Here is a 230,686-nt window from a genome sequence, read left to right as displayed (position 1 = left end):
GCTTGAAGAAATCTTTGATTTGTTTTTTAAGCTTTATCAGAATGAACCTGATTTTTTCCGTTATATCTATTTCTTTGATGCTTACTGTGTTTGTCAGAAAATAGATGGCGAAAGATTAATTCCTTATCAGGCTGTAATTGAATCTGTTCAGAAAATTATTTCTGAAGCAATTTTCAAAGGTATTGAAGACGGTTCAATTAACAGTCAGTTCAAAACACATGAAAATGAATTGTATTATTCTCTTATGCATACTCTTTTCTCTGCAACACAGAAACTCAGTTTAAGTGGAAAAATGCTTAAGATGGATGCAACAAAAGATGAGATCCAGCAGCTTAAGCTTCTGGGTAAAGTTTTAATTGGAGGCTTGAAATGAAATCTCTTTCAAAAAAAATTATGTGGTGTTATGCCATTGGTCAGTTGGGCTGGTCTATCATCAGCGGACTTATTGGTTCTTGGCTTGTATATTTTTATCAGCCAAACCAGGAAGCCATTAATGATGGTATGATTTCTTTAATTCCTCAGGGCCGTGTTGTTCTTGGAATTCTTACTTTAATTGGTCTTGTTACTGCTCTTGGACGTGTTTTTGATGCTGTAACTGATCCTCTTGTTGGAAACTGGTCAGATAACTGTAAGAGCAAGCTTGGCCGCCGTATTCCATTTATGCGCTGGTCTGCAATTCCACTTGGAATTGTTTTCATTCTTATTTTCTGCACTCCAATTAATGGTGTTAGTGGAATTAATACAGTATGGCTTTTTGTTACAGTACTCGCCTACTACTTTTTGATTACATGTTATTGTACACCATACACATCCTTACTTGCAGAGCTTCCTAACAATCAGGAAGAAAAACTTAATCTTTCAATGTGTATTTCATTAACCTTTATTGTTGGTACTGGTATTGGATACACTGCTCCTGTAATCTGGGATGTTTTGATTAAAGGTGGAATGGCAAGAATTCCTGCAATGCGTATTACTTTTGCTATTCTTTCTGTTCTTGCTACAATCTTTATGCTTGTTCCTGCATTTGGAATCAATGAAAAAGATTACTGCGATGCAACACCTTCAAGCTCAAATATGTTCTCATCACTTGCAAAGACTTTCAAGAATAAAGATTTCAGAATCTTTGTTGCTCAGGATATTATTTACTTCTTCGGACTTGCAATGTTCCAGACTGGTCTTGCCTTCTTTGTAACAAGTTTACTGCAGCTTCCTGAAAGCATGACAACAGTTATGTTTGTTGGTCTTACTCTGCTTTCTCTTGCTTATTATCCATTTGTTACAAAAATGACTGCAAAATGGGGAAAGAAAAAGCTTTTGATTGCTGCTTTCTTTGGTTTTGTTCTTACATTTGGATTTACAGCACTTTCTGGAGAAATACTTTCTTTCATTCCAATTTACATACAGGCAGCTATTATCGTAATTCTTGGATCTTTCCCTCAGGCAATTTTTGGAATTATCCCTCAGACAATCGTTGCTGATATTGCTCTTGAAGATGAAATCCAAACAGGTGAATCAAGAAGCGGTATGTTCTATGCTGCACGTACATTTGCAATGAAACTTGGACAGTCTCTCGCAATGCTTATGTTCACTTCTCTTGCAACAATCGGTGTTGCAAAAAATGCAGGAGAAGCTGTGGCTGCAGGTTCAACTACAGGTTATCGTGTAGTTGCTTTGGTTGCTTCTATCTGTTGTTTGATTGGTGGCATTATTATGTCTTTCTTTAATGAAAAAAGAGTTATGTCAACCATTGAAAAAGTAGAAAACAAAGCTGAATAAATTACCAGCCGGGCCTTAAAGCCCGGCTTTTTATTTTAAGAATTTCTGTACTTCCACTTATTTTCATATTATAATATTTAAAAAAAAGGAAACTTATATGACTACTAAATCATTTCATTACTTACTAATTACTGCAATAGCCTTTCTTTTTGTTTCCTGTGCTACACTTCCGGGTGGAAACAGTGATCTCAAATTTTCACAAAAATATCAGACTGTTACTATTGATGAAAATTTAAATTACCTTGAAACAAAAATCAGCTATCCACAATTTGAAAATACTCCAGAATTAAACAAACGAATTGAAAATACAATTGTTAATAACTGGAAAAGTTTTAAATCATATTCTAAAAAAGAATGGAATGATATTGTTGCATTAAATGTTAGAGGAGACGCAAAGCTTCCACCTTTTGAATATCTTGTTAATTGCGAAGTTTCTGGTACAAAAAATATTATAAGTGTGCTTATAAATACTTATATTTTCAGCGGCGGTGCTCACGGAACAACAAACCTTGCCAGCCTGAATTATAATATCGAAACTAAAAAATATATTGATATTATAAATGCCACAGAAATGACTTATAATGATATTTCTTCTGTGTGCAGAAATCAGTTATATAAAACACTAATTGATGAAAATAAATCAGCAATAACCCCGGCAGAAAAAGATGCAATGCGAGAAATGATTAACACCGGAGCATTTCCTCAAGCTGGAAATTTTGAAATATTTACAGTAGATGGTGCTAAAGTATATGTATTCTTTGAACCATATTCAGTAGCTCCATACTCATATGGTATTCAAAAAATACAAGTTAAGTAATGCTAACTATAACGTTTTAGTTAGTTTTTTTATTGTACAATTCGCTACACTTCTAGTATTTTAGTGAATTACCCTATGGATTTATATTGAACAAAATATATATTTATTTTATATTGGATTTGGTTATAACAGAGAGTTAACTTTTCAATTTATGAGGTTTTCTTATGCAGAAAAAAATATATGTAGTTGGTATGTTTGATGATGGAACAGCAGGTAAAGTTCAGGCTGCTGTTGCTGCAGTTGCTGGAGTTACTAACTGTGTAGCAAATTGCGAAAAATCTCAGGTACTCGTAGACTACGATGATGCAGGTGCAGAAGCTGCTATCAATGCTGCAATCTCTGGTTGCGGTGTAGACGTACTCGGCTAATCTATGGTTAAACTTACAATTCTAGATGGTCATGCGGTAAATCCGGGTGACCTTCCATGGACTTTTTTAGACGGCATTGTTGATTACAAGGTATACGAAAGAACTTCTCCAGAAGAAGTAATCGAACGTATCGGTAATTCAGATGCCGTTTTTCTTAATAAAATCCAGATTACAAAAGAAATCTTTGATGCCTGCCCTAATCTTAAATATATTGGTGTTCTTGCAACAGGTTACAATGTAATTGATTTAGATGCTGCACGTGCACATGGAGTAATAGTTACAAATATTCCTGCCTACTCTACAGAGTCAGTTGCACAGCATGTTTTCTCCTTTATCCTTTATTTTACAAATCAGGTTGCTCAGCACAGTGCTTCTGTTATGGCAGGAGACTGGGTAAAATGCCGTGATTTTTGCTTCTGGAACGGAAGTCTTTCAGAACTTAATGGAAAAACTCTTGGTATTTTTGGATACGGAAATATCGGAAAAAAAGTAGCTGAAATTGCAAAAGCTTTTGGAATGAATATTATCTGCTGTACAAGAACTCCAAAAGAAGGAATGCCGGAAGCAGTTAGTTTTGAAGATTTATTAAAGCGTTCAGATTTTCTGACACTCCACGCTCCTCTTACAGAACAGACAAAAAATATAATTAACAAAGAAAGTCTTTCTCTTATGAAAAAGTCTGCATACCTTATTAATACAGCCCGTGGTGGCTTTGTTGTTGAAAAGGATCTTGCAGATTATCTTAATAATGATGGTATTGCAGGTTATGCGGCAGATGTTCTCTTGAATGAACCAATGAACGCAGACTGCCCGTTATTGAAGGCAAAGAACTGCGTTATTACACCTCATATTGCCTGGGCACCACGCGAGACTCGTAAACGTCTTCAGGGCATTGCAGAAGAGAATCTCAAAGCATGGTTGAGCGGGAAGCCGATTAATACGGTGGTTGAGTAGCCCGAAGGGCGTATCGAAACCACCATCAATCTGATATATCAACGTCAAACTGTACCTGAACATCGTAGTCTGGGAATGCGTCTTTTACGTCCTGGACTACGTGGTTGAACATTTCTTTCATGCTCAGAGAATCAAAAGAAACTATAATGTCGAAGCGCATCTGCTTTGTTTTTTCGTCAACAAAAAAGCCATGCATCTGTAAAATCTCTTTGTGTTCCATTACAATTTTGCTAACACGCTCGCGAATTTGGGCGGCTGAATTTTCCTTTGTGTTTACTGAATAGATTCCGATTGCGCTCATTGCAACGCCGTGTTTTACATAAACTTCATTTGCAATTTTGCGGGACATTGAGTCAATCTTATCTGCAGACCAGGTATCAGGTACTTCAATGTGAGCTGAACCTACATGCATATCAGGTCCATAGTTATTCAAAACTAAATCGTAAGCACCAAGGATTTCCTTATCACAGGAAACAATTGTTCTTTTGATTTCTTTTGAAAGATGAGAATCAATACGCTCGCCGAGAATCTTGCTGATTGTTTCGCGCAGTACTTCAATACCCGCCTTTACGATTGCAAAGGAAATTAAAACTCCAAGATATGCCTCAAGAGAAATATGCCAGATAAGAAAAATTGCCGCTGCAAGAATTGTAGAAGCAGAAATGATGGAATCCATTAAAGCGTCTTGTCCGCTTGCAATCAGGGAATCAGAATTTACTTTTTTGCCACTCGCCTTTACATAAAGTCCAAGAACAATCTTTACAACAACTGCAACACTGATGATTACGATGGAAGCAGTATTATAATCTGGAGTAACAGGATTTATGATTTTCTTTACAGATTCAATACAAGCCGTTAAACCCGCATAAAGAATAATCACCGCAATTACGAGTGCTGTAAGGTATTCTGCCCTTCCGTGACCAAAGGGGTGCTTTTTATCTGCAGGTTTTCCGGCAAGCTTTGTTCCTACAATTGTAATTACCGAAGAAAGCGCATCACTAAGGTTATTTACAGAGTCCATAATGATGGCGATGGAGTTTGTGATGATTCCGACAAAAGCCTTAAATGCAGAAAGGAAAATATTTGCTGCAATACCGATTATACTGGTTCTGATGATTGTTTTTTCACGATTCATAAACGCCTCTTAAAAAAGATTCCCCGGTCAAGCCGGGGAATGACATTTAAAGCATTGTCATTGTCGAGCTTGCCTCGACAATCTATATTACTATTTTCTTTCAAAAACAGGAATAGCTTCAAGCGGTGCGTCCACAGTAATTGTCTGACCGCCTTCATATACTTTTCCGTCGTGGATGTTTTCCCACTTACCGGCAGGCAGGTATACATCACGTTTGAATGTCTGTGGTGTCATTACAGGGGCTACAAGGTAGTCTGAACCGAACATGTACTGATCTTTGAGGTTCCAGCATTTCTCGTCTTCTGGGAACTCGTAGAACATTGTTCTGAGCGCAGGACTTCCGTTTTCGCTTGCTTCTTTCATTACCTTTGTTACATAAGGTTTAATCTTTTCACGTAGTTTAATCTGCTCTTCCATAATCTTCTGAGGACCTTCTCCATAAGACCAGATTTCGTTGTCACGTCCGGTGAACAAGTGTCCTCCACCGTAACCTCTCTGTGGATCCTTATCGAGTAATGGAATATCGTGAGGATCACGGTCACCGTGCAGACGTAAAATCGGAGTAAATACAGCCCATTCAAACCAGCGAATCAACAATTCCTTAAACTCTTCTGTACGAACATCACCGTACATAAAGCCGCCGATATCCGTTGTCCACCAAGGAATTCCTGCAATACCCATGTTCAAACCTTCGCAAACAGAAGTTCTGAAGCATTCCCATGTAGACTGAACGTCACCATTCCAGATAATCTGATTATACTTCTGGCTTCCAACCCATGCACAGCGTTCAAGGTTTACAATGCTCTTCTGCCCCATTTTCTTCTGACCTTCGTAGAAAGCACGGCTGTACATCTGAGGGTAAATATTTGCAACCTGTAAACCAGGTCCCATCTGATATCTGTAGTTTCCAAAATCATAAATATTAAGGTCAGGTTCAGAGTTATCAAGCCAGAACATATCGATTCCGTAATCAGCATAATTCTTTTTACAGATTTCCCAGAGGTATTCGCGTGCTTCAGGATTTGTTGCATCAATTGCAAGACAGTCGCCCTGCCAGTCAAAGCTCTGGTTTGAACCACGGTCTGAACGAATCAGATAGCCCTTATCCTGCATTTCGTAGAAGTGGGTTGATTTTTTATCAACATTAGGCCATACAGAAACCATAACCTTTGTTCCCATTGCGTGAAGCTCATCGCACATAGCCTTTGGATCAGGCCAGTATTCCTTATCAAAGAACCAGTCTCCCTGCCGTGGCCAGTGGAAGAAGTCAATTACGATAACATCGAGGTGAATTCCCATTTCTTTATATTTGCGTGCTACTGTAAGGATTTCTTCCTGTGTGCGGTAGCGAAGTTTACACTGCCAGAAGCCAAGATAGTCTTCTGTAAGAGCTGGAGCTCGTCCAACAGCAGCTGTATATTTCTCAACAATTTCTGCAGGTGTATCACCGGCTGTAATCCAGTAATCCATTTCTTTTGTACTTTCGGCATGCCATTCTGTAATGTTCTTTCCAAAAGTAACTCTACCTACAGCAGGATTATTCCAGAGGAAGCCGTAGCCAAGATTTGATAATGCGAAAGGAATTGAAACCTGGCTATTTCTCTGTGCAAGTTCAAGTGTACAGCCCTTCATATCAAGATAAGGTGTAGGATACTGTCCCATACCAAAAAGCTTTTCGTCGTCGTTAGGATTAAAGCGAACTGTAAGCGAATAGTCTCCACCGATGATTCCCTGATACTGGCGGCTGATAATTTTAGTACAGCAGCTTTCTTTTGTTGCAGTTGGATCATACTGACGGTAGTATTCCTGTAAAATTAATTTATCATTTTTATAAAAAGAAATTACACCATTATAATTAAGACGTGCTTCCAGCATTCCGTTTTTAATTGAGGCACTGTTTTCTGATACGCTGATTTTAGCAGTGCCGTGATTAATCTTTTCTGTAAGAGCAACATCACGATCAATAAAAGCGCTTTCCAAAGTTGAGCGCACACGAAGAGAATCTTTTCCCCAAGGTTCAATCATTAAAGTTTCATTAGCCTTTTTGAATACAAGTGCATTTTTTGCTTCTAAAAACATAAATTCCTTCCTAATTATTTGTAATGTTTTAATTATAGCACAAGTTTTTGTTATTTGAATGTAAGAAATTTTCAGTATTATTGTAAAAATCAATTTTTATTAAACAAGCAGGAAAACACTTTCTTTTAAAATCATTTAATGGTATATTTTAACTTGACGTATGTTCGTCGTATGATAATTATTAGGAGACTTATTAAAATGAAAACTTTTGGTGGCGCTGTGCTGTTTTTGGATCGTTCGGATATCAATACCGACGAGATTATTGCTGCAGAGTATCTTGCAGAGCTTCCTAAACAGGAGCTTACTTCCCACCTTTTTGAAAATCTTAAGGTTGAAGGTTTTAATCCAAAAAGTGATGTTGCCGGTAAAAAGGTAATTATTACAAAAGAAAACTTCGGCTGTGGTTCAGAACGTGAACATGCCTCATGGGCACTTGAAGCTAACGGAATTAATACTGTTGTAGCTCCAACTTTTGCAAAAGCATTCCGTAAGGATATGTTTGCAAATGATCTTATGGCTATTGAAATTGACAGAAAATCTCTTGCAGATATGTTCCGCACATTTGCAGATAAAGATACAGAATGTAAGGTAGTTTTGAATGAAGATGGAACTGCAAAGGTAAAACTTATTGCAGGTTCTCTTTCTAAGAGCTATCAGTTTAATGTGGATGAATCTGAGAAAACTTTGTTTGCTAAAATATAATAGATTGCCACGTCGCTGGCGCTCCTCGCAATGACGTCATTGCGAGCCGAAGGCGAAGCAATCCATAAAAAAAGGCTGCCCGGAAGGACAGCCTTTTTGCTTTAACTAAGCCTCTGAGCCTTTATTTACAAGCTTCGAAAATAATATCAGCCAGGAAGATAACAGCAAGAATCCATGTAACTACAGGGATGTCTTTAACTTTCTTTCCTGCACACTTAGCGATAACGTAAGAAATGATACCCCACTGAATACCCTTAGCAATTGAGTAAGAGAATGGCATTGTCATGATTGTGATGAATGCCGGGATACCTTCTGTTGGATCATCAAACTTAATGTCTACAACAGACTTCATCATCAAATATCCAACGAAGATCAATGCTGGAGCTGTAGCTGCTGATGGAATGAGGAAGAAGAGTGGACTGAGGAAGAGTGATACAAGGAAGAGAACTGCAGTTGTTACAGAAGCAAGACCTGTGCGTGCACCAGCAGCAACACCAGAAGATGATTCAACAAATGATGTTACAGTTGAAGTACCAAGACAAGCACCAACAGCTGTACCAACAGCATCAGCCATAAGAGCGCCCTTCACATTTGCAACTTCACCGTTTTCATCTTTAAGGTTACCCTGCTCTGCTACACCAAGAAGAGTTCCGATAGTATCAAAGAGGTCTGTAAAGAGGAATGTAAAGAAGATTACGAAGAACTGTCCAAGAACTGCGAAAGAGAACTTTCCTGCAGTTGTAAAACAGATTCCCTTGAAATCAAAAGCAAAGAAATGTGGAGCTGATGGAGCTGAGAATGGTTTGAAATCTTCAGGAATTGTTGTTACTCCAAATGGAATACCAATAATTGTAGTAATGATAATACCAATAAGGATTGCTCCTGGTACTTTCAATGTGTACAAAACGATTGTAAGAATGAGACCAATTACAGCAACAATTGCTGTCTTGTTAGCCATTGTAAAGTTTACAAATCCAATGAGAGTTCCAGTTTCTGTAGAAACGATACCTGCATTAGCAAGACCAATGATAGCAATGAAAAGACCAATACCTACAGCAACAGCCTTTTTAAGACCTTCAGGAATTGATTTGATGATTGCTTCACGAACACCGCAGAGAGAAAGTATGATAAAGAGCACACCTTCAAGAAGAACTGCAGTAAGTGCAAGCTGGAAAGAACATCCCATACCCAGAACTACTGTGTATGTGAAGAATGCGTTAAGACCAAGACCTGGTGCAAGAGCAACAGGAAGGTTTGCGCAGAATGCCATTACAAGAGTTGCAATAGCAGCAGAGAGTGCTGTGGCTGTAAATACTGCACCCCAGCCCATTCCAGAAGTAGAAAGAATGCTTGGGTTTACAGCAAGAATGTAAGCCATTGCAAGGAAAGTTGTAATACCACCAATAATTTCTTTCGAAACTGTGGTACCTCTTTCCTGTAACTTAAATAACTTTTCCATATATATTTCCTCCTATGGATTAACTATTTTAATAAAACCAGAACCTTATCAACACATGCGGTAACACATGTGCCGCAGCTGGTACACTTTGTGCAGTCAATTACCGGCAGACCTGAACTTACATCAATTGCCTGCTCCGGACACTTGCGTGCACACATACCGCATTTAAAGCAGCCTTTAGAACAATCCTTTTTAATCTGAACCTTATTATCACTCTTGTTAGAACATACACCGATTGCACCTTTCAAATCAGCATCAATAAGACGGAATAGATGTTTTGGACATGCTGCAGCACATTTTCCACAGGCAACACATTTTGCTTTGTTCACCTTTGGAAGTCCATCGTCTCCCATGTAGAGAGCTCCGAAAGGGCATACTTTAACACAATCGCCCAGTCCTATACAACCAAATGCACACTTTTTTGTACCATTCATTGTAAGCTGAGCAGCCTTACAGGTTTTGATTCCGATATATTCTGCTTTATCTGCAGCGCAGTCTTTTGTACCGGCACAGGCAAGGAAAGCTACTTTTGGCTTTAATTCTACTCCAGCCTGTCCAAGAATCTCTGCAACTTTTTTAGCACAGTCTGAACCACCGGCAACACAACCGTTTGTTGGAGCATCACCTTTTACTACGGCAGAAGCAAAAGCATCACAACCTGCAAGTCCACAACCACCACAGTTTGCACCGCTTAGCGCATCTCTTACCTTCTGAACTTTTGGATCAGTATCTACATGGAAAATCTTTTTGAAAAGTCCAAGTAAAACACCAAGAAGGAAAGCAATGATTACAGAAACTATTATTGTATATAAAATTATATTCATTCAGCTCTCCTTACTTAATCAATCCCTTAAAGCCTAAGAACGCTAAGCTCAACAAACTTGCACAAACATACAATATTGGAGTTCCTGCAAAAGCCTTTGGAAGATTAGCTGTCTTAACTCTGCTGCGTACGCCACTCATAATTACCATTGAAATTAAGAATCCCATAGCAGAACCAAAGGCATAAACAAGGCTCTGAATATAATTGTAGTTCTTTGAAATACAGTTGATTGTAATACCAAGAACAGCACAGTTAGTAGTAATCAAAGCAAGGTAAACACCCATTGCGTTATACAAGCCAGGTGACATCTTCTTAAGGAAGAACTCAACAAGCTGTACAAGAGAAGCAATTACAAGAATAAAGAAAAGAGTCTGTAAGAACTCAAGTCCAAGAGGAACCATAACAAGCTTATAGATTGGCCAGGTTACGGCTGTTGCCAGCATGATTACGAAAGTAGTTGCAAGACCCATTCCTGTTGCTTTTTCAGTATCATTTGTCATACCAATAAAAGGACAGATTGCCAGATACTGGATGAAAACTACGTTATCAATAAGAGCAGATTTTATAAAAAGTTTAATTGTTTCCATTATTGTGCTCCTCCCTCAGAAGGCTGTGCAACAGCGGCTGGCGCTTCAACTTCGGCTGGTTTTTCAGCTTCTTTCAATGCAGCGATTTCTGCTTCATCAGCTTTATTCTGCTTGTACTGTTTCCATGCCTGAAGACATGCAGCTAAAATACCGAATACAAGGAAGCCGCCCGGTGCACTGTTAAAGATACCGATACGGTAAGCTTCTGGAAGAACATCAATCTTAAGTGCAGTACCTGCAAAAAGTGTTCCACCACCAAGAAGCTCGCGAATCAAAGAAATTGCAACAAGAACAATTGTATATCCGATTCCCATTCCAAGTCCGTCGAGAATAGAATCTCCAACTTTATTTTTGGAAGCAAAAGCTTCTACGCGTCCCATGATGATACAGTTTACAACGATGAGTGGAATGAAAACTCCAAGCGCATTGTAAAGAGATTCAACATAGGCATTGAGAACCAGCTGAACGATTGTTGTAAATGCTGCAATTACAGTAATGAAAACCGGAAGACGGATTGCCGAAGGAATCAGCTTACGGAAAATACTGATTACGATTTCACTCATAACAAGAACAAAGGTCATTCCAACGCCCATACCAAGACCGTTGAAAATACTTGTTGTTACACCAAGAGATGAACACAAACCGATGTTCAAAACAAGAAGAGGATTTTCACGAAGGAAACCATTAACAAAGGTTTTAAGTTTTGTGTTTGCCATTATTTTGCTACCCCCTTCATGTCAAAGTATTTAAAGATATTTTTTGCTCCTTCATTTATTAAAGAAGAAACTGCAACACTTGTAATTGTTGCTCCGGAAATTGCATCAAAGTTTTCTCCGGCAGTAAAGCCTGATTTTGCATTCTTTCCTTCAAACTGTCCATAGAAGGTTTTACCGTTTGGAAGTTTAAACGTAGAATCATTTGCTTTAAGACCAAAACCTGGAGAGTCTGTAAGTTTAAGGAACTTAAGACCAGCTACAGTTCCATCAGTTTTAATACCAATAAGAATTGATCCCTGATCATAAGTAGGACCAGAAACCTGAGCGGCACCGCCAATAATTTCATTACCACGTTTTGCAACATACATTTCATCAACTGTAATTGCACCAACAACTGGAGGTGTAAAATCTTTTACTGTTTCAAAGGTAAGTCCATTATCAGGGAAGAATTCCTGCATTGCTGCACTAACCTTTCGCTCCTGATTCTGAGCAATTTTTGGAGCTGTAAAATTATTTACGATTGCAAGCATTGCACAGGCAACAACAGCATAAGCTGCAAGAATAAGACCAAGACGAATCATGCTCCAGGCATTTTCTTTTTTGATTGCTTCAGCCATTATTTTGCCTCCTTTGTTGCAGCGTCTGCAGGACGACCGGCTTTTTTACCGTAGCCATACTTACGAGCTGTCAGATTGTTTAAGAAAGGAGCAACGCTGTTCATAATCAAAATAGAGAACATAACGCCTTCCGGATATCCTCCAAACTTTCTGATAAGGAAAGTAATAAGACCACAGCCAAAGCCGAAAATAAGGCGGCCCTTTTTAGTAAGAGGAGCTGTAGCATAATCAGTTACCATGAAAGTTGCACCAAATAAAAGTCCACCAGTCATCAATGCCATGGCAACATTTTCACCGGCAATACAAGAACAGATTGCAACAGTTCCTACCATCGCAAGAGGAGCACGCCAGTCGATAATGTGAGCCAGTGCCAGGAATGCAAAAGAAATCAAAATCAATAAGGTTGAAGTTTCACCAATACAACCTGCTCTGTTTCCAATAAAGTACTGCCAGTAAGTTCCACTTTCTACTGCAAAACTTCCAGCCTTAATAGCAGAAAGAGTTGTTGCAGATGAAACAGCATCTACAGCTGAAATTGTTTTTGGAGCCATCCAGCTTGCACCCATGGCAGCAGGGAAACTCAGGAACATAAAGGCACGGCCAGTTAAAGCCGGGTTGAATACGTTAGAACCGATTCCACCGAAAAGTCCCTTTGCAACAATCATTGCAACTGCTGCACCAACAACAAAAATCCATACAGGAGCAGTTGAAGGACTTACAAGTGCCATCATAACACCGGTAACACAGGCAGAGAGATTTCCAATTACAACCTTCTGCTTAGTTACCTTCTGGAAGATATATTCAAAACATATACAAGAAGCAACTGAAATAAGAATTCTTATTAAAGCTGCCCAGCGGAATAAAACAATACCCATAATGACTTCAGGAAGAAGTGCAAAAAGCACAGTTCCCATAATCATTGTTGTATTACATTTCAAATTAAAATGAGGGCTTGAAGATACATGTAATTTATCGCTCATCACTTGCCTCCTTCAGCTTTTGCTGCAGCCTTAGCCTTTGCTTCTGCCATCTGCTGGCGTACAATTCCCTTACCAAGTCTGATTCTCTGAATAAGGTTTACCTTAGCAGGACAAACAAAGGCACAACAACCGCATTCAATACAATCCATAAGACCAAAACTCTTAGCCTTTTCTATATTACCAGCCTTAAGTTCACGAACAATCAGAGCTGGTGAAAGTCGCATTGCACATTTTGCAACACATGAACCGCAGGAAATACACTGAGATTCTTCTTCAAGGAAGGTTTCTTTTTCTGTAAGGAATGTAACACCGCTGGTACCTTTTGCAACAGGGAAATCTGCAGATACCATTGCAAAGCCCATCATAGGACCGCCCGAAATAATCTTTACAGGTACCCCTGCTCCTTCTGTTTTTAAGGCAAAACATGAAGGTATAAGATCACTTACAATAGTTCCTACTGGAACTTTAAGATTTACAGGTTTAATTACAGCGCCACCACTTATTGTAAGCGCTCTTTCAATCAAAGGCATTCCCAATCTGAATGCATCACTGATTGCACATACAGAACCAACGTTAGAAATTACACAGCCCGCATCTGCAGGAAGTTTTGCGCTAGGAATCTCGCGCCCCGTTGCAGCTGAAACTATAAACTTTTCCGCACCCTGAGGATACTTTGTCTTTACCAGGCAAACCGACATTTTATCGTTGTAGCCCGCAGCAGCAATTTCCTTTTCAAGTGATGGAAGAATATATGCCTTGTTGTCTTCAAGAACAATAATACCCTTTGCGTGTCCCTGACCATCCTTACCGCCGTTTACAATATGAAGAACAATTGCAAGGCCATCTATAACCTTTGCCGGCTGTTCAACCATTGTACGTTCATCACAAGTAAGATAAGGTTCACATTCTGCGGCATTTACCAGAACATAATCTATGATTTTATCAGCAGGTGGATTAAGTTTTACATGGGCAGGGAAAGATGCTCCTCCCATACCAACAATACCTGCTTCTTTAATACGTGCTAAAGCCTGTTCTTTTGTAGTCTCAAAAGGATTTAATACAGGAAGATATGCTTCGCGCCCTGCATCATCAGCTTCAATAATAATACAAGGTGCTGTACCATTTGCAGTTACCAGACAATTTTGGATTTTTTTAACTTTTCCAGAAACGGAAGAATGAACCGGACAGTTCATAAAGCCTTCACCAGAGGCAATAACCTGTCCTTTCGCAACTTCATCACCAACTTTTACAAGCGGTTGATTTGGCGCACCACCCATCGTAACCGGAATTGTAACGGTTTTTGATGCTGGGAACGCAGGAGTTATAGGGCACTGGTTGCTCAGTTCCTTATACTCTTTGGGATGAATTCCACCCCGAAATGTCTTTGCTCTCATAATATTACCATTATAAACCTAGATTTTCTAACTTGCAATATTGAGAGCTTGGATTTAGAATTATATATAATATGGGCAGATTTGATTCACTGAAGAAATTTTTAGGCATCGAGAAATTCACAAAATATACAAATGAATATTTTGACCGTTCAAATATTCGTTCAAGTTTTTATGTAGCTTCAATCATTGTAGTACTTGAATTCTGGATGATCTGTAGTACCCTGTTTTTCCAGTACCTTGGAGATTTAAATCGCTCAACATCCTGGCTTGTAACTCATCTTGTAAGCTATTTTGTTCTATTTTTATCTGCCGTAGTACTTTTAATTTATTCAATTTTACATCAAAAAAAGATTGTTCAAAACAGAGCCGTATGGTGGGGAATCCGTTTTGTATTTTCCATCATATCAATTGCTTTTGGTATTTACATCTCTTATATGGATTATCTTAAGGGCGAACAGTTTATTACCCTTATGACAATGACCATTCTGGTTTTCTGCTTTACTGTATGGAGACCTTTTTATTCCATTGTTTTTCTTGGATCTTCTTATGGAATATTCTTTGCAATCTGTAATCATCAGATTCCAGCGTCATATGCAACAAAAGTAAACCTTACAATTGTATTAATTATCATTCTTTTGAGTGCAATTAACGCTTACAGACAAAAGCTTAGTGAAGCAAAAAAAGATGAAAAGCTTGAACAGGCACATGATATTCTTCTTAAACTTTCAATTAGTGATGAAGTTACCGGAATTGCCAACATGAATTATTTCCGTGGTCAGGCTCTGGAGATAATGAATAAAAAAGATGTTGATATTAATACCCTGATTTATCTTTATTTTGATATTGAAAATTTTAAGATGCTTAATCAGAAATATGGATTTTGGGAAGGAAATACTTTCTTAAAAAACTTTGCTGATATCTTAAAAGAAACTTTTGAAGATTCAATTCACGCTCACTTTTCTAATGACAATTTTGTTGTACTTACAAAAGATGTAAAAATCAAAGACAAAGTTCTTTCTATTTGTAAAAGAGTTTCGGAGTTTGATTATGATATTAAGCTTGGAATTAAAGTTGGTGCTTATAAGCCGATAAATCGTGAAGTACTTCCGCTCATTGCCTGCGATCATGCAAGATATGCATGTAACACAATTAAAAAACATTATAATCTTGCCTACTGTCTTTATGACCAGAACATGGCTTTGAATTTCCAGAAAAAGCAATACATCATAAATAATTTTGATGCTGCGATTCAAAATGAATACATTAAGGTTTTCTATCAGCCTGTAGTTAATGCTTCTAACGGTAAGATGTGTGGTCTTGAAGCACTTGCAAGATGGGAAGATCCTCAGTTCGGTTTCCTCTCCCCTGCAGACTTTATTCAGACTCTCGAAGAATATTATCAGATTCACAGACTTGATATGTATGTTGTAAAACAAGTCTGTAAAAATATCCGTAATGCAATTGACCGTGGAAGAAAAATTCTTCCGGTTTCTCTAAACTTTTCCCGCATGGATTTTGATTATCTTGAATTAGCGCAGGAAGTTGAAAACTGTCTTAAAAAATATGATGTTGATAAATCAATGATTCATATTGAAGTTACAGAAAGTACACTCTCTGAAGATGATATTAAACTTAAAGAAGAATTAAAGAGTTTCCGTTCCCAGGATTATGCTTTATGGCTTGATGACTTTGGTTCAGGATATTCAGGATTAAATGTTCTTAAAGAGTTTGATTTTGACTTAATTAAACTTGATATGAAATTCCTTTCAAACTTTGAGAATAACGAAAAGGCTCGCCCTATCATTAAGAACATTATAAATCTTGCGAAAGACCTTGGAATGCAGACAGTAACTGAAGGTGTAGAAACTCAGGAAGCCTGTGATTTTCTTAGAGAAATTGGCTGTGAAAAACTTCAGGGCTATTTATTCAGCAAACCTGTTTCGCTCGAAGAACTTGAAGCAAAAATTGACAGCGGAGTTTTTGAGATAGAATAAACCAAGCCTTTATTTTGTATGGAAAGTAATTGCTCCATCCCAGTTTTCCGGTGGATTCTTTTCAAATTCTATACAGCGCTCAAGCATTAAATTAGCTGCTTTATCATCATTAATTTCTGAAACGGCCTTTTCAAAGTATTCACGTGCAAGTGTCCAGTTTCCTTCTTTATATAATTCAAAGCCTTTAGTATAGAAATCGCGGTAAGCTTCAGAGAACTCTTCACGGTTACGGTCAATTGCATATATTGGAACAGCCTTTTCCTTACCTTTAACTTTTACATCATCCAGATATCTGAACTCAAAACCATCTGTACCGCCAGTTGTTTTATAGATATCTTTCTTTACTGCATCAGTTACAAGAATCATTGAACCGTAAGTTTTTGTAAGTCCTTCCATTCGTGAAGCAAGGTTTACGTTATCACCAATTACTGAATAATCCGTTTTATCAGAAGAACCGATAGATCCTACAATTACATCTCCATAGTGAATACCAATACCAATATTAAAAGTCATTCCAGGTGGCAGAACAAGATCTTCAAGCGGAACAGAAGGCAATGCTTCTCTCATTTCATATGCTGCAGCAAGAGCCCGGCGGGCATTATCTTCATAACTAACCGGTGCTCCAAACAAAGCCATGATTGCATCACCAATAAACTTATCAATTGTACCACCATGTTTTTTGATGATTGTACACATGGTTGTAAAATATCTGTTTAAGAAGGCCACAATAGTTTCCGGTTTATTCAATTCGCTAATGCTTGTAAACGAACGGATATCACTGAATAAAATTGCAACATCTCGTTTTTCACCTACACTAACCTTGTCTGAAGAAGCAGCACCATCAACAAGTTCATCAATAATCTGTTCTGGAACAAAGCGGCTGAATGCACGGCGAATATTTTTTTCAAACTTAATTTTCTTTTTAAGAGTGATTGCGTTTTCAACAAGTGAATTGAAAAGCATTGTACAGAACTGAAGCAAGTCCAGCTGATGAGTTGTAAAAGCCCCTTCCCTTACAACATTCACAGTACCGATGTTACCTCCATCCTGACTGATAAGTTTGATTGTCTGGAAAGCAGAAAGCGGAATACTAGCTGTGTGGTATTTATCAATAGGATACTGAGTCTTCAGACACTGTGGAGTTACCTGAAGAATATTTGTATCTGGAACTACCATTTCAAATTCCGAAGTACAGACTTTTATAAAATCATTAACTTCTGTTTCTGTAAAAGATGAAGCAGTAATATAAAAGATTTCGGCTCCATCTTCTTCACTAAGATAAAGAGATGCTGCAGGAATTTCACAGAACTCTGTAAGAAGATTCAAAAAGTTCTGTGCAAGAGTTCCCAGATCTCCAATATCTTTGATATAAGAGAAGATTCGTTCTGCAATTCCACTCTTCATAATATCGCAGAATATTGGGCCACCGGAAAGCTGATTGTTTTTTGCAAGAAGCATTAAATCATCAAGACGCTCTATAAGTGAATCTGTTTCAAGATGAATAAAAATGTCAGCGCCTGTATTTGTCATGTAAGCATTTTCAAATGTAAAATCACTGGTTGCATAAATTGCCAGAGGTATATTCTTTAACGCTTCAACACTTTTAATAAGACGAACAAGTTCTGAAGTTCTTGGATTTACACTCTTAGCGTTTATTAATACAGCGGCTGGCTTTGTTGTATACATTAAGTTCAACATTTTTAAGCCGTCTGTTTCAAAAGTGGCTGTATATTTTGTGTTGTTTAATTTATCATTCAAAAAAGATTGAGTGGTTTTTGAAGGTTCAAGAATTAAAATTTTACTATTCATCTTTCAACATCCTTTTTAAAGTTGATATAAGGAATTCTCGGGAAAAATCAGCTTTGTTTACAAAGGCATCTGCTTTTTCCAAAGGTGTGTCTGCCATCACAACAACAGGGACATTTTTATAATTTTCCATACGGCGAACATTATCAAGGAATAAGTTACCGTTCATACGCGGCATATAATCGTCACACAAAATCAGATCAAATTGCTTCTGCTTAATCTTTTCAATTGCATCAATTCCATCCACCGCTTCATCAACTGTAAAGTTATTTGCAATGAGGATTGTTCGTTCAATTTGTCTGGTTGTTTCTGAATCATCAACAATTAGAATTTTATTGATATGTTTTTTAGTATTGGCTTCAAATTTTTTTACATCATATCCACGCAGAGAACGGAATCGTTTCATAATTTCGGGCATATTTAATACTGGAATCATGTCATATTTTTCATCAAAGACAACACCGGTTACAGCTGTAAAATTATGAAATCCTGGTGGCATATCCTGTTTAATTACAGAAACAAATTTTTGAACAGCATCAACAATAATTCCAATTCTCTGTGTCTGATAATCTACAATCAAAATTGTATCCATGGCATTAAGCGATTTTGCTTTCTGGCCGGGGAATAGTGAAGAAAGAGAATAAACTGGAATCTGTTCTATTTCTGCATCATCTTTGTTACCTGTTTCACTTTCAATTACATAGTTGGTAACTTTCTGATTCTGCACTACTTCATAATTCAATGGGCTTTCACAGATAACGTCATGAATGTACTGAGATGAAATCATAAACTTCTTGTCATTTGCTGTAACAAAAAAGCCTGTGAAGGTCTGATGACTTTTTAAGTAAGCATCATCCTGAATTAAGGAAACAAGATTTTCATGAGAGTTTCTTAAAGTGTTCTGCAGGTTCTGAGTATCATTAGCAAGGAGTTTGTAAGCTTCTTTTATACCGCGCATATCATTATCTGAAATAGCGGCTTTAAGCATTGAAACCTGATTGTTAATAATATAGGAACGGGCAATCATCTCTTCATGAAGAGTAACTTCGCTTGCGATTGCTTTTGAATTGATTGTAAGAAATTCATCTTTCTGCTCTTCTGCTTCACCTTTTGCAGAAATACGCTTTTTTCTTGTGGTTGTTTTACCAGATGATTTTGAATTTGTTTTAGCAAGTTTTAAAAGATGCTTTGGTTCAAAAATTTCACCAGCGACAGCTTTGTCACAATATAAAACGTAAGGACGAACATCTAATGTTTCAATATCTTCAGAAGCTTCTACCATATTACACAGTAGAGTTATTTCATCAAGAACTAATATAATAAGAGTCTTTACGTTTTTAGAAAAAAGAAGTTTATCATCAAGAAGTGCTTTGTAAATATCTTCAAGAGCTTTGTATAATCTGTAAATATTCTCATAACCAAGTAAATGAGAATTATCTTTTGTCATACTTAGAATTCGAAGATGTTTACGGTATTCTTCCGGAGCTTTTCTGATATCGGAAATAAGAGAACGGGTTTCTTCGAGGTAATATTTTACTGTATTTGATAACTCACTCATGCTTTCCTAAATCCTTACAGATATTTTTTTCAATAATATCTGCATCAAAGAACGGAATATATTTAAGCTTATACTTTACCTTGTCTTTAAATATATCATCCTGTTCCGGTTCATAAAAAACTTCTATATTAGATATATGAATACAAAAATGATCATCACTACGATTGAAAAGCAGAAAGACTTTTTCTTTAATTTCTGAATCTTCCTGTTTTTCCATTTTCAAAACATTGATAACCGTATAAGGTATTCCACGGCAATTAAGAACTCCTTCTATGTAGTCTGGCGTAAACGGAATAAAATGAATTTTTGAATCATATATGATTTCCTGAATCAAAGAAGACTTTAAAGCATATCTTTGAGAATGAATTGAGAAAATCAGATAAGAAGTATCATTTCCGTTGTAGAGCCGCTCAAGTTGTGCTTCAAGTTTTTTATCTTCTTCAGCCATAGGCTTATTTTCTTTCCTTTTTTGCAGAGTTTTCTTCCTGGTCTGAACTCTTCATACTGTTGTTCATTGCTTCTGACATTGTACGAATGTTTTCTGATGATGCAGAAATTGAATCTGTTGCAACAGTGAAGTTTTCAACACCGGCAGAAATCTGTTTAAGTGCTATAAGAATCTGTTCAGAGGCTGTAGTTTGCTGCTGAATAATTTCTGTAATATCTCCCGCAGAGGATGCAGTGATCTCTGCTGAGTTCTTGATACTATCAAACATTTCTCCAAGATTTTTAGCGCTCTCATAACCTTCGTTGATTTTCTGAGTTCCACTTTCAGATGCAAGAATAAGTGAGTCAGAAGAATGTTGAATTTCATTAATACGCTCTTTAATCTCTTTTGTTCCATCGATAATGCCATCTGAAAGACGACGAATTTCATTGGCAACAATACGGAAACTTTTACCGGCTTCACCTGCACTGGAAGCTTCAAGTTCGGCGTTGAAAGCAATAATTTTTGCCTGGTCTGCAACATTGTTAATCAAAGTTACAATGTCCCAGATGCTTTCAATTCTTTCGCTGAGAATTTTCATTCCATCAATGGTTTGCTGGTTTGCATCAAAAATGGCATGAAGCTGTGCAACATTCTTTTCGATAGAATTTACACCGTCAATAACGTCACGAGATGTTTTATCTGCAACTTTTGAAACTGCCTGAATCTTTTTAGAGATACTTTCAGAAAGTGCATTTGAGTCTTCCATTGTTGCAACAATTTCTTTTACTGCTGCACTTTGATCTTGAGCTGTGGCTGCATTTTCTTTTGCAGAGACAACAAGATTCTGAGTTTCTTCAAAGAGAGCGGCTCCCATTTCCTGCTCGCCTTCTCTCATCTTCTTAATTACAAAAATATTATAAACGGCTGCAATAATACTAAAGACAGCTAAAGCAAGTTCAAAAATAATGATTGTATTTGAAAGCTGTCCTGTAAAATCTCTAACTGGTCCTTCAATTACAATATACCATGGAGAAAGTCCTACTTTACTAATTGCAAAATAGTTTTTTCTGTCTTTTGAAGTCTGGAGAGTTCCCCTCATCCATTTTGTAAGATCACCTTTGTATTGAGTTTCATCGAAATACTTTTTCTTCATGATTTTTGAAGAATCCTTGTTTGTAATATAGTAACCATCAGAAGTAATCATATTTACAGATGAGTTTTTAGAAATTGAAGTATTATCAAAAAGTGATGTTAGTTTTGAAAGAAGAATATCACAGGCAACAATACCTTTTACGTTTCCTTCTGTGTCATTTACTGAATGTGAAATTGTAATAATCAGTTCGCCTGTATCTGCATCAATAAATGGAGATGAGAATGCAAGCTGCCCCGGATTATTTATGGCAGACTTAAACCATTCTCTTGTAGTTTGATCATAACCTGCAGGTGGGGTCCAGCCGCTGTTATGAACAAATATGCTGCCTTCCTGTAAGGTTGATCTTTTTGATGAATAATAAAAACCAGATGAATATTCAAGATTTTTCTGGAATGTTTGAACCAGCGGTACATAAATCTGAGTATCATCAGAAAGACTTGCAAAATTTGAGAAATCCTCGATATTTACCATAACAGGATTAAGTCTTTCAAGTACACTTGAATTAATTTTTTCGATTGTGCCTGTAAGCTGGGCATCAATATAATACTCTATGATTTTATGTGAGATATCATAGAAAAAAGTACAGGAAACGATTGTTACTGTAAGTAAAGGTGCCAGTGTTCCCCAGAAAAGTTTTCTAGACTTTTTCTTGGTGGACATGTTCTTATAAGCATTTTTCTTTGCCATTTAATTACACTCCATGAAAAAATATCAAAATAAAAACTTTTTGGATATTTTAATTATAACATGCTTTTTTTGAATTGAAAAATTTAAAAAAAAACGCCCCGAAATTATCCGGAGCGTTATAAAATAATTAATGTATTGAGTTAAGCCTGTCGGCTCTTAATTGTTTCTGCGATTTTCTTTACATCCTGAATCTTACCTTTTGCGGCAACAAGGAGGGCATCTTCACTGTCCACAATTACTACATCATCAAGACCTATTGTAGCAACAGTACGTTTACCGCCGCGGATGTAAGAAGAAGTTGTATCAATTGTAATTACATCATCACCTTTGATAACATTCTGATTTTCATCTTTCTTGCTGATATCATAAAGAGCGCTCCAGGAACCAACATCATCCCAGCCGGCATTTAATTTTACTACACGGCCTTTTGAAGTTTTTTCCATTACAGCATAGTCAATTGAGTCACCCTTAATCCGACCAAAAGCATCTTTGTTAAGACGAATAAAGTCTGTATCTTCTGTTGCCTTTTCAAATGCTTCAATTGAAAGCTTTGCCATTTCTGGATTATGAATCTTAAGTTCTTCAATAAATGTTGAAGCTTTAAATACAAACATTCCGCTGTTCCATGCATACTCACCGCTTGCAAGATATTCCTGTGCTTTTTCAAGACAAGGTTTTTCTACAAATTTTTCAAGAGTATATGCACCATCACTTTCTGTACCTGCTGCTTTTACATAACCATAACCTGTTGCAGGGAAAGTTGGAACAATACCAAATGTAACAAGATATCCTTTTTCAGCATTAACTGCTGCAGCTTTTACTGCATTCTGAAAAGCTTCTACATCTGCAATAACATGATCACTTGGAAGTACTACTACTACTGCATCTTTATCCTGTTTCATAGCGGCACAACAGGCAGCTGCAATTGCTGGGGCAGTATTTTTTGCCATAGGTTCAAGAAGAATTGTTGGCTTAGTTTCACTAACTTCACCAATCTGCTGGGCAACCATAAAGCGGTGACCTTCTCCACAAGAAATAATTGGAGAACCAATCTGAAGTCCTTTAAGACGAAGAAGAGTTTCCTGAATCATAGTGCGCTCACTAACGAGCGGTAGAAACTGTTTTGGATGGTCACCCCATGAAAGCGGCCAAAGACGTGTTCCGGCACCACCGGAAAGTATAATTGGAATAATCATATTTGTATTATATTAAATATTATGTTTTAGGGCAAATGAAGTGTATTAAATGATTTTCATAAATATAAAATAAAATTATTAGTAATAATTCAAAATCTCATGTTAGACTTAAATGGATGTACAAAGAAAATAATTCAATTTTTGACGTGATGTCAAAACCGGAAAAAATTAATTTCGCATTTCAGCCGATTTTTGAAATTGAAACTGGCAATATTTATGGTTATGAAGCACTTATGCGTCCCACTCCTTATACACCAATGGAAGTAATAGCTGAATATGCCCGTTTAAATCGATTAAATGAAATTGAAGATTTTACAATCTATTATGCAGCTAAACAATTTTTAGAAAATAATCTTACTGGTAAGTTATTTTTAAATTCCTTCCCTTCTGCTTTTGTATCTGATGAAATGCTTGATAAAGTTCATCTTCTTGTACAGCACAGATTAAAGAGCCGCCTGGTTATTGAAATGCTCGAATACACCGAGTTTGACAACCATGCTCACAACAAAAAGACTACACAGTTTATAAAATCTCAAACAGACGAGTTTGTAGCAATTGATGACTATGGCACTGGCAAAAACATTGATGAAGAATGTATAGATTTCTATAATCCGGACATTGTAAAAATTGACCGCAAACTGATTTCAAACATTCACACAAATCTAAGAAATCAAAAAGCATTGATTGATATCTGTAATTACCTTCAGCAAAAAGGAATCATAATCCTAGCCGAAGGCGTAGAAACTCAGGAAGAATACGACTACCTGAAAAAATACCCAATAAAATTAATGCAGGGCTACTTCCTGGGCAAACCGAAGATTTATAATGATTTGCAGTAAGAGTTCGACTCCCAAGAACTCTGAAAAATTTAGAGCAAAAAAAAAGAGTTTCTAGATTCTAGAAACTCTTTGAAAGAGCGGATGAAGGGAGTCGAACCCTCGTCATCAGCTTGGAAGGCTGAGATAATAAGCCGTTATATGACATCCGCAAGTGATATATTAAATATATAGATTTGCTCTGTTTTAGTCAATAGCTTAAAACTAAATTTTTAAAAATTTGTCAAAAAAAAGTCCTGATTTTTCAACCAGGACTTTCAAATCAACTAAAAACTATGAACTCAAAAATGATTTATTTAATTTCAATAATAAGGTCATTGTGAGCTTTAGAAGGATTTACATCATACTTTTTGCCGTTAGTTGCATAAACAGCATAGTATGCATATTTCTTCATGTTTGAAGAATCGTTAATAACAGTTTCTACAGAGTCTGTATCATTAAACTCCTTAAGATCCCCCTTACCAACAGCATCCCACTTTGTTGCATCTGGACTATCAAATCCAAAAATAATGAAATCCATATTTGAATCAGATGACTTATTAATCAATTTGATATTGTCCTTGAACTTACCCTTTACACTGTTTACATCAATAATAGTTGAGTTCTTTCTAACATCAGCTGGAGTATCAATATCCATGTCTACAAGGAATACACAAGACTCTTTAGAGAATGCATACATAAATACGTTGTCATAAGTGAATGTAACATTATATTTTCTGTCATCTTTTGGAACGAGTGCAAAATATCTGTAATCATCATAATCACCATCATATTCAGACTCAAGAACACAAGAATCAAGGATACCGTTTACAATTGCATCACCAGCAAAGAGCCATTTCTTTTTATTTGATTTCATTAAATAAACATCAAATTTAAGATTCTTTTCAAAAGTAAGGTTTACAATTTTACAAGCATCACCAAAATCTTCTTTCAATGTTTTTGCATCAAATACATAAGCATTTTCTGATTCTGTGAATGCAGGAAGATTCTGTGCAAACATAACTGCAGAAACAAATAATGCGATACACAAAGTAATAAGTTTTTTCATAAAAACCACTCCTTAAATAATTTTAAAGTATTTTATCATAGATTAAAAAAAAGTTGTAATAATTTTTATTTAATAAATTTAAAGTCGGCAGATCCCTGATTCATAAAGGTCTGTATTTTTGATCTTTGAGGTTTAAGATTTTCTGTAAACCATCTGATATCACTTGCATAATCAGAGGCAACATATTCAGCATTGTAATTAAGCTGTACAATTTCAGATTTACCGCTTGCAGTAGTTCTGGAAATCGCTCCGTAAAATTTTATAATATCCTCGGTCGCCCTGAAATATCTTTCCATCTTTCGCTCGGTAAAAATTGCTCTTAAGAATTCCAGCTGTAGTTTTTCTATCTGAGTATGTTCACAGCAGCAGTCCGTATTACCGTCCATTGTAAGTTTTTTATCATAAAATAACTCAAGAAGTTTTGAACCTTTCATTTTCAAAACTCTGCAGACAGAATTAAACCACGGCACTGCTCTTCCGTCATTATAAAAAACACTGCAGGCCTTAGCGAGTTTTTTTGCCTTCTTCATATCTTCAATACTGAACTGTTTATTTTTTATAACGTGATACGGAGGATCTTTTTCCCACTCAAGTCCCAGGCCTTCTGCCCTGTCAAATAAATCAGTTCCAGGAAGAACAGAAAGACAGAACACTTCAAGATTATTAGGATACAAAGAAAGTGCAAAATCCATTCCATCTCTAAAAGAACCAAAGCTTTCGCCTGGTAAGCCAAAAATTAAATCAAGGCCAAAGGTAACGCCTTCTTCATTTAAAATTGAAATACCTTTTAAGAATTTCTTTTTATCCCATGGACGGTTTACAAGTTTTAATACATCTTCATTTGCACTCTGTAAACCAATCTGTAAAGCGCACGGAATCTTTGTAAACTCACGGGCAAGTTCACGGTCAATAAACTCAGCACGGGCTTCAAAATAATAAAAGGTATTCGGAGTTTTTTGTCTGATTAGTCTGAGCAGTTCCACTGCCCGATTTTTATTTACATTGTAAGTTGGATCCAGCACGAAAACCTGAGGAATCTTTTTTCTCGCAAATAAATCAAGCTCAGCTTTAATTCGCTCCATCGGGAAAAGTCTTACTGTTTTTGCACCCTTAGATTCATAGCAGTAAGCACACTTAAAAGGACAACCTCTTGCAAGTTCCCAGAGCGCACCTTCATATTCAGAAGGATCAATAATTCCATCAAGATATGGTGAATGTAAGATAGAAAGTTCAGGTAATTGAGAAATTATAACTTTGTCTGATTTTTCAGACGTATTAATGATTTTTGAAATCAGTTCCGGAACAGAAACCTCGCCTTCACCACTTACTGTATAATCAAAATCTTTATAGAAAGAAGGATGTGCCGTAATTTCAGGACCGCCTGCAATTGTAACAGCACCTTTTGTTTTTAAGAACGCAGCGGCCTGTCTAAGAATTTCGACATTCCATACAAAGCACGAAAAGCAGACAATCAGTTTTTCACAAGGCTGATAAAGTTTGTCTGCAATATACTCCGCCCTTTCATCTTTAGATTTCAGCTTTTTAAAATCATCATCTTCAAGAGAAAAAGCTTTAAGATTGACATTAATCTTGTCTTTAAGATTCGGCCAGTTCTTTACAGCAGAAGCAATGCATGCAGCTCCTAACGGCAAGGCTTGAGGAGATTTTTCTATTAATAAAGTTGTACAGACAACTGCAACGGACAATTATTTTCCTTCCTTTACATATTTGTCCAGCTGCATATTTGCAAGATTTAATTTCTGAACGACACAAGGACCTGCAACACAACCGCCTTCACAGCTCATAACTTCAACAAGATTTCCGTCGCCTTCTTTAGCTTCAACACGACCTGCATTAATTTCGCCATAGTACTTAAGCTTCTTCATACCTTCTATATTCAAGCCGTTAATAACATCAAGCTTTAATATAGAAGAATCAGCAAGACGGCATCTTACAGCTTCAGCAACACCGCCTGTACGTGCAAAATTACGGCCGCTTGCAGTTGGCACTTCAGTTTTCTTTACAGCTTCAAGTTTAGAAACTTCAATTCCCTTAGCCTCAAAGAAAGCAGAAAGCTCTTCCGCAGTAATTACATAATCAACAAACTCATCATCAAAACCTTCTCTACGTTTTGCAAGACAAGGTCCCACAAAAACAGTGACACAAGAAGGATCATCTTTCTTAGCAAGCTCTGCAGTATAATGCATAGGGCTTCTTGTTTCAGAAACACATGGATCAAGGTCTGGAACATGAATATGAACCGCACGAACATAAGCTGAACAGCATGAAGTTGTCATAAGCTTATCTCCACGTTTCATACGTTCTGTAAACTCAGCCGCTTCTCGGTCCGCAGTAATATCAGCTCCAGCAGCAACTTCATATATTCGTGTAAAACCGAGCTGCTCAAAACCACGCTCCAGCTGTCCTGCACTAGCCTTAAACTGGGAAGCAATAGAAGGCGCATACATCACACTAACCTTTTTGCCAGCCATAATATGCTTAATAACATCCACCAGCTGGCTCTTGTCCATCATAGCGCCAAAAGGACATTCACTCATACATTTACCGCAGTAAATACATTTGTGAAAATCAATAACTTCGTGACCATCTTCTCCCTTGGAAATAGCTCCTACAGGACAAGCAGCCTCACATGGAACAGTAATTTTAATAATTGCATGGTATGGACAATTCTGCTCACAAAGACCACAATGAATACATTTTTCCGCATCAATATGAGCATGATGAACAATATGAATAGCTTTCTTAGGACAGTTCATCATACAAGGGCGAGCAAAACATCCCTGACAGGCATTAGTAACCATAAAGTTCTGTTTTACACAACCGTTACAAGCTTCGTGCAAAACAGTTATCATAGGCCAGGTAGGCTTTTCTCTTTCAAGCGCTTCTCTTGCATAATCATCAAGATCATTTAAATCATTATAATTCTCAACAGAAATTCCCATACGCGCAAGAAGACGCATTTTCAAGAGTTCCCTGTCATGATAAATACAGCAGCCAATTGGAGCTGTTCCGGAAGGTCTCATTTCAGTAGGAATTTTATTTATTTTTCTAGAATCGAGTTCACCATCCAGCTGAAGTTTTGCAATTCTAACAAGCAGTTCTCTCTTTACGTTTGTGGCATTATTGTTGATATTCATATTGTATATAATAGTATTAAAGATTTATTATTTGCACAATATTTGAAATTAAATTAAAATAATAATGATATGGCAAATATTAACATTAACAAGAAATTCTATCCTCCTAAGGATTATTTCGAAAAGCTCCCGATTCGAGAGCAGGAACAGTTAACTATTCTTACCGGATCCAACCTTGTTTTTCTTGTTCTTTTTGGTTTGTTCGCAATAGTTCTTTTTGTATTCAAATACTTCATTATTAGTATTGGAAGCTTCTTTATTCTTTCGTTCTTTATGACTTCTCTTTCACTCATCAAACGAAAGCATATTCATTTTGGAGCATGGCTTACAACCGCCGCAATTCTTGTTGTCGTCGCCGTGGAATTTTATGGATCTCCCTTTACTGTAACAAATTATCTGCCATATAGAGATGCATGTTTCCTTTCGGTAATGTCTGTTTGTAACTATGTAATTTCTCTACGACGTAAACAACTTCATGTTTTCTTTGGTGTCGGTATTGCACTATGGGGACTTCAGAATGTAGTAAGATATCAGCCACTTTTTCAGGCCGATCCTAATACAGCAACAATGAACATCATCATCTGTTCAATGGGTATCATTACTGCAAATATCTGTATTCTTCTTTTTGATAATTTTGCACGTCGTGTAGTTTCACGTGCAGAAGAAAATGAAAATAAATCTTCCCTTGCACTTAATAAGATTTCAAATGTAATTATTGAAACTGCAGAAGGTCTTAATATAGGAAAGCAGCTATCAGAATCTACAAATAAAGCTTCAAACAGTGTTTCTGAAATCAGAGAGCTTTATAACTATATTAATACTGAAACAAATACTCTCAGTTCAGAAGCTATAACTATCAAAGATTCCAGCTATCAGATTAATGATAAAGCTGAGCAGATGAAAAAGAGTGTTCAGAGCCAGAGTGATGCAATTTCTACAACCTCTGCTGCCCTTACAGAAATGTCTGCAAGCCTTACAAATATCAGCAGCATTGCAAATGATCAGAGAGCCGGAATGAACACTCTCGTTCAGAACCTCGACTCACAGATGAAGCTTCTTCAAAATCTTGTAAACGACATGATGAAGGTAAAGGAATCTTCAGACAAGGTTTCAACCTTCGTAGAAGCCGTAAATAAAATTGCTTCTCAGACAGGTCTTCTTGCTATGAATGCTTCTATTGAGGCTGCTCATGCCGGAACTCTTGGTAAAGGCTTCTCAGTAATTGCTCAGGAAATCCGTAAGCTTTCCGAAGAAACTTCTAAGAATGCACAGAAGATTACAGACACACTTGAAGAAAACGGAACAATCGTAAACGCAACTTCAGAATCTGTAGTTTCCTTCTCTGAATATACAAAGACAATTACAAACGAGCTTCGTAATACAATCCGTGTTATGGAGGAAATTCTTTCGGGCGTTTCAGAAATTGATACCGGAACCCGTGACGTTATGAATGCCCTCACCCGCATTGTAGACGATGCTGATACAAACACTCGACTTGCAGAAGGAGTTGCTTCAGAAATCATCCAGCAGAATACTGCACTCCAGAATATTTCAAATGGTACTGAACAGCTGCAGCGTAAGGTTAGCAGCCTTGAAGATTATTTGAATAACATTGGACATGCTATTGATGAAATCGACAGTAACGCTTCGGCAAATGCCGCTGTAGCAGAAAAGATTTCCGGAGCTTTGTGCTAAACACATCCGAATATTTCCTCTTGTTTTTCTATTAACAAAAAACGTTTAATAGATTATAATTAAAAAGATATATTAGGCTTAATATATTCATTATAGTTTATTATAGATATATTTATTTAATAGGAGACAGAAATATGTCAAGAAAAATTACAATCATCGGTGCAGGACAGGTAGGATCAACTGTTGCCTATGCCCTTACTTTGAAGCAGATTGCTTCAGAAATCGTTATCATCGATATCATTAAAGAAAAGGCTATGGGAGAAGCAATGGATATCCGCCAGGGTACTCCTTTCATTGGACCTGTTTATGTTCATGATGGTGACTACGAAGATGCTAAGGGTTCTGACATTGTTGTATTTACATCTGGTGTTGGACGCAAACCTGGACAGTCACGTCTTGACCTTACACAGACAAACGTTGATATCACTAAGTCTGTAATTCCTCAGATTACTAAGGCTGCTCCTAACGCTCTTTATGTTATTGTTGCAAATCCAGTTGATATTCTTACATATCAGTTTGTAAAAACTTCTGGAATTCCAGCTAACCGCATTTTCGGTACAGGTACAATGCTTGATACAGCTCGTTTCCGCGCTCGTATCGCAGAAAACTACAAGGTAGCACAGGAAAACGTACATGGTTACGTATTCGGTGAACACGGAGATTCTTCTTTCGTACCTTGGTCACTTGCTAACATTGGTTCTATTCCAGTTGATTCATTTGCTAAATCATACCGCGGACCAAAACTCCCAGATTTCGACAAGAATGACGTTGAAGACTACATCCGCAAGTCTGGTGGAATTATCATTGCTGCTAAGAAGTGCACAAACTATGCTATTGGTGTAACAACAGCAACTCTCTGTGAAGCTTTGAACTACGATACAGATTCTGTTCTTACAATTTCTTCTATGCTCGACGGTGAATACGGAATTAAGGATGTATGTCTTTCTATTCCAACTGTAATCGGTGGCAACGGAATTAAGGGACGCATTGAAGCTCCTCTTACAGATTCAGAAATTGAATCTCTCCGCCACAGTGCAGAATGTCTCAAAGACGTTATTAAGCAGGTAAACTTCTAATTAACTATGTGGTTTCGATACGGCTTTCAGCCTACTCAACCACCGGTGGTTGAGTGATGCGAAGCATCGTATCGAAACCACAATTATAAGGAAACACATTATGGAATACAAAATTGAACATGACTCAATGGGTGAAGTAAAAGTTCCTGCAGATAAATACTGGGGAGCTCAGACTGAACGCAGTCACGAAAACTTCGAAATTGGTGTTGGTATTGAAACAATGCCACGTGAAATAACAAAGGCTTTTGGTTACCTCAAAAAGGCAGCTGCAATGGCAAACAACGCCCTCAAGCCAGAGAAGATGACTAAGGAAAAGCTTAGCGCAATCAAAAAGGCTTGTGACGAAGTAATCGCCGGCAAACTCAACGATCACTTCCCTCTCGTTGTATGGCAGACAGGTTCTGGTACACAGAGCAACATGAATGCTAATGAAGTTATTGCTAACCGCGCTAACGAAATTGCTGGTAAAAAACTTTGTCATCCAAACGACGACATCAATATGAGTCAGTCATCAAACGATACCTTCCCTACTGCACTTCACATTTCTGCAGTATATGCTATCGAAGACAAACTCTTCCCAGCAATTGATACACTCGTAGCAACATTTGCAAAACTCGAAAAAGAAAATATGAAGATTGTAAAGAGTGGTCGTACACACCTTCAGGATGCTGTACCTATTTCTTTCGGTCAGGAAATCTCTGGATGGAGAACTTCTCTTGAACGCGACAGAAAGATGCTCGAATCTTCACTTCCATATCTCAAGCAGCTTGCTCTTGGTGGTACAGCTGTAGGAACTGGTCTTAACGCACCAAAGGGTTTTGACAAAAAAGTTGCTGAATGCGTAAGCGAACTCACAGGTAAAAAGTTCGTAACTGCACCTAACAAGTTCCACGCTCTTACTTCTAAGGACGAACTCGTATTTGCACACGGAGCAATCAAAGCTCTCGCAGCAGATATGATGAAGATTGCTAACGACGTTCGCTGGCTTGCATCTGGTCCTCGTGATGGTCTTGGAGAAATCCGTATCCCTGAAAATGAACCAGGTTCATCAATCATGCCAGGAAAAGTAAACCCAACACAGTGTGAAGCTGTAACAATGGTTGCAGTTCAGGTAATGGGTAATGATGCCGCTATCGGCTTCGCAGCTTCTCAGGGTAACTTTGAATTGAACGTATTCATGCCAGTTATCGCTTACAACTTTATCCAGAGTACACGCCTTCTTGCAGAAGCAATGCTTTCATTCAACAAAAACTGTGCTGTAGGAATTAAGGCTGATAAGGATAAGATGCATCACAATCTCTACAATTCTTTGATGCTCGTAACAGCATTGAACCCATATATCGGTTACGAAAATGCTGCTAAGACTGCACACAAAGCATTTGATGAAAATATTTCTCTTAAGGAAGCTTGCGTAGGACTCGGATTCCTCACAGCTGCTGAGTTTGATAAAGTATTCAAACCAGAAGCAATGGCTTTCCCACAGAAATAAGGCTACAATCGAAGAACCGTTAAAAACCGGGCTGCGACAGCGGGCCGGTTTAGGTTCATCGAAAGAATGCCTCAGAGGCAAGCTGTGCTTGCCGATTTTTTTTATAAGGACATTTTATTGAAACAGAAAATTCCAGTTATAATTCTTCTTGTTCTTTCCCTTTTATTAATTACTTACATCACACCTTCATTCTTACACAATAAACAGCACGAAATTTCAAACAACCAGCTTGTAGCATCACACATTTACGGACTCATTGCAGGAAGTGTAGAAAGACCAATCGGTATTTCTACGGGTTTAAGTTCCGATGAATTTTTGATCCGTGCTCTTGAACAGGAAGAAGAGACAAATCCAAAAGCAATGGAAGCAATGATGTCTTCTTTTCTTTCTGCCATTACTAATCAATTTGGTTATGCAGCAACCTTTGTTGTTTCAGAAAAAACAAAACGTTTCTACACTCCTACTGGTATTGCTAAAATTGTAAATCCACAGGATGACCCGTACGATAACTGGTATCCTATTTTTATAGATAATGGACTCGACGTTGCAGTTGAAACAGACCGGGATCAGCTTTTTGATTACCGCTGGAGTATTTTTATCAACGCTAGAATTAAAGATGATGAAGGAAATACTCTTGGTGTTTGTAGAATCGGACTTTTCATGGAAGATTTCCAGAAAATGCTTCAAGAAGTTGAAAAAGAATATCAGGTTAAAATCAATCTTATAGACACTCAGGGCCTTGTTCAGGTTGATACTAACTTCAATAATATCAAAAATGCTTACATCTCAGATGCACTTTCAGACGGTGCAAATGACAAAGCATTTACTCACGTAAAGAAAGGAAAAAGTGGTTTCCGTATGACACGTTATATGCCAAGTCTCAGATGGTATCTAGTCGTACAGGGAAATAATATTATTCAGGCACAAACAAAGGGAATTATTTCTATCGTTTTAATTTATTTCTTCATAATTCATGCAATTTTATATTTCCTTTTTGACCAGAAAAAAGTTCAGCATCACGATCTTGTAAAGTCTTCACTTCCGGAAGATGAATTAACGGGACTTCCTAACAGAAACTATCTTAAAGAGTCTTATGGAGAACTCGGAGTTTTCAATACTACCCGTTATAAATCTCTTGTAGTTTTTGACATAGATCACTTTAAGATTGTCAATGATGGCCGCGACGGCGACAAGATAGTACTTGCAATTGTAGAACTTGCAAAAACAGCTCTTGATGACAGAGGAATTATGTTCCGCTGGTCAGGAGACGAATTTGTTCTTTTCCTTGAGATGGACAGTTATGAAGCAGAAGAAAGATTTACCGATTTCTGCGAGCAGTCCCAAAAAGAATTAGACGTAACGGTTTCTGTAGGAATTGTCGACGTTGACCTTTCCGTTTCAATTAAAACAAATTATTACCGTGCAGTACAGGCATGCTATGCAGTTAAAGAAGCCGGTGGAAACGGTGTTGGCAAGCGATGAAAGAAAAGTCATCTATACTGTTAAAGTCCAAAACATTAGTATTTATCATCTCAACCATGGCAGTTTCTTTTCTGATAACCGCAGCAATATTGTTAAGCTACTTTTCTGTCAAGCTTCATGATAATAATACAAAGACTATAGAAATTGCCTTAGAGAAAAAAACTCTTGAATTAAATTATTTTTTTAATACTGCAGAAAACATAACAAAAGAATTTCAAGATTATATTCTTACTAATCTGGATGAAAAAAAGCTTCTGAATAATCCTGCATACGAAGAAGAGTTCATGTCAAATCTCGAGAAAAAAATGACTTCACTTATATATTCTCATAAAGGAATAGTATGTTCATATTTTCGTCCTGATATGGATAAATATGGACCGACCAGAGGAATTTTTCTTACAGGAAGTTACCAGAAAAGTTATGTAAGTGTACGCCCAACAGATTTATCAAAATTTTCTCCATCTGATATTGAACACGTTGGCTGGTATTATCTTCCAATCTGGAACAAAGAAGCCGTATGGACACCACCCTATGAAAACTTAAACCTCCGTCAGAGAATGCTTTCATACAGCATTCCACTTTATCGCGACGACGAGTTTCTTGGAGTTGTTGGTGTAGACGTAAGTCTTGCTGTTATCTTAGACATTGTAAATTCAATTAATATTGATGACTCAATTGGAATCCTTCTTGGTGCAGAAGAGAATCTAATCAACTTAAATACCTCAGAAGAACTTTCCAAGGCTGTAGAACGATCTTCTGAAATTTCAGCCATAATGGAAACTGCAAACAAAGAAACAAAACAGCCTCTAAAAAGACTCACTTGGGACGACCGTAATTATTTTGCCCTTCTCTCTCACCTTGATAACGGAATGTATTATATTCTTGCTGTCTCTCAGGATGAAGTTGCAGGAATCATCATTGGTCAGATAATTGCTGTTGTAATTGCATTTGCAATTGTCAGCATGCTTACAATCAATCTGATTTATTACACATTAAAGAATCTTATTGATCCTATCAGAATTGTTACAAAAACAACAAACCGTCTTGCACGTGGAGAACTTTATACAGATATTCCTTATACTTCGAATAACGAAATTGGTATTCTTTCAAACAACATCAGAATGATGACTACCCAGCTCAAAGAATATATTGAATATATCAGTGAGCAGACAAAAAAAGAGCGTGAAGCAAAAGAGGCCGCTCTTACAGAAAGCCAGATTAATGCCGCAGCATCTCAGGCTAAGAGTGCCTTCCTTGCAAATATGAGCCACGAAATCAGAACTCCAATTAATGCCGTTCTTGGTATGGATGAAATGATTCTTCGTGAATCAAAAGATAAGACAATTCTCGGTTATGCTACAAACATCAAAATTGCAGGCTCTAACCTTCTTTCAATAGTAAATGATGTTCTTGATTTCTCAAAAATAGAAGCAGGAAAAATGGAACTTCTTCCAGACAATTATGAGGTTTCTTCACTTATAATTGACCTTGTAAATATGACAAGAGAACGGGCTCAGAAAAAAGGACTTAAATACGAGCTCAATATTAATCCAACTCTTCCAAAAACTCTTTACGGAGACAGTGTACGCATAAAACAGTGTATTCTTAATCTTCTTACAAACGCAATTAAATATACAAATGAAGGCTCAATTTCTTTCAATATTGATTATGAAAAAGAAGATGAAACAGGTCTTTTGCTCAAGGTTCATGTAATTGATACCGGAATTGGAATTAAGCCTGAAGATATGAAAAAACTCTTTGCACCTTTTGAACGCATTGAGGAAGAGAAAAACAGAACTATTGAAGGAAGCGGTTTGGGAATGAGTATTGTCCGCCGTCTCCTTGATATGATGAACACAAAGCTTGATGTAAAAAGCACCTACGGAAAAGGTTCAGATTTCTCATTTATTCTGGAACAGAAGGTTATTGACTGGACAGCTGCCGGAGATCTCAACGAAGCTTACGAAGAAAGCATCAATCAAATGGCAAACTACAAAGAAAAGCTTTATGCTCCACGTGGCCGCCTTTTGTTTGTTGATGATACTGCAATGAACCTTGAAGTAATTAAAGGACTTCTTAAAAACACAGGTATTACTATTGATACTGTTCTCAGCGGTAAAGAGGCTATTGAAGCTGTAAAGAAAAATAAATACGACATTCTTTTTATTGACCACCGCATGCCGGAAATGGATGGTATTGAAACCCTACATGCAATGAAAGCACTTAAAAGGAATAAGAATGCCGGCCAGCCTTGCGTTGCCCTTACTGCAAATGCAATCAGCGGTGTTAGAAAAATGTATCTTAGTGAAGGTTTTGATGATTATCTTTCAAAGCCGGTTAATCCTTCAAAGCTTGAAGAGATGATCTGTAAATATCTTCCGTCAGAATATCTTGAAACTCCGCCAGAAACTGATTCTGAAGAAACTGTAGAGCCTTCTGATTTCATTCAGAAACTCAAAAAGATACCAGGAATTGATTCACTTGCCGCCCTTACAAACTGCGGTTCAGAAGAGCTTCTTCATACAACAATTAAACAGTACCATGCCTCAATTGATGAAAAGGCAGTGGAATTACAGCAGTATTTTGAAGCAGAAGACTGGGAAAATTATGGAATAAAAGTTCATGCCTTAAAGAGTACATCCCGTCTTATTGGTGCTATGGAGCTTTCAAAACTTGCAGAACATTTGGAAGAATGTACAAATAATAATACAATAACGGAGATTCAAAGCAATCATAAACCGCTTATAGAACAATTTTTAGCCTTTAAGCATAAGCTTGAACCTCTTTTAGAAAATAAATCAGACGAATCAGACAAAAAAGAAATTTCACAGGAAGAGCTTTCTCAAAAGATTTCACAGATGATTAACTGTACAGATACTTTCGATATCGACGGACTCGACGCGCTTTCTGCAGAGTTATCATCGGTAAAACTACCCCTTGATTTTTCACAAAAATTTGATAAGATTCGTACAAGTATAGAAAACGTAGATTTTCAGGGGTTGAAAATCTTACTTTCAGATGGGAGCATTAACTAATGATTGATGAGCTTTATATAGTGGGAGACCAGTCTCGACTGGTAGTAAAGAATCTTATAAATCAATTTAAAGCGACAGAATGCAAAGTAAATGTTTATTATCCTACTGGCAGCGACGTAGACAGACTTCCAAATTTTTCTATACAGCTTCTCGTACTTCTTTCAGATGACATTGAATTTGATGTAATCCGAAAGATTGTAATTTATCAGAAAAAATATGATTATCACCTCTGCTTTATTGGAAAAATGACTACCCTTTCTCTTGAGGACAACCGTTTTTTCAAGCAGATTCCTTCAATTAAAATAGAATCATACACAGTAAATATTGAAAAAGTTTTAGAGCTTATGGAAAAAAATAGCAGTGACAAAAAACATATCCTCGTTGTAGATGACGAGCCAATTATTCTAAGAAGTATTAAAGTATGGCTTGGAGATGATTTCCACCTTTCTCTTGTAAGTTCAGGAGAAATGGCACTTCAGTTCCTGGACATGCACCCGGTAGATCTCGTTCTTCTGGATTATAAAATGCCAACAATGGACGGGCCAAAGGTACTTGAAGCAATCAGAAGTGATGAACGTCTGAATAATCTTCCTGTAATTTTCCTTACAGCAAACAATGACCGCCAGAGTGTTCTCAACGCAATGCAGCTTAAGCCAGACGGATACATTCTCAAGAGTAAAGCACCAGACGAAATCAAAGCCGCCGTTGTAGACTTCTTTAAAAATCGAATTATCAAGGCATAAATCTATCTTCACAAAATCCCAAAATGAAGGTATACTATTAGGATAATTAGGGGTAAATCGTTTTTTTGGTTTTCTTCTAATTTCCATACATGTATATTTATTAATTGGGAGCAAGTATGACATATTCTTATTTTCCAGGTTGTACGCTGAAAAACAAGGCTCTTGACCTTGATATTTATGCGCGCAAATCTGCGGAAGCATTAGGATTCACACTTGAAGAAATTCCTGAATGGCAGTGCTGTGGTGGTGAATACCCTATGGCAAAAGATGAAATCGCTTCTAAACTTTCATCTGTTCGTGCATTGGCAAACGCACGTGATTCAGGAAAAGACTTGGTTACTCTCTGTTCTGCATGCTACAACGTTCTTAAACAGGTTAATAACGATGTTGCAACAGACGAGACAGTAGCTTTCAAGGTGAATAATTACCTTAAACAGGACGAAATTGAGTATCATGGTGAAACAAAAGTTGTTCACTATCTCGAAATCCTGCGTGATGTTGTAGGCTGGGACAAAGTAAAGGCAGCAGTCAAAAAGCCTTTCACCGGTAAAAAAATCGGTGCTTATTACGGATGTCTTCTTCTTCGCCCGGGAAAAGTTCTTGGTTTGGACGATCCTGAAAACCCACAGATTATCGAGGACTTTATTAAAGCCATCGGTGGTACACCTGTTATCTATGGACAGAGAAACGAGTGCTGTGGTGCTTACACAATGTTCGAAGATGAATCTATCCCTAAGAACAGAACTAAGAAAATCCTTTCTAATGCAGAAGATATGGGTGCTGACTTCCTTGTTACATCATGTCCACTCTGCCGCTATAACCTTATCAAGAACAAAGGTGATTCAAAGCTCGATGTAATTTACTTTACAGAACTTCTTGCAGAAGCACTTGGCTTGAAGGAGGAAAAGTAATGGAAAACAACGAACTTGCAAAAGAAATTATCCTTTTGAAAAGCGGCGTAAATCCTAAGAAATGTATGGTCTGCGGTAAATGTTCTGCTACCTGCCCTAACTATGATGCTATGGAATATCATCCACATCAGTTTGTTCAGATGGTAGAAAACGGAGACCTTGAGCCTCTTTTGAATTCTAAATCAATCTATGCATGTCTTTCATGTTTTGCCTGCCTCGAGCGTTGTCCACGCCAGGTAGAACCAGCTAAACTGATTGACGGTGTACGTCAGTATGTTGAAGGTCAGCGCGGTCCTCACCGTCTTGATCCTGTTCAGGTTCCAGAGCATCTGGATGATGATATGCCTCAGCAGGCTATCGTTAGTGCTTTCAGAAAGTACAAGAAATAAGGAGTGACATAGAAAATGGAAAGAATTGGTGTATTTGTATGTCACTGCGGTACTAACATTGCCGGAACAGTTGACGTAGAAAAAGTTGCAGAAGAACTTGGAAAGGTAGACGGAGTTGTTTACTCAACACACTACACTTACATGTGTTCATCTGCCGGTCAGCAAATGATTGAAGACCATATCAAGAACGACAAGCTAACTGGTGTTGTTCTTTGTTCATGTTCTCCACGTATGCACGAAAAAACCTTCCGTTCATGCGCAGAGCGTGCTGGTCTTAACCCATTCAAAGTAGAAGTTGCAAATATCCGTGAACAGACATCATGGGTAATGAAAGATATTGAGCAGGCTACAGAAAAAGCTATTGCTCTTGGTAAAGCTGCTATTGCTAAGACAATCCTCGACACACCTCTTATCGCAGGTGAAACTCCAATGACAAAGCGCGCTTTGGTAATTGGTGGTGGTATTGCCGGTATTACAGCTGCCCTCGACATCGCAGATGCCGGATTCCCGGTAGACATCGTAGAAAAAGACTACACTGTCGGCGGTAAGATGGCTAAACTCGATAAGACCTTCCCTACTTTGGACTGTGCTTCTTGTATCGTAACTCCAAAAATGACAGAAGTAAGCCAGAATCCAAACATCCGCATTCTTTCAGCTTCTGAAGTTTGCAGAGTAAGCGGATACATCGGAAACTTTGAAATCGATATTAAACGTCACCCACGCTATGTTGATGAAACAAAGTGTACAGGTTGTGGTGCTTGTATCGAAAAGTGTCCTAACAAGAAGGTACCAAATAGCTTTAACCTTGGTTTGAACAACCGCAAGGCAATCGATATTCCTTTTGCTCAGGCTGTTCCAAAGGTAGCAAACATCGACGCAAACTACTGTCTCCACATGAAGGGACTTGCAAACGGCAAGGACAATGTTTGTGGATTCTGTGAGAAAGCTTGTGCCGCTGGTGCTATCAAGTTTGACCAGAAAGAAGAAATCATTACAGAGAAGTATGGTGCAATCATCGTAGCTACAGGTTACAATCCTATTTCTCTTGAAAAATTTGACGAATATGCATACAGCCAGAGCCCAGACGTTGTTTCATCTCTTGAATTCGAACGTCTTTGTAACGCTTCTGGTCCTACAAATGGTCACCTCCTCCGCCCATCAGACGGAAAAGAACCAAAGACTATCGTATTCGTACAGTGTGTAGGTTCACGCTGTTCAGCAGATGCAACAAAGGGTCACGAGTACTGCTCTAAGATCTGTTGTATGTATACTGCTAAGCACGCAATCCTTACACGCGACCACTATCCTGATACTAACTGTTATGTATTCTACATTGACGTTCGTACTCCAGGTAAACTCTTTGATGAGTTCTATCGCCGCGCTGTTGAACAGTATGGCGTTCACTACATCAAAGGTCAGGTAGGAAAAGTTACTCCTCAGAGCGACGGAACTCTTGATGTTCAGGGAAGCGATTTGATTTTGAACAAGCAGGTTCATATCAAGGCTGATATGGTTGTTCTTGCAGCATCTATCGAAGCAGACAAGTCTGCCCGCCCACTTGCTACAATGCTTACAACTTCTATGGACAACAACGACTTCTTCCTCGAAGCTCACGCAAAACTCCGTCCTGTTGAAAGCCCAACTGCAGGTATCTTCCTTGCAGGATGCTGTCAGGGACCAAAAGATATTCCTGAAACTGTTGCTCAGTCTTCTGGTGCTGCTGCAAAGGCAATCTGTTTGCTCGTAAAAGACAAGCTCAAGAACGACCCTTGTACAGCTCAGCCTGATGAAAATGCATGTAACGGTTGTGGACAGTGTGTTAACGTTTGTCCTTACGGAGCTATTTCTTATGTTGATAAGGATTTCCGTGGTCCAAACAGAACTACAATTACACGCCACGTATCTCAGGTAAACAGCGCAATGTGTCACGGTTGTGGTGCTTGTACAGTTGCATGTCCTTCTGGCGCTATGGATCTTAAGGGATTCAGCAACAAACAAATCTTGGCGGAGGTAGATAGCGTACTGTAAACACAGCGGTGGTTGAGTCTGTCGAAACCACCAACGCTAAATGATGACTATGAGTGAAAATAAAAACTGGACGCCAAAAATTGTTGCATTCTGCTGTAACTGGTGTTCTTATGCAGGTGCAGACCTGGCTGGTAACAACCGCCTCGAATATCCTGGAAACGTAAAGATTATCCGTATTCCATGCTCATGCCGCTTGAATCCTTTGTTTATTCTTCGTGCATTCCAGCGTGGTGCTGACGGTGTTATTTTGTGTGGATGTCACCCAGGTGACTGTCACTACTCTACCGGAAACTACTTTGCACGCCGCCGTATGACTCTTCTTTTCTCTATGCTCGATTACCTCGGAATTGAGAAAGGTCGTACACGCGTTGAATGGTGTTCTGCTGCCGAAGGTGTACGCTTTGCCGGAATTATGAATGATTTCGTAAAGCAGATTACTGAGCTTGGCGAATGTAAAAAGCTGGAGGATGTAAGATGCAAGACAAATTAATCGCACGTGCAAAAGAACTTCTTGCAGAAGGCAAAGTTCAGAAAGTAGTTGGCTGGAAAAAAGGTCTTTTTGAAGATGATATCACTCCTGCAGTTTTCTCAAGTGCAGAAGAACTCGACAAGGACTTTGTATTCAACAAATACTGTGCTGCTAACCTTTCAAAATATCTTGTAGGAATTACAAGAAAAATTGAAATTGCTAAAAGCACAACAAGAATGAATAATACAATGGCAAAGCAGCGTGATCCAAACGCTCAGGATGCCCCAATTCCACAGGAACGTGTTCTTGTTTTCCTTAAGCCAAATGATACTTACTCATTTACACAGCTTTTGAAAGAAAACCGCATTACACGCGACGACGTTTATGCTATCGGAGTTCCATGTCAGGACACTCTCGACGGTGGAGACGTTTGCGAAACCTGTAAGAATAAAAAGCCTGTTTCATGCGACGAGCTTATCGGAGTTGAAGCAGACGTAACTCCTGTTGAATCAACACGCATGGCAGAAGTTGCAAAGATTGAAGCAATGACTGCAGACGAGCGCGACGCATTCTGGAAGAATGAGTTCAGCCGCTGTCTCCGCTGTAATGCATGCCGCGACATTTGTCCTGCATGTACCTGCGAAAAGTGTGTATTCGACAACAACAAACTGTACACTTCTCAGAAAGTTGCACAGACTAACTTTGAAGAAAGCCTCTTCCATATTATCCGCGCATGGCATGTTGCCGGCCGCTGTACAGACTGTGGTGAATGTTCACGCGTTTGTCCTCAGCACATCCCATTGTATCTTTTGAACCGCAAGTTCATTAAAGATATCAACGAGATTTACGGCGACTATCAGGCTGGAGCAGATATGGAATCTAAACCGGCTATGCTTACATTTAATGCCGAAGGCGACCCTGAAACAACTATCGTTTGGGACCGCTCTCACGATAAGGAGGCTGAATAATGTTATCTATTACAGCTGATAAAATTGATTCATTGTTTGAGCTCATCGGCACAAAGCAGCCTCTGTACCTGCCGGTAGACAACAATACTGGCAAAGCAGACTTCAAAAAGTGGGAAAAAGGCGTAAAGCTTTCTTCTAACTTGAAGACAGTCCGCTCTGCTAAAGACTTCTTCTTCCCTAAGACTGAACACATGGTTAGCTACACAATGAAGGGAAAAGAAATCACAATGGAAGACCCACGCAAGGAACTCGAAGACTTTGTAGTGTTCGGTGTACGTCCTTGTGATGCAGTTGGATTTACAGTAATCGACAATGTTTATCTTCACATGAATCCGGTTGATTCTTACTACAAAAACCGCCGCGATCATGGAACAGTAATTACACTCGCATGTAACGAACCTGCTAAAACTTGTTTCTGTTCAACTTACGGAATCGACGCAAGTCTTGATACAGACAAGAACGGTTCTAAAGGCGATGTAAGCTGCTGGCTTGCTGACGGAAAATATTTCTTTGAAGCAAACACAGACAAAGGTACCAAGTTTGTAGAAGCTGCTAAGTCAGCACTCGCTGATGCAGACGCTGCTGCTGTTACAGCTGCTAAGAAAGATATTAAAGACAAGACAGAAAAACTTCCGTTTGCTCATCTTGATCTTTCAAAATTCCAGGGCAAAGACATGCTCAAGATCTTCAACTCAAAGATTTGGGATAAAGTTTCTGAAGCTTGTCTTGGATGTGGAACCTGTACTTATGTTTGCCCTACCTGTATGTGTTTTGACGTTCGCGACTTTGACACAGGAACAGAAAAGGGAATCCGTCAGATCCGCTGCTGGGACTCTTGTATGTACAACGACTTCACTCAGATGGCTGCAGAAAACCCTCGACACACACAGAAGGAAAGAAGCCGCCAGCGCTTTATGCACAAGCTTATGTACTATCCAATGGCACACGAAGGCTTGTTCAGCTGCGTAGGCTGTGGTCGCTGTCTTGAAAGCTGCCCTGTAAATATGAACATCGTAAAAGTTATCAAAGCTGTTCAGGAAACAGATGATATTGGAGGAGATAAATAATGGAACAGAACGAATCATTTATCCCTTACATCGGAAAAATTATTGACATCAAGCAGGAAACTCCTGACGTTAAAACTTTCAGCGTAGTAGGACTTGATGGAAAGAAATTGTTCAACCATATTCCGGGACAGTGTGCAATGCTCATCGTTCCTGGTGTTGGTGAATCAATGATTTCTATTACATCTTCACCTACTCTCGAATCTCACATGGAATTCTCAATCAAAAAGTGCGGTTGTGTAACTGAATGGCTCCACAACGCAGAAGTTGGTCAGCAGATTTGTCTTCGCGGACCAGTTGGAAACGGATTCCCTGTAGAAGGCGCTCTTAAAGGAAAAGATATTCTCGTAATTGCCGGAGGTATTGGTATTGCTCCTGTACACTCTGTAGTAAATTATATGATGGATCACCGCGAAAACTACGGTAAGATTCAGGTAATTTACGGTGCACGCTCAAAGGCAGACCTCGTTCGCCTTGATGAGATGCAGAATGTATGGATGAAGCAGCCAAACTGCTCTATCGATATCACAATCGACCGTGCAGAAGAAGGCTGGGATGGTCACGTTGGATTCGTACCACCATTCATCACAGAGCTTAAACCGGATGCCGGCATGACAGTAATCATGTGTGGACCTCCAATCCTTATCCACATGTCGTTGAAAATCCTTAAGGACCTTGGCTTCAAGGATGAACAGATTTTCACAACTATGGAAATGCGCATGAAGTGCGGTATCGGTAAATGTGGACGCTGTAATATTGGTGACAAGTTCGTATGTAAAGACGGTCCAGTATTCAGCTTTGACCAGCTCGGTGAATTACCACCAGAGTATTAATTTATAGGAGCAAAAAAAATGGCTGTAAAGAAATCAGAAACAACTTCTGAAAAGAAAGAAATGGCAACAATTTATATTTTTGGTAAAAAATATGATGTTCCGGCAGAACTTACCATTATGAACGCAATGGAATATGCCGGATATCAGCTCAAGAGAGGCTGCGGATGCCGTAACGGTTTCTGCGGTGCTTGTGCTACAATCTACCGTATCAAGGGACAGAATCAGCTTCAGACTTGTCTGGCATGTTCTAAGAAGGTTGAAAACGATATGTATATCGCTACTCTTCCATTCTTCCCACTCGTAAAACAGATTTACGATATCAATAAAATCAAACCTGAGCAGCAGATTATGATGCAGCTCTATCCAGAGATTTACTCTTGTGTAGGATGTAACGCTTGTACACGTGCCTGTCCTCAGAACCTGCAGACAATGCAGTATATCGCTTACGCACAGCGCGGCGATTTTGCAAAGTGTGCAGACCTTTCATTCGACTGTGTAATGTGCGGATGCTGTTCTAGCCGCTGTCCAGCAGGAATCTCTCACCCACAGGTTGCAGAGCTTGCTCGCCGTATCAACGGTAAGTACATCCAGCCTGAATGTCAGCACCTCATTGACCGCGTTAAGGAAATCGATGAAGGTAAATGCGAAGCTGAAATCAAAAAGCTTGTAAAAATGTGTACAGGTAATATCGATCAGATTAAGAATCTGTATAACACACGCGAAATTGAAAAATAAGGAAGGAGACGAATATGTACGGAAATTACCTTGACGATGCTGCGAAAATCGTAGCTGAAAAACGCGAAGAAAACCTTAAATTTGAACATGCTCGTCTTACAGCAGAACAGAAAGACGATCTTCTCTTGAAGTTCCACCCAGACCGCATTAAGAAACAGTTCACAGAACTTAAGATTGGTCCTAACAAGGGACAGCAGGCTCCTATTGAGCTCGCAGAAATGCTTCAGGCAAAACCACGCCTTGAGCCAGAAAAGATTGATCTTAACCACATTGACTATGAGTCAGACGTACTCGTAATTGGTGGTGGTGGAGCTGGAACTTCTGCTGCAATCATGGCTTCTGAAGCTGGAGCAAAAGTTCTTCTCGTAACAAAACTCCGTGTTGGTGATGCTAACACAATGATGGCTGAAGGTGGAATCCAGGCAGCAGATAAGCCAAATGACTCACCTGCTCAGCACTTCCTCGATGCTTTTGGTGGCGGACACTTTGACGGAAAACCAGAACTGGTATATACACTTGTAAACAAAGCACCATCTGTAATCAAATGGTTGAACGACCTTGGTGTTGAATTCGACAAGATGCCAGACGGAACTATGGTAACAACTCATGGTGGTGGAACAAGCCGCAAGCGTATGCATGCATGTAAGGACTACTCTGGTGCTGAAATCATGCGTACTCTCCGCGATGAAACTTTCAACCGCGCAGATAAGATTACAGTTGTAGACTTTACAGCTGCTATCGAAATCATCAAGAACGACAAGGGTGAAGCTTGTGGTGCAGTTCTTATGAACATTGAAACTGGAGAAATCCGCATTGCTAAGGCTAAGGTTGTAATCATTGCAACTGGTGGTGCCGGACGTATGCACTATCAGGGATTCCCAACTTCTAACCACTACGGTGCTACAGCAGACGGTCTTGTAATTGCATACCGCGCTGGTGCTAAACTCCTCTATCAGGATTCTTTGCAGTATCACCCAACTGGAGCTGCTTACCCAACACAGATTCTTGGTAAACTTGTAACAGAAAAGGTTCGCTCTCTTGGAGCAAAACTTATCAATAAAGACGGTGAAGTTTATATTCACCCTCTTGAAACACGCGACGTAAACGCTTCTGGTATTATCCGCGAAGTTCGTGAAGGCCGTGGTGTTCACAACGACGTACAGGATGCTGTATGGCTCGATACTCCAATGATCGATATGATTCACGGAGAAGGAACAATCCTTAAGTCAATTCCTGCTATGTACAACATGTTCATTAAATACGGAATCGATATCCGCAAGGAACCAATTCTTGTTTACCCAACACTCCACTATCAGAACGGTGGTGTTGAAATTGACAAGACTTGCCACACTAACGTTGCTAACCTCCTCGTTGCTGGTGAAGCTTCTGGTGGTGTTCACGGTACAAACCGCTTGATGGGTAACTCACTCCTCGACGTAGTTGTATTCGGACGCGAAGCTGGTATTGAAGCTGGTAAGATGTTCAAGAAGATTAAACTTTCAGATAAGCTCAGCCTTCAGCACGTAAAGGATTTCGAAAAGGAACGTGCTGCTGCAAAGATTAAGGGCAGCGCAGTTTCTCCAAAGATACTCCCAACATACCATCACGGTAACCCAGAGTTCGACAAAGAAATCCCTGGAGCAACACTCTAAAATCATCATCCCAAACTTGTTTCGGGATTCTTAAAAAAAGCAGGCACTTCCACAGTGCCTGCTTTTTCATTATAATAGAACAAAGAGGTATAACAATGGTTCTTTTTGGTGGAATCTTATCAATTAAAACAATCAGTTTTTTGGTATTCTGTGTATTCGTAATCGCTGGATTAGGATACCTGCTTGGTAGAATCACTATAAAAGGTGTTTCTTTGGGAACTGCGGGTGTATTTATCGTAGCTCTTCTTTTTGGTGCTTTCCTTTATAACCCATTAGCTGCTCAGCTTAAGGTTGGTGGTGCTACTTATGTTTCAAACGCACTTAAGATTGTAGAAAATCTTGGTTTGATTCTGTTTGTAACTTCAGTTGGTTTTATTGCTGGTCCAAGTTTCTTTGGTGATTTGAAAAAGAACTTCAAGTCTTACATTCTGCTTGGTGTTATCATCATTTTGATTGGTGGTCTTTCTTGTGCCGGATGTATTGTATTTGATAACAAGGTATTTGGACGCGACCTCGAAGAAGTTTCTGCAATGCTTGTTGGTCTTCTTTCTGGTTCTCTTACTTCTACTCCAGCCTTCTCTGCTGCTAAAGCAACAGTAACAAACGATGACCTTGAAGCTATCGTTGCTGTAGGTCACGGAATTGCATACCTGTTTGGTGTAGTTGGTGTAGTTCTTTTTGTACAGCTTGTTCCAAAGTTTGTAAAAGCTGATATGGATGCAGAACGCGCTAAGCTTTCTGAGTCTGCTCCAGAAGCTCCTTCAAAACTCACAGGTTCAGAACTTGAACTTGATGTTTTCGGATTCTGTGCATTCTCTCTCGTAGCAGTACTTGGTGTATTCTTTGGTTCTTTCAAGTTCGGAAACTTCTCTCTTACAACTACTGGTGGATGTCTCATTCTTTCTTTGATCTTCGGTCACTTCCAGAAGATTGGAAAAGTAAGCATTATGCCTCAGGAAGCAACTCTTAAGGTATTCCGCGAGCTTGGTCTTATGCTCTTCCTGATTGGTGCCGGTGTTGCTGGTGGTGCTTCATTCGTTAAGTACTTTGAATGGGTATACTTCATCTACGGAATTATTATGACACTTCTTCCAATGATCATTGGATTCTTCTTTGCTAAGTTCGTTCTTAAGTTGAACCTTTTGAACAACCTTGGTTCAATCTGTGGTGGTATGACTTCTACTCCAGCTCTTGGAACTTTGATTTCAACAGCAGGAACAGAAAAGGTAGCCGGAGCTTATGCTTCTACTTACCCAATCGCTTTGGTAGCAGTTGTACTTGTTTCACAGTTCCTGATTATCCTTTTCCGATAATTTGTCATCTTCGGGCTTGACCCGAAAATCTATAAAAAAAGATTCCCGGGTCAAGCCCGGGAATGACATATCCGTCATTGCGAGGAACGAATGTGACGAAGCAATCTATTTTATGGATTGCTTCGCTTTGCTCGCAATGACGTTTTTTTATTTCACAACCTTCCACTCAAGAACAATCAGATTTCCATCTTTTAGTTCATTCATTGAAAGCTGTTCAGACTTTTCAATAGTTCCTTTGATTTCAATCTTCTTGCCCTGAACTTTTCTTAATTCAGCCAAAACTTCATCTGAAGCCTTGAGTGAATATTCTTTTTCATCTTCTGTAACAAGTCCAATAAAAGTAAATGGCTCGTTTCCATAAACTTTTATATAACCAGTTACAGCATCTGTATTACCTGCAGCTTTCTTTGGCTTTGAATAAGCAAAGCAAAGTGACATGCTGCATAAAATTAAAAAGAATATTAAGTACTTTTTCATGACTTATTACTCCTTATTTAAGTTCAATATAATATGTAAGTGAATCATTCCAGTCTCCAGGAACTTCAGCATATCCATTTGAAGCTTCTGTATATACAATTAATGTTCCTGTTGGACCTAACGCAAAGCCTCTATCAATTCCATCTTTTGCATTCAAATTTATAATCATAGGACCTTTATAAGGCTTATATGCTTCACCACCATATAAAGCAGCTGCCATAGATGTATCCATTTCATTATATTGGAATGTAATATAATTATTTAAATTTATAGCTTCACAAGTAAAATCATTTTTTGAATCATATTTTTTTGAAACAGATTTATTAAGTGTATATTCAGTGGCAGTTGGATTTAACATTACATTGTAGAACAACTTTTGAATCTGATAAAAACTTGTAATAGAAGAATCACAATCGTGTACTGCATCCAGGATTGATTTTTGATTTATATATTTATTTAATGCAATATTTCTTATACACTCTATTCCCCAGTTTCTTAAAATGAATGCACCAAATGCATAAGCATTTGCATATGATATTAAACAATCATCCCCATCAAACCAATTTGTAAATCCTGCATAATAGGTTTGATTAAATAAGCCAAGTCTATTTTGAGGACCATCTTTTGCTGTCAAATGTAAATGAGAAAGCATTAAATCTTCACATACCATAGACATCATTTCATTGTACCAGGTATCTGACCATTGTAATCCTCTAACTGAAGCTGTATTAATTGTTTTATTTACAAAATGTAAAAGATGCTGAAATTCATGTCCCAGTGTTGAATAAATTTCATTTTGATTATCTTTTAACACACCACTATCTATGTGAATACATTGGCATTCATTAGAAGATTTCCCCTTAAATGCTGAAACTATTTCTGAAAAAGGAGTTAGTTCATTGTTTTCTGTTGGATTTATAAAAGAGTTCTTACAGAAATCTAAAGACCAGAAATATCCCATCAATACTGCACCAGAATTTGTTTCATAATCATCCTCTAAATCATAAACTAATATATGAATTTTTGTTTTTTCATCATCTGGACAATAAATAAAAGCTTCGTCTAAATCCTCTTTTACCGAAGAATCAGGATTTGGAATATTTGATCCAAAAATAAATGTTTCCCTTTCATAAATTGAATCGAATTTTTCTGCTAAGGTATTAAAGTCATACGAACCTAAATCTATTGAGTTTTTTTCTTTATACCAAACATAACAATGCTCTCCGATAGCTTTTAATACTGCTGGTTCATCAAATTCTGTTGTAGTGTTACCATTCTCTGTATAGAAAGTACGTTCATAATGATTTATATCTGTATCATTTATATTTTTATACCATCTATCATCATTTATTGGAGATGATGAATCGCCATTAATACTTTTATTGATACCAAATTTTTTATTGGCATGATACGCTCTAATATAATCCATACTTATTTTTACATCATCTATTCTTTTAGGAATAATAACTTTTTCCCCAGCTTCTTCTTTTGCTTTGATATAATTCTGAACAACTGAAGTGTTAAATTTATTTTCATTTATTGCAATTCCATATGGTGTTTGATTTTGAATTACAATAAAAGCTTCTTTTCCCTCTGTTGGCACAGACATTTTAGGTGGAATTGGTGTTGCCTCTTCCTGATAAGTATTACTACAAGATGCCAGTAATAAAACTGACAAGGCCGATGCTAGAAATAATAATTTCTTCATAAAAATTTCTCCTCTTTATTTTTACTTTTTTTATTTTGAAGTCATATTAATTACGCCGTCCCAGTCTTCTGAGACACCGTTTTCCAGGAAGTTTTTGCAGCGGTCGGCAAAGACAAGTGCAATCGGGTCTCCGCTGCACATTGAGTTTGCCTGCATAAAAAGCTTTCCGGCATTTGCAAAATCACGATTCAGGTATTTATCAAGAGCTGCATGGAAGATATCTATTTCTTCCTTCTGCTCTCTGCTGAGTTCATTTGTGAATCCTACTATACTATATAATTGTACTGGAGTCGAGCGACCAACTACGCGAACCTGATCAAGACGTTTTGCAGTGATTGCACCTTTGTGTGCGCCTGAATCTGCCATATTCCAGGTATCATCTGAACACATAATCCATGAACCATAAGCTTTGTTTACCCCCTCAAGACGGCTTGCAAGGTTTACGGTATCTCCAATCATAGTATAGTTTAACTTACTGAAGGTATCTGTTTTACTTCCCATCAAACCTACAAAGGCTTCTCCGGAATTTACACCAATTCGAGTCTGAAGAGGCTTAAGCTGAATCACTTCCTTACTTCCATCTTCATGTGTGATTTCCTTTGGTTCAAACAAATCTGCATGAGTATTATTAAATTCAACCTCAACTTTTTTCATTCTGATTGCAGAGTCCAGACAAAGATATGCCCACTCTTCCGGTGTATGAGAGTTCATCGGGTCCGGCGCACCAAACATAGAGATAATGGCATCACCTTCGTACTTATCGATATTTCCATTATTTCGAAGGATTTCGTTAGACATTTGACCAAGATATTCATTAAGGATTTCAATAAGTTTGTTTGGTCCTTCGTCACCATAAAGCTTACCAATGCTTTCACTGAGAGTTGAGAATTTCTGAATATCAGAGAAAAGTGCTGTAATACATTTTTTCTGACCTTCTGTTTTGAAGGCATCAGGGTTTTTACGAAGCTCGTTTACGGTATCCTTGTTTGCAAAAGAAGAAGCAATCTGTGTAATGAACTGCTTTTCCTTATTACTCAGGAAGAAGCGATAACCGATTCCCGCTGCCAGGTCTACGACCAGACACAAAATTGTTCCAATAAACTGAATGTAATATTTACTGAAAACAAATAATGCACCCCAGAACAGACAGTAAATAAGATATGCAATAAAGGTAATTATATTCTGTTTTGCATTTGAAGCCTTTATCAAAAGAAGCATGAGTAAAGAAAGAATAAATGCAAGAAGGAAGCCCCACTGCCATTTTACAGTTACAATAAAGTCCTCTTGAAGCAATGTATTAAGAACGTTTGCGTGGATTGCAACGTTCATGAATTTTGTTTCGTAAGGCGTAGCTCCAATATCTGTTGTAGAAGTTGCAGTATTTCCGATGATACAGTAAGCGCCATTATAAGCCTGACGCATTTCTGTCATAAACTCATTAAAGGTATCTGAATTATATTTTAGATTGTCAAAATCTTCTGCAAGATAAGTTTTGTACTGCTCAATAATTTCATCATCAATTATTCCAGCAAGCTGATCAAGACGGGTATATATATCATCTAAATAACCTGCAGAAGCATAGGCTGCAACATCTGTATAAAACTGATTTCTGAAATTAAAATAATCACGATATTCTTCATCAGTAATTCCGTCTATTACAGAACCGTCCAGCGCATAACCTGTACACTGAGACATAAGCTGCTCTTTCATTCTGCAAATCTGGTCATACTCATCAATTAATTCATATGCAAGATAAGTATATTCCATTTCTGAACCATCATCATTGTAAACCGGCTGGCCAGCAATATTATTCAGACAAAGCATTATCTGATCTTCAAGAGTATCCAGCTTAATCAGATAAATAATTGATTCGTTTTTAAATGAAAAATAGCTTTCACCATGATGATAATTTATAAGAAGACGTCCATAGGTATCTAAAGGAATCTTTAAATCATGTCGCTGTCCTGTATAAGGATTTTTTGCATTTTTTACAATAAGATAATTTTTTTCACGGATAAGTTCCTTTGAATCAACAATTTCAAGGAATGGTCCAAACGCAAGCTGATTAATATAATCATTATTATACTTAAAAAGCAGCTGCATTCTTCGACGAACACCGTCTCCATCTACAACAGAGTTTGTAAAGTTTGCTCCATATGCGCGGGTCATAAGTTTGTACATTGCAGGGTTAAAACCACGTGTTTCACCTGTTTCATATGAAGTGTAATCATTACCTATCTGAATAAGATTTGAAGCATCTTTTACATTATCTTTGAGGATTCTTTCCTGAATATAATTCTTTTCTTCTGCAGAAACATCATAACCTAAATCATCATGATTGATTGTAAGATAGGCTTTTCCAAAGAACTGAAGGCTCTGTGCAAAATATTCGTCGTTGTCACGCGACATATTATCTGCAATGTAGTTCTGAAGATTTTCAAAAGTTGGCTCGATATTTTCGGAAATCATTTCATCAACAATTGCTGGAACTTCTGAAGCCTTAATGTAGCCGGCTTTAATTGCTGATGAAAGCTGATCAATAAGAATGTTCACCTGCTCTTCTGTTACCGCAACCTGTTTGTAGATTTTCTGTTCTGCAGACGGTGCAATACCATTTTTTGTTGGCGAAATATACTCAATATCGAATATTGCTATTTCGGCACCGAGTTCTTTCATTCTTAAAAGTGCATCTGCATAAACGTCGCGGCTCCATGGCCATTCACCAAGCTCTTTAATTGAAGGGTCATCGACTTTTACAAGCATGATATTTTTGTCAATTTCAGGCTTTTTGCGGCGGCCAAGCAGTGAGTCGTAAAGACGAAAATCGAGTTTTGTAAAAACTCCGATATAGAATAAAACTCCGAAAACTAAAAAGACAATAAATTTAATACTAAAGCTGATAAATAAATTTTTATTCTTCATATATATATTATATCAGAAGAATATTAATAAGTAAAAAGAATTAAAAATCTTCCAGCGCTAGTTTTGCTGCCAGCTGTTCGGCTTCTTTTTTTGATTTAGCAGAAACAGGGCCGTAAGTTTTGTCTCCAAGATGAACACAGACATTGAAGGTTTGGTCATGATCCGGGCCTGTTTTTGAAAGAAGTTCGTAACGAGGGCAGCTTTTTGTTTTCTTTTGATATTTTTCCTGCAGCTGAGTTTTAAAATCTTTAATTCCCTGAGAAAAGATTTCTTGTACGGCTGGTTCAATAAAAGAAAGAACATATTGCTCTGCAGCCTTGTAACCTGCTTCCAGATAATAGGCACCAATAATTGCTTCCATACAGTCTGCAAGGATTGCAGGCTTTGTACGGCCACCACTCATTTCTTCTCCGTGCCCCAGGAGCAGTAGTTTGTCTATTCCAAAGCGAAGGGCTACTGGTGCAAGGGCCTTTTCCGAAACTACTGCTGATTTAATTTTTGCTAAATCACCTTCCGGATTGTCTAAATTTCTATACAGATAAGACGCAGTTACCATTCCAAGAACTGAGTCTCCGAGAAATTCAAGCCGCTCATTATTTTTCACTCCATGCTGTTCGTTTGTGAGTGAACGATGATGAAAGGCCTGGTCTAAATGTTCAAGATGCTTAAACTTTATTCCTACCCTGTCACAAAATTCAGACAGTTGATGTTTTCGCTGTTTTGTAAGTTCCATTTTTTCCACCAATAAAAAAAAGCACAAGTCTTGTACTTGTGCTTTTTCCAATATCTTAGTTATAAGACTTATTTGCCCTGTTCAGACTTGATGAAATCATAAGCGTCGCGAACAGTTTCGAATTCGTTTGCTTTTTCATCTGGGATACTAACTCCCAATTCTTCTTCGATAGCGTATACCAATTCATAAGTATCAAGGCTATCAGCTCCAAGATCATTTCTGAAAGAAGAATCCAAAGTAATTTTTCCTTCGTCGATTTCCAATTTGTCAGCAATAAGCTTCTGGATTTTTTCAAACAATTCGTCCATTCTTTTTACTCCTAAGAATTAGCCATTAACTTCAGGTGTGATAACCTGGCGTCCGCGGTAGAAACCACATTTTGGACAAACGTGATGAGACTGTACAAGGTTTCCGCAGTTGCTGCATTCAACAAGCTGTGGTGCCTTAAGTTTCATGTTGATTGTCTGACGTCTTTTTGTTACGGCCTTTGATGTTTTACTTCTTGGTACTGCCATATATGTAACCTCACTATAATTTATCAGATATAACTGAAGTTTAATATACAACAATTCCAATCTGAATGTCAATCTATTATATCAAATTAACGGCCTTTGTCAAACAAAAAATCAATTTTTGTCATTTAAAATGTGTAAGGCTGCCGGCCTTTGTTCAATCTAATTTGTATATTTTTCTCGCAATGCTTTTTCAACAATTTCTGGCACCATTCTTGAAATATCGCCTCCAAACTGTGCCAGCTGTTTAATCGAGCTTGATTTTACGATTGCGTATTTTTCCTTTGACTGCAGGAATACGGTTTCAATATCAGGATTCAAGTTCTGATTCATCAGCGCAAGTTCAAACTCGTAACCAAAGTCATTTGCAGAACGTACTCCCCTAACCAGAACTTTAGCACCAACCTCTTTTGCATAATTTACGATAATACCTTTATATGAATGAACAGAAACATTTTTGAAAGGTTTTATCAAATCCTGAAGAAATTGAACTCTTTCTTCTTCTGTAAACATAGTCTTTTTTTCTGGATTTACAGAAACAACAACATCAACGTTTTCAAAAAGTCCGGATGCTCTTTTTATAATATCAAGATGTCCATTTGTAGGAGGATCAAAAGATCCTGCGAATACAGCTTTAACCATAATATAAGTAATCTATCTCATTTGACGAAAACGGGCAATAGATGTAAAATTATCCCCATGAAAAAGATTTATGTTTTATTGTCACTTGTATTTGTTGTTTCTTTAATTTCATGTGGCTCACAGCCTAAAGCTGAAGAACCTAAACCAGAAGCTCCAGTAGTTAATGACGCAGAGCCTGTAGTTGAAGTTGACGAAGTTGTTGAAGTTGATGACGATGTTGAATTGATAAATGAAGAAGTTTCTATGCCAGAAGAAGATGATGATGAATATCTTCGTTCTACACAGGCTCTTTCTGCAGAAGAACTCGTAACTAAAGACGAATTTGCTGAAGATAAGGCTGAAATTCTTAGAATCATTAAAGAATTACAGAAGGTAATGGAAAAAGAAGATGTTGAAGCCTGGCTCAAATATGTTGATAAAGATTCAAAAACCTTCTATTCAAATCCTGCTAACATCAGAAAGGTAAATAAAAAGCTTCCTAATAAAGCAATTGTATTGAACGGAATTGGTGACTATTTTAAGTACGTTTTCATTCCTTCACGCAAAAACAGAGAAATTACTGAAATCAGATATATCTCTAAAACTAACACAAAGGCTGTTCAGGTTAATGAAGACGACAGTATTACAAGATACTATCAGTTCATTAAGGTAAACGGTAAGTGGTACGTACAGCTGGATAGAGTTTAATGAAGACCGTCATCCCGAACTTGATTCGGGATCTTTTATAAAGAGATGCTGAAACAAGTTCAGCATGACGGGGTAAATTAATTTCCGTTGATTTTTTATAAAGTATATTCTATAATATTTGAAATAGGTCTTTGACCTTTACGGAGGAATTTTTGATGAAACTTTCAAGAAAAGTTTTTATTGCGGCTGCAATGTTAATGGCTTCAAGCTTAGTATTTGCTCAGGAAAAAGAAACATCTGTTGAAAGCGAATATCTTAATGATGTTGATGGCGATATCATTATGACACTTGCCGAGTCAGATGATTATGATAACAAACTTGTTGCACTTCAGTATCTTCAGAGCGCTCTTGAAGAAGGTAACACTTCTGATGCAGTAGTTCAGGCTCTTGATCGTCTTGCAGGAGAAGGAATTACAACACAGTCTCGTACAAACGGACGTCTTGCAAACAACTTCCCAGAGATTCGCCGTGAAGCATGTAAGCTTATGGCAAAGATTCCTACCGAACACACAAAAAATACTTTGGTTTCAATTGCCGTAGCAGATAACGAACCAATGGTTATTGCCGCTGCTGTAAGATCATTAGGTGAAATTGGAATCAACAATAATGATGAAACTGTAGAAGCTATTCGTTTCGCTAACAAAAGAAACCGTATCTTGAACCCAACAAGCTCACTTGCACTTGAAGTTCTCAATGCATTTGAAATGCTTGCTGATTCAACAGAAGACAGAAAAGGTATGATTAGCGAAATCACATATATCACTACTGATTATCACTATGTAACACCAGTAAGACAGAAGGCTTACAAACTCTTGAAATCACTTTCAAGCACAAACGAAAAGAAATCTGATTCAGACGCAAAATAATCTATAATCAGATATTAACTATTTAAAAAAAGGGCTTCCGCAAAGGCAGCCCTTTTTTAACATCAAAATTATATTACGATAACGTTGGAGTAAATATGGAACCAATAATACTTGCATCCTCTTCCCCTCGCAGACAGGAAATCTTAAAAATGCTTAAGATTCCATTTAGAGTAATCATTCCAAACATTGATGAAACTTTAACTTCTGCAATCGAAAAGGAACAGATTCCTGAACTTCTGGCACAGGAAAAAGTTACAGCTGTTATCCGTTCGCTTCCTGCTGGTCAGGAAATTCAGTGGGTACTTGGAGCAGATACTGTAATTCTTTTTGAAGACAAAATTATTGGTAAACCGGAAAATCATGACCAGGCAATAGAATATCTTTCTGCGCTTCAGGGAAAAACTCATACAGTTTTAACTGCAATTGTTCTTTATAATGGTCGCGAAAAGAAAACTATTTCACGCCTTTGCAAGACAAATGTAACTTTTGCACCAATGTCTAATCAGGAAATTGAATGGTATGTAGAAACCGGTGAATGGCATGGAGCTGCCGGTGGATATAGAATTCAAAGTCTGGCATCCTGCTTTATCTCAAAGATAGAAGGCTCATATTCTGGAGCGGTTGGGTTGCCTATTTTTGAACTTTACGATATATTAAAACAAGAAGGCTATTCTTTATTGGATTAGACTTCAAATTATAAACCAGCCCGTAGGGTTGGAAATCTTCCGGCCTCATTAGAGGTACGAGAAATAGAGTTTGGTGGTGAATGTGCCGTAAGGCATTTGTAATTCACCCGTGAAGGAGTTAATCATGGCAGTAGTAACCATGAAGAACCTGCTTGAATCTGGAGTTCACTTCGGTCATCAGGTAAAACGCTGGGATCCACGTATGAAGAAGTACATCTTCGCAGAACGCAATGGAATCCACATCATTGACTTGCAGAAGACAATCGCTGCAATTAAAGACGGCTACGATGAAGTTCGCAGAGTAACTGCATCTGGCAAATCAATCCTCTTCGTAGGAACTAAAAAACAGGCACAGCAGGCTGTACAGAAAGAAGCTGAACGCTGTGGTATGTTCTATGTAAACAACCGCTGGCTTGGTGGTATGCTTACAAACTTCTCTACAATCAAAAAATCACTTCAGCGCCTCAAGAAAATCGAAAAGATGGAAATTGACGGCACATTCGATAATCTTACAAAGAAAGAAGTAGCTGCCCTCCAGAAGGAAAAGGCAAAGCTCGAAAAGAACCTCGGTGGTATTAAAGAGATGAAGGAACTCCCAGGAGCTCTCTTCGTAATCGATACACACAAGGAACAGCTCGCTGTTGCAGAAGCACGCAGAATGGGTATCCCAATCATCGCTGTTGTTGATACAAACTGTAACCCAGAAGGTATCGACTACCCTATTCCAGGTAACGATGACGCTATCCGCGCTATTTCTTTGTTCACTTCTATTATTGCTAACGCTGTAATTGAATCTGACAATGAAGCTGGTCTTAAGATTCTTGAGAACCTTAACGACGAAGATGATGTTCAGACTGATGCTTCTACACGTACAGAAGATCAGGAAATCGTTGATTACTCTAACTATCAGCCAACTGAACCAAAAGAAGAAGATGTTGAAGCAGACGAAAAAGAAAGCCTTGCTGACGACGTTGACGAAGACAAAATTTATAAGGACTAATATATGGCAATCACAGCAGCTGACGTAAAGGCACTTCGCGAAGCAACTGGTGCCGGAATGATGGAATGTAAAAAAGCCCTTACAGAATGTAATGGCGACATGGCAGAAGCAGAAAAATATCTTAAGGAAAAGGGACTTGCAGCTATGGCTAAACGCTCTGAGCGTGCTACAACTGAAGGTCGCCTCTTCATCCGCCAGAACGGCAATAAAATTGCAGTTGTTGAACTTACTTGTGAAACAGACTTCGTTGCAAACAACGCTGATTTTATCGCTGTAGGTGAAAAGCTCCTCGACGTAACTTTCGAAAAGGGTTACACAAAGGTTGAAGCTGATCACGAAGCTATTCTTGAACCACTCAAGGTATCTATCCGTGAAAACATGAAGGTTGCAAAGGTTGAGGTAATTGATGTACCTGCTGATGCATCTGCTTCATTCTACGTACACTCAGACAAGAAAACTGGTGCTGTAGTTGTAGTTAAGGGTTCTACTGCAGATGTAGTTAAGACTTTTGCTTATGACTGCTGTCTCCACATTGCAGCTTTCACACCTTCTTACACATCAAAGAAAGATGTTCCAGAGACTTATGTTGCTGAACAGAAGGAAATCTTCAAGGCACAGATGGATCAGGACGAAAAGATGGCTGGTAAGCCTGAGAACGTTAAGGAAGGAATTCTCCAGGGTAAGATTAACAAGCACCTTGCAGAAATCTGTTTCGAAGACCAGATGTTCGTAAAGGACGACAAGAAAACTGTAACAGCAAAACTTGCAGAAGTTGGAAAGGAAGCTGGTGCTACACTCAGCTTTGCTACAGCTAAGTTGTTCGTTTTAGGCAAGTAATATTAATTATAAGCGGTGGTTGAGCTTGTCGAAACTACCGCTTATAATTTTACAGGTGGTTTCGACAAGCTCAACCACCGTGTTATCTAAATAAATTAGGAGTAAGAAAATGGCAGACATCGAAGAAAGAATGACTAAAACTATCGATTCATTAAAAGATTCATTCAATACAATCAGAACTGGACGCGCTAATGCCGCAATTTTTGATAAGGTTCGTGTTGATTATTACGGAACAAAATCACCTTTGAATCAGGTTGCAACAATCGCAATTCCTGAAGCTCGTTCTGTCATCATCACTCCTTTTGACAAATCTCTTATTTCTGAAATTGAAAAGGCTATTCAGGTAGCTGACCTTGGATTGAACCCATCAAATGATGGTAAGGTAATTCGCATTGCAATACCTGCCCTCACTGCAGACCGCCGTAAGGAACTTGTAAAGCAGGCTAAGACTGTTGCAGAAAACAGCCGTACTGCAATCCGCAACATCCGCCGTGACGGAAATGACGACCTCAAGAAACAGCAGAAAGATGGTACACTCACAGAGGACGGACTTAAAACAGAAACAGACAAGCTTCAGAAGCTTACAGATAAATACATCGACGAAATCAACAAGATTTACGATGCAAAAGAAAAGGACATAATGCAGAACTAATGCAGGCAATTATGGCTTTGGATAAAGAAAATCTTCCGCTGCATGTAGCCATAACAATGGATGGCAACGGAAGATGGGCTCAGGCAAAAAAACTTCCACGCACTTCAGGTCACGATGAAGGGCTTCGCACCGCTAAAAGAATTGTAAAAGCTGCAAGCGACATCGGAATTAAGTATCTGACTCTCTATGTCTTCTCTACAGAAAACTGGAAACGAGCAGAACAGGAAGTTGGCTTTCTGATGAATCTTATCCACACTCATCTATGTGGTGAACTTGCTTTTTATAAAGAAAACGGAATCAGAGTTCGCCACATAGGTAATTTTGAAGCACTTCCAGCTAATATTCAAAAAGATATCAAACAGGCAATGGACGATACAGCTGACTTCAAAGGTATGACTGTTAATCTTGCCATCAACTATGGTGGCCGTGATGAAATTATCCGCGGCATTAAAAAAATCATTAATAATAAAATCACTACAGATCAGTTAGACGAAAAGACATTCTCTAATTATCTTGATATGCCGGAATGCCCGGACGTAGACCTTCTTATTCGTACTGGTGGTGAACAACGACTTAGCAATTATCTTCTGTGGCACGTTGCATATGCAGAACAGATATATACAGACACACTCTGGCCGGATTATACAAACGAAGAATTCTATTCTCACATAGAAGCCTTTCAGCACAGAAACAGACGTTTCGGAGCAGAGAAACCGGCAGAAAAAAAAGGAAAATAATATGAACAAGGTTATAAAGCGACTTCTTACATTTTTTATAGGTACTCCACTTGTACTCGCTATTGTATTCTGCGATTACCTGAATCATCTGCCGCTTCAGATTGTTCTTGGAATATTTGCGGTTCTTGGTGCAAATGAATTTTACACCATGCTTTCTAAAAAAGGCTATGTATTATTTACACGCGAAATAGTTTTGATTGGCACTGCCCTGCTACCTTTCTCGTGTTATATCTTTATCCTTTCAGGTCTTTCACTTGATATTACACCTTGGCTTTACATTGCAATCATAGTTCTTTTTATGGGCTTTGAATGTTTTACTGCAAAGACTTTTGAAAACTCAGTTCAGAAAATTGCTTACAGTGGGCTTACACTTTTCTATACTGGTTTCCTTATCACCTTTATTTCAAGAATGACACTTTTGCCTGATTCAAAATTTGTAATCAGTCTTTTCCTTATTTTTGTATTTATGTGTGATTCTTTTGCATGGTTCTTTGGAATCCTTTTTGGAAAATCTACACGCGGATTTGTTGCAGCAAGTCCTAATAAGAGTCTTGTAGGATTTATTGGAGGAATTGCAGGTTCTATTGGCTGTGGTTTCTTATTCAAATATTTATTCCCAGATGTATTTACTTTAAGCAATGTTCGCCTTTTAATTCTTGGACTGATTACTTCTATCTCTGCAATTATTGGTGATTTGATTGAATCTGTTTTCAAGCGTTCATGCGAAGTAAAAGACAGCGGAAACCTTATTCCTGGTCGTGGTGGTATTCTTGACTCAATTGACTCTGTAGTAATTGCCGCTCCGATTTTCTATATTGGATATAATTTCTTATTTTAATAGTTGAAACGGTGGTTGAGCTTGTCGAAACCACCTTTAATTATATTGTAAGGTCATTTCGACAGGCTCAATGACCATTTAAATCTTATGAAACGAGTTTTAGTTCTTGGTTGTACAGGTTCAATTGGAACCAGTACACTCGACATCGTAAATAATATGCCTGAAGATTTTTCCGTTTGTGGACTTCAGGCTCATTCAAATAATGAAAAACTTTCTGCACTTTCAGCAAATTATAAATGCCCTTCTCTTCTTTCAAGCGAAGACAATTCGGCAGAAGCTTTTCAAAAACTCATTGACCAATCAAAACCAGACATTGTTGTAAACGGTATTGCCGGAGCTGCTGGTCTCGTTCCTTCAAAAGTTGTTCTTGAAAACGGCATTGACCTTGCACTCGCAAATAAAGAAACAATTGTAATGGCTGGCCCTCTTATTAAAGAACTTGCCCGCGACAAAGGTGCACAGCTTCTTCCTGTAGATTCTGAACACTCTGCTATTTTCAATCTTACTCAGAGAATTGGAATGAAGAATATCTCTAAGATTGTGATTACTGCAAGCGGTGGGCCTTTCCGTACATATACAAAAGAACAGCTTGAACAGGTTACTCTTGAACAGGCTCTTAAACACCCTACCTGGAATATGGGAAAGAAAATCACTATTGATTCTTCTACTCTTGCAAACAAAGGGCTCGAAGTAATTGAAGCGGCATTCCTTTTTGATGTAACTGCAGAGCAGATTGAAGTTGTTGTACATCCACAGAGTTTAATTCATTCACTTGTAAGAACAAATGACGGCGAACTTTATGCCCAGATTTCAGAACCAGACATGAAGCACCCGATTTTGTGCGCTCTTAACTGGCCGGAAAATAAAGAATGTTACATGAGTCAGTTTGATTTGTTTGATAAGACGATGAGCTTCTTTAGACCTAGAATGAATGATTTCCCACTGCTTTCGTATGCCTTTGAATGCGTTAAGTTTGGTAAGTGTTACCCTATTGCCTTTAATGCAGCAAACGAAGTTGCAGTTCATGCTTTTATTGACGGAAAAATTAACTATCCTGCAATCTCAAGAATTGTCCGTGCAGTGCTTGACCGTAACTGGAACACTCCGCTTAATTCTTTTGAAACTGTATTTGAAGCAGATAAACAGGCTCGTGCTTATGCAATGGAGCTCGTATGAAATGGCTTTACGGAATTCTCTGTTTATTCTTTTTAATTGTATTTCATGAGTTCGGACACTTTCTTGCAGCAAAACTTTTTGGTGTAAAAGTTGAAAGTTTTTCAATAGGATTTGGTCCGGTTCTTTTGCATAGAACTGTTCACGGAACTGACTATCGGCTTTCTTTAATCCCTCTTGGCGGTTACTGTGGCATGAAGGGAGAAAAGGATTTTCAGAAAGCAATTGAAGAAAAGCTCCCTGAAGTTGGCGGTGATGCAGATTCCCTTTACGGCATTCATCCGTTTAAGAGAGCTTTAATTGGATTTGCAGGTCCTTTCTTTAATTTCATTTTTGCTGTGATTGCTTGTGCCTTCATAAATGGCATTGGCTACACCTATTACACGTATTCAAACAGAGTTTTGATTAATAATCAGGTTACATCTTCTGTTGCCCGTGATGCAGGAATTATTTCCGGTGACAAAATCATCAAAATTAATGAAAAAGAAATTACTGATTTTTCTGGTTTAATTGAAGAAGTTTCAACAAGACCTGATGAAGATATTATTGTTGTGGTAGACAGAGACGGAAAAGAACTTACATTTACCGTTCATACAGAACTCGATAAATCAACAGGAACTGGAAAAATCGGAGTTGCTGCAGATACTTCTGAATTGTTTGAAAAGGAATCTCCTCGTTATGGATTTTTTGCTTCTATTGGACACGGATTTATTGATGCAATAAAAAGCGCTGGTCTTACAATCAAAAGTATTGGCATTCTTTTTAAAGGTGTTGATATGAATAATGCGGTAAGCGGACCAGCCCGTGTAACAGAAATGCTTGGCAGTACCGTAAAAGAAGGCTTTTCTGAAGGACTTCGAATTGGTTTTATCAGCCTTATGAGTCTTATGTCTGTAATCAGCATTTCTTTGTTTATAATGAATCTTCTGCCAGTTCCAATTCTTGACGGTGGACTCATTTTAATCGCATTTATTGAAATCATAATCAGACGCCGTGTGAATCCGCGCATTCAGTATTATGTGCAGTTCATAGGCTTGGCATTTATTGCTTTTATATTTATCATTGGTTTGAAAGGTGATATTTTATATTTTATAAAAAAATAACTGATTAGCAGGAGTTTATAATCGCTATGAAAAAATTACTAATAATCGCAGCTTCATTCTTTTTGATTTTTTCTCTTTCAGCTCAATCTCATATTTCGACACAATCACATCAGGCTCAGGTAACACAGGTTGCTCCTGTTTCTGCCCGAGGAACTGATGGATCATATTATACCGCCTCTGACGACGGCTTTGTTATTAAGTGGACTTTTGATGGTCAGGGTGAACACTATCAGTTCTCTGATATAGCCATTAAACTGATTGCAGTTTCTCCAGACGGAAATGAAATTGCACTTTACGAAACAGACGGTGGTTCAATTAACCGCATAACCGTTTGGGACTGGAAAACACTTTCAAGAAAATATCTGAAAAAGTTTTCAGATTCAATCACTTCCCTTTCCTACTCTTCTAAAGGAACTTATCTTATTGCCGGAACTGCATCTGTAGACGGTGCAGTATTTATTAAAACTCAGGGATGGCAGATTGTAGATAAGATTAAAGCAAATACTGGTATTGTAAGTTATATCCACACAAGTGGAACTGAAAAGACTTGTGTTTTCTATTCGCCTTCCGGAAATCTTTCTTTTTATGATTTTATGACCGGAAAGTTAAAGCAGAAAATGCAGATTGTAAAAGGGCTTTCTCAGCCGGTAATGTATAACGAAAACCGATTCTTTGCGGGAGTTAGAGACGGCTCTATTTATATTACTGCTTCTGGAAAAACAATTGCTTCTGTTGCGGCAAATAATCCAATCATCATTTCTACAGAAGCAGATTATAACCTATATTATCTGGAGACAGATGGACGCGGTAACTACGAAGTAAAGATGCTTGAAAGCATGGAAGACAATAAAGTTTCTAATCCACGCCAGGTAAAAAGTTTGAAAGGCCCTCGTGGTTCTGGAATTATTACTGCAGCCCGAAAAGACGCCACAAATATTTACTTTGGCGGAAAGAATGGTTCTGTATATAAAAGCGAAGTTGAAGCTACCATTACAACTAACACAATGGTAGAAATGACTGAAAATACTTATTCTAAGATTTACGGAATGGCTCCTGCAGAAGATGATTTCTACTTCCTTACGACAAATGCAATTTACCGCTCTTCTTATGATACTGGAGTAATCTCAAAGCTTTCTTCAACTTCTGGCGAAACTGATATTATTTCTTACAAAGATAATTCAGTAATTTTGTGGAGTCAGTCTGAAAAAACTCCTGTAAAACTTGTAGATCTTGATAAGAAAACTTCTACAGTTTTGTTTACTCCTAAAAACAGCGTACAGAAAGTTCGTCTGTGTTCAGTTGAAGGAAATGATTATCTTATTGAAATTGAAAGTAACAGTGTTGTAAACCTTTATGATATGCAGAAGGGAACTTTCTCTGAAGTTTATTCAGGAACGGGTATTCAGGATGCAGTTTATATGAATAATAAACTTGTTTATATTGCAAAATCAGCCGCTACAAATCCTCAGACTCCATTGCTTTATGTAAATCCGGAAACTATGGAAACTGTACCTATCAATTTTAGAGGTAACGTTACTTACGCACTTAGCACAGACGGTAAGACAATTTATGGTCTGTACATACTTTCTGATGATACAGGACGTAATACTTACGTATTCTCTTACAATGTTTATACAAAGCAGATGACAAATATTTTGAAGTTTGCAGAAGAAGATGCGGAAGCCTTTACTTATTTGAACGGAAATAATCTTTTTACAAATATTGGTCGTAACAAAGTTTACTGCTATAATCTTTCAACTAAAAAGAGATTTGCATATAACCGTTCGGCAAGTATTCCAAAGACATTGTGTTTGAATAGTCGCCGTGCGGTTATTTTGAACTCTAATGGTAGTATTTCGTGGTGTGGAACAACGGATAGTAAATTATTAGCTGATTGGTACTTAACTAAGGACGATCAGTGGTATGAGTTCTAACTAGTGTCTAGTGTAGTCTGCGGTGGTTTCGACAAGCTCAACCACCGTATTTTCCGACAGATCTCAACGGTGGTTGAGCCTGTCGAAACCACCTTATCTCCAGTCTGCAGTGTTAATTCCGCAGCCTCGCCAGAGGGCGTCTGAGTAAATTCCTACGTAGTTTTGTGCGCTGGTGTCCCAGCTGAAGTTCTTCTGCATTCCACGAACCTGCATCTTTTTGATGTGGTCTTTCTTATTGTAGTATGCCCATACAGCCCAGCCTGTGGTGTCATAAACAGCACCTGGAGTGAGGGCATCAAATAAGAAGCCTGTTCCATCTCCATTATCCTGATTATACTGCTCTACTGTATCTGCAAGACCACCGGTACGGCGAACAATTGGCAGGGTTCCGTAGAGCATTGAGTACATCTGATTGAGTCCACATGGCTCGTAGCGGGAAGGCATTAAGAAGAAGTCTGAGCCTGCTTCAATGAGGTGGCTAAGGCTTTCATCATATCCAATATAGGCACGAAGGTTAGGAAGCTTTGACTGAAGAGAATTAATTTCATCTTCACACCATTTTTCGCCACTTCCAAGAATTGCAAACTGAATATCCATATTTGCACACATTGCGTAAATACTTCCATATGACGGAGCAAATACTTCTGCAATTCCCTTCTGATCTGCAAGGCGGGTAACAATACCGATTACAGGAACGTCCTTCTTTACAGGAAGGCCCATACGCTTCTGCAGAGCTTCCTTACACTTTGCCTTACCGCTGAGGTCTTTATAGCTGAAGTTAGCAGGAAGCAGTTTATCAGTAGTAGGATTCCAGGTTTCAAGATCACAGCCGTTGAGAACGCCGCGAACAACATCAGAGCGTACACGGAGCAGTCCATCTAAGCCAAAGCCTCCTTCTACGCTCTGCATTTCTCCGGCATAAGTTGGAGAAACTGTGGTAATCATATCTGCGCAGGAAATACCAGCCTGAAGAAGGTTAATTGAGCCGTTGCGTTCAAAACCGCCACCATAGTAAAGATTCCAATCCAGACCAAGAGCCGGGAAAGAATCTTTTGGATACCAGCCCTGATAACCAAGATTATGAATAGTAAGAACTGATGCGGTATGAGCAAAATAGCCGTTACGGCAAACGTGTTTCAAAAGAACTGGAACGAGACAACAGAACCAATCATGAGCGTGCATAATATCCGGATACCAGCCAAGCATACGACAGATCTGGAAGGCACCGTGGCACAAAACGGCAGAACGGTATGGGTTATCGTGGAAGTCTGGCTCGGCTTTTGTTCCGTAAATTCCATCGCGGCCAAAGCACTGCTCATGATCAATAAAGTAAACCGGAACATCTGTTCCAGGAAGAGGAGCTTCGTATACTTTAACCCAGGTTTCAATGGTACCAGCGGCAACAGCAAGTGGAGCTTCAATTGCTTTAAGCTTGCTGCGGTCAATCTTGTAATAACGAGGCATTACGATACGAACATCGTGGCCCTGTTTTCTAAGATTAATTGCCAGCGCAGAAACAGCATCAGCCAATCCACCAGTTTTAGCAAAAGGAACAGTTTCCGAAGTTACCATTAAAATTTTCATATATAAATCTCCTCTATTGTGGTTTCGACAGGCTCAACCACAGCTACTCGTGTACAGCCTTATAGAAGGCTTCTTTACTGTTAATTATTGACTGCTCGGAACAGCAATATGCAATTCTGAACCAGCCTTTGCCTGCAAATCCACTTCCCGGAGCGCAGAGAATATTGTATTTTTTCAGATGATTTGTGAAAGCCATATCATCATCATTCCATTTATCCGGGCACTTGACCCAAAGATAGAAAGCCCCCTCGGGTTTTGCATACTTTAGGCCGGCATAATCCATAACCTCACAGATTTCTTTCATGCGCTTCTCATAAGTAGAAAAATCACATTCTGCATCCCAGCTTTTTGCAATAACTTTCTGGAAAAAGGCCGGACAGTTAACATAGCCCAGAACACGGGTGCAGAAAATTGCGGCTGCAATAAAATCAGCTTTTTCAGGACAAGCAGGATTAATACATAAGTAACCAACACGCTCTCCCGGAACGCTAAGATTCTTTGCGAAGGAAGTTGCAATAACTGCATATTCATATTTATCGAAAACTGTTGCAACTTTCTTTCCGTAAGTAATATCGCGGTAAGGCTCATCACAAATCAGATATGGGTAACGGCCACTTTTAGCACCAAACTCTTTTAGCATATTTGTAAGAGCAAGAATATCTGAATCATCATAAATGCGACCGCTAGGATTGTTCGGAGAATTGATAAGAACTGCGGCAGTTTTTGGACCAAGAGCTGCCTTTATTGCATCAATATCAAGAGAAAAATCTTCCTTTGTTTTTACAGGAACAACTTCACCATCATGATTGTGAACGTAATTATTATATTCTGCAAAATATGGACAAGGAATTACAATTTCTTCACCAGGATTAAGCAAAGACTTCAAAACAACATTGAGGGCACCACCGGCACCTACTTCCATAACAACACAGTCGGCAGTAACAGGAAGGCCCTGCTCACGGCTAGTTTTTGCAGCCATTGCGGCTCGGGTTTCAGGATATCCGGCATTTGGCATATAACCATGGCGGAGATGGGTTGTATCTGCTGCCACTTCGCGAATTGCATCAACTACTTTCTGCGGGGGGTCAAGGTCGGGATTTCCGATACTGAAATCATAAACTTTATCTGCACCATATTTCTGCTTAAGAACGGCGCCCTCTTCAAACATCTTGCGGATTACACCGTTGGACGGGCTTTCAACTATATCTTTAACTTTCTTAGAAATCATAAAATTTATTATAGCACAATTATTTGAGACATGCAAAATAATCGGTTATGGATTGTCTGGGTGTGGGGTGAAACTTCAACTTTTAGGTGTAATTAATTGAATACTTAAGTGTTTTAGAATATAATAGAAGTATTAAAAACTATGAAAAAGATTGTATTTTCCTTATTGATTTTTATTTCTCTTACTACATTTTTGTCGGCAGATCCATTTAACAACAAACTTACTGCTGAAGAACGCAAAACAATTGAAAGTGGCGAAATCCTCATAAAAAATATTAACTATGAAAAATTTATGTGCTTTAAGAAGGGTGAATCTGAACTCGGTGACATTCTTCAGGCAGAAATTCATGAATTGAATCCAAAATATCTTGCTGAAGTAATTCAGATTAAGCCTTATAAGGGAAATGAAGATCTTCCACAGCGTCTTGAAGCTCTTTTGAACAATGTTCCTGAATATGCGGGTATTCCATATTATTCTGAACGCAATGATGAGTGGTACAATCTTTATGATTCAGCTACAATTACAGAAACTGTAGAACGTAAAGATGGCTTGAGCCTTAAAGCTGATTTTATGATGGAGCCTTTTGATTTAGTTCAGGAAGAAATAGAACTTACACGCTCAAAGGATTCTATTCTTTATACATCTGTAAATACTAATAAACTTCGTTATCTTGATAAATTTGACTGTATATGGCCAAGAAAAATGAAGATTTGTATTCTGCTTGTTCGCGACGGCGATAACTGGATACTTTATGGAATTGGTGGCGTTAACGCACCGCGCGTTCCATTCTTCACAGAGCGTATTCAGACATCTTTTATCAACAGAATCAATACATTCTGTTCATTTATCTTTAAGAAGTTTTAACAATAACTGAAATACCGATGGTTGAGTAGGTCCCTGAGCGAAGTCGAAGGACCGTATCGAAACCATAATTTTTGGGAGGAAGGGAAAATGATCTGGTTAATCGGTTGCAAAGGGATGCTTGGAAGTGAGGTTGCAAAGCAGCTGGATGAAAAAAAACTACCGTGGGTTGGAACAGACCGCGAAGTTGACATCACAGATCCTCAGGCGCTCTTAGATTTTACTAATAAGATTGATACAGCAGCCTACTTTCCTTCTGACCTTCCTCGTGGAGACCGCAAAATCCAGTGGATTATTAACTGTTCTGCCTACACAAACGTAGATAAAGCAGAAGAAGAACCAGAGCTTGCAGAAAAACTTAATGCAACTGGTCCTCTTAATATTGCCCGCGTTGCCCGCTCTATCGGTGCAAAACTCATTCACATTTCTACTGATTATGTTTTTGATGGACAGGGAAATACTCCATACACCGAAGACATGGCAAAAGCACCGCTTGGCGTTTACGGCCGTACAAAGGCAGCTGGCGAAGATGCCATCATGAAAGAAATGAATACCTACTACATTATCCGCACAGCCTGGCTTTACGGCTTCAATGGTAAGAATTTTGTATACACAATGACAAAAGCTATGAATAGCCACGACAGTGTTCGCGTTGTAAATGATCAGAGCGGAACACCAACTTTTGCTCCGGACCTCGCTTCAGTAATCCTTCGTTTCATTGACAAAAACGACAACGCAAAATCTTTCTTCGGCAAAAACAGCGCTCCAGCCTATGGAGTTTATCATTTCACAAATGCCGGAAAAACAACCTGGTATGATTTTGCATCTGAGATTTACAGACTTGGCCGCAAGTTTGGCAGAATCACTCAGGAATGTACAGTTAATCCATGTACAACAGCAGAATACGGCGCAAACGTACAGCGCCCAGCCTACTCTGTACTTTCAAAAGATAAAATCTCAAAAGCCCTCAAAATCAAAATCCCAGAATGGCAGAATGGGCTTGAAAAGTTTATGAAGAGTGAAAGGTTTAGGACGGAGTAAAACAGCTCATCTATTTTTTTTCATATATCTATATCTCTATGATTCCCAATTGCAAAAATGCAAGAGTAATCATGGAGAAAAGTGCATAGTATTGCTGATTTTTGAATTTTTCTTCCTGCATATAAAATATATTTTCACTCGCACTTGAAAAATCATCAATATCAAAATCAATTTGATTTGATGTTAGAAATTGAATAAAATCATTCGTTGCATGTATTAATGAATTGTCATTTATTTTATTTGTCTGGATTTCTTTTTTTGTTCCAATAAAAGTTTTTAATTCACTACCAATATGGATTTTTTTCTCTTCATCAAGTATATCATTTATTTTAAATGAATTATCAATGAAACATGAAATCAAAAAACTTTCAAAAGCAGGATAACTTAAAAGCAATTGACCAGCTTTTAGGTTTTCGTTTTCATATGGATTAGTTAATTCTTTGATATAATTTAATATTAGCTCAGAATCAGTATTTGATTTTGGATCTCTATCAAAAAGATAATAAATTGCACAATCATCTACTGGAAACTGACATTCCTCTATAAGATACTTAAAAACTTCATCAAGATATTCTTGTCCCAAAGTTATATCTGAAATATTACTTTCACGAGTATTTATAACTGCAATTTTTGAATATATGTCATTTGTCTTATAAAAGGAATGAAGTTTGTTCCTTCTTTTCTCAATATAAGTATAACTTAATAAATTACAAAAGATTTTTCTGAGAATAATAAATTCTGTTTTACTGCCTTCAACAATAAAAAGGACATTACCTATTCTTTTGTCTTTATTAATCTTCATCAAAATTATCCTTAATTCTTGGTAATCCACCAAAAACACCACTCATATACATTTTTTCAATATTTTGAGCAGTACGTGGCTGGTCATCTGAGAATCTGTGTACAGAACTTCCATCATCTCCATTAAATTCTACACTATATACTTGGTCCGGTCTCATTACAGAATTAGAAATTAAACTTGTTGAATGAGAAACAAAAAATAATTGAGAATATTCAGAAGTATTCATAAAATATTTAATTAACATTCGTTCGAGTTTTGGATGAAAACCACTTGAAAATTCATCAATTATTAACATTCCAGGATTAGTTAATGTTGCAAAAAAGGCAGGAATCATTTGAAGTAAGTTCTGATTTCCTAAAGATTCTAAAGAAATAGGAATTGGAACTTTTATATCATTACGCTTTACAAATATATATTTTGATTCTGGATCATTATTATCTAAAATTAAAACAGAGTTTGGGCCAAAACTTTGATGACTATAATTTATAGTCTGATTAAAATTATATTTTGTCAAAAATGAATTGATTTTTTCAGTACCGTTCTCATTTAGATAATCATATATCTGTAATTTCTTTTTTCCATAATGAATAATTCTTCTTTCAACAGCATTGATATATACAGAATTCTGAAGATATTCCATAAGAGTTTTTAAGTCAGAATTTGAAGTAAATTTTGTATTAAAATATAATGTACGTAAAAATAGAGTTTCTTTATCTATATCACCTTCGTCATATACAAGTCCATTTTCACCTGCTATCCAGGAAGTTGCAGTGGTTCCTGCTCTCATTAAAAGCTTTTGTCCATCAATTTCAAGATTTTCATAAATAATCGATTTTCTAATTTCAATTTCCACACTATATGTAATATGTTTACCATTTATTAAAAAACAATATGAAATAGAAAACTTATAATCATTTGAGAATAAACATCTAATGAATTGAAAGTTTATTGATTTATCCTGAAACAATAAATCTAACAGGAGCTTTATAGCAAAAATAACATTTGATTTTCCTGATGCATTTGGACCAACAAAAATAGCACCTTTTAATATATCTGTGTTGCTTACATTTTGAGGAAGAATTGTATAATTCGTTTTTGCAAATGAAATTTCAGTTTCGTTTTTAAAAGATTTAAGATTCTTTATAATGATTTTTTCCAACATATAGTTTGCTCCCTAACTTTTATTATCGTAAATATTTTACGATAAGTCAACGATAAAACGTAACATTTTTACGTATTAACAAATATTGTATAGAAAAAATAAACACTGTATAATTAATTATATGAAAAAATTCTTTTTGATTACAATACTTTTAATAATAACTATAAATCTTTATACTCAGGAATCTTTGAAAAGCATAGAAGAAGAATATTACGATTTCCTCAGCCTCACCGGTGTAGTAGAACGCCCTACCCTCGGTTACCGAACTTTAAGCGACAGCGTGTGGAATTTCAACGAAGTAGAAAGCTTTGAAGAAAATGAGGATGGAACTTTTACTAAAGTGCGAACTCCCGGCGAAGAAAACAGCGGACACATCTGGAAAAACAACAATCTTGGAACTACATATACTTTGTGGCAGCCTGAACAGCAGGCAAATAACTGGTTTGCTCGCGGTGTGAAACAGGGATTTTTTGCGCGTGTTTATGGGCCGGAGTGGTTTAATAGTTATAATACAGATTATCCTTATGGTCAAAATGATGGTGCTTTATGGCAAGGGACTGGCTATAATACATCTTTAACTACAGGTTTAAGAATAGAAGGATATGGATTTGAATTAACAGTTAAACCACAAATTAGCTGGAGCCAGAATAAAGTTTTTAAAATTAATGACGATTATTATCCTGATCCACATTCATTTTCGTTCCATAGTGGAACAGTAAATCATAATATTGATATTGTGCAAAGATATGGAGATTCTTCATTTTGGAATTTTGATTTAGGTGATACAGAAGCCCGATGGAATTGGAATACATTAACATTTGGTTTCGGAACTCAAAATCCATGGCTCGGTCCAGCATATCTTAATCCTATGCTTGGTAGTAATAATGCTGGTGGATATTTAAAATTTGATGCTGGACTTCGTAAAACAGAAGTAAAGATTCCATTTACAGATTTAAGTCTTGGTTCAATTGAAGGACGAATTTGGATTGGACAATTACAGCAATCTGACTATTTCAACTATGCACGAACAGATGAAGATAGAATGCTAACTGCAATGTCAGCAAGCTATAATCCTTCATTTATACCTGGATTTACTATTGGCTTAAACAGAGTATTTGTAACATATTGGCGTCCAGAAAATTTTAAATACATATTACGATTATTTACAGCTTCTCGTTCTAATGCATTATCTTCAAGTGGAAATGATGAAGATCAGAAATTTGCACTTTTTGCTGAATGGGATTTTCCAAAAGTTGGTTTTGTAATCTATGGTGAATTTGGACGCGATGATTTTTCAAGTAACGAAAAAACAAACCCATTTCATACCGCTATATATACAGTTGGAGCAAAACAAGCAATTCCTTTACATTTCACAAAAGTATTTCCTAAACTTCCAAATTTTCTTGATTTAGAATCAGAACTCAATTTCGAATGGAATAATTTTGAAATGTCTCAAGATTTCCAATTACAATGGTCTTATTTAGGATTCTATGCACATGGTTTTGTCAATCAAGGTTTAACACATAAAGGACAAGTTCTTGGTGCAAGCTCTTGCTGGGCTGGTAACAGTCAATTATTACAGTATAAAGTTTATCATCAAAAAGGATATATTTCATTTATGTTACATAGATATTGTCCAAATATAAACTCAATATACTCTCAGGCTGTTAATACCGCATCAGATGCTGAACAAGGAGATCATTATCGAAAATGGTATGGTACATATAAAACATTCTATTGTTATGGACTAAAATCTTTGTTTTTTATAAACAATAATTATATTATAGATTTATCATATACTTATATAAAGAATTATGAAAAAGGTTCTGATCCTTCAATGAATTTTTCTTTATTATGCAAATATGAGTTTTAATCTTTGAGAACAGAAGAATACACTTTAATCATTTCTTGTGTAGTTTTTTGTTCATTGAAATCAATTTCTGATTTTTTTAAGCAATTTTCTGAAAGATATTCATAGTTGTTTAAACACCAATCTATTCCCTCATATAGTTCATCAACATTATAAGGTGTTGCAAGCCAACCTGTTTGTTTATGTAATACTATGGATGTAATTCCACTTACGTTAAATGCAATAGTTGGAACACCACAAGAAGCTGCTTCTAAACTAGTATAAGACATACTTTCAACATGTGATGGATTGATAAAAATATCACACATATTATATAAGTTTGAAAGTATTGTTTGGTTTGATATAAAACCAGAAGAAAAATAATCTATAGCAAGTTTACTAATAAAATTAGTAGATACAGTTCCAAAGATTACTAAAAAATATTTGTTTTTATCCAATTTTTGTAATAACTGAATAAGTTGATTTCCACCTTTTAATGAGTTGGGATTATCAATATCATATGCAGCGCCAAAGCCTAAAATAATTTTATTATCTGGAATATTAAATAATTTTTTTAAATTTTCCTTATCTTTTGGCTTAAAAATCTGATGGTTTATAATATTTGGAATAGTAAAGCATTTATTATTTTTAAATAAATAGCTCGATTTTAAAATGTCTGATTCCCATTTAGTTGGTGCAGTGAAATAAATATTTTTATTTCTTAAATATTTATATTTTTGTTTCCATACTTTTCGACATAAATCAAAACCTTTTGTTGTACGAGGTTTGTTATTTCTAAAATAACCATTTTTCCATCGGATATCATTTTCATGGAGATTGGGATGATGTTCAGCTCCACAACAAGGCCATGAATCGTGCATTGTCCAAACTATTGGTTTAGTAATTTTTGCTATATCTTTATTACAAATAACACCATTTATCCAGTGAAGATTTATAACATCATAGTCTGAATTATTAATCCAATTAATATCTGTATCTGAATGAAAATTTGTTGAGTGAAAAATTTCATTTGAAGTTCTAAATTTAAAAGGATTAGGAATAATTTTAAATATTTTTGATATAATGTTTTTATTAATATTATAAAATTTATTAAATATTTTAAATGTTAAACTTTTCTTTTTTTTAGGAAGAATAAAAACATTAGGATTTACAGTTTGTTTTGTTATAACCCCAAGTCTTGCTTCAATTCCTTCATTGTTAAGTTCAGTAACAAGTGAATTTGCAGCAATGCCAGATCCACTTCCTCCATCAGTCAAATTAATTAAAAGAACTTTCATTTTACCTCTAATTATTTTAAACTTTTTTAATCGAAAATATGTTTTGTTTAGTTTGTATTATTTTGGTATTTATAGTTATATCTAAATTATTTGCATTCAATATCCATCGTATATTATTAAGAGTTGCACCTAATGAGAATGTATATTCTCCTGGCATTATGGAATATTTTGGTATAGTTAATTCAAAAACATTTTTGCCACATTTAATATTTTTATTATCATTTATATGGTAATCATAAATCTGTTCAGATCCACGATATAGTTGATACCAAAAATGTAAGTTATTATTAATTTTTTCAATATCTATTGTTAAAACAAGTTTATAATCAGATTCAAAATTTAATGGACCAGTAACAATATTATTTTGTAAATCTTTTATTTCAAAACTAATTGGTGTAAAATTTTCATCAAAGAATTGTCCATTATTTTTCCAAGATGTCGTAATAATATCACTATTGTCATCATTTTTACCTAAATAATAATCAATGCTTTTTTGAATATTATCATCTTGACGTATTATTCTTCCATGCTCTAAAACAATACCTTTATTACATAAATTTTTTACTTGAGACATATTATGAGATACAAATAATACAGTTCGGCCTTGGCCGCTACTAAGTTCATTCATCTTACCTAGTGCTTTTTTCTGAAAGGCTGCATCACCAACTGCAAGAACTTCATCTGCAATAAGAATTTCACTATCCAGATGTGCAGCAACTGCAAACGCAAGTCTTACATACATACCACTTGAATAGCGTTTTACAGGAGTATCAATGTGTTCACCTATTTCAGAAAATTCAATTATCTGGTTTACTTTACTGTCGATTTCTGCATGGGTCATTCCAAGAATTGCACCATTCATAAAAATATTTTCACGCCCAGTAAGTTCAGGATGAAATCCTGTGCCAACTTCCAAAAGGCTTGCAATGCGTCCTTTAATTTTTATATTACCTTCTGTAGGGCTTGTAATCTGACTTAGAAGTTTTAAGAGTGTTGATTTTCCAGCACCGTTATGACCGATAATACCAACTCTATCACCTTTTTTAATTTCAAAATTTAAATCTTTAAGAGCCCAAAAACCGTCTGCAGTTGAGTCATATTTGCTGCCAAGTTTTGCATGTGGATCATCTTTGCCTCTTTTTTTTGCTATGAAACTTTGAATATCTCTAAAAAGAGTTCCATTATTAATTACACCGAGTCTATAATATTTTGAAAGATTTTCAACCTTAATTGCTATATCATTATTCATATTATTATTATATATAAAATATTTTAATTTATCAAATTAAAGAATCAGATATTATTTTCTTCCCTTTAATATCTTTTTAATTTTTCTATAAATCTGCCTTAATTTTTCCATTTTGTAAATTCTTACTTTAATTAAATGTAAATTTATTTTTATAAAATTTTCACAATATTTATAATGAAATAATAGGGGAAGTTTATGATTATGTAATTCTGCATAATATCTTATGTTTTTGTATCTATATTTTTTATAGATCTTTTTTTGTTGTTCTGTAATTACATAAGAATTCATTCGATTTATTAATTTTAGTTGTTGAATATATGACCATGCTGAACTATCCTGTCCACCATGCATTCTATATTTCATTAAGTTTTGTGATACCCACAAAATTGGAGCTTGTTCTGCAACTCTTGCTAACCAAGTAACATCTGAATATTTTCCAGCATCTTCAACAAATATTAAACTTTTACATTTTTCTTTTGAATACATATAAGATGGATATGGAAAAATATCTCCAATCAAATATTGATAAATTAAAGATGAAGCGTTGTCTATTAATATGTCTGATAAATTTTGAGGTCCAAAAACACCTATAATTTCACTTGAAGCATTGATTGTATATGCAGAACATGCAACGGCCGAATAATCTCCACTTGTAATTTTTTCATATAGTGTACTTATCATATTTGGTAACATAACATCATCATCATGAAATAGAATAAAATATTTTGTTTCTACTTCAGACAAACACATATTGAAATGATCTAAACTAGAATATTCCTTGTCTCGCTTTCTATATTCAAATTTATTAATTAGTTTGTTTTCAGTTAATAATTGTTTGGTCTCATCATTACTTGAATTATCTGAAACAATAAATTTAAAATCAGAGCAATCTTGAGCTAAAATACTATTAATTGTTTCTAATAATAATTGTCCACGATTATGAGTTAATACAAATACGGTAAGATCTTTCATTTATTTTCTATTTCCTTTATTAATGTGTATGCATAATTTTCTGCAGAGAAATTATATGCTTTATCCGATAATAAAAATTCCTTAGTATTTCTTAAATACTGATTATATTGCTCTTCATTTATATTTATAAGGAAATTATATAATTCTTCATATGAATTAAAGTTTCTAAAATCAATAAAAACATTATCAGGAATATAATCAGTAACATTTGGTGCTCCATAATAAACAGGTATACAACCTGCAAAAAAACAGTCCCATATTTTTTCAGATATATAACCTGGAATTGCATTTGTATTTTCATAGCAAAAACAAAATTTATATTTTGATAACACTTCAAGTTTATTATCAATTTTCCCTCGATAGCAAATATGTTTTTCGGCAAAAATTTTTCGTAAATCATTAAATCTATTAAAGTATGTTATTACCTTAGGACCAGTAAATGTTTTTTTATCCCAATTAAAACCAAATAAATCAAATTCATTTGGATGATTTTTTTCCATAAATCTAATTGCTTTTAATCTTTCGCTATAAAGTTCCCCTTTTTCTTTAATCGTTCTATTACCAGCTATAACTGTAGATATTTTTTTATTGTTATATGGAACAAATAAAGGAGCTTTTATTTTATTTGGTAAAAATAATTTCTTATATCCGCATTCTTTTATTAGGGCATCATCATAAGTAAAAACCTTTCCAAAATTTTCTAATAAATCTTTTCTTGCATTAGGTTTATATACCAATTCGCATTCAGTTAGTAATAAATATTTTTTTTCTTTTGGAATAGAAGTGATATCAACACAACAAGTCTCTGGATTTGGATAATCACAAAATAATATTACTTCATAATTTTCCGGTTTATCTAAATCCAATGTTTCAAGAATGTATCCTTCTTTTTCTAATTTTTCTTTTAATAATAATAATGGATATGCTAAATCTTCCCCTATTCCATAAGCATTTGGGTCAAAAGCTTTGTTATTTGCAAAACAGGTATAATTATTCCAGAACCCTATTTTCTTCATATTGCACTCCATTTTTCTGGATAATAGTTTCCATTTATATAATTATTTTCTTTATCAGAAGTCCCTATAAAATCATGTGGGCATATAACTTTTTTATCTTTATTATTATTTAGCATTGCTCCCCAAAAACTAAAACTTGAATTGGCAATAATATTACTGTTACATAAAGACATTAAATACATGTCTATAGCAGCTGAATGTGAATCCATGTAATGAACTTTATAATCTTTAAATATTTCTACAGATTTACAATATTCAATGTCATCGCTAAAAATAACTAGTTCATATTTATCTTTATTAAAAAAGCTAAGTGCTTTTTTATAATAATCTAAACCAAGATTCAAGCTCGCTAAAATAAGATAATCACCACGTCGAAAATGTATTGATACAAGCAGTTTCTCAATATCTAATTCATTGAAAATAGCATTTCCTTGATTAATTATTTCAGACTTGAATTTGAATAAATTAATTATGTCATCTTCATATTTTTTCCAATCCTGATATGTTCCAAAGCCATCTTGAATATCATAATTCTTTTTATTATTTAAATCTAATAATTTTGTATCACAATTTAATCCATTTTTTCCTGAGATATTAATAAAATCTTTATAAAACAATTTACAAAAACGATAATAGTAGGAATCAATTTTCCAATGTATTTTTGATTTATAGATTCTTTTATAATTTTCTATAGATTTTGCTTTTCTTCCAGGCCTAAACTGTAAACAATAGATTTCTGGAATTGGAAGATATAAACGTCGAAGGAGTTTTATTTGCATTTCAATATCAAAATTTTCAAGAATTAAATAGCGTCTTCTACAGTTCTTAAATTCCTTAAAAAAACAAATATCTTGATTATTTTCTCTCGCAATATAATAAAGTTCAGCAAAGGCACTCATTTGTGCACCAAGCTGATCACCCCATGCAATTTTAGAATTTGTAATCATATATTAAATTATAATGTTTTAATGCCGTCTTGAAAAGCAATTAAAGGTTTCCACTTTGTATCATTTTCAAGTTCTTGAGTATCAGCAACAAGATACATAGGTTGATGTGGATAGTACTCTTTTGCGCCAAATGAAACAGGAATATCTGATTTTAGGGCTTCTTTTATATCATTTATATATTCTTTTAGTATACGTCCAGAACCACTACCTAGCGGATAAAATTTACCATCTATACCAGATTCTGAAACAGCTAAGAATGCTCTAGCTGCATCATTACAATGTAAATAATCCCATTTTTGTTCACATTTTGTTAATTGAGGACTTCTCCCCTCTTTCAATTCTCTAACAACATATGAAATTAAAGTATTCGTTCCATCGTTAGGACCATAAACACTTAATATACGCATCCAATTAAAATGAATTCCTAACTGCATACAAAGCATTTGAGAAAGTTTTCCAGCTGTATATTTTGCAATACCATATCCACTTTCTGGATTGACGGGTAAATTAGGAGTCAATGGAACTTTCTGAACACCATACTCAGCTTGACTTCCAGCTCCTATAAAAACTGAACAACCACAATTGTATGCAAGGCGAACAGCATCTAATGTATATTGTATATTTTTTAATTGACAATCAACATCATCTCTGCCACCAACAGACGTCTTGTCCCATGCAAGATGAATAAAAATATCATATTTATCTTTAAGTTTAATTTTAGAGTAATCAGTTATATTACAATTGACAATCTTAACTTGAGATGATTCAATAATATTTTTAATACGATTTGAATCTTTTCTTACAAGACAAGTTATTTCATAATTCGATTTTATAGCTTCTCGAACTATTGCACTACCTATCATACCTGTTGCACCTGTTATTATAATACGTTTCATTATTAATTAAAAACTCCAGGAATAATTGAAATATCATTTACATTTAAACAATTCTTGTACAGATTTTCTTTATCAATTAAAATAGATTTACACCCCGCTCTATCTGCCATACGAATATCACTTTCATAAGTATCACCGATAATTAAGAATCTATCAGGTGATAATTTTTCAAAATCACATAATAAATCAATCATCAGTGTATTAGGTTTACCAATTATTAAATCACATTCTCTTTGTGTACACCATTCAATAGGAGCAGTCATAGCTCCACAACCAGGCATTAATTTAGAATTCTCACCTGGAAAGGTTCGCTCTCTATTGCAAGCCATTATTTGTTTTGCATGTAATGCAACTTGTAGAGCAGCAGTCAAATCATCATATGTCATTAATGGGTTATATCCAATAAGAAGGTTTTCTGCATCGTCATTCTGATTTACAGTAATACCAAGTTCATTAAATTCTTGAATAAGATTGGATGAGCCAAAAATGTATACATTATTTAATTTATTCTTTTTACAATAAATAGCAGCTATATAACCAGAAGTAAGCACTTCATCTAATTTACAATTGACTCCCATATCAAACAGTTTATCATAAATCTGAGCTCGTGTTTTAGTGGAATTATTTGTTGTAAAATAGATTTTTTTTCCTGCTTTTCTGAAGAACTCTATAGTTTCATTGGCACCAGGAATGATTTTTGATCCATAATAAATAGTGCCATCCAAATCAAAAAGAACAACATCAAATGTATCTAATTCCATATTTAATCTTCTACTCTATAATTTGTTTTTGTTATAAAAATAACATTCATAGTTTTTGAAAGTTCTGTTATATTTTTTTGAATTAATGAATTTCTATTTTCAATATGACTAAATTCATAATCTAAGGTTGTATCAAAATAATTATTCTCTTTTGAATATCCATCCATTCCAGCAATAAACACTTTTTTTATATTCATTTTGGAAATAAATTTTAAGAACATAAGTCCTGAATTATCTATAATATCTTTGTCTGACATTGCATAAGATGTAAAATTTAATTTGTAATCAAATTTTTTTGTATCTTTAACATTAGATGTAATTATTTTTTTAATGGGAGAATCTTCTAGTTTTGCATATCTTCGAATATTACTACTAAAAATATAGTCAACCTTATAATCTAAAGGATTACAATTAATAGCCACAATAATCGGATTCTCCGCAATTATTGTTTGCTCAACTATTTTTCTTTCTTCATTTATTGAATTACCAGGTGCCAATAACAAAATATTTCTGTCATAAAATTCTTTTATCAATTTATTTACATCAATATGATCATCATAGAAAGTTGACATGTAATCTATATAATATTTCTCTGCAAGCTCTTTTGAATATGTACGCTTGTTTTCAGATGGAATTAATTTTAACAGTTCATTAAAACTTTTCTCAGTAAGAGTTTGTTTCTCAGCATAATAAATTGCGTAGTTTGGATGACAATTATTTGTTGCAGAAAGATAATAAGGTAAACAATATCCCCAAAATCTTTTATTATAAGATTCTTGTAAATAATCATCCATTATTTCAAGCATAGGTTCTATTTTATAGTTAGTATCATAGTTTTCGTTCATGTAATCTGCAAAAAGTTCAAGATTTAAGTTTCCAGCACCTCTGCCCATTCCGAATACACATGCATCAATACAAACATCTCTTTTTAAATTTAATTCTACAAGAGTTTCTGCATTGCCAAATGCTTGTTGTAAATTATTATGTGCATGATATCCAAGAATTATTTCTGGCTTCATATTATTATCAGCTAGATAAACCATTCTAAGAAATGCTTTTCTCTTGATTGTACCAAATGTATCTACTATAGACATTGCATATGGATTTAACTGATTGAACCTATTTATTGTTTCTACAAATTCAACATCAGTATATGAATCTGTACCTACAAACTGAACAAATAATAAATAACCTTTATCCTGAATTTTTTTACAATAATCAAATGCAAAATCACGTTTATCTTTTTTAAAAATGACTCTAATTCCATCAATAGATTTACCATCAAAATCTATTATATTTTCAATTGGAACAGGATCTCCGCAATCTATCATTCCAACATATTTCAATGAGTTAGATTTATTTTTAATAAATGGTTCTATAGTTTGCACATTTGGGAAAACTGCTCTGTTTTCATTATACTTACAGTTCTTTATAAAACCTATTTCAAAAAATTCAATTCCTGTTTTTGCAATTTTTTGAGTGGTACCAATTATTGCATCTTTCCCAAATTGCCAGTCATTTACATAACCACCATCTCTTAAAGTACAATCTAAAAGATAGACTTTTCCCATAAAAAACTACTCCAACATTTTAATAAACATATTTGATTTAAGTTCTTCTCTTGATAGGAATGGGCTCAAATCTTCCAATGGAGAACTTACTAAAGTTCCGTCATACAAACGTCGTGCAGAATTCTTTGGTTCAAAGAATTGTTCTGTAGAAACAAAAATTTCAAATAGTGCAAAACCGTCTTCTTTCATCATATTATTAAAAACATTTTCAACTTCTTTATTAGAATGCGCTTCATAATATGGAATATCAAAAGCAGATGCAATTTTCTTGAATTTTGGGAAAGATAAATCTCCACTTTCCTCTCCAATACCAACTTTACAATGATTTGAAAATAAATTGGTTTGAGTTTGTCTGATTGAATGATAGCCTTTGTTATTAATTAAGATTATCTTTATTGGCAGCTTATTTGTAACGACGGTTTGTAATTCCTGAAGATTCATCATAATTGATCCATCACCTTCAAGACAAATAGTTGTATTCTTATTATTTGCTACACATGCACCAATTGAAGCTGGTAATCCATATCCCATACTTGCAACTGCATTATTATTAAAGAATCTAGTTCCTTTTTTAATAAACCATGTCTGGTGACCAACAACACAACAAGTTCCATTACTTGTTACCGTTACAGTGTTAAAAGGTAATGCTCTACTTATAATATCAAATGCTGCATATGCATTTGCATAACCGTCTTTTTCATTCTTATGTCGTTCAAGAACAGCAGGATACTTTTTCTTCCAATTCTGACAAGTTGTTATCCATTCTTTATTATTGAACAAAGGATTATTCTGTCCAATCAGAGCATCATTAATTTTTTCAAAAAAATCTTTAGCATCAGCATGAATTGGATATTCAACATGAATAGTTGGTTTTCTGAGTTCGGCTGGATCAATATCAACCATAATAACTTCAGCTTCACGAGCCCAAGCTTTCCAGTTATAACCTGTAACTCGAATTGGAAGTCTATTACCAACAGCAAGAACGAGGTCTGAATTCTGAACGGCAAAATTACCTGCACGTTCTCCCATATTTCCACCTCGCCCAACGTATAAAGGATGCTCTGTTTCAATTATATCAATTGAATCCCAATATGTTACAACTGGTATTCCCAATTTTTCTACAGCTGTACGGAATGATGAAAAACCACCTGAAAGACGAATTCCATTTCCAGCATATAATACAGGTCTTTTTGCTTTTTTAATTTTCTCTAATACTTTCTGAATTGTTTCAGTCGTAATTGCTGGTGGCAATGTTGAATCATCTTTCATTTGTTCTTCACTTCCAAAATATGACTCAAGTCCATCAGTTTCTATTGTAGTTCCTTGAAAGTTTACAGGAACATCAATCCAAACAGGTCCAGGTCGTCCAGTTTTAGCCAGATGAAGAGCTTTTTCAAGAACAAATCTAATTTTATTCGGATCTTCAAGCATAACTGCAAACTTACACATTGCAGAGACCGATTTTGTAATATCATATTCTTGATCACCTACAGCTCTAAGTTTATAACCTTCTGTAAATTGTTCACAATAACGTGCAGTTGTATCATATCTTACCTGACCAGAAAGAACAAACATTGGTATAGAATCCAACCATCCACCAAGAACTCCTGTTATTGCATTTGTTCCGCCAGGACCAGTAGTAACACAGAGAGCAGCAATTTTATTATTTAAACGAGCATATCCTTCTGCAGCTATTGCACTGGCCTGCTCATGATGGTTATATGTACAATGTAACCCAACTTTATGACCAAGAGCATCATTTAAATGCATTGCTCCACCACCGACCACTGTAAAGCAATCTGTTATATCATTTGCGACAAGAAAATCTGCTATATAATCTGCTAATCTCTGTTTCATTATCTAAAATCTCCTAAACACTTGCCTTAATAACTTCAATCATCTTATCCAGCATTGCATCTGTCATTCCAGGATAAACTCCAATCCAGAATGTATCACGCATAATACGGTCTGTTACAGAAAGATCTCCAATTACACGATAAGCATCAGTTCCACGAATCTTGTCGAAACAAGGATGACGTGTAAGATTACCTGCAAACAAAGCACGTGTCTGAATATTTTCTGCCTCAATTTTCTTTACGAGTTCGGTACGATCTGTACCTTCTTTACAAGTAATAAGGAATCCAAACCAACTTGGATTTCCGTTTTCTACTGGTTCAGGAAGAATAAGTTTATCCTGTAAAGATTCAAGACCAGTATGAAGACGTTTAAAATTTTCTTTACGTTTTTCTACAAATGACGGGAACTTTTCAAGCTGTGCACATCCAACAGCTGCCTGTAAGTCAGTAGCTTTAAGATTATAACCAAAATGACTGTATGTATATTTATGATCATATCCGAGAGGTAATGTTCCAAACTGTTTATCAAAACGGTGACCACAAAGATTGTCTTTTCCTGAAGGACATATACAGTCGCGTCCCCAGTCGCGCATTGAGCGGATAATCTTATGAAGAAGTGGATTACGTGTATAAACAGCTCCACCTTCTCCCATTGTCATGTGATGTGGTGGATAGAAGCTTGAAGTTCCTATATCACCTACAGTTCCTGTCTTATATGTTTTTCCATCAAGGGTGTATTCAGAACCAAGAGCATCACAGTTATCTTCAATGAGCCAGAGGTTATGTTTTTCACAGAAAGCTTTTACTGATTTAAGATCAAAAGGATTTCCCAAAGTATGAGCAATCATAACTGCCTTTGTTTTCGGGCTAAGTGCTGCTTCAAGCTGAGTTACATCAATATTATACTGAGGAATTGTAACATCAACAAAAACTGGTATTGCACCATACTGAAGGATTGGAGTTACTGTTGTTGGGAATCCACAGGCAACTGTAAGAACTTCGTCACCACGTTTTACCTGTCTTTCCTTTAAAAGAGGAGATGTCAAAGTCATGAATGCAAGAAGATTTGCTGAACTTCCAGAGTTTACAAGAGAAATAAATGGAGTTCCAAGATATTCACCAAGCTGTTTTTCAAACTGGTCTGTATAGCGGCCACTTGTAAGCCAGAACTCAAGCATTGAATCAGCAAGATTCATCATCTCTTTTTCATCAAAAACACGGCTTGCATAAGAAATACGATCACCATCTTTGTATTCTGGTTTTACCATAAATTTCTTATAATATTCTTTTACACTTTCCAAAATTTCTTTATTTGCTTCTTCTTTTGTTTTATTCTCAAACATAATTATTCTCCAAAATATTCATTTATCTGCTGATCTGTTACTTCTGCTGCAGAAGTACCTGACTGTACTGATTTTTCCCATTCAACAATTTTTTCTATTGCTTGTTTAATCCCCCACTGAGGATACCATTGTAATTTATTTTTTGCTTTTTCACATTGTAATTTTAAGAAATTAGCCTCATGTGGAGCACTGACTTCACACACATTCTTCCATGTAGCATCATTACCCCATGAAGTACAGAAAAGAGTAGCAAGTTCACCTGTAGTAACACATGATTCATCATCAGGTCCAAAATTATAATTACCTGCAAAAGCTTTATCTTCATGTTGTGCTTTTGCTAACATTAAATATCCACGTAAACATTCCAGAACATGCTGATAAGGTCTTGTAGAGTTTGGATTTCTTAGTATTATTTCATTTCCACTTTCAACAGCTCGAATACAATCCGGAATAATCCTATCTTTAGCATAGTCTCCACCACCAATTACATTTCCACTTCTAGCAGTTGAAATTGCAGGTGAAGCGTTATCTGTAAAAAAAGAATTCGCATAACTATATGTGACTAATTCCGAGCATGATTTACTATTTGAATATGGGTCAAATCCACATAGCTCTTCATTTTCACGGTATCCCCAGAACCATTCTTTATTTTTATAAACTTTATCTGTTGTAATATTAACAAAAGATTTTACAGTAGATGTTTCTCGAACTGCTTCAAGTATATTTACAGTTCCCATCACATTTGTTTCATAAGTTCCTACAGGATCTTGATATGAAGTTCTAACAATTGGCTGTGCTGCAAGATGTAATACAATTTCTGGTTTTGCTTTAGACATTGCAGATTTTAGTTTTTCAGCGTCTCGAATATCACCAATAATAGATTTTATCTGAGAAGCTGTATTTGTTAGCTCAAATATACTAGGATTTGTTGGAGCTTCAAGAGAATAACCAGTAACATCAGCTCCTGCCAGTAACAAAATACGAGATAACCAGGTTCCCTTAAAACCAGTATGTCCTGTAAGGAATACTTTCTTTCCTTTATAAAAATTTAGCAATTCATTCATATTATTTATTCCCAAAATGATTCCAAACATCCCAAGGAGCTTTTTCTGTTGCCCATAATTTATTCAAATCTTCTTTATCTTTAAGCATATCCATTGGATGCCAGAAACCAGAATGTTTATAAGCGTGTAATTGACCATCTTTTGCGATATTTTGAAGTGGGGCTCGTTCCCACATCATTTTATCTGCAGTGGATGGTTCTATATAATTCAAAGCTTTATTTTCACATACGAAAAATCCGCCATTAATCCATGCATCACTCGGTTTTTCCTGGAACTGACTTATAGTACCATCTGCTTCAATATCTAGAGCTCCAAATCTTCCTTCTGGTTGAACAGCAGTTAATGTTACAAGTTTACCTGATTTTGCGTGTGAATCTACAAGTTTTTCAATGTTCACATCAGAAACGCCATCTCCATAAGTAAGCATAAATGGATCATTTCCAATATAATTCTTTGCACGATATATACGACCTGCGGTTAGAGTATCTGGACCAGTGTAAAGCATTGTTACTTTCCAAGGTTCACTTCTCATTTTATGAATTTGAACATCATTATTGTCTAAATCTATTGTCATATCGCTATAACGATTGTAATAATTCAAAAAGAATTCTTTAATTACATGACCTTTATATCCAGTCAATATAATAAAATCATTATATCCATAATGGCTATAGATTTTCATTATATGCCAGAGAATTGGATAGCCTCCAATTTCTACCATAGGCTTTGGAATTAGTTTTGTTTCTTCTCCTAAACGAGTTCCCATTCCACCTGCAAGGATTAATACATTCATCTGTTTTTCTCCTTATTAAAAAAGGCTCTTTTTACTTTACGATAAATAACTCGCAAAACTGTATATATATATTTATAAGAATAAATAAAGATAAGTTTTATTCTTTCAAATCCAAAATAATGTTTTATATGAAATTTCGTATAGGCTTTATAATTTACCCATTTGAAGGAAAAATATCTTTCATCTCTTAAGTTATTGAAAAAATCAGTATCATGAATAACTCTATTAGTATCTTCTTTATGATTATGAATTATAATATCTTCTTCTGTATAATTAATATCATAATTGTCATCATTTGCAAACTGAAGAGCAATATCAGCATCTCCATAATACCATTGAATTTTTTCATCAAAAAAATGACCTGCTTTTTTATTAATGATAGCATAGTTAGCACATGGAATACCTTCAAATTTTCCGTCCAACATTCCAATACGAAAGTATGGTATTTGACCAATTCCATATGTTTTTAATACTAAAAGTCCTAATTTTTTATTATTTTCAAAATAAGTTCCAACTATTTTATCCCATTCTGGTAACACAAGACAGTCATCATTCAAATATAGAATGTAATCGTATGAAGCAGCATTTAAGCCCTCATTTAATATGCCCCAAAGACTTTTTACTCTTTTGCCATTCTTTCTGGCATTATCAAATACCGATTTTACTCCATATTTATCGCATACAGCTTTTGTTTTTTCATTAAGATTATAAAGAACAATTATTTCATTTTCATATGATGATTTTTCTTTTAATGATTTTAAGCACTCTTCAAGATCTTCATCACGATTATATGTAGGTATTATAATAGAAAATTTCATTATTGCTTTTCCTTATTTATGTATAATTAGATTACATCAACAAAGTTACGTTCATTCTTAGTGAAAAGAACGAGACCAAAGAAAAGGAAAGCGAAGGTCATTGATATACTTGTAATAATCATTGAAGGAGCTAAATTTCCAGCACCATAAAATGCGATTCTAAAGAATTCAATTGGAGCACACATAGGGTTTGCATATGCAAGCCAACTGAAACGAGCTGGAATTTCTGAAAGGGGATAAACAACTGGAGTTGCATACATTGCAAGCTGAATTCCAAAAGTAAGCAAAAGATTTAAGTCACGATATTTTGTAGTAAGAGAACTAACAATAAGACCAAGGCTACCACCAAGAATTCCAATCCAAACAATAATCAAAGGAAATAACAGTGCCAACCATGTAATATGAATTGGAGCTTTCTGAATAAATAAATAATAGATAAATAAAACTGCAAGAAGAATAAACTGAATTGCAAGTTTTATTATATGAAAGCCGCAGTTAGCAACAGGTGCAGTTAGTCGTGGAAAATATACTTTTCCAAATACTGCTTGATTAGTAGTAAAAGTTGCTGCGCAACTTGTAAGGCATGAAGTAAAATATGTCCAGAGCATTGTACCGGCAAAGTAAAACAAAATATGAGGAATACCATCTGTTCCAACCTGAGCCATCTGTCCAAAAACGAACATATACATAAATGCTGTAATGAGAGGCTGAACTAAATACCAGATTGGACCAAGGATTGTCTGTTTATAAGCAACTACAAAGTCTCGCTTAATAAACATTTTAATAAGATAACGATAATCCCACACATCTCTAAGATGTAAATCCAACAATCTTTTTTTTGCAGTGATTACTTTATCCCAGTGTTCGTTATTATTGTTTTCTGCAAGTGCAGTTTCATTCTTGTTTGACATATTATCAAAGAATACCACAATTTAGAGATTTTTACAATTATAAGCTAAAAAGCCATGTGGAATACGCTGATCCTCAGGAGGAAGCTGTGTCCAATCTCCATAAAGGCGTGCAAGATACTGTTTCCAGCCTGCAGGAGATTTGAATGTACGGCCTTCAAATTCTATGTCGGCAGCGGGTTCAAGTTCTGACTTAAACAGATATGATTCTGTATTATCTCCCCAGGTGAAATCTGCAACTTTTTCACATTCATCAAAAGAATATGTCTGTCCCAATAAATCTATTTTTTTACAGAATTTCTTGTATCCATAGAGTTTTACTATTGGAGCAACAAGAAGTGTTTTTATCAGTTTCTTGAAAAGATTCTGATTTACAAACATTGGATTTGTTGTTGTAAGATCATGAAGGTTTCTTAATCTTTTATATTTATTAAAAAGAGCGACGGCATCATTTTTATTTTCTGGATATCCATCCAAAGGAAAAACATCTATCCATAAACCACTGATATTTTTCTTTGCTTTACCCTTTTCATAGCAAATTGTATTTGTATCTATTACTTTTGCAAATGGATAGATATTTGGACTTTTACAGTCGCGGTAAAGTCTTGTTTCAAGATTCGGTTCAATTGGATTATAACCAGTCAGTTCTATAAAACGGTTGTAATCTGCACGAGGCATAAGAACATCAATATCATCATCCCATGGAATAAAACCCTTATGGCGGGCGGCTCCCAGTAAGGTTCCATAACCAAGATAATATTTAAGATTATTTGATGCACAGAAATCTGCAAATTCGCAGAGAATATTAAACTCTATTTTTTTTACTTCTTCTAAAGAAAGTGGCTTTTTATTTTCCATTGTTTTGTCCTTTTTCGTATGCAGCTTTTAATGCTGCAAGGATTTCTTCATTTGAATCATTTTGAATAATTTGACCATATTTATATTGAGAAACTTTTTCTGCCTGAGCACCCAGATTAAAGCAGGCAATAGGCACTCCAACATGTATAAGTTCTGATACAGTATAAGAAAAAGTCTCAGGACAGATTGATGGAAATAGCACTGTAGAAATCCCCTGCTCTTCTATCAACTTATCAAGTCTCTCAACATCATAACGACCCATGTAATGAATATTTTCTGAGATTACTTTACATTCTTTTGAAAGTTCTCCGTTAATATATATTTGATAATCTTTATTTTTTGAATACTCAAGAAAAGAATGAACTACATTACAGCCTTTATCTGCGCCCCTAATCATTCCAAAGATTCCAATTGTAAATTTTTCTGGAAGCTTTGTAAGTGTTCCAGATTTTATGTAATCAAGAGAATGTGGAACTACAGTAACTTTATCAATATATTCCGGATAGAATTTATTAAATATATCTTTTGAAGATTGTGAAAATGCTGTTATAGTTTGTACGTGTGCAAAAAAATCAAACCAGTTTTTGTACCACTGTTCAAAAGTAATTTTTCTGAAGGCATAATTTAATACACTTTTTCTTAATTCTTCTTCGCTTAGGTATTTTCCATTGTGAACAAAATGAGTTTCATACCAAACACAGTGGTAATCATGAATATCATAATTTACAGGAACGTTGAGCGAAACAAACCATGGCAAAATGAATTCAAGATTCATGTATGATTCAACTGCAATTACATGGATTTCTTTTATATATTGCTCAATCCGTTTTAATTGCTTTGGTTTTATATAAATCTTATTTCCAGTATCAGAGTTTTCTATGCTGTATAAATAATCTTTATCTGCAGAAACAGGATTTTTTAAATAGATTATATGAGGAACATTTTCATATTTATTTTTCATGTATGAAACTGTTCCACCACCACCATTATGACATACAACAAGCTTGTATTTTTCTGAGGGATTAAGAAAATCCTTAAATGAATGTTTATAAATCAGCTTATATATGAAAGTATCATATATAAGCCTGTAAAAAATTACTTTACAAAAGCGGTAGATAAAGAGAAAAAACTGATTGTTAAATAATTTTTGTTTATTCAATTAAACACCAGTTTATTTTCTTACATCACCATGCAAGAAGTCATCATAACTGATTTCAACACCTTCGCGAACATCAACCTTAGCTTTCCAGCCAAGAGCGTTGAGACGTGTTACATCACAAAGCTTACGTGGAGTTCCGTTTGGTTTTGAAGGATCCCATTCCATGCGGCAACGTCGGCCGTCTTTGCGGACATCAGCATAAACAACATCTTCTACAGTTTCTGCAAGCTCTTTAATTGTGCATTCACGGCCAGTACCAACGTTTACAAAGTCGCCGGTTGGAGTACGGAGGTCTTCTGCATTTTTGTTTTCCATAAGATAAACAACTGCATCGGCAAGGTCTCCTGCATAAAGGAACTCACGGAGAGGAGAACCGTCGCCCCAAAGGTGTACGACATCTTCACCGCTGGCCTTAGCTTCGTGGAACTTACGAATCATTGCAGGGAAAACATGACTTCCCTGAAGCTCGTAATTGTCTCCAAGTCCATAAAGGTTTGTTGGCATTACAGAAAGGAAGTTTGTTCCATGCTGCTTGTTATAAGCAGTACAAAGTTTAATTACACTGATTTTTGCTAGAGCGTAAGCATCGTTTGTTGGCTCAAGTGGACCTGTAAGAAGAGATTCTTCTTTAATTGGTTGCTCTGCCATTTTTGGGTAAATACAGGTTGAACCAAGATTCATAAGCTTTTTTACACCATTTACACGGGCCGCTTCAACCACATTGAAACCGATTACCATGTTCTGGTAAATAAAGTCTGCAGGGTATGTTGAGTTAGCTCCAATTCCACCAACATGAGCTGCGGCAAGGAATACATACTCTGGTTTTTCTGTTGCAAAGAATTCATTTACTGCAGCCTGATTCAAAAGGTCAAGTTCTTTATGAGTTCTTGTAATGATATTTGTGTAGCCTTTTTCTTTAAGGCATCTTACAATTGAGCCGCCAACAAGTCCACGGTGACCGGCTACGTATATTTTTGCGTTCTTTTCCATAATTTCCTCAGTTTCCTCATTATATTAACGGGAAGTTAAATTTTTTGTAAATTCTTCTAATCTTTTTTTACGTTTTTCAGCATTAGAGGTTGATTCTTTTGAGATTTTTTTCATTGTGTCATAAATTTTCTTTGCAGAAGGACCATTAATTACAATGTTTGTCGTTAAATCCATATAACCTCTTTTTAAAGATATCCAGATAACATCACAATTTAAGTTGTAGATAGTTTATCTCTGATGCAGAGTCTTCTCTGCTTTTACATATTCCATATCGTGCTTCATCATAATTTTAACGAGTTCAGGGAAAGTAGTCTTTGTAGGGTTCCAGCCAAGAACAGATTTAGCTTTTGTAGGGTCTCCAAGAAGTGTTTCTACTTCTGCTGGGCGGAAATATTTTGGATCTACTTCAATAAGAACTTCACCAGTTGCCTTATTGTAGCCCTTCTCGTTTACGCCCTCGCCTTTGAATTCAATTTCAATTCCAGCTTCGCGGAAAGCATACTGACAGAACTCACGAACTGAGTGCTGTTCACCTGTTGCAACTACGAAATCATCCGGCTTATCCTGCTGTAAGATCAGCCACATACATTCAACGTAGTCTTTAGCATATCCCCAGTCGCGGAGAGCATTAAGGTTACCAAGATAAAGTTTTTTCTGAAGTCCTTGTGCAATGCGGCTTGCTGCAAGAGTAATCTTACGTGTTACGAAAGTTTCACCTCGACGCTCAGATTCATGGTTGAACAAAATTCCATTTGAACAGAACATACCATAAGATTCACGGTAGTTCTTCATAATCCAGAAACCGTACATCTTAGCAACTGCATATGGTGAACGTGGATAGAATGGAGTTGTCTCCTTCTGAGGAACTTCCTGTACAAGACCAAAAAGTTCAGAAGTAGAAGCCTGGTAAATGCGGCAGGTCTTTTCCATTCCAAGGAAGTGAACTGCTTCGAGAATGCGGAGAACACCAGTTGCGTCACAGTCTGCAGTATATTCTGGAACTTCGAATGAAACCTGAACATGGCTTTGTGCACCAAGGTTGTAAATTTCTGTAGGTTTAATTTCGCGAATCAAGCGTATAAGGCTTTCTGAGTCTGTAAGATCTCCATAGTGGAGCTGAACCTTGCGAGCCTTATGCATATCTTCAATTGCTGTATCAAGATAAAGATGTTCAATACGACCGGTATTGAAAGATGATGAGCGGCGGATAATTCCATGTACTTCATATCCTTTCTCAAGCAAAAATTCTGCAAGGAAAGAGCCGTCCTGTCCGGTAATTCCTGTTATTAATGCAACATTCATTGTTTTATCTCCATTAATTAATTTACAAATAAAATTATATAATATTTTAAATAAAAATAAAAGAAAGCTTTTATTTCTTATCTATTTCTCAAATAATGTTCATACATATAATCTTCAAAAGTTTCATCAGTGACTGTTTTTTGATTTTTTTTATGTAAGCGATTATTAATTGTAAAAGGAGCTGTTCCTAACATATAACCGCCGTGGATTGAATCTTTTTTGTAATATGAAGTATTAAAAACTATTTTCTCTTGTGAATATTTTTTTTGAAGATATTTTGCAAAATTATATTGAAACAGCTGATTTCCCAAACCGCCTTTTATATTTACTACAAACATATTAATTATTATAGCAGTTTACTCTAGCGTTTTCAAACCCTTAGTTAAATTGTCACAACCCCAACATTATGCTATTATAAACAAAAGATAATCAGGACTTTTTAATGTTTTACAGTATTATTATTCTGCCTATTGAAACTATAATCGACTGGGTATTTACTTTCTGTTTTAATAAACTTTCCTCTTTTGGCATTATTTCTTGTATTGTAGGTGTAAGTCTTGTAATCAATTTTCTTGCCCTCCCTATTTATAATCTTGCAGACAAGCTTCAGGCTAAAGAAAGGGACATTGCCTTAAAGTTGGCCCCTAATGTAAAACGTATTAAAACAGCCTTTAAGGGCGACGAGCAGTTTATGATTTTGCAGACTTATTATAAACAGAATCATTACCACCCTCTTTATGCTCTCCGCAGTTCACTTTCAATTTTAATTGAAATCCCCTTTTTTATTGCGGCTTACCACTATTTGAGTCATTGTGAAAAACTGCTAGGTACCAGCTTCTGGATTTTCAAAAATCTTGCAGCCCCGGATCATATTTTTTCTTTTACTCTTGCAGGTCACCTTTTTTATATAAACATTCTCCCGATTTTAATGACCCTTATTAATTTTTTCTCTGGAATTGTTTATTCAAAAAATGCCCCCATAAAGGAAAAGTTTCAGATTTATGGTATCGGCCTTGTTTTCCTTGCCCTCCTCTATAATTCTCCAAGCGGCCTTGTAATTTACTGGATTTTGAATAACCTTTTCAGCCTTGTAAAAAACATTGTGCTTAAGACTAAAGCGCCGGGCCTTATCACTTTTGGCTTTATAAGCTTGATGTTTGCCCTGCTGACTTTTTATTTCTGGGCCTTCCAGCCGGAAACTTCTTTATGGAAAAAAGAAGCATTAACTGTATTAACTATTTTACTAATTCTCTCGCCGTTTGCGATTCGTCTTATTAAAAAGCACTGCACTAAGCTGCTAGCCTCAATTGATTGCGTTATTAATTCTTTGGATTCAAAAAAACAGTTTACTGTATTTATTTTGTCTGCTCTTTCTTTAAGTCTTTTGATGGGTCTTTACCTTCCTTCCGGAATTATATCTACCAGCCCTGTTGAGTTTTCTTTCTTGGGCTCTATTGATTCTCCTTTTTATTATATTAAAGATTCCCTTTACATGTTCCTGGGGCTTTTTGTTTTCTGGCCTTGCTGTATCTACTTTATGTTCAGCCAGAAGATTAAACAGTACATGCCTTTTGTTTTTATCACCCTGCTGATTTTTGTTCTGGGAAATGTATTTATTTTTAAGCCTGAATACGGAAACTTGAATCCCGCTTTTGAATTTTCTGATAATTCTATTTTTACTGATATTCCAAAATATTATACTCTGCTTTCTGCTTTAATTATTGTTCTGGTACCTGTCGCATTTTTCCTTTTGATTAAGTTCAGAAAGACTTTTGTTCTTTCTGTTATTCTTGCATCTTTGTTGCTTTCAGAAATAGTGATTTCTGCAACAAAACTTAAAACAATTAATAATATTTATTCTTCATATCAGACAGAATATTATTCGCAAAAATCTGATATTGAAACTGAACAAATAAAGCCTATATACCATCTTTCAAAAACTGGTAACAATGTTCTGGTTTTCTTTTTAGACAGAGCTGTATCTTCTTTCTTCCCTTATGTTCTTGAACAGCACTCTGAGCTTCAGAATCAGTTTAAAGGCTTTACCTATTTCCCTAATACTTTAAGTTTTGGCCGCAATACTTTGAACGGCCTTCCTCCAATTACCGGCAGTTATGAATATACTCCGGATAAAATCAACCTGCGTGACGGCGAATTATTAAAAGACAAACATAACGAAGCTTTGAAAGTTATGCCAAAACTTTTCCTTGATGCAGGTTATTCTGTTACTGTTGTAAATCCTTCTATGGCAAATTACAGCTGGGGAAATGATCTTTCTATTTATTCGGATATGCCATCTGTAACTGCCTTGAATCTTACCGGCAATTTTACTGAGCGTTATAAAGCAGAAAAAAATATTAAAAACCTTTCCGGAGACCCGGGCGTCCTTTGCAATAAGCAGATTAAAAACTTTTCTATTTTGCAGGGTATGTTCCCGCCTGTAAGAATTATTTTTTATAATACTATTAAATCTGATTCTTCTCTGGCAGGCTCTTTTGTAAATGACGCAAGCCAGCTTTACTATCTGGATCAGCTTACAGATTCTAATGGTTCAGAAAATAATTTTGTCTATATCGGAAACGATACTCCTCATGACCCGATTTTCCTGGATGCCTCGCTTGAAAGACCTTCTGAACCTGTATGGGAAACTGCAGGTAACTACAAATGCCATGACACAAATGTCCTTCAGGATTACGATGTAAATGCGGCCGCCATTCTTCTGCTTGGAAGATATTTTGAATATCTGCAGAAAAATGATTTATACAATAACACAAAAATTATTGTAGTTTCAGACCATGCTTATTATCATCATTATTCTGCTTTTGATTCTTTCAGCGATGCTACAGTGCCTTCCGCATATAACTGTCTGCTTTTATATAAAGATTTTAATTCTGATTCTGCAGTAAAAACTGACAACACCTTAATGACAAATGCTGATACTTTATACCTTCTTAAAGACGGGCTGGCGCTCTCTGATGTAAATCCATATACAGGAAAAGCCCTGATTCCAGATACCAAACAAAGTGTAAAAGTTTATCCTCTTTCCAAAAATAATGGAAATAACCCGACCTTCAATCTTAATGAAACTCAGTTTAAGTTTGACACTCCATGCTGGGAAATAAAAGAAAATATTTTTGATCCGGCCAACTGGAAATCATTTAATTACTACCAGGAGGCAGGAAAATAATGGTACAGATACTCTACCTCTTAATAATCTACCCCCTCTACCAGATAATCGAATTCTGCTATACCCTGAGCGAAGGCATTTTACGCAGCCCCGGTCTTGCCATTGCGGGCGTTAGCCTTGCTGTAAGTTTTCTCTGCCTTCCTCTCTACGTAATTGCGGAGCGCTGGCAGGAAACTGAGCGCCAGACTCAGGCCCGCCTTAAGCCTGGCATTGACCGTATTAAGAAAGCCTTTAAGGGCGATGAACAGTATATGATTCTTTCCACTTTTTACCGGCAGAATCATTACCACCCTATGATGGCCCTTCGTTCTTCCATCAGCCTTTTGATTCAGATTCCTTTTTTTATTGCGGCTTACCAGTTTTTAAGTAAGCTGCCTGCTCTCCAGGGCCGCTCTTTCTTTTTTATCCGTGACCTTGGAGGCCAGGACGCCCTTTTCCATATTGGGAGCTTCCCGGTAAATGTGCTGCCGGTTGCAATGACTGTAATAAACATCATCGCGGGCGCCATCTATACTAAGGGCCACCCCCTCAAGGAAAAGCTTCAGATTTATATAATGGCCCTCTTTTTCCTTGTTTTTCTCTATACTTCTCCAAGTGGCCTTGTTTTTTACTGGACTCTTAATAACCTTTTTAGCCTTGTAAAAAATGTTTTTTATAAATTGAAGAAGCCCCTGCGAGCTCTTTATTTCTGCCTGCTTGCGGGAGTAATTCTTGCAGATATTTATCTGATTTTCTTCCACGACGGTTTTATTTACCGCCGCCTTTCTGTGGTTGCTGCCCTCTGCGTTATTCCGCTTGCCCCTCTTTTTGTCCGCCTGGCAACCTGGCTTCTTAATACAAAGCTTTCTGCCTTCGCAGACGACGACCGCCAGCGCAATCTGATTTTTTATACTTCTGCTGCTGCCCTTGCGGTGCTTCTTGGTTTTGCCCTGCCTTCTTATGTTATTTCTTCTTCTCCAATGGAGTTTTCTTTTATTGATGATTATGCTTCTCCTTTTTACTTTCTGCGCTATGCCTTTTTTCAGTCGGCTGGGCTCTTTTTAGTATGGGGAGCTGCTATTTATAACCTTTTTGGAAAACGCATTAAGACTCTGATGTCTGTGGGCTTTTCTGCCCTTCTTTTGTGTGCCCTGGTAAATGCCTTTGCCTTTGGCGGAGACTACGGCACAATTTCTACAATTCTGACTTTTACAAATGCGGGTGGAATCAGCCCAAGCAAGCTTTTTGCTCTGGGCAATTTGCTCTGCTGTGGGGTGGTTATTGCTCTGCTTCTGGCCTTGCTGATTTTGAAAAAGCCTCAGGTGGTCACTTTTATTTGCAGCATAACTCTTATTGCGAGCCTTGGTATCTGCGTAATTAATTCCTTGCCTATAAGCCGAGGCTATAAGGAAGCAAAAGAGCTAAAGGCTACAGGTAACCAGGCTGATTCACTCAAGCCGATTTTTAATCTTTCTAAAACAGAAAAAAATGTTCTGGTCATTATGGAAGACCGGGCTTTAGGAACTACCTTCCCTTACATTCTCGAAGAAAATCCTGGCCTCAAAAATCAGTTTGAAGGCTTTACCTTTTACCCTAATACTGCTTCTTTTGCAGTCTTTACCTTGTATGGTGCTCCTCCGATTTACGGCGGCTATGAATATACTCCGGAAGCCATGAACCGCCGCGACAGCGAGGCCCTTGTAGACAAGCACAACGAAGCCTGCCGCATGATGCCGGTTCTCTTTGACCAGAACGGCTTTACTTCTACAGTAACTGATATCTCCTGGGCAAATTATGTCTGGATTCCAGACCTCCGCATATTTGATGATTATCCTAAGATTAAAAAGGCTCCTACTATCAGAGTCTATACTGATTACTGGCTTAAAAACCACCCGGATGTAAAGGGCTTTTTGCCACAGAGCTTCTATCTCAAGAGAAACTTTTTCTGGTTCTCTATCTTTAAGATTATGCCGGCAATTCTCCGCGAAACTATTTATGACGAAGGCCATTGGTGGCAGGCCGGCAATAAAGATAACTTCATATCTGATTTCTTAAATTCCTATGCCGTACTGGACTACCTGCCCGAGCTTACCGACACTTCCGCCGAGGGACCAACCTTTACTCTCCTTGTAAATGAGGCTACCCATGAGCCGGTTTTGACTGGTTATCCTAATTACGATTTGAGCAGTGACGCTATTGGTCCTGGCCCACTTGATGATGATCCTCATTTTAATTCCAATTCTTCTGCCTTCTACCGTCTTGGTGAATATATGGAGTATCTCAAACAGGCCGGAGTTTACGACAATACCAGAATCATTATTGTTGCAGACCATGGCGGAACTTGTAAATATGATGAGATTACCGGTAATTCAGGCTGGACTTCAAATAATCCGCTTTTGCTCTATAAAGATTTTGGCGCCCAGGGCGAGCTTGCTGTTGATGAAACTTTTATGACCAATGCCGACACTCCTCTTCTGGCAACTCAGAGCCTTATTGAAAATGCCGCAAATCCTTTTACCGGCAAACTTTTAACTGAATCTGTTAATAAAGACAAAGTCTACTCTGCCTACGGAGCCTGGAATCCGGATGGGCAGCATAAAAATACTTTCAAAGTTACTGCCTGGAGCTCTGTGCATGACAGGGTAAATGACTCTTCCTGCTGGGCACATGAGATTCCAGATGGCATGACGGAGGAAAAATAATGCTTTCAAATATGACACTTACATTTTTATACATCGACCCGGGAACGGGCTCAATGCTTTTTTCTATCCTCATTGGCGCTGCCGCAACCCTCTTCTTTTTGGGCAAGGCTGCCTGGATTAAGCTCAAGCTTGTTTTTTCGACAAAAAAAAGCACCCCCACTGACGTAGCCTTCAAAAAATATGTGATTTATAATGAAGGCCTCCAGTACTGGAATACCTTTAAGCCTGTCTGCGACGAGTTTGAACGCCGCGGCATCGAGCTTACTTACTACACCTCTGCCCAGACCGACCCCTGTTTTGAAGCAGGCTACAAGTTTGTAAAACCAGAGTTCATTGGCGAAGGAAACATGGCCTTTGTAAAGCTTAATATGCTCTCTGCCGGCCTTGTTCTTATGACAACCCCGGGACTTCAGGTATATCAGCTTAAGCGAAGTAAACATGTAAAGCATTATGCCCATGTTCTTCACGCCCCAAGTGACGCTACCATGTACCGCCTCTTTGGAATTGATTATTTTGATTCAGTCCTTCTTTCGGGAGACTATCAGAAAACTGATATCCGCTACCTCGAAGCCCAGCGCGGCATTAAGAAAAAGGAACTTACAGTTGTTGGCTGCCCTTATCTTGATACCCTCAAAGAAAAAATGGCTGCAATACCTGCTGAGACCGACCACACCTTCACTGTACTTGTTTCACCAAGCTGGGGTCCAAGCGCCCTTCTTTCTAAATACGGCGAAAAACTTCTGGATCCTCTTCTTGCTACCGGCTGGAACATCATCGTGCGTCCTCATCCTCAGTCTAAAAAATCTGAAAAAGACATGCTGGACCGCCTGACCGAGCGTTACAAGGACGCCGCAAACCTTACCTGGGACTACGAGCGGGACAATATCTATTCAATGAAAAAATCAGATATCATGATTTCTGATTTCTCCGGCATTATTTACGACTACACCTTCCTCTGCGACAAGCCTGTTATGTACGTAAATGCCCAGCTGGATTTAATGCCATACGACGCTTATGATCTGCCAGACAACGGCAGAAAAATCTGGCAATTTGAAACCCTTTCTAAAATTGGAATTGAACTTAAAGAAGAAAAGTTTGATAATATAAAAGAAATCATTCAGAAAGCAAGCGACAGCGAAGAACTGGCCGCCCTCCGCCACAAGGCTAAAGAAGAGGCCTGGGCAAATCAGGGTACTGCCGGGAAAGCCATCGCCGACTTTATGATTAAAACTATAGGAGAATAATATGCAGGCATTAATGCTGGCCGCTGGAATGGGCAAACGCCTTGGCCGATATACAAAAAACGCAACTAAATGTATGGTTCCTGTAAACGGAAAAACCTTGATTGAATATGCAATTGAAGCTCTTGTAAAGAACGGCATCAAGAAAATGGTTATTGTCGTTGGCTACAAAAGCGATGTTTTGATTGATTTTATAAATTCCAAATTCAACAAAAAGAATCTTAACGGAATGGAAATTGAATTTATTGAAAACAAGGTTTATGACAAAACCAACAATATCTATTCTCTTTACATGGCACGCGAAGCCCTCTGCCAGGACGACACAATTCTTTTGGAAAGTGATTTGATTTTCAAGCCGGAAATCATTACAAAACTCCTGAAATCTAAAGATCCAAACCTTGCAGTAGTTTCTCACTTTGAAAGCTGGATGGACGGAACCTGTACTCTCCTTGACGAAGAAAATCATATTACCGGTATCCTCGACAAAGCTCATTTCAACTGGTTTGAAACCGAAGATTACTATAAAACAGTAAATATTTATAAATTCTCAAAAGAGTTTTCTAAAGATTACTATGTTCCCTTCCTCGAAGCATATCAGAAGTCTTTCGGAAAGAACGAATATTATGAACAGGTTCTCAAAGTTCTTTCTTTTCTTTCATCTTCTACACTCAAAGGACTACCAGTTCCTGGTGATGACTGGTACGAAATTGATGATCCTGCAGATCTTGCAATTGCTGAAACACGTTTCTCTAAAGGCAAAGATAAACTCAAGCTCCTTCAGAAAACTTACGGAGGCTACTGGCGTTACCCTCAGCTCAAAGATTACTGCTATCTCGTAAATCCATATTTCCCACCACAGAAAATGGTTGATGAACTTGAAGCAAATATTAAAACTCTTCTTACTCAGTACCCAAGTGGTGCCGCACAGATGAGCCTTCTTGCCGGAAAAATCTTTAATCTTCTTCCAGAACACATTGTTGTTGGTAACGGTGCAGCAGAACTCATTTCTTCACTTGGCGATAAACTCACTGGAAAAGTTGCAGTTCCTTACCCTACCTTCAACGAATATCCTGAGCGTTTTGCAAACTGCCAGATTGTACCTGTAAAGACAAATCCAAAAGATTTTTCTTATACAGCAAAAGACATTCTTGAAGTCGTAAAAAAAGAAGGAGTAAACACTGTTCTTCTTATCAATCCTGATAATCCTTCTGGAAATTTCCTTCAGAAAAAAGAAGTCCTTTCTCTCCTTAAGGAACTTCAGCCGTTAAACGTAAAGCTTGTTTTTGATGAATCTTTCATTGATTTTGCTGATAAGGATATCCGCTATACACTTCTTAATGAAGAAATCTTAAACGAATATGATAATCTGATTGTTGTAAAATCAATCAGTAAGAGTTATGGTGTTCCAGGCCTTCGTCTTGGTGTACTTGCATCTTCAAACAGCGACTACATCAATCTTATCAAAAAGACTAATGCCATCTGGAATATCAATTCCTTTGGTGAATACTATCTTCAGATTTATGAGAAGTACAGCAAGACTTATGCTTCTGCCTGCGATTCAATTGCAGAAGAGCGAGCCCGCTTTATCAAAGAGCTTTCAAAAATCAAAGGACTTAAGGTTTATCCAAGCCAGGCAAACTTCCTGCTCTGCCGTCTCACAGGCAACATGACTTCCGACAAACTTGCCGTAACTCTTCTTGAAAAATGCAATATTTTCATCAAAGACCTTACAGGCAAAAAGTGCTTTGAAGAGCCAAAATATATTCGTCTTGCTATCCGCGATAAAGAAGACAACGACATTTTGATTGAAACTCTCAAAACAATTCTAGCTGGTAAATGATTATAGACGATAACAATAATTTGATATAAAATAGAAGTTATGACTACAAGTGAATTTGAGACACATATAAAAAAACTTTATCCTCAGACAAGTTCTTTTATTTCAGGAATGGCACTCTTTTTTGTAGATGCACTTGTACTTATTCTTTGTATTGGGCTTGGATTTTTTATTGTAAATTTATTTGCACCAGACTCAATTAACTTTAAGTCATTTATTAACTATTCGATTTATATCCCATTAATTCTTCTTTTCTTTGGTTGTATCGGTTTATATCCAGGAATAATGAATTCGCCTACAGATGAAGTTAGAAAGTTCTTTTTCTCTTCATTGTTCAGTTTTATCTCAATTATTTTTAGTCTTATAATTTCAGATGAAAATGAACTTCGTGTTGCAGATCTTCTGATTCAAGACAGCCATAAGCTTCAGCTTGCCATTGCATTCATTATTGCAATTCCACTTTCAACAATTGCCCTACCTGCATTCCGAGAAGCTGCAAAACATTACTTTGGCCGCTTTAAATGGTGGGGAGTTCCAGCTGTTATGTTTACATCTGGCAGCAACGGTAATTTCATTATTGATAAACTCATAAAAAATAAATATCTGGGATACCATCCAGCTGTTATTATTGATTCTGATGCAAAAAAAACAGGCGATTACAAGGGTATTCCGGTTTTCCCTCCAAATGAAGAGCTTTTCAAAACCATCAAAAAGCATAATATTAAACAGGCTCTCATCTGTGATTACCATGGAGATATGAACAAGGTAATGGCTTCATACAGATATACAATTTCTGTTTCGAAAAACCAGACCTTCTTTACTTCTACACAGCAGCTTAAAGATATTGCAGGAATTATTGGATTTGCCTCTATTCACAACCTTACTTTTAAGGGCAACCTGGTTTTAAAGAGAATTATTGATATCTGTGCAATCTTAATTTGTATGCCTCTTCTTCTTCCAATTTTCATTATTCTTTCACTTCTCGTAAAACTTACTTCTCGCGGACCAGTTTTCTATGCTCACAAACGCGTAGGTAAAAATGGACGTGAAATTAAGTGCTGGAAGTTCCGTTCTATGTGTATTAATTCACAGGAGATTCTTGAAGAGATTCTTGCAACAGATCCTGTACGCCGTGCAGAATGGGAAAAGGATCGTAAGTTCCAGGATGACCCGCGTGTTACAAAGTTCGGAAAATTCCTTCGCCGTACAAGTCTTGATGAACTTCCACAGCTCTTTAACATTCTCTTTGGAGATATGAGTCTTGTAGGTCCTCGTCCTGTTACAGAACCTGAACTTGTTAAATACGGAGACTACAAAGATTACGTTCTTTCTGTAGTACCAGGCCTTACTGGTATGTGGCAGGTTTCAGGCCGTTCAGACACAGGTTACGAAGAAAGAATTTCTTTTGATACATATTATATTCAGAACTGGTCAATCTGGCTTGATATCTGGATTCTTATAAAAACGGTATGGGTTGTCATCAACGGTAAAGGTGCCTACTAATGAAAAAATCACTATTTGTTTCTCTTTTTGTTTTACTTCCTTTTCTGCTCTTCTCAGAAGCATATAAAATTACAAATGCAGAATATGATATTAAAGGTGCAGGTTTTAAATTTTTGGGAAAAACCCGTGAATATCCTCTGAACCAGAACTTCCCTCTTGATAAAAAAACAACTTTTGAAAACCGCGAAGCCTTTGATACCTATATTGAAAATTACACTGAAACACTTGTAAGCTCAAGATATTTTGATGAAGTTTCTGTTACTTACGAAGCGCTCCCTTCTGAAACTTCTGGTTTATTAAATGTAACAGTTCTTATAAAACTTCAGGACTCACATCATCTTATTGTAATGCCAATCCCCAAATACAGTTCTAACAGTGGTATATCTCTTAAGTTTAAAGGAAAGGACAGTAACTTTCTTGGTTCACTTAATACCATGAATATTGACATGAATTTAAGATATGATGATGGAATTTTTAAACCAGGCTTTAATTTTAACTTTGATTTACCGTTCAGCATGGGTCCTTTTAATGCTGTTTTTGTAAATGATTATACCATTGATTACCGGCTCGAAGATGATCCTAATAAAACAGGTTTTGAATTTGATACAAAAACTGGTTTAAGTTTATCTATACCTTTTAATCGTGTAAGTCTTTCTTTAGGATTATATCAATATGTTCATAGAAACTTAGACTATAAATACGAAGATGAAGAAAACGATGATGATATATATTTAAGTGAACAGTTTAATATTGGACTCCCTGTAACAATAGCAAACTTAAGCAATTTTACAAGCATTACTTATAGTCCTTCTGTAAATGTTTCTTTCAACTGGGATTTCGATGGAATCAATAAAGAAAAGGATAAAAGCAAAGAACTTTTAGGCCCAGATATTTCTTTTTCTCATTCTATATCTAATGGAAAAGTTAACTGGAATGATAATCTTAGAAAAGGATATGATTTATCTTTAGGAAATTCTTACAGCTATAATTTTGAGAGTAAAGAATTTGTTCCTCAAGTTTCTTTTGAAGGAAAGTTCTTCTGGAATTACCAGGCCAATGATGAAGAAATCTGGAATCATTTTGGAATTAACTCAAGATTGTATGCATTCCATTATTTTGATATTCCTACAAACAATTCTGCGCATACTTATGCTGTAGGTGAACGCCTTCGCGGTATTCTTGATGATGATATTTACTCCCCTACTGGAATTATCCTAAATCTTGATTTACCACACAGCGTATTTACAGCCTACTTCCCTGTAGGAATTTTGAACTTCAACTTTCAGTTCTCGCCATTCTTTGATATGGCTGTAGTTTTTGACAGTAACAATAACAGACCAAGTTATAACAAAACATATTATTGTGGTGGATTTGAATTCCTTGTATATCCTCTGAAATGGTCAAGCTTTACTGTACGTGCAAGCCTTGGTGTTGATTTGAGTAAGAATATATTTGTAGAAGGTCTTAAAAATAATAAAGAAATCTTTATTGGACTTGGAATCGAATATTAATTCAATCTTTCCAGCTGAAGAACTGCGTCTCTCTGCCAGTAAGTTTCTGGTGTATATCTTGCAATGACTCTCAATAATTCACCAGAAAAGTTTTTATATCCTTCTTCTGTTGCATAGCTTGCAAGAATATTAAAACTCTTCCAGGCAGAATTTCGGCTGGCCCATTCAATTACATCATCATAATATGAAGCTTCCTGCATAAAGCCTTCAAGATTCTCATATTCATATACAGAATTTCTGGAATAAAGAATCTCACTTATACGTGTAAAACTTGTAATTGCTGCAAGAGCTGCAAATTCCAAGGCTTTATCATTTCTATGTGCATCATGGTAGTATTCTGCAAGCTGATTATATGCATTTATACAGTTATATGAATCTGCACGATAAAGATTAAAGAATTTTGCCATTGAATCTTTTTTATTAGAAGAGATTGTTCCTTTCATAGAACGTTTTAATGCAGAGTCTCTATAGTTGTTATCTTCTGCAAGAATGTTCATAAGACGGATTTCCATTTTAGGAAGATCCTCTTCAAGTCTGCTTATTTCTGCAAGCATATAAAGAATTTCATATTTTTCATCTGGAATATCAAGAACATCAGCTCTTTCAAGTGCCATAGTGTAATATTCTTCTGCATACTGATATTCGCCTTCCAATTTGTAAATATCACCTATGATTTTATGAGCTTCAGGGAAATCCTTTGAATTATTAAGATATTCAAGAAGATTTGTTACTGAATCTTCGAAATAATCAGTACCTTTCTTTTTAATGTAATATCTGATTATATCAGCAGTTTCTGTTTCCTTACGATTATCAAGTACATTAAGAACTGGAGTAAAATGATCTCCGGCTGCCTGTACACGCTTAGCCGAGAGTGAGTTTTTAACTGTGTTTATCTGATTTTCAATACGCTGTCTGCGATATAAAATCGCATCTTCTGAATATTTTAAAGCCTTTCCATAATCCTGAGCATCCATAGCTTCTATAGCTTTTCTATAAGCTTCAACACTCTGATCTGGTTTTGTAGGTTTATCTGCAGCAAAAAGCGAAAAACATAAAGTAGAAAATAAAACAATTAAAACAGTTTTCTTCATAAACACCCGATGTAATCCCGAACTTATTTCAGGATCTATTACAATGAATTTAATTCTTGCTCAAATACTTTATCGGCATCTTTTGCATCAATCGTTCGTACTATTTTACCCTTTTTGAAAATAATTGCTTTATCTGCAGTACCGGCAATTCCAAGGTCTGCGTGACGTCCTTCTCCGGGTCCATTTACAACACAGCCCATTACTGCTACAGTAATATCCTTATCCATTGCAAGAAGGCGGTTTTGCCAGCGGTCTACAAAAGAATGAACATCAAAACCAATACGGCCACAACGCGGGCAGCTTACCAATTTTACGCCGCCAGCACGTTTTCCGCATTCTTTTAGAATGTTGATTCCTGCCACTACTTCGTTTTCAGGGCTTGATGAAAGGCTTACACGGATTGTGTCTCCTATTCCCTGATTTAGCAGAGTGGAAAATGCTATGCTTGATTTTACAATACCACCGATTAGAGGGCCTGCTTCTGTAACGCCTAAATGCAAAGGATTATTATATTTTTCTGCATAAAACTTATTGCACTGTATAGTTTCGTTAACATCAGAAGACTTCATACTAACTACATACTGGTCAAATTTTAAGTCTTCAAAAATAGCCGCTTCACGGGCAGAGGTTTCGCAAAGCCCCTGAGCACGAGTGATTTTACCGGTAGCAATCTGTTCCTGAAGATCTTTAGGAAGAGAGCCGCTGTTAATTCCAATTCTGATTGCTACTCCCTGCTCCCGGCAGGCTTCGACTACAGTTCGGGTATTTTCTACAGAACCTATATTTCCCGGGTTTATACGTATAGCGGCAACATTACCCTTAAGGCATTCCAGTGCAAGCTTATAATCAAAATGTATATCTGCCACCAGAGGCATAGCAGTGCGTTCTGCAAGCAGGCAAAGTCCCTGGGCACTAGGAATATCAGGAACCGCAAAGCGAACAATGTCACAACCAATCATAGACAAATCGTTGAGTTCGCGTAAAATTCTATCTAATTTATTATTGTCTGTGGCAAGGTCAGTAATTCCTTCTTTCCACATAGTCTGAACAGATACCGGTGCACCGCCACCAATCGCAATACGTTTAGTTACACCCTTTCCACCAAGATAAACAGTTTTCGTAGTCATGTTTTTAATTATACCACAACCCACGTTAAATAAAAAGATTCCCCGGTCAAGCCGGGGAATGACATAGTTTCCATAACCCGCAAAGTGAGCTATGGTGTAATAAGTTAATTATACGATATTTGCCTTAAAAAGAAAAAATCTGTGGGACGCAGGCAAAATGAAAAAGAGGGCCCCAGGGTTGCGTAAAAATCGAGCGAAGCAAGATTTTTTAAGCATGGGACCCTGGGAGATTGCTTTTTCAGTTTTGCCGTCGCTGGGACCCGCAGATTTTTTCTTTTTAAGGATAAGATTTCAGTTAATTAAGCAATTAACGAGAATACCATAGCGAAGAGCGCTACAGACTCACAAAGACCAACTACCATGATGTACTGAGCGAAACCTTTTCCTGTTTCACCAAGAGCATCAGAAGCAGCTGCACCAGCTTTTCCCTGTGCAATAGCAGAGAAACACATAGCCAAACCAGATGCAATACCAAGACCAAGAGCAAAGCCAGGAGTCATAGCACCGCTTGCTACCTTTGGTTTCATTGCAATATTCATAAGAAGGAAGCCGTAAATTGTCTGTGTAAGAGGTGCACCGGCAAATACAGTGAGGATGAATGGTGCTGGTTTATTGTTGATGTAACAACGTTTCCAAGCTCCAATTGCTCCCTGTCCGGCAATTCCGATTCCGATTGCTGAACCAATAGCAGCAATACCCATACAAACAGCAGCTCCAAGATAACCCCAAAGTTCCATAATTATTCTCCTTTAGTCCATTCCGGACTTAATTTCATATTTTATACCGTCCACCGACGGCTTATTACATATTTTATAGAGGTAGAGCTAAAAATTGCTTTCGCAATTTTTTTAACGCTCTGCTATCTATCACCGCCCGCCAGCGGGCTTACTCATTATCAGCGAACGGCTGATACTTTACACCACTCCAGCTCATTCCTACGTGTGTACAGAACTCCAATGTGTTCAAACGTACACCGTGAACTATTACTGAAAGAACGTTCAAAATCATATTCAATCCATGACCGAATACAAGAAGAACGATTGCAGCAATGAACAATATTGCGTGTCCCAGAATTGGACTTGCAAGTGTATTTACAGTTTCTGAAATCGCAGCACCCGCAAGACCAACGGCCCATAGACGGATGTATGAAACGATATCACTGAATACGTTTACAACTCCAAGAAGAACAGAAATAATGTTCTTACAGCTTTCAAGTATAGAAGCTCCGATACTGCCTTCGTAATTTGCAAATACAAAACTCATTGCAAAACCTACAGCAATTAAAGAAACTTCAATATATCCCACCGGCACATTGCCAATGTATCCAAGCATTGGGAATACCTGCCCATTTACAACCATTGCAAGAACTACCCAGAACATACCAACAAGCTGTAATAATGAACCAAGATCTCCAAGTACTTTAAGACCTTTTTTATCCTTGATATTTCTTACACCAGCCTTAATATGAGCTACACAAAGCTGAATCAAAGCCAGAGAGAAACAGAAGATCTGCAGGTTCTGGTCTTTTGTAAGGCCAATATCAGGATCAGAAATCCAAGGCACATTCCAGATGAAAGCACTTCCATCAGGATTTTTAGCGTAAGCACCTGAAATATAAGGAATTGAAAGTCCAGTAAGCCAATCAGGTAATTTATCCGGAGAAATACCAAACCATGTACAGGTTACAGCACCCCAGACAACAGTTGCCAGTGAAACAAGAAGGAATAGTCCAAAGGCAGCAGGCACCTTCTTTCCAGAAAGCTTAGTCTTAAGCATAAGGAACAGAATTACAGCTGCTACTAACAGGCCATATCCACCGTCTCCAAAAATCATTGCAAAGAAGATTGTGAAGAACAGCAGGAACCAGCCTGAAATATCAAACTCATGATAACCAGGAACAGTTCCAAGGAAGTCTGTAAGAGGATAAATCAAGCTTACAAACTTGTTGTTCTTAAGTTTTGTTGGAACTTCAACATCTTCATCTTCTGGATCTGCATATGCAATAGCCCAGCCATTTGCAGAACAGCAGCGTTTGAAATCTTCAAGATCTGCTGCTGGTACATAACCACTAAGCCATGCAAGGTCATTTTCAGTTCCAGATTTTTCGCAGCCCATACCACAATTGATGTTTTCAAATTCTATATCACTTTCAAGACCTTTTCTGAACGCTGCAATTGCAGGAACATACTTAGCATTCTCAAGATAGAACTTCTGAATTTCATCAAGTTCTTTTTCATCCTTGCGGATTTCTTCCTCAAGAAGAGAAGTTGAAATTCTTGGATTAGGAACTTCAAATGCTTCTGGAAGAAGTTTTTCTGGTCTGCCTTCTCCGCCGTTTACAATTAAGAAACGTACGGTTTTCTTATCATTATTTACAAGAATTGTCTGAATATCAGGGTCGACAAGATTATACTTCTCGGCGTTGATTTCATACATCTTGAGTGCAATACCTTTTTCCTTAAGGAACTCCAGATCTTCATTACTTACGCTTCCCCACAGTGCAAAGCGGTCAAGCTCAGTAGTATCTGCTGAAATTTCTTCCATAAGCTGCTTTTTGCGTTCACTTTTCTGAACAATCTCAGAACAAAGCTCAACTATTTTCTCATTGCTGAGTTCAGCTGTTTTGCCCTTCTGCTTAGGAAGCTTAATTTCTCCCAGAATAGATTCTGAAAGCATTGCGTTATTTGAATATTCTTTGAAGGCTGTAAGTTTTTCTCCTGCTCCCTCGATTTTTTCAAGGTGAACAAGACCAATTTTTCTTAAAGCCTTAAGAGCCTCTTCTTTTTCCTTATTGAGAAGGACAATAGAGACTTTCTTCATTGGTTCAATCATTTAGCAGCCTCCTGTTCTTCATCAATTTTAGCCTGCAGCTTTTTCTTTGAAATCTTACTGCGCACAACTGCCGCAACCTGTTCATCACCAAGATATACGGTGATTTTTTTGATATTGGCCTTTGTTTCAGGAATCTTAACCTTTTCAAAGAGGTTTACGCGCTGAGTTGTAGTGCGTAATTCCTGGCTCAGCAGTCTTACCTGCTCGTCCAGAACCTCTGCTTCCAGATCAAGTGAGAGCGCCTTTTCCATACGATCGGCCGCCATATCAATCCACAGCGGAGTCTTGTAAAGGTCGTAGTCGCCTCTTCCAAAGTCTGCACCTTCATATACCGGAATTGTTACACCGGCAATATTTCCAACACCCTTTTTGATGTTCTTTACAGTTACCATATCCGGAGTGAAAGCTTCACGTTCACCGAATACGGAAATCCACTGTTCAAACTCTTTTTCAAGGGCAACGCGGGCGGCACGGACTTCTTTAGCCTTGGCATCTATTGTGCGGATTTCTGTCTGAAGCTGCTGTTTTTTGAGCATAAGGGTTGGAAGATAGCGCTTGTACATTTTAAGCGCATCTTTCTGAACCTTGAGCTCATTTTTTGTCAGCTTAATCTTTGCCATGCGCTACCCCTATTTCTTAGGCCAGTATTCATCAATCAGAGATGACTTCAAACCTGTTTCTTCCGGTTCAAAGCAGTCAGCCAGAATCTTCCAGCCAAGGTCGAGTGCATCTTCCAGAGAAATATTCTTTGAAAGATCCATCATACCGTCCTCAAACTTCTTACCATAATCAAGAAGCTTTTCATCCCACTTACTCATATTGAAACCCATAGATTTCTTTTCGAGTGTGTCTTTGTAGTTTGAATAAAGACGAATCATACCGTCCATAAGGGCACGGTGGTCTGAACGTGTGCTTCCGTTTACGTTCTGCTTCAAACGAGAAAGAGAACCGAACGGCTCAATACGTCCACCCTTGAGGTAGTACTGACCTTCTGTGATGTATCCAGTGTTATCTGGAACCGGGTGAGTAACATCATCACCAGGCATTGTAGTAACTGCAAGAATTGTTACAGATCCGGCACTATCAAAGTCTACGGCTTTTTCGTAGCGTGCTGCGAGCTGTGAGTACAAGTCTCCAGGGTAACCACGGTTAGAAGGAACCTGCTCCTGTGTAATAGCGATTTCCTTCATTGAGTCAGCAAAGTTTGTCATATCTGTAAGAAGAACCAGAACATCTTTTCCCTTAAGAGCGAACTGCTCAGCAACTGCAAGAGAAAGGTCAGGAATCTTCTGACATTCTACTGTAGGGTCAGCGGCTGTATGCATGAACATTACAGTCTTACTTAAAGCACCGCCGTCTTCCAGTGTCTTTTTGAAGTAAAGGTAGTCGTCGTACTTAAGACCCATACCACCAAGAACGATTACATCAACTTCAGCCTGCATGGCAATGCGTGCAAGCAGCTGGTTATAAGGTTCACCAGAAATTGAGAAAATAGGCAACTTCTGAGATACAACCAGTGTGTTGAACATATCAATCATTGGAATACCAGTACGAATCATACGGCGAGCCATAATACGTTTTGAAGGGTTTACTGAAGGTCCTCCAATTGTAACAAGGCAGTCTGACAGAGCCGGTCCGTTATCACGTGGCTGAGCAGAACCATTGAAAATACGTCCAAGCAAATCATCAGAGAAAGAAACTTCCATCTGATGTCCAAGGAACTTAATATGGTCTCCGGTAGAAATACCGCGTCCTCCGGCAAATACCTGGAGAGATACTGTATCACCTTCGATTTTATTTACTTCGGCAAGTGATTTACCAAAGCGTGTTTCGATTTCGGCAAGCTCACCGTATGCAACATTGTCTGCTTTTACAGTGATAACGCTTCCGACGATGGATTCAATCTTACTATAAACCTTGTTCATTACTCACCATCCTTAAGCATTGCGCTTACTTCGTCGCGTACTTTACCGTTTGCAGAAGCAAAGTGAGCGTCTACGTCTTTTTCTGCTTTCTTGAACTTGTCACTCTTCCACAAAGAATAGTTCCAGTCGATAAACTTCTGACGCATCTGGTTGAAGAAGTTACGTGCTGAGTCTTTGTCTGCGAGTTCAAAATCAGAACCAAGAACCTTGAGAACTTTTGCGAAAGTATACTGCTGGCGTTCAACGCTTACAGCGGCATCAATTTCATCGAATGAGTTCTGCTGCATATAAACAGCATCAAGGAATTCGCTCTTGAGGTATTCGATGTAGTCTTCGGTTGTTGTACCTTCTTCACCAACTACCTTCATCATCTGGTTTACTTCAACACCGCTAAGGAATACCTTGCGTGCATAAGCTACCCAGTCTTCGCGGATAACTGATTTATATTTTGACCATGAAATGATTGGGTCAATTGCAGGATACTTACGTGCATCTGAACGTTCACGTGAAAGTCCATGGAAAGCACCTACTACCTTCAAAGTAGCCTGAGTTACCGGCTCTTCAAAGTTACCACCGGCAGGAGATACTGTACCACCAATTGTTACAGATCCAATGTTGCCGTCGCGGAGGCGTACGATACCAGCACGCTCGTAGAAAGCTGCGATATAAGATTCGAGGTAAGCTGGGAAAGCCTCTTCTCCAGGAATCTCTTCAAGACGTCCAGACATTTCACGAAGAGCCTGTGCCCAACGAGAAGTTGAGTCAGCAAGGAGCAATACGTGCAAGCCCATCTGGCGGTAATATTCAGCAAGTGTAACAGATGTATAAACCGAAGCTTCACGCGAAGCAACAGGCATAGAAGATGTGTTACAAATGATGATTGTTCTTTCCATAAGAGAACGACCAGTTCTTGGGTCTTTCAACTCAGGGAACTCTTTAATTGTTTCTACAACTTCACCAGCACGTTCACCGCAGGCAGCGATGATTACGATATCAACGTCGGCATTACGTGAGGTTGTATGCTGAAGTACAGTTTTTCCAGCACCGAAAGGTCCAGGGATACAATAAGTACCACCCTTAGAAACAGGATAGAATGTATCGATAAGGCGAACCTGTGTTACCATTGGCTCACTTGGAGCAAGACGCTCTGCATAGCAGTCTACGGCACGTTTTACAGGCCACTTGAATGCCATCTTAAGTTTGTGATCTTTTCCTTTTTCATCTGTTACTACACAAATTGTATCTTCGATTGTGTAGTCTCCAGCCTTTTCAACCTTCTTTACTGTATACATTCCAAGAAGATCAAACGGAACAAGAATCTTATGTGTAAAAGGTCCTTCTGGAACAGATCCGATTGGATCACCACGGAGAACCTTATCTCCAGGTTTTACACTTGGTGTCCATTCCCATTTCTTGTCACGTGGAAGTGAATCTACATAAACACCACGCTCAAGGAAGAAGCCTGCTTTTTCTGCAACGAGAGGCAGAGGGTTCTGCAAACCATCAAAAGTCTGTCCCAACAAACCAGGTCCAAGCTCAGCACACAAAAGGTCTCCAATCAGATCAACCTTGTCTCCGGCTTTAATACCTTGTGTCATTTCGAAAATCTGCATCTGAGCTTTGTTACCGCGGATACGGATAACTTCACCTCGAAGCTTCTTTCCGTCTACATTAACGTAGCCTACTTCATTCATAGAAACAGAGCCTTCGAATTCAATCGTGACCATGTTTCCGTTGATGCCGACTACTTTTGCTTTAGTATTAGTCATTATTTATCTCCGTCTAAAATCGTATCGTAAATCTTATGATAAGATATCTTTCCGTTTTCAACTTCAAACTTCTTCATGCGTTCAACAAGCATAAGTCTGAGGCCGTAGGCATACACCGCATCAATTGAGAATGCATCTAAAGGACGCAAGTCATCGAGCAGTCGTAACCTGTACTCGTAAAGAAACTGTTCGGCACTCAAAGGACTGTCCATTCCAACTGCAGTACGGGCAGCAGAAATAATATCTGCAGTACATCCAGGTGGGAGCGGTACACTGTCCTTTTTGAGTTTCTGTGCACGAATCTGAGCAAGCGCACAACGAAGGTTTCTTTCTTTTTCATACCAAACATCCAGGAAGGCAGAGCCTGTGGAAGTGAGTTCCATTGGAGGAACTAAAGAAAGCTTCTCAAGCACAGCTTTTTCTTCTTCGGAAATAAAGCGGGCAGCAAGCTCGCGGAACTGCTCTGTATTTAAAGGCAGGGCAGACTTTCCTTCTGTAGAAGAGATATTTGGTAATTGTGAAACCAAATAATAATAAGCCACTATTGCGCGTCCTCTGCAGCAACTTTCATAAGAGCTGCAACTTTAGGATTCAGATAAGCGGAGAACATCTCAGCGAGACTTTCCGCAGAATAATCATAGAATGCGGCACCGTTCTTAACTCCAATTCTGAATCCGGCAGAAAGAGTCTTGTCAGGTTTAATCTCGAGACCTTTTTTGATTTCGGCTTTAAGAGAAGTTTTAAGGGAAGCTTCGAGAGATTTCAAATCTTTTTCACTTAGAAGAACTGAAAGTTCTGAAGCATCAGAGTTCTTAGCCCAGGCTTTTACTGTTTCTGGAACAAGCTTAGTAAGAACATCTTTAGAAAGAGCTTTTTCAGTGCCTTCCTGAATAAGGCCGTCAAGCTCTCCTACCAGAGCATCTTTGAATGAAAGAAGCATATTTCGGCCTGCCTGTACGATGGCTTCCTCACTAGCTTTCTCCATTTTCTTAGTCTCTGACTGTGCACTTTTTATAATTTCAGCAGCTTTCGACTGCGCTTCTGCGATTATTGCTTCTGCTTTCTTCTCCGAATTTGCAATGATTTTTGCAGCATCCTTTTCTGCAGCAGCAACGCCGTCCTTTTTGATTTTATCAATCAGTTCTTGCAATTGTACATCCATCAAAGTACCTCACTTATACACGTCAAGAATAATATAATAATTATACCCCAAATATGCCGTTTTTCAATGAAAAACTTTATATTGGGGGTAAAAAATATTTGAGAGTTTCCGTCATTGCGAGGAGCGAAGCGACGTGGCAATCTATATATGGATTGCTTCGGCTTCGCCTCGCAATGACGCTTATGTTTAAATTATTAAACGCTTAAACAAATATACCGTATTATTTATTAATTGTAAAGGAATAAATCGTCTTAGCTTTCATTTTCTGACCTGGTTCAAGAATACAGGTTGGGAATGAAGTCTGATTTGGTGTATCAGGGAAACACTGGGTTTCAAGACAGAAAGCATCATGTGTATCATAAACACGACCATTCTTTCCAAGGATTCCTTTTATGTAGTTTCCTGTGTAGAACTGACAGCCTTCCATATTTGTGAATACTGTCATTTCATTTCCGGTTGTTGGTTCTTTTACAGTACAGAATTCAACGAGGTCTTTGTCATCAAGTGGAAGACCGCAATGTGGATTTTCAGGATCAAAGAGTTCAGTTACATAACAATGATCATAACCTACTCCAACATTCTTGATATCCTTTCCAATCTTCTTTTCTTTTGTAAAATCAAAAGGAGTTCCCTTTACATCAAGAAGCTTTCCTGTTGGAATGAGTTTTGCATTTACTTCAAGACGTTTTGTTGAATTCATCTGAACTGTATGCTCACAAATATTTCCGTTACCAGCAAGGTTAAAATATGCATGGTTTGTAATATTGATTGGAGTTGCCTTATCTGTTTCTGCAGTATAGTAGCAGGTAAGATTATTGTGTTCATCAAGAAGATATGTAACTGAAAGTTCAACGTTTCCAGGGAAGCCCTGCTCTCCATCTGGAGATGTGCGTGTAAATTTAACACCGCAGAGTTTACCATCGTCGATCATCTTTCCTTTCCACATCATCTTGTCATAACCGTCAAAACCGCCGTGAAGACAGTTTGGACCGTCATTTTTATCAAGATCATATTTCTTTCCGTCGAGTGCAAAAGAAGCTTTTCCAATGCGGTTTGCAAAGCGGCCTACAATTGCGCCAAAACAGAATTTTGTATTGAGATAACCTTCGAGAGTTGAAAAACCTAAAAGCACATCTGTCTTTTTACCCTTTTCTCCATTGAGAACAATGCTGGTAATTGTACAGCCGTAGTCTGTACAAGAAAAAGACATATTGCCGTTTTTTACTGTAAAAAGATTAACCTTTGTTCCATCACAAAGCATTCCAAATTTTGATTTTGAAACTTTCATATTTTATACTCCTAATTCTTTATTGATTATAGCATATCAATTATAAACTGTACTTCTGAGGCAGGACAAGATAATTCTTCTGCGATATCATCCACCTGCATTCCCTGATTAAAAAGTTTTTCAACCTTGTCTTTAAGGGTGCGGTTTGAAGCAGGAGGTGGTGGTGCAAAAAACGGAGGATTTTTTGGAGGATAAGATTCTTTCTGACGAACAGCCTCTGTCTTAGACTTTTCTGCTCCCCCCTGCCCCGGCTCTTCATCATAAACTTTTGTTACAATAAGCGGAACTTCCTTATAGGCTGCACCATCCTGGTTTACTAATGTTTCGTCTTTTAAAATTGTTGCAGGCTCCGGATCATCAAATAAAGACCCCTGATGAGAAGGAGCTTTTTTGGTAATTTCAAATGAAGCATCCGGATCTATTGAAGTAGTCTTCTTTGATTTTTGTCCAACAGGTTTTATATCCGCAAATCTTTGAGATTCCTGTAATCCTGAATAAGACCTTCCGTTGCTATGGCTTGTCTTTTCTGCTTCTGCAATTGTGTTTCTGAGGAGCTGCATTGCTTCCTGAAAGTTTTCCATTTTTTTATCGGCTTCATTTAGCAGAGCACGCAGTCTTCTGGAAGATTCATTTATAAGTTCGATATCACGGTTTGCATTATTATTTACATCCATGATAACGCGGTTCATCTGAGATTTTGTTTTGTCTATGATTGCATCTGTTGAAAAAAGTTTTTTAAAACGGATTAAGATTACAATCATCAGAATTAAACTGACAAGTGAAATAAAAAGAGCAATGTATGCGGCCATGTTTACCTCGTAATATCGATTATAGTTCCAAGATATGAATGGTCACTTTTTGGAGGACGACTTACTTCGTTATCTTCATCCTGACTTGTTTCATTTTTCTGCTGTCTTTTCTGTCCGTAAGCTCCGGAAGAATTTGAGCCGTTCTGATTTACAGTATTTGTTTCAGCTTTTTCATTTGAAGTCTGCTGAACCTTAGCGGCATTTTCCATGCTTCGCTGAATGTTACCCTGCTGTTGCATAGCTTCTGTGAGCTGTGCCTGCTGTGCTCCAGACATAGATTTTGAGACGTTTGAAAGCTGAGTGTACATGGTCTGAAGGTCAATCGGCTGAATACCCATCCGGCTGGTCCTCCGTCAATGCAGGCGGCTCGTATGGACCGCGCTTACTGAAAGCTTTATCGTAATAGAAGGTTACTGCCTTTGTATCAATCTTAACTTCATCGAGAACATCGCGGATGTAGATTTTAACGCCGGCATATACATCGCCTTCAACCTTAACCTTTCCGATAGCTTTAAGATCTCGAAGGTGTTCCTGAATCTTATTGATTTCATCAGTCATCTTTTCAAGTTCTTCGCTTATCTGGTCACAACGTTCTTTGAGAGTCTTAAGTTTTTCCTCTTTTTCCTGAGGAAGTTTTTTACGAAGTTTCTTCTGCTGTTCAAGGGTCTGAATATCAAGGTCACAGTTTTCGTATTCCTTTGTAGCCTTGGCCTGCATATTCTGCAGTTCTTCAAGACGCTTCTTAGCGCGTGGGTCTACACCAACTTCAAGAATTGTTTCTGTACCACCACCAGGAGAACCAACTTTACGCGCACAGATTTCCTCGGTTGCCATAAGGTGTCCACCGATAATCTGTGCCTTCTTTCCGCGCAGTACAATATTCTTCATAGCAGTTACGCTAGAGTTTACAATTGAGTCATTTACAATAACATTTTCTTCAACTTCAACGGTTGTATCATTAATGAACTTAGCCCAGAGTGATTTACCTGCTTTGATATAACCTTCGCCTTTTCCGAATACACCCTGACGTACAATAATATTTCCGGTTGCTTCGAGGCGAGACTTGTCAACGATTCCGCCAACTTCAATATTGGTAGCTTCAACCTTGTAGCCTTCCTGTACGTTTCCTTTGATAACGACAGTACCGACAAATTTAACATCACCGGTTTTAACATTAACTGCGTCGAGGTACTTAACAGGCTCTACAGTTACCTTTCCGTTTACGAGCATAACTTCACCGTCAATTTCGGCTTTAATTGTTACGCCGTCGCGGTCAAGTTTAACATTGGCACCAAGCTGAATCTGAATGTCTTTTCCGTTCTTTGCTTCGAGGTAACGGCCAAACAATGTCTTACCGCCCTTTCCACGTTCTGCTGGAATCTTCTGTGCAAGAGGTTGATCTGCAATAACGTTCTGAATGTTATTGAGTTTCTTATAGTCAACCTTTCCTTCTTCATCAACCTGTGCCTTAAGCTTATTAGGGTCAGTTTCAAAGTTGTAAGAAATATATGCATCATGACCATCAACAGGTTCAATAGCTGCTGCAACTTCATAAGGATTATTGTATACAGGATTATCAACAAATTCTCTGATTTTATCTTCTTCGATACAAGCTTCAACGACACCCTGCTGGAGAATGGCTCTTTTAATCATATCAAAAGAAGCTTCACTACCACTCATTGATGGAGGAGAAACAACAATGCTTCCTTTCATTTCATCTTTAGAAACTTCAACACCAATTACAACGTCTCCGGCAGGAACATGCTTAAAGGAACCGACAACAAGATAATCATTATCCGTTCCAGTCTTTACGCACTTCTTAACAAGTTCTTCGTCAAAGTTAATTGTGTCTGGGCGTTTAATTTCATCAAGAACATCCTTGAGTTCTATAGGAAGGCCTTCTCCAATTGGAAGGAGAACCTTAAGCATAATATCTGATTTGAAATGACGGATATAGTAAAGTCCGTCGCGGTTTGTAATCTGTGCTTCCTCGCCTTCTTCTTCGTTGTCAAACAGACCTTCAGAGGCAAGTCTTGCAGCTTTCTTAACAGTTTTAGGATCCTGGTAAACCATAATTTTCCATGGCTTTTTTCCAAGACCAAGAATACCGTCACTTCCTTTTTCTACAACTTCATAATGAAGATTTGAAAGTTTGGTATCCAGCTGAACAACGGCATCGGCAAGAGCTTCATCAACTGTGTCGGCGTTAACCTCCACGAAGTGAAGGTTTTTGTCTACCTGAAGAAGAGTATTCATGTCTTCGCGAATTTTATCCAGCGTTACCATTTTCTATATTTTTACTTTTTAGATAATTCCCTTTCTGAGGTTTGTAAGCTTTGCACGCAGACGCAGGTTTGCTTTTGTATGAAGCTGAGAAATGCGTGATTCACTAACCTCAAGAACCTCACCAATTTCTTTAAATGTAAGATCTTCGTGGTAGTACAATACAATTACCATTTTTTCTTTTTCCGGAAGTTCACTGATTGCCTGTGCGATTACTTTTTTAATTTCTTCGCGCTCTGCAATTACATCCGGATTAAGACTTGATGGCGATTCAATATTGTTTCCGATAGACATGTTATCATTGTCATCACCGGCATACCATACATCATTAAGTGAAAGAACACTTGTACCAGAAACCTTCATTACAGTTCTGTGATACTCATCTTCACTCATATTCAAAGAGCCTGCAATTTCTGAATCTGTGGCAGTACGTCCGAGACGAGACTCAAGTGAAACAATTGCATCTTCAATTTCTCGAGACTTCTGTCTTACTGAACGAGGAACCCAGTCTATCTGACGCAATTCATCAAAGATTGCACCGCGGATACGGGTTACTGCATAAGTCTTAAACTTTACTCCTTTTGCAGGATCATATTTATTGATAGCGTCTAAAAGACCAAACTGTCCGTAGCCAACAAGATCATCAAACTCCACCGACGCAGGAAGTCCTACAGCAACTTTTCCTGCAACATATTTTACAAGAGGCATATACTGCCGTATAAATTTGTCTCTGAGAGCTGGTGATTTGGTCTTTTTGAATTCTTCCCAAAGATCATCTTCTTCTTTTTCGTCATTAATTGGCATTTATACTCTTCCTCTTTTTATGAATTTTCATCTGATAAAACAGAACTGATTGCTTTTGCCATAAGAGCAGCATCCTGAACTTCTGCAGGTCCATTATTTTTTTTTGATGAACCCATAGAAACAAAATCCGACTCTGAGCCAGATTCCGAATCATCATCCCCTGAACCAGAGCCAGATGATTCACTGAAAACAAAGTTTTCCATATCTGGTAAAGTGTCTATTCCTCCTTCTTCATTGCTGCTTACTTCAACATTTGAAGATGGAACTGGTTCCGCTGTTTCAACCGGAGCAGCTTCTTGTGGTGCAGGTTGTTGTACGGCAACGGCTTCTGCTGGAATAACAGCTTCCTTGCCGGAAAAATTCTTAACAGTTTCAAAGTTTCGTAATGGAACAAAACCTTCTGAAGAATTTTGACTTTCTGCACTACTTCTTCCCGAGTTCTTTACATCAGAATCATTTAACATCTGATGATTGTCTCCAACCACAAAGTGGTTTTCACTTTCACTCGGTTTTAATTCTTCATCCTGAATCGTTATATCAACGTTTTGTCCCAAAGCAGATGCCTGAGGCGCAGCTGAAGAATCAACGGAATAGTCACTTTGAAAATCGCCGCCCGAGCCATCAGAGAGGAACTTATTAAATATAAATGAAATTCCTAAGCCTAACAGTCCGAAGACAACGGCAAAAATCAGTGCTTTAATTAATATGGATAGAATTGAAGAATGAGAGAAAAGACCTGACACGAAGGACAAAATAAATCCGCATGCTGCAAACAGTCCGATAAATTTTGCGCTTCGCATTTTTCCTCCCAATAACAATTACCCATTAATATTATACACCACAAGAGTGTATATGTCAAAAACCGCTACCTTTTTTTACTAAGGAATTTTTTAAGGAAGCTAGAAACTCCCTCATTAAATTCAGGTTCAGTTTTTTCAATTCGTCCAACAATATGCTTCAAATAAACAGCAGGTTTTGAAGTTGGATTTACAACAATAAATGGCTTTTGTCTGATAACAGAAGCCTGTACAAGAGGATCCTCAGGAATACATCCCAGATACTCAATTTTATAGCCAAGAAACTGACCAACAATTGTGATGATGCGTTCAGAAATACGTTTTCCTTCATCTGGAGAATGAACACGGTTTACAATAAGTTTGATATTTACTGTTCGGTCAACAATTTCAGTTGTTATAATTTTAATGATTCCGTAAGCATCTGTAATGGCAGTTGGTTCAGGAGTTGTTACTACAAATACTTCATCTGCGGCTGCAACAAACTGAAGAACGTTATTTGCAATACCCGCACCAGTATCAATAATGATAATGTCTGCATTTCCAAGAGTTGCAAACTGATTTGCAAAGTACTCAAGTTCTTCAACACTCAGGTTTGCGATTTTAGAAAATCCATTGGCACCTGCAATAAATTTAATTCCGAACTCAGTGTCCATAATAATTTCTTTCATCGTCTTCTTTTTGTTGATGACGTGCATAAGATTATATTGTGGAACAATGTTCAGAAGAACATTTACGTTTGCCATTCCAAGGTCACCATCAATAAGGATAACCTTTTTACCCAGCTGGGCATAGGCAATTGCCATATTGACGGCAAAGTTGGTTTTACCAACACCACCCTTTCCACTGGTGATTGCGATAATTCTGGTGTTATGATCTCTTTTTACAGCTCCGTTTTTTCCAGAGTCTGCCGAGCCGCCATCATTAAACAATTCGCTTAAGCCTTCTGCCTGTTCTTCCATATCTATTCTCCTGAGTAACCAAATTTATCTTCAATGTGAATTCTATCAATCTTGAAACCTTCAAGTCTGATAAGAAAATCTACAACACCTGCTCTTGTAATATCTCTTGATGCTACCTGACCATGTGTGAAGTATGAAATTGATTTGTGCTTGTCATTTAAAACACTAATCACGTTTCCAAACTGTTCAGATTCATCGCACTTTGTAACGATTACAGATTTATAACCGAATGGCTCATAATTCTGCATAATGTTCTGCAAATCTCTTGCCTTTGTTCCGGCAGTGAATGCAAGATAAATATCCGGATTCATTCCCTGAACTTCGAGCAAAAGTTTCATCTGTGCAATATGAGTTGCATCGTTAGGACTGAATCCAGAAGTATCAATAAATATTGCATCTTTATTTGCACGATTTTCATCATACAAAGTTTTAAGGTGTTCTGATTTTTCTGCCTTGTAAACCTGAGAGCCCATATGCTTTCCCCATCTCTCAAGCTGTTCCATCGCACCAACCCTCATTGTATCTGTTGTGATAAAGCAGATTTCTGGTCGATTTCCGTCGTGGTTCTGTGCATAGTTTTTTACAAACTGAGCAGCAAGTTTAACAAGGGTTGTAGTTTTTCCAACTCCAGTTGGACCTACAATTATAAATACGTGAGGCGGACGGAATACAGTTTCTTTAGCAATTGAAATTGATTCACCAATCCAGTCTACAACGCGTCTTTCTACTAAATCAAAATTATCCAGCTGTTCAAGAGAAAATTCATTTCTTATTTTTTCTTCAATCATGTTTATGTAAGAGAAAGAGAATTCATTCTGTTCAAGCAGCTCTTCAATCTTTTTGATTGATTCATGTTTTTCCTGAGTAGAAACTGCAAGCTGCTGAAGCTGCTGGGCCATTTCGTGTTTAAGTTCTTCAATGGAATTAGTCATTTCATTTATCTGTTTACTGACCAGTACATTGTTTGAACTCTGCATCTGTAAAATTGCTTCACGATTTCGGTTGAGCTGTTCTTCTTCAGACTCTCTGCCTGAATAATAAGTTCTACCGCTATCTGCAGAATATGATTTTTGATGATTTACAACATAGCTTACAACTGTAACCGGCTTTTTCTTCATGCGGAATAAACCGGCTGGCCTAAAGTCTACAACCTTGTTTGTAATTCTAAAATCTTTTCCATACAAATTAAACAGTTTTTCTTTACACTCCTCGTAAGTGTTTCCGGTTACTTTCTGTTCAATCTCATCTTCGTACGCCATCTTTTTTCTCTTTCCTTTTACTCATTTTCAACGTCAGCAATTTCATCAATAATCTCAGGAGAAATACTTGAACCGGCTGCATACATTTCTGTATCTGAAATTACAGCAACACCAGGCATTTCTCTTTCCAGCGAAGAACGCACAAGCTGACGCACACTGCTTACTGTTATGATAACCGGCTGATATCCAAGCTGACTTACCTTTGCAAGAGATGTACTTACTGCCTGTACCCAGCGGCGTCGATCAACAGGATCTAATGCTACATAAGGTTTTGAACCGTCCTCCGGGTTATAGGCATGTTCTGCAATGAGTTCTGAAAGCTCCTGCGAAAGTCTCATAACATGTATTTTTTTATTATCATCTGCATACTGCATACAGATTTGCAATCCTAAAGCATCTCGTACCTTTTGTGTAAGCTCCCAAACATTGTGATGGGTAACGGCCGCATAGTTTGCCATTGTCTCAAGAATACGTACGTAGTTTCTGATAGATACTCTTTCTTCGAGAAGATTCTGAAGAACTTTTTCAATTGTACCGTAAGAAATTTTTGCGGTATCCAGAACTTCTGAAACAAGAACAGGATTTTTCTGCTTAACAGTATCAAGAATAACTGATACTGCCTGACGATCAAGAAGTTCTGCCGCATGATTTTTGATGATTTCGGTTATATGAGTAGAGATGATTGTAGGTGGGTCTACAATTACATAACCGGCACCTTCTGCTTCGCTGCGACGATCTTCCGGAAGCCAGATTGCATCCATACCAAAGGCAGGATCTTTTGTTTTTTCTCCATCTATAGGATCTGTAACAGTACCTGTATCAAGACACATTACATAACCAACTCGTACGGCAGAATGTCCGGCTTCAATACCGGCAATCTTAAAGCTGTAGTCATTTGGTTCAAGTGTCATATTATCCTGAATATGAATCTTTGGAATATCAAGTCCAATATCGTGTCTTGCTTCAACACGAATGCGCGAAATACGTTCAAGAAGTTCAGCGCCCTTTTCCTGGTCAACAAGAGGAATGAGTGCATATCCAAGTTCAAGAGAAAGAGGATCAAGCATTACAATTCGCTCAGAATCATTGATTGAAGAAGATTTTGCAGAAGCCTTCTGTGCTTTTTCCTGCTGCTGTGCAATTTCTTTTTTCTGTTTGTCACGGGTCATTGTATAACCAATAAAGATTGCAAGAGCACCAACAGGAAGAAGAAGTAACTGAGTTCCTCCACGAAGTGCGAGACCTGCAACAATCAGAACGCCACCAACAATTTCGTAAATATGACCGTCGCCGGTAAATTCAACTTTAAGCTGCTGGTCAAGAGACTCATCAGATTTAGTACCAGTTACGAGCAAACCAGTTGCAAAAGAAATAATGAGGGACGGAAGCTGTGATGTAAGACCGTCACCGATTGTTAGTGTTGAATAAGTATTAATAGCCTCTACAGCTCCCATTCTATTCATAACCATTCCGACAATAAATCCACCGAGCAGGTTTATTACTGTAATGAAAATACCAGCCTTTACGTTTCCACTTACGAACTTAGAAGAACCGTCCATGTTAGAATAGAAGTCGATATCACGGCGAACGGCTTCCTTGAGAATTTCTGCCTGAGCTTCATCAATTGCTCCGGAATTAAGGCGGTTATCAATATCAAAAAGTTTCTGGTTCATGGAATCCAAAGAGAAGCGGGCTGCAACTTCTGATACACGACCAGCACCCTTCGTAACTACGAGAACCTGAACAACAATCAGAATAATAAAGATTACAAATCCAACGACAAGATTGTTACCTGCAACAATTCTCGCAAAAGCTTTTACCATATCACTCTGATTTAACAGAGCCCCGCCCTGCATTCTTCCTGTAAGGATAAGACGGGTTGAAGAAATATTAATTCCAAGACTGAACAGAGTCTGAAAAAGAATAACTCGCGGGAAGGTCTGAAAGTCAGATGGTCTTGGGGTTCGGACTACAACTAAAAGAATTACAATTGCAAGCGTAAGATTTAAAATCATACTTAAGTCAATTATAAATTTTGGGATTGGTACAAAAAGAAGGAAAACAGCCAATACGACTGCTACAGGCACAATATTGCCTGTTATAAATTTGAGAATTGTCCCTCTACTTTCGTTTGCCATCAGTCCCCACCCAGCAATCTACTAACTTTGTTTCTTTCTAAACTTTTCCAATTGTGAATATATTACAGCAATTGTATTGTAATATATCTCAGGTATTATATCACCAACTTCAAGATTTGTATATAATTCTCGTGCCACCGGCCGGTTTTCTACAACCGGAACTTTATTTTCTTCTGCAATTTTTCTGATTAAAAGCGCTGTATTATCTTCTCCCTTTGCATTAACCATAGGAGAATCTGAAACTTCACTATCATATTTTAAGGCAACGGCAAAATGTGTAGGGTTTGCAATTACTACATCAGATTCTGCAACTGCTTTACGTACATTCTGCGAAAGAAGCTGTCTCTGCATCTGCTGAAGTTTACTCTTAACTTCAGGGTCACCTTCCATTTCTTTATACTCTTCCTTTACTTCCTGCTTTGTCATTTTCATTTCTTCCATGAAGTCATGACGCTGCACAAAATAATCTGGAATTGAAAGTGCAAGGAATAAAACTGCTACAGTTATAAGAATTTGAGCGGCCATACGTGCCACCTGAGCAAGAGCACTTGCAACTTCTCCGTTATCAATTATATCAATCAAAACAAATAAATCTTTCTTAATATAAATGTAAGCAACAAGACAAATGATTGCTACCTTACCGATTGATTTTGCAACATTAAAAAGTCCCTTCAATGAGAAAACTGTCTTTTTTAAGTACTCTCCAATCTTTGGGACAATCTTAGAAAATTTTGGCTCAATAGGTTTAAGACTGAAGATAAAACCCCGGGTCTGAATCAGATTTGCAGTAACTGCGGAAACAACACTTATAAGTCCAACCGGCAATACACATTTAATAAACACATTAAAGAAGGCCGGAAGGAAGGCTGGATTTTTTATATCGTAAGTAGCACACTGATTAAAATAAAACTTAAAGATTGTGACAATTTCATTGAACAGCCATTTTGAAAGAAAGATGATTGTTACAACACAAAGCAGTAAAACAAGAGCACCACTAATCTCCTGGCTTTTTGCGACACGCCCTTCTTTACGGGCTTTTTCAAGTTTGTATTCCGAAGGTTGTTCAGTACGGCCTTCATCTTCTGCTGCCATAGACTACACACCTCCAGAAATTGATGCAAACAGATTCTCAAGATCTGCAAAGCCCTTATTAAACGAGCGTACAAAAAAGTCAATTATACTAGGCATGGCAATTGCAATAATTGTAAATGCCACAAGAATCATAATCGGGAAACCTTCAGAAAGAAGGTTCATCTGTGGAGCGGCCTTTGTAAGAAGACCGGTACATACAGTAATTAAAAACAAAGTTCCCATTACAGGAAGCGCAATTACAAGAGCATCTGAGAAAAGTCCTGTAAGGCCAGAAATCATAAAGCGTGCGAGTTTTTCATTTGCTGTTGCAATACTCAGCGCACTCATTGAAGAAAAACTTGTTACAAGGCCGCCAAGAAAAAGTTTCTGAAACCAGTGTGTCTGCATAAACACGAGCATGGCAACAAGATTAAAGAACTGTCCCATAAGAGGATTTTCAACCTGAGACAAGGCATCATAAGAACTGGCAGCAGAAAGTCCCATCTGGAAAGCAAGGAACTGACCGGCCGCACTAAAAGCAGCAAAGATGATGGAAATAAAGAACCCCATGATGATTCCAATGAGTGCTTCTCCAATCAGAAGAAGAACATAAATCATTGAAAAAGCCCCGTCATCCCCAATGTATGGAGCGTACAAAGAAACATCTATTCCACCGTAAATGAAAAAAGCCATGTAGCCGGCAATAGCAACTTTTGCTACCCTAGATGCAGCTCTCATGGAAAACATAGGAAGAGTCATTATTAAGGCAAAGCACCTTACAAAAACAATGAGATAAACAGGAGCTTTCAGTAAGATACTATCCAGCATGGCTCACCTATTTTGCAAAATCCGGAATCCGGTTAAACAGCTGAATTGTATATTCACCAAGAGAAGTAAACATTGTTCCGCCAAGCAGTGCGATAACAAGAAGAATAACAATCAGTTTTGGAAGAAAGGTAAGAGTCTGTTCCTGAATCGAAGTTGTAGCCTGAAAAATCGCAACAATCAAACCAACAATCAAAGCGAGTCCCAGAACTGGAGCAACAAGAGAGATTACTTCTGTAACAGCACCACGCATTAGAGAAATGATAACACCTACTGACATTTTTCACCTCCTAGTGTATTACAGAGTTGAACAACTGCTGTGTCAAAAGCCCCCAGCCGTCTACAAGAACAAAAAGAATAAGCTTAAATGGCATGGAAATCTGAACAGGCGGAAGCATCATCATACCCATTGCCATAAGGATACTCGCGACAACCATATCTATAATAATAAACGGAATATACAGAATGACACCTATCTTAAAGGCAACTGTAAGTTCATGAAGAATATAAGATGGAACCAGAATATAAGTTGGCACATCAGCAAGAGTATTTGGTTTTTCGAGTTTTGCCATATTCATGAACATTTTGATATAGCTGGTGTCTCCAGCCATCTGTTCATACATAAACATTCTCAGTGGCGCTTCTGCTTCGTGATAAGCCTGTTCAATTGTAATTTCACTATTTGAAAGAGGCTTATAAGCATTATCATAAACCTTTGTAAATGTTGGCCACATAACAAAGACTGTCATAAAAAATGCAATTCCGTTAAGAACAGAAGTTGGTGGAACCTGCTGCAAAGAAAGCGCACGTTTTATAAAGTCCAGTACGATTGAAAAACGCAAAAAACAGGTAACAAGAATGAGAATGCTTGGAGCAAGAGTTAATATTGTAAGCAGAAGAAGAAGTCTTACAGAAAATGCAACTTCTCTTCCTGTCTGAGGTTCAGTAATCTGAACTGCAATATTTGGAACTCCTGAACCGCGAACATTCTGGTTCATTTCTGTTGTACCCTGAGTTGAGCCTCGTGGAAAAGTATTTGACTGAGCAAAAACTGTTGTTCCCTGTAAAATAAAAACAAGAACAAAAGCAAGCATAAAAACTTTTTTGATTTTAGTGCCGGCCATATTACTCTTCCCCTCTTTCTTTTCCAGCTGTCAGCATCTGATCAACCTGAGATTCTGTGTCACTGAAAACATTTTTCTGGCCGCCTTTTTTTATAAGAAACATATCAAGGACTTCGGTGAAGCTGGCCGGTTTTTTAGTATTATTCTTTTTATCTGCTGTAAGATTCATTGCTTTGATAAGTTCATCATCATGAATCTCTCCAAGCAGAGTAATATTATCTTCTGTAACACCAATGAGGTAAGCTTTATCTATAAGGGTAATTACTTCTACAGATTTTCCTGGAGCAATGTTGATATAGGCAGCACGGCGAAGATATTCATCATCAGTTTTTACAATATTTGTTTTCTTTTTGATAAACCAGAATACGCCGTAAATAAGACCAACAACAATCAGTAACACAACAATCATTCTTACAAACATTCCAACGGTTGAAGGACCTTTGTAAGTTTGAGCATTTGAGATTCCGTCTGTGGTTGCTGTATCGCTTAATAAAATTGATTCTTCAGAAACTGCAGATGTAACAGTTGAGTTATCTGTTGTTGAAGTTTGAGAATACAATGCAAAAATTGCGGCCATAAATACAATTACAGCCGCAAATAGTTTTTTTGTTTTATCCAATTATTAAACCCACCCTTTTAAAAATTGGTTATATGTTTAGTTCAATTCTGAAACGCGTTCCATTGGAGAAAGGATTTCTGTTACACGAACACCGAAGTTTTCATCGATGACTACAACTTCTCCCTTTGCAATTTTCTTATGGTTTACAAGAATATCTACAGGTTCACCGGCAAGTTTATCAAGCTCGATAATTGTACCTTCACCCATTCCAAGAATATCTTTAATGGTTTTCTTTGTACGACCGAGCTCTACAGTCATTTCCATGAATACGTCCATGATAAGACTGATGTTGCCCTGTTCACCGGCATTAAGGCCTGCCTGAAGGTTTGGATACTGGAGCTGCTGAACATTAGGAACGTTCATTCCCATGTTTACACCCATGTTCTGTGGCATTCCCATTCCCATACCACCCATAGGCATTCCCATACCCATCTGCTGCATACCGCCCATTGGTTGCTGCATTCCCATTCCCATATTAGGCATTGCACCGCCCATCTGCTGCATTCCACCCATTGGAGCGGCACCCATAGCCTGTCCACCGGCAGCTGCAGCATTCATTCCACCAAGATCAATTGGAGTAAGACCAGCTGAATCATCAGCACCACCGCCGAGAGCCTTTGTAAGACCTTCAGCAGCGTCTCCTCCAAGACATTCCCAAAGAGTATAAGCATTTCCCTCATATGTAAGAGGATAACTTGCAAGAACGAAATCTCCCTGTGGGAACATAATCATTGCTTTAGATTCATTAAGAGTTTCAGGAGTTCCATAACCAAGGCCAGAAACTTTACCTTTTCCTTCTACTTCCTGAATTTCAGCTGAGATATGAGTTGCAACAAATTCTGATACTACTGAAAGTACCATATCATCAACTTCTGTTGCTTCTTCTGAGCTTACAAGCTGGAAAATTTTAAGCGCAAATTCAGGAGCCATCAGATAAAGGTGACTTCCTTTTATACCAGCGTTATAATCTGCGTTAATTCCAATTACTACTTCTGGAAGTTTTGACAAAACGTGATCGCGGTTTGTCTGCTCAACTACAGGAGCTTCTGTAGTAAAGGTTACGCTTGTTGTCTTATTAATATTTTCTTCCAGTTTTGGCTTAAGCGCATCAGCAAGTGTCTGAAGAGTCGGAATATCAAAATGATATGAAGGACCATTTCCTACATGTCCTGAAGAGTTTAAACCGTCTATTGCTACGCCCGAAAGCAATGCATCAATTTCATCTTGTGAGATAGCACCATCACTCATAAGTATCTTCTCCTTCTACAGAAAGCTCTTCAAACTCATCTGCTTCAATGTTTTCAATCTTTCCTGTAATTTGAACTGCCATTTTTTTACCGACAACGCCTGGCTGACAGTAAAACTTTTTCTTATTTCCAACGCTAAGAGTCAAAGGATCCCCCACCTTAACGCTTGAAAGACGTACTACATCTCCAACTCGGAGAGAAAGTACATCTCTAATAGACAAATTTATTGTTCCAATTTCAGCAACTACATCCATATCTACAGTTGTGAGCTGCTGTTTAATTGTTCCCAGATACTGTGTTGTTGAACTCTTACGAACAGAAGAGAACCAGAACTGAGATGAAAGTTTTGAAATAATTGGTTCAAGAACGAGGTAAGGAATACAGAAGTTCATCATTCCTTCCTCATCTCCAACCTTTGTTTCCAAAGTAACAAGCACAACCATTTCAGTTGGCGGTACAATCTGCGCAAACTGAGGGTTGGTTTCAATCTGAGCAAAGCGAGGACGAAGGTCAATTACCTGTGTCCATGCTTCACGGATATTTGCAAGAATACGTACAATAACCGTTTCCATTACTTCCTGTTCGATATCTGTAAGGTCACGGTTTTTATTTCCTGTTGTAGCACCACGGCCACCAAAAAGGCGGTCAATCATACAGAAGGTAATTGCAGGGTCTATTTCCAGAACGGCGTTACCTTTAAGAGGATCCATATTGATTACGGCCAGTGTTGTTGGGGTCGGAATAGAACGGATAAATTCCTCATATGTAAGCTGATCTACTGAAGCTACGTGTACATGTACAAGCGAGCGGAGCTGTGCAGAAAGAGAAGTTGTTGTTAAACGCGCAAAGGTCTCGTGCATATTTGAGACCGTACGCAGCTGTTCCTTTGAGAATTTGTCAGGACGCTTGAAGTCATAAATCTTTATTTTGCGGGCACTATTGACCGGCTTAAAGTCATCTGCTTCAGTATCACCCGAACTAATGGCTGTAAGAAGCTGGTCAATTTCGTCCTGTGACAGAACTTCGTTCATGCAACTCCACCTTTATTTAATTTTGCTCTATTACGTCTTTCTGCTGGAATACAACATCACGAATACGTGAGCTGCTCAAAATCTTATCGTTAATACCGTTTTTGATTTCGTTTTCCAGTGCATCTTCGTTATTTGTATTGCGAAGCTCGGCTGCCGTTTTACCACTAAAATAGCGGCGAAGGAATGCCTTAAGCTCTACAGTACGCTGTGTAATTTCTGTAGATGTTGCTTTATCATCCTTTTTATAAGCTAAAGCAACGTCAACACGTACAGTTGCAGGAGGATCATCACATGTAGTTGTCTGGATTATTCCTAAAGAAGTATACCAGTCGTAAATTTCACGCTGGCCAGATACATATTCTTCTGATGTCGGAATTGCAGTTACCTGTGTAGAGTTTTTACTTGTAATTTTTACTGTTACAACAACTACTACAACAATAACAATGATTGCAGCGAGTCCGATAATTATCCATTTAAGAAGGCCGGAAAGTAATCCGCCTATACCACGTTTTTTTTCAGGAGCTGAGCCTGCACCACCCTCTTCGAGGTTGATTTCATCATCGTCTGCCATTTCCCCTCCAGCAAATCAATAACATTAAATATTTTACCATTAAAAATGACCTTCGTCTAGGATAATTATATCCACGCGCCTGTTGTACGCACGACCCTCTGCCGTGTCGTTGGAAAACTTTGGTCTGGTGTCGGAATATCCGGCTACAGAAAAATCATTTTCCCTTACTCCATAATCGGCTAAATAATGAAGAACATTAACAGCTCTTGTAGCAGAAAGTTCCCAATTACTAGGAAATTTTGAATTTTCTGCAACCGGAGTGTTGTCTGTATGTCCTTCAATACGGAATCTTCTTCCTTTTAATTCATCAGAACGGAAGAAATCAGCTAAACGCAACAGGGTTTCACGAGTGTCATTTATATTTAATTCTGCACTTCCTTCTTCAAAGAAATTATCTGAAAGAAGTGTGATAATAAGTCCACGTTCATCACTTGTAATTGTAATTTTATTTGATTTAACATCAGGAGCAAAAAGACTAACTGCCTTCTTTTTTGCAAGACCAAGAGACTTTCCTTTTTCAAGAGAAGGTAATGAGTTAATATTATTACCAAGGTCTGAAAGCTGTCCTGCAGACAAAGAAAGACCACCCGAAGTAGTATCGGTTTCCTGCATTTGAAGACTTTGTGTAATTGTTGCCATCTGTGTGACATCTACTTCCGAAGGGTTATAAAGCATAACGAAGAAGCAGAGCATAAGAGTAATCATGTCACCATAGGTACCTTGCCAGGCTGCTGATGGTTTTTCAGGCTCTTTAGCTTTCTTTCCCATTTTTTTACCTACTCTTTCCTTATCCTTAATTAATCCTTAAGAACATCAGCTTCAATTGCTTTTCTTGCAACTGGGTCAAGATAAGTAAGAAGCTTCTGTGCCATAATACGAGGGTTTTCACCAGCCTGAATTGCAAGTACACCTTCGATAATCATTTCTTTAGAACGCATTTCCTGCGAGTTATGTGCAAGTAATTTTGTAGCAAACGGAGTAATCAACCAGTTGGCCATCATAGATCCGTACAATGTTGTAATCAAGGCAACGGCCATGTTAGGACCGAGTGAAGACTTATCTTCGAGGTTGTTCAACATACCAATAAGACCAAGTACGGTACCCATCATACCAAAACCTGGGGCAAAGCCTGCCCATGCATTGATAAGTCCAACCCATTCCATGTGGCGGGCTTCTACCTGGTTCATTTCATTTTCCATGATTGCACGAATGATATTTCCATCAGTACCGTCGACTACAAGACGAAGTCCCATTTTCATAAACGGATCTTCAAGATCATCAAGTCCATCTTCAAGGGCAAGAATACCTTCTCGTCGTGCCTTTTCAGAAAGGGCCTGCATATTTATTACAATATTTTTCTCACCAAAATCAGGAACCTTAAAGGCCTTGCCCATAATTTTGAACATACCTAAGGCTTTCTTCAAAGGTGCTGCAATGAACATTGCAAAGTAAGAACCACCGATAGTCATGAAAACAGACGGGATATCGATAATACCGCCCATTGTACCACCAGATGTCAATACAGACATGACAATCATGGCTGCACCACCAACAATACCCAGTATAGTTGCTATATCCATTTACAAGACCTCTTGTCTCTCAATACCGATATCTCTCCGGTATTTAATAATTTTTTCGATTAAATCTTCAGGGGAATTTCTGACAATGATTTTACGACCTGACAGCATTGTCAGTGTCAGATCAGGAGTAGTTTCCATACTTTCAATCATGTGCGGATTCACCCAATATTTTTTCCCATCTAACCGCATTACATCAATCATATGTTTGTAATTTCCATACTTTATTAACAAGTATAATTAGTTAATATAATACTTATAATAATTATAATCTTTTTTTTTCATATTTCAATTATTATTTTTAATATATTGCGAAAATATGGCATTTTTTTCACAAATTCCACCTTTTTTTTCAGAGATTTTTGTCTGAGCTTTGTCCATATTATAATTTTTTATTATATAAATGAGTTTGTATGACAAATACTATTCTATATATTATATTATAGGGAAAAGGATTTTTTTTATGAATAGTACACCTTGTATTTATGTAATTGAAGACGAAGAATCTATTTCTAAACTTATTCAGCTTTATCTGACAAAAGAAAAAATGGAAGCAGTAGCTTTTTTCAATGCTGAAGAGGCTTTACAAAAACTCGATGAAGGCTGCAAACCAAACCTTATCATTCTGGATTTGAATCTTCCTGGAATGAGCGGTTTTGATTTTCTCGAAAAGCTTCAGAAAAAATATGAAAAAGAACTCCCTTCAGTAATGATTCTTTCTGCACGTGATACAGATGAAGACATAATTAAAGGTCTTGGTTATGGAGCAGATGAATTTGTTACTAAACCATTCTCTCCAAGTGTTCTTGTTGCACGTGTAAAGGCAAATCTTCGCCGCCAGAGTTTCTTCCTCGAAAAGATGGAGTCGTACATTCAGTTTGGTCCTTATACTCTTTTACTTGGAAGCTGTGTATTAAAAAAGAATGGTCAGAAAATTTCCCTTTCTTCAAAAGAATATGAAGTTCTTGAATTTCTTGTAAAAAATGCAGGCCAGGTAATTTCTCCAGAAAAGATTTATCAGAATGTATGGAAGGTTGAATACGGTGACATTACAGCCGTAGCTGTTTATATTCAGCGTCTTAGAAAGAAGATTGAAGACAATCCTTCTGACTGCAAATATATTAAAACAGAATTTGGAAAAGGATATATTTTTTCGAGTGACTGCATGACAAATAACTGCTAGAATAAAGTTATTATGAAAATTAAAAATCAGTTTTTTATTCTTGCTTTTCTGATTATTTCAATTCCTATTCTTTGCTCTGCTTTTATTATTATTCATACTTATATTCACTCTCCAAACAGATACCTTTTAACAGGTTCGGCTCCACGACAAAAAATTGATCTTCCTTTGTTATCAGATGAAGATTTTTACAATCTTGAAACTTCACTAAAATTACTTCCGCGAGATGTACAGGCAGTTCTTTGCCGCACAACTGATTATAAGATTTTATTTTCATCAATCCCGGAAATTAAAGTTGGACACTATTCAGATAAAAATGAAATCTGGAATTTTGCTTCTCAGACTTCAGATAAATACTTTTATCAGTTTTCAAAGATTCCCTCTGCAGGTCCAGATGTTCTTCTGATCACAAGGCTTTCACTGGAACGAATAAACAGCGAAAAGAAAACAAAGACTTATCTTAAAATTCTTCTTGCCGTAATTCTTATTACAATATCCAGTCTTGTTTTAATTCTTTTTATCTCTAAAGCTATTTTTGATGGTCTTAATAAAATTGAACATTCAAGTACTCAACTTGCAGAAGGACAGCTCAATAAACCAATAACAACTGATATTAGTGATTCACAGAAAAATGAATTTACCAGCATCATGAACAGCCTTGAAAAAATGCGCTGTGAACTTCTTGAAATGCAGGCAAGCAAAAATCGGTTTATTACTAGTATAAGCCACGACCTCAGAACCCCTGTTGCAGTTATTAAAGGGTACACAGAAGCAATAATTGACGGTGTTATCACAGACACAGAAGAAATCAAAAACTCAATGGAGTTGATTCAAAAAAAATCAGCTCAACTTGAAGAAATGATTGAAACTCTCTTAAACTTTATTAAACTTAATAATGCTGAAATTAAAGAAAAACTAATTCCAAATTCAATTACAAAGCTTATTAAAAACTTTTCAAAATATGCTGTAATTACCGGAAAGATTTTTAAGCGCAATGTAAAAACAGATATTCAGCTTTCGAAAGATATTGTTGTTCCTTTTAATGAACAGCTTATTCACCGCTCTTTTGAAAATCTTTTTAGCAATGCCTTAAGATACACTAAAGAGAACGATCTTATTGAAGTTATTGCTTTTCAGGAAGAAAGCGAAAAGCAAAATCATATAATTTTACAGATTAAAGACAGTGGTATTGGTATCGATAAAAAAGACCTGGATCATATTTTTGACATTTTTTACCGCGGTACAAATTCCAGAAAAGAAGAAGGAATGGGCATCGGTCTTTCGGTTGTAAAAAGCATTATGGATACTCACGGCTGGAGCATTTCTGTTTCATCACAAAAGAAAAAGGGAACCTGCTTTACTATAAAAATCCCTTATTAATTTAACACAACTCTTCCAGGAAGCGGTTTAGAAAAAGAATACCTTGCCGGCTCATACACAATCTTCCGTCTGGCCGTCTCACACAAAGCCCCCTTTTCTCCCACTTAGTAAACAGGCTCACAAATTGCTCCGGAAGCTTCTTTCCAAAAGCAGCCTCAAACTCCCCTTCACTTATGCCTGTTAGTTTTCTAAGGCCCATCATAAAAAACTCGAACTCTGAGGTTGGGAGGTCGATGGATTCAGAGAGTTGCGGAAGTTCCAGGGGCAGCCCCCTTCGATTCCGCTCAGTGACCTCCTTGTTCTTCGACTCAGGGATCGCGTTCAGCCAGTACGTAATATAGGCATCTACATCCGTAGTATTCGTCCAGCGAAAGCCGCTTCCATCTTTATTGTACACTGTGCCCGTCGCCCCGCTTCCAGCACCAAGATAGTTTTTATGATTCCAGTAAGTAAGATTATGACGGCATTCTTTTCCAGGTTTGCAGAAGTTTGAAACCTCGTACCACTGGTAACCATGCGTTAAAAGAAAATCCCGGCCGGCAAGCCAGAGCTTATCTGCCTTATCAAAATCATAAGACAAAGTGCCGTTTTCGAGCTGTTTCCCAAAAGGAGTTGTTTCTTCAATAGTCAAAGAATAAAGCGAAACATGTGAAGGATTAATACTGCACACTTGGGTAAGAGAATTAATCAAAGCCTCTTCATCATCTTCTGGAAGACCGGAAATCAGGTCTAAAGAAACCTCTCCGTCCCACGAATCACGTAGAAGTTCAAGCGCCCTTTTGTTAGTCTCTGCATCCGCACGTCTGCAGGCTTTGTTCAACGCTGCATTGTTCATACTCTGAATACCGCAGGAAATACGGTTAACACCACACCCACTCAGAATTTTCAGAAACTCTTCCCTCACATCATCAGGATTTACTTCAACTGTAATTTCTGTATCTGTATTAATTTGTACACAGTTTCTGATTTTTTCAAATAATTTCTGGAACTGATGAGGTTTTAGAAGGCTTGGAGTTCCTCCGCCAATGTAAATAGTATTGAGCCTTGAAATTTTATAAAGGGAAAATCTGTATTCTAATTCATTGCACAGAGCATCAATATAATCATCATATACCTCAGGATATGGCTTACTGAAAAAATCACAGTAAGCGCACTTTGAAATACAAAAAGGTATATGAATATAAAGAGACATTCTAGAAAAGACGGAAATTCTTAAAAGGGAAATAACACATCAAAACTTTAGCCTTGATATCTTCGCTCTTTACAGCTCCCCAAAGGCGTGAGTCATCAGAAGATTTTCTGTTATCTGCAAGCACGAAGTATTCATCATAGCCGAGAGTTATTTCATCAAAAGAACCTTTTACCCCTATTTCTGTATCCCAGTCTGCAGGAGGAACAAAAAATGTTACGTTATATGGGTTCTCTACAATTTCAAATTCGGTAAGAAAATGTTTTTCTCCAGCGGGTTTTATATAGAGAACATAATCTCGCATATAAATTGTATCGCCTGGTATTCCAACAATTCTTCTTAAATGAGGCTTGGTTGAAGGTAAATCTGATTTTTCAAAAATTGAAATCTGCTGTGCTGTAAAAAAGCGGATAAAAATATCAGCCTGTTTTTTGAAAAAGTTTTTAGAAAAACTTTTGCGTTCTTTAAGAAGCACGATATCTCCCCTGCTGTAATTGCTGACTACAGGAGATACCATTACGGCAGATTTTTCAGGCACGTCAGGAATCATAGAAAGAGAATTCTGACATACTGGATATACTAAATAAGTGATTACAATATTTATGAAAATATACAGGCAAATAAAGAAAAGAATTATAAATCCGGTTCTTTTACGTCGTTCTTTTTTTAACTGATATGAAAACATTTCTGCATTACGATTCAAAACTATTTCCTCATTTGTTTGTTAAAATAGCATAAAGTATAATTATTTACAACAGAGTTGCATTTCAGTTATAATATATGGATATGTCAGACAGAAAGATTATTGCAGAAAACAGAAAAGCAAGATTTGACTACTTCATCGAAGATACTTATGAATGCGGTATTGTTCTTGAAGGCACTGAAGTTAAATCTGTAAAAAACGGAAACATCTCATTTCCTGACGCCTTTGCAGAAATTATAAACGGCGAGGTTTGGGTAAAGAATTTTCATATTTCTGAATACTCTTTCTCTTCTATTTTTAACCACGATCCGGACAGGCCTAAAAAACTTCTGCTTCATGCCGAAGAAATAAAGAGACTTACCCGTCGTGTTGATGAAAAAGGCTGTACGCTCATACCTCTGGACTTTTATCTTAAAGACGGCCGCGTAAAAGTTACACTGGGAGTTTGTAAAGGTAAAAAGATGTATGATAAACGCGCTGCTATTAAGGACCGCGACGTACAGAGAGACATTCAGCGTGAATTCGCAGGAAAACTGAGAGGTTAATTTGACGGATAAAAAAGATTTTTTCAAAAAATCAGTAATCATATCCATCATTCTCTTTATTACTACAGCCTTAAACGCTCAAAGTTATAATATTGACTATTACGGCATTGTCTCTACAGAAATCGATGCCAATATGTCTAAAATGACGAGCGATCTTTACTATACACAGCTTTCAGAAATCAATAACTTTTCCGTTTCAGACAGACGCTCATCTCCAAGCCTTTCTGAACGCCCGGATGCAGCAAACTTTTCAGACGGAAAACTTTCATTTTTCACCTTAATCACAAAAGATTCAAAATCTGATAAATGGATTACCACCTACTACGTAGTTGATAAAACCAAAAACGAAGAACATTCAAAGAAAAAAACATACGATTCCTTCTATAAAATACTTATGGAGCCAAAGGACGTATTAAAAGATACCATCAAACAGCTCATTGAAAATGATTCTTCTACTACTGCTATCACTGCATCTATAAATGACACTGGTTCAATCAAAGGAACTTCAATTGCCTCCACAGAAGAGCTTTCTGGAACCTGGGGCGGTGAAGATAATATCAATAAGATTGTAATTATGCGTGGCGGAAGAGGCTTTGTTATTTTTAATAACGGTGCTTCAATGAATATTACAGTAGAACTTTCCGGTTCTGCTGATAACAAAAAGGTTGTAATTACCCAGAAAGGTAATTCAAATGCTTCTTTTTACCCTGATCTTAAGCGAACAGCTGCTCTTTCTGCCGCAGTTTCTGCAAAGCCAATTAAATGGACTCTCACATTAACAGACAACAATACCCTTAAGGGATTAAAAGATACGTTACTGCCCGACGGAGACAGCTATAAAGAAGGCAGCATTTCTGTAATCTGGACAAGATTAAATTAATCTGAATTGCAAAGGATTTTATTAAACCTGAGGAAGATCGTATACAGGAATACCTGTTACGATAGGCTTTTTATTCTTTCCCAATATAATATTTCCACAACTTACATCATAAAGAAAGAAAATCAATGTAAATAAGAGTGCAAAACCAAGACCTACAATTTTACAGATTTTTTCAGAGATGAATTCAGGTTCTTCGTGGCGCAAAACTGTACCGGTATCATACAAAGTAGTCTGAGCAGGACGTAAACCTGTAATTTTTACAAGTTTCTCCCCTTCACTTACATAATCGAGTTTATGAGCATATGAAGCAATTACAGCACGGTCATTCTGGAGGGCCGCAAGCTCAAGTGTAAGCTCGCTGTTGATATTCTGAATTTCAGTAGTCTGACGACTAATCAATCTTTTCTGTTCTTCCATCTGATTATAACAATGAAGACTATTCTGTCCAAAAGTCATAGAAAGGAGAACGTAAATAAAAGTTCCAAAAAAAACTGCTGCTAAATACTTTGCACGATTCATAGATAATTTATTTATCGGTAATAATTTCTGTTTTCTGAAATGAAAACATGTGTTATAATTAAAAAATAAATATAGTAAATATTTCTATTTTTTTTGGCCATATATGCCGATATATAAAGAGTATATTACTATCCGAATGAGAGGAGCTATATGAGTAAATCTGATGACAATACAAATGAACTTGAGAGTTACGGTGTCTGGGTCAAAAATTCAACAGGTAACAGCGAAAATACCGAGACCACTGCAGACACATCGGATGAACTGAATCTTGACGATGGTGGCTTAGATTTACCAGATTTTGACGACTCCGACTTTTCTGATATGTTCAAAGATGAACCAGACGGAGCAGCTTCAAGCGCTCTGGATGATTTTGGTAGTGAAGATGATACTACGCTCAGTACAGACGAGCTTGCAAATATTACAGATGGATTTGAAGTAGAACAGGTAGACGCTCCTTCAGAATCTGATGATCTTGATCTTGGAGATTTTGATATTCCTGACACTACTGAGAGTGAATCTGAAGAAGTTTCAGAAGAAATTAATTTTGATGATATTGCAGATTCAACTGAAACTACAGAAGAAACAGCAGCTGAAGAATCTGCGGAACCTGAAATCTCTACAGAAGACTTTAATTTTGATATTGATGAAAGCACAGACTCTTCAGAAGAAGTTAGTTTTGATATTGATGAATCAATTGAACCATCTGAATCTACAGACGAAGTTAGTTTTGACCTTGGAGAATCAGGCGAGACTTCTGAAACTGCTACTGAAGAAGTTAGCTTTGATATTGATGAACCAGAAACTCAGACAGAAGAAGTAACCTTTGAATCTGATGAAACAGAAGCTCCTGCATCTGAATCAGAAGAAGTTTCTTTTGGTGATGATGAAGAGATTTCACTTGATGACTTTATGGACGGAGGCTTCTCAGATGAATCTGTAGCTGCCGGAAATAACGGTTATGAGCCAGGTGCTGAGCCACAGGCTTCATCATCTGATACTGAAGAGCTTTCTCTTGATGACTTTATGGACGGTGAGTCTTTTGAATCAGCTCCAGCTGAGGCTAAAGAAGCTGAAGTTATTGAAGACGAAGCTCCACTTGATATGGATATCAGTTTTGATGATTCTGCTGACAGTGTTCAGACAGAAGATAATATTTCTCTTGAACTTTCTTCTGATGACGATGATGCAGACTTTGATACAGAAGAAACAGAAACTGTTGAAACTGAAGAAGTTTCAATGGATGACTTTGGTACAAGCTTTACTGCAGAAGAGACCTCTACCCCATCTGTTGCTTCATCAGAAAATATCAATACAGAAGATGTAGATCTTTCTGATTTTGGTATTGATGCAGATGCAGAAGAAACACCAATTGTTCAGAATGTTGAAGAGTCTAAGAAAAAGGACAGTGTTGTTGATTACGACCTTTCTGTTGGAGACGAAAACACAACTTCTGCTCCTGTAGTAAATGAAATTAAATCTGATGTTGTTGAAGAAGAACCTTTAGAAGAAGCCGCTCCTCTCGAACCTGAAACTCCTGCAAATACAACTGCAGTTGACAATTCACTTCTTCAGCAGATTGTTTCTGAGCTTTCTAATCTTAAAGATGAAATGAACAAGCTCAAAACTAACCTTGCAGAAATTAAAACTCAGGAAAATACAGTAAATCCTGCAGCAGTTGCTGTAGCTGCCGGAGCCGCAGGCCTTGCAGCTGGTGCCGCAGCAGCCGCTCTTTCAAATGATGATATTGATCCAGAAAAGGCAGAAGAAGATAAGGGTGGATTCTTTAGCGGAGATGATGAAGATGAAACTATCGCCCTCTCTTTTGATGAGCTTGATAACATCATGAACACAGCCGAGTTTGGTGATACTGTTGAAGCAGAAGCTACTACTGAGGAAGAAACTGTAGAAGAACCAGAAATCACTGAGGCTTCAGAAGAAGCAGTAATTGAGAGTGAGCCTGAAATTACAGAGTCTAGCGAAGTTGCTGTTGAAGAACCAGTAGAAGAGACTGTCGAAGAGCCTGTAGTTGAAAGTGAACCAGAAATCACTGAAGAAACAGATGTACCGGTGTTTGAAGAGAACTCGGTTGATGTTGATATCGAAGAAACAGAAAATACAGAAATAGAAGAAATTGCAGATAATCCGGATGCTACAGTAATTGAAGAATCTATCATTGATTCAGAAGTTGAAGTTTCTGAAGATGAAGAAGAATCTGTAGAAAGCGAAATTGAAAATGCAATTTCTGATGAATCAGATACCTCTCTTGATGACATCACATTTGATGAAGAACAGACAGAAAGCTTTGACTTCTCTGACGAAAATCTTGAAGAACCAAAAATCGACGAGTTTATTCCAGACGGAAACGATGAGCTTTATGAAAATGAAGAGCTTCCAGATGAGATTTCAATTCCTAAGGGAGAAGATCTCCTTGTAGAATCTAACTCTTCTGACTTTATGGATTCTGTAAAAGAAACAACTGATGATGAAGAACCAGCAGCTGAATTCGTAACAGAAGAAACAACGGAAGAAGACACACTGGATCTTCCAGATGAACTTCCTGATGATGTAAATGATACTCCAGATTCTGAAGAAATCAGTTTTGATGATACTGTAGAACCAGAGATTGAAACTGAAATTGCAGATGATGATATTCCAACAGTAGATAAGCTTCTTAGTGAAGATGTTCCAGAAGAAGAAACTGCTGTAGATGAACCAGAAGTAGAAGAAACTCAAGTTGAAGAAGAAACAGTTGTAGAAGAACCTGTTGTAGAAGAACCTGCGGCTCCTTCATTCGCTGAAGTTGATAATCTTGATAATACACTTTCAGAAAGCAACCTCGCTTACCTTGATAAGAACTCAAGTGATGGTGTTTCTGATTCAATTGCAAATGCAGACCTTAAACAGGATATTAAGTCAGTTCTCCTTTATATGGATCAGCTGCTTGAAAACCTTCCTGAAGATAAGATTGTTGAATTTGCAAAATCAGATGAATTCGTAACATATAAGAAGTTGTTCTCTGAATTAGGACTTTCTTAATATGGGACTTCTTTCACGAGCCAGCAACCTGGATAAAGCAGAACATATTCCAGGCCTGGCTTTTTCTGATTTCATAAACAAGCATTCATTAAAAATCTGTGCATTACTCGAAAAACATGCATCAAACTATATTGTTACAAACAGTGTAGGTTTTGATGCACAATCAATTTTTACTGCAACTTCTACAATTGATTTTTGGGCAGGAATCTGTAAAGAAACCGGACATATTTATAATCTTTCCGGAAGTTCTTTAACTCCCCTTTTGCAATTATTTTCTTTTAATCTTAAAGACTCACTTTCAGAACTTTCAGTTTACAAAAACTCCTCTGAACAGATTCTTATCTGTAAAGAAAAGCTTTCAGAAGAAGCAGCTAAAGATTTTGAAAACATTGAAAGCACAGAGCATATAAACAATGTCTATACATTAAATTCTTTATTAAAAAACGGATCTGAGGTTTTGTTATTTAATGTTGATATTGAACAGGCTGTAAAAGAAGTTTATCAGTCAGAAAACAAAGATAATTCTGTAAATTATGATGATTTCTTAAAAGCAGTTTTAAATGAAACTTACAACAGATTTACCTGCATATACAGTATTCCTGATACTACAATCAAGAGCAATCTGCATAGTGTAAAAACTGTATTCATTACAGAAAAAGCATATTCAACAGAATTAATCAAAAATCATATTGTCTTGAACCTTAACGATTTATTTAATGAGGCGTCAGACAAGCTTAAGATTAATTTTGTAGATAAAGCAGATTCCTGCGAGAAAATACAATCCTTTTTACAGGTGGAGTAATTTTGAAGATAACAATTCAAAAAGCAAAAAATGGAGAAGATACAGCCCTTATAGACGGTCATTTTCTTCATTCAAATTACGCACCTGTAAAAGAAGCCGAACGTTTTGTTGAAAATCTTACCCTTCCTTATTCTGCAAGTTCAATTATCATTATAGAACCTGGTTTATCTTACATAACAGATTTACTGAGAAAGAAATTTCCAGACATAAAAATTGGAGCTGTAAGATATACAGATGCTTTTAAGTCCTATGACAGCAATTTTGATTTTGTCCTAAACTTTTATGAACAGGATAATTTTGAAGCTTACCTTGAAAGTAAACTAAACGAAGAAGAATTACTAACATCTGTTTTTATCAGCTGGCCGGCATCTGTTCAGATTTTTATTGAATATGAAAAACAAATCTGGCCTGCAATAAAAGCTTCAATGGAACGGGCAAAAACTTTATTAATTACCAGACAATATTTTGAAAAAAAATGGTTATTAAACAGCTGTAATTTTTTGAAATATCACAATAAGCTTTTGACTTTAAACTCACCAATTAATAAAGATGCAGTTATTATTTCTTCAGGTCCAAGTTTAATTCCATTTTTGAAAACGCTTAAAGAAAATCAGGATAAGTTTTTTATTATCTGTCTTTCTTCTGCAATTTCAGTTTGTCTTGAAAATAATATTATTCCGGACATCTGTATGACAACAGACGGCGGTTACTGGGCAGGAGAACATCTTAAACCTTTATACAAAACAAAGCTTCCTTTAGCAATGCCGCTTGAAGCATATTGTCCAAAAAGTCTTCTTTCTAAACTGGATATTATTCCATTAAATTATGGCGATGGGATTTCAAACGAACTGATTGAAGAAGAAAAATTAATTGCAAACAAGGCTGTAAGAAACGGAACTGTTAGTGGAACTGCCCTTCTCTTTGCAGCAAACTACTGTACTAAAAATATTTATCTTAGTGGCCTTGATATGGCATGTCAGACAGGTTATCAGCATGCACAGCCTAATCAGCTTGAGTTTAATTCGTCTTTGCGTGATAACAGAATCAACACAAAAGCTACACGACTTACAAGAAGTGAACTAACTAACGGTAGTTTGGATATCTACAAAAACTGGTTTATAAATAATCCGTTGAATATGCCGGGAAGAAAAGTTTTCCGTCTTATTGAAGAAAAAGATAAAAAGAACTCTCTTGGCTGGATACAGGATATTGATTTAAATTCATTTGCAAAAATGATTCCAGCTTCTTCTGGTGCTAAAGAAAAGGCAGGTTACGACATTCAAGAAAACAATCATATTTTAAAATCTGTTTTGCTTTTTTCTAATAAAATAAAATCAGATACATGGCAGAAAAATCTTTTTCCACTGGATTTTGTTCAATTATCACATTACCCGCAGAATACTGAAATCAAAACAAAAATTGAAAATGAATGGAAAAAACTTAAAACTCAGATAGAGGACATATTATCATGAGTATTTATAAAAGTTTTGAAGAAGCTAAAAACGGAACAAAAATACCAGTTTTTCTCAGCGGAAAAACAATGGAATCACGTTATAATCCTCAGCGTGATGCAGAAAATCTTTTTAATACAATTAATTCAGATTTAAAGTTTTTTGTTATTACGGGAATTGGAAGTGGAGTTTTCATTGAATTATTAAATCAAAAAATCCCGGATGCAAAAATAATTGCATTTGAACAGACTAAGGAAGATATTGATTTTCTTTTACAAAGCGATATTTTAAAAAAGCTTAACTCAAATCCTTTAATTACGCTTACAGATCTTAGCAATCTTGAAAGTGTTCTTACTCAGAATTATCTTCCAGCAAAATATGGTAACCTGCAGATTATTGAACAGCGTGGATGGATAAACGAAAATCAGGATAAGATTGTAGAAATCAATAATCTTCTGAAAAAGACTCTTGGAGTAATTTCTGCAGATTATTCTGTTCAGGCGCACTTTGGAAAAATCTGGAATTCAAATATTCTGAATAACTGTAAGCTTGCAGAGCAGTATTCACTGTATTCTTTTTCAGACGACAAGACTGCTATAATAAATAAAACTGCAGTTATTGTTGCCGCAGGCCCTTCTTTAGACAGAACTCTTAATATACTGTCTGATATAAAAGACAGGGAAAAATATTTTATAATTTCCACAGACACAGCAGGACAGAGTTTATTAAAAAAGAATATTGTCCCAGATGTAATTGTCTCGATAGATGGGCAATCCGTCTCATACAACCACTTCCTGCATAACAAAAACAATCAACCGTCTGGCCCTTCTGCCGATCCGTCTGCTCCAGTATACGCCTTTGACTTATGCGCAAACGCCTCGGCCGCAAGACATATTCTGGAAGCTGGAAACAAGGTAATGTATTTTTGCTCAGGTCACCCGCTCTCCTCTGCAATTAATGAGAGCAATAAAAATTGTCTGCCATTTTTATTTTCCGGGGCGGGAACTGTAACAATTACCTGTGTGGACTTAGCAGTTCAGTCTGCTTTCAAAAATATTTTAATTCTTGGTGCTGACTTTTCATATCACAAGGGAAAGTCCTATGCTTCCGGAACATATTTAGACACGCTTTATAACCAGAGTTCAACAAAACTCAAAGAAACAGAACAAACTTATTCTAAGCTTATGTTCCGAACAGAGCTCCAGGAAGTTTCAAAAGAGATAAAAACGACTCAGATTCTTGATGCCTACAGAATCTCACTTGAAAAATATCTTTTATCAAAAAACATAACATTTACAAAAGAAAATGATATTTATAAACTAGAATGTAAAGCTCCAGTAACTGATCTTACAAAAGGGCTTTTCACACCGGCCATCACTAATTTCTCACTAAAAACTTTTATAAACAAACTGAAAACCTTAGAGACACAGGAGATAGAAATCATCCTTTTACCTTATATCGCATGGCTTAGAAATAATGAAAATTACAAGAATAAAACTTATGAGGAATTTGTAAAACTTGCTTTAGACAGTATTGTAAGTTATAATATATGATATGAAAAATCGATTTATCGTTATTTACACATTTTTTGCGGCAGCCGTATTTATTTTTTCCGTTACATTCTTCGGCTTCAATCTTTACAAAGAATATTCAACTAATCTTGAAAAATCAGAATTAAAATTCACAGAACTTGTTAATGATATAAGAACACTAAGTTATGCGCAGGATGAAAACACTCCAGCCTACGCTCAGGGAATTAAAAACGCAGTTGGCGATGCTGCAGCTTATTCCTTTATTCAGGTACGCCGAAACAACGAAACTGTAGTTTTGTATCCTACAGGAAAAAGCAAAGAAGAAACAATTTCCAGGCTTGTAAAAACTTTTACTTCAAGTGTAAATGTAAATAAGCAGACAGTAAATGTTGACTGTAATATTTATTTAATCAGACCGGATTCAATTTTCTATTTTGCAAGAATCTCTTTCCTGATGATTCTCATTATTACAATTATCACAATCATCATGATTATTTATCTGAATATTTCAGAAGCACAGTCAGACGTAATTTCTCTTGAAGAAGAGGAAGAAAACTCTGAAGAAACAGCTATTAATGATGATGAGATTTTTGAAGAAGATGAAGAAGTAACTGAGACAGAAGAAACTAAGGAAGTTACAGAACCAGAAAAGTCTGAAGTAACCGAAACCGCAGATGAACCTGAACAAGAGCCAGCTCCAGAGGAAAACACTGAAACAGAATCCGAAGAAAAACATACAGAAGTAACTCCGGAAGAAGTTCAGGCAATTCTTGCAGGTCCTCTTACAGATGAACAGGCAGCAGTTGAAAATCAGACAGAAACAGAAGCTGCACCTGCAAAACTTCCTCTTGATGAAATTAAACCTGCCCCACTTCCAGAAAATGCTGCAGAAGCTTCAGATTCAAACGAACCTTCAGGACTCTTTAATCCTGAAACTGGAATCGGCTGGGAATCATATCTTTCAACAAGACTTAACAACGAAATTGATAGAGCGACTGCATCAGAAATTGACCTTGCACTCTTTATTATAAAGCTTCCAAACATTCCAAGAACAAGCGAGTTCTTTAAGAATGTCTGCAACTATCTTGCAATTCAGTTCCAGTTTAAGGATCTTCTTTTTGAACACAAGGACGACTGCATTGTTGCAATTAAAATCAGCATGAATGTTGATGAAGCTTTGAAGATGGCAGACAAGCTTTACAGTGACATCTGCAATATTATTGATGATAAGAGCTGCCGCATTGGTATTTCTTCAAGATCAATAAGAATTGTAACAGGTGACCGTCTTATTCTTGAAGCTGAACAGGCTATTGAACATTCAGATGCACAGTCTCCTGTAATCGCATTTAGAGTTGATTCTGAAAAGTATAGAAAATTGATGGAACAGAGTCAGAACTAGTTAACTGTCATCCTGAAACAAGTTCAGGATGACGCTTCAGTTGATTCAGTTTCTTCCGAAGTTTCCGGTTCTTCATCTTTAATCTTCATAAGCTCTTTGTATTTATCTTCGAAGGTCTTTAGATTTTTATTTTCCGGATATTCTTCTTTTAAAGTTTCGTAGGCCTGAGTAAATTTTTCTGCATGCTTTTTCTCAAACTTCTTATCATCTGCAGCCATTACGGCAAGATAATTTTCCAGATAATCCTGATTATGAGGCTGCTGTAAAAGAAGCTCTTCATAAATCTGAATTGAGTTTGAAAACTCACCTTTCATTGAATAGATGTAGGCAAGGCTTGCTTTAAGAGACGCGTTTTCAGGATCTCTTTCAAGGATTTTTTTATACATTGGAAGAGCGTTGTTCCAGTCAGAAGTGAAAACATAGCATTTTGCAAGCTTGTAATAAGCAGCCCAGTACTGCTCTTTCTTGCGCATTGCAAGCTCGTAATATTCTGCTGCTTTTTTATAATCTTCAAGCTTAAAGTAAGATTCTCCAAGAGTATAATATTCAGCATAAATATTACGGGTTTTTATTGCCCCCTGTCCCGGAACCGGAACAGAGAGATTTGTTGAAGCACATGAGGTAAGTAAAACTGTTAAGGCTAAAGCTGAAAACTTAGCCCAGAACGATTTTTTCAATTTCATAAAGCTGTGATTTATAAAGACCAGAAATGTTATGACCATAATCAGCAATAAGCTGAATCATGTTGCGAGGAGCGTCTTTAGTATCACAACCATTAAGACGGTCACCTGCATCACCAAGTCCTGGCATAATATAAGCTTTTTCGTTCATTACTGGATCCATCCAGAGTGTGTAGCAGGTACAGTTTTCAAGAGCACGAGTTACACGGATTGAACCTTTGAGTGTAGAAATTGTATTGAAGAAAGCAATTGATTTTGGACGTACGCCCTGGCTCTGAAGATACTTAACAACAGTAACAAGAGAACCACCAGTAGCGTTCATCGGGTCAGCAAAAATCAAATCTTTACCGTCGAGCTGATCAAGGTTGAAGAATGATTTGTTGAGGTCCATGATATATTCCATATCAGCTTCGTTCTTTGTATCGTTACGGCTGATCTTGAAAAGCGCAAATGGAGTTTTGTATCCGTGGCTTGAGTATTCCTGGATTTCCTTAGACATAATCATACTTGGAAGAAGAGCACCGCGGAGCATTACACACATTACAGTGTTTTCAATTTTGTGATCGATGTCCGGAATCTTATGAACAGCGTAATTCTGTACAGGGAATGTTACAGGAGTCTTAACAACGATGTGTCCCTTCTTATCTGAGTGCTGATCTGTATAAGCCATGCGGAAAAGCATTTCATAAGCGCGCTGGCTGTAATACATAAATTCCTGATGGTCTGTACGCTCGTCGCGGAGCTTAGAAATTACACGTGAACATTCAGCGTGAGCACCCTCTTCTGTTACAAAAGAGTAAACTTTAATATTAGGATGCTTAGCACAGATATTCTGCATTTCGTGACCAAGCTTATCATAACCTTCGATGATTTTTGCTTCATCTTTTGGCTCAAAGGATTTCATTGTTTCCTTGAACATAACTTCAAGATTTTTCAAATCAGCCATATCTTCTGAAGTAAGATAGCCGTCCAAATCCTCTGCTTTAAGAATAATCTTATTGTCTTCTGCCATATTGTTTATTTCCTCTGCGGTGGTTGAGCTTGTCGAAACCACCTGCTTTTAGTTTATATGTGGTTTCGACAGGCTCAACCACTGTTATTTTTATAATGATAACAGTTTATACAACTGTTGTTTATCTATTCTGATATCATTAATTAAAAGTTCACTGTCTCCGATAATTTCTTCCTGTGAGTTTGTAAGACCGAATGCAAGAATCAAAAGAGTTCTTCCGGCCTTGAGGAAGGTTCCGTTCTTAAAGCGGAAGTCTAAATCAAGAAAATACTGATTAGGATGTTTTAGATCAGTTGTGAAACTTCCCTTTACATCAATTAACTTAAGGTCAAGCTGAGCCCCTGTAAGAATTGTAAGAAATGACTGAGGCTTATTAGCAAAAAAACGGATTTCGTTTTCAGCGCCCTTAAGATAAGATGTCAGTTCTGGATCTAAATCTGAATATAATTCTGTTGTGTCGTCTGATGGAAGAATTGAAAGTGAATCATACTTATCAATCATTCCTTCAAGATTACGACCTATACATGCCAGATTTGATGATGGGAAAGACATTTCAACAGGTCCGGTATAAACCTTGTATCTGTTTACACTTGAAGCAGGAGTATAATCAGAAATAATCCAGCCCTTCTTTTCATTAAGAACTTTTGGAAGAAGTTTTGCCGGAATATTTCCGTCTACAGAAGCCTGCACTTCTGTTCCATGCTTTGAACGATTGAGACCGCAGTAAACTTTATTTACACGGTCTGCAATCATTTTAGCATCAGCTTCTGAAGCACCTTCATAAAAACCGGTGATAATTCGTTCAATAAGAACATTATCAGCAGCTTTTGGTACTGCGATGTAGAATGAACTCTGGTCATCAATTAATTCCAGAGCATCAACAGGTCTGCCTGCAGGTGCAGATTTACAGCCTGCAAACAGGAGGAAAAAGATTAAAGATGCTGAAACGAGTCCAGCATGACATTTACGCCAATTAAGCTTTTTCAATCTTGAAACTCCACTTCTTATCATCAGCTTCTACTTCATAAGCGTCTGAAAGACTTGAGTTCCAGCTTGTTTTTTCTGCAAGAGTTTCTCCGGAAATAAAGTCTGCAAACATCTTATAAGCAGCTTCGAGATCAGCGTCTCCGCCAAGCTCAAGAGTAATTCTATCAGTTACATTGTAACCGTTTTCCTTACGCTGGTTCTGAATACCGCGGATAAGGTCACGTACATAACCTTCTTTCTTAAGTTCGTCTGTAATCTTAGAATCAAGACCAACTGTAAGAGTTCCGTCATTCAAAACCTTAAGGTCATCTTTTTCAAAGCGTTCTACAATTACCTTTTCTTCGTTGAGTTCAACTGTAGTTCCGGCAACATCAATAGAAAGCTTAGTTCCTTCAAGAATTGACTGAATCTGTTCGTTAGAAAGAGTCTGGATGATTCCGGCAGCCTGCTTCATAAGAGGTCCGAGTTCCTTACCAAGAACCTTGAAGTTTGCCTTAGCCTTGTACTCAACAAGTTCGTCTTCACGGTCGTGGAATTCAACTTTCTTAACATTAAGCTCTTCTGCGATTGTATCCTGCATTTCTGAAAGTACAGTCTTTTCGCTTGGGTTGCGTGTTACAAGAGCAACGCTTGCAAGTGGCTGACGGTTCTTGAGGTTGAACTGATTGCGGAGGCTGTGTCCCATAGAAACGGCCTTCTGTACAGTTGCCATCTTGAACTCAAGTTCTTCGTTAATCCATGCCTTGTTAGGAGTTGGATAATCACAGAGGTGAACTGATTCCTTGTCTTCTGAAGTCTTAAGGTTCTGGAACATTTCTTCAGTAATAAATGGAACAAATGGAGCAGCAACCTGTGTAAGAGTCTTAAGAGCAATATAAAGTGATTCGTATGCTTCTGCCTTGTCGTTGTCGTTTTCTGATTTCCAGAAGCGGCGGCGGCTGCGGCGGATATACCAGTTATTAAGCTCGTCGATGAAGTTTATGATTGGGTCGATAGATCCAGAAAGATCGTAAGCATCGAGTGCAGAACTTACATCTACAATGAGTTTCTGTGTTATAGAAAGAAGCCATGCATCAAGAGGATTTGATGGAAGCTTTGAATCAAACATATGACCTGTTGGAGCAACATTATCAATATTTGCATAAGTTACAAAGAATGAGTAAGAGTTCCACCAAGGAATGATGATTGATTTAAGTACGTCGCGAACACCTGCGTCTGAGTAGCGGATTTCATCTGCCTTAACAACTGCTGAGTGCATGAGGAAAAGACGGATTGCATCTGCACCAAACTTGTTGATTGCTTCTACAGGGTCTGTATAGTTGCGCAAAGACTTAGACATCTTGCGTCCGTCTTCTGCAAGAACAATACCGTTTACGATACAGTTTTCGAATGCAGGCTTATCGAAAAGCTGAGCAGCAAGAACTGTAAGTGTATAGAACCATCCGCGGGTCTGGTCGAGACCTTCTGAGATGAAGTTTGCAGGGAAGTTCTTTTCAAACTTCTCTTTATTTTCAAATGGATAATGTACCTGAGCGTAAGGCATAGAGCCTGATTCAAACCAGCAGTCAAATACTTCTGGAATACGCTTCATTGTACCTTTTCCGCACTTTGGACACTTGAAAGTGATTTTATCAACAAACTGCTTGTGAAGGTCATCTGGATAAGTTCCGCTAAGGTCCTTAAGCTCCTGGCGGCTTCCTACACAGAGAGTGTGCTTACAGTCAGGGTCATCACAGCGCCAGATAGGAATAGGGTTACCCCAGTAGCGGTTACGGCTTACAGCCCAGTCGCGTGCGCCGGCAAGCCACTTACCAAAGCGGCCTTCCTTAATGTGTGCAGGCTGCCAGTTGATTTTGCTGTTAGCGCGGAGAAGTACATCATGATAATCAGCTACTTTTACAAACCATGAACCAATACCACGATAAATCAATGGAGAACCACATCTCCAGCAGTGTGGATATGAGTGAACGATAGAATCTCTCTTAACGAGTTTTCCTTCGTCCTTAAGGCGTTTCATGATTTCTTTATCTGCATCTTTTACAAAGAGTCCCTGATAGTCTGGAACTTCTTTTGTGAACTTACATTCAGCATCGATTGGTTCTACGTTTGGAACACCAGAACCACGGAATACCTTGTTATCTTCTTCACCGAATGCTGGAGCAATATGAACAATACCAGTACCGTCTTCTGTAGAAACGTAGTCTGCATTGAACATACGGAAAGCACCCTTTTCGCATTTCTGTTCAGAAATTTCTGCACACTTTGCAGGATCTTTGAGTTCAGCAAAGTAAGGGAACAATGGTTCATATTCAGCATCAATGAATTCCTTACCCTTATGGCGGTAGATTATCTCATAACCAGCTTCGTCTTTATAGTAAGCGCTCAAACGGGCTTCAGCAAAGATGTAGTAGTCTCCGCTTTCTTTATCCAAAATCTTTACATAGTCAATTTCTGGTCCCATACAAAGACCGAGGTTTGAAGGCAATGTCCATGGAGTTGTTGTCCATGCGAGGAAGTATGTCTTTCCATTTGCCATATCAGGATCATTTACACCAGCAGGTGCCTTAGTAACCTTAAAGCGTACAGTTACAGTCTGGTCCTGAACATCTTTATAGCCCTGAGCAAGTTCGTGTGTAGAAAGAACAGTTGAACAGCGTGGACAGTAAGGAAGAATATATTTTCCTTCGTAGATAAGACCTTTATCCCAGAGAGATTTTGCAACCCACCAGATAGATTCCATGAACTCTGGGTTCATTGTTTTGTAGTCGTTGTCAAAATCAACCCAGCGTCCCATACGGGTAATTGTCTTGCGCCATTCTGATGTATATTTAAGAACCGATGCCTGACAAGCTTCGTTGAACTTATCGATTCCGTAGTTTTCAATTTCGTGCTTAGAATTGAGGCCGAGTTCTTTTTCAATCAGGTTTTCAACAGGAAGACCGTGGCAGTCCCAGCCGAAGCGGCGCTCAACGCGTTTTCCCTTCATTGTCTGATAGCGTGGAATAATATCTTTAATGGTTGATGGAATGAAATGTCCGAAGTGTGGGAGTCCTGTAGCAAACGGAGGACCGTCATAGAAAACAAAGTCCTCTGCCCCTTCTCTCTGGCTTACTGACTTTTTGAAGATATCATTGTCCTGCCAGAATTTTAATACTGATTCTTCCTGTTTAGGAAAATCAACTTTTGGATCAACCGGTTTGAAACTCATGAATGTGTCCTTATATATTATGATATTATTTATAATCTTCATATTTTAGCATAAAAATTGATTTTGTTCTATATATTAATAATTGTCATTGCAGGACTTAATCCGTCATGCTGAACTTGTTTCAGCATCTCATTACCAGATCCCGAAACAAGTTCGGGATGACCTACAATAAGATTGACTAATCACCTTTTATCAAATAATATTATATAGTTATGAGCAAAAAGACTTACAAACAGAAAATACCAATCTGCTTTGCAACCGATGACAACTATGTTCCATTTTTGACAGTTGCACTTGCATCCTTACTTGATAATGCATCAAAAGAAAACTTTTATAAGATTTACGTACTAACTTCACATCTTTCTGATGAAAATATCAACAGTATTAAAAAACACGAAATAGAAAACTGTTCAATTGAATTTGTTCAGCTTTCAAAAGAACTTGATAAAGTTCAGGACATGTTCCATCTTCGTGATTATTATTCAAAGGAAACTTACTACCGTATTTTTATTCCAAATCTTTTCCCTCAGTATGATAAGGTTTTATACCTCGACTGTGATATTACAGTTCTTGGAGATGTAAGCGAGCTTTATAATACACAGATTCACGGATACTATGTTGCTGCCGCTCAGGAAGAGGTTATGCAGACTTTTGAAGTATTCGGTAACTATGTTGAACAGGCAGACGGAATTAACCGTAAAGAATATTTCAATGCCGGAATTCTTCTTATCAACTGCCGCCGCTGGAGAAACAAGCTCATTGCAGAACGCTTTGTTGACCTTTTGAACCGCTATACTTTCCGCGTTGTTCAGGATGAAGACTATCTGAACGTTCTTTGTAAGGGAAATGTAAAGAAGCTTAATCTTGGCTGGAATAAAACTTCATATAAGAATGATGATTTTGATGATAAAGACCTCAGAATCATTCACTGGAAGATAAACTGGAGACCTTGGAAATACAAGGATGTTCTTTATGAAGAGAACTTCTGGAAATATGCTAAGATGACAGACTTCTACGGACGTCTTGTTACAATGAGAGATTCCCGTACAGATGAAGATAGAAAGAAAGACGAACTTCTTATGGAAAACCTTTCAAAGATGGCTCAGGAAGATGCTGATGATCCTAACAACTATTACAGAACCGATGGTAAAAAAGGTTTCTGGCAGAGTTTATTCCAGAGAATCGCTATAATCATCAGATTCAGAATTATTATTAATGCTAGTATTTTCAGGCGGAAAAAATGATTGAAAAAGATAAAGGCAGACTCGAAGTTTTAGCACGAATTGAAGAATATGAAAAAAACGGCTGGTTCACAAAGGATGTAGAAGAAGATCCTCCTACAATTCCCCTTACTCCAGATAAGGTCGACTATCTTAACAAGAAGCTTTCAAACAAGATTGCAACTTTCTTTGTAAACATCGGGGCTAAGCGCTTTATCAATAATCTGGTAAAAAACGGCCAGATGGTTATTAAAGGCATTGAAGGTATTGAGAACTATGAGGCTATTAAAGACTCTGGTGCAATTCTTACCTGCAATCATTTTAATCCTTTTGATAATTTTGCAATTCATTATGCACTTTTTCCATATATGTACAGAGGAAACGGAAAGGTTTTGTGGAAGGTAATCCGTGAAGGAAACTACACAAACTTCCCTGGCCTTTACGGCTTTTTCTTCCGTCACTGTAACACACTTCCGCTCAGCGCAAACTTTTCTACAATGAAAAATTTCATGGTAGCAATGAAGGTTCTTCTTGAGCGTGGAGAAAAAGTTCTGGTTTATGCAGAACAGGGAATGTGGTGGAATTACAGAAAACCTCGTCCATTAACTGTGGGTGCTTTTAAATTTGCTGTTGAAAGCAAGGTTCCGGTTCTTCCAATTTTCATCACAATGAATGATTCAGACAAAATTGGCGGAGACGGATTCCCAATTCAGGAATACACTCTTCATTTCCTTCCTGCAATTTATCCTGATCCAGAAAAGTCTACAAAAGAAAACATGGAAATGCTTAAGGATAAAAACTATGCAGCATGGAAGGAAGTGTACGAAAAAGTATACGGTATTCCACTCACCTATTCATGTGATCCTGACAAAATCAAATAAAATAAGTTAGGGAGGCATTATGTTACTTTATATTCTGACTATCGGAATTGCTATGATTCTTGTTTTCCTTGGAAATTATTTCTGGTTTCCAGCGGACATGTCTCTTTTAAAAATCATTCTTCTTGATGTAATGCTTCCTTTTCTTATTGTTGCGTGGGACGGAATTTCTGCAACACTTATCCGCCATGCTCTTCCAAACAAATGGTTTACTAAAGATGTAAAGTTCCATCATGTAAGTAAGGCTGAATGTAAGTTTTATGAACTGCTTGGAATTAAATACTGGAAGGATCATGTTCTTGAACTTGGAATGTTTACAAGCTTCAGTAAAAAAACAGTAGCAGATCCTAATGATCCGGCATATGTTGAACGCTTTATCATGGAATGTAATTACGGAGTTCAGGTTCATATGTGGAATATGGCTCTGGCATTTGTTCTTCTTTTATTTTTCCCTCGTGATATTGCAATACGTTTTATTCTCCCGGCAGCAATTGCAAATGCAATCCTGAGTATTTTACCTACTATGATTCTTCGCTACAATATTCCAAGATTAAAGAGACTGCTGGTAATACTTGAAAAAAAACAAGCCCGCAAAAATGAGCAGTAATTAACGTCCCAACTTTTTATCAATTTTCTCGCGGTTAGTTGTATAATAAAGCAGGGAATAGCCCTGGTCATTCAGCATACGGATAAAGGGAATATATATATTTCCTTCAAGGATTTTATCGCATTCATCAAGAAGAGTTTTACACTCTTCTTTTTTATTTTCATCATAATAAATCTGTGAAAGATAAACTCTCGAATAAAAACGCTCATAATCACACTGCGCATATTCTACAGCTTTTGAAAACTGATTTTTTGCAACGGATTTACTTCCTCCACCAATGGCCGGAGCAAAGTAATACCACAAAGCAGAATTAATCAGTGCAAAAGACATCTGCGGATTTTCATTTACAACAGTGTCATATTCATCTTTTTCACGAAGCCCCTGTTTAATTGCAGTTGCCTGAGGAATAAACTGCATTGAAGAATTTATTACATCTCCGGAAGAAAGAATAAACCAGGGAGAAAAATTATTTTCCGGATGGGCATCTTTATACGCATTGATTTTATCATACTGTGAAAGAATAAAAGGTTTTAGCTCTGCAGACTTCATATCCTTTTCATACATATAATTATAGCGCTCAAGATTTATCATATTTTCAATGATGAGATTTTCTTCTGTATTTGCACTGGTAAGTAAGCCCTGTTTTTCAAAATCAGCTTTTACCTCATCCATTCTTTCAATGGCATCTCCACTTGTTTTACAAAGTCTCGTAGAAAGCCTTGCATCTAAAACCTTATAAATTATCTGAACATTCTGCGCAAAAACTGAATGAAAATTAAGAGTAATTAATGTAATCAATGAAAGAGTCTTTAATTTTTTGAACATATTAATTTTTCCTGTTGCTTGTCTGAAAATAACAAAATTGTTATTATTAGAGTTATACACGAATATAGATTTTATGCAAAGCTATGGAGAAAGCTGCTGATGAAAAATCAACGCATCATTTATTACAAAGACGAACTTAATGATGAATTTGCAGGCGACTCCATTCAACCAAGAAAAATCGACGAATCCTACTGGTACGGTGATAATTCCTTTTTCTTCAGATCAATGAGATTTTTCTGGTACAGAATTATTGCACTGCCTGTTGCACTTGCCTTTCTGAAAATCAAATACAATCATAAAATAATAAATAGACAGGTTCTTAAAGATTTCAAAAAGAAACCTATTTTTGTTTTTGCAAATCACACAAATAATATTGCAGATGCGCTTATACCAACTTTTGTCAGTTTTCCGCATTCAACTTATGTTGTTGTAAATCCTAATAATGTTTCTATGCCCGTTCTTGGAAAAATCACGCCGTACCTTGGAGCCCTTCCTTTGCCGGATAATATGGCTGCGACAAAAAACTTTTTGAACACCTTAAAGCTCCGCATTAATCAGGAATGTTCAATTATGATTTATCCCGAAGCACATATCTGGCCTTTTTATACTAAGATAAGACCTTTTCCAGATTCTTCTTTCCGTTACCCTGTTCAAAATGGCTGTGCAACTTTCTGTTTTACAAATACCTATCAGAAAAGAAGATTTTCTAAAAATCCCAAAATTGTAACTTATGTCGATGGACCTTTTTTTGCAGATGAAACTTTAGATAAGAAATCAAGACAGCAGAAGCTTCGAAATCAGGTTTATGAAAAAATGTGTGAAAGAAGTAAAATGAATAATATTGAATTAATTAAATATATCAAACAGGAAGATAAACAAGAGGATTAAATGAGAAATATTTTGTTCTGCGGAAACTCAAAAGTTTTTGACGGTGTACTTACCTGTATGCTTTCAATTTATAAACGCACAGAAACTAAAGAGCCCTTTTCAATCTCAATTCTTACAATGGATGTTTCCCATCTGAATCCTGATTATACCTGCATTGATGACAATATGATTTCTTTTCTTGATAAGGTTGCAAAATCTTATAATGCAGAAAATGAAGTAAGAAAAATCGATGTTACTGAAATTTATAACAAGGAATTTGCAAACAGTCCTAATGAGCAGTGCTATTGTTCGCCATATACATTAATCAGACTTTTTGCAGATTTGATTCCTGGAATGCCGGAAAAGTTTTTGTATCTTGATGTTGATGTTATGTTCAACCGCGACATTACACTTCTTTATGATATTGATATAACTGATTATGAATATGCAGCATCCCCGGACCATTATGGTAAATATCTGATCCGTCCAGATTATATTAATGCAGGGGTTCTTTTGATTAATCTTACAAAATGCCGCCAGACAGGACTTTTTGAAAAAGCCCGCAATCAGATTAAAACAAAAAAATGGCTTTTTGCAGACCAGGATGCGCTGTGGCATAGTACAACAAAAAAGAAGGTTATTGCGCAGAAGTTCAACGATCAGAAATTCCTACATCCAAAATCAACTGTAGTACGACATTTTTCAAAACGTCTTTTCTGGTGGCCTTATCCTCATACAGCAAATATCAAGCAGTATAATGTTACAAAGCTTCATACAATTTTTAAGTATGACCAGTTTGACGATATTCTCTATAATTATATTTATCTGAAAGGCGTTTACGAACAACAGTAGACAGCTGGTGGTTGAGTGCACCGTAAGGCCCGGTTACTGAGCCTGTCGAAGTACGAAACTACATTTATTTGCCTATATCACGTCCTCTCGGTCCAAATGCTTTTTGTCTTGCCCTCACCTGCTGAATAATTTCATTATTCTTTTCAAGAAGGTCAATTAAATCCCAGTGCCAGTCGAGGTTGCTTTCCGGGAACAGAGCTGGAGGATCCGGCTTACGTCGGGCATTTGCGGCTTTAACAAGAGTCATGAGGTCTTCAAAAGTTGAACGGTCGGCAAGGCGCTTTAAATACGGTTCTTCATTTTTAGTAAATACTTTTTGATTATCATTAAAAAGATAATCTTCTTCTTTGTATCCGAAAGGCTTTACTGTATTACGAACTTTCTTACTGCGGCCGGAAACACAGCTGTAATTTGTTTCGCAGCTTCTAAGATGTTTTGGAATTGTATAAGAATCATCCTTATATTGGAATGTAATGTAATCAGTTGAATAATCCATGTCGGTCTGCCAGTAGCGGACGTCGTAAAGTTTTTCACCATCGATAATGTAGCCGGTTATATTCTTTGGAAGATTCTGAGGACTAATCATAAAGCCTTTTGATGGAGCAATGCCGCGGTAGAACTTGTAGGAAACATTTTGATTTTCTGAAGTTTCAAGACTTCCGGTTGTTTCATCTGTTTCTCTTTCGTCTAAAACAAAATATTTAAGATAAATTGAATCATCCAGCAAGAAGAAAGGAATCTGATTTTTCTGCCAGTTGGAATATTTTAAATCCAGAGAACCATAGAGCGAGCTGGCTGTTTCTTTTGTATCTATGTTCTGGATATAAATATGCTCTGCGTTACGAGGAGTTGGAATGTTACGAGTGCGAGGTTCTTTTTCATTATAAGATGCAGGCTCCGCAACACGGTCCAGATACCAGCCGTAATATTCTTTAAGCACAACAACAATTTGAGGTTCGTTTTCATCATTCTGTTCAAAAAATACATATCGATCTTTAGATTCCCAGATTCCCAAGAGTTTTGACGGGAGAGTTTCTGTGAAAACCATTGTTGAGAGCAAGATAAGATATAGAAATATTAAAGACTTCTTCACGTATTAATTATCGGTGTATTTTATTAAAAGCGGAGTAGAAAACACGCCTGAAAAACATTTGTTGCCGATACTGAAAATCTGTCCTCGCAGAAAATACAGAGCGACCGAAGGGAGCGCCGAGGCAACTTGGTTTTTCAGGATGTTTTCTACGGGAGCTTTTAATAATATGTTTACGCTACTTTAATTTTTACTGAATTCTGTTTATAATATTTCTATGACTTATCTGGCGAAAATTGGGGAATTGACTCTTAAAGGGTCTAACATTCAGGAATTTGAAAATCTTTTAAAACACAACGCAGCAAAATACTTGGAAGGCACAGGAGCAAAAATCGCGCTTCGTGCCGGCCGTCTTTATATTGATTGCGAAGAAGATGCTGCAGAAAAGGTAGAGTTTACACTTAATCATCTTATTGGAATTACAGGTTGGGCAAAGGCAGAAGTTTGCGAAAAGACAATTGAAGATATCAGCCGTGCCGTTTTTGAAATTGCAAAGAAGGAAGCCGAACGCGGCTGTAAGACATTTAAGATTGATGCTCGCCGTGCAGACAAGAGCTTTCCAATGAACTCATACGAAATCTGCTGTGAAGCTGCAGGTGACGTTGAAGCAATTATGAAGGTTGATGTTCATCATCCTGATACAATTATTTATGTTGAAGTTCGTGAACGCTGCTTTGTTTATACAGATTCAAACACTGGCTGCCGCGGACTTCCTGTTGGCTGCAGCGGTAAAGGACTTTTACTTTTGAGCGGTGGGCTTGATTCTCCTGTTGCCGGTTATCGTATGCTTCGCCGTGGTATGAAGATTGAATGCTGTTATTTCCATTCATACCCTTACACATCTGAAGAAGCAAAACAGAAGGTTGTTACCCTTGCACAGAGGCTCGCTTATTACGGAATCACAACTTATCTGAACGTTATTCCATTTACAGATGTTCAGATGAAGATTAAAGAAAAAGCACCGGAAGCATGGTCTACACTTATGCTCCGCGTGTGCATGATGAAGCTTGCAAACCGTCTTGCTCACCGCTGTAATGCAAAATGTATTATCACCGGTGAAAGTGTTGGTCAGGTTGCAAGCCAGACAATTGAAAATATGACAGTAACCGAGCACTTTGCTGAACTGCCGTTACTCCGCCCTCTTTGCGGTATGGATAAAGAAGAAATCATTAAGGATTCGTATTTTATTGATACTTATGAAACTTCTATTCTCCCTTATGAAGACTGCTGTGTATTGTTCAGCCCAAGACACCCTGTTTTGAGAGGAACTGCAGAACAGGCAGAAGAGATTTATAATTCGCTCGAAGTTGATGAGCTGATTGATAAGTCTTATAATGAAAGAGAAATTATTAAACTGACCGCGTGCGGAGAACCTGTAAAAAAGACCGAGTAAGAGGCAAGCCTAGCTTGCCTCTGAGCCATTCTTTCGATAATCCTAAAACGACCCTGACGGCTCGTTTTTTAACGGATTTTCGATTGTAGGCTTGTATAAGGATATTTATGAACGCCAAAGATAAACATACAATCTATACACTTCTCAAAACTGCAGATGCTTATGAATGCGGATTTATCCGGGAAAAATTTGCAGGGGAACCGGTGTTTGGGGATGATACAGAGACAAATCATACGGTGGTTTCGACCCCTTCGACAGGCTCAGGGACCGCAACCACCGTATCTACCGAAAACTTAGGACTTACTATCGAGGAACTCAATGCTAAGATTCTGCGCTGTACACGATGCGGACTGGCCCGTACCCGTAATAATGTTGTTCCTGGTATGGGAGTAATGAATCCTCAGGTTCTTGTTATTGGCGAAGGACCGGGATACGACGAGGATATGCAGGGACTTCCTTTTGTTGGCAAGGCTGGTGTTTTGCTTGACCGCATGCTTGCTGCTATCGGACTCGATCGTAAAACAAACTGCTATATTGCAAACATTGTAAAATGCCGTCCACCTGAGAACCGTAATCCTCTTCCAGATGAACAGGCAGCCTGCTTCAGTTTCCTTGAAACTCAGATTCACATTCTTAAACCAAAGATGATTCTGTGTATGGGAAAGATTGCAAGTGAAAAAATCACAGGACAGAGTATTTCAATTAATCAGAGACATGGTGAGTTCTTTGAATATAACGGCATTCCTGTTATGCCAACTTATCACCCAAGCGCACTTTTGCGTAATGAAGAACTTAAACGTCCGGCCTGGGAAGACCTCAAGAAATTCAAAAAGTATCTTGATCAGTTAAACTCAAACTAACGGCAGGTAGTTAATGCAGTATCTTGAAATCATACTGAATCTGCCTGTTAATCAGGGCTTTACCTATTCCTATATTCCTCCAGAAAAAGAGAAACCTGAGCTTGTTCCAGCAATTGGAAAACGAGCAGAAATAATGTTCGGAAATAAAAAAACTCAGGGATTTATCATAAATATATCAGATACTCTTCCGGAAAACTGCCCTGTAGGACCAGATAAAATCCGCCCGATTAAAAGAGTCATAGATAAAGAAGCTCTGTTTGGAAAAGAGCTGATTGAAATGGCTAAGTGGGTTTCACGTTATTATCTTTGTACACTTGGCGAAGCAGTCTTTTCTATGATTCCAAGTGGCAGAAGAGAGACCAGTGCAGGCGGATTTGGTTTTGAAGAGGAAGTTGGTGAGAAGAAACGCAATGAATTGTCCACTGAACAGAAAAAGGCGGTTGAAGAAATTTTAAGTGCCAGTGGATTGCCACGTCGCTCCGCTCCTCGCAATGACGGGATTAACGCTGATGCTTCGTCATTGCGAGCCGAAGGCGTGGCAATCCATTCGAACAATTCCCTATTCCACTACCTCTATGGGCCGACGGGCTCTGGAAAAACTGAAGTTTTTCTTTCACTGGCAGAAAAGATTCTGGAGATGGGTAAAGGGGTTATTTACCTTGTTCCGGAGATTGGACTTACCGGACAGGTTGTAAAGGCAGTGGCAGACCGATTTGGAAACACTGCAGCAGTTCTTCATTCGGGGCTTACTCCATCACAAAGACTTTCTGAATGGAACCGAATTATGCACAAGGAAGCGCGGGTTGTTGTAGGCGCCCGTTCTGCGGTTTTTGCTCCGGTTCCGGATCTTGGCTTAATCATTATTGATGAAGAGCATGACGGCTCATATAAATCTGGAAATAATCCACGATACCATGCACGTCAGGTAGCAATGCACCGTTGTACCAGCTTAAAGATTCCGCTGCTTATGGGAAGCGCAACTCCGAGTGTAGAAGCCTGGTATGGAATGCAAAGCGGTTCAATTGTTCGGCATAGTCTTACAAAACGCCTGGCCGGTGGTGAGATGCCTCATATTTCCTGTGTTGATCTCACATATTTCCCGAACGACGGATGTATTTCAAAACCGCTCGAAGATGAAATAAATAAAACACTCGCACAGAATCATCAGACAATTTTGTTTTTAAACCGCCGCGGCTTTACTCACTTTTTCCGCTGTAATCAATGCGGATACGAATTGAAGTGTAAAAACTGTTCTGTTCCACTCACCTATCATAAAGTTGAAAACAGACTGCGCTGTCATTACTGCGGCTGGTCTACATATCCTCCGGAGAGCTGCCCTCAGTGTGGCTCGCTGGATATTGGAAGCTCAGGTTTTGGAACAGAATATATTGAAGCAGAAACCCGGGCAAAGTTCCCGAACGCCAGAGTTCTTAGACTGGACATAGACGTTTTGAAAAACAAGGATGAACTTCTCACTTCTCTTGAAGATTTCCGACAGGGTAAATACGATATTCTGCTTGGAACCCAGATGGTAGCAAAGGGACTCAACTTTCCAAAACTGCAGCTGGTTGGAGTTATTCTTGCAGACGCAGGACTTCACATGCCAGACTTTCGTGCCGGAGAGCGAACCTTCTCGCTGATTACTCAGGTTGCAGGACGAGCCGGCCGTTACTTCCCGGATGGAAAAGTAATTGTTCAGACATATAGTCCCGGAAAAGGTCCTGTACTTTATGCCTGCCAGAACCGCATAGAAGATTTTTACGGCTCGGAACTTGCAGAACGCGAAATGCTGGACTTCCCGCCTTTCAGCCGCCTACTCAGACTTGTATTCAGAAGTTTTAATAAAGCACTTGCCGCACAGACTGCAGCAGATGCAGTAAAGATTCTTGAAGAAGGTGCTCCGCGCGGCATGGAAATAATCGGGCCGGCAGAATGTCCTATTGAGAAAATCAATTCAAGCTGGAGATATCAGATTCTTTTGAAAGGCAGTTCGATTATTCCGCTTCAGACTGCGGCACGCAAACTGCTTTTTGATTATACGCATAATCAGAATGTGTATATTGAATATGATGTAGATCCGGTGAGTTTGTTATAAGATATCGTCATTGCGAGGAGCGCAGCGACGTGGCAATCCTGTAACTGGATTGCTTCGCTCCGCTCGCAATGACGGCAATTATACATGCCGACGGATTCCATCAAACTTAATTTCGTACAGAAACAGGCCGGTCGGTGGAGCTGTAACTCCGGCGACTTTGCGGTCGCGAGCTTCGAGAATTTTTTTCATCGCGTCTTCCGGTGCACCGGTTTTATCCAGATTTACAAGAGTACCCGTGAGTGTTCTTACCATCTTCCACAAAAAGGCATTGGCTTCAATCTGAAAAACTAAAAGCTCTTGGCCAAAGCGGTCTTTCTGAAAAAAGAATTTTGCTTCATCAATATAGCGGTTATTTGAAACTGAATCATCACCGCTTGCAGCAAAGGAAGAACAGTCTAATTCTCCGCGAAGGCATTCGCAGTATTTATTAAGGCGCTCAAGATTCGGAGTGTAATTTTTTACGAGCCACGAGAAACGCATATTATCTGCCGACGTCGCATCACCCGCCGCAATAAAATATCGATATACGCGGCTGGTCGCAGACTTTCGCGCACTGAAATCTTCAGGAACTTCGCGGGCAGCCATAATTCGTACGTCCGAAGGCAGGAATGCGTTCAGAGCTCTCACATAGTTTTCCGCCGGCATAGAGTCTACAGGAGAATAAAAATTGGCCGCCTGGCCCAAAGCATGAACGCCACTGTCAGTACGCCCCGAGCCGTAAAGTGCTGTAGGCTGTTTATGGATTTTTTCGAGAGCTTTTTCAATTTCGCCCTGAACGGTGCGTTCGGCTTCGCCGCCAGTTACAGCGTCATCCTGGCGCTGCCAGCCGCAGAAGTCTGTACCGTCGTAGGAGATTGTTAGAAGTATATTACGCATAAAACTGACCTGCATTTAGATGCTGAAACAAGTTCAGCATGACAAGACTGTCACCCCGAACTTGTTTCGGGGTCTCTTTTTTAGAACTCATCATCATTAACAAGTTTTGACAGATTGTCATATAGATTTCGGGCATGCTCAAGCAGAGGGCCCGGCTTACTCTTTGATGATTTACCAAGACCGAAGATTCGGGCAATGGCGGTTTTTGATTCGCTCAGTTTTTTAAGACGCAGCTGAATATCTTCCTGCTGGCCGTATTTATATTCAAGCAAACCGCAAAGATAAATTACACCGTCCCAGCCATAGTTCTTGTCGATATCAGGGCCCATATTATTTAAGGTTGAGCTTTTTTCAATACGTTCAGTTTCGTTGATAACTGCCTGCTGATAAAAGAACAAAGCTTTTCTGTAGAACATCTGCGCAATAATATCAAAATTGTGAGCGGCACAATGCTGATTTATTTCTGTTGTAAGCCAGGCAAGTCTTAAGGTGATAATAGCCTTTTTCATTGTCGGCAAGGTATAAGCACCCATATCATCATAAGTCATGAGGGCAAGATAATACATTGCAGTTCCATCATAAAGAGTACGTTCATGCTTTAAGTTGTAATAAGGGAAAATCTCTTCGCAGGCTTTATGACGCTTTTCTGATCTTTCAAAAAGCTTATCTGCATCTTCTGGATCCATCTTTTCTGTAAAGTCGTTCCAGAACATTGCGGTATGACAATTAGGACAAACACCAATTTCATAAATAAGAGGATAGATTCTACCAAATTTAGCAGATGGTTCGTAAATACGATGAAGCTCTTCTGTAAGGCCACCGGCAATCATACGTCCATTACCGCTTCGCATAACTTCACGCTCAAAGGCTTTTTTGCAGACAGGACAGGCAACCTTATCTTTTGACCAGTATGAAATTCCAACCTTCTTTTCTGGTCCAGCTTTTTTTGAAGTAGCCATAGTATCCCCCTATTTTTTTTCCAATATTACAAAGGCAACTGCATATTCTTTTTCATGACTTAAAGTTACAAAAGCATTGCAGTCTCCAAGTCTTTCTTTCATTATCGAAAGAGCAGAACCTTCTATATTCAGCAAAGGCTTACCTTCACTATCGTTAGTTATATAAACTTCCTTTAATCCAAAACCGGTAATTCCAGTTCCGAGAGCTTTTGAAAAAGCTTCCTTTGCGGCAAAACGAACCGCATAATGCTGGCACTTTGCAGCCTTTGAACCTGCAGAAGAATATTCTTTTTCATTGAAGAAGCGCTCAATCATTTCGGGATTATCAACCCATTTTTCAAAGCGCTTTACTTCTGCAATGTCAGTTCCAATTCCAGCAATCATTACTCAGCTCCAGAAGTCAAAGTCTGGTCTGCTTCCCCACCCGCATTTGTATCAGAATCAGTTCTATGAACAAGTGTTATAGTGAGAGTTTCATCAGACTTTTCTACAAGAGTAAGATTTGCAGGAACAGAATATCTTAAAGGAATCTCGTAAGTTCCAGGTTCAGTTATTTCACGCAGGTTGAGCTGAACAGCGTGTTTTGAAATTATATAGTTTTCAAGAACAGGCATTGTGCCCGAGAGCTTTAAGGTAATCATTGGAAGCTCATCTTTTATTTCAAGATTTTCAGAAAGATTCAAAATCTCAACAGGCACAGCATCAAAAATGCGTTCCATTGTAACAGGTCTGATTGTAACTTCAGCCTTAAAAGGACCTTCATCAAGAACAGTAAGAAGTTTGTTCAACTGCTGATATGAAGTCTCTGTTGAGAAATTAGTTTCAGCATTATTAACATTCAGTCTTGTTGTAAAAATCTGTTCGGTAGCATTTACAACAGATTCAGGGCCGAAAATTTCAACTGTAGAAGGACTCATTGAAATTGATTCAATTTCGTATCCGTGAGCAACCTCTCCGACAACAGAAGGCATAATCGGAACATATTTAATTGATTTGCGATCAACGTCAATTGTGACAGTTTCATCCTTAAGTTTTACTTCAAAAGGATCATAAGCCATAAGATCTTCTGACAAAGTGATTTTTACAGGGAGTTTGTATGTACCCTTTTCTGTAAGAGTATCAAGACTTACAGAAGCAGAAATATCAGAAGGAAGAATTGTTTTTATGATTTCGTCACCAGTTCGTACAGTCACAGAAACAGAGGTTGGTGCACTTCCAACATGCATTACAATTCCGTTTTCTATAATCTCAAGAGGAACAACTACAGTTTTTGAATCAATTAAAGATGCCTGATGGAAAAAGTACAAAAAGATTGCAATTACAAAGCAGATTACTTTAGCAGGCCATTTATCGAGGATTTTATCAAGCAAACGTTTTGTGTTCATCTACAGTATCCTCCAGTACCTGAGCTTCAGAAGTAATTTCAAGAAGATTTTCAAGAATCTTTCGAACTTCTTCAACAGTTAAGTCGTAATTAAGTTTTGAATCGTAAGCAAGACTGAGCGCTCCAGTTTCTTCTGAAACAACCAGAACTACCGCATCAGAAACTTCTGAAAGACCAAGGGCTGCACGGTGGCGTGTACCGAAAGTCTTTTTAATTGTGTAATTTTCTGAAGTTGGAAGGAAGCAGCCGGCAGCAATAAGTTTACCGCCCTGAATAAAGCAGGCTCCGTCATGCAATGAAGTATCTTTTCCAAAAATTGTCATAAGCAGACTTGAAGACAAATCTGCATTTAATCTTGTACCAGTCTGGATGATATTTTCCATCTGAGTGTGACGCATAAAAACTGCAAGCATACCACGGCGCTGCTGAGAAAGCATTTCTGCGGCAATAAGTACGGCATCAACATAAGTATGTTTAGAACGGCTACCAAAAGCAAACCATCCGTTCTGACCAATGCGGATAAAAAGTTTTCGAATTTCAGGCTGGAAGACGAGCGCAAAACCAATAATGAGGGCCGGCGCAATTATGTTCATTAACCACAGGATTGTCTGAAGTTTAAGGAGAACGGCTACACCATAAACAATAACAACGATGAGAAGAGATTTAAGCATCTGAACACCGTTTGTTTTGGAGATAAAGTCGTATGCCTTGAACAAAATGAATGTCATGACAGCTATATCGAGAAAGGGCCGTATGAAATCATAAAGATATAAAATTCTGTCAAATCCGAGCATAGTAACTTCCTAAAGTACGGTGGTTGAGCTTGTCGAAACTACCGTTGACTGCGGTCATTTCGACAGGCTCAATGACCGTATTTATTATACTATATTATCGGAGAAATTTCATCACATTTAATGTATCTATTGCGGCAGAAACGTCGTGAACACGGATGATTTTTGCGCCCTTCTGAACGCTGATCATGTCTGCGGCAAGAGTTCCGGCAAGACGGTCTTCTGTGTTGCGGCCGGTCATATCTCCGATGCAGCGTTTTCGCGAAAGTGCCATAAGAACCGGGTAACGGTTGCCGCACAAGGCAGTTGGCTCTTTGATAAGGGCAAGATTCTGATCTGTAGTTTTTCCAAAACCAATTCCTGGGTCTACGATGATTTTGTCTGAAGCAAGGCCATTTGAAAGACAGAAAACTACACGCTGACCAAGGAAGTCTGAAACTTCATCTACTGTGCCAGGTCCTGTGTGCATAAGAATTACTGACGCTCCGGTTTTTGCAAGATATTCGGCAGCGGCAATGGATGGTTCGTTTGCGGCAGCGGCAGTTCCGTCGCTAGTTCCCTGAACGGCACCACTTAGAGCAGTTACATCGTTCCATATGTCGGCACCGGCGGCAAAGGCTGCACGGAACACTTCGAATTTATTGGTATCAACGGAGATTGGTACGGCGGATTCTCTGCGAACGGCCTGGATTACAGGAACAATGCGGGCAATTTCTTCTTCCACGCTCACCGGTGTATACCCCGGACGGGTGGACTCGCCGCCGATATCGAGGATGTCGGCGCCTTCTTCTATGAGACGGAGAGCGCGCTCTGCGCCGCCACGGCTATTTTCATAGAACGAATCTGGGGTGACATTTACGATGCCCATTACGAATGCGGGTCGTTCTGTTGCGGCGCGCTTTAAGCCAAACTTTAATTGCAGCATTCCTTTACCGCCTTTTTGATGTGAGACGGCGAGAGTCCTGCCATCTCAAGAACTTCTTCTCGGGAACCATGGCTAAAGAATTTATCTTCAAAACCAAGCACCTTATTATTTTTCATTCCTTTTTCTGCAAGAAGACCGGCAAGATATTCTCCTATTCCGCCGGTAATAACACCATCTTCTACAAAAACAACACCATTATAGCGGGAAGCAAGCTCAATAAAATAAGTTTCGTCAAAAGGCTTAATAAAGCGCAGAAGGTAAACATCTGCATAACCGCCATCAAGTAAAACAGAGCGAACAGCCTTCTGAACTTCAGAATATATTCCGCCAGTTGCAACAATTAAAATCTTATTTTTCTTAGCTTCAAGTTCAGCTTCACTGATATTTTCAATTACAAATTCTGTACAAGGAATAAAGATTCCCCGACCAAGTTCAACAGGTTCACTCATCTGTGGAACTTCTGTAGGGCATGTAAGTTTTGGATATCTGATAACTACTGAGGTTCCCTTTTCTACTGCCCATTCAAAACAAAGCTTCAAATCTGCGGCACTGCAAACAGTCATGATTTCCAGTTCCGGAATAGGACGGAAAAGCGCAATATCATAAATGCCCTGATGAGTTACACCATCTGCAGGAACAGCACCGGCTCTGTCTAAAATAAAAACAGAGTGTGCTTTCTGAAGTGCAATATCATGAATCATCTGATCCACTGCACGCTGAATAAAAGTTGAATAGATGCAGACAACAGGAACTTTACCGCCCTTTGCGAGACCACCTGCAAAAGTTACTGCATGCTCTTCTGCAATTCCAACATCAAAAAAGCGCTCAGGAAATCTGTGAGAAAAAGCCGAGAGGCCTGTTCCCTTTGCCATTGCGGCTGTAATTGCAACAATATCTGTATTTTTTTCACCTTCTTCACACATAAGATTGCTGAAGGCTTCTGTAAAACTCTGAGTATCAAACTTTTCAACAGTTCCATCACTAATCTGGAAAGGCCCGATTCCATGGAAAAGCTCAGGATTATTTTCTGCAGGACTATAGCCCTTACCCTTCTTAGTTACAACATGAACTACAACAGGACGGTGCAGACGACTTACACGACGAAGTTCACGCTCAAGAGCCGCTTCATTGTGACCATCGAGCGGACCAACATATTCAAATCCCAAATCAACAAAAAGATTGTTTGTAAGGAAGAGACCTTTTAATGAACGTTTAAATCTGAAAATGAACTTTTCAAGAGGGCGTCCAAGATATGGAATCTTATCAATTGCCTTGTCCACACGGTAACGGAAGGTCTGATATCCTGCAGTCATTGTAAGACGGCTGAGATATCTTGAAACCGAACCGGTATTATGATCAATTGACATCTGATTATCATTTAAAACTACAATAAGATTTTTGCAAAGCTGACCGGCATGAGAAAGGCCTTCAAAAGCCATTCCACCGGTAAGCGCTCCATCTCCAATAACTGCAATTACTTTGCCTTTATTACCATTTAGTTCGCGGGCTGTAAGAAGGCCTAGAGCAGATGAAATTGAGGTTGAAGAATGACCATTGATAAAAAAGTCGTGAACACTTTCGTTTTTATTTGTAAAACCGGAGAGGCCGCCAGCCTTTCGTAGGGTCGGAAACTCTTCATAACGTCCGGTCAAAAGTTTATGAGTATAACACTGATGGCTTACATCCCAGACAATGGCATCATCAGGACTGTTGAAAACACGATGCAAAGCAATTGTAAGTTCAACAACACCAAGATTACTTGCAAGATGACCGCCGTTTTTTCCAACGACATTTATAATAGTTGTACGGATTTCTTGAGCGAGCTGCTTAAGTTCTTTTTGAGAAAGCTTTTTAATATCCTGCGGCGAATGAATCTTTGATAGAAGAATAATTGACCTCATTGAACACCGGTGGTTGAGTAGACGCGAAGCGTCGTATCGAAACCACTTGTATTCTTATAAACGGTGGTTTCGATACACCGCGCTTTGCGCGGCACTCAACCACCGTCGTAATCTTATAAAAAAAGACCGCGTAATACGCGGTCTTTCAACACATAGTCTCGACCTAAAAACTACTTGCTCTTATGTCGATTACGTCTAAGCATCTTCTTTCGCTTATGTGTCGCCATCTTCTGGCGCTTTCTTTTCTTTCCACAAGGCACGATGGCACTCCTTAAAACTTATATAAGTTTTTATATATTGCCAAAAAAAGCATTCTCTGTCAATATATCTTCATAATAATCTAAGAAAAAAACAAAATCAAATTTCAAAGATTTTTTTACTACTTTAACGAGAAATCTCTAATACAACAAGTATAATATTGAAGATGCTTTCCCGCATTACCACACTCTCCATTACCGAATTTGAATATATAGGCGTTATACTCATCTTCTGTATATTGAGATGCTGTCCAATAATCATATGGACCGAATGAATCTCCCCCCAAATCCAAAATTGAATCATTTAATTTAAAACCATTTGGGATGTCTACAATGCATTTATAAATATAGAAAATCTCTGCTAAAGTTGGAAGATACCAGCCATCTTCACATGCAGTCCCCCTCACTTTACTGCCTGAAATATCTTTATAATTTTTACCAAAATAAAAAGCCGGGTAGTTTGTTGCATTACCTGAATCAGTACTTAAGCCATTTTGATTACAGTAGGCATTTATAAATTGAAGATTCGCATCTCCACTTCTCATTGTAGCATTTATAAAGGTATAGTTTCCTGCACTTCCGCCAACATCTGGTGCGCATTGAATGGTTGTAATATTATGCTCCCATGCACTTGCGGAGCTTAAACACCACGAAAGACCATCCTGGTTATTTTTTAAGCCAACACCAATTGTACGTACAGAAGTATCTGTTACTCTACCATTAAGTGCAGTTCCTTTATAATAAATTAAAGCAACAGCAGAGTTACGTTGTTGGCTTGTAAGAGCCAAACCTGTTGTGTACGGAGTTGCTGAACCGTCATTAAAGACAATGTCACCAACTTCTTTTTCTGCGGAAGGAATTATATTTCCAAAATACTGAGCACCGCGTACAACACGGAAGCCCAGATCATTAATGCGTGAATTAGGCGGATTGTTACTTCTATTAAAAACGGTACTTTGTTCAACAGCATATTTATAACCACCTCCCCTTATTACACGATTTCCGTTTGTAGCATTGGCAGGAGCTCCAGAGCTTAGTGTAGACTCTAGAACATAAGGGGCACTAGTTTTATTTGTATGAAGATCGCTTGTCCACTCCCAAACATTACCACTCATATCATACATTCCAATTGAATTTGAGAGTAATCGATTTACAGCATGTACCTTATCATTTGCACTACCGCCACCTCCACTAGCAGAACCGTACCAGGCAACATCATCTGCAGTTTCACTTCCGCTAAATGTTGTTTGTGTTCCCGTAAGAGCCCCGCGAGCAAGAAATTCCCATTCAGCTTCAAAAGGAAGCCTCCAGCCGTTTTTATTCCCCTGAATTGTTACATCCCAATTGCAAGTTGAAGGCGCACAATAGCCATCAACTGCATTCCCAACTATATTCGGCCATTGGGAAGGATCAGTTTTATCATTAACTACATATACAGGTTCTAGATTATCATCAATACTACGAAGATTACAGTAAACAACTGCATCATACCAGCTGACATAATATGCAGGATAATAATCCCCTTTTCCTATAGTATCATTTGGTACAGTTCCACCATATTGACAGTAAAACTCATATTCTTTTTGTGTTGTTTCATGGTCGCTTGCAATTATTGACTTTAAAGTTCCAAGATTGCGGTTTTTTATGAATACTGAAGATGAAGAAAGATTTGATGCACCTATAAAAGTTGAACTTGTACCACTGATTGTAGTTATTTCTGAAAATTCTATTTGCTTCTGGAGTATTCCATTTGAACCAATTTCCCAAATAGAAGCCGAATCAGACGGATCTTGAAGAAGAGTAAATTTTAGTACTTCTTTTTTAAGACTAGTTGCAGCACTTGCATCTTCAGCTACTGTCAAAATAGACTTACCTTCAGTGTAGGATTGTGGCTTAATAGCTCCAATCTTTCCTGAAGCTGGAGTGGAAAGTTTACCATTTATTGTGATTTTATTATCATTATAAATCCATATATCATTTAAGCCTTCACCTTCTATACCATCTACACCATATGGAATTTTGATATCACCGCTAAAATTACAGGTAGTTGTTTGATAAACACAAACAGCACCACCTTGAATTGTATTGCTATATGTCGTATCGACTTTATTATCTGAAATTTCGCCACCTGTCATAGTAAATGTACTGTTAGTTCTCCAGACTGTAACACCAGCACCACGGCCAGTTTTTGTACTGGCAGCTTTTACCGTGTTATTGCAGATTTTTCCGCCACTCATTTCAAATTGTGCAGCACCATTAATCCAGACTCCGGCAGCACTTGCATCGCCAATTCCATTTACTTCTCCATATGAAATTTCACCGCCTGACATAGTCATTTTTGAGTTAACATCAAGCATTACATTTGCAGCAATGTCTGTAGCTTTATTCTTTGTGATTTTTCCGGAATTTATAGTAATTTTAGATTCTTTGACAAAAACTCCGGCCCCTCTCATATTATAAGCTAAATCGTGTTCAGAAATTTCTCCGCCATTAAGAACTAATTCTGCTGTATCATCTGAATATGCAGTATTCTCTACATATACTCCGCCTCCACCATAAGTGCTACCGTCATCATCAGTAGCAGAAATATAATTTTGGCTAATCTTTGAACCAATTTTCATTGTCAGCTTTGAATTGTCACCATAAAGGTAAACTCCACCACCTTTTTGAGTTGCAGTATTTTCAGTTATTAATACATCATTTTCAAGAATTACATTTGCACCTGAATTTATATAAAGTCCTCCACCACAATTAACAGTAGAGCCACCCCCATTTGTAAGCTGGATATTTTTAAGGGTAACATTTAATGCTTTTTCTATTCTTAAGACACTACCAGTTGCACTTCCGTCTAATATATCGACATCCGAACCAGACACACCTTCGATTGTAATCGAAGGTGCATTAACAGAGCTGTCTATTATTGGATTTCCAGATACAGTTCCACATACTTTAATTATGTAGTCTGTTGAATTTGATGTACAAACTGTAATCGCATCATTCAAATTTGTATAAGGTTTTGTTATTGAACCATCTGCTGTATAAGATGCCGGTACTGTTATATCTGATTCATAAGGACCAAGATTTTCACTACCCTTTACCCAGATTCTTACCTTATCTTCGCTTATGGTAACCGGATAAGTTTGATTTGTAGTTCCATCCGGAAGATACCAGAGATTTGTTGTAAGTCCTGGCCAGACATTTATCTGCTGTATTATATAGTCGCGGGTTATTCCGTCTTTTTTTATAGTGAATTTTGCATCGTAAGTACCTGCAGCAATTCCTGCAGAAGTTGTTTTTATTGTACAAGTGTTTAATGAACTTTGTACTTCTATAGCCTGACCTGAACCGGAAGCACCACTTACAACCATATCAGCTGAGTTTATTACCTGACAGGAAACAGTATAGTCAGTTGGAGCTGAAATACTCAGATCAATATTACCTTTTACATCACTTGAATCATAAGATTTAAAATAAACTGTTTTTTCAATTTCTGAACCAAGTGTGGTATAGGTAATTTGCTGAGTTCCGTAAAAAAGTTCTTTTCCGCTTAAATCGCAGATATAAAAAGTAAAATCAGATGGCTCACTGAAGGTAGCAGCAGTAAAGCTGAAGGAAATCTTGCCTGTAGGTTTGTAAGCCCCAGTTACTTCGCCAGCTAAAACTGTGGAAGTTACCTTAAAAGTGTAGTCGGAAAAAGAAATGGAAGAAAAATCAGGATAAGCAGAACGCGTAGAGCTTTTTGTATAAAGAGTCTCGTTTCCAAATCTTGGAGTAATATTAAGAGTTATTGTGTTTGATGAATTTGCGGCATTTTCGTTTTCTTCTAGTTTTGAAAAAGTGAACAATTCGCAGGAAGAAATTGAAAGCAGAAGAAATAGGCAGCTTATTGCGGCGAGAAAAGTTGAGAAAAGTTTTTTGGTTTTATATTCTGTTTTCATTTTCATTCTTTTTTTCTCCTTTATGGTTTGCCGTGTCGGTGCGCTCTTTACATAGGTGGTTTCGATACGGCACTTCGTGCCTACTCAACCACCGGGGGGGCTAAATAGTTAAAAAGCCCGAATCGCACATACGCAGATGTTCATGGATTTGCTGGCATTGCCCCAGTTTCCATTGTCTAAGATAAACTCGTATGCGGAAAGATTGCTGGCAGCGGACTGGGTCGACGTCCAGTAATATGAAGTTCCAAAAACATCTCCACCCAGGGCCTGGCTTGCAGCGTCTATGTCAAAGACTTTTCCAGATCCCTTTCCGTTTGCATAAATCTGGAAAAGTTCTGCAAAGCTTGGAAAATACCAGCCGTTCTCAAACTCAGAGCCTGCTGCAATTCTGCTTAAAGCTTCACTTCCGATTGTCTGCGCATTATAATTCTTTGCAAAATAGAAGGCCGGATAATTCGCCTCAGTTGAGGTGTCATTAACTCCTTCAAAAGCTTCTATCTGTTCAAGGTTGTCGCTGCCGTTTTTGTCACCTGTAAAGGTTAATGAGACACCGCTTCCGCTTGCTGTACACTGGATTGTAGAAATTTGTTTGCTGTAAGCAGATGCGTCATTTGTGCACCATGCAAGCCCGCTTTTGTTATGCTTTAAGCCTACGCCAAGGGTACGTACGGTTGTTGTGTCACTTCCGTTGTTAAGTCCACTTTCTTTATAGAAAATCAGGGCAATTGCGGCCGCTTTTTGTTCATCAGATATTGTCATGCCTTCCACATAAGGCTCGGCACTTCCATCATTAAAGACAATATCGCCAACATTCTTTGCCTGGTCAGGTGTTTTACTTCCCATCCAGATTTGCTCCGGCCAGTAGTCGTAGCTATAGGCTGTAGTAGCATCTACCTGAACGTCGAACTTGACATAGAAAGGAGTTCCGCTCGGCGGGTCCAGGTAGGCTGGGTATGTAAAGCTCAGGACTGTTTCGTCCTTAACGCAGTCTGCGCCTTCATAAATTCCAACACTTACATTATTAAGTGTACCGGCTGTTGTTCCTACCTCTAATGGGTGTCCGGAACTATCTTTTACTATGATATTTATTGTACGTGTTGAGCCGCTTAGGCTCTGTCTCCACTGGCAGACATAATTGCCCGGGAAGCCCGGAGTTACGGTTACGGTGCCTGGGATTAGCTTGATTACACCAGAGTCATCAATTTCGTAATTAGCATTTTCAAGTTCGAAATAGCCTTTAACTGTGGCCAGATTTGTTGAAACATTTGAGAAATTAAAAATCTGTTTAGTAAAGCTTGGAGCGGATGAAGTTCCGGCATAGTAAGCTGTGGGTTTAAGTTTTATGACTTTTGTACTTGTAATAAGAAAATCTGAACCTAATACAATCGGATAGTTTGTACCATTACTAAGATAGAAAGTATTATCGCCGGTATATGAGGTATTTGTAATTGTATTTGTACCATAGAAAGTCAAGTCTCCTGCATTAAAGAGAATTGTTCCCAAACGTGTTGCCTGATTATCTGTAAAGGAAGCTCTATCTAAGATTAGAGGATTATTTCTTGCTTCATTATAAATAGCTCCACCATCTTGTGCCATATTTGAAATGAAACTTGATTGCTGAAAACGGACATTAGAAAGTATAGTTGCATGTATTGCACCACCTGTCGTTGTTGCATAGTTATATGAAATGGTAATGGTACTGGCAATAATTTTTCCAGCAGCCCATATAGCGCCACCATTACCTGACTGACATTTTGTAATTGTACAGTTTTGGAAATCGAGGACTCCGCCAGAATAAACACTTATTGTTGTTGCAGTGCTGCAGTTATTTCTTAAAGTAACATTCTGCATATTTAATGTTACTTCAGCAGGAACTGTTATAAGACCTGCACTTACATTGACACCCTTGTTATACCCATCAGAAACATTCGCATCGTCAGCTAAAGCCGGTGCATTTGCTGCATCACTTTCTCTCCAGTCTGCACCACCGTCGATTATAATATTTTCTAATGTAATAGTTCCATGTGAAGGTTTAATAAGGTAATCATCTGTAAAGCCGGAATATCTCTTCAGTATTGCTTTACCATATTGGCCACCGCTACTTGAATCTAATGACAAACCAGTTAATTGTCCAATATCACTTGTGATAGCAGACTTAACATACAAAACAGGATTCTTATCTGAATCAGCATTCTTAAGCCATTTTAATGCACCTGCTATAGTTCTTGCCGGAGTAGTTGGATTAAAGGCCAAATTATTGTTATTACCGGTAGCAGGATCAATATATGCAATATGTGATTTAACGCTAACATAAATATCAGTATTAGTAGTAACTGTTGCAGGAATGATGTAGTTTGAGCCAGTAATTGTTAGGGCTGTTCCGTTTAATGTTTCCAGAGTATAACCAGCAAGAGTTATATGCTCACCATTTTCATTCTCTATATATTGAGACGGTAATTCTGTTTCGTGACCTTGTGTATGACTTTGTACTAAGCCCCATTCTTCGCACTGATCCTCTGTAAGTTCAATACAATCGCTGTCTGTAGTCGCTGCCTGGTTTGCAAGATAATAAGTGATTTTGCAGACTCTGTTCCATTTTGCGTAATAATTTTTATCACCAAGAGAAGTTTCATTGGTGATAATAAATTTAGTATATGGGCCATCTGTAAAAGTATCATCTTTGTACCAGCCGGCAAATTCATAACCGGCACGACTCAGTGTTGGTAAGTCAAAAGTTTCTGTATGAAGGGAATAGTTTTCGACATAAGAACCTGTCTGAAGAGATCCTCCGTCTTCATGATAAGTAATAGTATAAAGATTATTTAGATCTATGTAATTTGAAGAAAAGCTGGTAAAACCACCTTTTACACGGACAATTTCGCTATAGGTATTTAAAAGGATTTTTTTTGCAGCGTCGGCGTAAAATTTAATCTCTATACGATAGTGACCTGCTATAACAGGATTAGTTGCCGCGTCACGAGTAAAAGTTACAGATTTATATGTATTAGTTACAACAGTAAGATTTCCACTTGCAATTTCGGTATCTGAAGGATATTCAAAAAGTCTGTAAGTTGCGGCTACAGCGGCTCCTTCAAAATCCAGATACAGTTTGATACCGCCTTCAGTAGAATTGCTTGTAAGAGTAAAACTTACATCCTTTACAAGACCTGTCTCTACCTCCACAGTTTCTGTTTCAGATGTAAAGGTCTTTCCATTATTTATTACAGTAAGCTTAAGATCCCAAGTCCCAAGTTCAATCATTACAGAACTAATGGCGTAATAACTGTTCCATTCCTTAATTGTTGATGTTACACCGTTGCGAGTTCCGCTAAGAGTAACTTTTGTAATTGTATCATATTCAATTTGCGGCAAAGCGGTACGCGAAGCCAAACCATTAAGCTGATTAGGATTAATTTTGATTTGAATGGTACCTTTATCAACTTTTGTTTTTGGAGTCTCTGTTGGCTGATTTTGATTTTCTGTTATTTGCGAACTATCATCTCTAACAGTGTTTTCACAGGAAGTAAAATTACCGGCAGAAAGGATGACAAGCATAATCATCATCAAAGAGAAAAATCTGAATTTTGTTTTTAATGTTTTCTTCATACTTTTCTCCTAGCTCTTTGTAAGAGTTCCCTGCCATGAGTAATAATCTGTACCCTGTCTAACTACAAGGGTGATATTATAAATTCCAGGGAACAATGCACCTGTACCAATTTCAAGAACATTTGTTGAAGATGATGATTGATATACTCCATCAAAATACCATCTGTATTCATCATAGCCGGTAGAAGCTGTAAATGTGTATGTTGAACCAGAAACAGTTGGTCCGCTTACCAGGCCTGGAATATCTGAATCAGGACTTTCTTCAAAGGTAATGCCAACTAAAACATCACCACCTTCTACAATCATATCATCCCAATATACATAGAAGGTCTTGTTTGAAGTAATAGTGATATAGTTACTGCCTCTCCATTGTCCCTGGTTATCGGTTGTTTCATACCAACCCCATCTACTGTATTTAACATTAGGAGCTCCATTCACCATAGGAACATTAGCAGACTCATCATAACCATAAATTGTTTTTCCGCTTGTTACCCAGATTTCTCCAAGATCTGTATACCAGCTATAATCACTATATGCATGACCTACAGAATATCTTGAATTACGGGCAACCCGTACCTTTTTATTTGGGAAAGCACCATATTTATCAATATAAGTTACTGTAACTAAATCTGAAGACCATACGGCATAGAAATCCATATCTTGAGTAATCGTAAATGAATCTCCAGGATATTTCTTTACACCACCACTTGGAGTATCAGACCAGCCCATAAATCCATAACCATCACGTGGTCTGAACATATAGTCTGCAAATACATTTTCTGTATTAATCTGATAATCCCAACGCGTTTCTTCTCCAGAACCATCATTCTTATGATATGTAATTGTTCTAACTTCTACCCAGCGGCCATAGAGAGTCATATCTTCTGTTACAGGTTCAGAAAAGTTATACCACTGAGTAAGTTCTTTATCTGTACACCAGTTCCACAAAACCCAGTTGCCCTGTCTTTCTACATTAGGCCATTGCAGTAAATCACCTTCAGGCATAATAACTGGGTCAAGTTCTACTCCCGGCCAGTTGGTAACAAAAGTGATTGTACATTTCTTTTTCCAGATGGCATAAAGACTTTCATCTGTAATTCCAGGTCTGATTGAGTTTATGTAATTTTTCTCATTGAAAGTAAAATAGTTTGGCATCTGCTTTGAGCCAGTTTCTGAATTACAAAGATACTGCCAGCCAACTAAAAGTGTGTCATCATGAACGTATGAAGGAAAGTCCGAATTAGAAATTGTTTTTCCAGTTATAAAAATTTTATCTATATGTTGAGAATTAAGATCGGGATATTCATAAAAGGAATAAGTAACACCAACATCTTCTTCAATATGAGCTCTAAGGTCACCGTTAAATTCAAAATTAAAACCTTCGCATGCAGTGAATATAAATAGAAGAATTGTGAAGAAAAGGTATTTGATTTTAGAAGTTTTGAAAATCTCACGCATTACATCTACTCTCCATAAATACTAGAAACTGAATCCTATTCCTACATAAGGATTAAGAATTCCAATATTCATATCTGGAATAAACAGATTGTAAAAATCTGCACCTATTTCCATCGTAACTAATCTTGATGGAATGAATATAACAGAAAGACCACCGCCTGCTGTGAAATATCCGAAATTCGAAGTCTTATTCTCTTTATTATTTTCGTAAATTTCAGAATAGTCAACTCTTTCTTGAATAAGAGCTATTCCGCCTCCACCCTTAATCTGATACCAGACTTTCTTTGGTTTAAAGCGGAATCTGAAAACAAAATTATTCTGTAGCATCAGGGTATTAAGATTGAGTTTATAATATTCATTTTCAGATTTGAATTGAGTTCCAATTCCGTTGACTTCCATACCAAATCGAAGCTTTTCTGTATGAAGTGGAAGCCAGCCAACCTGTCCTGTAAAGGAAAGATTAATAAATGATTTTTCTATATAGTTTTCTAAGAAGTCGCCATCATATATTGGAACGCCAACTCCAACTCCGCCAATAACATAGAACTGACGATAGTAATTAAGCCAGTGTTCACGGCGCTTTTCTTTTGCAAGACGTTTTTCTTCTTCGCGTGCAAGTCTTTCTTCTTCGGCACGTTCTGCTTCTTCAAGAGCTAAGCGTTCAGCCTCTTCTCTTTCACGTTCAAGACGTTCCTCTTCTTCAAGCTGTCTTGCAATCTCCTGACGTTCTGCTTCTTCTCGGGCAAGTCGTTCCTGCTCTTCTCTTTCTGCCTGCTCAATTGCAAGTCGCTGGGCTTCTCTTTCGGCTTCACGTTCTGCTTCCTCGCGGGCCAGTCTTTCTGCTTCCAGTCTTGCCGCTTCTTCTTTTTCTTTTGCTATTCTTTCTGCTTCAAGGCGTTCTCTTTCTTTTCTTTCTTCTTCCTCTTTGGCAGCAGCAATTCTTTCTTCTTTAATTACATCCTTTACTTCAAAAGCTTCTGACTCAGTAGAAAGACCACTTGGGTTTGTAATTACAAGTTTCCAGTTTCCTTCAGGTACATCTGTAAAGCGGACTTTAGTTGCTTTATGAGTTTCTGAAGCAGAAAGTCCAACAGCAGGAGCACCAGCGGCCGCGGCAAGTACAAGCTTACCACGAATCTTTGCACCGCTTGCAATATTTACAAGTTCTGCAACTGTATCTGCAGTAACGTCATCTACATCAAGATTAATTTCTAGAGTTTTACCATCTTCCTGAAGGGCTTCAAGATTTTTTGTATGCTCAATAGCAGGCTGCTTAGCAACGACAACTTCAAAGCTGATCCAGTTTGTAGAAACAGCTTCACGCCCCAATAAATCGTAAGCGGTAATTTTATATTTATAAGTTCCTTCTTTAAGTGAAAGACTGATTGAGTTATTTTCAGTTGTAACAGAGTTTATGATTTTTCCAGTACTGTCCTGAATCTCTACCTTATATTCAAGTACGTTAGCGTCTGCACTCCACTGCAGAGTCTGCTTAAAGTTCTGAGCAAACAGTGGTGTAACGCCCGCTCCATAAAACAGGCAGAACAGGAAAACGAGAAGCTTAACTGTAAAAAATCTTTTACTCTTCACTGTACATCCTGCCGTTATTATCTGGTGTTATGAGTTTTGGAGTATCAAATTTAATTGTAAAGGTTGATTTTGATACAGGAGATCTTCTCTCTTCAAATCCATCTTTTGCATAACTGAATGCAGTTACATTCCATTCAAATGTTCCAATATCTAAAACAGAAAGCTTTCTTAAACGAACCTTATTACCCTTCACTCCTTTTTCTGAATAAACCTTAGTAAGCTTTCCATTAACATCTCTTCTGTAGATTACAAAATTATATTCTGTTGCATCTGGAACAGGATCCCATTCAAAAGAGATTGATCGGTTCTTTTTGAGGAATAAAGAATCCATAACAAATCCCTTTTGAGGGTTTGAAAGATTTGGAAGCTGTAAATCTTTTACAGGAGAAACTGTAAAGCTTACAGGCTGTGAGTTAATAGGGATTCCACTTTGTGTACTTGCAACAATCTGCCATGTATAACTACCAGTCGTTAGGCGTGAAACCGAGGCAGTATTTTTATTTACCTTAAAGCGTTCTACTTCTTTGAGGCTTCCGTCATTCTGTCGTTTTTTGAGGATAAACTCTGCGCTTGCAGTTTTATCACTTCCGTCTTTCCATGTGAAAGTTACAGGAGTACGGAGTGCAGAGAGTCCGTCTATTGTTTCTAGAGCAGCTGGTCTAATTGCTGTAAGCGAAGTTGGAGTTCTTACAGAAAAATCTACAGTTTCTACAGGACCAGTTCTGATTGGTGAAGTTTCTGTTGGAGAAGCAACAGCCTGAATTCTTACGGTGTAAGCTGCATCTGGAAGTGCAAAGTTTGCTGTAGTTCCGGCTGCTTCAGGTTTTTCTGCAACAAGATTATTTTCTTCATCATAGATTTTTACATTGTAATAATCAGCACCCTGAACAGGAGTCCATTTTACTTTTACAGAACTGTCTTTTGCTTTTACAACTTCTGTGTTTTCTTTGATGTTTGTTACAGTTGGAGCAATCAATTCTTTCTGTACAAAAAGATGATTAGGCTGAGTATATTCCAAAGTTCCATCAGGATTTTCTGTTGCAACACGCCAGTAGTATTCACCCTGTGGAAGAGAAAGATTTTCAAGTGTTGTACCAGATACAGTCTTTTCAACCTTAACTGAATCAAAGTTTGGAGAACTTGAAACCTGTACAATTGATTCTTTATTTTTTGCTTCATCTGCAGGCTTCCACATAAAACGGACAGAAGAAAGCTTTGAACTTTCTGTGCTGTATTCTTCCGGCGGATACAAAAGCTTTGTAGGAACGCTCACATATTTTGAAACACTGAAAGTTCTAACTCCAGACTCAGGAGAAAGATCATCTGTTTCTGAAGAATTACGAACTACCTTCCAGTAATAGTGCTGCCCGTCATTTTCTGGAATATCAAACTTTACATTTGCACGCTGGCCGGCTGTATGTTTTGTTGCAACGACATCTTTAAAATCTTTATCTTTTGCAATTATCAAATCATAAGTTGCCTTAATTTCTGACTGCCAGCTGAAGTTTACAGAAGGAGTTTCCTTGTAATGGATTTCTGCTTCCTGTAAAGGCACTGTAAGAGACGGAGGATTAATTCCATCAGTTTTTTCTATATTAAAGGATTCAACCTTACTTGCTCCAGCCGCTGCATAGCCGAGCGCATTAATTTCATAATACGGAGTAACCTGCCAGTACCACTGACCGTTACCAATTGAATCAATCTGAACAGTTGGAGATTCAACAACTTTTTCTTCAATAACATTCTGCATGTCTGGGGTTGAAGAAATTTTTAACAGATAATTCTGAGCGTATTCATTTCCTTCCCATCGGAAGTTTACTTCTGGATTTCTGTTGCGGTATTTTAAAGTTCCTTCCGGAGCCGGAGAAATAAGATCCAGAGGTTTTGCAGATTCAACGGAAATCTTCCCTTCAGTTGCTTCTTCTTCATTTCCATCAGGGAATACACGCCAGTAAACAGTTCCTTCTGAAAGGCTGATTAAAGCATCATTTTTAGAAGCTATGATTTTTTCTTCTTTGATATCAGAGAAATCTTTTTTAGTTGAAGTCTGAAGCACTACAGGTTCATTTGAATTTGTTTTATTCCATTCAAGTTTTACAGGAACCTTCTCGCCTTCAATATTGAGGACACGCAGCTCCGGCGGAATTGAAGTAACGGTAACAGATTTTTTACTGATTTCGCCACTACTCTTTACACTCAAAGATTCACCGGCAGCAATCGCTTCTGTACTTCCAGAAGAGCCGGTAACTACAGCAGAACCGTTCTGAACTTCTACAGTCTTTGGTCCGCTTGAGCCTGAAGTAGTTTTTGCAGAAAGGCTTGTTCCACCACTCGCCTGAACTTTAGAACCGTCGCTCAAAGTAAGCTGAACTTTTCCGTTATCAGAAGATTCAAGCTGAAGGTTACCATTACCAACAGAAATCTGAACACCTTCAAAGTCTGAGTAGTAAACCTGAATCATTGTGTTTTCATAAATGTTTACTTCAGAGCCATCATTAAAAGTAATTACTGCTTCTGCAAGATCTGCGGTACGAACAAGGTCACCATTATAAAGAGGAGTTGATTTATCAATACGTTCCCATACAACGCGGTCGTCGAACTTGCGCTGAGCAATTCGATTTTTAAAAGTGATTATCGCAATTTTTTCTTTATCTGTTCGCCGTGCGGTACTGTTTAAATCCTTCCAGAAGGTATAGCCGAAAAAGCCTGCCACCGAAAGGCACAATACAACCACAAAGGTATCAAGAACCGGCGACTTGAATCTTGTTCTCTTCCGCATCCAAATTCACCTTTCCAAAATCAGGTTCAGCAATACCAAGCAGCTTTCTCATTTCTGAGAGAGTCTTTGGTCCCTTAGGACCTACGGCTTTCTCACAATCTTTATCAAGGACAAAGTCTTTATCAAAGCTGAAGAATTTTTCTATATCAAAGCCAGGCATATTAACAACACCAAAGAAGTGCTGCTTACCCTTTCCTTTTACTTCAAAATCAACAGGAATCTGTTCAACAATAAGTTCGCAAGGCTGATTTTCCGGTTTGATTGTAAAATTATTTTCCTTACACTTAATGAAATCTTTTTTGAGAATATCGTAAGTATCCTGTGTAATCAGAGTGTCGGTTCCACAAGGCTTGTTAGAAGCTTCAGTACGGCTTGCAAAGTTTACAGCATCACCAATCGAAGTATATTCCATCTTATCAAAGCTTCCCATAAAGCCGACTGTTGCACGACCAGAGTTCAGACCGGCACCAATTCTGATGTGTGGCTTGTATTTTGCAAGAGGCTCTTTTTCGTGAGCCTTTGTAAAAGCTTCTGCTTCCTTGTTGTAAAGCATGAGGGAATAACGCATTGCCATACAGCAGGTGATTGCGGCAAGGGCATCGCGGCGAACGTAAGCATCGTGATGAGCTTTTGCTTTTTTGTATGCTTTGCTTTGCGGAGGAAGAAGTTCCCAGTCAAGGCTTTCATTACGGAGAACTCCCCAGGCAGCCATAATAGCGTCACCTTCAAACTTGTCTACAGTTCCGCCGGTACGAGTAATACACGAAACCATGCGGCTCATGTAGTCATTCAAGAAGCTGATGATTTCTGCAGCTGATTTTTCTCCAAAGCGATTTTTGAAGCCGTCTGAAATTGCAGTAAAGCCGCGGATATCGCTGAAGAAAATTGTTATATCTTTAAGGTGAGGCTCAAAGTCAATTTCCTTTTTGATGATAGCCTGAGTTACACCTTTGTTTGTAAGCTTTGTAAAAGTATTTAAGATTTCGCGTTCGTGCTTTGTAGAGTTTGCAAGAACACCAATTTCATCTTTATGAGTTTTTTTGATTTCGGAAAAGAGCTCTGTGTTAAAGTTTCCGTTATTGATTTCGTTTACAATTGCAGTAAGTATTTTCAGCGGGCGGCTGAGAGACTTAGAGAAAAAGTAAATGATGAGAATTGAAAGAGCAAGGATGATTGCAGAAATGTAGAGATTTCTTCTTGTGGTTTTTCTTACACCTTCAAGGATGATGTAGGTCTGTACGGTTGTGATAACGGCACAGTCTCCAAAAGAAAGTTTTCTGAAGGCACCAATATATTCAACATTTTCTTTTGTATGATATGTAATCTGGCTATTGTTAGCAGCACTTTCCTGCATTGCTTTAACAATCGGGTTTGAGCTCTCGTCTGCGGCGCTCATCATGAGTGAGTTGTCGCTGTGAACTAGAATTGTGCCGTCTTTGTTTACAAAGAACGACTGGTTTACGCTGCCGGAAGAAAAGCTTTCGCTGAGGTCCTCGGCGGAGAACAGGAAGGCGATGACGCTGTTTGTATTGGCTGAGGTCTCGGAATTGGCTGAAGTCTCGGAATTGGCCGAGGACGCTGAATTAACCGAAGACGCCGCGCCACTAGTTGCCGGGTAAAAGAACGACAATACCGGAACATTGAAAAATGGCGATGCGTTATGAAGTTCAAGATAACCGTTTGCAGCTTTTTGAATTAAGTCGTTTTCCTGTAAAAAATAATTTAAGGCAGACTCAGGTTCGAGTTCCTGAGAGATGAAAAATTCTGTATTTGTGAAAAGGCGGCCAGTATCCGGGAGGTAGACCGCCGCGATAGATTTGTTGCGGCCGAAAAACAGATTTTCCATAGATTTAATTTCTGTTGTGTTTTCGCCAGCGGTGTTTAAGAGGTCGATGAACATAGCAACACTGGACAGGGCCGAAGTGATTCGGTTTTCTGTATCGGAGGCGGTGCGGCTGTTGATTGTAAGGTTGTTTTCTTCGGCGTTGTTGCGGACGTCGGCGGTTACGAAGTATGAGACCGCATAGGTCACGCCACCAAGCGCAACCAGAACTATCATAGAAATAATTGAAATTAACTTTAAACCAATCGGGTGTTTAACTCTCTCCGCCTGATTTTTCTCTACCTTTTTTTTCATATGTTACTGTCCATAAAATCAATTAATTATACAATAAATTTAAGCATTCTGTCATTGCCGGCAAATGCCGACAATCCCGTTTATTTATTATCGGCAAGACCTTTAATTAATCCGGAAATTTTTTGAAAATTTTCTTCGGTAGCTGAAAAATCTATAACTGTACTTCCTGGGATTCCACGAATATAGGTATATTGTTTTTTTGCGTATTTACAGCTGTGATGTTTTATTTCTTCTTTGATTTTAGGGAGATCTTCTTTTCCACGAACCGCGCCTTCATCATCAAACCATTCACTGTAGCCAATGGCTTTCATGCCCGGTGTTTCTTTATCATAACCTTTTTGAAGCAAAGCCTGAACTTCTTCTTCAAGCCCCTCTTCAAACATCAAATCTACCCTCTTACGGATTCTTTCATAAAGCACATCTCGCTGAGGTTCAAGCACTAAAAACAGAAAATCATACTGCTTTCGAAGCTCTGGCTCAATTTTGAATTCACTTCTGGTTTTACCTGAAAGATAATACACTTCCAGCGCACGGCAGATTCTATAAGCATCATTAGGATGGATTTTTACGGCACTTTGAGGGTCTATTGCTTTGAGTTCATTATAAAGAGCTTCATTTCCTTCGCGGGCAATCCGTTCTTTTAATTCATTACGAAGTTTTTCATCTGAAACTGGAGTTGGAGCAATTCCATATAGAAAACTTCTGATATAAAAGCCAGTACCGCCGCAAATTACAGGAAGTTTTCCACGCTCATATATATCATGGCACGCCTTATCAGCAAAATCGATAAAATCAGAAACATTAAACTGCTGATCTGGCTCAAGAAGATTTATAAGATGATGAGGAATTTCAGTGCAAAGCGCAGCATCCGGTTTTGCAGTACCAATATCCATTCCTTTGTAAACTGCCTGAGAGTCTGCGCTGATTATTTCTGCGTTTAAAATAAAATGACTGCCTTGAGGTGAAAAAAGTTCCCTCGTTAAGGCAGTCTTTCCAGATGCTGTGGGCGCAAAAATAACAAGAACTGGTATCTTGCTTTCTGCATCCTTAATACTATTCTTTGTGCTCAATACGGTAAGTTACTCTTTTAGTAAAAAGCTGTTTTGCTGCTGCACAAACAACCTTATCCTGATTTGCAGCGATTTCAGGGTCATTAACCTTTGCCATCTGATAAGCACGAAGACTTGCTGCTACTGTAATTTCATAGATATTATCGTTGAATTCAACCAACTGTTCCAAAGGAAAAACCATTCTAATACCCCTCAAAGATAATAGAATATATTAACAATTATAGTAGTTATTGTCAATTAGGAATATTACAGTCATTCCGAACGTAACAGTCACCCCGACTTGTTTCGGGGTCTCTATTTCACTAGATGCTGAAACAAGTTCAGCATGACGAAGTGTAGATTATATTACGAGCTTTTCTAGCCGCCCCGGTCGTTCCCGAATCACAGCGCTGCATAGTCATTACAATTGTGATTTTACTTTCCAGATCTACACTTACATAAGGCCCCAGCCAGCCATCCCAACCAAACTCCCCTTTATTTGTAATTACATTGCATGAGCCGGGCTTTGCAGCAACTCTTAAAAGATTACAATAAGTATATCCTGCAAGATGAGGCATTTTCATATCAAACCGCTGCTGAAGAGCAGGCATAAGACGGGCCTTGCTAAGGTAGCGCACAGTATTTTCACTAAGAATACGGTGACCTTCCAGCTGGCCGCCATTTGTAAGCATAAGGGCAAACTTCATATAATCATCAACTGTAGAACAAAGACCTGCGCCTCCGCTTTCAAAAGCAGGCTGATGGTTCATTTTATCCTGAATACCAAGGTTACATGAGGTAAAAAGCTGGCCACCGGCATGGTAAACTTTTGCTAAACGGCTCTGTTTGTCTTCCGGTACATAAAAATCTGTATCATTCATTCCAAGAGGCTTAAAGATACGCTCTTTCATAAAATGGCTAAGCTTTGTTCCGGCAACTTCTTCAATAACGGCGCCAAGGATGTCTGCGGAAAGGCCGTAATTATAGTCTGTACCAGGCTCAAAGCTTACAGGAATGTCTGCAAGGCGGCGGGCTACTTCTCTTGTTGTGATTTTATTAGGACCATCTTCGGCTTCATCATTATTAAGTTCTGCAATAAGGTCTGATGTAAGGTGTTCTCCAAGCGGGCTGTCTTCGCTCCAGGCTCCGTAGGTATAGCCGCTTGTCATATTCAAAAGGTCTGATATAAGAATTGGGCGGCTTGCAGGACGTGGATTTCCCTTTCGCCCCTTGTCTGTACATACTTTTAGATTTTTGAATTCAGAAAGATAGCGGAAAAGCTCATCAGCAAAATCAAGTTTTCCCTCTTCAATCAAAATCATGGCCGCAACGGCTGTAACCGGCTTAGACATTGAATAAAGTCTCACTATTGTGTCTCGGTTATAGGCTCTGCCTGCTTCTAGATCAGCCAAACCAGACTGCCAGTAACCGATTTCCTTACCATCTTTACAAACCAGCAGATTAAGGCCGGCTGCTTCCTTTTTTTCTACAAAATCATCTAAAACTAACTGTACTTTATCAGAATTCTTAAAAATCATAATACAATCATAACATATTATGAGTTTAATAACATCAAAGAGTTTACTTATAAAAAAAGACCTGTGAGATTCACAGGTTTTTTGAAGAATCAAATATTAGGTTGATTATTTCTTCATGAGGTAAAACTCTTCTGACGTATAATAATCACCTTTAGTTTGCTTAACTTCACCAAAATATTTTGTATGATCGGCATTTGTTTTGATTGTAAGACCATAAGCCTCACTTAAAACATCACTAAGTAACATATTATCCAATTCTGATTTAGGAGCATCTCCTTCTTCTTCAAATGTTGCAACTCTTCCATTTACAGTACATCCATTTTCTTTTAACTGAGCAATCTCTGCTTCAGTTGGATCATTATCAAGAGTAAGAGTTCCTGACTCTTTTTCATAACCATATGTAAAAGTAACATTACTACCTGCTACTGTAAACTCAACTTTTCTAAAGTTGATCATTTCAATGACACCACTACCAAAAGGATACTCACTACCCATATCAGATGTAGGTATTTTACCAGCATCTTTTACAGATGCTACCCAATCTCCATCAGTTACTTCAATGTCATTTACATCGATAGTAATTGAAACATCATCCTTTGAGAAAAGAGGAGCATCCTTTGCTGGCTGTTCTTCTTCTACGTTGTTTTTACAACCTGCGAACATTGCTGCAGCTACCAAAAGAAGTGCAGTAACTTTTACTAATTTTTTCATTTTTTCGACCTCCTAAGTCCAGCAAGCCAACGCTTGCTTAAATAATTTGTTATGATATAGAACTATACAAAAAAAAAGCACTTTGGCAACTTTTTCACTTTATAAATATGCATTCATTATTTTTTAGCCAATAGAAATCCTGTTTTTGCGTTTTCTATTGGCTATATCTTTATTTATAAACTTACTGAAAAATGATTTTCGGCCAATAGAATATGCAATTTATCAATTTCTATTGGCTGGGAAATGAGAAATTAGTGAGTTGAGTTTAGATTTATTCCTTTTTTTCATTATTAATTATCTTTCAAGCCAATAGATTTTAAATAATTGGCAATTCTATTGGCTGTAAAGTAAAAAAATCATAAAAACAATCCCATTAAAGGCCAATAGAATTTGCATTTTTTGAATTTCTATTGGCTGGAATTACCCAAAAAGTGTGATTTCGACTCCATAAAAGTAAATATTTCAACTTTATTACTGAAAAATCTTAATTGTATAAAAGGACGATATGGAATATAATCGAGGCATAATTTAGTTAAAGGTTTAACAAAACTCATAAAATGGATTGCCTCGTCGCTGCGCTCCTCGCAATGACGAAATATACCGTCATTGCGAGCGCAGCGAAGCAATCCACTCTATGGGATGACAGATTATAAAAGGAAAAAAAAGCTATGGGAAACAAAGAACTTATTGAAAGCGGCAATGCCGTTCTTGGAATTGAATTCGGTTCAACACGTATTAAGGCTGTACTGATTAACGACAAATATGAGCCAATTGCGGGCGGTTCATACACTTGGGAAAATACCCTCGATAACGGCATTTGGACTTACCCTCTTACTCAGATTCATGAAGGTCTTCAGACCTGTTACGCAGACCTTAAAAAGGACGTTCAGGAAAAATACGGCGTAAAGCTTACAAAGTTCCGTGCCGGTGGTATTTCTGCAATGATGCACGGCTATCTTGCTTTTGATAAGGATGAAAAACTTCTTGTTCCTTTCAGAACCTGGCGCAACACTATTACAGGCGCTGCTTCTAAAGAGCTTTCAGACCTTTTCAACTTCCCTGTTCCAGAGCGCTGGTCTGTTTCTCACCTTTATCAGGCTATTTTGAACAAAGAGCCACATATTTCTAAGATTGAAAACGTATACACTCTCGCAGGCTACATTCACTACATGCTCACCGGCAAGAAAGTACTTGGTGTTGGCGATGCAAGTGGTATGTTCCCTGTAAAATATGATAACGGCAAGGCTGACTACAATCCTGATTTCAAGGCTAAGTTTGAAGCTCTTGATGGCGTAAAAGCTCTCGGCCTCAAGCTCGACAATGTTTTCCCTAAGATTTTAATGGCTGGAGAAGCTGCCGGCGAACTTACTGAAGAAGGTGCTAAGTTCCTTGATCCTACAGGAGACCTCCAGGCTGGTATTCCATTCTGTCCACCAGAAGGAGATGCAGGAACTGGTATGGCTGCTACAAACTCTGTTGCCGCTAAGACTGGTAACATCAGTGCCGGAACTTCTGTATTCAGCATGGTTGTTCTCGAAAAAGACCTTAAGAAAGCTTACCCTGGAATTATTGATATCGTAACTACACCGGCAGGACTTCCTGTTGCAATGGTACACGCTAATAACTGTACTGGCGAGCACAACTACTGGATGGATCTCTTCTACGAAGTTGCAACTCTTATGTGTGGTGAAGCAAACGTTCCTAAGATTGGTAAGTTCTTTGATAATCTGATTGGAAAATCTCTCGAAGCTGATAAAGACTGCGGCGGCTTGCTCGCTTACAACTACCTTTCTGGTGAAACAATTACAGGCTTTAACTCTGGACGCCCATTGTTTGCCCGCGCAGAAAATGCTAAATTCAATGTTGCAAACTTTATGCGTGTTCAGATGTTCGCATCTCTTGGCGCACTTCGTGCAGGTATGAATATTCTTTATGATGAAGAAAAAGTACCAGTAGAAAGCATGACAGGTGCCGGCGGATACTTTAAGACAGAAGCTGGTTTGAAATACATGGCTGCTGCTATGAAGACTTCGGTTAGTGCTATGGAAACAGCCGGTGAAGGTGGCCCTTGGGGTATGGCATTGCTCGCTGCATTTGCAGCTGAAGGCAAGAAAGACCTCGGAGACTTCCTGAACAAAGAAGTATTCGGCAACTGTAAGAAGGCAACATCTGCACCTGAAGCTGACTTGGTTGAAAGCTTCAACATTTATTTTGAAAGATATATGAAAGGGCTGGCTATCGAAAAGGCTGCCGTTGAAAATTTATAAAATGTGGTTTCGACAGGCTCAACCACCAGTACGAAAAATACGGTGGTTGAGCTTGTCGAAACTACCGCTATTAACGAGGAAATAAAATGACTTATGAAACACTAAGACTTCAGGCTTACGAAGCTAATATGAAAATTCCCGAGAACCATCTTGCTCTTTATACATGGGGCAATGTTTCTGCTTTTGATAAGGACAAGGGAGTTTTCGCAATTAAACCTTCTGGAGTTCCTTACCCTGAACTCACACCAGAATCAATGGTAATTATTGATCTGGATGGAAAGAAAGTAGACGGTTCTTTGAATCCTTCAAGCGACACCCCTACTCACGCAGTTCTCTACAAAGAGTTTGCTGTAAATAAAGGCGGCGAAGTTGGTGGAATCATTCATACACACTCAACATGTGCTGTTGCATGGGCTCAGGCAGTTCGCTCAGTTCCACTTTTTGGAACTACTCACGCTGATCATATTCAGAAATCAGTTCCTTGCACTCCATACCTTAGCCGCGAAGCTGTTGAACGCGACTATGAAAAAGAAACGGGTCTTTTGATTGTAAAGCACTTTGAAGAACTTGGCCTTAATCCTAGCGAAGTAAACATGGTTCTCTGCGGAGGCCACGGACCATTTGCCTGGGGCAAGAACGCAGACAAGGCAGTTTACAACGGAACAGTTCTCGAAGAAATCTGTAAGATGGCAATGTACACTCTGCAGATTCGTCCTGATGCAATAGAGCTTCCAGACTATATTGTAAACAAACACTATATGAGAAAGCACGGTCCTAACGCATACTACGGACAGGGCAAGTAAGAACATCAATAAATGAACCGTTCATCTTCTACAGATGCAATTGTACTCTCTTTACGGCCTCTGGGCGAAAATAACTCTTCGGTTACTCTTCTTACCCCGGAGGCCGGACTTGTTTATGCCGTACTTTACGGCGGACCTAAAAGCCGTATGCGTTCTCTGGTTGCTCAGTGGAACAGCGGTAAGGTATGGCTTTACGAAAATCCTGAAAAAAATCAAATCAAAATAAGCGACTTTGAAGTTTCGAATTATCACACGAGCTTCAGTCAAAATCTTTTTAAATCTTATGCGGCATCTTTAGCTGCAGAGCTTGCCATTAAAACCCGTTGTGGTGGAAGCAGTCAGCAATGTTTCCGTCTTCTTTCTGGCTTTTTTGATGGAATGGAACTCTGTGATGAAGAACAAAGCCGCGTAGGTCTCATCCGTTTCTTATGGCGCTATCTTGAACTTCTTGGAATTCAGCCAGTTTCTCATGCGTGCAGCAGCTGTGGTAAAACTTTTTTTGATACACAGTTTGCACCTAACGCTGTTTCCTATTATAATAGTATGGAAAACAGTTTTATCTGTCCTGATTGTGCCGGACATCTTCCGGGCGAAAACATGCTCAGTGTAAAAAATAATGCAGTTCAATATCTTTCTGCACTGACGGTTCTTTCTCCTTCAGAAGCCCGTAAGCTTACAATCGACGAAGAGATTTACGGACAGATTCGACAGCTCGTTTTCTTCTTAATCGAAAACAGCATTGACCAGAAACTGAACTCGATCGAAACTGGGATGGGGATTTTGTGAGAGCCGACAATTCAATTTCTAATGATACTTCAAGATGGGTTAAAAAGCCCGTCTCTAAGCAGCAGATTGAGCCGCTTTGCAATTCATTCAATATTTCACCTCTACTTGCATCTGTATTTATCCGCAGAGGAATAACAGAGGGAAAAGACATCTTATATTATCTTGAAGATGATCTTCGCTTTCAGCATAATCCTTTTTTATTTTCGGGAATGGAAGATGCTGTTGAGCGCATTATGCAGGCAAAAGAAGAAGGCGAAAAAGTTTTAATTTTTGGTGACAGCGATGTTGACGGTGTTTCCAGCACTGCCATTTTATATGAAGAACTTGTACGCCTTGGCATTGATGTACAGTGGCGTCTTCCTCTTGAAGCAGACGGCTATGGGCTTTCCATTGCAGCTATTGATGATTTTGCGGCACAGGATGGAACTCTGATTATTACAGTAGACTGCGGCATTTCAAACAACGAGGAAATTGCACATGCCAGCGATCTTGGAATTGAAGTAATTGTTACAGACCATCATAATCCGCCGGAAGAGCTTCCTCAGGCTATCATCTTTATTAATCCAAAAATGGAAGATTCGCTCTACCCGTTCGACGGAATCTCCGGAGCGGCTGTTGCCTACAAGCTTGTAAGCGCACTTCGTTTTGCTCAGTCAGATTTTTATAATGCAGAAATCAGTATTCTTGAGCTTTCTCAAAATCAGCAGGAACAGTGTTTTTACGCAGACTGTATCAAAATCAGAAATCTTGTGAAAATCAAAGAGCTTCATGAAAAAATAATTCCGGGACAGACTTCAATTTATGATTTAAAGCTTCCTTACTTTTTACAGGGACAGCTAATTTATTCCTGGGATTCACGCACAACCTTAAATCTTTTGAGTCAGATTTTTGGAAGCGGCATTGAATTTAATCTGAATGACCTTCGCTCTGAAATTGGCGCTGTGATTCCATCTGTAAAAAATAAAAGTGCAGCGCAGATTAAAGCACTTTCTCAGATTGCAAAATACACTGGCAGTGAAGCTTCTGAAATAGAAAGCATATATAATTTATATGTTACTTACTGTAAAAAACTGATTGCTGATAAAAAGCCTCAGCAGGTTCAGGATGAACAGAAAGATCTTCAGCTGGTTGCACTTGCGGCTCTGGCAGATATCATGCCGATGAAAAACGAAAACCGCATCTTTGTAAAAAACGGAATCAGTTCAATTAAGAAAAACAGACCTCGCCAGGGACTCGCAGAACTTTTCAATAAACTGAACATCAACCTTGACGGTCTTTCTTCAACAGATCTTTCGTGGTCTGTAATTCCTGCACTTAACGCTGCGGGCAGAATGGGTCACTCAGACATTGCCCTAAAACTTTTGATTTCAAATGATGCAAGGGAGCGCGAACAGCTTGCCGTAACCATCAACAAAATGAACGAAGAGCGCAAGGATCTTGTTTCCAACGCTTACTATAAGATTCACGATACAGCCCAGCAGAGTATACAGCTGCATTCCAACAAGCTTTGCGTTTCTGTAGATGAATGTATTAACAAAGGCGTTACTGGAATTCTTGCGGCCCGCCTTATGCAGGACTTCAACGTTCCAACCATAACCCTTACTTATGAAAATGATATCTGCATTGGTTCTATGAGAAGCTGCCGCGGCTTTATTGCTACAAGCTTCCTCGACAGTCTTGGCGACATCTATATTAATCACGGCGGCCACAATTTTGCCGCAGGTTTCAGCTTCCATAAATCAAACCTTGAGTTGTTCTTAAAACGTGTTCAGGAAAGCTCAAACTCAGTTACTCTTGATGCAGAGACAGCCTGCATTGATATTGATGCTGAACTTCCGCTTGAACACCTTACTCCGGAAAACTTCAACCTTCTTGATATTTTTGATCCGTTTGGAGCTGAGAGCCCTGAACTCATTCTTATGACCCGTGGTCTTAAACTCATAGACACAATGGTACTCGGCAAAAAAGAGCCTCATCATCTTAAAATGATTTTTGAAACCGGAACTTATAAAATTCCTGCAATGTTCTGGGGGCAAGCAGAAAGACTTAAAAAAGATATTATAATCGGAAAAAAATATGATGTGCTTTATAATATGAGCCGAAATTATTATAACGGTACAAAAACAAATCAACTGATTGTAAAAGAGATTGTACCTGCACAATAAAATGTCGGTGGTTGAGTAGGCCGAAGGCCGTATCGAAACCATAATAATTGAGAGGAAAAATGAAAAAAATACTACTTATTGTAACCTGCCTGCTTCAGTTCAGCCTTATCTTTGCCGCAAGTGCTAAATACGAATCTGAAAACTACAATCTTAATTTAAGGTACAATGATGTAATTACTCCCGGAGATGCAATTTTTGTACGCATGAATATCTCCGTTCCAAAAAATCATAAAAAAGCAAAAAACGAGCCGGAGAAAAAAGCAACCCTCCAGCTTTTGCAGGACAAGAAAGTAATTGAGTCGGCTCCTTTCTATCATCTGAAAAATAAGAAAACCGGAACTACTGAAATGCTTGGCGGTATTCCAGTTTCGCTCTGGCTTAAAGACGGAAACTACAGCATTAAGGTGATTTATGCAGATTCTGATGAAGACATAAAAGAGTTCATTCTTCCATCCCGCCTTGTTATGAGAACCTTCCCCGAAGAAGTGCTTCAGCTGGATGATCGCAACACAAGTATTAAAACTGACAACAGCCCTGAGCGTGCGGCTCAGATTGATAAACTGAATAATATTCTTTTTACAACTATGCCTGCAGATGTCTTTTCGTTAAAGAAGTTCACAACTCCAACGGAGTCTCAGCGTTATACGGCTTATTGTGGAGACCGCCGTACTTACGTTTACACAAACGGAAAATCTTCTACAAGCCTTCATTACGGAAACGACTATGGAGTTCCAACAGGAACAGAAGTACATTCCTGCGCTGCCGGAAAAGTTGTAATGGCAGAAAGCCGTATTTCAACCGGCTGGAGTGTAGTTGTTGAACATCTTCCTGGTCTTTACAGCCTTTACTATCATATGAGTGAACTTTCTGTAAAAGAAGGAGACATGGTAAACCAGGGACAGCTTCTTGGAAAATCAGGAGCAACCGGTCTTGCAACAGGCCCTCACCTTCACTGGGAAATTCGTCTTAACGGAAGCGCAGTTCGCCCAGAGTTCTTTTTGAACGACTTTGCTTTTGATGAGGACTAATGGATTGCCACGTCGCTTCGCTCCTCGCAATGACGAACTATACCGTCATTGCGGTCTGATACTTTATCGTCATTGCGAGCTGATACTTTATCGTCATTGCGAGCCGAAGGCGAAGCAATCTATAGTTCTTCTACTATGTAATTACCACTTTCTGTAAAGCTGATTGAATAATAGCGGTCAGGGCGGCAGCTTGAAAGATCAATTGAAAATCTTGTGACTAATCCAAAAGTTGGAACAAGATATTTTCCTGTAGCAAATCTTGCAATCTTATATAGTTTCTTACGCTGATCAAGGCTTGAACCATATCCCAAAAGCATACATTGGCCATAATCATCATAATATTTTTCAAGAAGAGTTCCGTGTGTTCTTTCACGGCGCTCTTCAATAATTCTGTTTTTTCCATAAATGCGCGACGGGAAAATAAAGTATTTTCCATCAACACTGACTCTTGCAAATTCTACCGAAAGGTAGGAACCACTCCATGACCTTTCAATAACTGCAATTTCATTTCCATTTGAATCGATAATAGAAAAAGTGCCGCTCACAGTTCCGCTGTTTTCTGAACCGGAAGAACCGTAAATCTTAATTCTCAAAAACTCCTGCGGAACATTCTGATAAAGGCTCACTGCAGAGTTCCAGCAGGCAAGGTAACTCCAGCAGGTAAAGATAACGTAGGCAATGACTGCCAGTGTAAAAAGAGGGGAAAAAATCTTTACAAGGTAATTTGTTTTTTTCAAATAAGCTCCAGAAATTGCTTCTCATTAATTACAGGAATGCCAAGTTTGGCTGCCTTTACATTTTTAGAAGAACCGCTGGTTGTATCATTTGTAACAAGGTAAGACAAATCCTTAGTAACCGATGACTTGATTGTTCCACCGTTTTTCTTTACAAGCTGTTCTGCATCTGCACGCTTCATTGTAACAAGTTCACCTGTAAAACAGAAAGACTTACCGGCAAGAAGTCCACCGCCAGCTGTTTCAAGTTCAATTGTTCCGGATTCAACCAGCTGACGCATTTCTTCTGCATTTTCTGCAAGACCTTCAACAATAATATGTGCCATAATTTCAGCAAAGCCATATACTGCTGCAATCTGCTCTTCTGTTGCAGTAAGAAGTTTTTCGAGTGTATCAAAACCAGCTCCAATAAGTTTTTCTGCTGAAGTTTCGCCTACACCTTCAATATCAAAAGCACCAACAAAAGTTGCAAGTCTCATGCGACGGTGATTTTGAATTGAATTATATACTTTCTGTGCTCCAAGAGATTTTTTATCTGCTTCCATACTTTCTTCGTTTAAGAAATATGGAACTAAGTCTTCTACCTGAAGACTATAAATGTCTGAAATTGATTTGAGTCGCTTGTCATTAAAAAGCGAAGTAATAAGAGTTTCACCAAGGTCGCGAATATCTACTACCTGCTGATACTTCAAAAGCTGATGAAGCACGCGCTTAGCACACTCTTTATTTGGACAGAAAAGTCTGCTTCCTTCATCTACAAGTGGAGTTCCACAAACTTCGCAAACCTTTGGAAATTCTATTTCAGTTGTAACAAGATCTTTTTCTTCTACAACACTTTCAATCTTTGGAATAATTTCGCCGCGTTTTACAACAACTACGTGGCTTCCAATACGAACGCCAAGTTTACGAAGTGTATCCGGGTTTGCAAGACTTGCACGCTGTACCTTTGTTCCGTTTAATTCAACTTCATCAAAAATTGCAACCGGTGTATAAGTACCACCGCTTATGCTCCATTCAACTTCACGCAAAGTAGAAACTGCTTCTTCCAGGCTGAACTTAAACGCAATCTGATGATCCGGGCGATCGCGGCTTGCATCTGCAAGATTAATAACACGCTCTTTAATCACAAGACCATCAATATCATAATCAAGGCTCTTACGTTCTTCCATTATTTTTGCGCGGTAGGCAATAACTCTGTCCGGGCTTTTACAAATTACAAGACGAACTACATTAAAACCGCAGTCCATAAGCCAGCGGATTTTTTCTTCTTCATTTGAAAAATAAGAAACTCCGTTTGTAGAAAGAGCATCATAAACAATGAGATTAAGATATTCACTGCCCTTTCCGTCTTTTCTTTTCATAAGACCGTTGGCAGCGTTACGGCAGTTTGCTTTATCAGGGAAATGAGTTTTATGAACTTCGTGGGTCATAATTACTTCGCCACGAATACCGCCGGTAAAAGGAACAAGCTGCCCGTCTTTATAAATAGCGGCATTTACACCGCCCATCTTTTTTGCATTGGCAGTAATGTCATCTCCAATTGAACCGTCTCCACGTGTTACAGCACGCTTAAGGTAACCGTTTTCATACTGCAATTCGAGGGAAGCACCGTCGAGTTTGTATTCTACAAGATAAGCGTCGTATTTGTGCTTTTCGGCCCAGGCTAAAAACTGCTCTGGATTCGCAGCCTTTTCCTGGCTTCCCATTGGCATTACATGCTGAACTTTTGCAAAGTTTCCGGAATCTGCACCAACCTTGTGTAAAATCGAATTTGCAGGGTCAAGCGTTTTGAGTTCATCCCAAAGTGCATCAAACTCAGCATCACTGATTTCACCTTCTCCATCGTAGTAAGATTTCTGATAACGGGTTATGAGGCTTTCGAGTTCAGAGATTCTTTGAGATTCAAATAAGTCCATATGATACCTTTCTATAATGTGGTTTCGACAGGCTCAACCACCGGTCTCACACCTTCGTAAAATAAATTTCTGTTATCTGACGGTCTGCCTTGAGGCCCTTACGTTCAAACTTTGTCTGAGTACGCCATGGCTGAGGTTCTGCAAATCCTTCGTATTTGTTTTTGAGATGCTCAGTCTGGTTTAATTCTTCAAGAGCAAATTCTGCGTATTCAATAATATCAGTTACAAAATACAAATACCCGCCAGGAGCAAGCTTCTGAGCAAAAAGATTTGTGTGTGGACGCTGAACCATACGGCGTTTATGATGACGCTTTTTTGGCCATGGATCCGGGAAGAAAATATGAAAGCCATTTACAGAATTATCGCCAATCATATATTCAAGAACTTCCAGAGCATCATATTCAATAATGAAAAGATTTTTTAAGTTGCGTTTCTGAATCTCGGAAAGAACTTTTCCAACACCAGGAGTGTGAACTTCAATTCCAAGATAGTTGATGTCAGGATTTGCTTCAGCAAGGGCAACAGTTGCATCACCCATTCCAAAACCGATTTCAATTACAATCGGATTAGTGTTTCCAAACACATCTACAAAATTAAGCTTCTTGTGCTCAAAAGGAATACACCATGAAGGAGCAAGCTCGTTATAAGCTCTTTCCTGTGCGGCAGTCATACGTCCCGCACGAAGTACATAAGTTTTTACCTCTCTGCGAATGCCCGAGGGAGGAACCGCTTCCGCCTGATCTGCGGATTCAATTGTTTGAACAGTATTATTATTTTCCATCATAATCCTTATAAATATTTATTCGTTTTAGTTAGTTTCACTAATATTCTGTGGTTCAGGAACAACTGGTTTTTCTGGAGTAATACAGATTACATTACCGTTGCGAGAATACCAGATTACCTGATATGTAGAAGCTTCTCTGTAATGATTCCAGATGTCGCGTGTTGTAATAAACTCTTCTGTTCTGTCACCAAAGTAAATCAGAATATGTTCTTTATCATAAACTGCAATTTTTTCAATTGCATGCTGTTTTGACATAAACTCAGGAAGTGCTGGCAAAAGTATATCATAAAACTCTAAATCATATCTAACATCTAAAGTCAAAGTATATTCTTTTTCATCAGCATTAAAATAAGTTACTTCGTAAGTGCCAACCGGAAGTTTTTCATTTTCCGGAGCAACAAGATTTGTACAGCCGGCCCACTGCTCATCATCTGCCTGCAGGCGCGAAAGCACTTCTGTATCCCAGCACCAGCCGGTTTCAAGTGAAGTAATTTTTATTCTTTCGTAACGGCGAACATCTGAACCAGAAGACGCAAAAACTGTGAGTCTTGCAGAAGGAGGTGTTTCATCATTTGTATAATCAAAAACAACTGAATAGTCTGCAGTATAAAGTTCCGGGGTATTCTGTGAGCAGGACATTAAAAGCCCGGCACACGCTGCAAGAACAAGAGATATCAGAATGTAGATTTTGGAGTGATGCTGCATAAAAGTATCAGAAGTTAAAGTTCAGGTTGATGACTGTAAGATCTGACGCAGAGAACTGATTTACAAGAGATTCAAATTTAACATTAACCTTCTTGCAGGCATCATCAAGATAAGAAAGATAGTAGAGTCCAAGGTCTGTTCCTTCCTGACCTTCCGGCAGCTCGCGGTAGAAGTCAATGAGGGATTTTTTATTTGTATTTGAATTCTTGGCAGACTCAATGTTGTCTTTCATTTCCTGGAATTCGTCATCTTTGTTATAAAGTGTAATTGAAAGGCGGCCCTGTTTACCAATAGATGTTGAACCACCACCAAGCTTCCATGAAAGGAATACAAGCTCGTGTTTACGCTGAAGTTCCTGAACGATCTTTGCACGTACTTCAGGGTCAAAAATCAGGGCATCAATATCATCAATTCCATGATACATGGTCTTTGCTTCTTTACGAATGTTTGTATTTTCGTTGTTGAGAGCAAGCTCCATTACCATTACCGAAATATATTCTGCAACCTTTGATTTATCCATGTAAGAGCTCAAAAGATTACGGATTGCTACATACATTTCGGAAGCACCATCGTTTTTAGCAAACAAGGTGATGATATACCAGTTCATAAGACCAAGACGGTTCATAAACTTTTCTGACATAAGAAGGTAGATATTCTTTTCTTCTGAAGAATAATCCTTGTTTGTCATAATAGATTTCCAGATTGGATCCAGAATTGTACGTCTTGTATTTTGAATTGTAGCTTCTTTATTCTGTAAGATTGAGCGAAGCTGGCGCTCAGACATATTTGTTCTTTCATCAATAAGATGAGAAGGATTAGCACGGTTATGTTTGCGTACACATTCACACTGAATAAGAGCAGCGTAAACATCGCGGTCAAACTGTTTGTAAAGCAGTGAATATACAATAACTTTAGAAAGATCCATTACTTCCTGACGGGAAGAAACGAATTCTGACATAGAAATTTCGATTTTAGAGATATAATCAAGAAGAATCATGCTCTGGATAGACTGTGGAGAAAATTTTTCCAGGGAGATTCCATATTCTTCTACGTTATCTGCAAGACGGAAACGCAATAGTTTCTTGTTATGACTTATGAAATTAGAAGCACCATCTTCGGTTAATACAACTTTTAGCGGCAGTTCCAATATGAATTTCTTATCTGATCCCATACACCCTGCTAAATGCAAATCTTTTTTTATTTATTCTATTATACACGATAGGACTTGCATTGTAAACAATAAAAATTTAAACTGAAAGAGATGAAACTACGCCGAACTTTATTCTACATCCTGATTTTTCTTTTCTGCTCGCTGGCAAGTGCTCAAAATAAACGGCCTTCAGGTATAGAACTGTGCAGTGAAGTTCATTCTTTCCTCAAAAAAAACGGATTCTCACCCTCTTCTCAAAGCCTGGTTGTATCTGGTGAAAATACATTTCCTTATAATATTATCGTCACATTTACCCCAGAACAGAACACTTCACCAGAAAATTTGTTACTAGTTTTTTTTCAGGAAGATATTCCGAATAATCAGAAAATTGTAAGCGAAGCCTTAAAACAGATAAGAGAAGCAAAGTATCCTTTTACAATTACAGCCCTTTTTGCCTATGGTGAAAAGCAGAAAATTGAAAAAGCAGATATGATTTACGGTACAGACGTGTTTATCTCAAGTCTGAATACAAATCTTGCCTATTCTGCCGTAATTTTTGATCTGGAAAGCAGTAAAAACGAGATTGAAACTACTGCAAAGGGACTTTCTTCTCCTCCTCTTCTGATAAAAAACTCAATGAATCTTTATACCAGTAATGGAATTGGAAACGAACTTCCTACCTTCATTCTAAGTCAGCTTTCTTCTTACAAATTTATTTCCAGCCGTATTCTGGAAGGCTTTTTTGATTTTGATATTCCGGCAATTAAGCTTACGATGGGAAATATTAATGCAGAACAGAAGGAATCAACCTGCGTTAATATTATTACAGATTTTATTGAGCTTTTCTCTAAAACTTCAGATTTCAGCTGGGAACATCACTTTTTGATTATCAGAATGTTTGGAACTTACCATATTGTTTCTGAACGAATGATTTTGCGCATAGTCACTCCGACAATCTTTTTGTGGATTATATTCATCTTCCTGCTTATTTTTGTAAACCGTCGTCTCCAAAGACACACCTGGTCTACAATTGGAAAAATCTGGTGGTCTGTTCCACTCACCTATTTACTTTTAGTCGCCTGTTTTGCAACTTCTTCGTTCTTTTACAACAACATCTTCCAGAATTTCAGTTATGCAGGAAAAATCTATGGGCAGTTGATTTTCCAGATTTCGTATTCGCTTTTTGTAGTTCTTGCGTTTTATATTCTTATTCTCACGCTGAATTATCATTTTGATGAAAGGGCTGTTGATTACCTGCTTGTTATAAGCTGCTTTGTAAATCAGTCGCTTTTTATTCTTGCAGATATTTCCTTGAGTCCGATTTTTATTGTTATCTGTCTTCTTTCGCTTGTTGCTCTTACGGTGAAAAATAATTATCTTCACGTAGCAATCTTTCTTTTGATGCTTCTGCCTCTGATCCCTTATGGAAACAGGATGATAAGTGCTGCAGAACTCCGTGAACTTTCAGACTTCCTTGCCAAAAGTAAAAATGTAAATATCATAATTCCGCTTGTTTTGTACCCGGTTTACATTGTTCTATTCAGAATCATAACCTCAGTTAGAACAAATAGAAAGAAAATCAGATATGTAATTATTTCCTCTGTTTCTGCCTTTATTCTGATTTCCGGAGTACTCACAACTTTCGGCTTAATCCGCTGTTCACGTCTTAATAAAAATCAGATAAAGAGTCCTGAAATTCAATTCAGCGCTCTTGGCAATGAACTTATAAGTCTTTCTGCATCAGACAAAGATATTTTTGATGATACAATCCGTACTGTAAATGTTTCAATTAACGAAGACTGTTTATTGTGTGATTTTCTGATTACCACAGAAGACATTAATCCGGTTCTGTATTCAGATAATGATTACATAAATCCTTCTAGCAATACTGCTCGTTTCCGCATTCCGGATAATCCGCCACGGGAAATGACTTTCAGATATGGCGCAGCAAAAACACCTTGCCGCATAACCGTTTCTGCTATAATAAACGGCCAGACAGAAGATGACTTTCTTTTTATAACCAAGTCTCTTGAAATTGGAGAGAACTGATGGATAAGATTACTCACTGGTATCTTCATGTTGATCTGGACGCTTTTTTTGCTTCTGTGGAGCAGCTGGATAATCCTGATTTACGCGGAAAGCCTGTAATTGTAGGCGGCAAACCTGAAGACCGGCGCAGTGTTGTTTCTACAGCCTCGTATGAAGCCCGTGCTTTTGGCGTTCATTCTGCAATGCCAACTTTTCAGGCATATAAGCTTTGTCCGCAGGGAATCTTTGTTCACGGCCGTATGCACCGCTATGCAGAGCTTTCACATCAGATAATGAATATTTTCCGTGACTATTCTCCAGATGTAGACCAGATGTCTATTGATGAAGCCTTTATTGATTTAACGGGAACGGAAAAACTTTTCGGCCCGCCTGAAGAAACTGCAAGGGCAATTAAAGCCCGTGTAAAAAAAGAGACAGGACTTACAGTTTCTGTTGGGCTTGCAACTACAAAGTATCTTGCAAAAATCTGTTCAGGACTTTCTAAGCCGGATGGCTTTTATCAGATTAAGGCAGGCACAGAAGAAACCTTTATGCTGAACCTTCCGCTCAATAAGGTATGGGGGCTTGGTCCAAAATCTCTTGAACTAATCAAAAAAAAAGGCTTTAACTCTACCCGCGATATTTATGAAAAAGATTACGACACGCTGGAATTTCTTTTTGGTAAAAACATGGCAACGTTTCTTTATAATGTTGTTCGTGGAATTGAAAAAGAATCTTTCAGCCGTGAATCAAAAACTCATTCTATCAGCGCAGAAACAACCTTCCCTTTTGACCTTACCGACATCTACACAATAGAAACTGAACTTCTAGAGCTTGCGCACGGAGTATTTTTCCGACTTCTTAAAGAAGAAAGTTTTTCCCGTACTGCCTTTGTAAAAATCCGTTATGAAGATTTTTCAACCAGCACCGTACAGGAAACTGTTGAACGCAACATCATAACACTTGATTCTTATTTTGAAATCATAAAAAGACTTTTTGAAAAGCGCTATGAAAACGGCCGTGGTATAAGACTTCTTGGCCTTGGCTTTGAAAATGTAGTAAAAGAAGAAAAGCCTTATCAGCAGGAACTTTTTTCAACTAATAATGATGAAAAAAAACAGGCAGTTGAAAAAGCAATCTTAAATCTTTCAAAAAAACATCCGGAAATAAAAGTGAGCAAGGCAAGAACGCTTAAGGCTGTTTTGTTTGCCGCATTAATTGGTTGGGCTCCCGCTCAGCTCAAAGCTCAGGAAAACACTCTTCCACCTTCCGAAGATGAAGAACCGCCTGTATATCTTTTTGATTATGATATCAACGACAAAAATCATGTTGATTTTTCTGCAAGCGGTTTATGGAAAATGGAGTTTACAAGCGGAGTTGATATAACCTTTGGAAATTATACAGAAACTGCAGCCTCTCCGACTCTCCCAGTATTCAAACAGGAAACTGATATTTCTGCCCTGCTTACCCTCAACAGACACTGGTATTTTGAAGCAGCCTTTGCAGATGAGTTTACAAGAAATACCTTTGCGTTCGGTTACAAGGGAGAAGGCCTTGTAAGACACTTCCGCATGGCAAACAGAGGAATTACCATGGCAGAAGGTTACTCGGCAGAGCATTTTGGTTATGCACTGCGAGGTGGAAGCAACCAGGCACCAGGCCTTTCTCTTCAGCTTGTTTCTCCATCAGAAAAAATCCAGGCAGATTTTCTTGTTCGCTATGATATGACAGAAACTAAAAGTGAAATCTATTACGGTATGAATAAAGTTTCTGACATTAAGATTCGAGCAGAAGATTTTGCCTATGGCCGTGAGTTTCATTTTCCACAGGAAGCAAGCCAAAGATTTTCAGAAATAAATGCAGTTTACGTAGAAGACAGTGCCGGCTCATACACCGACGCCCGTTCCAGAAAATACCGCAAACTGCGCAGCGACGAATACGCCGTAGTAAAATCCACCGCCACAGCCAGTGCAGAGCCGCGGCTTTTTATAGCCCGCGAGGCCGGCGGCGGTAAAACTTCCAGCGGCGACATCCCCTCAATCCTCGTCACCTTCAATTTTCCGCAGGGTGCCGCCCAGGTTATCACTGCCGCGGGAGCCTGGAACAACGACACCACCTTCCTCGGAAAAATCCAGAAGGAACTCGGGGTCGACGGCAAATACAACATAAACGAATATAGTTACGAGCTTCTCACAACTCTCGAAGGAGAGCCTGCCCTAATCATTCAGAACTACGAAGGCTTTTCTCCATTTTTGTGTCCTTCGGTTTACGATGTCGGCAGCAAAAAAGAAGCTGACTATCTTGTAATTGCAGACGAATCCGAAATGCCTGTTTCTAAATACAAAGCCTTTGAAGCAGATGAAACCTACACCCAGCTTTACGAAAACTTTTTTGCAACAAACCAGAACTATGTAAGAATTTCAAATACAGAATACACACAAAGCGTTTATCCTTTTGCTCAGGACTGTCCGGAAATCTATCTTGGACATCCTCAAAAAACAGACCTGGCAATACGCGCCAGAACTTATTCTCCTGTAACTGAACTCATTGTTTCAAAAAAAGCTGCAGCCGGTACCGTTCAGGTTTATAAAAACGGAATCCTTCTCACAGGTACCACCTTTAATGAAAACACCGGCGTTATTGAATTAAACACTTCTGTTTCCGACACAGACCAGCTTCTCATTACCTGGCAGGAAGAAACTTCTGATATAACACAGGGAGCCGTTGCCGCAGCCGCCGGTCTTAATATTACTTTCCTCCCGGAACTTTATGGAGACGTTTCGGTTACCGCACGTATTCCTGTAAATCAAAATAATGACTTTATACAAAACGGCTCTCAGAAAAACCGATTTGCTGCCCTTTCCACAGGACTCACTTTTGAAAAAGCTGGTTTTAAAATTATAGACAAGGCAGCAGTTTCTCTTTTAAATGACAACACTGCAGAAGGTCTTTTAATTTATTGCTGGCAGGATTTATGGGATGATTACCAGAAAGAAAAAGAAAGCTCTCCTGATTCAAAAATCCAGCCGCCAGAGAAAAAAGCTTCTGTAAGTTTTTACGAACAGGATTTTTCTCCATACAACAAAATCTCAGTTGAAGTAGAATTTATAAATGAAAATCAGTCAACCTTTACGAGCCCTCTAATTCTCAGTTTTGATCAGGACACAGGAACTGCGAACAAAGGCGAACAAGCAATAAATCTTGAAATCAAAAATCTTTCTTTTATTACGCAAAAAGAAAGTACTCATACAATTACAATTTTGACTGATGGAAGTCAGGTTCTTTTTGATGATTCTGCACTTTCTGAAAATGAGTATGCATTAACTATTAACAGCGAGATAATTCCGTCGCGGCTCACACTGAAACTTTCAGAGAACTCGAACCTCACCCAGCAGGCTATTATTAAAAAGCTCACTTTCAACGAAGCACAAAATTACGGCACAGTAAGAAATTACACAGCCGCAGAATATAAAAAAGACGGCCCGCTTGTACAGATAAATGATTTTGCATTAATTAAAGATTTATTTATTTCCGCAGAATCTGATCAGGGAAGCGGAAACCTTGCAAAACCCGAACCGTTTGTAAGCGCAAAGTCACAGGGAAAAATTACCCTTAGTGCAGTTCAATTTGCAGGTGATGCAGCAATCCAGAATACACTAAATTCCTTTGATTTATCAGAAGCAGGTCACAGTGTAAAAACTGATGATTCAGTTCTTTTATTTAAGATTATCAGCGCACAAGATTCGTACAGATATAAACCATCCTACTCAGAACTCAGAAAAGAAAATGCCTTTGGCCTTAATCTTGGCCCTGTAAAAGTTCCGTTTAAGGCTGGCTTTAAAACTTCAGCATCAAAGGTATTGTACAGTGCAAAACAAAACGCAGAAATTAACGCAGGCTATACACAAAAGATTTTTGATGGCGAAGCTGGATTAAACGCAAAACTTACAGTTTCACAAAAGTATATTCCAGCAGATTCTTTTGATTACAACTACGCTGAAGGCTGGCTTAATATTTCCGACCTTGAATTTTCTACAGGTAAAGAAGAAGCACAAAACAGAAATCAGTTATGGTCATACAGTCTCAATGGTACAATTCCTTTTAATACAAAGAATAACATCATCACCTTAAAACCAAAACTCACTTATGAACTTTCTGATGATTATAAAATCAACAATTCAGAAAATGAAAATTCGCCTGTCATTACCGATAAAGAATTCCTTCAGTTATTACTGCCATTTACTTCAGACAAAAAAGCCATAAGTTTTGAAATCTCACGAACCGGCGGTGGCACTACAAATACAGCCACAGGCGGAGACTACAAAACCGACGCAGACAAACTATATACACTCCAGAATGACAGAGACTGGTTTTACACAAGCATTCCTTTCTACGAGCTTTTTGACCAGAATCTGAAAAATACAATCACACCGGCTTCAGGCTATGCAGCAAAATACGAAGGTATCTTCAAACGAAGTCTTTATAATTCCATAAAAGATTTATATGTTCCATCTTCTTTAAGCCTGGCCCTCACCCGTGAAATAAAGGCTCAGCCTCCACTTTCTGATTTATATCAGATTAAACTTGTGGTTACAAATAATTCTGTAAACAATTTTGGAAGCAACAGCAGCAGAAAATATTTTACCTGGTTTAAGCAGGAAGAACTTTCTACAAGCCTTACAACAATTATGAAAATCCCGGCAGAAGAGCCAGATAACTTTAAGCTGAATATTCAAACCTATGCACAGCTTCTGCTTTTCATAACCGATAAATCTGTAATTACAGAGCAGCTGGATTTTGCAATTGATAACAGCGCAAACTGGAATGCAAGAAATACCATTGCCTGGTCCAGGCCTTCTCCAACAAGTCTTATTACGTCTCTTGTATACATAGTAGTTCCAGCTGCTAAATCTACAGATTTTGCAATTTCAAGAAAAGATAGTCTTACAGTTGAAGTTGGAAAAATTGAAGCCGAGCTTCAGCAGAAATATTCGTATAACCATACACTGGGAATCGACTTTCTGGAATACTACAATGTAAACGCCGGCCTTGGCGGAACCCTCATCCTTAATCAGAAAAAAGCAAACAAAATTAATCTGAACTTTTCAATTGGTGCGAAGGCAGAGTTTTAGGAAAGCGAAACTTTTAGAAGTTGAATCTACTTAAGCGGTGCGAAATATCCGGTTTCATCACGGCCGCTTCGGTTCAAAAGATAAACCTCAGCTTCGAGTGGAAGATAGTTTGTACCAAAGTTTGTAGACATTGCAGAAGTATAAGACAACTGATAGATTCCCTGTGGGAGTTCAATTATATCTTTAACAACATCACCTAAGCCCTGTGGGCGGAATACATAATAAGTATCTCCGGTAGTGCTGTCTGCAACGTAAGCAAGTTCTTCTCCCATTGCCCCCTGATCCAGCTGAATTACAGAGAACGAAATTGAGTTATTATTCATGTAAGAAGAAAGCTCTGCAAGGTTATACTTTTCAAAAGTAAGAGCATTATCGGTTCCCGCTGTAATCAAAACAATTCCACGCTTCTTTGCTGCATTGATAAGATCATTTGAAGCAAGGCGAAGTGCAAGATCACAGGCAGCAGAAGAAGTCTGTTTGGTCTTCAAAGCTGCAAGGCTGAAATCTCCAAGTGCATCCGGCCGGCCAACATACTCCACCGCAGGGATCGCTCCGGCCGCAACTATACGCAGCGTGCCGTTCCCGTTCATCGAGGCGGCAACCTCTTTGACACTGCTTTCAATTTCCTGACCATAAAGGCTGGTGTTAACCGAGCGGTCGATAATAATGGTAATGTCAGCATCCGTATTATTTGAAGCCGCGCCAAGCATCTTGAGAGACGATACAGGCCTCATATTTTCTGTAAGGTAAAAGTTCTGTTCCTGAAGGCCAACCACAGGCTGGCGGTGACGGTTTTCAACACGAAGTTCAACAGTAACGTTCGGAAACTTTGAAGCATCAATCTGTTCAATCTGAACAAAAAGACCACCAACCAGTTCCTGTACCTTAGACATTACATAAACTTCGTTGGCAGTAAAATCAGTTACAATCACATTTCCGTTTACATCCGGACTCGCAGAAGTTACCCGCGACGGAGCATTACCGGTTCTTACATATTCAAAAAGAGCACCAGAATCTGAATCAACAGAAACTACACGGTTTGAGTCACAAACAATAAGACTGCCGTTCCAGTATTTTATAGCTTCCGGCTTTTTGAAAGTTCCAGGCTCTACCAGCTCACGGATAAAGTTTCCGGATCTATCAAACTCATAAATATTTCCAGTCTGGTCATCTGCTACATAAACACTTTCGTCTACAACAGCAATTCCAGTTGGTCCTTTTAAGCCCGCAAAATCTCCAGAGCTTCCGCCAAAGAAGAAAACAGGCTCGCCGTCCTTATCATAAACATCAATACGGCGGTTACCGTAATCAGTTACATAAATGCGTTCAAGATAATCCTGAGCAAGATAAAGAGGTCCAACCAGCTCTCCAAGCTTGCGGCCTTTAGTTCCAATATATTTTGTAAAACCACCCTTACTGTTCAAAAGTGCAAGGCGGTCTCCGGCATGTTCACTTACAAGAAGATTTCCATCATGAAGGCGGATAATATCGCTAGGACGATCAAACCCATTGAGCGGACCTTCAATTCGGTTTACAACTTTTCCATTCTGATTTAAGAGAATAAGTTCGTTTGTGTTATAAGCGGCAACCCACATAGTTCCGTCGTAGTTCGGCTGAACTGAAACCGGGCCGCTGAAAATCAGATTTCCCTGGAAGGTTCCCGGAAAGGCACCTGCTTCTGAAAAACGCATAATCTTGTCGGTTGAGTCACCTGTTACGCGGCGCTCACGTACAATCTCAATTTTATTTTCAAGCAGAAGTCCGCCATATCCGTTTTCACTTGCATTATTCCAGTAACTGAGGGCAGAACCTTCAAGACCTGCCTTATAGTAAGCTTTTCCAAGCCAGTCAAGAATAAGATTATCATCAGGCAGATATGCAAGAGCTTTTTCAAACTGAACGATTGCTTCGTTAAAAGCTCCCTTATAGTATGCCTGTACACCGCGCCGGAATTCCTCCGAAGCAAAGCCCTCATTTCCAGTTCTGATTCTGTCTTCTGGAACACGAAGGCCCGCATCATCTGTTGTAACCTGAGCAGAGAGTGCTATAACTGAGAATACAGCTGTAAAAAGTAACGCGGTAATCTTTTTCATCAATTAGTGTCCCGACTTAAGTCTTACTGATTTTATATGCTCTGTAATTTCTACATTCATTGTATCAATCTGTTCTGCCTGCTGAAGGTACTGCAGAGCATCCTTATATAATCCAAGCTTATAATATACCCAGCCAAGCGAATCAAGGCAGGCTGCAGATTTAGGTGCAGATTTTACTGCCTGCTTACAAAGAGAAAGGGCTCTGGTTAAATCTTTTTCCTGGCAGGCAAGTACATATCCAAGACCATTCAAAGAAGAAACATTATCAGGGTCTTCTTTAAGAGACTGTTCATAATAACTGAGGCAGCGTTCTGTATCATTCTGCTCCCAGGCAACATAAGCAATTGCCGCATATACAGAAGCAGTCATATAACCTGTTTCCAGAAGCTTATTCAATTCAAAATCTGCAAGTCTTTTTCTTCCAGACAAAGCATAAATTACTGCAAGCAGGAAACGGCACTGCAATGTGCGTTCAAGGTTTCCACCAGAAGTTACTACCTGTTCAAGAAATAAAAGGGCATCATCATAACGTTCAAGCTTTGTATAACAAAGCCCCAGATAGTATGAAACTTCAATCTTGTCTGCGTCTGAATCTGTAGGAAGTCCTAAAAAGAAAGCAAGAGCCTTATCGTATTTTTTTTGAGTATAAAGGAGTTTACCTTCATTTAAAATCGTATTGTTCTGCAATTTCCCCACCCTTTTGTTTATTATATCATTTTACAACTTAAATTGCATACAGTCCACTATTTCTAGTCTCTTACCATTGATGCGCCGTCTGCAGGCTCAACTTCGTATACGTCCGGATGGAAGCCGAAAATCTTTTCGAACTCTGTAATTTTAGCCTTAAAGTTTTCTACATCGCCTTCGCGCATAATTGCATAAAGGCAGCGTCCAAAGCCCTTTCCTGTAATACGTCCGCAGGTTACAGGGTTTCGTACAAAGTCAAGATTTGGTTCAAGCTCATTTACGCGCTTCAAAATCCAGTCAATTTCAGGACAGGAAATATTAAACATATCTCTCATTGTCTCATGACTGTGGTTTACTGAACGGGCAAACTTAAAGAAGTCTCCCTTTTCAATACCTTCGCGGGCATTAAGTAAATCATTATGTTCATAAAGAACTGAAAGAAGCTTACGTCTGATATCTTCACTTACAACAGAAAGCTGTTCATTAATATCAGTTACATCATCAATATAATGCCAGCCGCCGTATACATTTGCCTTACGCTCCCTCATATCACCCATAATAAGAGCATATTGAGGTTCATGGAGTGTATCTTCATTCCATACAGAAACACGAGGTACCTTTGTATCAACAAGAAGAACCTTTTTATCTTCAAAATTAAAAGGAACATAATCCCATGTGTTTTTGAAGTGATCTGTAATTATGATATTGTTTTTCTTGGAAAAAAGTGCAGCAAAGTTATCTGCGATGTAGTTGTTATTCTGAAGGAAGCGGCGGTTACCGCGTTCAATGACCTGAAGGAGCTCCATATCAGAGCAATTAAGATTAAAAAGATTTTTGATTGCGACTGCCGTAGCAGCCTTAGCAGCCGTAGTTATTCCAAAGCCAGCAGAAGGAATTATTTCACTGTAGATAGTGATATTCATACCCCCCAGCGTAAAGCCTCCTGAAGTAAAGCCGTAGACAATTGCCTTAGCTGCGTTTGCCCAGCGATCTTCCTTTTTAAGCTTCAGCGACGTTATACTTGCTTTTTTTCGCTCATTAAGCTGATGGAAATAGAATTTTATTGAAGTGTCGTCTCTTTTTGAAATTGCAACATAGACTGGCAGATTAACCGCCATAGACATTGTTTTATCTTTAAAGAACCAGGAATGCTCACCTATCAGATGGAATCTTCCCGGTGCCTTGGCAACTGCCTCTGGTTTTTCTCCATATTCCAATTCGTGTGCATCATTTACTGCTTTCATTTATTGGACCCTCCCTTTTATTAATTCCCCTATTTTACCTTGAAATTTTTCAATGTATATTGTTAAAATAATAATATAATGGAATTGATTTTACAAGTTATTTTTTCTTCTGTTTTCTCAGGATTAATGTTATCAGCAGCCATTCCAAATGAATTATACCTTTTCGGATGCCCTGTATACACTCTCCTGGCTTTTATTCCATTATATCTGATTTTCAATAAGATTAAGGATTTCAAAACTGCCTTCCTTGCCTTTTTCCTTCAGACACTTACAACACATCTGATTTCAAGCTTCTGGCTTGCCTATTTTAAGGATTATGCAGTCTTTACACTGGGAGCTTCAGCCTTCGGAACGGCCTGTATTGGCGGTGCCTTCGGGCTTTTCTTCTTTATTCCTTACTATACTTCAGACTGTCAGAACAAATTAAACGAATATTCCATTGTTTTCAGCTTAAGACGCTCTACAATTTTCAGAATTCTGTATTTTACCTCAACTTATACGCTTTACGAATGGGTAAAATCGGCAGGATTTCTGGGATATCCGTGGGGAACTGTTTCTTCTGCAATGTACAAATGGCCTGTAATTATGCAGACTGCGTCTATAACTGGCGTTTACGGCGTTACCTTTATGGTAATTCTGTTTAACGCTATTGCGGCACAGTGCATTCTTTTATATTACGGTAACCAGCAGCTTGAAAAATCAAAATATAAAGATACTGTTCAGATAGCAAAATGCTTTGGCGTACTTCTCCTGCTGCTTTTGATTCACGGAATTTACCAGTATGACAAGCCTCGTAAACCGGTAAAAGAGCTTACTGCCATTACAGTTCAGCAGAACAGTGACCCCTGGAAAGCAGAATCAGATAAAAATTCAATACTCACTTCGCAAAAGTTAACACAGGAAAAGATAAATGAGCTTGCTATGACTGGCCGTAAGGCAGACCTTGTTGTGTGGAGCGAAGGCTGTCTTAGCCATGCGTTCCCTACTTCGGAAGGCTATTACAGCTGGTATCCTACGGAAAAGCCTCTTTCTCAATTCGTAAAGGAGATAAATGTTCCGTGTATTTTCGGCGGCTCGGTAATCAGACGCACGAAGATTGCGGGGGCTGAAACGGAAGGCGAACAGACTGTGGAGTCCGAGCGCGAACGCAAGGAGTATTTTAATTCAGCGCTGCTTTATGACGCGGACGGAAAATACCGCGGCTACTACGCAAAAAATCATCTTGTACCATTTGCAGAAGCACTTCCTTTTATTGAAGTTCCTGTAATTCACGCCTTTATGGAAAAGGTGGTAGGTATTTCTGCAGGCTGGACTCCTGGCGACCAGTATGTATTCTTTAATGTTCCTTGCCGCGTTACACAAAACTACAAGCTTCCTGCTGTAAAAAACATAGACCTTAATAAAACTCTATCCGAGCAGAAAAAAGAAGAAAACATGCCGGCTACAGTACAGATTTCTACCCCTATCTGCTTTGATGATGCGTTTACCGATATAATGCGGCCTCTGTTCTTAAATGGAACCGAACTTTTCATAAACATTACAGATGATTCGTGGTCTCTCAAAAAGTCGAGTGAGATACAGCACTTTGTAATTGCTTCTTACAGTGCAATAGAATACCGTACAACTCTGGTTCGTTCTGCCAACGCAGGCTATTCAGTTGTAGTAGATCCATCAGGAAAAGTAATTGCAGACCTTCCTCTTTTTGAAGAAGACGCCCTTGCCACAGATATTCCGGTTTTCCAGAGACAGATGACAACCTATGCCCGCTTTGGAAACTGGCTTGCATACCTTTGTTTAATCATCTTCTTCCTCTGTACAATCTGGTCTTACTTTGATTTCAGCCCTTATGATTACATTCCAAGCGAACGAAAATCAAAAAAAGACAAGAAAAAAAAGAAAAAGAATTCTAAAAATAAAAAATAGTCAATACCATCGGCCTGAATTTCGGTGACAAGCATAAAATATTTTTTTGTCAAGAAAAAAAGTTTAAAATAAATTCGCAAAATTTCTTAAAATTCACTTGAGTATCCATATTTAGTGTACTATGATGTTATTATCAAAACAAAGACGCTAGAAATAAAAAGTGAGAGGAACCAATGCGCTGCCCCTACTGTGGTAACATTGAGGACAAGGTCCTTGAGTCAAGAACAATGGCAAATGGTGAAAGTATACGCAGAAGACGTGAATGTCTTTCCTGCGGCTACCGTTTTACCAGCTATGAACGTATTGACGAAAAACCCTTTATGGTAATCAAACGCGACGGACGACGCCAGCCTTATGACAGAGATAAACTGAATAAAGGCATTGAGCGTGCTCTGGAAAAACGTCCTGTTGCAACCTCTATGGTAGAACAGCTTTCCAATGACATTGAAGATCTCGCAATAAGCAAGGGTCGTGAAAACCGTGAAATTTCTACGTCCGAGCTTGGTGAACTTGTGCTCGAAAAACTTTATGACATTGATAAAGTTGCCTATATTCGATTTGCATCTGTTTACCGGCATTTTGAAAATCTTGATGAATTCATAACTGAAGTAAAGAACATAGAAAAGAGGGGAAAATCAAAATGAGTGATCAATCAATCTTTCCAGAATGGAGAAGCTTCCTTGGATCAAGCAACGACTCAGAAACAAAAGGTTTCTTAAAATCTGTAGTAAAACGCTCAGGCGAAATTGCAGACTATGACAGAAACAAAATCGAAAGCGCAATTGGTAAAGCAATTGAAGCTGTAGAAAAGCGCAAGGATCCGGACAGAGCAGCATCTCTTACTGACATGGTTGAAGAAAAGCTTAGAATTCAGCTTGCAGGCAACAGAGCACACTCAATTCCTGCTATCGAAGAGATTCAGGATATTGTAGAAAGCGTTCTGATTGAAAACAAAGAAGTAGAAGTAGCAAAGGCTTACATTCTCTATCGTGCACGCCACGAAGCTATGCGCGATGCTAAGAGTCTTATGATTGATATCAACAAGACTATGGATGGATACCTTGCTCAGAGTGACTGGCGTGTTAATGAAAACGCTAACGTTAACTTCTCGCTTGGTGGACTTATTCTCCACAACTCAGGAACAATTACTGCTAACTACTGGCTCAACAATATTTATTCAAAGGAAATCGCAGAGGCTCATAAAACAGCAGCATTCCACATCCACGACCTTTCAATGTTCTCAGGTTATTGTGCGGGATGGTCTTTGCGCCAGCTGATTGCAGAAGGTCTTGGTGGAGTACCAGATAAAATTACTTCAACACCAGCAACACACCTCTCTACCCTTGTTAATCAGATTGTAAACTTCCTTGGCATCATGCAGAACGAATGGGCCGGAGCACAGGCATTCTCATCCTTCGATACATACCTTGCTCCATTCATCCGTGCAGATCATCTTACAGAAAAACAGGTTCGCCAGTGCATCCAGAGCTATATTTACGGTGTAAACACACCTAGCCGCTGGGGTTCACAGGCTCCGTTCACAAACATCACTTTAGACTGGGTATGTCCAGATGACCTTAAGAACAAGAAAGCAATCGTAGGCGGTAAGGAACAGGATTATACTTACGGCGACTGCCAGAAAGAAATGGATATGATTAACAAAGTATTCATTGAGCTTATGATTGAAGGTGATGCTAACGGACGCGGATTCGCTTACCCAATCCCAACTTACAACATCACACGTGATTTTGACTGGAATTCAGAAAATGCAAAACTTTTGTTTACAATGACTGCACAGTACGGCACACCGAACTTCCAGAACTTTGTAAACTCAGATTTGAACCCTAGCGATGTACGCTCAATGTGTTGTCGTCTCCAGCTTGATAAGCGCGAACTTCGCCGCCGTGGTGGTGGTTTGTTCGGTGCAGACGAGTTCACAGGATCTATTGGTGTAGTAACAATCAATATGCCACAGATCGGTTACCTCGCTAAGAATGAAGAAGAATTCTATAAGAGACTGGATTACCTTATGGAGCTTGCAAAGGAAAGTCTTTGCACAAAGCGTAAGGTTATTCAGAAGCTTTATGATGGCGGCTTGTTCCCTTATACTCGCCGTTACCTCAAGACCCTTGTAAACCACTTCAATACAATCGGTCTGTGTGGTATGAACGAATGCTGTATGAACTTCCTTGGAGTTCCTATTACAGATCCTAAGGGTAAAGCATTTGCTGAAAAAGTATTGCAGCACATGAGAGAGAGAATGCAGGACTTCCAGGAAGAAACAGGAGATCTGTTCAACCTTGAAGCAACACCGGCAGAATCTACTTCTTATCGTCTTGCAAGACACGACAAGGAGCAGTTCCCTGATATTATCACAAGCGGAACAAATGAACCGTTCTATACAAACTCTTCACAGCTCCCTGTTGACTACACAGCTGATGTATTCGAAGCTCTCGATCATCAGGAAGCACTTCAGACCAAGTATACTGGAGGAACAATGTTCCACGTATTCATGGGTGAAGCTCTTAAAGACTGGAAGAGCTGTGCAGACCTTGTTCGCACAATCGCAAGCAAGTATCGCATTCCGTTCTTCACAATCTCACCTACCTACTCTATCTGTAAGGTTCACGGCTATCTCATAGGACAGCAGTTCGAATGTCCTAAGTGTAAGGCTGAGAAAGAAAAGGCCCTTAAAGAAAAGCTTAAGGCTCTTGAAGCAGAAAAAGAGAAGGTTCTTGCAGAAAAGAACTAAAAAAGTAAGTCTGACATTAAAGATTTTAAGGCTCCATGCCGAGAATTCTAGTGTCGGATGTATTGACAAAACGTACATTCCACACTACATTTAGTGTGGGTGTGAAAAATTTAAATAATTTTGGGAGGAGAAAAAGATTATGGAAAAAAGAACACTTGCACAAATTGAAGCTGAAATTGCAGCAACAAAGGCTGAACTCAATGATGTTCATGGAACAGAAACAGAAGTTTACGCACGCATCGTAGGTTACTATCGTGCCGTAAAGCATTGGAACAGAGGTAAGCGCGACGAGTTCGACCAGCGCAAAATGTTTACTCTCGAAGCAAGTAAAGAATATGACATTACTGCTGCAGACTGCGCATGTGAAGCAAAAGCTCCTGCTAAGATGTCTGCTATGACAACAGTAACTGATACAAACAGCGTTACATATGAGATGTATACTAGAAAAACCTGCCCTAACTGCCCACCAGTAAAAGACTTTATGGCTGATCTTGATATGCCAGGACGTTCAATTGACGTCGATACAAAAGAAGGTCTTGCTGAGGCTGCAAAGAAAGGTGTATTCGCATCTCCTACAGTAATCTTCTACAACGAGGCTGGTGTTGAAACAGCACGCTGCCACAACGTTGAAGAACTCGAAGCTGTATTCAGCAAGGTAGCAGTTTCTGCATAATATGTCAGAACTTGACCTTAATAAACCTGCAGGCGTACTTGTAAAAACTACTTGTGTAGATTTTCCGGGACGTGTTGCAGGTTCTTTTTTTCTAAAAGGCTGTAATATCCGCTGCCCGTACTGCTACAACATTGGGCTTGTGCTTGAAGATTCTGCTTACGACACAGAACCTTTAAGCACCGTAGCAGAGCTTTTTGCTCACCTCGAAAAGCGTCAGGGTATTTTAAGCGGCCTTACCATCAGCGGCGGAGAACCGCTTCTTAATCCTTATACTCCAGTAATTATCCGTAAAGCCCGCGAGCTTGGCTATAAAATCAAAATAGACACAAACGGAACCTTACCAGAAAAGCTCCGTGCCCTTGTAGAAGATCCAGAGCTCCACCCGGACTTTATTGCAATGGACATCAAAACAACGCCATCGCGCTACTCTACTTTGATTTGCGGAGACAAGTCTCCTTTCTTTGGTAAATCTGATTATTTTGAAAACGTATTACGCGAGAGCGCAGAGATTGTAGCAAGCTATTCTGCAGACTGCAGAGAATGGCGCACAGTGCTTGTTCCAGGTCTTGTTACAAAAGATGATATTACAGAGATCGCCAAACTGCTCCCGCAAGATGCCAGCTGGCAGTTCGCGCAGTTCATGAATAAAAACTGCCTGGACCCTGCGTATAATGATATTTATCCATATTCAGATCAGGAAGCAGCGGAATTGATTGATTACGCAAAATCATTAATTCCAGGCAGTGCACTCAGATAATATCTTTTACATCACACGTGCAAATTCTTTGACAATCTGAGGAATCAATGTTTCCACGCGCCCATTGCAGCTCATACCGCTTGCATTCTTATGTCCGCCGCCGCCAAACTTTGCCGCAACCGCAGATACATCAATCTTATCCTGAGAACGGAAGCCGCCTGTACAGGTTGTCAGAGTGTCCTGGCGTAAGAAGACAACTGCTTCTACCCCCTTTGCAGAAAGCATCAGCTGATAAAGAGAATCGGAATCTCTTCCTTCAAGCCCCCACTTCTTTGTATCTTCAAGTGTCTCGTATGTAACTACAAGGCGGCCATCAAGATACTTTTCAGCACGGCCCAAAAGGATTCCCAAAAGCTTACGGGTTGAATATGGTTTTCCGGAATTAATTTCTCTGTAGGTAGTTCTTGGATCTGCTCCGTCTGCAACAAGTCTGCTTACTGCTGCAAATACCGGAGCAGAGTTTTCTGTAAGAAAGCGGAAAAAGCCTGTGTCAGTACAGATTCCAAAAAATAAAATCTTTGCAAGGTCTGTAGGAACACTTCCAATAAGAGCTTCATAAAAAAGCTGAACAAGAAAGGCACAGGCTGGAGCATCAGGATTAATTACACCCTTTATGTCTCCGCCAATTTCACTTGTTTTGTGATGATCGATAATAAAAGTATCAAAGCCCTTTAAATCGCCATCAATATCACCAAGACGAATTATTTCTGAACAGTCTGCAATAATTAGGCCTGTAGCCTTACGTTCTGCTTCATCCTGGAATGTCATCTCTGCAGAAAACTTTTCCTGCCAGCGGATAACCTCATTTCTCTTAAAAGGACCAGCAGAAAGCAGCTGATAGGGTTTTCCAAAATGATCGAGAATAGCAGCAATTCCAAGACAGGAAGTAATACAGTCTCCGTCAGGTTCTTTGTGTCCAACTATAAAAAAGAAATTGTGACTGTTAATAAATTGTTTAAAATCATCAATATTGTTTTGTGACAGTTCTAACATGTATATTTCCGTAAAAAAAAATTAAATCTGAAATTCTTGCAAAGCAAAAAAAAAGAGGGTCTCAAAACCCTCTTTATATAATAGCGTATTTCAGCTTATAAATCCAAGTCCTCTAAGGTATCTTTATCAGCTCCTTCAAGATTCTTTCTTGAATCAACCATACCCCAGATCGAATTACTTTTGTTCATTGGAATTGAAAGTATAACTCTCTTAAACTCACCGCCATCTTTTACAACGGTCATATAAGAACCAATTGATGTTTTTACGGAACGGAACTTAAGTTTACGTGGAGCATCTGGAGTACCATGTGCCCAGTTCTTTGGAACAATCACTGTCCCTACTCCAGTTTTATTCTTCTGATAGATAATTACATATCCGTCTTTACCTTCAAGTATCTTAAGAACCGGAACATTTACATAAGATATATCTGTCCACTTTCCTTCTGTACGAGCTGGAGCAGATGCGCTGTTATTGTTATCAGCAAAAATTGCTGTTGTGAACAATGCAAAGAGTGCAAGTATCATCAATATTTTCTTCATAATAACTCCTGATTTTCAACATAACCACTTTTCCAGTAGTAATCTTAATTATAAACCGATTATTTTATTTTAACAACAATTTTATTTTAAAACAAAAAAAAATCCGAATACCTTAGTATTCGGATTTTAGTTAGCGACTAATGGGATTGAACCATTGACATCACGGATATGAGCCGTGTGCTCTACCAACTGAGCTAAGTCGCCAAAAGATGTTGCTATATTATCATTTTGAATAATTCTGGTCAATAGCTTCTGTCTTAAAATTTAAAAAATAATTATAACAAAATTTTATATGTTTACGTAAACATTTTTCTTTCTTTATGAACAAACTTGCCTTAAAATTAATAACGGGATGTTATTGCTGCAGGACCTACCTATCCCTTAATACCAAACCAATACTAAAAGAGGTACCCAATGAAACAACAAGACCTGAATCAGCTGATTGAAAGTTTTCAACGCGGATTGTTGAGCGAAAAAGAAACTGTAGACAAAGTCTGCAGCTTCGTAACCCAAAATTATCCTATCTATGGACTACACAAATATGATGAAGATTTCAGACAGGATGTTATTCTAAAACTTCTGGAAAGAGGCCCGCATCTACTACATCTGTTTAACCCCAACTACGGAGATTTCTTTACCTTTCTGTACTGCTTTGTCAGCACAATCATCAATACAAAAGTTAAAAGTCGTATTGTACATTCTATGAAAGAAAAACTGTGTCTTGAAGAAAGTATAGATAATTTTGATGAAAAAGCAATTAAATACCATAGAATAGATTTTAAGCATTTTGAAGAACCAAAAGTACCCTATGCTCCTCGTAAAATACCTGCTGAAGAACTTCAGAATAGTCTTAAAGAACTCAGTCTAAAACACCAGGATAAAAAGATTCTGATTCTCGCATTAAAATCATCTTATTATCTTACAGATGAACAGATTGAAAGAATCAGCAGTTTATATGGAATTGAACCTGAATATTTTTATGATATGGTTCAGCACTGTAAAGACACGCTTACAGACAAACACGACAGGCGTGAAAAAGCTCAGGAGCGAAGAAACTTTGCTTATTTCCATCATAAACGCTACAACAGGATTATTCAGAAGCTAAAAACAGAAGACTATTCTGAAGAGCAGTTTTCAATGGCAAAGGAATATGAAAACAAAGAGAAGAAACATCTTCGCAACTGGAACAGACTAAACAAAGCTTTTGAAGAAGGACATCTTTACCTTCGCCCTACTACAAAAACGGTCGCAGACTTAATGGGGATTTGTGAGAGGCAGGTAAATTACTATATAAACTGTGCTAAAAAGGAATTTGGAGAAAATCTGTTAAAGAAAGCTGAAGATGGCTTATGATTGTTTCAAAGGTAGATTTTCATTATATTTAGATTATGAAAATTTACTTAGCAACCGGAAACAAGAATAAGAAAAAGGAAATGTGTGAACTTCTTCCCGAACACACAATTCTTATACCTTCAGATGAAGGAATTGATTTTGATCCTGATGAAACAGGAACAACCTTCTATGAAAACAGTCTGATTAAGGCCCGTACACTTTATGATATTGTACACTGCCCTGTAATTGCAGACGATTCGGGAATATGCGTGGATGCCCTGGGTGGAGCTCCAGGCATTTTTTCTTCAAGATATGCAGGCCCTGACTTTATGCATGGTAAGCCAGACGGCACAAAAATCTCTCAAGAAGAACAGAATATCTTCCTTATTCAGCAGACAAACGAAGCAATCAAAAATGGAAACCTTCCAAAAGGCGCTTACCTTCACGGAGAGCGTTCCTGCCACTATACCTGTGCTATGGTAATGTACTGCGGTACAGACCGTCTTTTCGTTGCCCAGGAAACCTTTGAAGGCGCTTTGATTGACGACATCTCAAAACAGGCCGGAAACGGTGGTTTTGGCTATGATCCTATCGTGTTCCTCCCGGAATATGGTAAAACAGTAGCTCAGATTACCGCAGATGAAAAGAACGCAATTTCACATCGTGGAAAAGCAGTTCGTGCCCTCAAAAAAATTATCGATATTTTATAAATTTTTATTAAAGTATTTCTCCTAACTTGCCGATATTTAGTGTAGAAGTGTTATGACTGTATCGACTTCGCTGAAGCAGCAGTCAGGCGCCTCGGGCAAAAATGTGTAGATGTAGCCTTGTAAAACATTTACGCATTTTTGCATCTTTTTAACAGAAGAAAGGATTCTTCTGCTCACATTCCAAGGAGGAATACTATGGTTATCAACCACAACATGTCGGCAATGTTTGCCAATCGTCAGCTCGGAGTAACAGGTCTCGGTCTTAACAAAGACATGGAGAAATTATCTTCAGGCGAAAGAATCAACCGTGCAGGTGATGATGCTTCAGGACTCGCAGTATCTGAAAAGATGCGTGCTCAGATCCGCGGTTTGAACCAGGCTTCACAGAACTGTTCAAATGGTATCAGCTTTATCCAGACAACAGAGGGTTACCTCCAGGAAACAACTGACATCATGCAGCGCATCCGTGAACTTGCAGTTCAGGCTTCAAACGGAATCTACTCTGAAGAAGACCGCATGCAGATTCAGGTTGAAATTTCGGCACTTGTTTCTGAAGTTGATCGCGTTGCAAGTTCCGCTCAGTTTAACGGAATGAACATGCTTACTGGCCGTTTCGCACAGCCAATGGGAGAAAATGTTGTAACTGCTTCTATGTGGTTCCATATTGGTGCTAACATGGATCAGAGAGTACAGGTATTTATCGGTACTATGTCTGCAGCAGCTCTCGGAGTTCGCGAACTTGGTTCAGAAGAAAAGCTTTCACTTGCTACACCGGAAGATGCCAACCGCGCAATCGGAACTATTGACGAAGCATTGAAGAAGATCAACAAACAGCGTGCTGATCTTGGTGCTTATCAGAACCGTCTTGAGCTTACAGTTAGAGGATTGGATATTGGAGCTGAAAATCTTCAGGCTTCAGAATCTCGCATCCGCGATACTGATATGGCTTCTCAGATGGTTGAGTTCACAAAGAATTCTGTACTGCAGCAGGCAGGTACTGCTATGCTGGCACAAGCTAACAGCCAGTCACAGAATGTTTTGAGCTTGCTCAGATAATCGCTTGTCTTTGCTAAGATAGTGAGATATAATTAATAGTCGTCAGAAATGACGGCTATTAATTAGTGCGGTGTTTTTTTTTGTGAATCTCCCCTTTTCTTTTCAGCAAAAACATCGTAGAATTAATAATATAACTTTGTTTATATTATCAATGTACCTGTTCAGAGGTGCATAGTTCTTTGACATAAGTGCCACCATGTAGCGCTGGTGACGGCAGGAACAGTCGGTTTTGCAAAAGACTGACTATTCCTGCTGAATGGTCTGAAACTAAATCAGAGGCGCAGTACTGGTTTAGCCTTCACCTGCAGGCAAAAAGCACGAGGCTTTTTGTTTTAAGTAAACATGGAGGCACTAATATGATTATTAATCACAATATGAGCTCACTCTATGCAGATCGTGTGACTAACATTTCTAATGAGTCAATCATGAAAAACATGGAGAAGCTCTCTTCTGGTGAACGCATCAATCGCGCCGGAGACGATGCATCAGGACTTGCTGTATCTGAAAAGATGCGCAGCCAAATCCGTGGTTTGAACCAGGCTTCAAAGAACATCCAGAATGGTGTTTCTTTCATCCAGACAACAGAAGGTTATCTGACTGAAACAACAGACATTCTTCAGCGTGTTCGCGAACTTGCTGTTCAGGCTGCAAACGGTATCTACAGCGATGAAGACCGCATGCAGATTCAGGTTGAAGTATCACAGCTCGTTGCTGAAGTAGACCGCATTGCCAGCGTTGCTCAGTTCAACGGTATGAATATGTTGACTGGACGCTTCGCAGAAGGCGGAGACACAATGCAGTTCCAGATCGGTGCAAACACAGATCAGAATGCACGCGTGTACATCGGCACTATGACTGCTGCTGCTCTTGGACTCAAGGGTGCTCAGGGTGGTGACGAACAGATTTCTATTGCATCACCAGACGAAGCAAATATGACACTTGCAACTGTTGACGCTGCTTTAACAAATGTTAACAAGCAGAGAGCAGATCTTGGTGCATATCAGAACCGCTTCGAAATGGCTGCAAAAGGCGTAAACATTGCTGCTGAAAACACCCAGGCTGCAGAAAGCCGTATCCGTGATACAGACATGGCTTCTGAAATGGTTGAATTCACAAAGAACAGCATTCTCACACAAGCTGGAACCGCAATGCTCGCTCAGGCTAATAACCAGTCACAGACTGTATTGGCTTTGTTGCAGTAGACTAATTAAAAAAAATGAATTAAAGAGATAACTGGATGTCATCTTTTTGATTTGAAATATGGAAGGAAGGGGTATGCGCCCCCCTTCCCTTTCCATTTTTTTCAAGGAGGAGAACTATGAATACTATTAATACGAATTCAATGGTTCATGTGGCAATGGATGGCCAGTCTCTTTACAATACAAATAAGAATTCAGCTAGCAATTCTGTACAACAGCAGGTTGCAGCGGCTTCCATAACTCCCACAGGAGCCCAGGTAGCGCAGAATATAGAGCAGAATATTGCCGAAATAAAAGCAGATTCTCAGGCGCTGCAGAAAATGACTGAAATGGTTGGCGGAAACAAGCTTCAGTTCAGTGTGAACAAAGAACTTGGAAGTGTTGTAGTTTCAATCGTAGATTCAACAACAAATCAGGTTATCAAGCAGATTCCGTCAGAAGACATGCAGAAACTTAAGCTTCGCATCAGAAAAGCTATTGGCTCAATGTTCGATGAAGTGATTTAAATATGGCTGGACTGAACATACCAGGCGTTACTGATCAGTATAATACTAACGATACTGTAGAAAAGCTCATGAAAATTGAGCGCATCCCTCTAACAAGGGAACAGGATCAGTTAGAAAGTTTAAAAACTGAAAAGGACGCCTGGCGCGACATCAATTCAAGACTTACCTCTCTCAGAGATAACACAAAGACTCTCTACTCTTTCGAAAATCCTTTTAACAGTAAATTAACATCCTCAACAGAAGAATATGCAGTTACTGCAGAGGCTAATCGAAGTGCAAGTTTACAGTCTTTTAAAGTTGATGTTCTTCAGGCAGCGTCTTCAGACCGTTTTCTTACTGACGAATTGGAAAATGATTTTAAAGTTCCAACAGGAACCTACACCTATAAGGTTGGAGAAAAACAGATAAGCTTCAACTGGAAAGGCGGTTCTCTCAAAGACTTTTCTGCCGCAATCAATAAACGCGGAAACAACGTAATTAAATCTTCAATAATCGGTGCTAGTGCCGGTAAAAAATCTCTTTTAATTGAAGCGGTTCCAACAGGAAAAGAAAACCGCCTCATTTTTGAAGATGACGCAAAAACATTTGCCTTTGATTCAGGCATGGTTGATAAAATCAAATCACAGACTCAGAGTTTTTCTGAATCTCAGAATGAAATACTTCCTGTAAATCCTATTGAATATGACGAGCCGGTTTATATGCCGCCTCTTTCTCTTACAAATACAAAATATGATGAAGAAAAGCAGACTGCTACAGTTGATCCACGCGGTGCTTATCAGGTAAAGATTCCTGAGAAAATACTCCGTGATACAGACCTTCATCTTCAGTTTACAGTTACTCAGAAAGAAACAGAAGATATTACTCCAGAAATCAATAAAACCTTATTACAGCCGGAACTTCCTGACGCAGGAACAGCTGAATACGAAGGTATTGTTATTTCAAATAATCTTTCTGATACAAACCTTAACTTACCGCCAGAACCTCCTGCTCCACTCGAGCCTGTAAAGACAAATCAGATTCTTTACGCAGTAATGGAAGACGGTTCTGAAAAAGAAATTCCTTACACACCTGCAGAAGACGGAAAGCCGGCCCAGATAGACGTAAAGCTTTCTGACTATTCTGGAATCAAAGCACTTGCTGTAAGAAATAAAAACACCGGTACATCTTATGAAATCTCTAGCATTACAGCACTGGATCCTGTAAAGGATTTAGGATACGGACCAAAGCATCCGGTTTCAACTGCTGATGATGCAATCATTAAATACGAAGGAATTACAATTACAAGAGCTTCAAATAAGATTGATGATGTAGTTCCTGAAATTACACTGAACATTCACGACAAGACAGAAAAGACAGCAACAATTTCTGTAAAGCCGGATGTTGATTCTTCAAAGACCGCAATCATTGAATTTGTTGGTAAATATAATCAGGCAGTTGCAGAATTAAACATTCTTTCTCAAAACAAGCCGGAACTTATTGAAGAGCTTGATTATCTTACAAAAGATGAAAAAGATGCTGAACAGAAAAAACTTGGACTTTTCCAGTCTGATTTTTCTCTGACAAATATAAAATCAAATATGGCTTCTACAGTCTCTGCTAAATATCTTTTCTCTGATACAGCAGAAATCACAATGCTTTCTCAGCTTGGTATTGCAACAAATGCCTCTGGATATTCTGGAGGATATTCTCAGAGTAAGCTTCGCGGTTATCTTGAAATTGATGAAAAGAAACTTGATCAGGCACTTGAAAATCATCTTGATGATATAAAAATGCTTTTTGGTTATGACTCAGACGGAGACCTGATTGTAGACACAGGAATTGCTTATAAGCTTGATAAACAGCTTTCAGCATATACACAGACCGGAGGAATTCTTGCAATGAAAACCTCCTCTCTGGATTCTAAAATCAAAAGTTCTGAATCTAAAATTGCTAAGCTTGAAACACAGATGGCAAAAAAAGAAGCTGAGCTTAGAAATAAATATAGTCAAATGGAAGGCTCGCTGAACAGCCTTGAAGCACAGCAGAACACAATCTCTAACTTCACAAAGCAGCAGCAGAATCAGAAATAAGTAAGGCAGGTAAATTATGATTGAATTTTACATAAACGGACAGCAGGTTGATGTTCAGATTGAAGATGAGCAGACAATTGGAGATGTTCTCAAATCTTTTGAAAGCACTTGTGAAGAAAACAATGCCGCAGTAATTGGAATTACTGTAGACGGCAAACAGATTACAGCTGATATTTTTGATGAAGAAGCTGCAAAGCCTCTTGGACAGAATACAAAATTTGAATTTTCAATCGTAACAGTTAATGATATTAAGGCTTCATTTGCAAAGCTTTCTGAACTCTTTAACGAACTTGCAGTTCAGATGGAAGGCGTGCCAGTTTCACTTCAGAGCGGCAAAAATCTTGAAGTAAGTGAATCAATCAAAAAACTTGCAGACAGCATTGATCAGTTCTGCCACATTGCAACACTTGCTTCCCTCTTCCCGGAGACCTTTACAAACGAAAGCATGAACGGAGCAAACTTCAAGGAATTCTTTGCAGAGTTCTCACCAATACTTAAGGATTTTGAAGATGCATTACAGAACAACGATACTGTAATGATTGGAGATCTTTCAGAATATGAAATCTGCCCTAGATTAAAGGACATTTCAAAGGCTCTGAAAGAAATGTAACAGGCCGTAATCGACCTTAGCAGGAGGTTTTATGTTTTTATTAGGTTCAGGCTCGGGCTCTCCTATTGAGGCCAGACAAACACACGCACCAGATATTTTAATCATAATCATCCTTCTTGCTATCTTTGCTGTAATTCTTGGAATAGCTTTTATTATCTATATGAAAATCAAAAACTATTACAAGTCTGAACAGTATCTTGAAAAAGAACGCAGTCGAAAAACTAAATTCAAAGATATTCAAAAGCTGGCAAAAGATAACAATCTTTCTACAGTTGAAATGAACACTCTCTGGGATGTTTGTAAAATCACAGACTGTAATAACATTCTTTATTCAGTAAAAAGCAATAACGAAGTAAATGAATTATTCCACACTGCTTATGATCTTATGAAACAGCAGAATCTTTTTACAGATCAAAAGATGAATGATTTCTTCACTACTCTGTTTAAGCTTGAAATGATTGTTGCCCAGTATAAAAAGGTTGTTTCAACAAGACAGATTGCTGAACAGACTGTAATCTTTTACATATCTGCAGAAGGCGAACAGTATCCGTTTACAGTTACCCAGAATCTAAAAGATTTCTTTACTGCAGAAATTCCAGAGTTTATCTATAAATCACCTAGAAGACCAGAACTGCTTACAAGAAGCCGTTTTACTTTCCGTACTTCTGATGGTCTTTCTTATAACCTGGTAACAAGAA

Annotated in this window: 194 protein-coding genes and 2 tRNA genes (2 of these 196 only partly in view); 81 read left to right on the top strand and 115 right to left on the bottom strand. The window is 38.1% G+C overall.

The annotated features are described in order from the left end of the window. From BM161_RS03980 to BM161_RS03960, 5 genes are all read left to right on the top strand, one after another. Positions 1–373, top strand: the 3' portion of a protein-coding gene (locus BM161_RS03980) for a TetR/AcrR family transcriptional regulator (protein WP_074930645.1). Its footprint begins 290 nt before the window's first position; only the last 373 of its 663 coding nucleotides appear in the window; its start codon lies off the left edge, out of view; its stop codon occupies positions 371–373. Next, entirely contained in the window at positions 370–1,776 is a 1,407-nt protein-coding gene (locus BM161_RS03975) for an MFS transporter (RefSeq protein ID WP_074930644.1), read from the top strand. Before BM161_RS03980 ends, BM161_RS03975 begins: the two co-directional genes overlap by 4 nt. Before the next feature lie 97 nt (positions 1,777–1,873). Then, entirely contained in the window at positions 1,874–2,593 is a 720-nt protein-coding gene (locus BM161_RS03970) for a DUF3298 and DUF4163 domain-containing protein (RefSeq protein WP_074930643.1), read from the top strand. Between the two features lie 164 nt (positions 2,594–2,757). Next, on the top strand, positions 2,758–2,961 hold the full coding sequence (locus BM161_RS03965) for a cation transporter (protein ID WP_074930642.1): 204 nt from the start codon (positions 2,758–2,760) through the stop codon (positions 2,959–2,961). Between the two features lie 3 nt (positions 2,962–2,964). Next, positions 2,965–3,915, top strand: a complete 951-nt coding sequence (locus tag BM161_RS03960) for a D-2-hydroxyacid dehydrogenase (protein WP_074930641.1) — start codon at positions 2,965–2,967, stop codon at positions 3,913–3,915. 25 nt (positions 3,916–3,940) lie between these two features. On the opposite strand, the gene BM161_RS03955 is transcribed toward BM161_RS03960, so the two are convergent. Together BM161_RS03955 and BM161_RS03950 are read right to left on the bottom strand one after the other, a co-directional pair. Next, a complete protein-coding gene (locus BM161_RS03955; RefSeq protein WP_074930640.1) occupies positions 3,941–5,050 on the bottom strand; it encodes a cation diffusion facilitator family transporter in 1,110 nt (369 codons plus the stop codon). A 90-nt stretch (positions 5,051–5,140) separates the two neighbouring features. After that, positions 5,141–7,129, bottom strand: a complete 1,989-nt coding sequence (locus BM161_RS03950; RefSeq protein ID WP_074930639.1) for a glycoside hydrolase family 31 protein — start codon at positions 7,127–7,129, stop codon at positions 5,141–5,143. A 198-nt stretch (positions 7,130–7,327) separates the two neighbouring features. Here BM161_RS03950 and BM161_RS03945 point away from each other — a divergent pair, with 198 nt between their 5' ends. After that, complete coding sequence (locus BM161_RS03945; protein ID WP_074930638.1) at positions 7,328–7,831, top strand: 3-isopropylmalate dehydratase small subunit; 504 nt, start codon at positions 7,328–7,330, stop codon at positions 7,829–7,831. Between the two features lie 121 nt (positions 7,832–7,952). Here BM161_RS03945 and BM161_RS03940 read toward each other — a convergent pair whose 3' ends face one another. Genes BM161_RS03940 through rsxC form a run of 7 tightly spaced genes read right to left on the bottom strand, consistent with a single transcriptional unit; the run spans position 7,953 to position 14,407 of the window. Then, on the bottom strand, positions 7,953–9,290 hold the full coding sequence (locus BM161_RS03940; protein WP_074930637.1) for an NCS2 family permease: 1,338 nt from the start codon (positions 9,288–9,290) through the stop codon (positions 7,953–7,955). Positions 9,291–9,313: 23 nt separating this feature from the next. Continuing rightward, the gene (locus BM161_RS03935; protein ID WP_074930636.1) at positions 9,314–10,114 is read right to left on the bottom strand and encodes an RnfABCDGE type electron transport complex subunit B; all 801 of its coding nucleotides are present in this window, start codon (positions 10,112–10,114) and stop codon (positions 9,314–9,316) included. Between the two features lie 10 nt (positions 10,115–10,124). Beyond that, positions 10,125–10,700, bottom strand: a complete 576-nt coding sequence (locus tag BM161_RS03930) for an electron transport complex protein RnfA (RefSeq protein WP_074930635.1) — start codon at positions 10,698–10,700, stop codon at positions 10,125–10,127. Continuing rightward, positions 10,700–11,416 (bottom strand): electron transport complex subunit RsxE, encoded by a 717-nt coding sequence (gene rsxE, locus BM161_RS03925; RefSeq protein ID WP_074930634.1) that lies wholly within the window; start codon positions 11,414–11,416, stop codon positions 10,700–10,702. Before rsxE ends, BM161_RS03930 begins: the two co-directional genes overlap by 1 nt. After that, positions 11,416–12,033: an RnfABCDGE type electron transport complex subunit G gene (locus BM161_RS03920; RefSeq protein WP_074930633.1), complete on the bottom strand. Its 618-nt coding sequence runs from the start codon at positions 12,031–12,033 to the stop codon at positions 11,416–11,418. The genes rsxE and BM161_RS03920 overlap by 1 nt, the downstream gene beginning before the upstream one ends. Then, complete coding sequence (locus BM161_RS03915; protein WP_074930632.1) at positions 12,033–13,013, bottom strand: RnfABCDGE type electron transport complex subunit D; 981 nt, start codon at positions 13,011–13,013, stop codon at positions 12,033–12,035. The genes BM161_RS03920 and BM161_RS03915 overlap by 1 nt, the downstream gene beginning before the upstream one ends. Next, positions 13,013–14,407 (bottom strand): electron transport complex subunit RsxC, encoded by a 1,395-nt coding sequence (gene rsxC, locus BM161_RS03910; protein WP_074930631.1) that lies wholly within the window; start codon positions 14,405–14,407, stop codon positions 13,013–13,015. Before rsxC ends, BM161_RS03915 begins: the two co-directional genes overlap by 1 nt. 71 nt (positions 14,408–14,478) lie before the next feature. On the opposite strand from rsxC, the gene BM161_RS03905 reads away from it, so the two are divergent. Beyond that, a complete protein-coding gene (locus BM161_RS03905) occupies positions 14,479–16,401 on the top strand; it encodes an EAL domain-containing protein (RefSeq protein WP_083425664.1) in 1,923 nt (640 codons plus the stop codon). 9 nt (positions 16,402–16,410) lie between these two features. Here the strand turns inward: BM161_RS03905 and BM161_RS03900 are convergent, their stop codons facing one another. From BM161_RS03900 to BM161_RS03880, 5 genes are all read right to left on the bottom strand, one after another. Then, a complete protein-coding gene (locus tag BM161_RS03900; protein WP_074930629.1) occupies positions 16,411–18,210 on the bottom strand; it encodes an adenylate/guanylate cyclase domain-containing protein in 1,800 nt (599 codons plus the stop codon). Beyond that, complete coding sequence (locus tag BM161_RS03895) at positions 18,203–19,765, bottom strand: response regulator (RefSeq protein WP_074930628.1); 1,563 nt, start codon at positions 19,763–19,765, stop codon at positions 18,203–18,205. The genes BM161_RS03900 and BM161_RS03895 overlap by 8 nt, the downstream gene beginning before the upstream one ends. Continuing rightward, positions 19,758–20,213 carry a chemotaxis protein CheW gene (locus BM161_RS03890; RefSeq protein WP_074930627.1) on the bottom strand — a complete coding sequence of 152 codons (456 nt, stop codon included), beginning with the start codon at positions 20,211–20,213 and terminating at the stop codon, positions 19,758–19,760. Before BM161_RS03890 ends, BM161_RS03895 begins: the two co-directional genes overlap by 8 nt. A 4-nt stretch (positions 20,214–20,217) precedes the next feature. Beyond that, a complete protein-coding gene (locus tag BM161_RS03885; RefSeq protein ID WP_074930626.1) occupies positions 20,218–22,035 on the bottom strand; it encodes a methyl-accepting chemotaxis protein in 1,818 nt (605 codons plus the stop codon). A gap of 140 nt (positions 22,036–22,175) precedes the next feature. Continuing rightward, on the bottom strand, positions 22,176–23,231 hold the full coding sequence (locus tag BM161_RS03880; RefSeq protein WP_074930625.1) for a mannose-1-phosphate guanylyltransferase/mannose-6-phosphate isomerase: 1,056 nt from the start codon (positions 23,229–23,231) through the stop codon (positions 22,176–22,178). 116 nt (positions 23,232–23,347) lie between these two features. Here BM161_RS03880 and BM161_RS03875 point away from each other — a divergent pair, with 116 nt between their 5' ends. Beyond that, on the top strand, positions 23,348–24,070 hold the full coding sequence (locus BM161_RS03875) for an EAL domain-containing protein (RefSeq protein WP_074930624.1): 723 nt from the start codon (positions 23,348–23,350) through the stop codon (positions 24,068–24,070). 76 nt (positions 24,071–24,146) lie between these two features. Here BM161_RS03875 and BM161_RS03870 read toward each other — a convergent pair. The 4 genes from BM161_RS03870 to BM161_RS03855 form a co-directional block, all read right to left on the bottom strand. Next, a tRNA-Gly gene (locus BM161_RS03870) sits at positions 24,147–24,219 on the bottom strand. 140 nt (positions 24,220–24,359) lie between these two features. Then, positions 24,360–25,115: a hypothetical protein gene (locus BM161_RS03865; protein ID WP_074930623.1), complete on the bottom strand. Its 756-nt coding sequence runs from the start codon at positions 25,113–25,115 to the stop codon at positions 24,360–24,362. Between the two features lie 65 nt (positions 25,116–25,180). Beyond that, positions 25,181–26,821 (bottom strand): B12-binding domain-containing radical SAM protein, encoded by a 1,641-nt coding sequence (locus BM161_RS03860; protein ID WP_074930622.1) that lies wholly within the window; start codon positions 26,819–26,821, stop codon positions 25,181–25,183. Beyond that, positions 26,822–28,273 carry a monomeric [FeFe] hydrogenase gene (locus BM161_RS03855; protein ID WP_074930621.1) on the bottom strand — a complete coding sequence of 484 codons (1,452 nt, stop codon included), beginning with the start codon at positions 28,271–28,273 and terminating at the stop codon, positions 26,822–26,824. Between the two features lie 69 nt (positions 28,274–28,342). Here BM161_RS03855 and BM161_RS03850 point away from each other — a divergent pair, with 69 nt between their 5' ends. The 16 genes from BM161_RS03850 (at position 28,343) to BM161_RS03775 (ending at position 48,155) form a co-directional block, all read left to right on the top strand. After that, positions 28,343–29,968 (top strand): methyl-accepting chemotaxis protein, encoded by a 1,626-nt coding sequence (locus BM161_RS03850; protein WP_074930620.1) that lies wholly within the window; start codon positions 28,343–28,345, stop codon positions 29,966–29,968. Positions 29,969–30,102: 134 nt separating this feature from the next. Beyond that, positions 30,103–31,044: an L-lactate dehydrogenase gene (locus BM161_RS03845; RefSeq protein ID WP_074930619.1), complete on the top strand. Its 942-nt coding sequence runs from the start codon at positions 30,103–30,105 to the stop codon at positions 31,042–31,044. Positions 31,045–31,144: 100 nt separating this feature from the next. Beyond that, positions 31,145–32,533 carry a class II fumarate hydratase gene (gene fumC, locus BM161_RS03840; RefSeq protein WP_074930618.1) on the top strand — a complete coding sequence of 463 codons (1,389 nt, stop codon included), beginning with the start codon at positions 31,145–31,147 and terminating at the stop codon, positions 32,531–32,533. Between the two features lie 117 nt (positions 32,534–32,650). Beyond that, positions 32,651–34,015 (top strand): sensor domain-containing diguanylate cyclase, encoded by a 1,365-nt coding sequence (locus tag BM161_RS03835; protein WP_177206200.1) that lies wholly within the window; start codon positions 32,651–32,653, stop codon positions 34,013–34,015. A gap of 56 nt (positions 34,016–34,071) precedes the next feature. After that, positions 34,072–37,050: a hybrid sensor histidine kinase/response regulator gene (locus tag BM161_RS03830; RefSeq protein WP_177206199.1), complete on the top strand. Its 2,979-nt coding sequence runs from the start codon at positions 34,072–34,074 to the stop codon at positions 37,048–37,050. Continuing rightward, entirely contained in the window at positions 37,050–37,793 is a 744-nt protein-coding gene (locus BM161_RS03825; protein WP_074930615.1) for a response regulator, read from the top strand. The genes BM161_RS03830 and BM161_RS03825 overlap by 1 nt, the downstream gene beginning before the upstream one ends. A 116-nt stretch (positions 37,794–37,909) precedes the next feature. Further along, positions 37,910–38,704: a CoB--CoM heterodisulfide reductase iron-sulfur subunit B family protein gene (locus BM161_RS03820; protein ID WP_074930614.1), complete on the top strand. Its 795-nt coding sequence runs from the start codon at positions 37,910–37,912 to the stop codon at positions 38,702–38,704. Then, on the top strand, positions 38,704–39,093 hold the full coding sequence (locus BM161_RS03815) for a 4Fe-4S dicluster domain-containing protein (protein WP_074645120.1): 390 nt from the start codon (positions 38,704–38,706) through the stop codon (positions 39,091–39,093). Before BM161_RS03820 ends, BM161_RS03815 begins: the two co-directional genes overlap by 1 nt. A 15-nt stretch (positions 39,094–39,108) precedes the next feature. Further along, positions 39,109–41,121: a CoB--CoM heterodisulfide reductase iron-sulfur subunit A family protein gene (locus BM161_RS03810; RefSeq protein WP_074930613.1), complete on the top strand. Its 2,013-nt coding sequence runs from the start codon at positions 39,109–39,111 to the stop codon at positions 41,119–41,121. Positions 41,122–41,170: 49 nt separating this feature from the next. Continuing rightward, positions 41,171–41,611: a hydrogenase iron-sulfur subunit gene (locus tag BM161_RS03805; RefSeq protein ID WP_074645123.1), complete on the top strand. Its 441-nt coding sequence runs from the start codon at positions 41,171–41,173 to the stop codon at positions 41,609–41,611. Further along, a complete protein-coding gene (locus BM161_RS03800) occupies positions 41,596–42,558 on the top strand; it encodes a 4Fe-4S dicluster domain-containing protein (protein ID WP_074930612.1) in 963 nt (320 codons plus the stop codon). The genes BM161_RS03805 and BM161_RS03800 overlap by 16 nt, the downstream gene beginning before the upstream one ends. Next, positions 42,558–43,625 carry a 4Fe-4S dicluster domain-containing protein gene (locus tag BM161_RS03795; protein ID WP_074930611.1) on the top strand — a complete coding sequence of 356 codons (1,068 nt, stop codon included), beginning with the start codon at positions 42,558–42,560 and terminating at the stop codon, positions 43,623–43,625. Before BM161_RS03800 ends, BM161_RS03795 begins: the two co-directional genes overlap by 1 nt. Then, positions 43,625–44,455: an FAD/NAD(P)-binding protein gene (locus BM161_RS03790; protein WP_074645128.1), complete on the top strand. Its 831-nt coding sequence runs from the start codon at positions 43,625–43,627 to the stop codon at positions 44,453–44,455. Before BM161_RS03795 ends, BM161_RS03790 begins: the two co-directional genes overlap by 1 nt. Before the next feature lie 18 nt (positions 44,456–44,473). Next, the gene (locus BM161_RS03785) at positions 44,474–45,190 is read left to right on the top strand and encodes a 4Fe-4S dicluster domain-containing protein (protein WP_074930610.1); all 717 of its coding nucleotides are present in this window, start codon (positions 44,474–44,476) and stop codon (positions 45,188–45,190) included. A gap of 14 nt (positions 45,191–45,204) precedes the next feature. Then, positions 45,205–46,842: an FAD-dependent oxidoreductase gene (locus BM161_RS03780; protein ID WP_074930609.1), complete on the top strand. Its 1,638-nt coding sequence runs from the start codon at positions 45,205–45,207 to the stop codon at positions 46,840–46,842. A gap of 95 nt (positions 46,843–46,937) precedes the next feature. Further along, a complete protein-coding gene (locus BM161_RS03775; protein WP_074930608.1) occupies positions 46,938–48,155 on the top strand; it encodes an aspartate-alanine antiporter-like transporter in 1,218 nt (405 codons plus the stop codon). Between the two features lie 147 nt (positions 48,156–48,302). On the opposite strand, the gene BM161_RS03770 is transcribed toward BM161_RS03775, so the two are convergent. From BM161_RS03770 to coaD, 7 genes are all read right to left on the bottom strand, one after another. Beyond that, positions 48,303–48,632 carry a hypothetical protein gene (locus BM161_RS03770; protein WP_074930607.1) on the bottom strand — a complete coding sequence of 110 codons (330 nt, stop codon included), beginning with the start codon at positions 48,630–48,632 and terminating at the stop codon, positions 48,303–48,305. Between the two features lie 13 nt (positions 48,633–48,645). Further along, positions 48,646–50,340 carry a M30 family metallopeptidase gene (locus BM161_RS03765; protein ID WP_083425662.1) on the bottom strand — a complete coding sequence of 565 codons (1,695 nt, stop codon included), beginning with the start codon at positions 50,338–50,340 and terminating at the stop codon, positions 48,646–48,648. A 30-nt stretch (positions 50,341–50,370) separates the two neighbouring features. Then, positions 50,371–53,262: an adenylate/guanylate cyclase domain-containing protein gene (locus BM161_RS03760; RefSeq protein ID WP_074930605.1), complete on the bottom strand. Its 2,892-nt coding sequence runs from the start codon at positions 53,260–53,262 to the stop codon at positions 50,371–50,373. A gap of 40 nt (positions 53,263–53,302) precedes the next feature. Then, the gene (gene rnc / locus BM161_RS03755) at positions 53,303–53,995 is read right to left on the bottom strand and encodes a ribonuclease III (RefSeq protein ID WP_074930604.1); all 693 of its coding nucleotides are present in this window, start codon (positions 53,993–53,995) and stop codon (positions 53,303–53,305) included. Positions 53,996–54,063: 68 nt separating this feature from the next. Beyond that, entirely contained in the window at positions 54,064–54,303 is a 240-nt protein-coding gene (gene acpP, locus BM161_RS03750) for an acyl carrier protein (protein ID WP_027726958.1), read from the bottom strand. 18 nt (positions 54,304–54,321) lie between these two features. Then, entirely contained in the window at positions 54,322–54,510 is a 189-nt protein-coding gene (rpmF, locus tag BM161_RS03745; RefSeq protein WP_074645330.1) for a 50S ribosomal protein L32, read from the bottom strand. Between the two features lie 159 nt (positions 54,511–54,669). Next, the gene (gene coaD, locus BM161_RS03740) at positions 54,670–55,149 is read right to left on the bottom strand and encodes a pantetheine-phosphate adenylyltransferase (RefSeq protein ID WP_074930603.1); all 480 of its coding nucleotides are present in this window, start codon (positions 55,147–55,149) and stop codon (positions 54,670–54,672) included. Positions 55,150–55,206: 57 nt separating this feature from the next. Between coaD and BM161_RS03735 the strand changes: the two genes are divergently transcribed. The 11 genes from BM161_RS03735 (at position 55,207) to BM161_RS03685 (ending at position 65,662) form a co-directional block, all read left to right on the top strand. Next, positions 55,207–55,836, top strand: a complete 630-nt coding sequence (locus tag BM161_RS03735) for a hypothetical protein (RefSeq protein WP_074930602.1) — start codon at positions 55,207–55,209, stop codon at positions 55,834–55,836. Positions 55,837–55,991: 155 nt separating this feature from the next. Then, positions 55,992–56,702, top strand: a complete 711-nt coding sequence (locus BM161_RS03730) for a HEAT repeat domain-containing protein (protein WP_074930601.1) — start codon at positions 55,992–55,994, stop codon at positions 56,700–56,702. Between the two features lie 95 nt (positions 56,703–56,797). Next, entirely contained in the window at positions 56,798–57,388 is a 591-nt protein-coding gene (locus BM161_RS03725) for a Maf family protein (protein WP_074930600.1), read from the top strand. 124 nt (positions 57,389–57,512) lie between these two features. Next, positions 57,513–58,388 (top strand): 30S ribosomal protein S2, encoded by an 876-nt coding sequence (gene rpsB / locus BM161_RS03720; RefSeq protein WP_074930599.1) that lies wholly within the window; start codon positions 57,513–57,515, stop codon positions 58,386–58,388. A gap of 3 nt (positions 58,389–58,391) precedes the next feature. Continuing rightward, positions 58,392–59,225, top strand: coding sequence for a translation elongation factor Ts (gene tsf, locus BM161_RS03715; protein ID WP_074930598.1), 834 nt, complete (start codon positions 58,392–58,394; stop codon positions 59,223–59,225). A gap of 109 nt (positions 59,226–59,334) precedes the next feature. Further along, positions 59,335–59,877: a ribosome recycling factor gene (frr, locus tag BM161_RS03710; protein ID WP_074930597.1), complete on the top strand. Its 543-nt coding sequence runs from the start codon at positions 59,335–59,337 to the stop codon at positions 59,875–59,877. An 11-nt stretch (positions 59,878–59,888) separates the two neighbouring features. Beyond that, positions 59,889–60,614: a polyprenyl diphosphate synthase gene (gene uppS, locus BM161_RS03705; protein WP_074930826.1), complete on the top strand. Its 726-nt coding sequence runs from the start codon at positions 59,889–59,891 to the stop codon at positions 60,612–60,614. Position 60,615: 1 nt separating this feature from the next. Next, a complete protein-coding gene (locus BM161_RS03700; protein WP_074930596.1) occupies positions 60,616–61,452 on the top strand; it encodes a phosphatidate cytidylyltransferase in 837 nt (278 codons plus the stop codon). 87 nt (positions 61,453–61,539) lie between these two features. Next, positions 61,540–62,628: a 1-deoxy-D-xylulose-5-phosphate reductoisomerase gene (gene dxr, locus BM161_RS03695; protein WP_074930595.1), complete on the top strand. Its 1,089-nt coding sequence runs from the start codon at positions 61,540–61,542 to the stop codon at positions 62,626–62,628. Beyond that, positions 62,625–63,728, top strand: a complete 1,104-nt coding sequence (locus BM161_RS03690; protein WP_074930594.1) for a M50 family metallopeptidase — start codon at positions 62,625–62,627, stop codon at positions 63,726–63,728. Before dxr ends, BM161_RS03690 begins: the two co-directional genes overlap by 4 nt. Before the next feature lie 26 nt (positions 63,729–63,754). Further along, on the top strand, positions 63,755–65,662 hold the full coding sequence (locus BM161_RS03685) for a WD40 repeat domain-containing protein (protein WP_074930593.1): 1,908 nt from the start codon (positions 63,755–63,757) through the stop codon (positions 65,660–65,662). 93 nt (positions 65,663–65,755) lie between these two features. On the opposite strand, the gene BM161_RS03680 is transcribed toward BM161_RS03685, so the two are convergent. Then, the gene (locus tag BM161_RS03680) at positions 65,756–67,246 is read right to left on the bottom strand and encodes a glycogen synthase (protein WP_074930592.1); all 1,491 of its coding nucleotides are present in this window, start codon (positions 67,244–67,246) and stop codon (positions 65,756–65,758) included. A gap of 43 nt (positions 67,247–67,289) precedes the next feature. Beyond that, positions 67,290–68,474: a pyridoxal phosphate-dependent aminotransferase gene (locus BM161_RS03675; protein ID WP_074930591.1), complete on the bottom strand. Its 1,185-nt coding sequence runs from the start codon at positions 68,472–68,474 to the stop codon at positions 67,290–67,292. Positions 68,475–68,615: 141 nt separating this feature from the next. Between BM161_RS03675 and BM161_RS03670 the strand changes: the two genes are divergently transcribed. Together BM161_RS03670 and rfbD are read left to right on the top strand one after the other, a co-directional pair. Beyond that, positions 68,616–69,338, top strand: coding sequence for a DUF6675 family protein (locus tag BM161_RS03670; RefSeq protein ID WP_074930590.1), 723 nt, complete (start codon positions 68,616–68,618; stop codon positions 69,336–69,338). Between the two features lie 87 nt (positions 69,339–69,425). Beyond that, entirely contained in the window at positions 69,426–70,376 is a 951-nt protein-coding gene (gene rfbD, locus BM161_RS03665; RefSeq protein ID WP_074930589.1) for a dTDP-4-dehydrorhamnose reductase, read from the top strand. Positions 70,377–70,404: 28 nt separating this feature from the next. On the opposite strand, the gene BM161_RS03660 is transcribed toward rfbD, so the two are convergent. Next, positions 70,405–71,178: a hypothetical protein gene (locus BM161_RS03660; RefSeq protein ID WP_083425661.1), complete on the bottom strand. Its 774-nt coding sequence runs from the start codon at positions 71,176–71,178 to the stop codon at positions 70,405–70,407. Beyond that, a complete protein-coding gene (locus BM161_RS03655; protein ID WP_074930588.1) occupies positions 71,168–72,340 on the bottom strand; it encodes an AAA family ATPase in 1,173 nt (390 codons plus the stop codon). Before BM161_RS03655 ends, BM161_RS03660 begins: the two co-directional genes overlap by 11 nt. A 121-nt stretch (positions 72,341–72,461) precedes the next feature. On the opposite strand from BM161_RS03655, the gene BM161_RS03650 reads away from it, so the two are divergent. Beyond that, on the top strand, positions 72,462–74,213 hold the full coding sequence (locus BM161_RS03650) for a capsule assembly Wzi family protein (RefSeq protein ID WP_074930587.1): 1,752 nt from the start codon (positions 72,462–72,464) through the stop codon (positions 74,211–74,213). Here BM161_RS03650 and BM161_RS03645 read toward each other — a convergent pair. The 20 genes from BM161_RS03645 to BM161_RS03555 form a co-directional block, all read right to left on the bottom strand. Next, the gene (locus BM161_RS03645; protein ID WP_074930586.1) at positions 74,210–75,487 is read right to left on the bottom strand and encodes a glycosyltransferase; all 1,278 of its coding nucleotides are present in this window, start codon (positions 75,485–75,487) and stop codon (positions 74,210–74,212) included. The two genes, BM161_RS03650 and BM161_RS03645, sit on opposite strands and share 4 nt — an antisense overlap. Before the next feature lie 16 nt (positions 75,488–75,503). Further along, on the bottom strand, positions 75,504–76,736 hold the full coding sequence (locus tag BM161_RS03640; RefSeq protein ID WP_074930585.1) for an ABC transporter ATP-binding protein: 1,233 nt from the start codon (positions 76,734–76,736) through the stop codon (positions 75,504–75,506). A gap of 51 nt (positions 76,737–76,787) precedes the next feature. Beyond that, positions 76,788–77,708: a glycosyltransferase family 2 protein gene (locus BM161_RS03635; protein WP_074930584.1), complete on the bottom strand. Its 921-nt coding sequence runs from the start codon at positions 77,706–77,708 to the stop codon at positions 76,788–76,790. Continuing rightward, a complete protein-coding gene (locus tag BM161_RS03630; protein ID WP_074930583.1) occupies positions 77,705–78,724 on the bottom strand; it encodes a glycosyltransferase family 10 domain-containing protein in 1,020 nt (339 codons plus the stop codon). Before BM161_RS03630 ends, BM161_RS03635 begins: the two co-directional genes overlap by 4 nt. Continuing rightward, the gene (locus BM161_RS03625; protein WP_074930582.1) at positions 78,721–79,671 is read right to left on the bottom strand and encodes an alpha-1,2-fucosyltransferase; all 951 of its coding nucleotides are present in this window, start codon (positions 79,669–79,671) and stop codon (positions 78,721–78,723) included. The genes BM161_RS03630 and BM161_RS03625 overlap by 4 nt, the downstream gene beginning before the upstream one ends. A gap of 8 nt (positions 79,672–79,679) precedes the next feature. After that, entirely contained in the window at positions 79,680–80,567 is an 888-nt protein-coding gene (locus tag BM161_RS03620) for an NAD-dependent epimerase/dehydratase family protein (protein ID WP_074930581.1), read from the bottom strand. A gap of 2 nt (positions 80,568–80,569) precedes the next feature. Then, positions 80,570–81,328, bottom strand: a complete 759-nt coding sequence (locus BM161_RS03615) for an HAD-IIA family hydrolase (protein WP_074930580.1) — start codon at positions 81,326–81,328, stop codon at positions 80,570–80,572. A gap of 2 nt (positions 81,329–81,330) precedes the next feature. Next, positions 81,331–82,899, bottom strand: coding sequence for a beta/alpha barrel domain-containing protein (locus tag BM161_RS03610; RefSeq protein WP_074930579.1), 1,569 nt, complete (start codon positions 82,897–82,899; stop codon positions 81,331–81,333). Between the two features lie 6 nt (positions 82,900–82,905). Next, complete coding sequence (locus BM161_RS03605; protein ID WP_074930578.1) at positions 82,906–84,756, bottom strand: thiamine pyrophosphate-binding protein; 1,851 nt, start codon at positions 84,754–84,756, stop codon at positions 82,906–82,908. Between the two features lie 13 nt (positions 84,757–84,769). Then, positions 84,770–86,098, bottom strand: a complete 1,329-nt coding sequence (gene rfbH, locus BM161_RS03600; RefSeq protein WP_074930577.1) for a lipopolysaccharide biosynthesis protein RfbH — start codon at positions 86,096–86,098, stop codon at positions 84,770–84,772. Positions 86,099–86,100: 2 nt separating this feature from the next. Next, a complete protein-coding gene (gene rfbG, locus BM161_RS03595; RefSeq protein ID WP_218150239.1) occupies positions 86,101–87,153 on the bottom strand; it encodes a CDP-glucose 4,6-dehydratase in 1,053 nt (350 codons plus the stop codon). Between the two features lie 10 nt (positions 87,154–87,163). Next, positions 87,164–87,955 carry a glucose-1-phosphate cytidylyltransferase gene (rfbF, locus tag BM161_RS03590; RefSeq protein WP_074930576.1) on the bottom strand — a complete coding sequence of 264 codons (792 nt, stop codon included), beginning with the start codon at positions 87,953–87,955 and terminating at the stop codon, positions 87,164–87,166. Next, positions 87,952–88,773, bottom strand: a complete 822-nt coding sequence (locus tag BM161_RS03585) for a glycosyltransferase family 2 protein (protein ID WP_074930575.1) — start codon at positions 88,771–88,773, stop codon at positions 87,952–87,954. The genes rfbF and BM161_RS03585 overlap by 4 nt, the downstream gene beginning before the upstream one ends. A gap of 26 nt (positions 88,774–88,799) precedes the next feature. Continuing rightward, positions 88,800–89,684 (bottom strand): ABC transporter permease, encoded by an 885-nt coding sequence (locus BM161_RS03580; protein WP_074930574.1) that lies wholly within the window; start codon positions 89,682–89,684, stop codon positions 88,800–88,802. Positions 89,685–89,705: 21 nt separating this feature from the next. Further along, a complete protein-coding gene (locus BM161_RS03575; RefSeq protein WP_074930573.1) occupies positions 89,706–90,539 on the bottom strand; it encodes a LicD family protein in 834 nt (277 codons plus the stop codon). Beyond that, on the bottom strand, positions 90,529–91,698 hold the full coding sequence (locus BM161_RS03570; RefSeq protein WP_074930572.1) for a glycosyltransferase family protein: 1,170 nt from the start codon (positions 91,696–91,698) through the stop codon (positions 90,529–90,531). Before BM161_RS03570 ends, BM161_RS03575 begins: the two co-directional genes overlap by 11 nt. A 12-nt stretch (positions 91,699–91,710) precedes the next feature. Further along, positions 91,711–92,688 (bottom strand): GDP-L-fucose synthase family protein, encoded by a 978-nt coding sequence (locus tag BM161_RS03565; RefSeq protein ID WP_074930571.1) that lies wholly within the window; start codon positions 92,686–92,688, stop codon positions 91,711–91,713. Positions 92,689–92,712: 24 nt separating this feature from the next. Next, positions 92,713–92,862: a hypothetical protein gene (locus BM161_RS14340; RefSeq protein WP_177206198.1), complete on the bottom strand. Its 150-nt coding sequence runs from the start codon at positions 92,860–92,862 to the stop codon at positions 92,713–92,715. Between the two features lie 54 nt (positions 92,863–92,916). Beyond that, complete coding sequence (gene gmd / locus BM161_RS03560) at positions 92,917–93,990, bottom strand: GDP-mannose 4,6-dehydratase (RefSeq protein ID WP_074930570.1); 1,074 nt, start codon at positions 93,988–93,990, stop codon at positions 92,917–92,919. A 77-nt stretch (positions 93,991–94,067) separates the two neighbouring features. Then, positions 94,068–94,328 carry a hypothetical protein gene (locus tag BM161_RS03555; protein ID WP_074930569.1) on the bottom strand — a complete coding sequence of 87 codons (261 nt, stop codon included), beginning with the start codon at positions 94,326–94,328 and terminating at the stop codon, positions 94,068–94,070. A gap of 104 nt (positions 94,329–94,432) precedes the next feature. On the opposite strand from BM161_RS03555, the gene BM161_RS03550 reads away from it, so the two are divergent. From BM161_RS03550 to BM161_RS03525, 6 genes are read left to right on the top strand one after another with little or no spacing between them, the layout of a single operon-like run. Beyond that, a complete protein-coding gene (locus BM161_RS03550; RefSeq protein WP_074930568.1) occupies positions 94,433–97,177 on the top strand; it encodes a YidC/Oxa1 family membrane protein insertase in 2,745 nt (914 codons plus the stop codon). Continuing rightward, entirely contained in the window at positions 97,177–99,858 is a 2,682-nt protein-coding gene (yidC, locus tag BM161_RS03545) for a membrane protein insertase YidC (RefSeq protein ID WP_074930567.1), read from the top strand. Before BM161_RS03550 ends, yidC begins: the two co-directional genes overlap by 1 nt. Further along, entirely contained in the window at positions 99,858–101,102 is a 1,245-nt protein-coding gene (locus tag BM161_RS03540) for a CDP-glycerol glycerophosphotransferase family protein (protein WP_244882663.1), read from the top strand. Before yidC ends, BM161_RS03540 begins: the two co-directional genes overlap by 1 nt. Before the next feature lies 1 nt (position 101,103). Next, entirely contained in the window at positions 101,104–102,939 is a 1,836-nt protein-coding gene (locus BM161_RS03535; RefSeq protein ID WP_074930566.1) for an aminotransferase class I/II-fold pyridoxal phosphate-dependent enzyme, read from the top strand. Positions 102,940–102,978: 39 nt separating this feature from the next. Continuing rightward, on the top strand, positions 102,979–104,439 hold the full coding sequence (gene wbaP, locus BM161_RS03530) for an undecaprenyl-phosphate galactose phosphotransferase WbaP (protein WP_074930565.1): 1,461 nt from the start codon (positions 102,979–102,981) through the stop codon (positions 104,437–104,439). Beyond that, a complete protein-coding gene (locus BM161_RS03525) occupies positions 104,439–105,950 on the top strand; it encodes an outer membrane protein assembly factor (RefSeq protein WP_074930564.1) in 1,512 nt (503 codons plus the stop codon). Before wbaP ends, BM161_RS03525 begins: the two co-directional genes overlap by 1 nt. Here the strand turns inward: BM161_RS03525 and BM161_RS03520 are convergent. The 29 genes from BM161_RS03520 to BM161_RS03380 form a co-directional block, all read right to left on the bottom strand. Beyond that, positions 105,947–107,041: a tetratricopeptide repeat protein gene (locus BM161_RS03520; protein WP_074930563.1), complete on the bottom strand. Its 1,095-nt coding sequence runs from the start codon at positions 107,039–107,041 to the stop codon at positions 105,947–105,949. The genes BM161_RS03525 and BM161_RS03520 overlap by 4 nt on opposite strands. A gap of 38 nt (positions 107,042–107,079) precedes the next feature. Beyond that, positions 107,080–108,168, bottom strand: a complete 1,089-nt coding sequence (gene ispG, locus BM161_RS03515) for a flavodoxin-dependent (E)-4-hydroxy-3-methylbut-2-enyl-diphosphate synthase (protein ID WP_074930562.1) — start codon at positions 108,166–108,168, stop codon at positions 107,080–107,082. Between the two features lie 299 nt (positions 108,169–108,467). After that, on the bottom strand, positions 108,468–108,905 hold the full coding sequence (locus BM161_RS03510; protein WP_074930561.1) for a V-type ATP synthase subunit K: 438 nt from the start codon (positions 108,903–108,905) through the stop codon (positions 108,468–108,470). Positions 108,906–109,053: 148 nt separating this feature from the next. After that, positions 109,054–111,000, bottom strand: coding sequence for a V-type ATP synthase subunit I (locus BM161_RS14335; protein WP_074930560.1), 1,947 nt, complete (start codon positions 110,998–111,000; stop codon positions 109,054–109,056). Next, complete coding sequence (locus tag BM161_RS03500) at positions 110,997–111,620, bottom strand: V-type ATP synthase subunit D (RefSeq protein WP_074930559.1); 624 nt, start codon at positions 111,618–111,620, stop codon at positions 110,997–110,999. The genes BM161_RS14335 and BM161_RS03500 overlap by 4 nt, the downstream gene beginning before the upstream one ends. 9 nt (positions 111,621–111,629) lie before the next feature. Next, entirely contained in the window at positions 111,630–112,925 is a 1,296-nt protein-coding gene (locus tag BM161_RS03495) for a V-type ATP synthase subunit B (RefSeq protein WP_074930558.1), read from the bottom strand. Next, positions 112,925–114,694, bottom strand: coding sequence for a V-type ATP synthase subunit A (locus BM161_RS03490; protein ID WP_074930557.1), 1,770 nt, complete (start codon positions 114,692–114,694; stop codon positions 112,925–112,927). The genes BM161_RS03495 and BM161_RS03490 overlap by 1 nt, the downstream gene beginning before the upstream one ends. Further along, positions 114,694–115,236, bottom strand: a complete 543-nt coding sequence (locus tag BM161_RS03485) for a DUF2764 family protein (RefSeq protein WP_083425659.1) — start codon at positions 115,234–115,236, stop codon at positions 114,694–114,696. Before BM161_RS03485 ends, BM161_RS03490 begins: the two co-directional genes overlap by 1 nt. Continuing rightward, positions 115,236–115,856 carry a V-type ATP synthase subunit E gene (locus tag BM161_RS03480; RefSeq protein WP_074930555.1) on the bottom strand — a complete coding sequence of 207 codons (621 nt, stop codon included), beginning with the start codon at positions 115,854–115,856 and terminating at the stop codon, positions 115,236–115,238. The genes BM161_RS03485 and BM161_RS03480 overlap by 1 nt, the downstream gene beginning before the upstream one ends. Before the next feature lie 220 nt (positions 115,857–116,076). Further along, the gene (locus BM161_RS03475; protein ID WP_074930554.1) at positions 116,077–117,144 is read right to left on the bottom strand and encodes an aldose epimerase family protein; all 1,068 of its coding nucleotides are present in this window, start codon (positions 117,142–117,144) and stop codon (positions 116,077–116,079) included. Positions 117,145–117,170: 26 nt separating this feature from the next. After that, complete coding sequence (locus tag BM161_RS03470) at positions 117,171–117,953, bottom strand: hypothetical protein (protein ID WP_074930553.1); 783 nt, start codon at positions 117,951–117,953, stop codon at positions 117,171–117,173. Positions 117,954–117,955: 2 nt separating this feature from the next. After that, positions 117,956–118,291 carry a hypothetical protein gene (locus BM161_RS03465; protein ID WP_074930552.1) on the bottom strand — a complete coding sequence of 112 codons (336 nt, stop codon included), beginning with the start codon at positions 118,289–118,291 and terminating at the stop codon, positions 117,956–117,958. Next, on the bottom strand, positions 118,272–120,239 hold the full coding sequence (locus BM161_RS03460) for a FapA family protein (RefSeq protein ID WP_074930551.1): 1,968 nt from the start codon (positions 120,237–120,239) through the stop codon (positions 118,272–118,274). Before BM161_RS03460 ends, BM161_RS03465 begins: the two co-directional genes overlap by 20 nt. Before the next feature lie 18 nt (positions 120,240–120,257). Next, complete coding sequence (gene whiG, locus BM161_RS03455; RefSeq protein WP_074930550.1) at positions 120,258–121,040, bottom strand: RNA polymerase sigma factor WhiG; 783 nt, start codon at positions 121,038–121,040, stop codon at positions 120,258–120,260. A gap of 17 nt (positions 121,041–121,057) precedes the next feature. Continuing rightward, positions 121,058–121,840, bottom strand: coding sequence for a hypothetical protein (locus tag BM161_RS03450; protein WP_074930549.1), 783 nt, complete (start codon positions 121,838–121,840; stop codon positions 121,058–121,060). Between the two features lie 65 nt (positions 121,841–121,905). Next, entirely contained in the window at positions 121,906–122,796 is an 891-nt protein-coding gene (locus BM161_RS03445) for a MinD/ParA family protein (protein ID WP_074930548.1), read from the bottom strand. A gap of 2 nt (positions 122,797–122,798) precedes the next feature. Then, positions 122,799–124,055 (bottom strand): flagellar biosynthesis protein FlhF, encoded by a 1,257-nt coding sequence (locus tag BM161_RS03440; RefSeq protein WP_074930547.1) that lies wholly within the window; start codon positions 124,053–124,055, stop codon positions 122,799–122,801. Between the two features lie 17 nt (positions 124,056–124,072). Continuing rightward, positions 124,073–126,193, bottom strand: coding sequence for a flagellar biosynthesis protein FlhA (locus tag BM161_RS03435; protein WP_083425658.1), 2,121 nt, complete (start codon positions 126,191–126,193; stop codon positions 124,073–124,075). A gap of 21 nt (positions 126,194–126,214) precedes the next feature. Then, positions 126,215–127,285, bottom strand: coding sequence for a flagellar biosynthesis protein FlhB (gene flhB / locus BM161_RS03430; RefSeq protein ID WP_074930546.1), 1,071 nt, complete (start codon positions 127,283–127,285; stop codon positions 126,215–126,217). A 3-nt stretch (positions 127,286–127,288) separates the two neighbouring features. Further along, on the bottom strand, positions 127,289–128,092 hold the full coding sequence (gene fliR, locus BM161_RS03425) for a flagellar biosynthetic protein FliR (RefSeq protein WP_074930545.1): 804 nt from the start codon (positions 128,090–128,092) through the stop codon (positions 127,289–127,291). 7 nt (positions 128,093–128,099) lie between these two features. After that, a complete protein-coding gene (gene fliQ / locus BM161_RS03420; protein ID WP_074930544.1) occupies positions 128,100–128,369 on the bottom strand; it encodes a flagellar biosynthesis protein FliQ in 270 nt (89 codons plus the stop codon). 10 nt (positions 128,370–128,379) lie between these two features. Beyond that, positions 128,380–129,213 carry a flagellar type III secretion system pore protein FliP gene (fliP, locus tag BM161_RS03415; RefSeq protein WP_143090493.1) on the bottom strand — a complete coding sequence of 278 codons (834 nt, stop codon included), beginning with the start codon at positions 129,211–129,213 and terminating at the stop codon, positions 128,380–128,382. Position 129,214: 1 nt separating this feature from the next. Then, a complete protein-coding gene (locus BM161_RS03410) occupies positions 129,215–129,832 on the bottom strand; it encodes a FliO/MopB family protein (protein WP_074930543.1) in 618 nt (205 codons plus the stop codon). Between the two features lie 36 nt (positions 129,833–129,868). After that, positions 129,869–131,080 carry a flagellar motor switch protein FliN gene (gene fliN / locus BM161_RS03405; protein WP_074930537.1) on the bottom strand — a complete coding sequence of 404 codons (1,212 nt, stop codon included), beginning with the start codon at positions 131,078–131,080 and terminating at the stop codon, positions 129,869–129,871. Beyond that, on the bottom strand, positions 131,073–132,110 hold the full coding sequence (gene fliM, locus BM161_RS03400) for a flagellar motor switch protein FliM (protein ID WP_074930536.1): 1,038 nt from the start codon (positions 132,108–132,110) through the stop codon (positions 131,073–131,075). Before fliM ends, fliN begins: the two co-directional genes overlap by 8 nt. A gap of 16 nt (positions 132,111–132,126) precedes the next feature. Further along, positions 132,127–132,681 carry a flagellar basal body-associated FliL family protein gene (locus BM161_RS03395; RefSeq protein ID WP_074930534.1) on the bottom strand — a complete coding sequence of 185 codons (555 nt, stop codon included), beginning with the start codon at positions 132,679–132,681 and terminating at the stop codon, positions 132,127–132,129. Between the two features lie 39 nt (positions 132,682–132,720). Further along, a complete protein-coding gene (gene motB / locus BM161_RS03390) occupies positions 132,721–133,449 on the bottom strand; it encodes a flagellar motor protein MotB (protein WP_074930522.1) in 729 nt (242 codons plus the stop codon). Between the two features lie 29 nt (positions 133,450–133,478). Then, positions 133,479–134,261: a motility protein A gene (locus BM161_RS03385; RefSeq protein ID WP_074930520.1), complete on the bottom strand. Its 783-nt coding sequence runs from the start codon at positions 134,259–134,261 to the stop codon at positions 133,479–133,481. Next, entirely contained in the window at positions 134,262–134,462 is a 201-nt protein-coding gene (locus BM161_RS03380; protein WP_074930519.1) for a flagellar FlbD family protein, read from the bottom strand. 259 nt (positions 134,463–134,721) lie between these two features. Between BM161_RS03380 and BM161_RS03375 the strand changes: the two genes are divergently transcribed. Both BM161_RS03375 and BM161_RS03370 read left to right on the top strand, forming a co-directional pair. Next, positions 134,722–135,441, top strand: a complete 720-nt coding sequence (locus BM161_RS03375; protein WP_074930518.1) for a response regulator transcription factor — start codon at positions 134,722–134,724, stop codon at positions 135,439–135,441. A gap of 12 nt (positions 135,442–135,453) precedes the next feature. Then, positions 135,454–136,818, top strand: a complete 1,365-nt coding sequence (locus BM161_RS03370; RefSeq protein WP_074930517.1) for a HAMP domain-containing sensor histidine kinase — start codon at positions 135,454–135,456, stop codon at positions 136,816–136,818. 1 nt (position 136,819) lies between these two features. Here the strand turns inward: BM161_RS03370 and hemW are convergent, their stop codons facing one another. After that, positions 136,820–138,010: a radical SAM family heme chaperone HemW gene (hemW, locus tag BM161_RS03365; protein ID WP_074930516.1), complete on the bottom strand. Its 1,191-nt coding sequence runs from the start codon at positions 138,008–138,010 to the stop codon at positions 136,820–136,822. 1 nt (position 138,011) lies between these two features. Next, positions 138,012–138,692 (bottom strand): signal peptidase I, encoded by a 681-nt coding sequence (lepB, locus tag BM161_RS03360; RefSeq protein WP_074930814.1) that lies wholly within the window; start codon positions 138,690–138,692, stop codon positions 138,012–138,014. Between the two features lie 95 nt (positions 138,693–138,787). Between lepB and smpB the strand changes: the two genes are divergently transcribed. Further along, positions 138,788–139,255 (top strand): SsrA-binding protein SmpB, encoded by a 468-nt coding sequence (gene smpB, locus BM161_RS03355; protein ID WP_074930515.1) that lies wholly within the window; start codon positions 138,788–138,790, stop codon positions 139,253–139,255. Position 139,256: 1 nt separating this feature from the next. After that, positions 139,257–140,135: a TP0183 family DNA metabolism protein gene (locus BM161_RS03350; RefSeq protein ID WP_074930514.1), complete on the top strand. Its 879-nt coding sequence runs from the start codon at positions 139,257–139,259 to the stop codon at positions 140,133–140,135. Between the two features lie 21 nt (positions 140,136–140,156). Here BM161_RS03350 and BM161_RS03345 read toward each other — a convergent pair whose 3' ends face one another. Further along, positions 140,157–140,654, bottom strand: a complete 498-nt coding sequence (locus BM161_RS03345; protein WP_074930512.1) for a septum formation initiator family protein — start codon at positions 140,652–140,654, stop codon at positions 140,157–140,159. A 150-nt stretch (positions 140,655–140,804) separates the two neighbouring features. Here BM161_RS03345 and BM161_RS03340 point away from each other — a divergent pair, with 150 nt between their 5' ends. The 5 genes from BM161_RS03340 to BM161_RS03320 are packed head-to-tail and all read left to right on the top strand — an operon-like array spanning position 140,805 to position 148,874. Beyond that, positions 140,805–143,690 carry a midas domain-containing protein gene (locus BM161_RS03340; protein WP_074930511.1) on the top strand — a complete coding sequence of 962 codons (2,886 nt, stop codon included), beginning with the start codon at positions 140,805–140,807 and terminating at the stop codon, positions 143,688–143,690. A 1-nt stretch (position 143,691) separates the two neighbouring features. Then, positions 143,692–144,492 (top strand): hypothetical protein, encoded by an 801-nt coding sequence (locus tag BM161_RS03335; RefSeq protein ID WP_074930509.1) that lies wholly within the window; start codon positions 143,692–143,694, stop codon positions 144,490–144,492. A 2-nt stretch (positions 144,493–144,494) separates the two neighbouring features. Then, positions 144,495–145,964, top strand: coding sequence for a 6-hydroxymethylpterin diphosphokinase MptE-like protein (locus BM161_RS03330; protein WP_074930507.1), 1,470 nt, complete (start codon positions 144,495–144,497; stop codon positions 145,962–145,964). Further along, on the top strand, positions 145,961–147,496 hold the full coding sequence (locus BM161_RS03325; RefSeq protein WP_074930505.1) for a 6-hydroxymethylpterin diphosphokinase MptE-like protein: 1,536 nt from the start codon (positions 145,961–145,963) through the stop codon (positions 147,494–147,496). The genes BM161_RS03330 and BM161_RS03325 overlap by 4 nt, the downstream gene beginning before the upstream one ends. A 1-nt stretch (position 147,497) precedes the next feature. Next, entirely contained in the window at positions 147,498–148,874 is a 1,377-nt protein-coding gene (locus tag BM161_RS03320) for a hypothetical protein (RefSeq protein WP_074930503.1), read from the top strand. Positions 148,875–148,897: 23 nt separating this feature from the next. On the opposite strand, the gene BM161_RS03315 is transcribed toward BM161_RS03320, so the two are convergent. From BM161_RS03315 to ileS, 4 genes are all read right to left on the bottom strand, one after another. Further along, on the bottom strand, positions 148,898–149,557 hold the full coding sequence (locus tag BM161_RS03315) for a tetratricopeptide repeat protein (RefSeq protein ID WP_074930501.1): 660 nt from the start codon (positions 149,555–149,557) through the stop codon (positions 148,898–148,900). Beyond that, positions 149,529–150,566, bottom strand: coding sequence for a uracil phosphoribosyltransferase (locus BM161_RS03310; protein WP_074930499.1), 1,038 nt, complete (start codon positions 150,564–150,566; stop codon positions 149,529–149,531). The genes BM161_RS03315 and BM161_RS03310 overlap by 29 nt, the downstream gene beginning before the upstream one ends. A gap of 90 nt (positions 150,567–150,656) precedes the next feature. Further along, a complete protein-coding gene (locus tag BM161_RS03305) occupies positions 150,657–151,553 on the bottom strand; it encodes a hypothetical protein (protein ID WP_074930497.1) in 897 nt (298 codons plus the stop codon). Then, the gene (ileS, locus tag BM161_RS03300; RefSeq protein ID WP_074930495.1) at positions 151,540–154,761 is read right to left on the bottom strand and encodes an isoleucine--tRNA ligase; all 3,222 of its coding nucleotides are present in this window, start codon (positions 154,759–154,761) and stop codon (positions 151,540–151,542) included. Before ileS ends, BM161_RS03305 begins: the two co-directional genes overlap by 14 nt. Positions 154,762–154,973: 212 nt before the next feature. Here ileS and BM161_RS03295 point away from each other — a divergent pair, with 212 nt between their 5' ends. Genes BM161_RS03295 through BM161_RS03285 form a run of 3 tightly spaced genes read left to right on the top strand, consistent with a single transcriptional unit; the run spans position 154,974 to position 157,466 of the window. Then, positions 154,974–156,005 (top strand): glycosyltransferase family 8 protein, encoded by a 1,032-nt coding sequence (locus BM161_RS03295; RefSeq protein WP_074930493.1) that lies wholly within the window; start codon positions 154,974–154,976, stop codon positions 156,003–156,005. After that, entirely contained in the window at positions 156,002–156,862 is an 861-nt protein-coding gene (locus tag BM161_RS03290) for a lysophospholipid acyltransferase family protein (RefSeq protein WP_074930491.1), read from the top strand. The genes BM161_RS03295 and BM161_RS03290 overlap by 4 nt, the downstream gene beginning before the upstream one ends. A gap of 19 nt (positions 156,863–156,881) precedes the next feature. After that, entirely contained in the window at positions 156,882–157,466 is a 585-nt protein-coding gene (locus BM161_RS03285) for a glycosyl-4,4'-diaponeurosporenoate acyltransferase CrtO family protein (RefSeq protein ID WP_074930487.1), read from the top strand. Here BM161_RS03285 and BM161_RS03280 read toward each other — a convergent pair whose 3' ends face one another. Next, a complete protein-coding gene (locus tag BM161_RS03280; RefSeq protein ID WP_074930485.1) occupies positions 157,467–158,291 on the bottom strand; it encodes a hypothetical protein in 825 nt (274 codons plus the stop codon). 99 nt (positions 158,292–158,390) lie between these two features. On the opposite strand from BM161_RS03280, the gene BM161_RS03275 reads away from it, so the two are divergent. After that, entirely contained in the window at positions 158,391–159,179 is a 789-nt protein-coding gene (locus BM161_RS03275) for a 1-acyl-sn-glycerol-3-phosphate acyltransferase (RefSeq protein ID WP_244882660.1), read from the top strand. Continuing rightward, positions 159,180–160,010 carry a glycosyltransferase gene (locus BM161_RS03270; protein ID WP_074930483.1) on the top strand — a complete coding sequence of 277 codons (831 nt, stop codon included), beginning with the start codon at positions 159,180–159,182 and terminating at the stop codon, positions 160,008–160,010. A gap of 64 nt (positions 160,011–160,074) precedes the next feature. Here BM161_RS03270 and BM161_RS03265 read toward each other — a convergent pair whose 3' ends face one another. Next, positions 160,075–161,103, bottom strand: a complete 1,029-nt coding sequence (locus BM161_RS03265; protein WP_177206197.1) for a hypothetical protein — start codon at positions 161,101–161,103, stop codon at positions 160,075–160,077. A gap of 214 nt (positions 161,104–161,317) precedes the next feature. On the opposite strand from BM161_RS03265, the gene thiI reads away from it, so the two are divergent. The 3 genes from thiI to priA all read left to right on the top strand — a co-directional run bounded on the left by thiI (position 161,318) and on the right by priA (position 165,448). Further along, on the top strand, positions 161,318–162,493 hold the full coding sequence (gene thiI, locus BM161_RS03260; protein WP_074930479.1) for a tRNA uracil 4-sulfurtransferase ThiI: 1,176 nt from the start codon (positions 161,318–161,320) through the stop codon (positions 162,491–162,493). 107 nt (positions 162,494–162,600) lie between these two features. Continuing rightward, positions 162,601–163,353: a uracil-DNA glycosylase gene (locus BM161_RS03255; RefSeq protein ID WP_074930477.1), complete on the top strand. Its 753-nt coding sequence runs from the start codon at positions 162,601–162,603 to the stop codon at positions 163,351–163,353. Positions 163,354–163,366: 13 nt separating this feature from the next. Continuing rightward, positions 163,367–165,448 (top strand): replication restart helicase PriA, encoded by a 2,082-nt coding sequence (gene priA / locus BM161_RS03250; RefSeq protein ID WP_074930474.1) that lies wholly within the window; start codon positions 163,367–163,369, stop codon positions 165,446–165,448. 78 nt (positions 165,449–165,526) lie between these two features. Here the strand turns inward: priA and truA are convergent, their stop codons facing one another. From truA to BM161_RS03165, 17 genes are all read right to left on the bottom strand, one after another. After that, a complete protein-coding gene (gene truA, locus BM161_RS03245) occupies positions 165,527–166,324 on the bottom strand; it encodes a tRNA pseudouridine(38-40) synthase TruA (protein ID WP_143090490.1) in 798 nt (265 codons plus the stop codon). 80 nt (positions 166,325–166,404) lie between these two features. After that, on the bottom strand, positions 166,405–167,283 hold the full coding sequence (locus BM161_RS03240; protein ID WP_074930470.1) for a DUF2225 domain-containing protein: 879 nt from the start codon (positions 167,281–167,283) through the stop codon (positions 166,405–166,407). A gap of 9 nt (positions 167,284–167,292) precedes the next feature. Then, positions 167,293–167,667 (bottom strand): holo-ACP synthase, encoded by a 375-nt coding sequence (gene acpS, locus BM161_RS03235; protein WP_074930468.1) that lies wholly within the window; start codon positions 167,665–167,667, stop codon positions 167,293–167,295. Further along, entirely contained in the window at positions 167,667–168,668 is a 1,002-nt protein-coding gene (locus BM161_RS03230; protein ID WP_074930466.1) for a CdaR family protein, read from the bottom strand. Before BM161_RS03230 ends, acpS begins: the two co-directional genes overlap by 1 nt. Then, the gene (gene cdaA / locus BM161_RS03225) at positions 168,646–169,461 is read right to left on the bottom strand and encodes a diadenylate cyclase CdaA (protein WP_074930464.1); all 816 of its coding nucleotides are present in this window, start codon (positions 169,459–169,461) and stop codon (positions 168,646–168,648) included. The genes BM161_RS03230 and cdaA overlap by 23 nt, the downstream gene beginning before the upstream one ends. A gap of 94 nt (positions 169,462–169,555) precedes the next feature. Then, on the bottom strand, positions 169,556–170,383 hold the full coding sequence (gene folP, locus BM161_RS03220; RefSeq protein ID WP_074930463.1) for a dihydropteroate synthase: 828 nt from the start codon (positions 170,381–170,383) through the stop codon (positions 169,556–169,558). Then, positions 170,371–172,284 carry a 1-deoxy-D-xylulose-5-phosphate synthase gene (gene dxs / locus BM161_RS03215; RefSeq protein WP_074930461.1) on the bottom strand — a complete coding sequence of 638 codons (1,914 nt, stop codon included), beginning with the start codon at positions 172,282–172,284 and terminating at the stop codon, positions 170,371–170,373. The genes folP and dxs overlap by 13 nt, the downstream gene beginning before the upstream one ends. Positions 172,285–172,663: 379 nt before the next feature. Then, positions 172,664–176,485: an SUMF1/EgtB/PvdO family nonheme iron enzyme gene (locus BM161_RS03210; protein WP_074930459.1), complete on the bottom strand. Its 3,822-nt coding sequence runs from the start codon at positions 176,483–176,485 to the stop codon at positions 172,664–172,666. A 102-nt stretch (positions 176,486–176,587) separates the two neighbouring features. After that, positions 176,588–180,085 carry an InlB B-repeat-containing protein gene (locus BM161_RS03205; RefSeq protein ID WP_074930458.1) on the bottom strand — a complete coding sequence of 1,166 codons (3,498 nt, stop codon included), beginning with the start codon at positions 180,083–180,085 and terminating at the stop codon, positions 176,588–176,590. Between the two features lie 9 nt (positions 180,086–180,094). Next, entirely contained in the window at positions 180,095–181,543 is a 1,449-nt protein-coding gene (locus BM161_RS03200) for an InlB B-repeat-containing protein (RefSeq protein WP_074930456.1), read from the bottom strand. 21 nt (positions 181,544–181,564) lie between these two features. Then, positions 181,565–183,133 (bottom strand): hypothetical protein, encoded by a 1,569-nt coding sequence (locus BM161_RS03195; RefSeq protein ID WP_074930454.1) that lies wholly within the window; start codon positions 183,131–183,133, stop codon positions 181,565–181,567. Next, the gene (locus BM161_RS03190) at positions 183,123–185,912 is read right to left on the bottom strand and encodes a FecR domain-containing protein (RefSeq protein ID WP_074930451.1); all 2,790 of its coding nucleotides are present in this window, start codon (positions 185,910–185,912) and stop codon (positions 183,123–183,125) included. Before BM161_RS03190 ends, BM161_RS03195 begins: the two co-directional genes overlap by 11 nt. Continuing rightward, entirely contained in the window at positions 185,875–188,049 is a 2,175-nt protein-coding gene (locus BM161_RS03185; RefSeq protein WP_074930449.1) for an adenylate/guanylate cyclase domain-containing protein, read from the bottom strand. Before BM161_RS03185 ends, BM161_RS03190 begins: the two co-directional genes overlap by 38 nt. 80 nt (positions 188,050–188,129) lie before the next feature. After that, positions 188,130–189,119 carry a tRNA (adenosine(37)-N6)-dimethylallyltransferase MiaA gene (miaA, locus tag BM161_RS03180; RefSeq protein WP_244882656.1) on the bottom strand — a complete coding sequence of 330 codons (990 nt, stop codon included), beginning with the start codon at positions 189,117–189,119 and terminating at the stop codon, positions 188,130–188,132. After that, entirely contained in the window at positions 189,103–189,300 is a 198-nt protein-coding gene (locus tag BM161_RS03175; protein WP_074930447.1) for a DNA-directed RNA polymerase subunit omega, read from the bottom strand. The genes miaA and BM161_RS03175 overlap by 17 nt, the downstream gene beginning before the upstream one ends. A 139-nt stretch (positions 189,301–189,439) precedes the next feature. Then, positions 189,440–190,636, bottom strand: a complete 1,197-nt coding sequence (locus tag BM161_RS03170; protein ID WP_074930445.1) for a serine hydrolase domain-containing protein — start codon at positions 190,634–190,636, stop codon at positions 189,440–189,442. Between the two features lie 105 nt (positions 190,637–190,741). Beyond that, positions 190,742–191,347: a hypothetical protein gene (locus BM161_RS03165; RefSeq protein WP_074930443.1), complete on the bottom strand. Its 606-nt coding sequence runs from the start codon at positions 191,345–191,347 to the stop codon at positions 190,742–190,744. Between the two features lie 668 nt (positions 191,348–192,015). Between BM161_RS03165 and BM161_RS03160 the strand changes: the two genes are divergently transcribed. From BM161_RS03160 to BM161_RS03140, 5 genes are all read left to right on the top strand, one after another. Further along, positions 192,016–193,614, top strand: coding sequence for a xylulokinase (locus BM161_RS03160; RefSeq protein WP_074930440.1), 1,599 nt, complete (start codon positions 192,016–192,018; stop codon positions 193,612–193,614). Positions 193,615–193,700: 86 nt separating this feature from the next. Then, positions 193,701–194,417, top strand: a complete 717-nt coding sequence (gene araD, locus BM161_RS03155) for an L-ribulose-5-phosphate 4-epimerase AraD (protein ID WP_074930438.1) — start codon at positions 193,701–193,703, stop codon at positions 194,415–194,417. A gap of 12 nt (positions 194,418–194,429) precedes the next feature. Continuing rightward, on the top strand, positions 194,430–195,203 hold the full coding sequence (recO, locus tag BM161_RS03150) for a DNA repair protein RecO (RefSeq protein WP_074930436.1): 774 nt from the start codon (positions 194,430–194,432) through the stop codon (positions 195,201–195,203). Beyond that, positions 195,200–197,368 (top strand): single-stranded-DNA-specific exonuclease RecJ, encoded by a 2,169-nt coding sequence (gene recJ / locus BM161_RS03145; RefSeq protein ID WP_244882642.1) that lies wholly within the window; start codon positions 195,200–195,202, stop codon positions 197,366–197,368. Before recO ends, recJ begins: the two co-directional genes overlap by 4 nt. A 59-nt stretch (positions 197,369–197,427) precedes the next feature. Next, the gene (locus tag BM161_RS03140; RefSeq protein WP_074930434.1) at positions 197,428–198,396 is read left to right on the top strand and encodes a M23 family metallopeptidase; all 969 of its coding nucleotides are present in this window, start codon (positions 197,428–197,430) and stop codon (positions 198,394–198,396) included. Between the two features lie 119 nt (positions 198,397–198,515). Here BM161_RS03140 and BM161_RS03135 read toward each other — a convergent pair whose 3' ends face one another. The 5 genes from BM161_RS03135 to BM161_RS03115 are packed head-to-tail and all read right to left on the bottom strand — an operon-like array spanning position 198,516 to position 203,706. Next, positions 198,516–199,133 (bottom strand): hypothetical protein, encoded by a 618-nt coding sequence (locus BM161_RS03135; protein ID WP_074930432.1) that lies wholly within the window; start codon positions 199,131–199,133, stop codon positions 198,516–198,518. Then, positions 199,130–201,046 carry an NAD-dependent DNA ligase LigA gene (gene ligA, locus BM161_RS03130; protein WP_074930430.1) on the bottom strand — a complete coding sequence of 639 codons (1,917 nt, stop codon included), beginning with the start codon at positions 201,044–201,046 and terminating at the stop codon, positions 199,130–199,132. Before ligA ends, BM161_RS03135 begins: the two co-directional genes overlap by 4 nt. A 46-nt stretch (positions 201,047–201,092) precedes the next feature. After that, positions 201,093–201,827: a tRNA (guanosine(46)-N7)-methyltransferase TrmB gene (gene trmB / locus BM161_RS03125; protein WP_074930428.1), complete on the bottom strand. Its 735-nt coding sequence runs from the start codon at positions 201,825–201,827 to the stop codon at positions 201,093–201,095. Between the two features lie 27 nt (positions 201,828–201,854). Further along, a complete protein-coding gene (locus BM161_RS03120; RefSeq protein ID WP_074930427.1) occupies positions 201,855–202,535 on the bottom strand; it encodes a hypothetical protein in 681 nt (226 codons plus the stop codon). A 7-nt stretch (positions 202,536–202,542) separates the two neighbouring features. Continuing rightward, the gene (locus BM161_RS03115; protein WP_074930424.1) at positions 202,543–203,706 is read right to left on the bottom strand and encodes a DUF8084 family protein; all 1,164 of its coding nucleotides are present in this window, start codon (positions 203,704–203,706) and stop codon (positions 202,543–202,545) included. Between the two features lie 90 nt (positions 203,707–203,796). Here BM161_RS03115 and BM161_RS03110 point away from each other — a divergent pair, with 90 nt between their 5' ends. Both BM161_RS03110 and dinB read left to right on the top strand, forming a co-directional pair. Then, complete coding sequence (locus BM161_RS03110) at positions 203,797–205,734, top strand: hypothetical protein (RefSeq protein WP_074930421.1); 1,938 nt, start codon at positions 203,797–203,799, stop codon at positions 205,732–205,734. Next, entirely contained in the window at positions 205,734–210,845 is a 5,112-nt protein-coding gene (dinB, locus tag BM161_RS03105) for a DNA polymerase IV (protein WP_074930419.1), read from the top strand. Before BM161_RS03110 ends, dinB begins: the two co-directional genes overlap by 1 nt. Before the next feature lie 26 nt (positions 210,846–210,871). Here the strand turns inward: dinB and BM161_RS03100 are convergent, their stop codons facing one another. The 3 genes from BM161_RS03100 to BM161_RS03090 form a co-directional block, all read right to left on the bottom strand. Next, positions 210,872–212,938, bottom strand: a complete 2,067-nt coding sequence (locus tag BM161_RS03100) for a hypothetical protein (protein WP_074930416.1) — start codon at positions 212,936–212,938, stop codon at positions 210,872–210,874. Positions 212,939–212,941: 3 nt separating this feature from the next. After that, entirely contained in the window at positions 212,942–213,625 is a 684-nt protein-coding gene (locus BM161_RS03095; protein WP_074930414.1) for a tetratricopeptide repeat protein, read from the bottom strand. A gap of 62 nt (positions 213,626–213,687) precedes the next feature. Next, positions 213,688–214,869: a galactokinase gene (locus BM161_RS03090; protein WP_074930412.1), complete on the bottom strand. Its 1,182-nt coding sequence runs from the start codon at positions 214,867–214,869 to the stop codon at positions 213,688–213,690. 78 nt (positions 214,870–214,947) lie between these two features. Here BM161_RS03090 and lnt point away from each other — a divergent pair, with 78 nt between their 5' ends. From lnt to BM161_RS03065, 5 genes are all read left to right on the top strand, one after another. Beyond that, positions 214,948–216,792 carry an apolipoprotein N-acyltransferase gene (gene lnt / locus BM161_RS03085; RefSeq protein WP_083425654.1) on the top strand — a complete coding sequence of 615 codons (1,845 nt, stop codon included), beginning with the start codon at positions 214,948–214,950 and terminating at the stop codon, positions 216,790–216,792. 173 nt (positions 216,793–216,965) lie between these two features. After that, positions 216,966–217,436: a transcriptional regulator NrdR gene (gene nrdR / locus BM161_RS03080; RefSeq protein ID WP_074930408.1), complete on the top strand. Its 471-nt coding sequence runs from the start codon at positions 216,966–216,968 to the stop codon at positions 217,434–217,436. Further along, entirely contained in the window at positions 217,433–219,544 is a 2,112-nt protein-coding gene (locus tag BM161_RS03075) for a ribonucleoside triphosphate reductase (RefSeq protein ID WP_074930406.1), read from the top strand. Before nrdR ends, BM161_RS03075 begins: the two co-directional genes overlap by 4 nt. 139 nt (positions 219,545–219,683) lie before the next feature. Further along, positions 219,684–220,217, top strand: a complete 534-nt coding sequence (locus BM161_RS03070) for a glutaredoxin family protein (protein ID WP_074930405.1) — start codon at positions 219,684–219,686, stop codon at positions 220,215–220,217. Between the two features lies 1 nt (position 220,218). After that, complete coding sequence (locus tag BM161_RS03065) at positions 220,219–220,974, top strand: radical SAM protein (protein ID WP_074930403.1); 756 nt, start codon at positions 220,219–220,221, stop codon at positions 220,972–220,974. A gap of 6 nt (positions 220,975–220,980) precedes the next feature. Here the strand turns inward: BM161_RS03065 and BM161_RS03060 are convergent, their stop codons facing one another. The 3 genes from BM161_RS03060 to BM161_RS03050 all read right to left on the bottom strand — a co-directional run bounded on the left by BM161_RS03060 (position 220,981) and on the right by BM161_RS03050 (position 222,710). Next, positions 220,981–221,967, bottom strand: a complete 987-nt coding sequence (locus tag BM161_RS03060) for a DHH family phosphoesterase (RefSeq protein WP_074930400.1) — start codon at positions 221,965–221,967, stop codon at positions 220,981–220,983. A gap of 95 nt (positions 221,968–222,062) precedes the next feature. Continuing rightward, complete coding sequence (locus BM161_RS03055) at positions 222,063–222,506, bottom strand: DUF2147 domain-containing protein (protein WP_074930398.1); 444 nt, start codon at positions 222,504–222,506, stop codon at positions 222,063–222,065. A 131-nt stretch (positions 222,507–222,637) separates the two neighbouring features. Beyond that, positions 222,638–222,710 (bottom strand) — tRNA-Met (locus tag BM161_RS03050). 210 nt (positions 222,711–222,920) lie between these two features. Between BM161_RS03050 and BM161_RS03045 the strand changes: the two genes are divergently transcribed. The 8 genes from BM161_RS03045 to BM161_RS03010 form a co-directional block, all read left to right on the top strand. After that, a complete protein-coding gene (locus tag BM161_RS03045) occupies positions 222,921–223,859 on the top strand; it encodes a hypothetical protein (RefSeq protein ID WP_074930397.1) in 939 nt (312 codons plus the stop codon). A 35-nt stretch (positions 223,860–223,894) separates the two neighbouring features. Beyond that, complete coding sequence (locus tag BM161_RS03040) at positions 223,895–224,548, top strand: non-canonical purine NTP pyrophosphatase (protein ID WP_074930395.1); 654 nt, start codon at positions 223,895–223,897, stop codon at positions 224,546–224,548. A gap of 195 nt (positions 224,549–224,743) precedes the next feature. Then, positions 224,744–225,604 (top strand): flagellin N-terminal helical domain-containing protein, encoded by an 861-nt coding sequence (locus tag BM161_RS03035; protein ID WP_074930393.1) that lies wholly within the window; start codon positions 224,744–224,746, stop codon positions 225,602–225,604. A gap of 356 nt (positions 225,605–225,960) precedes the next feature. After that, positions 225,961–226,806, top strand: coding sequence for a flagellin N-terminal helical domain-containing protein (locus BM161_RS03030; protein WP_074930391.1), 846 nt, complete (start codon positions 225,961–225,963; stop codon positions 226,804–226,806). A gap of 116 nt (positions 226,807–226,922) precedes the next feature. After that, positions 226,923–227,309: a flagellar protein FlaG gene (locus tag BM161_RS03025; protein WP_074930389.1), complete on the top strand. Its 387-nt coding sequence runs from the start codon at positions 226,923–226,925 to the stop codon at positions 227,307–227,309. 2 nt (positions 227,310–227,311) lie between these two features. Continuing rightward, positions 227,312–229,378: a flagellar filament capping protein FliD gene (gene fliD, locus BM161_RS03020; RefSeq protein WP_074930387.1), complete on the top strand. Its 2,067-nt coding sequence runs from the start codon at positions 227,312–227,314 to the stop codon at positions 229,376–229,378. A gap of 16 nt (positions 229,379–229,394) precedes the next feature. After that, positions 229,395–229,988, top strand: coding sequence for a hypothetical protein (locus BM161_RS03015; protein ID WP_074930386.1), 594 nt, complete (start codon positions 229,395–229,397; stop codon positions 229,986–229,988). A 31-nt stretch (positions 229,989–230,019) separates the two neighbouring features. After that, positions 230,020–230,686: the 5' portion of a PilZ domain-containing protein gene (locus BM161_RS03010; RefSeq protein WP_074930384.1), read on the top strand. Its footprint extends 434 nt past the window's final position; 667 of the gene's 1,101 nt are visible here — the first part of the coding sequence; it begins with the start codon at positions 230,020–230,022; the stop codon falls past the right edge of the window.

It is taken from the genome of Treponema bryantii, assembly GCF_900113965.1.
In the GTDB taxonomy this organism is placed as follows: Bacteria; Spirochaetota; Spirochaetia; order Treponematales; family Treponemataceae; genus Treponema_D; species Treponema_D bryantii_A.
Note: the sequence above shows the minus strand (reverse complement) of the source record. Positions and strands in the feature narration are given on the sequence as shown.

What these genes read in the sequence shown, in the direction of transcription:
- BM161_RS03945 (WP_074930638.1), top strand. Translation starts at nt 7,328, where the DNA reads ATGAAAACTTTTGGTGGCGCTGTGCTGTTTTTGGATCGTTCGGATATC.
- rsxE (WP_074930634.1), bottom strand. Translation starts at nt 11,416, where the DNA reads ATGGCAAACACAAAACTTAAAACCTTTGTTAATGGTTTCCTTCGTGAA.
- BM161_RS03295 (WP_074930493.1), top strand. Translation starts at nt 154,974, where the DNA reads ATGAGCAAAAAGACTTACAAACAGAAAATACCAATCTGCTTTGCAACC.
- BM161_RS03395 (WP_074930534.1), bottom strand. Translation starts at nt 132,681, where the DNA reads ATGGCAGACGATGATGAAATCAACCTCGAAGAGGGTGGTGCAGGCTCA.
- BM161_RS03240 (WP_074930470.1), bottom strand. Translation starts at nt 167,283, where the DNA reads ATGGCTACTTCAAAAAAAGCTGGACCAGAAAAGAAGGTTGGAATTTCA.
- BM161_RS03205 (WP_074930458.1), bottom strand. Translation starts at nt 180,085, where the DNA reads ATGAAGAAAACATTAAAAACAAAATTCAGATTTTTCTCTTTGATGATG.
- wbaP (WP_074930565.1), top strand. Translation starts at nt 102,979, where the DNA reads ATGACTACAAGTGAATTTGAGACACATATAAAAAAACTTTATCCTCAG.
- BM161_RS03285 (WP_074930487.1), top strand. Translation starts at nt 156,882, where the DNA reads ATGTTACTTTATATTCTGACTATCGGAATTGCTATGATTCTTGTTTTC.
- BM161_RS03635 (WP_074930584.1), bottom strand. Translation starts at nt 77,708, where the DNA reads ATGAAAGATCTTACCGTATTTGTATTAACTCATAATCGTGGACAATTA.
- BM161_RS03855 (WP_074930621.1), bottom strand. Translation starts at nt 28,273, where the DNA reads ATGAATATCAACAATAATGCCACAAACGTAAAGAGAGAACTGCTTGTT.
- rfbF (WP_074930576.1), bottom strand. Translation starts at nt 87,955, where the DNA reads ATGAATGTATTAATCCTTGCAGGTGGAATGGGAACTCGTTTAGGAGAA.
- BM161_RS03585 (WP_074930575.1), bottom strand. Translation starts at nt 88,773, where the DNA reads ATGAAATTTTCTATTATAATACCTACATATAATCGTGATGAAGATCTT.
- BM161_RS03615 (WP_074930580.1), bottom strand. Translation starts at nt 81,328, where the DNA reads ATGGAATTAGATACATTTGATGTTGTTCTTTTTGATTTGGATGGCACT.
- BM161_RS03895 (WP_074930628.1), bottom strand. Translation starts at nt 19,765, where the DNA reads ATGAGTGAGTTATCAAATACAGTAAAATATTACCTCGAAGAAACCCGT.
- BM161_RS03575 (WP_074930573.1), bottom strand. Translation starts at nt 90,539, where the DNA reads ATGGAAAATAAAAAGCCACTTTCTTTAGAAGAAGTAAAAAAAATAGAG.
- ligA (WP_074930430.1), bottom strand. Translation starts at nt 201,046, where the DNA reads ATGGACTTATTTGAATCTCAAAGAATCTCTGAACTCGAAAGCCTCATA.
- BM161_RS03915 (WP_074930632.1), bottom strand. Translation starts at nt 13,013, where the DNA reads ATGAGCGATAAATTACATGTATCTTCAAGCCCTCATTTTAATTTGAAA.
- tsf (WP_074930598.1), top strand. Translation starts at nt 58,392, where the DNA reads ATGGCAATCACAGCAGCTGACGTAAAGGCACTTCGCGAAGCAACTGGT.
- BM161_RS03325 (WP_074930505.1), top strand. Translation starts at nt 145,961, where the DNA reads ATGAGTATTTATAAAAGTTTTGAAGAAGCTAAAAACGGAACAAAAATA.
- BM161_RS03670 (WP_074930590.1), top strand. Translation starts at nt 68,616, where the DNA reads ATGAAAAAGATTGTATTTTCCTTATTGATTTTTATTTCTCTTACTACA.
- BM161_RS03045 (WP_074930397.1), top strand. Translation starts at nt 222,921, where the DNA reads ATGAAACAACAAGACCTGAATCAGCTGATTGAAAGTTTTCAACGCGGA.
- BM161_RS03880 (WP_074930625.1), bottom strand. Translation starts at nt 23,231, where the DNA reads ATGATTATTCCAATTATACTTTCCGGTGGTGCCGGAACACGTCTTTGG.
- BM161_RS03110 (WP_074930421.1), top strand. Translation starts at nt 203,797, where the DNA reads ATGAAACTACGCCGAACTTTATTCTACATCCTGATTTTTCTTTTCTGC.
- BM161_RS03690 (WP_074930594.1), top strand. Translation starts at nt 62,625, where the DNA reads ATGAAATGGCTTTACGGAATTCTCTGTTTATTCTTTTTAATTGTATTT.
- flhB (WP_074930546.1), bottom strand. Translation starts at nt 127,285, where the DNA reads ATGGCAGCAGAAGATGAAGGCCGTACTGAACAACCTTCGGAATACAAA.
- BM161_RS03435 (WP_083425658.1), bottom strand. Translation starts at nt 126,193, where the DNA reads ATGGCAAACGAAAGTAGAGGGACAATTCTCAAATTTATAACAGGCAAT.
- BM161_RS03055 (WP_074930398.1), bottom strand. Translation starts at nt 222,506, where the DNA reads ATGAAGAAAATATTGATGATACTTGCACTCTTTGCATTGTTCACAACA.
- BM161_RS03525 (WP_074930564.1), top strand. Translation starts at nt 104,439, where the DNA reads ATGAAAAAATCACTATTTGTTTCTCTTTTTGTTTTACTTCCTTTTCTG.
- BM161_RS03820 (WP_074930614.1), top strand. Translation starts at nt 37,910, where the DNA reads ATGACATATTCTTATTTTCCAGGTTGTACGCTGAAAAACAAGGCTCTT.
- BM161_RS03475 (WP_074930554.1), bottom strand. Translation starts at nt 117,144, where the DNA reads ATGAAAGTTTCAAAATCAAAATTTGGAATGCTTTGTGATGGAACAAAG.
- acpP (WP_027726958.1), bottom strand. Translation starts at nt 54,303, where the DNA reads ATGGACGAATTGTTTGAAAAAATCCAGAAGCTTATTGCTGACAAATTG.
- BM161_RS03210 (WP_074930459.1), bottom strand. Translation starts at nt 176,485, where the DNA reads ATGAAAATGAAAACAGAATATAAAACCAAAAAACTTTTCTCAACTTTT.
- priA (WP_074930474.1), top strand. Translation starts at nt 163,367, where the DNA reads ATGCAGTATCTTGAAATCATACTGAATCTGCCTGTTAATCAGGGCTTT.
- rsxC (WP_074930631.1), bottom strand. Translation starts at nt 14,407, where the DNA reads ATGAGAGCAAAGACATTTCGGGGTGGAATTCATCCCAAAGAGTATAAG.
- BM161_RS03685 (WP_074930593.1), top strand. Translation starts at nt 63,755, where the DNA reads ATGAAAAAATTACTAATAATCGCAGCTTCATTCTTTTTGATTTTTTCT.
- BM161_RS03605 (WP_074930578.1), bottom strand. Translation starts at nt 84,756, where the DNA reads ATGAAACAGAGATTAGCAGATTATATAGCAGATTTTCTTGTCGCAAAT.
- BM161_RS03375 (WP_074930518.1), top strand. Translation starts at nt 134,722, where the DNA reads ATGAATAGTACACCTTGTATTTATGTAATTGAAGACGAAGAATCTATT.
- BM161_RS03190 (WP_074930451.1), bottom strand. Translation starts at nt 185,912, where the DNA reads ATGCGGAAGAGAACAAGATTCAAGTCGCCGGTTCTTGATACCTTTGTG.
- whiG (WP_074930550.1), bottom strand. Translation starts at nt 121,040, where the DNA reads ATGCCAATTAATGACGAAAAAGAAGAAGATGATCTTTGGGAAGAATTC.
- BM161_RS03385 (WP_074930520.1), bottom strand. Translation starts at nt 134,261, where the DNA reads ATGGATATAGCAACTATACTGGGTATTGTTGGTGGTGCAGCCATGATT.
- fliR (WP_074930545.1), bottom strand. Translation starts at nt 128,092, where the DNA reads ATGCTGGATAGTATCTTACTGAAAGCTCCTGTTTATCTCATTGTTTTT.
- BM161_RS03345 (WP_074930512.1), bottom strand. Translation starts at nt 140,654, where the DNA reads ATGAATCGTGCAAAGTATTTAGCAGCAGTTTTTTTTGGAACTTTTATT.
- rfbH (WP_074930577.1), bottom strand. Translation starts at nt 86,098, where the DNA reads ATGTTTGAGAATAAAACAAAAGAAGAAGCAAATAAAGAAATTTTGGAA.
- BM161_RS03160 (WP_074930440.1), top strand. Translation starts at nt 192,016, where the DNA reads ATGGGAAACAAAGAACTTATTGAAAGCGGCAATGCCGTTCTTGGAATT.
- BM161_RS03075 (WP_074930406.1), top strand. Translation starts at nt 217,433, where the DNA reads ATGAGTGATCAATCAATCTTTCCAGAATGGAGAAGCTTCCTTGGATCA.
- BM161_RS03965 (WP_074930642.1), top strand. Translation starts at nt 2,758, where the DNA reads ATGCAGAAAAAAATATATGTAGTTGGTATGTTTGATGATGGAACAGCA.
- BM161_RS03090 (WP_074930412.1), bottom strand. Translation starts at nt 214,869, where the DNA reads ATGAAAGCAGTAAATGATGCACACGAATTGGAATATGGAGAAAAACCA.
- BM161_RS03025 (WP_074930389.1), top strand. Translation starts at nt 226,923, where the DNA reads ATGAATACTATTAATACGAATTCAATGGTTCATGTGGCAATGGATGGC.
- smpB (WP_074930515.1), top strand. Translation starts at nt 138,788, where the DNA reads ATGGATATGTCAGACAGAAAGATTATTGCAGAAAACAGAAAAGCAAGA.
- BM161_RS03440 (WP_074930547.1), bottom strand. Translation starts at nt 124,055, where the DNA reads ATGGCGTACGAAGATGAGATTGAACAGAAAGTAACCGGAAACACTTAC.
- frr (WP_074930597.1), top strand. Translation starts at nt 59,335, where the DNA reads ATGGCAGACATCGAAGAAAGAATGACTAAAACTATCGATTCATTAAAA.
- BM161_RS03920 (WP_074930633.1), bottom strand. Translation starts at nt 12,033, where the DNA reads ATGGCTGAAGCAATCAAAAAAGAAAATGCCTGGAGCATGATTCGTCTT.
- rpsB (WP_074930599.1), top strand. Translation starts at nt 57,513, where the DNA reads ATGGCAGTAGTAACCATGAAGAACCTGCTTGAATCTGGAGTTCACTTC.
- BM161_RS03015 (WP_074930386.1), top strand. Translation starts at nt 229,395, where the DNA reads ATGATTGAATTTTACATAAACGGACAGCAGGTTGATGTTCAGATTGAA.
- BM161_RS03960 (WP_074930641.1), top strand. Translation starts at nt 2,965, where the DNA reads ATGGTTAAACTTACAATTCTAGATGGTCATGCGGTAAATCCGGGTGAC.
- BM161_RS03800 (WP_074930612.1), top strand. Translation starts at nt 41,596, where the DNA reads ATGCAAGACAAATTAATCGCACGTGCAAAAGAACTTCTTGCAGAAGGC.
- thiI (WP_074930479.1), top strand. Translation starts at nt 161,318, where the DNA reads ATGACTTATCTGGCGAAAATTGGGGAATTGACTCTTAAAGGGTCTAAC.
- BM161_RS03975 (WP_074930644.1), top strand. Translation starts at nt 370, where the DNA reads ATGAAATCTCTTTCAAAAAAAATTATGTGGTGTTATGCCATTGGTCAG.
- BM161_RS03030 (WP_074930391.1), top strand. Translation starts at nt 225,961, where the DNA reads ATGATTATTAATCACAATATGAGCTCACTCTATGCAGATCGTGTGACT.
- BM161_RS03785 (WP_074930610.1), top strand. Translation starts at nt 44,474, where the DNA reads ATGGCTGTAAAGAAATCAGAAACAACTTCTGAAAAGAAAGAAATGGCA.
- gmd (WP_074930570.1), bottom strand. Translation starts at nt 93,990, where the DNA reads ATGAATGTTGCATTAATAACAGGAATTACCGGACAGGACGGCTCTTTC.
- BM161_RS03445 (WP_074930548.1), bottom strand. Translation starts at nt 122,796, where the DNA reads ATGGAAGAACAGGCAGAAGGCTTAAGCGAATTGTTTAATGATGGCGGC.
- BM161_RS03790 (WP_074645128.1), top strand. Translation starts at nt 43,625, where the DNA reads ATGGAACAGAACGAATCATTTATCCCTTACATCGGAAAAATTATTGAC.
- BM161_RS03470 (WP_074930553.1), bottom strand. Translation starts at nt 117,953, where the DNA reads ATGGCCGCATACATTGCTCTTTTTATTTCACTTGTCAGTTTAATTCTG.
- BM161_RS03340 (WP_074930511.1), top strand. Translation starts at nt 140,805, where the DNA reads ATGAGTAAATCTGATGACAATACAAATGAACTTGAGAGTTACGGTGTC.
- BM161_RS03700 (WP_074930596.1), top strand. Translation starts at nt 60,616, where the DNA reads ATGAACAAGGTTATAAAGCGACTTCTTACATTTTTTATAGGTACTCCA.
- BM161_RS03950 (WP_074930639.1), bottom strand. Translation starts at nt 7,129, where the DNA reads ATGTTTTTAGAAGCAAAAAATGCACTTGTATTCAAAAAGGCTAATGAA.
- trmB (WP_074930428.1), bottom strand. Translation starts at nt 201,827, where the DNA reads ATGGAAAATAATAATACTGTTCAAACAATTGAATCCGCAGATCAGGCG.
- coaD (WP_074930603.1), bottom strand. Translation starts at nt 55,149, where the DNA reads ATGGTTAAAGCTGTATTCGCAGGATCTTTTGATCCTCCTACAAATGGA.
- uppS (WP_074930826.1), top strand. Translation starts at nt 59,889, where the DNA reads ATGGCTTTGGATAAAGAAAATCTTCCGCTGCATGTAGCCATAACAATG.
- BM161_RS03315 (WP_074930501.1), bottom strand. Translation starts at nt 149,557, where the DNA reads ATGAAATTGAAAAAATCGTTCTGGGCTAAGTTTTCAGCTTTAGCCTTA.
- BM161_RS03520 (WP_074930563.1), bottom strand. Translation starts at nt 107,041, where the DNA reads ATGAAGAAAACTGTTTTAATTGTTTTATTTTCTACTTTATGTTTTTCG.
- fliD (WP_074930387.1), top strand. Translation starts at nt 227,312, where the DNA reads ATGGCTGGACTGAACATACCAGGCGTTACTGATCAGTATAATACTAAC.
- BM161_RS03680 (WP_074930592.1), bottom strand. Translation starts at nt 67,246, where the DNA reads ATGAAAATTTTAATGGTAACTTCGGAAACTGTTCCTTTTGCTAAAACT.
- BM161_RS03775 (WP_074930608.1), top strand. Translation starts at nt 46,938, where the DNA reads ATGGTTCTTTTTGGTGGAATCTTATCAATTAAAACAATCAGTTTTTTG.
- BM161_RS03970 (WP_074930643.1), top strand. Translation starts at nt 1,874, where the DNA reads ATGACTACTAAATCATTTCATTACTTACTAATTACTGCAATAGCCTTT.
- ispG (WP_074930562.1), bottom strand. Translation starts at nt 108,168, where the DNA reads ATGACTACGAAAACTGTTTATCTTGGTGGAAAGGGTGTAACTAAACGT.
- BM161_RS03540 (WP_244882663.1), top strand. Translation starts at nt 99,858, where the DNA reads ATGCTTTCAAATATGACACTTACATTTTTATACATCGACCCGGGAACG.
- BM161_RS03280 (WP_074930485.1), bottom strand. Translation starts at nt 158,291, where the DNA reads ATGTTCAAAAAATTAAAGACTCTTTCATTGATTACATTAATTACTCTT.
- rnc (WP_074930604.1), bottom strand. Translation starts at nt 53,995, where the DNA reads ATGGAACTTACAAAACAGCGAAAACATCAACTGTCTGAATTTTGTGAC.
- BM161_RS03675 (WP_074930591.1), bottom strand. Translation starts at nt 68,474, where the DNA reads ATGATTTCTAAGAAAGTTAAAGATATAGTTGAAAGCCCGTCCAACGGT.
- BM161_RS14340 (WP_177206198.1), bottom strand. Translation starts at nt 92,862, where the DNA reads ATGGATTTAACGACAAACATTGTAATTAATGGTCCTTCTGCAAAGAAA.
- BM161_RS03465 (WP_074930552.1), bottom strand. Translation starts at nt 118,291, where the DNA reads ATGGGTATTCAGCCGATTGACCTTCAGACCATGTACACTCAGCTTTCA.
- BM161_RS03165 (WP_074930443.1), bottom strand. Translation starts at nt 191,347, where the DNA reads ATGAAAAAATTAGTAAAAGTTACTGCACTTCTTTTGGTAGCTGCAGCA.
- folP (WP_074930463.1), bottom strand. Translation starts at nt 170,383, where the DNA reads ATGCTGCAATTAAAGTTTGGCTTAAAGCGCGCCGCAACAGAACGACCC.
- BM161_RS03900 (WP_074930629.1), bottom strand. Translation starts at nt 18,210, where the DNA reads ATGAATAGTAAAATTTTAATTCTTGAACCTTCAAAAACCACTCAATCT.
- BM161_RS03120 (WP_074930427.1), bottom strand. Translation starts at nt 202,535, where the DNA reads ATGCAGCATCACTCCAAAATCTACATTCTGATATCTCTTGTTCTTGCA.
- BM161_RS03170 (WP_074930445.1), bottom strand. Translation starts at nt 190,636, where the DNA reads ATGATTTTTAAGAATTCTGATAAAGTACAGTTAGTTTTAGATGATTTT.
- BM161_RS03810 (WP_074930613.1), top strand. Translation starts at nt 39,109, where the DNA reads ATGGAAAGAATTGGTGTATTTGTATGTCACTGCGGTACTAACATTGCC.
- BM161_RS03035 (WP_074930393.1), top strand. Translation starts at nt 224,744, where the DNA reads ATGGTTATCAACCACAACATGTCGGCAATGTTTGCCAATCGTCAGCTC.
- BM161_RS03290 (WP_074930491.1), top strand. Translation starts at nt 156,002, where the DNA reads ATGATTGAAAAAGATAAAGGCAGACTCGAAGTTTTAGCACGAATTGAA.
- BM161_RS03310 (WP_074930499.1), bottom strand. Translation starts at nt 150,566, where the DNA reads ATGGCAGAAGACAATAAGATTATTCTTAAAGCAGAGGATTTGGACGGC.
- BM161_RS03450 (WP_074930549.1), bottom strand. Translation starts at nt 121,840, where the DNA reads ATGCGAAGCGCAAAATTTATCGGACTGTTTGCAGCATGCGGATTTATT.
- BM161_RS03930 (WP_074930635.1), bottom strand. Translation starts at nt 10,700, where the DNA reads ATGGAAACAATTAAACTTTTTATAAAATCTGCTCTTATTGATAACGTA.
- BM161_RS03650 (WP_074930587.1), top strand. Translation starts at nt 72,462, where the DNA reads ATGAAAAAATTCTTTTTGATTACAATACTTTTAATAATAACTATAAAT.
- BM161_RS03070 (WP_074930405.1), top strand. Translation starts at nt 219,684, where the DNA reads ATGGAAAAAAGAACACTTGCACAAATTGAAGCTGAAATTGCAGCAACA.
- BM161_RS03630 (WP_074930583.1), bottom strand. Translation starts at nt 78,724, where the DNA reads ATGAAGAAAATAGGGTTCTGGAATAATTATACCTGTTTTGCAAATAAC.
- BM161_RS03550 (WP_074930568.1), top strand. Translation starts at nt 94,433, where the DNA reads ATGTTTTACAGTATTATTATTCTGCCTATTGAAACTATAATCGACTGG.
- BM161_RS03200 (WP_074930456.1), bottom strand. Translation starts at nt 181,543, where the DNA reads ATGCGTGAGATTTTCAAAACTTCTAAAATCAAATACCTTTTCTTCACA.
- BM161_RS03765 (WP_083425662.1), bottom strand. Translation starts at nt 50,340, where the DNA reads ATGAAGAAATTATTATTTCTAGCATCGGCCTTGTCAGTTTTATTACTG.
- BM161_RS03140 (WP_074930434.1), top strand. Translation starts at nt 197,428, where the DNA reads ATGAAAAAAATACTACTTATTGTAACCTGCCTGCTTCAGTTCAGCCTT.
- BM161_RS03270 (WP_074930483.1), top strand. Translation starts at nt 159,180, where the DNA reads ATGAGAAATATTTTGTTCTGCGGAAACTCAAAAGTTTTTGACGGTGTA.
- BM161_RS03275 (WP_244882660.1), top strand. Translation starts at nt 158,391, where the DNA reads ATGAAAAATCAACGCATCATTTATTACAAAGACGAACTTAATGATGAA.
- BM161_RS03825 (WP_074930615.1), top strand. Translation starts at nt 37,050, where the DNA reads ATGATTGATGAGCTTTATATAGTGGGAGACCAGTCTCGACTGGTAGTA.
- BM161_RS03955 (WP_074930640.1), bottom strand. Translation starts at nt 5,050, where the DNA reads ATGAATCGTGAAAAAACAATCATCAGAACCAGTATAATCGGTATTGCA.
- BM161_RS03370 (WP_074930517.1), top strand. Translation starts at nt 135,454, where the DNA reads ATGAAAATTAAAAATCAGTTTTTTATTCTTGCTTTTCTGATTATTTCA.
- hemW (WP_074930516.1), bottom strand. Translation starts at nt 138,010, where the DNA reads ATGTCTCTTTATATTCATATACCTTTTTGTATTTCAAAGTGCGCTTAC.
- BM161_RS03060 (WP_074930400.1), bottom strand. Translation starts at nt 221,967, where the DNA reads ATGTTAGAACTGTCACAAAACAATATTGATGATTTTAAACAATTTATT.
- BM161_RS03760 (WP_074930605.1), bottom strand. Translation starts at nt 53,262, where the DNA reads ATGAAGAATAAAAATTTATTTATCAGCTTTAGTATTAAATTTATTGTC.
- fliP (WP_143090493.1), bottom strand. Translation starts at nt 129,213, where the DNA reads ATGGCCGGCACTAAAATCAAAAAAGTTTTTATGCTTGCTTTTGTTCTT.
- acpS (WP_074930468.1), bottom strand. Translation starts at nt 167,667, where the DNA reads ATGATTGCTGGAATTGGAACTGACATTGCAGAAGTAAAGCGCTTTGAA.
- BM161_RS03480 (WP_074930555.1), bottom strand. Translation starts at nt 115,856, where the DNA reads ATGGATGTACAATTGCAAGAACTGATTGATAAAATCAAAAAGGACGGC.
- BM161_RS03815 (WP_074645120.1), top strand. Translation starts at nt 38,704, where the DNA reads ATGGAAAACAACGAACTTGCAAAAGAAATTATCCTTTTGAAAAGCGGC.
- fumC (WP_074930618.1), top strand. Translation starts at nt 31,145, where the DNA reads ATGGAATACAAAATTGAACATGACTCAATGGGTGAAGTAAAAGTTCCT.
- BM161_RS03905 (WP_083425664.1), top strand. Translation starts at nt 14,479, where the DNA reads ATGGGCAGATTTGATTCACTGAAGAAATTTTTAGGCATCGAGAAATTC.
- BM161_RS03495 (WP_074930558.1), bottom strand. Translation starts at nt 112,925, where the DNA reads ATGAACAAGGTTTATAGTAAGATTGAATCCATCGTCGGAAGCGTTATC.
- BM161_RS03780 (WP_074930609.1), top strand. Translation starts at nt 45,205, where the DNA reads ATGTACGGAAATTACCTTGACGATGCTGCGAAAATCGTAGCTGAAAAA.
- rpmF (WP_074645330.1), bottom strand. Translation starts at nt 54,510, where the DNA reads ATGGCAGTACCAAGAAGTAAAACATCAAAGGCCGTAACAAAAAGACGT.
- BM161_RS03660 (WP_083425661.1), bottom strand. Translation starts at nt 71,178, where the DNA reads ATGAAGATTAATAAAGACAAAAGAATAGGTAATGTCCTTTTTATTGTT.
- dxr (WP_074930595.1), top strand. Translation starts at nt 61,540, where the DNA reads ATGAAACGAGTTTTAGTTCTTGGTTGTACAGGTTCAATTGGAACCAGT.
- truA (WP_143090490.1), bottom strand. Translation starts at nt 166,324, where the DNA reads ATGCGTAATATACTTCTAACAATCTCCTACGACGGTACAGACTTCTGC.
- BM161_RS03725 (WP_074930600.1), top strand. Translation starts at nt 56,798, where the DNA reads ATGGAACCAATAATACTTGCATCCTCTTCCCCTCGCAGACAGGAAATC.
- BM161_RS03565 (WP_074930571.1), bottom strand. Translation starts at nt 92,688, where the DNA reads ATGGAAAAGAACGCAAAAATATACGTAGCCGGTCACCGTGGACTTGTT.
- yidC (WP_074930567.1), top strand. Translation starts at nt 97,177, where the DNA reads ATGGTACAGATACTCTACCTCTTAATAATCTACCCCCTCTACCAGATA.
- BM161_RS03875 (WP_074930624.1), top strand. Translation starts at nt 23,348, where the DNA reads ATGTACAAAGAAAATAATTCAATTTTTGACGTGATGTCAAAACCGGAA.
- BM161_RS03100 (WP_074930416.1), bottom strand. Translation starts at nt 212,938, where the DNA reads ATGAAAAAGATTACCGCGTTACTTTTTACAGCTGTATTCTCAGTTATA.
- BM161_RS03770 (WP_074930607.1), bottom strand. Translation starts at nt 48,632, where the DNA reads ATGAAAAAGTACTTAATATTCTTTTTAATTTTATGCAGCATGTCACTT.
- BM161_RS03890 (WP_074930627.1), bottom strand. Translation starts at nt 20,213, where the DNA reads ATGGCTGAAGAAGATAAAAAACTTGAAGCACAACTTGAGCGGCTCTAC.
- BM161_RS03320 (WP_074930503.1), top strand. Translation starts at nt 147,498, where the DNA reads ATGAAAAATCGATTTATCGTTATTTACACATTTTTTGCGGCAGCCGTA.
- BM161_RS03555 (WP_074930569.1), bottom strand. Translation starts at nt 94,328, where the DNA reads ATGTTTGTAGTAAATATAAAAGGCGGTTTGGGAAATCAGCTGTTTCAA.
- BM161_RS03645 (WP_074930586.1), bottom strand. Translation starts at nt 75,487, where the DNA reads ATGAAAGTTCTTTTAATTAATTTGACTGATGGAGGAAGTGGATCTGGC.
- BM161_RS03115 (WP_074930424.1), bottom strand. Translation starts at nt 203,706, where the DNA reads ATGGGATCAGATAAGAAATTCATATTGGAACTGCCGCTAAAAGTTGTA.
- BM161_RS03040 (WP_074930395.1), top strand. Translation starts at nt 223,895, where the DNA reads ATGAAAATTTACTTAGCAACCGGAAACAAGAATAAGAAAAAGGAAATG.
- dxs (WP_074930461.1), bottom strand. Translation starts at nt 172,284, where the DNA reads ATGAGGTCAATTATTCTTCTATCAAAGATTCATTCGCCGCAGGATATT.
- BM161_RS03640 (WP_074930585.1), bottom strand. Translation starts at nt 76,736, where the DNA reads ATGAATAATGATATAGCAATTAAGGTTGAAAATCTTTCAAAATATTAT.
- BM161_RS03255 (WP_074930477.1), top strand. Translation starts at nt 162,601, where the DNA reads ATGAACGCCAAAGATAAACATACAATCTATACACTTCTCAAAACTGCA.
- BM161_RS03940 (WP_074930637.1), bottom strand. Translation starts at nt 9,290, where the DNA reads ATGGAAAAGTTATTTAAGTTACAGGAAAGAGGTACCACAGTTTCGAAA.
- BM161_RS03460 (WP_074930551.1), bottom strand. Translation starts at nt 120,239, where the DNA reads ATGGTAACGCTGGATAAAATTCGCGAAGACATGAATACTCTTCTTCAG.
- BM161_RS03865 (WP_074930623.1), bottom strand. Translation starts at nt 25,115, where the DNA reads ATGAAAAAACTTATTACTTTGTGTATCGCATTATTTGTTTCTGCAGTT.
- BM161_RS03850 (WP_074930620.1), top strand. Translation starts at nt 28,343, where the DNA reads ATGGCAAATATTAACATTAACAAGAAATTCTATCCTCCTAAGGATTAT.
- BM161_RS03735 (WP_074930602.1), top strand. Translation starts at nt 55,207, where the DNA reads ATGAAAAAGATTTATGTTTTATTGTCACTTGTATTTGTTGTTTCTTTA.
- BM161_RS03845 (WP_074930619.1), top strand. Translation starts at nt 30,103, where the DNA reads ATGTCAAGAAAAATTACAATCATCGGTGCAGGACAGGTAGGATCAACT.
- BM161_RS03885 (WP_074930626.1), bottom strand. Translation starts at nt 22,035, where the DNA reads ATGGCAAAGAAAAATGCTTATAAGAACATGTCCACCAAGAAAAAGTCT.
- BM161_RS03795 (WP_074930611.1), top strand. Translation starts at nt 42,558, where the DNA reads ATGTTATCTATTACAGCTGATAAAATTGATTCATTGTTTGAGCTCATC.
- rfbD (WP_074930589.1), top strand. Translation starts at nt 69,426, where the DNA reads ATGATCTGGTTAATCGGTTGCAAAGGGATGCTTGGAAGTGAGGTTGCA.
- BM161_RS03230 (WP_074930466.1), bottom strand. Translation starts at nt 168,668, where the DNA reads ATGAACACAAAACGTTTGCTTGATAAAATCCTCGATAAATGGCCTGCT.
- BM161_RS03535 (WP_074930566.1), top strand. Translation starts at nt 101,104, where the DNA reads ATGCAGGCATTAATGCTGGCCGCTGGAATGGGCAAACGCCTTGGCCGA.
- BM161_RS03620 (WP_074930581.1), bottom strand. Translation starts at nt 80,567, where the DNA reads ATGAAACGTATTATAATAACAGGTGCAACAGGTATGATAGGTAGTGCA.
- BM161_RS03580 (WP_074930574.1), bottom strand. Translation starts at nt 89,684, where the DNA reads ATGTCAAACAAGAATGAAACTGCACTTGCAGAAAACAATAATAACGAA.
- BM161_RS03935 (WP_074930636.1), bottom strand. Translation starts at nt 10,114, where the DNA reads ATGAATATAATTTTATATACAATAATAGTTTCTGTAATCATTGCTTTC.
- BM161_RS14335 (WP_074930560.1), bottom strand. Translation starts at nt 111,000, where the DNA reads ATGATTGAACCAATGAAGAAAGTCTCTATTGTCCTTCTCAATAAGGAA.
- nrdR (WP_074930408.1), top strand. Translation starts at nt 216,966, where the DNA reads ATGCGCTGCCCCTACTGTGGTAACATTGAGGACAAGGTCCTTGAGTCA.
- BM161_RS03625 (WP_074930582.1), bottom strand. Translation starts at nt 79,671, where the DNA reads ATGATTACAAATTCTAAAATTGCATGGGGTGATCAGCTTGGTGCACAA.
- lepB (WP_074930814.1), bottom strand. Translation starts at nt 138,692, where the DNA reads ATGTTTTCATATCAGTTAAAAAAAGAACGACGTAAAAGAACCGGATTT.
- BM161_RS03065 (WP_074930403.1), top strand. Translation starts at nt 220,219, where the DNA reads ATGTCAGAACTTGACCTTAATAAACCTGCAGGCGTACTTGTAAAAACT.
- BM161_RS03335 (WP_074930509.1), top strand. Translation starts at nt 143,692, where the DNA reads ATGGGACTTCTTTCACGAGCCAGCAACCTGGATAAAGCAGAACATATT.
- BM161_RS03730 (WP_074930601.1), top strand. Translation starts at nt 55,992, where the DNA reads ATGAAACTTTCAAGAAAAGTTTTTATTGCGGCTGCAATGTTAATGGCT.
- lnt (WP_083425654.1), top strand. Translation starts at nt 214,948, where the DNA reads ATGGAATTGATTTTACAAGTTATTTTTTCTTCTGTTTTCTCAGGATTA.
- BM161_RS03805 (WP_074645123.1), top strand. Translation starts at nt 41,171, where the DNA reads ATGAGTGAAAATAAAAACTGGACGCCAAAAATTGTTGCATTCTGCTGT.
- cdaA (WP_074930464.1), bottom strand. Translation starts at nt 169,461, where the DNA reads ATGCTCGGATTTGACAGAATTTTATATCTTTATGATTTCATACGGCCC.
- BM161_RS03490 (WP_074930557.1), bottom strand. Translation starts at nt 114,694, where the DNA reads ATGACTAATACTAAAGCAAAAGTAGTCGGCATCAACGGAAACATGGTC.
- fliM (WP_074930536.1), bottom strand. Translation starts at nt 132,110, where the DNA reads ATGAACGAAGTTCTGTCACAGGACGAAATTGACCAGCTTCTTACAGCC.
- BM161_RS03500 (WP_074930559.1), bottom strand. Translation starts at nt 111,620, where the DNA reads ATGGCAAAGATTAAGCTGACAAAAAATGAGCTCAAGGTTCAGAAAGAT.
- dinB (WP_074930419.1), top strand. Translation starts at nt 205,734, where the DNA reads ATGGATAAGATTACTCACTGGTATCTTCATGTTGATCTGGACGCTTTT.
- ileS (WP_074930495.1), bottom strand. Translation starts at nt 154,761, where the DNA reads ATGAGTTTCAAACCGGTTGATCCAAAAGTTGATTTTCCTAAACAGGAA.
- fliN (WP_074930537.1), bottom strand. Translation starts at nt 131,080, where the DNA reads ATGAGTGATGGTGCTATCTCACAAGATGAAATTGATGCATTGCTTTCG.
- fliQ (WP_074930544.1), bottom strand. Translation starts at nt 128,369, where the DNA reads ATGTCAGTAGGTGTTATCATTTCTCTAATGCGTGGTGCTGTTACAGAA.
- BM161_RS03185 (WP_074930449.1), bottom strand. Translation starts at nt 188,049, where the DNA reads ATGAAAAAAAAGGTAGAGAAAAATCAGGCGGAGAGAGTTAAACACCCG.
- BM161_RS03610 (WP_074930579.1), bottom strand. Translation starts at nt 82,899, where the DNA reads ATGGGAAAAGTCTATCTTTTAGATTGTACTTTAAGAGATGGTGGTTAT.
- motB (WP_074930522.1), bottom strand. Translation starts at nt 133,449, where the DNA reads ATGGGAAAGAAAGCTAAAGAGCCTGAAAAACCATCAGCAGCCTGGCAA.
- BM161_RS03510 (WP_074930561.1), bottom strand. Translation starts at nt 108,905, where the DNA reads ATGGAACTTTGGGGTTATCTTGGAGCTGCTGTTTGTATGGGTATTGCT.
- BM161_RS03380 (WP_074930519.1), bottom strand. Translation starts at nt 134,462, where the DNA reads ATGATTGATGTAATGCGGTTAGATGGGAAAAAATATTGGGTGAATCCG.
- BM161_RS03830 (WP_177206199.1), top strand. Translation starts at nt 34,072, where the DNA reads ATGGCAGTTTCTTTTCTGATAACCGCAGCAATATTGTTAAGCTACTTT.
- recO (WP_074930436.1), top strand. Translation starts at nt 194,430, where the DNA reads ATGAACCGTTCATCTTCTACAGATGCAATTGTACTCTCTTTACGGCCT.
- araD (WP_074930438.1), top strand. Translation starts at nt 193,701, where the DNA reads ATGACTTATGAAACACTAAGACTTCAGGCTTACGAAGCTAATATGAAA.
- BM161_RS03655 (WP_074930588.1), bottom strand. Translation starts at nt 72,340, where the DNA reads ATGTTGGAAAAAATCATTATAAAGAATCTTAAATCTTTTAAAAACGAA.
- BM161_RS03175 (WP_074930447.1), bottom strand. Translation starts at nt 189,300, where the DNA reads ATGGTTTTTCCTTTGGAACAGTTGGTTGAATTCAACGATAATATCTAT.